208 protein-coding genes, 1 tRNA gene, 1 other RNA gene, 3 pseudogenes and 1 riboswitch (2 of these 214 cut by a window edge) are annotated in these 224,373 nt (G+C 67.8%); of the genes and pseudogenes, 102 read left to right on the top strand and 111 right to left on the bottom strand.

The annotated features are described in order from the left end of the window. Positions 1-582: the final stretch of an MFS transporter gene (locus CFB89_RS03680; protein WP_089466778.1), read on the top strand. Its footprint begins 633 nt before the window's first position; 582 of the gene's 1,215 nt are visible here — the last part of the coding sequence; its start codon lies off the left edge, out of view; its stop codon occupies positions 580-582. Between the two features lie 42 nt (positions 583-624). Here CFB89_RS03680 and CFB89_RS03675 read toward each other — a convergent pair whose 3' ends face one another. The 3 genes from CFB89_RS03675 to CFB89_RS03665 all read right to left on the bottom strand — a co-directional run bounded on the left by CFB89_RS03675 (position 625) and on the right by CFB89_RS03665 (position 2,891). Then, a complete protein-coding gene (locus CFB89_RS03675; RefSeq protein WP_256979657.1) occupies positions 625-1,146 on the bottom strand; it encodes an RES family NAD+ phosphorylase in 522 nt (173 codons plus the stop codon). 81 nt (positions 1,147-1,227) lie between these two features. Next, entirely contained in the window at positions 1,228-1,878 is a 651-nt protein-coding gene (locus tag CFB89_RS03670) for a hypothetical protein (protein WP_256979656.1), read from the bottom strand. A 122-nt stretch (positions 1,879-2,000) separates the two neighbouring features. Then, positions 2,001-2,891, bottom strand: a complete 891-nt coding sequence (locus tag CFB89_RS03665; RefSeq protein ID WP_089466776.1) for a DMT family transporter — start codon at positions 2,889-2,891, stop codon at positions 2,001-2,003. Between the two features lie 134 nt (positions 2,892-3,025). Between CFB89_RS03665 and CFB89_RS03660 the strand changes: the two genes are divergently transcribed. Next, positions 3,026-3,961: a helix-turn-helix domain-containing protein gene (locus CFB89_RS03660; RefSeq protein ID WP_089466775.1), complete on the top strand. Its 936-nt coding sequence runs from the start codon at positions 3,026-3,028 to the stop codon at positions 3,959-3,961. Between the two features lie 37 nt (positions 3,962-3,998). Here CFB89_RS03660 and CFB89_RS03655 read toward each other — a convergent pair whose 3' ends face one another. Then, the gene (locus tag CFB89_RS03655) at positions 3,999-5,210 is read right to left on the bottom strand and encodes an alanine--glyoxylate aminotransferase family protein (protein WP_089466774.1); all 1,212 of its coding nucleotides are present in this window, start codon (positions 5,208-5,210) and stop codon (positions 3,999-4,001) included. Positions 5,211-5,674: 464 nt separating this feature from the next. Further along, positions 5,675-5,848, bottom strand: coding sequence for a hypothetical protein (locus CFB89_RS34750; protein ID WP_179233372.1), 174 nt, complete (start codon positions 5,846-5,848; stop codon positions 5,675-5,677). Between the two features lie 122 nt (positions 5,849-5,970). Between CFB89_RS34750 and CFB89_RS03645 the strand changes: the two genes are divergently transcribed. The 5 genes from CFB89_RS03645 to CFB89_RS03625 all read left to right on the top strand — a co-directional run bounded on the left by CFB89_RS03645 (position 5,971) and on the right by CFB89_RS03625 (position 11,527). Next, a complete protein-coding gene (locus CFB89_RS03645; RefSeq protein ID WP_089466772.1) occupies positions 5,971-6,954 on the top strand; it encodes a LysR family transcriptional regulator in 984 nt (327 codons plus the stop codon). A gap of 30 nt (positions 6,955-6,984) precedes the next feature. Then, positions 6,985-7,983 carry a 2-hydroxyacid dehydrogenase gene (locus CFB89_RS03640; RefSeq protein WP_089466771.1) on the top strand — a complete coding sequence of 333 codons (999 nt, stop codon included), beginning with the start codon at positions 6,985-6,987 and terminating at the stop codon, positions 7,981-7,983. A 172-nt stretch (positions 7,984-8,155) separates the two neighbouring features. After that, positions 8,156-8,884 (top strand): 5,6-dimethylbenzimidazole synthase, encoded by a 729-nt coding sequence (gene bluB, locus CFB89_RS03635; protein WP_089466770.1) that lies wholly within the window; start codon positions 8,156-8,158, stop codon positions 8,882-8,884. A 219-nt stretch (positions 8,885-9,103) separates the two neighbouring features. Further along, positions 9,104-10,273, top strand: coding sequence for an MFS transporter (locus tag CFB89_RS03630; protein WP_089466769.1), 1,170 nt, complete (start codon positions 9,104-9,106; stop codon positions 10,271-10,273). A gap of 93 nt (positions 10,274-10,366) precedes the next feature. After that, positions 10,367-11,527: an MFS transporter gene (locus tag CFB89_RS03625; RefSeq protein WP_089466768.1), complete on the top strand. Its 1,161-nt coding sequence runs from the start codon at positions 10,367-10,369 to the stop codon at positions 11,525-11,527. 236 nt (positions 11,528-11,763) lie between these two features. Here the strand turns inward: CFB89_RS03625 and fahA are convergent, their stop codons facing one another. Genes fahA through CFB89_RS03595 form a run of 5 tightly spaced genes read right to left on the bottom strand, consistent with a single transcriptional unit; the run spans position 11,764 to position 17,682 of the window. Then, complete coding sequence (gene fahA, locus CFB89_RS03615; RefSeq protein ID WP_179233371.1) at positions 11,764-13,068, bottom strand: fumarylacetoacetase; 1,305 nt, start codon at positions 13,066-13,068, stop codon at positions 11,764-11,766. Beyond that, positions 13,065-14,399: a homogentisate 1,2-dioxygenase gene (gene hmgA, locus CFB89_RS03610; RefSeq protein ID WP_089466765.1), complete on the bottom strand. Its 1,335-nt coding sequence runs from the start codon at positions 14,397-14,399 to the stop codon at positions 13,065-13,067. The genes fahA and hmgA overlap by 4 nt, the downstream gene beginning before the upstream one ends. 16 nt (positions 14,400-14,415) lie before the next feature. Next, positions 14,416-15,774, bottom strand: coding sequence for an aromatic acid/H+ symport family MFS transporter (locus tag CFB89_RS03605; protein ID WP_089466764.1), 1,359 nt, complete (start codon positions 15,772-15,774; stop codon positions 14,416-14,418). Continuing rightward, positions 15,771-16,001, bottom strand: coding sequence for a DUF2783 domain-containing protein (locus CFB89_RS03600; protein WP_089466763.1), 231 nt, complete (start codon positions 15,999-16,001; stop codon positions 15,771-15,773). The genes CFB89_RS03605 and CFB89_RS03600 overlap by 4 nt, the downstream gene beginning before the upstream one ends. A 28-nt stretch (positions 16,002-16,029) precedes the next feature. After that, positions 16,030-17,682 carry an FAD-dependent oxidoreductase gene (locus tag CFB89_RS03595; protein WP_089467895.1) on the bottom strand — a complete coding sequence of 551 codons (1,653 nt, stop codon included), beginning with the start codon at positions 17,680-17,682 and terminating at the stop codon, positions 16,030-16,032. A gap of 361 nt (positions 17,683-18,043) precedes the next feature. Between CFB89_RS03595 and CFB89_RS03590 the strand changes: the two genes are divergently transcribed. Continuing rightward, positions 18,044-18,847: an EAL domain-containing protein gene (locus tag CFB89_RS03590; RefSeq protein WP_069616654.1), complete on the top strand. Its 804-nt coding sequence runs from the start codon at positions 18,044-18,046 to the stop codon at positions 18,845-18,847. A gap of 161 nt (positions 18,848-19,008) precedes the next feature. On the opposite strand, the gene CFB89_RS03585 is transcribed toward CFB89_RS03590, so the two are convergent. Both CFB89_RS03585 and CFB89_RS03580 read right to left on the bottom strand, forming a co-directional pair. Next, the gene (locus CFB89_RS03585; protein ID WP_089466762.1) at positions 19,009-19,419 is read right to left on the bottom strand and encodes a GFA family protein; all 411 of its coding nucleotides are present in this window, start codon (positions 19,417-19,419) and stop codon (positions 19,009-19,011) included. Between the two features lie 145 nt (positions 19,420-19,564). Then, positions 19,565-20,356: an IclR family transcriptional regulator gene (locus CFB89_RS03580; RefSeq protein ID WP_089466761.1), complete on the bottom strand. Its 792-nt coding sequence runs from the start codon at positions 20,354-20,356 to the stop codon at positions 19,565-19,567. A 312-nt stretch (positions 20,357-20,668) separates the two neighbouring features. Between CFB89_RS03580 and CFB89_RS03575 the strand changes: the two genes are divergently transcribed. Next, positions 20,669-21,856, top strand: a complete 1,188-nt coding sequence (locus CFB89_RS03575; protein ID WP_089466760.1) for an acyl-CoA dehydrogenase — start codon at positions 20,669-20,671, stop codon at positions 21,854-21,856. 125 nt (positions 21,857-21,981) lie between these two features. Here the strand turns inward: CFB89_RS03575 and CFB89_RS03570 are convergent, their stop codons facing one another. Beyond that, the gene (locus CFB89_RS03570) at positions 21,982-22,620 is read right to left on the bottom strand and encodes a peroxiredoxin (protein ID WP_006476788.1); all 639 of its coding nucleotides are present in this window, start codon (positions 22,618-22,620) and stop codon (positions 21,982-21,984) included. 316 nt (positions 22,621-22,936) lie between these two features. On the opposite strand from CFB89_RS03570, the gene CFB89_RS03565 reads away from it, so the two are divergent. The 3 genes from CFB89_RS03565 (at position 22,937) to CFB89_RS03555 (ending at position 24,242) form a co-directional block, all read left to right on the top strand. Continuing rightward, complete coding sequence (locus tag CFB89_RS03565) at positions 22,937-23,239, top strand: YqjD family protein (protein WP_006494044.1); 303 nt, start codon at positions 22,937-22,939, stop codon at positions 23,237-23,239. A gap of 126 nt (positions 23,240-23,365) precedes the next feature. Next, positions 23,366-23,755, top strand: coding sequence for a phage holin family protein (locus CFB89_RS03560; RefSeq protein ID WP_089466759.1), 390 nt, complete (start codon positions 23,366-23,368; stop codon positions 23,753-23,755). A gap of 43 nt (positions 23,756-23,798) precedes the next feature. Continuing rightward, positions 23,799-24,242, top strand: a complete 444-nt coding sequence (locus CFB89_RS03555; RefSeq protein ID WP_089466758.1) for a DUF3318 domain-containing protein — start codon at positions 23,799-23,801, stop codon at positions 24,240-24,242. Positions 24,243-24,294: 52 nt separating this feature from the next. On the opposite strand, the gene CFB89_RS03550 is transcribed toward CFB89_RS03555, so the two are convergent. The 7 genes from CFB89_RS03550 to glyA all read right to left on the bottom strand — a co-directional run bounded on the left by CFB89_RS03550 (position 24,295) and on the right by glyA (position 29,089). Next, the gene (locus tag CFB89_RS03550; RefSeq protein ID WP_089466757.1) at positions 24,295-24,741 is read right to left on the bottom strand and encodes a type IV pilin protein; all 447 of its coding nucleotides are present in this window, start codon (positions 24,739-24,741) and stop codon (positions 24,295-24,297) included. Beyond that, positions 24,738-25,265 (bottom strand): pilus assembly protein, encoded by a 528-nt coding sequence (locus CFB89_RS03545; RefSeq protein ID WP_256979564.1) that lies wholly within the window; start codon positions 25,263-25,265, stop codon positions 24,738-24,740. The genes CFB89_RS03550 and CFB89_RS03545 overlap by 4 nt, the downstream gene beginning before the upstream one ends. A 143-nt stretch (positions 25,266-25,408) precedes the next feature. Next, the gene (locus tag CFB89_RS03540; protein WP_089466756.1) at positions 25,409-26,242 is read right to left on the bottom strand and encodes a PilW family protein; all 834 of its coding nucleotides are present in this window, start codon (positions 26,240-26,242) and stop codon (positions 25,409-25,411) included. Then, the gene (locus tag CFB89_RS03535) at positions 26,232-26,621 is read right to left on the bottom strand and encodes a hypothetical protein (protein ID WP_256979563.1); all 390 of its coding nucleotides are present in this window, start codon (positions 26,619-26,621) and stop codon (positions 26,232-26,234) included. Before CFB89_RS03535 ends, CFB89_RS03540 begins: the two co-directional genes overlap by 11 nt. Before the next feature lie 17 nt (positions 26,622-26,638). Continuing rightward, positions 26,639-27,202, bottom strand: coding sequence for a GspH/FimT family pseudopilin (locus CFB89_RS03530; RefSeq protein WP_089466755.1), 564 nt, complete (start codon positions 27,200-27,202; stop codon positions 26,639-26,641). Positions 27,203-27,355: 153 nt separating this feature from the next. Beyond that, complete coding sequence (gene nrdR / locus CFB89_RS03525; protein WP_050011738.1) at positions 27,356-27,835, bottom strand: transcriptional regulator NrdR; 480 nt, start codon at positions 27,833-27,835, stop codon at positions 27,356-27,358. A gap of 6 nt (positions 27,836-27,841) precedes the next feature. Further along, on the bottom strand, positions 27,842-29,089 hold the full coding sequence (glyA, locus tag CFB89_RS03520; protein ID WP_089466754.1) for a serine hydroxymethyltransferase: 1,248 nt from the start codon (positions 29,087-29,089) through the stop codon (positions 27,842-27,844). A 137-nt stretch (positions 29,090-29,226) separates the two neighbouring features. Beyond that, positions 29,227-29,327: riboswitch (ZMP/ZTP riboswitch) on the bottom strand. Between the two features lie 180 nt (positions 29,328-29,507). Here glyA and CFB89_RS03510 point away from each other — a divergent pair. The 9 genes from CFB89_RS03510 to CFB89_RS03470 all read left to right on the top strand — a co-directional run bounded on the left by CFB89_RS03510 (position 29,508) and on the right by CFB89_RS03470 (position 36,068). Next, entirely contained in the window at positions 29,508-30,254 is a 747-nt protein-coding gene (locus tag CFB89_RS03510) for an SDR family NAD(P)-dependent oxidoreductase (protein ID WP_089466753.1), read from the top strand. 108 nt (positions 30,255-30,362) lie between these two features. Then, positions 30,363-30,848 carry a tol-pal system-associated acyl-CoA thioesterase gene (gene ybgC / locus CFB89_RS03505; RefSeq protein WP_089466752.1) on the top strand — a complete coding sequence of 162 codons (486 nt, stop codon included), beginning with the start codon at positions 30,363-30,365 and terminating at the stop codon, positions 30,846-30,848. Positions 30,849-30,992: 144 nt separating this feature from the next. Continuing rightward, positions 30,993-31,670: a protein TolQ gene (gene tolQ / locus CFB89_RS03500; protein ID WP_006476795.1), complete on the top strand. Its 678-nt coding sequence runs from the start codon at positions 30,993-30,995 to the stop codon at positions 31,668-31,670. 10 nt (positions 31,671-31,680) lie between these two features. After that, entirely contained in the window at positions 31,681-32,130 is a 450-nt protein-coding gene (gene tolR, locus CFB89_RS03495; RefSeq protein ID WP_006484943.1) for a protein TolR, read from the top strand. Continuing rightward, positions 32,127-33,182, top strand: coding sequence for a cell envelope integrity protein TolA (gene tolA / locus CFB89_RS03490; protein ID WP_089466751.1), 1,056 nt, complete (start codon positions 32,127-32,129; stop codon positions 33,180-33,182). The genes tolR and tolA overlap by 4 nt, the downstream gene beginning before the upstream one ends. Positions 33,183-33,291: 109 nt before the next feature. Continuing rightward, positions 33,292-34,587, top strand: a complete 1,296-nt coding sequence (tolB, locus tag CFB89_RS03485; RefSeq protein WP_089466750.1) for a Tol-Pal system beta propeller repeat protein TolB — start codon at positions 33,292-33,294, stop codon at positions 34,585-34,587. A gap of 17 nt (positions 34,588-34,604) precedes the next feature. Next, positions 34,605-35,114 carry a peptidoglycan-associated lipoprotein Pal gene (gene pal, locus CFB89_RS03480; protein ID WP_089466749.1) on the top strand — a complete coding sequence of 170 codons (510 nt, stop codon included), beginning with the start codon at positions 34,605-34,607 and terminating at the stop codon, positions 35,112-35,114. 19 nt (positions 35,115-35,133) lie between these two features. Continuing rightward, the gene (gene ybgF / locus CFB89_RS03475; protein ID WP_089466748.1) at positions 35,134-35,883 is read left to right on the top strand and encodes a tol-pal system protein YbgF; all 750 of its coding nucleotides are present in this window, start codon (positions 35,134-35,136) and stop codon (positions 35,881-35,883) included. Positions 35,884-35,991: 108 nt separating this feature from the next. Continuing rightward, positions 35,992-36,068, top strand: a tRNA-Lys gene (locus tag CFB89_RS03470). Here the strand turns inward: CFB89_RS03470 and CFB89_RS03465 are convergent. Together CFB89_RS03465 and yiaA are read right to left on the bottom strand one after the other, a co-directional pair. Further along, complete coding sequence (locus CFB89_RS03465; RefSeq protein WP_256979560.1) at positions 36,063-36,773, bottom strand: glycosyltransferase family 2 protein; 711 nt, start codon at positions 36,771-36,773, stop codon at positions 36,063-36,065. The genes CFB89_RS03470 and CFB89_RS03465 overlap by 6 nt on opposite strands. A 6-nt stretch (positions 36,774-36,779) precedes the next feature. After that, positions 36,780-37,223 carry an inner membrane protein YiaA gene (gene yiaA / locus CFB89_RS03460; RefSeq protein ID WP_050011812.1) on the bottom strand — a complete coding sequence of 148 codons (444 nt, stop codon included), beginning with the start codon at positions 37,221-37,223 and terminating at the stop codon, positions 36,780-36,782. A 270-nt stretch (positions 37,224-37,493) separates the two neighbouring features. Here yiaA and CFB89_RS03455 point away from each other — a divergent pair, with 270 nt between their 5' ends. The 4 genes from CFB89_RS03455 to CFB89_RS03440 all read left to right on the top strand — a co-directional run bounded on the left by CFB89_RS03455 (position 37,494) and on the right by CFB89_RS03440 (position 41,025). After that, positions 37,494-37,823, top strand: a complete 330-nt coding sequence (locus CFB89_RS03455; protein WP_006484989.1) for a carboxymuconolactone decarboxylase family protein — start codon at positions 37,494-37,496, stop codon at positions 37,821-37,823. 194 nt (positions 37,824-38,017) lie between these two features. After that, positions 38,018-38,851, top strand: a complete 834-nt coding sequence (locus tag CFB89_RS03450; protein WP_059824618.1) for a class II glutamine amidotransferase — start codon at positions 38,018-38,020, stop codon at positions 38,849-38,851. A 549-nt stretch (positions 38,852-39,400) separates the two neighbouring features. Continuing rightward, a complete protein-coding gene (cysC, locus tag CFB89_RS03445) occupies positions 39,401-39,964 on the top strand; it encodes an adenylyl-sulfate kinase (protein ID WP_089466747.1) in 564 nt (187 codons plus the stop codon). 248 nt (positions 39,965-40,212) lie between these two features. Continuing rightward, a complete protein-coding gene (locus CFB89_RS03440) occupies positions 40,213-41,025 on the top strand; it encodes a mechanosensitive ion channel family protein (protein ID WP_089466746.1) in 813 nt (270 codons plus the stop codon). An 85-nt stretch (positions 41,026-41,110) separates the two neighbouring features. On the opposite strand, the gene CFB89_RS03435 is transcribed toward CFB89_RS03440, so the two are convergent. Further along, positions 41,111-41,794, bottom strand: coding sequence for a DedA family protein (locus CFB89_RS03435; RefSeq protein WP_089466745.1), 684 nt, complete (start codon positions 41,792-41,794; stop codon positions 41,111-41,113). Positions 41,795-41,978: 184 nt separating this feature from the next. On the opposite strand from CFB89_RS03435, the gene mutL reads away from it, so the two are divergent. Both mutL and miaA read left to right on the top strand, forming a co-directional pair. Next, positions 41,979-44,006, top strand: coding sequence for a DNA mismatch repair endonuclease MutL (mutL, locus tag CFB89_RS03430; protein ID WP_089466744.1), 2,028 nt, complete (start codon positions 41,979-41,981; stop codon positions 44,004-44,006). Then, on the top strand, positions 44,003-44,977 hold the full coding sequence (miaA, locus tag CFB89_RS03425; protein WP_089466743.1) for a tRNA (adenosine(37)-N6)-dimethylallyltransferase MiaA: 975 nt from the start codon (positions 44,003-44,005) through the stop codon (positions 44,975-44,977). The genes mutL and miaA overlap by 4 nt, the downstream gene beginning before the upstream one ends. Here miaA and CFB89_RS34745 read toward each other — a convergent pair whose 3' ends face one another. Both CFB89_RS34745 and purM read right to left on the bottom strand, forming a co-directional pair. Then, positions 44,978-45,124, bottom strand: a complete 147-nt coding sequence (locus CFB89_RS34745; RefSeq protein WP_179233370.1) for a hypothetical protein — start codon at positions 45,122-45,124, stop codon at positions 44,978-44,980. A 14-nt stretch (positions 45,125-45,138) separates the two neighbouring features. Then, positions 45,139-46,194, bottom strand: coding sequence for a phosphoribosylformylglycinamidine cyclo-ligase (gene purM, locus CFB89_RS03420; protein ID WP_089466742.1), 1,056 nt, complete (start codon positions 46,192-46,194; stop codon positions 45,139-45,141). 253 nt (positions 46,195-46,447) lie between these two features. Between purM and hda the strand changes: the two genes are divergently transcribed. The 6 genes from hda to panB are packed head-to-tail and all read left to right on the top strand — an operon-like array spanning position 46,448 to position 51,554. Beyond that, on the top strand, positions 46,448-47,182 hold the full coding sequence (gene hda, locus CFB89_RS03415; RefSeq protein WP_012327945.1) for a DnaA regulatory inactivator Hda: 735 nt from the start codon (positions 46,448-46,450) through the stop codon (positions 47,180-47,182). Positions 47,183-47,193: 11 nt separating this feature from the next. After that, the gene (locus CFB89_RS03410) at positions 47,194-47,871 is read left to right on the top strand and encodes an HAD family phosphatase (protein WP_089466741.1); all 678 of its coding nucleotides are present in this window, start codon (positions 47,194-47,196) and stop codon (positions 47,869-47,871) included. 5 nt (positions 47,872-47,876) lie between these two features. Beyond that, positions 47,877-49,433 carry a polynucleotide adenylyltransferase PcnB gene (gene pcnB, locus CFB89_RS03405; RefSeq protein ID WP_089466740.1) on the top strand — a complete coding sequence of 519 codons (1,557 nt, stop codon included), beginning with the start codon at positions 47,877-47,879 and terminating at the stop codon, positions 49,431-49,433. A 35-nt stretch (positions 49,434-49,468) separates the two neighbouring features. Beyond that, positions 49,469-50,011 (top strand): 2-amino-4-hydroxy-6-hydroxymethyldihydropteridine diphosphokinase, encoded by a 543-nt coding sequence (folK, locus tag CFB89_RS03400; RefSeq protein ID WP_034187173.1) that lies wholly within the window; start codon positions 49,469-49,471, stop codon positions 50,009-50,011. Continuing rightward, on the top strand, positions 50,008-50,694 hold the full coding sequence (locus CFB89_RS03395; RefSeq protein WP_089466739.1) for a deoxynucleoside kinase: 687 nt from the start codon (positions 50,008-50,010) through the stop codon (positions 50,692-50,694). The genes folK and CFB89_RS03395 overlap by 4 nt, the downstream gene beginning before the upstream one ends. Positions 50,695-50,738: 44 nt before the next feature. Next, entirely contained in the window at positions 50,739-51,554 is an 816-nt protein-coding gene (gene panB / locus CFB89_RS03390) for a 3-methyl-2-oxobutanoate hydroxymethyltransferase (RefSeq protein WP_089466738.1), read from the top strand. A 128-nt stretch (positions 51,555-51,682) separates the two neighbouring features. On the opposite strand, the gene CFB89_RS03385 is transcribed toward panB, so the two are convergent. The 5 genes from CFB89_RS03385 to grpE form a co-directional block, all read right to left on the bottom strand. Continuing rightward, positions 51,683-53,590: a chorismate-binding protein gene (locus CFB89_RS03385; RefSeq protein ID WP_089466737.1), complete on the bottom strand. Its 1,908-nt coding sequence runs from the start codon at positions 53,588-53,590 to the stop codon at positions 51,683-51,685. Between the two features lie 4 nt (positions 53,591-53,594). Beyond that, positions 53,595-54,731 (bottom strand): molecular chaperone DnaJ, encoded by a 1,137-nt coding sequence (gene dnaJ / locus CFB89_RS03380; RefSeq protein ID WP_089466736.1) that lies wholly within the window; start codon positions 54,729-54,731, stop codon positions 53,595-53,597. A 265-nt stretch (positions 54,732-54,996) separates the two neighbouring features. Further along, positions 54,997-56,949: a molecular chaperone DnaK gene (gene dnaK, locus CFB89_RS03375; protein WP_089466735.1), complete on the bottom strand. Its 1,953-nt coding sequence runs from the start codon at positions 56,947-56,949 to the stop codon at positions 54,997-54,999. A 162-nt stretch (positions 56,950-57,111) separates the two neighbouring features. After that, positions 57,112-57,534 carry a thioredoxin family protein gene (locus CFB89_RS03370; protein WP_089466734.1) on the bottom strand — a complete coding sequence of 141 codons (423 nt, stop codon included), beginning with the start codon at positions 57,532-57,534 and terminating at the stop codon, positions 57,112-57,114. A gap of 10 nt (positions 57,535-57,544) precedes the next feature. Next, the gene (grpE, locus tag CFB89_RS03365; protein ID WP_089466733.1) at positions 57,545-58,090 is read right to left on the bottom strand and encodes a nucleotide exchange factor GrpE; all 546 of its coding nucleotides are present in this window, start codon (positions 58,088-58,090) and stop codon (positions 57,545-57,547) included. A gap of 352 nt (positions 58,091-58,442) precedes the next feature. Here grpE and CFB89_RS34740 point away from each other — a divergent pair, with 352 nt between their 5' ends. After that, positions 58,443-58,604: a hypothetical protein gene (locus tag CFB89_RS34740; RefSeq protein ID WP_179233369.1), complete on the top strand. Its 162-nt coding sequence runs from the start codon at positions 58,443-58,445 to the stop codon at positions 58,602-58,604. On the opposite strand, the gene CFB89_RS03355 is transcribed toward CFB89_RS34740, so the two are convergent. The 3 genes from CFB89_RS03355 to hrcA form a co-directional block, all read right to left on the bottom strand. Continuing rightward, complete coding sequence (locus CFB89_RS03355) at positions 58,576-58,983, bottom strand: RNA-binding S4 domain-containing protein (RefSeq protein ID WP_043189537.1); 408 nt, start codon at positions 58,981-58,983, stop codon at positions 58,576-58,578. The two genes, CFB89_RS34740 and CFB89_RS03355, sit on opposite strands and share 29 nt — an antisense overlap. A gap of 156 nt (positions 58,984-59,139) precedes the next feature. After that, complete coding sequence (gene hemH, locus CFB89_RS03350) at positions 59,140-60,204, bottom strand: ferrochelatase (RefSeq protein WP_089466731.1); 1,065 nt, start codon at positions 60,202-60,204, stop codon at positions 59,140-59,142. 141 nt (positions 60,205-60,345) lie between these two features. Further along, positions 60,346-61,368: a heat-inducible transcriptional repressor HrcA gene (gene hrcA / locus CFB89_RS03345; RefSeq protein WP_011544637.1), complete on the bottom strand. Its 1,023-nt coding sequence runs from the start codon at positions 61,366-61,368 to the stop codon at positions 60,346-60,348. Positions 61,369-61,499: 131 nt separating this feature from the next. Between hrcA and CFB89_RS03340 the strand changes: the two genes are divergently transcribed. Together CFB89_RS03340 and recN are read left to right on the top strand one after the other, a co-directional pair. Beyond that, a complete protein-coding gene (locus CFB89_RS03340; protein WP_089466730.1) occupies positions 61,500-62,402 on the top strand; it encodes an NAD kinase in 903 nt (300 codons plus the stop codon). Positions 62,403-62,421: 19 nt separating this feature from the next. Then, positions 62,422-64,071, top strand: coding sequence for a DNA repair protein RecN (recN, locus tag CFB89_RS03335; RefSeq protein WP_089466729.1), 1,650 nt, complete (start codon positions 62,422-62,424; stop codon positions 64,069-64,071). A gap of 124 nt (positions 64,072-64,195) precedes the next feature. On the opposite strand, the gene glnE is transcribed toward recN, so the two are convergent. Then, the gene (gene glnE, locus CFB89_RS03330) at positions 64,196-67,000 is read right to left on the bottom strand and encodes a bifunctional [glutamate--ammonia ligase]-adenylyl-L-tyrosine phosphorylase/[glutamate--ammonia-ligase] adenylyltransferase (RefSeq protein ID WP_089466728.1); all 2,805 of its coding nucleotides are present in this window, start codon (positions 66,998-67,000) and stop codon (positions 64,196-64,198) included. 230 nt (positions 67,001-67,230) lie between these two features. Here glnE and CFB89_RS03325 point away from each other — a divergent pair, with 230 nt between their 5' ends. The 6 genes and pseudogenes from CFB89_RS03325 to CFB89_RS03295 all read left to right on the top strand — a co-directional run bounded on the left by CFB89_RS03325 (position 67,231) and on the right by CFB89_RS03295 (position 76,117). Continuing rightward, positions 67,231-71,430 (top strand): YhdP family protein, encoded by a 4,200-nt coding sequence (locus CFB89_RS03325; RefSeq protein ID WP_089466727.1) that lies wholly within the window; start codon positions 67,231-67,233, stop codon positions 71,428-71,430. Positions 71,431-71,490: 60 nt separating this feature from the next. Further along, positions 71,491-72,318 (top strand): carbon-nitrogen hydrolase family protein, encoded by an 828-nt coding sequence (locus CFB89_RS03320; protein ID WP_089466726.1) that lies wholly within the window; start codon positions 71,491-71,493, stop codon positions 72,316-72,318. 84 nt (positions 72,319-72,402) lie between these two features. Continuing rightward, complete coding sequence (tldD, locus tag CFB89_RS03315) at positions 72,403-73,869, top strand: metalloprotease TldD (protein ID WP_089466725.1); 1,467 nt, start codon at positions 72,403-72,405, stop codon at positions 73,867-73,869. Between the two features lie 399 nt (positions 73,870-74,268). Further along, positions 74,269-75,342: a 3-deoxy-7-phosphoheptulonate synthase AroG gene (aroG, locus tag CFB89_RS03305; RefSeq protein ID WP_006476851.1), complete on the top strand. Its 1,074-nt coding sequence runs from the start codon at positions 74,269-74,271 to the stop codon at positions 75,340-75,342. 122 nt (positions 75,343-75,464) lie between these two features. Then, positions 75,465-75,725: pseudogene (locus tag CFB89_RS03300) on the top strand (type II toxin-antitoxin system Phd/YefM family antitoxin); the annotation flags it as partial. A gap of 4 nt (positions 75,726-75,729) precedes the next feature. Then, positions 75,730-76,117: pseudogene (locus tag CFB89_RS03295) on the top strand (type II toxin-antitoxin system VapC family toxin). A gap of 95 nt (positions 76,118-76,212) precedes the next feature. Here the strand turns inward: CFB89_RS03295 and hmpA are convergent. Both hmpA and CFB89_RS03285 read right to left on the bottom strand, forming a co-directional pair. After that, positions 76,213-77,421, bottom strand: a complete 1,209-nt coding sequence (hmpA, locus tag CFB89_RS03290) for an NO-inducible flavohemoprotein (protein ID WP_089466724.1) — start codon at positions 77,419-77,421, stop codon at positions 76,213-76,215. Positions 77,422-77,515: 94 nt separating this feature from the next. Continuing rightward, positions 77,516-78,067 (bottom strand): cob(I)yrinic acid a,c-diamide adenosyltransferase, encoded by a 552-nt coding sequence (locus CFB89_RS03285; protein ID WP_089466723.1) that lies wholly within the window; start codon positions 78,065-78,067, stop codon positions 77,516-77,518. Positions 78,068-78,203: 136 nt separating this feature from the next. Between CFB89_RS03285 and CFB89_RS03280 the strand changes: the two genes are divergently transcribed. From CFB89_RS03280 to proC, 6 genes are all read left to right on the top strand, one after another. Continuing rightward, entirely contained in the window at positions 78,204-79,613 is a 1,410-nt protein-coding gene (locus CFB89_RS03280; protein ID WP_089466722.1) for an FAD-binding oxidoreductase, read from the top strand. Between the two features lie 37 nt (positions 79,614-79,650). After that, the gene (locus CFB89_RS03275) at positions 79,651-81,144 is read left to right on the top strand and encodes an FAD-linked oxidase C-terminal domain-containing protein (RefSeq protein ID WP_059236029.1); all 1,494 of its coding nucleotides are present in this window, start codon (positions 79,651-79,653) and stop codon (positions 81,142-81,144) included. A gap of 183 nt (positions 81,145-81,327) precedes the next feature. Further along, positions 81,328-82,416, top strand: a complete 1,089-nt coding sequence (glcE, locus tag CFB89_RS03270) for a glycolate oxidase subunit GlcE (RefSeq protein ID WP_089466721.1) — start codon at positions 81,328-81,330, stop codon at positions 82,414-82,416. 7 nt (positions 82,417-82,423) lie between these two features. After that, positions 82,424-83,650: a glycolate oxidase subunit GlcF gene (glcF, locus tag CFB89_RS03265; RefSeq protein WP_089466720.1), complete on the top strand. Its 1,227-nt coding sequence runs from the start codon at positions 82,424-82,426 to the stop codon at positions 83,648-83,650. Between the two features lie 130 nt (positions 83,651-83,780). Next, on the top strand, positions 83,781-84,479 hold the full coding sequence (locus CFB89_RS03260) for a YggS family pyridoxal phosphate-dependent enzyme (protein WP_089467892.1): 699 nt from the start codon (positions 83,781-83,783) through the stop codon (positions 84,477-84,479). A 53-nt stretch (positions 84,480-84,532) separates the two neighbouring features. Beyond that, a complete protein-coding gene (gene proC / locus CFB89_RS03255; protein WP_089466719.1) occupies positions 84,533-85,345 on the top strand; it encodes a pyrroline-5-carboxylate reductase in 813 nt (270 codons plus the stop codon). Between the two features lie 66 nt (positions 85,346-85,411). Here the strand turns inward: proC and CFB89_RS03250 are convergent, their stop codons facing one another. The 7 genes from CFB89_RS03250 to recG form a co-directional block, all read right to left on the bottom strand. Next, on the bottom strand, positions 85,412-86,740 hold the full coding sequence (locus tag CFB89_RS03250; RefSeq protein WP_089466718.1) for an IS4 family transposase: 1,329 nt from the start codon (positions 86,738-86,740) through the stop codon (positions 85,412-85,414). Between the two features lie 136 nt (positions 86,741-86,876). Further along, entirely contained in the window at positions 86,877-87,740 is an 864-nt protein-coding gene (gene ubiA, locus CFB89_RS03245; protein ID WP_089466717.1) for a 4-hydroxybenzoate octaprenyltransferase, read from the bottom strand. Between the two features lie 208 nt (positions 87,741-87,948). Next, on the bottom strand, positions 87,949-88,437 hold the full coding sequence (gene dpsA / locus CFB89_RS03240; protein WP_089466716.1) for a non-specific DNA-binding protein DpsA: 489 nt from the start codon (positions 88,435-88,437) through the stop codon (positions 87,949-87,951). A 123-nt stretch (positions 88,438-88,560) separates the two neighbouring features. After that, entirely contained in the window at positions 88,561-88,809 is a 249-nt protein-coding gene (locus CFB89_RS33950) for a hypothetical protein (RefSeq protein ID WP_144030054.1), read from the bottom strand. Between the two features lie 41 nt (positions 88,810-88,850). Beyond that, positions 88,851-91,037, bottom strand: coding sequence for a catalase/peroxidase HPI (katG, locus tag CFB89_RS03235; protein ID WP_089466715.1), 2,187 nt, complete (start codon positions 91,035-91,037; stop codon positions 88,851-88,853). Between the two features lie 594 nt (positions 91,038-91,631). Further along, on the bottom strand, positions 91,632-92,591 hold the full coding sequence (locus CFB89_RS03230; RefSeq protein ID WP_089466714.1) for a LysR substrate-binding domain-containing protein: 960 nt from the start codon (positions 92,589-92,591) through the stop codon (positions 91,632-91,634). 127 nt (positions 92,592-92,718) lie between these two features. Next, positions 92,719-95,040, bottom strand: a complete 2,322-nt coding sequence (recG, locus tag CFB89_RS03225; protein ID WP_089466713.1) for an ATP-dependent DNA helicase RecG — start codon at positions 95,038-95,040, stop codon at positions 92,719-92,721. A 167-nt stretch (positions 95,041-95,207) separates the two neighbouring features. Between recG and queA the strand changes: the two genes are divergently transcribed. From queA to secF, 5 genes are all read left to right on the top strand, one after another. Beyond that, a complete protein-coding gene (queA, locus tag CFB89_RS03220; RefSeq protein WP_089466712.1) occupies positions 95,208-96,275 on the top strand; it encodes a tRNA preQ1(34) S-adenosylmethionine ribosyltransferase-isomerase QueA in 1,068 nt (355 codons plus the stop codon). 197 nt (positions 96,276-96,472) lie between these two features. Then, positions 96,473-97,672, top strand: coding sequence for a tRNA guanosine(34) transglycosylase Tgt (gene tgt, locus CFB89_RS03215; RefSeq protein WP_089467891.1), 1,200 nt, complete (start codon positions 96,473-96,475; stop codon positions 97,670-97,672). Positions 97,673-97,905: 233 nt separating this feature from the next. Next, complete coding sequence (gene yajC, locus CFB89_RS03210) at positions 97,906-98,229, top strand: preprotein translocase subunit YajC (protein ID WP_006476868.1); 324 nt, start codon at positions 97,906-97,908, stop codon at positions 98,227-98,229. Positions 98,230-98,335: 106 nt separating this feature from the next. Continuing rightward, positions 98,336-100,354 (top strand): protein translocase subunit SecD, encoded by a 2,019-nt coding sequence (gene secD / locus CFB89_RS03205; protein WP_089466711.1) that lies wholly within the window; start codon positions 98,336-98,338, stop codon positions 100,352-100,354. Between the two features lie 18 nt (positions 100,355-100,372). Beyond that, on the top strand, positions 100,373-101,323 hold the full coding sequence (secF, locus tag CFB89_RS03200; protein WP_006482457.1) for a protein translocase subunit SecF: 951 nt from the start codon (positions 100,373-100,375) through the stop codon (positions 101,321-101,323). A gap of 151 nt (positions 101,324-101,474) precedes the next feature. Here secF and CFB89_RS03195 read toward each other — a convergent pair whose 3' ends face one another. From CFB89_RS03195 to CFB89_RS03180, 4 genes are all read right to left on the bottom strand, one after another. Then, the gene (locus CFB89_RS03195; protein ID WP_089466710.1) at positions 101,475-102,752 is read right to left on the bottom strand and encodes an MFS transporter; all 1,278 of its coding nucleotides are present in this window, start codon (positions 102,750-102,752) and stop codon (positions 101,475-101,477) included. A 194-nt stretch (positions 102,753-102,946) separates the two neighbouring features. Continuing rightward, positions 102,947-103,528: a YceI family protein gene (locus tag CFB89_RS03190; protein ID WP_089466709.1), complete on the bottom strand. Its 582-nt coding sequence runs from the start codon at positions 103,526-103,528 to the stop codon at positions 102,947-102,949. A 65-nt stretch (positions 103,529-103,593) separates the two neighbouring features. Beyond that, positions 103,594-104,154, bottom strand: coding sequence for a YceI family protein (locus CFB89_RS03185; protein ID WP_089467890.1), 561 nt, complete (start codon positions 104,152-104,154; stop codon positions 103,594-103,596). Positions 104,155-104,162: 8 nt separating this feature from the next. Then, positions 104,163-104,723 (bottom strand): cytochrome b, encoded by a 561-nt coding sequence (locus CFB89_RS03180; protein ID WP_089466708.1) that lies wholly within the window; start codon positions 104,721-104,723, stop codon positions 104,163-104,165. A 259-nt stretch (positions 104,724-104,982) separates the two neighbouring features. On the opposite strand from CFB89_RS03180, the gene CFB89_RS03175 reads away from it, so the two are divergent. The 8 genes from CFB89_RS03175 (at position 104,983) to CFB89_RS03135 (ending at position 114,263) form a co-directional block, all read left to right on the top strand. Then, positions 104,983-105,648 carry a paraquat-inducible protein A gene (locus CFB89_RS03175; RefSeq protein ID WP_089466707.1) on the top strand — a complete coding sequence of 222 codons (666 nt, stop codon included), beginning with the start codon at positions 104,983-104,985 and terminating at the stop codon, positions 105,646-105,648. After that, the gene (locus tag CFB89_RS03170; protein WP_089466706.1) at positions 105,645-106,280 is read left to right on the top strand and encodes a paraquat-inducible protein A; all 636 of its coding nucleotides are present in this window, start codon (positions 105,645-105,647) and stop codon (positions 106,278-106,280) included. The genes CFB89_RS03175 and CFB89_RS03170 overlap by 4 nt, the downstream gene beginning before the upstream one ends. Then, a complete protein-coding gene (locus tag CFB89_RS03165) occupies positions 106,273-107,892 on the top strand; it encodes an intermembrane transport protein PqiB (RefSeq protein ID WP_089466705.1) in 1,620 nt (539 codons plus the stop codon). Before CFB89_RS03170 ends, CFB89_RS03165 begins: the two co-directional genes overlap by 8 nt. Beyond that, a complete protein-coding gene (locus CFB89_RS03160) occupies positions 107,889-108,608 on the top strand; it encodes a membrane integrity-associated transporter subunit PqiC (protein ID WP_089466704.1) in 720 nt (239 codons plus the stop codon). The genes CFB89_RS03165 and CFB89_RS03160 overlap by 4 nt, the downstream gene beginning before the upstream one ends. 483 nt (positions 108,609-109,091) lie before the next feature. Beyond that, positions 109,092-111,221, top strand: coding sequence for a site-specific recombinase (locus tag CFB89_RS03155; protein ID WP_089466703.1), 2,130 nt, complete (start codon positions 109,092-109,094; stop codon positions 111,219-111,221). A 185-nt stretch (positions 111,222-111,406) separates the two neighbouring features. Continuing rightward, entirely contained in the window at positions 111,407-112,711 is a 1,305-nt protein-coding gene (locus CFB89_RS03150; protein ID WP_089466702.1) for a class I SAM-dependent RNA methyltransferase, read from the top strand. 387 nt (positions 112,712-113,098) lie between these two features. Continuing rightward, positions 113,099-113,503 carry a VOC family protein gene (locus CFB89_RS03140; RefSeq protein WP_089466700.1) on the top strand — a complete coding sequence of 135 codons (405 nt, stop codon included), beginning with the start codon at positions 113,099-113,101 and terminating at the stop codon, positions 113,501-113,503. Between the two features lie 73 nt (positions 113,504-113,576). Further along, a complete protein-coding gene (locus tag CFB89_RS03135) occupies positions 113,577-114,263 on the top strand; it encodes a YafY family protein (protein WP_011544611.1) in 687 nt (228 codons plus the stop codon). A gap of 88 nt (positions 114,264-114,351) precedes the next feature. Here CFB89_RS03135 and CFB89_RS03130 read toward each other — a convergent pair whose 3' ends face one another. Further along, positions 114,352-115,275 carry a carbon-nitrogen hydrolase family protein gene (locus tag CFB89_RS03130; protein WP_089466699.1) on the bottom strand — a complete coding sequence of 308 codons (924 nt, stop codon included), beginning with the start codon at positions 115,273-115,275 and terminating at the stop codon, positions 114,352-114,354. An 86-nt stretch (positions 115,276-115,361) separates the two neighbouring features. Between CFB89_RS03130 and CFB89_RS03125 the strand changes: the two genes are divergently transcribed. Continuing rightward, positions 115,362-116,282: a LysR family transcriptional regulator gene (locus CFB89_RS03125; protein ID WP_089466698.1), complete on the top strand. Its 921-nt coding sequence runs from the start codon at positions 115,362-115,364 to the stop codon at positions 116,280-116,282. 88 nt (positions 116,283-116,370) lie between these two features. On the opposite strand, the gene CFB89_RS03120 is transcribed toward CFB89_RS03125, so the two are convergent. From CFB89_RS03120 to CFB89_RS03110, 3 genes are read right to left on the bottom strand one after another with little or no spacing between them, the layout of a single operon-like run. Next, positions 116,371-117,825 carry an NAD(P)(+) transhydrogenase (Re/Si-specific) subunit beta gene (locus tag CFB89_RS03120; protein WP_006483443.1) on the bottom strand — a complete coding sequence of 485 codons (1,455 nt, stop codon included), beginning with the start codon at positions 117,823-117,825 and terminating at the stop codon, positions 116,371-116,373. Continuing rightward, positions 117,822-118,148 (bottom strand): NAD(P) transhydrogenase subunit alpha, encoded by a 327-nt coding sequence (locus CFB89_RS03115; protein WP_069616734.1) that lies wholly within the window; start codon positions 118,146-118,148, stop codon positions 117,822-117,824. Before CFB89_RS03115 ends, CFB89_RS03120 begins: the two co-directional genes overlap by 4 nt. A gap of 11 nt (positions 118,149-118,159) precedes the next feature. Further along, complete coding sequence (locus CFB89_RS03110; RefSeq protein ID WP_089466697.1) at positions 118,160-119,299, bottom strand: Re/Si-specific NAD(P)(+) transhydrogenase subunit alpha; 1,140 nt, start codon at positions 119,297-119,299, stop codon at positions 118,160-118,162. A gap of 276 nt (positions 119,300-119,575) precedes the next feature. Between CFB89_RS03110 and CFB89_RS03105 the strand changes: the two genes are divergently transcribed. The 3 genes from CFB89_RS03105 to CFB89_RS03095 all read left to right on the top strand — a co-directional run bounded on the left by CFB89_RS03105 (position 119,576) and on the right by CFB89_RS03095 (position 122,994). Next, positions 119,576-120,085, top strand: coding sequence for an NUDIX hydrolase (locus tag CFB89_RS03105; RefSeq protein WP_089466696.1), 510 nt, complete (start codon positions 119,576-119,578; stop codon positions 120,083-120,085). Next, the gene (mnmA, locus tag CFB89_RS03100) at positions 120,082-121,254 is read left to right on the top strand and encodes a tRNA 2-thiouridine(34) synthase MnmA (RefSeq protein ID WP_089466695.1); all 1,173 of its coding nucleotides are present in this window, start codon (positions 120,082-120,084) and stop codon (positions 121,252-121,254) included. Before CFB89_RS03105 ends, mnmA begins: the two co-directional genes overlap by 4 nt. Before the next feature lie 120 nt (positions 121,255-121,374). Continuing rightward, positions 121,375-122,994 (top strand): FMN-binding glutamate synthase family protein, encoded by a 1,620-nt coding sequence (locus tag CFB89_RS03095; RefSeq protein WP_089466694.1) that lies wholly within the window; start codon positions 121,375-121,377, stop codon positions 122,992-122,994. A gap of 110 nt (positions 122,995-123,104) precedes the next feature. Here the strand turns inward: CFB89_RS03095 and CFB89_RS03090 are convergent, their stop codons facing one another. Then, a complete protein-coding gene (locus CFB89_RS03090) occupies positions 123,105-123,716 on the bottom strand; it encodes a glutathione S-transferase family protein (RefSeq protein ID WP_089467889.1) in 612 nt (203 codons plus the stop codon). Positions 123,717-123,903: 187 nt separating this feature from the next. Here CFB89_RS03090 and CFB89_RS03085 point away from each other — a divergent pair, with 187 nt between their 5' ends. The 10 genes from CFB89_RS03085 to CFB89_RS03040 all read left to right on the top strand — a co-directional run bounded on the left by CFB89_RS03085 (position 123,904) and on the right by CFB89_RS03040 (position 134,446). After that, complete coding sequence (locus CFB89_RS03085; protein WP_089466693.1) at positions 123,904-125,289, top strand: aminopeptidase P N-terminal domain-containing protein; 1,386 nt, start codon at positions 123,904-123,906, stop codon at positions 125,287-125,289. A gap of 37 nt (positions 125,290-125,326) precedes the next feature. Then, positions 125,327-126,514 carry a UbiH/UbiF/VisC/COQ6 family ubiquinone biosynthesis hydroxylase gene (locus CFB89_RS03080; RefSeq protein ID WP_089466692.1) on the top strand — a complete coding sequence of 396 codons (1,188 nt, stop codon included), beginning with the start codon at positions 125,327-125,329 and terminating at the stop codon, positions 126,512-126,514. 144 nt (positions 126,515-126,658) lie between these two features. Further along, positions 126,659-127,726, top strand: coding sequence for a tRNA dihydrouridine synthase DusB (gene dusB, locus CFB89_RS03075; RefSeq protein ID WP_069616741.1), 1,068 nt, complete (start codon positions 126,659-126,661; stop codon positions 127,724-127,726). Next, positions 127,723-127,956 (top strand): Fis family transcriptional regulator, encoded by a 234-nt coding sequence (locus CFB89_RS03070; RefSeq protein ID WP_006476892.1) that lies wholly within the window; start codon positions 127,723-127,725, stop codon positions 127,954-127,956. The genes dusB and CFB89_RS03070 overlap by 4 nt, the downstream gene beginning before the upstream one ends. Before the next feature lie 44 nt (positions 127,957-128,000). Then, on the top strand, positions 128,001-129,566 hold the full coding sequence (gene purH / locus CFB89_RS03065) for a bifunctional phosphoribosylaminoimidazolecarboxamide formyltransferase/IMP cyclohydrolase (protein ID WP_089466691.1): 1,566 nt from the start codon (positions 128,001-128,003) through the stop codon (positions 129,564-129,566). Positions 129,567-129,720: 154 nt separating this feature from the next. Then, on the top strand, positions 129,721-130,263 hold the full coding sequence (gene ruvC, locus CFB89_RS03060; RefSeq protein WP_006476894.1) for a crossover junction endodeoxyribonuclease RuvC: 543 nt from the start codon (positions 129,721-129,723) through the stop codon (positions 130,261-130,263). A 192-nt stretch (positions 130,264-130,455) separates the two neighbouring features. Next, a complete protein-coding gene (ruvA, locus tag CFB89_RS03055; protein ID WP_021162490.1) occupies positions 130,456-131,037 on the top strand; it encodes a Holliday junction branch migration protein RuvA in 582 nt (193 codons plus the stop codon). 108 nt (positions 131,038-131,145) lie between these two features. After that, positions 131,146-132,216 (top strand): Holliday junction branch migration DNA helicase RuvB, encoded by a 1,071-nt coding sequence (gene ruvB, locus CFB89_RS03050; RefSeq protein WP_089466690.1) that lies wholly within the window; start codon positions 131,146-131,148, stop codon positions 132,214-132,216. 24 nt (positions 132,217-132,240) lie between these two features. Next, the gene (locus tag CFB89_RS03045; protein WP_089466689.1) at positions 132,241-133,191 is read left to right on the top strand and encodes an oxygenase MpaB family protein; all 951 of its coding nucleotides are present in this window, start codon (positions 132,241-132,243) and stop codon (positions 133,189-133,191) included. Between the two features lie 151 nt (positions 133,192-133,342). Next, positions 133,343-134,446: a ParB/Srx family N-terminal domain-containing protein gene (locus tag CFB89_RS03040; RefSeq protein ID WP_373559852.1), complete on the top strand. Its 1,104-nt coding sequence runs from the start codon at positions 133,343-133,345 to the stop codon at positions 134,444-134,446. A gap of 59 nt (positions 134,447-134,505) precedes the next feature. On the opposite strand, the gene CFB89_RS03035 is transcribed toward CFB89_RS03040, so the two are convergent. Genes CFB89_RS03035 through tyrS form a run of 3 tightly spaced genes read right to left on the bottom strand, consistent with a single transcriptional unit; the run spans position 134,506 to position 136,891 of the window. Further along, positions 134,506-135,171 (bottom strand): histidine phosphatase family protein, encoded by a 666-nt coding sequence (locus CFB89_RS03035; RefSeq protein ID WP_089466687.1) that lies wholly within the window; start codon positions 135,169-135,171, stop codon positions 134,506-134,508. 23 nt (positions 135,172-135,194) lie between these two features. Further along, entirely contained in the window at positions 135,195-135,653 is a 459-nt protein-coding gene (dtd, locus tag CFB89_RS03030; protein WP_006483442.1) for a D-aminoacyl-tRNA deacylase, read from the bottom strand. Next, a complete protein-coding gene (tyrS, locus tag CFB89_RS03025) occupies positions 135,650-136,891 on the bottom strand; it encodes a tyrosine--tRNA ligase (RefSeq protein ID WP_089466686.1) in 1,242 nt (413 codons plus the stop codon). Before tyrS ends, dtd begins: the two co-directional genes overlap by 4 nt. 142 nt (positions 136,892-137,033) lie before the next feature. On the opposite strand from tyrS, the gene CFB89_RS03020 reads away from it, so the two are divergent. Then, positions 137,034-138,182, top strand: coding sequence for an anhydro-N-acetylmuramic acid kinase (locus CFB89_RS03020; RefSeq protein ID WP_089466685.1), 1,149 nt, complete (start codon positions 137,034-137,036; stop codon positions 138,180-138,182). Between the two features lie 108 nt (positions 138,183-138,290). Here the strand turns inward: CFB89_RS03020 and erpA are convergent, their stop codons facing one another. The 3 genes from erpA to rplM form a co-directional block, all read right to left on the bottom strand. Then, complete coding sequence (gene erpA / locus CFB89_RS03015; protein WP_006759918.1) at positions 138,291-138,662, bottom strand: iron-sulfur cluster insertion protein ErpA; 372 nt, start codon at positions 138,660-138,662, stop codon at positions 138,291-138,293. A 216-nt stretch (positions 138,663-138,878) separates the two neighbouring features. After that, on the bottom strand, positions 138,879-139,271 hold the full coding sequence (gene rpsI / locus CFB89_RS03010) for a 30S ribosomal protein S9 (RefSeq protein WP_006476904.1): 393 nt from the start codon (positions 139,269-139,271) through the stop codon (positions 138,879-138,881). Positions 139,272-139,281: 10 nt separating this feature from the next. After that, positions 139,282-139,710 carry a 50S ribosomal protein L13 gene (gene rplM, locus CFB89_RS03005; protein WP_009687896.1) on the bottom strand — a complete coding sequence of 143 codons (429 nt, stop codon included), beginning with the start codon at positions 139,708-139,710 and terminating at the stop codon, positions 139,282-139,284. A 311-nt stretch (positions 139,711-140,021) separates the two neighbouring features. Here rplM and CFB89_RS03000 point away from each other — a divergent pair, with 311 nt between their 5' ends. Together CFB89_RS03000 and CFB89_RS02995 are read left to right on the top strand one after the other, a co-directional pair. Then, positions 140,022-140,318 (top strand): DUF1090 family protein, encoded by a 297-nt coding sequence (locus CFB89_RS03000; protein WP_089466684.1) that lies wholly within the window; start codon positions 140,022-140,024, stop codon positions 140,316-140,318. Between the two features lie 410 nt (positions 140,319-140,728). Beyond that, positions 140,729-141,193, top strand: a complete 465-nt coding sequence (locus tag CFB89_RS02995; RefSeq protein ID WP_074801272.1) for an OsmC family protein — start codon at positions 140,729-140,731, stop codon at positions 141,191-141,193. A gap of 67 nt (positions 141,194-141,260) precedes the next feature. On the opposite strand, the gene rnpB is transcribed toward CFB89_RS02995, so the two are convergent. Continuing rightward, positions 141,261-141,672: RNase P RNA component class A (gene rnpB / locus CFB89_RS02990), an RNA gene on the bottom strand. Positions 141,673-141,779: 107 nt separating this feature from the next. Then, positions 141,780-142,844, bottom strand: coding sequence for a dihydroorotase (gene pyrC / locus CFB89_RS02985; RefSeq protein ID WP_089466683.1), 1,065 nt, complete (start codon positions 142,842-142,844; stop codon positions 141,780-141,782). Between the two features lie 203 nt (positions 142,845-143,047). Between pyrC and CFB89_RS02980 the strand changes: the two genes are divergently transcribed. Further along, positions 143,048-143,962: a class II glutamine amidotransferase gene (locus tag CFB89_RS02980; protein WP_089466682.1), complete on the top strand. Its 915-nt coding sequence runs from the start codon at positions 143,048-143,050 to the stop codon at positions 143,960-143,962. 606 nt (positions 143,963-144,568) lie between these two features. After that, positions 144,569-149,845, top strand: a complete 5,277-nt coding sequence (locus CFB89_RS02975) for an autotransporter outer membrane beta-barrel domain-containing protein (protein ID WP_089467888.1) — start codon at positions 144,569-144,571, stop codon at positions 149,843-149,845. 85 nt (positions 149,846-149,930) lie between these two features. Here CFB89_RS02975 and CFB89_RS02970 read toward each other — a convergent pair. From CFB89_RS02970 to CFB89_RS02945, 6 genes and pseudogenes are all read right to left on the bottom strand, one after another. Then, positions 149,931-150,654: pseudogene (locus CFB89_RS02970) on the bottom strand (amino acid ABC transporter ATP-binding protein). Then, positions 150,651-151,328, bottom strand: a complete 678-nt coding sequence (gene gltK / locus CFB89_RS02965) for a glutamate/aspartate ABC transporter permease GltK (RefSeq protein WP_089466681.1) — start codon at positions 151,326-151,328, stop codon at positions 150,651-150,653. The pseudogene CFB89_RS02970 and the gene gltK overlap by 4 nt, the downstream one beginning before the upstream one ends. Next, on the bottom strand, positions 151,328-152,068 hold the full coding sequence (locus tag CFB89_RS02960; RefSeq protein ID WP_077179112.1) for an amino acid ABC transporter permease: 741 nt from the start codon (positions 152,066-152,068) through the stop codon (positions 151,328-151,330). Before CFB89_RS02960 ends, gltK begins: the two co-directional genes overlap by 1 nt. A gap of 84 nt (positions 152,069-152,152) precedes the next feature. Then, complete coding sequence (locus CFB89_RS02955; RefSeq protein WP_179233368.1) at positions 152,153-153,046, bottom strand: glutamate/aspartate ABC transporter substrate-binding protein; 894 nt, start codon at positions 153,044-153,046, stop codon at positions 152,153-152,155. Between the two features lie 261 nt (positions 153,047-153,307). Continuing rightward, positions 153,308-154,594 (bottom strand): Glu/Leu/Phe/Val dehydrogenase, encoded by a 1,287-nt coding sequence (locus tag CFB89_RS02950; RefSeq protein WP_011544584.1) that lies wholly within the window; start codon positions 154,592-154,594, stop codon positions 153,308-153,310. 276 nt (positions 154,595-154,870) lie between these two features. Next, on the bottom strand, positions 154,871-155,836 hold the full coding sequence (locus tag CFB89_RS02945) for a LysR substrate-binding domain-containing protein (protein ID WP_089466679.1): 966 nt from the start codon (positions 155,834-155,836) through the stop codon (positions 154,871-154,873). Between the two features lie 267 nt (positions 155,837-156,103). On the opposite strand from CFB89_RS02945, the gene purB reads away from it, so the two are divergent. After that, positions 156,104-157,492 (top strand): adenylosuccinate lyase, encoded by a 1,389-nt coding sequence (purB, locus tag CFB89_RS02940; RefSeq protein ID WP_089466678.1) that lies wholly within the window; start codon positions 156,104-156,106, stop codon positions 157,490-157,492. A 77-nt stretch (positions 157,493-157,569) separates the two neighbouring features. Here purB and CFB89_RS02935 read toward each other — a convergent pair whose 3' ends face one another. Continuing rightward, positions 157,570-158,991, bottom strand: coding sequence for an FAD-binding oxidoreductase (locus CFB89_RS02935; RefSeq protein WP_089466677.1), 1,422 nt, complete (start codon positions 158,989-158,991; stop codon positions 157,570-157,572). Between the two features lie 276 nt (positions 158,992-159,267). Here CFB89_RS02935 and CFB89_RS02930 point away from each other — a divergent pair, with 276 nt between their 5' ends. Further along, the gene (locus CFB89_RS02930; RefSeq protein WP_089466676.1) at positions 159,268-159,915 is read left to right on the top strand and encodes a TetR/AcrR family transcriptional regulator; all 648 of its coding nucleotides are present in this window, start codon (positions 159,268-159,270) and stop codon (positions 159,913-159,915) included. 71 nt (positions 159,916-159,986) lie between these two features. Here the strand turns inward: CFB89_RS02930 and CFB89_RS02925 are convergent, their stop codons facing one another. The 4 genes from CFB89_RS02925 to edd form a co-directional block, all read right to left on the bottom strand. Then, complete coding sequence (locus CFB89_RS02925) at positions 159,987-160,490, bottom strand: gluconokinase (protein WP_089466675.1); 504 nt, start codon at positions 160,488-160,490, stop codon at positions 159,987-159,989. 13 nt (positions 160,491-160,503) lie between these two features. Next, on the bottom strand, positions 160,504-161,865 hold the full coding sequence (locus tag CFB89_RS02920; protein ID WP_089466674.1) for a GntP family permease: 1,362 nt from the start codon (positions 161,863-161,865) through the stop codon (positions 160,504-160,506). A gap of 216 nt (positions 161,866-162,081) precedes the next feature. Continuing rightward, the gene (gene eda / locus CFB89_RS02910; protein ID WP_089466673.1) at positions 162,082-162,708 is read right to left on the bottom strand and encodes a bifunctional 4-hydroxy-2-oxoglutarate aldolase/2-dehydro-3-deoxy-phosphogluconate aldolase; all 627 of its coding nucleotides are present in this window, start codon (positions 162,706-162,708) and stop codon (positions 162,082-162,084) included. 19 nt (positions 162,709-162,727) lie between these two features. Continuing rightward, on the bottom strand, positions 162,728-164,584 hold the full coding sequence (edd, locus tag CFB89_RS02905; protein WP_089466672.1) for a phosphogluconate dehydratase: 1,857 nt from the start codon (positions 164,582-164,584) through the stop codon (positions 162,728-162,730). Between the two features lie 294 nt (positions 164,585-164,878). On the opposite strand from edd, the gene CFB89_RS02900 reads away from it, so the two are divergent. Further along, a complete protein-coding gene (locus CFB89_RS02900; protein WP_006753811.1) occupies positions 164,879-165,727 on the top strand; it encodes a MurR/RpiR family transcriptional regulator in 849 nt (282 codons plus the stop codon). Between the two features lie 93 nt (positions 165,728-165,820). Here the strand turns inward: CFB89_RS02900 and CFB89_RS02895 are convergent, their stop codons facing one another. The 9 genes from CFB89_RS02895 to CFB89_RS02855 all read right to left on the bottom strand — a co-directional run bounded on the left by CFB89_RS02895 (position 165,821) and on the right by CFB89_RS02855 (position 175,154). Further along, on the bottom strand, positions 165,821-166,243 hold the full coding sequence (locus CFB89_RS02895; RefSeq protein ID WP_089466671.1) for a CopD family protein: 423 nt from the start codon (positions 166,241-166,243) through the stop codon (positions 165,821-165,823). Positions 166,244-166,266: 23 nt separating this feature from the next. Further along, on the bottom strand, positions 166,267-167,538 hold the full coding sequence (locus CFB89_RS02890) for a glutamate-5-semialdehyde dehydrogenase (RefSeq protein WP_089466670.1): 1,272 nt from the start codon (positions 167,536-167,538) through the stop codon (positions 166,267-166,269). A gap of 191 nt (positions 167,539-167,729) precedes the next feature. Continuing rightward, positions 167,730-168,824: a DNA polymerase III subunit delta gene (gene holA / locus CFB89_RS02885; RefSeq protein ID WP_089466669.1), complete on the bottom strand. Its 1,095-nt coding sequence runs from the start codon at positions 168,822-168,824 to the stop codon at positions 167,730-167,732. Positions 168,825-168,842: 18 nt separating this feature from the next. Continuing rightward, positions 168,843-169,394, bottom strand: a complete 552-nt coding sequence (gene lptE / locus CFB89_RS02880) for an LPS assembly lipoprotein LptE (protein ID WP_089466668.1) — start codon at positions 169,392-169,394, stop codon at positions 168,843-168,845. Between the two features lie 38 nt (positions 169,395-169,432). Continuing rightward, entirely contained in the window at positions 169,433-172,027 is a 2,595-nt protein-coding gene (leuS, locus tag CFB89_RS02875; protein ID WP_089466667.1) for a leucine--tRNA ligase, read from the bottom strand. Between the two features lie 295 nt (positions 172,028-172,322). After that, positions 172,323-172,781, bottom strand: coding sequence for a biopolymer transporter ExbD (locus tag CFB89_RS02870; protein ID WP_089466666.1), 459 nt, complete (start codon positions 172,779-172,781; stop codon positions 172,323-172,325). A gap of 24 nt (positions 172,782-172,805) precedes the next feature. Further along, positions 172,806-173,474 carry a MotA/TolQ/ExbB proton channel family protein gene (locus CFB89_RS02865; protein WP_089466665.1) on the bottom strand — a complete coding sequence of 223 codons (669 nt, stop codon included), beginning with the start codon at positions 173,472-173,474 and terminating at the stop codon, positions 172,806-172,808. Between the two features lie 19 nt (positions 173,475-173,493). Continuing rightward, positions 173,494-174,291: a 4-hydroxy-tetrahydrodipicolinate reductase gene (dapB, locus tag CFB89_RS02860; protein ID WP_089466664.1), complete on the bottom strand. Its 798-nt coding sequence runs from the start codon at positions 174,289-174,291 to the stop codon at positions 173,494-173,496. A 65-nt stretch (positions 174,292-174,356) separates the two neighbouring features. Beyond that, positions 174,357-175,154 (bottom strand): outer membrane protein assembly factor BamE, encoded by a 798-nt coding sequence (locus CFB89_RS02855; RefSeq protein WP_089466663.1) that lies wholly within the window; start codon positions 175,152-175,154, stop codon positions 174,357-174,359. Between the two features lie 141 nt (positions 175,155-175,295). Here CFB89_RS02855 and fur point away from each other — a divergent pair, with 141 nt between their 5' ends. Next, entirely contained in the window at positions 175,296-175,724 is a 429-nt protein-coding gene (gene fur, locus CFB89_RS02850) for a ferric iron uptake transcriptional regulator (RefSeq protein ID WP_006400349.1), read from the top strand. Positions 175,725-175,817: 93 nt separating this feature from the next. Here fur and CFB89_RS02845 read toward each other — a convergent pair whose 3' ends face one another. The 3 genes from CFB89_RS02845 to CFB89_RS02835 all read right to left on the bottom strand — a co-directional run bounded on the left by CFB89_RS02845 (position 175,818) and on the right by CFB89_RS02835 (position 178,798). Next, entirely contained in the window at positions 175,818-176,351 is a 534-nt protein-coding gene (locus CFB89_RS02845) for an ureidoglycolate lyase (RefSeq protein WP_089467887.1), read from the bottom strand. A gap of 14 nt (positions 176,352-176,365) precedes the next feature. Further along, on the bottom strand, positions 176,366-177,373 hold the full coding sequence (gene alc / locus CFB89_RS02840) for an allantoicase (protein ID WP_089466662.1): 1,008 nt from the start codon (positions 177,371-177,373) through the stop codon (positions 176,366-176,368). Between the two features lie 105 nt (positions 177,374-177,478). Next, positions 177,479-178,798: a C4-dicarboxylate transporter DctA gene (locus CFB89_RS02835; protein ID WP_089466661.1), complete on the bottom strand. Its 1,320-nt coding sequence runs from the start codon at positions 178,796-178,798 to the stop codon at positions 177,479-177,481. A gap of 212 nt (positions 178,799-179,010) precedes the next feature. On the opposite strand from CFB89_RS02835, the gene CFB89_RS02830 reads away from it, so the two are divergent. After that, a complete protein-coding gene (locus CFB89_RS02830; protein WP_179233367.1) occupies positions 179,011-179,733 on the top strand; it encodes a FadR/GntR family transcriptional regulator in 723 nt (240 codons plus the stop codon). A 103-nt stretch (positions 179,734-179,836) separates the two neighbouring features. Here CFB89_RS02830 and CFB89_RS02825 read toward each other — a convergent pair whose 3' ends face one another. Together CFB89_RS02825 and CFB89_RS02820 are read right to left on the bottom strand one after the other, a co-directional pair. Beyond that, the gene (locus CFB89_RS02825) at positions 179,837-180,895 is read right to left on the bottom strand and encodes an L-idonate 5-dehydrogenase (protein WP_089467886.1); all 1,059 of its coding nucleotides are present in this window, start codon (positions 180,893-180,895) and stop codon (positions 179,837-179,839) included. A gap of 13 nt (positions 180,896-180,908) precedes the next feature. After that, on the bottom strand, positions 180,909-181,682 hold the full coding sequence (locus tag CFB89_RS02820) for an SDR family NAD(P)-dependent oxidoreductase (protein ID WP_089467885.1): 774 nt from the start codon (positions 181,680-181,682) through the stop codon (positions 180,909-180,911). Positions 181,683-181,833: 151 nt separating this feature from the next. On the opposite strand from CFB89_RS02820, the gene CFB89_RS02815 reads away from it, so the two are divergent. Continuing rightward, positions 181,834-182,724: a LysR family transcriptional regulator gene (locus tag CFB89_RS02815; RefSeq protein ID WP_089466659.1), complete on the top strand. Its 891-nt coding sequence runs from the start codon at positions 181,834-181,836 to the stop codon at positions 182,722-182,724. Between the two features lie 77 nt (positions 182,725-182,801). Here CFB89_RS02815 and gap read toward each other — a convergent pair whose 3' ends face one another. Then, on the bottom strand, positions 182,802-183,812 hold the full coding sequence (gene gap / locus CFB89_RS02810) for a type I glyceraldehyde-3-phosphate dehydrogenase (protein WP_089466658.1): 1,011 nt from the start codon (positions 183,810-183,812) through the stop codon (positions 182,802-182,804). A gap of 88 nt (positions 183,813-183,900) precedes the next feature. Next, on the bottom strand, positions 183,901-185,973 hold the full coding sequence (gene tkt / locus CFB89_RS02805) for a transketolase (RefSeq protein WP_089466657.1): 2,073 nt from the start codon (positions 185,971-185,973) through the stop codon (positions 183,901-183,903). A gap of 215 nt (positions 185,974-186,188) precedes the next feature. On the opposite strand from tkt, the gene speE reads away from it, so the two are divergent. The 3 genes from speE (at position 186,189) to CFB89_RS02790 (ending at position 188,336) form a co-directional block, all read left to right on the top strand. Then, a complete protein-coding gene (gene speE, locus CFB89_RS02800) occupies positions 186,189-187,046 on the top strand; it encodes a polyamine aminopropyltransferase (protein ID WP_089466656.1) in 858 nt (285 codons plus the stop codon). Between the two features lie 88 nt (positions 187,047-187,134). Then, positions 187,135-187,551 (top strand): glyoxalase/bleomycin resistance/extradiol dioxygenase family protein, encoded by a 417-nt coding sequence (locus tag CFB89_RS02795; protein ID WP_069616776.1) that lies wholly within the window; start codon positions 187,135-187,137, stop codon positions 187,549-187,551. Between the two features lie 17 nt (positions 187,552-187,568). Next, the gene (locus CFB89_RS02790) at positions 187,569-188,336 is read left to right on the top strand and encodes a 16S rRNA (uracil(1498)-N(3))-methyltransferase (protein WP_089467884.1); all 768 of its coding nucleotides are present in this window, start codon (positions 187,569-187,571) and stop codon (positions 188,334-188,336) included. 154 nt (positions 188,337-188,490) lie between these two features. Here CFB89_RS02790 and CFB89_RS02785 read toward each other — a convergent pair whose 3' ends face one another. The 3 genes from CFB89_RS02785 to CFB89_RS02775 form a co-directional block, all read right to left on the bottom strand. Beyond that, complete coding sequence (locus tag CFB89_RS02785) at positions 188,491-189,054, bottom strand: barstar family protein (RefSeq protein WP_089466655.1); 564 nt, start codon at positions 189,052-189,054, stop codon at positions 188,491-188,493. Between the two features lie 16 nt (positions 189,055-189,070). Beyond that, positions 189,071-189,502, bottom strand: coding sequence for a ribonuclease domain-containing protein (locus tag CFB89_RS02780; RefSeq protein WP_089466654.1), 432 nt, complete (start codon positions 189,500-189,502; stop codon positions 189,071-189,073). Between the two features lie 376 nt (positions 189,503-189,878). Beyond that, entirely contained in the window at positions 189,879-192,221 is a 2,343-nt protein-coding gene (locus CFB89_RS02775) for an NADP-dependent malic enzyme (RefSeq protein ID WP_373559851.1), read from the bottom strand. Positions 192,222-192,355: 134 nt separating this feature from the next. On the opposite strand from CFB89_RS02775, the gene thiL reads away from it, so the two are divergent. The 3 genes from thiL to CFB89_RS02755 are packed head-to-tail and all read left to right on the top strand — an operon-like array spanning position 192,356 to position 194,421. After that, positions 192,356-193,354, top strand: a complete 999-nt coding sequence (thiL, locus tag CFB89_RS02765; protein ID WP_089466651.1) for a thiamine-phosphate kinase — start codon at positions 192,356-192,358, stop codon at positions 193,352-193,354. After that, positions 193,344-193,889, top strand: coding sequence for a phosphatidylglycerophosphatase A (locus tag CFB89_RS02760; protein ID WP_089466650.1), 546 nt, complete (start codon positions 193,344-193,346; stop codon positions 193,887-193,889). The genes thiL and CFB89_RS02760 overlap by 11 nt, the downstream gene beginning before the upstream one ends. Before the next feature lie 31 nt (positions 193,890-193,920). Next, positions 193,921-194,421, top strand: coding sequence for a CinA family protein (locus tag CFB89_RS02755; RefSeq protein ID WP_089466649.1), 501 nt, complete (start codon positions 193,921-193,923; stop codon positions 194,419-194,421). Positions 194,422-194,454: 33 nt separating this feature from the next. Here the strand turns inward: CFB89_RS02755 and CFB89_RS02750 are convergent, their stop codons facing one another. The 18 genes from CFB89_RS02750 to mpl all read right to left on the bottom strand — a co-directional run bounded on the left by CFB89_RS02750 (position 194,455) and on the right by mpl (position 214,318). Further along, entirely contained in the window at positions 194,455-195,513 is a 1,059-nt protein-coding gene (locus tag CFB89_RS02750) for a phosphorylcholine phosphatase (RefSeq protein ID WP_089466648.1), read from the bottom strand. Positions 195,514-195,711: 198 nt separating this feature from the next. After that, positions 195,712-196,539 carry an orotidine-5'-phosphate decarboxylase gene (pyrF, locus tag CFB89_RS02745; protein WP_089466647.1) on the bottom strand — a complete coding sequence of 276 codons (828 nt, stop codon included), beginning with the start codon at positions 196,537-196,539 and terminating at the stop codon, positions 195,712-195,714. 39 nt (positions 196,540-196,578) lie between these two features. Continuing rightward, positions 196,579-197,640: an aldose 1-epimerase gene (locus CFB89_RS02740; protein ID WP_089466646.1), complete on the bottom strand. Its 1,062-nt coding sequence runs from the start codon at positions 197,638-197,640 to the stop codon at positions 196,579-196,581. A gap of 49 nt (positions 197,641-197,689) precedes the next feature. Continuing rightward, positions 197,690-198,499, bottom strand: coding sequence for an SDR family NAD(P)-dependent oxidoreductase (locus tag CFB89_RS02735; RefSeq protein ID WP_089466645.1), 810 nt, complete (start codon positions 198,497-198,499; stop codon positions 197,690-197,692). A gap of 29 nt (positions 198,500-198,528) precedes the next feature. Beyond that, on the bottom strand, positions 198,529-199,545 hold the full coding sequence (araH, locus tag CFB89_RS02730; protein ID WP_089434525.1) for an L-arabinose ABC transporter permease AraH: 1,017 nt from the start codon (positions 199,543-199,545) through the stop codon (positions 198,529-198,531). 88 nt (positions 199,546-199,633) lie between these two features. Continuing rightward, positions 199,634-201,145: an L-arabinose ABC transporter ATP-binding protein AraG gene (gene araG, locus CFB89_RS02725; RefSeq protein ID WP_089466644.1), complete on the bottom strand. Its 1,512-nt coding sequence runs from the start codon at positions 201,143-201,145 to the stop codon at positions 199,634-199,636. 67 nt (positions 201,146-201,212) lie between these two features. Next, positions 201,213-202,208 (bottom strand): arabinose ABC transporter substrate-binding protein, encoded by a 996-nt coding sequence (locus tag CFB89_RS02720; protein ID WP_089466643.1) that lies wholly within the window; start codon positions 202,206-202,208, stop codon positions 201,213-201,215. A gap of 111 nt (positions 202,209-202,319) precedes the next feature. Next, the gene (locus CFB89_RS02715) at positions 202,320-203,099 is read right to left on the bottom strand and encodes an SDR family oxidoreductase (protein ID WP_089467883.1); all 780 of its coding nucleotides are present in this window, start codon (positions 203,097-203,099) and stop codon (positions 202,320-202,322) included. After that, on the bottom strand, positions 203,099-203,776 hold the full coding sequence (locus tag CFB89_RS02710) for a 2-dehydro-3-deoxy-6-phosphogalactonate aldolase (protein WP_089466642.1): 678 nt from the start codon (positions 203,774-203,776) through the stop codon (positions 203,099-203,101). The genes CFB89_RS02715 and CFB89_RS02710 overlap by 1 nt, the downstream gene beginning before the upstream one ends. A 22-nt stretch (positions 203,777-203,798) precedes the next feature. Continuing rightward, entirely contained in the window at positions 203,799-204,824 is a 1,026-nt protein-coding gene (locus CFB89_RS02705; RefSeq protein ID WP_089466641.1) for a 2-dehydro-3-deoxygalactonokinase, read from the bottom strand. Then, positions 204,821-205,720: an IclR family transcriptional regulator gene (locus tag CFB89_RS02700; protein ID WP_011694140.1), complete on the bottom strand. Its 900-nt coding sequence runs from the start codon at positions 205,718-205,720 to the stop codon at positions 204,821-204,823. Before CFB89_RS02700 ends, CFB89_RS02705 begins: the two co-directional genes overlap by 4 nt. A gap of 350 nt (positions 205,721-206,070) precedes the next feature. Then, entirely contained in the window at positions 206,071-206,469 is a 399-nt protein-coding gene (locus CFB89_RS02690; RefSeq protein WP_089466640.1) for an EF-hand domain-containing protein, read from the bottom strand. Between the two features lie 79 nt (positions 206,470-206,548). Continuing rightward, on the bottom strand, positions 206,549-208,159 hold the full coding sequence (locus tag CFB89_RS02685) for a S10 family peptidase (protein ID WP_179233366.1): 1,611 nt from the start codon (positions 208,157-208,159) through the stop codon (positions 206,549-206,551). A 427-nt stretch (positions 208,160-208,586) separates the two neighbouring features. Then, the gene (gene mtgA, locus CFB89_RS02680) at positions 208,587-209,324 is read right to left on the bottom strand and encodes a monofunctional biosynthetic peptidoglycan transglycosylase (RefSeq protein ID WP_089466639.1); all 738 of its coding nucleotides are present in this window, start codon (positions 209,322-209,324) and stop codon (positions 208,587-208,589) included. Between the two features lie 14 nt (positions 209,325-209,338). Beyond that, on the bottom strand, positions 209,339-210,205 hold the full coding sequence (gene aroE, locus CFB89_RS02675) for a shikimate dehydrogenase (protein WP_089466638.1): 867 nt from the start codon (positions 210,203-210,205) through the stop codon (positions 209,339-209,341). Further along, positions 210,202-212,286, bottom strand: a complete 2,085-nt coding sequence (locus tag CFB89_RS02670; protein ID WP_089466637.1) for an RNB domain-containing ribonuclease — start codon at positions 212,284-212,286, stop codon at positions 210,202-210,204. Before CFB89_RS02670 ends, aroE begins: the two co-directional genes overlap by 4 nt. 80 nt (positions 212,287-212,366) lie before the next feature. Continuing rightward, a complete protein-coding gene (locus CFB89_RS02665) occupies positions 212,367-212,936 on the bottom strand; it encodes a YqiA/YcfP family alpha/beta fold hydrolase (protein ID WP_006489407.1) in 570 nt (189 codons plus the stop codon). Continuing rightward, positions 212,933-214,318, bottom strand: a complete 1,386-nt coding sequence (mpl, locus tag CFB89_RS02660; protein ID WP_089466636.1) for a UDP-N-acetylmuramate:L-alanyl-gamma-D-glutamyl-meso-diaminopimelate ligase — start codon at positions 214,316-214,318, stop codon at positions 212,933-212,935. The genes CFB89_RS02665 and mpl overlap by 4 nt, the downstream gene beginning before the upstream one ends. 245 nt (positions 214,319-214,563) lie before the next feature. Here mpl and CFB89_RS02655 point away from each other — a divergent pair, with 245 nt between their 5' ends. The 10 genes from CFB89_RS02655 (at position 214,564) to CFB89_RS02610 (ending at position 222,855) form a co-directional block, all read left to right on the top strand. After that, complete coding sequence (locus CFB89_RS02655; RefSeq protein ID WP_089466635.1) at positions 214,564-215,208, top strand: UDP-N-acetylmuramate--alanine ligase; 645 nt, start codon at positions 214,564-214,566, stop codon at positions 215,206-215,208. Between the two features lie 7 nt (positions 215,209-215,215). Further along, positions 215,216-215,767, top strand: coding sequence for a TlpA disulfide reductase family protein (locus tag CFB89_RS02650; RefSeq protein WP_089467881.1), 552 nt, complete (start codon positions 215,216-215,218; stop codon positions 215,765-215,767). Positions 215,768-215,961: 194 nt separating this feature from the next. Continuing rightward, on the top strand, positions 215,962-216,414 hold the full coding sequence (gene aroQ, locus CFB89_RS02645) for a type II 3-dehydroquinate dehydratase (protein WP_089466634.1): 453 nt from the start codon (positions 215,962-215,964) through the stop codon (positions 216,412-216,414). 66 nt (positions 216,415-216,480) lie between these two features. After that, entirely contained in the window at positions 216,481-216,945 is a 465-nt protein-coding gene (accB, locus tag CFB89_RS02640; protein ID WP_089466633.1) for an acetyl-CoA carboxylase biotin carboxyl carrier protein, read from the top strand. A gap of 87 nt (positions 216,946-217,032) precedes the next feature. Further along, entirely contained in the window at positions 217,033-218,400 is a 1,368-nt protein-coding gene (gene accC, locus CFB89_RS02635; protein ID WP_050013869.1) for an acetyl-CoA carboxylase biotin carboxylase subunit, read from the top strand. A gap of 2 nt (positions 218,401-218,402) precedes the next feature. Then, the gene (prmA, locus tag CFB89_RS02630; RefSeq protein WP_089466632.1) at positions 218,403-219,305 is read left to right on the top strand and encodes a 50S ribosomal protein L11 methyltransferase; all 903 of its coding nucleotides are present in this window, start codon (positions 218,403-218,405) and stop codon (positions 219,303-219,305) included. Positions 219,306-219,350: 45 nt separating this feature from the next. Next, positions 219,351-220,763 (top strand): zinc-ribbon and DUF3426 domain-containing protein, encoded by a 1,413-nt coding sequence (locus CFB89_RS02625; RefSeq protein ID WP_089466631.1) that lies wholly within the window; start codon positions 219,351-219,353, stop codon positions 220,761-220,763. A 71-nt stretch (positions 220,764-220,834) separates the two neighbouring features. Next, positions 220,835-221,338, top strand: a complete 504-nt coding sequence (gene tpx, locus CFB89_RS02620) for a thiol peroxidase (protein WP_006476975.1) — start codon at positions 220,835-220,837, stop codon at positions 221,336-221,338. Between the two features lie 85 nt (positions 221,339-221,423). After that, positions 221,424-222,362 (top strand): carbohydrate kinase family protein, encoded by a 939-nt coding sequence (locus CFB89_RS02615; protein ID WP_089466630.1) that lies wholly within the window; start codon positions 221,424-221,426, stop codon positions 222,360-222,362. 19 nt (positions 222,363-222,381) lie between these two features. Further along, on the top strand, positions 222,382-222,855 hold the full coding sequence (locus CFB89_RS02610; RefSeq protein ID WP_089466629.1) for a glycine zipper 2TM domain-containing protein: 474 nt from the start codon (positions 222,382-222,384) through the stop codon (positions 222,853-222,855). A gap of 252 nt (positions 222,856-223,107) precedes the next feature. Here CFB89_RS02610 and CFB89_RS02605 read toward each other — a convergent pair whose 3' ends face one another. The 3 genes from CFB89_RS02605 to CFB89_RS02595 all read right to left on the bottom strand — a co-directional run. Then, positions 223,108-223,755 carry a histone H1-like DNA-binding protein gene (locus CFB89_RS02605; RefSeq protein WP_081059044.1) on the bottom strand — a complete coding sequence of 216 codons (648 nt, stop codon included), beginning with the start codon at positions 223,753-223,755 and terminating at the stop codon, positions 223,108-223,110. A gap of 28 nt (positions 223,756-223,783) precedes the next feature. Further along, positions 223,784-224,110 carry a hypothetical protein gene (locus CFB89_RS02600; RefSeq protein ID WP_084044093.1) on the bottom strand — a complete coding sequence of 109 codons (327 nt, stop codon included), beginning with the start codon at positions 224,108-224,110 and terminating at the stop codon, positions 223,784-223,786. A gap of 82 nt (positions 224,111-224,192) precedes the next feature. Then, a protein-coding gene (locus CFB89_RS02595; protein ID WP_089466628.1) for a ribonucleotide-diphosphate reductase subunit beta crosses the window boundary here: on the bottom strand, positions 224,193-224,373 show its 3' portion. The gene runs 1,031 nt beyond the window's last position; only the last 181 of its 1,212 coding nucleotides appear in the window; its start codon lies beyond the right edge, outside the window — the gene reads right to left on this strand; its stop codon occupies positions 224,193-224,195.

The raw sequence follows: 224,373 nt of genomic DNA, 5'->3' as shown, positions 1-224,373 counted from the left end.
TCGTATGCGAGCGTGTTCACGCGCGTGCTGCCGCACGGCCTCGGCCTCGCGCTCGGTTCGGCCGGCTTCGGCTCGATCGCCACGTTCGTCACGCTGTACTACGCGGCGCGCCACTGGCCGAACGCCGCGCTGTCGCTGACCGTGTTCGGCACGCTGTTCATCGGCGCGCGCCTGCTGTTCGCGAACACGATCAAGACCTACGGCGGCTTCCGCGTCGCGATCGTGTCGTTCGCGTTCGAATCCGCGGGCCTTTTGCTGCTGTGGCTCGCGCCGGTGCCGCACGTCGCGCTCGTCGGCGCGGCGCTGACGGGCTTCGGTTTCGCACTGATTTTCCCGGCGCTCGGCGTCGAGGCCGTCGCGCTCGTGCCGCCGGCAAGCCGCGGCGCGGCGCTGTCCGCGTATTCGGTGTTCCTCGACCTGTCGCTCGGCATCACGGGGCCGCTCGCCGGCTATGTCGCGGGCGCGTTCGGCTATCCGCAGGTGTTCCTGTTCGCGGCGGTGGCCGCCGCCGCGGGCGTCGCGCTGTCGATGGTGCTGTACCAGCGGCAGGCGCGCGTGGCGGGGAGCGGCGCGGCAGCGTGAGGGATGATGCGCTGATGCGCGTCGGCGCCCCCGCCACGCGCGTCAACGCCGCAGTACGTTGAAGTTCCGCAATACGCGGGCCGCATCGGGATGACGCCTGAACGGAACGGCGCGCCCGAGCGAGAGCTTCGGTTCGGCACGATCGAACAGCACGAGCGCTTCCGACGTGTTGAGATGGCGCGACATGTACAAGAACCCGTCGACGCGACGGGGATGCCGGTGGACGGCAAGCGACCACCGTTGCGCAACGTCGTATGGTGCGGTGGTCGACAACGCACCGTCGCCACCGAGATTTTTCAGCGGCAAGCCGTGCAGGACAGCGACGGTCAATGGCGCGCCGTCAAATGAAAGGACGTAGCGATCGAGTTCGGTGGTCACGAGCGGAAAACCGCCCAGCGCCAGATCGGCGACTTCGTCGTGCAGCACCGTCTCGGCGAATGCGCAATGCAGATTGAAGCCGAAATAGCTCGTGCCGTACCGCCGCCGCTTGCGCGAATCGTCGAAGCGATTGCCGCCCGATTTCCCGAAGTAAGGCTCGCCGGTTGCATATCGCGAGATACGCACCAGCGCCGTCGGCGCGATCTCGCGCGTCACGAGTGTCGCGCTCGCGAAATGCTCCCCCGGCGCCGTCAGCAAACGGGCCGCCTAGCGCTCGGCGAACGCCGTGGCAGCGCGCTCGACTTCATCCACCTTCCCGCGCGACAGCGCGACGAGCGGCGTGACGTTGCCGAGGGATGCCTTCGGCGTCGTGAAGAACTGCCATTTGCTCCATCCCGGCAAATCGCCCAGACATTGGGTCACCCTGCCCAAGGTCTTGCGATCGATATCCCCCGCCAGGTAGAAGGCCGGATAGTACTGTGCGGCGCCGACATCGACCGTGAAGATCCGGCCGGACGCCACGGCCTTGCTGAGCGCCTGCCGCGTCATGCCGAGGCCGGCCCATGTCCGCCCGGCGGGCAGCAGCTTGCCGTCGGCGACCAGCATGCGCCGTTCCGCCTGCACCTGCCGCTCCGGATCGGCAGTGGCGCTCGCCGCCCGCCTCTTCCCGCCGGCCGGTTTCCTGTCGCGCGTCGCCGCAGCGGTGATACCGAACGTGATCGTGCCGGCCAGATCGATGACCTGCGCGATGCCGACCTTGAACAGGTGCCCCAATTGCGCGTCGGACAGGCTGAGCAGCGCCCGCGCGCGATCGGGGCCGAGCATGGTCGCCGCACCGACAGCGCTGCGCAGCGCTTCCTCCGTCTCGACATCGAGAACGACGGCCCCTTCCAGCGTATGAGCTCGCGCAATCATCATCACCTCCCGTCACGACCGGAATGATCGAGCGTAGCGTCGAATCGAAACCAAGTCAACCGTGTCAACCAAATTGGCCGTTCGCCGGTTTCCTCGATCGCGGGTTCGCGCAACCGTGAACGTCGTCAGGCCGTCCGCAGAAACAACCTTCGCGTGAAATCGAACGCAACGAGATTGCCGGCCACCACGAGCAGCAGCCCGATCACCGCGAGCGGCGACCATTGGTAACCCTCGAACACCGTCGACACGGCCAGCGCGACGATCGGGAACAGCACCGTGCAGTACGCGGCGCGCTCCGGCCCGATCCGGCCGACGAGCGTCAGGTACGCGGTGAAGCCGATCACCGAGCCCGGCACGGCGAGATAGACGAGCGCGCCGAGATAGCGCGGGCTCGTGTCGAGCGTGAACGGCATCCCGGCCACCGCGGCGCCGACGGTCAGGATCGCCGCGCCGATCAGCATCGCCCAGCCGTTGGTCGCGAGCGGGTGCAGCCCCATCGACTGCATCCGGCTCGACAGCAGGTTGCCCGCCGAGAAGCACATCGTGCCGGCCAACGCGATCGCGAGCCCCGTCCACGTCGCGTGGTCGTCGAGATGGCCGGCCATCTGCTGCCAGAACAGGCATGCGATGCCGGTCAGGCCGAGCAGCGCGCCGGCGATCGCCGACGGCCGCAGCGGGCGGCCCATGAACAGCCGGCCGTTGATCGAGTTCAGCAACGGCGCGGTCGAGAAGATCACCGCGACGAGCCCGCTCGGCACGACCTGCTCCGCATAGTAAAAACACAGGAAATTCAGGCAAAACAGCGCGAAGCCCTGCGCGACGAGAAAGCGCCACGCTTCGCGCGGCGGACGCACCGGGCGACGCATCACGCGCAGCAGCGCGAACAGCACGGCGGCCGCGAGCCAGAAGCGCCATGCGATCGACACGGGCGGCGGCACCGAGCCGAGCTGCCACTTGATCGCGATCCAGGTGGTGCCCCAGATCAGCACGGTGACGAAATAAAGCGACAGGTTCATGGCGGCATTCCGGACAATCGAGTGAATCGGGATCCCGACTATGCCGTCGCCCCGCGCGTGCCGATTGTCCGGAATTGCGGTCTTTTTCGGGACGCCGCACGCGGCGCCGCGCGCCCGCTTATACTCGGCGCATCATGAGTCTCTCCCTCTGCGCCCCGCCCGTCGACCGCGCCGCCGCCCTGGCCGGCGGCGATCTGCCGTTCGGCCTGCAGTCGGTCTGCCGCACGCTCGCCGACGCGAACGCGACGCTCGAGCGCTTCGCGTGGCTCGGCGACCACCTCGCGATCGCCGAGTGGACGCGGATCACCGACGAAAGCGAGACGGTCTACGAGCAGCCCGGCCACCACACGCTGTCGTGCTACCTCGACGGCGGCTACCGGACCGAGCGCCAGCGCGTGCCCCGCTACGGCGCGCCGAGCCTGCTGTGCGCATTGCCGGGCGACCACGAATCGCGCTGGTGGGTGCGCGGCGAAATGCACTTCGTCCACCTGTATTTCCTGCCCGAGCACTTCACGCAGCGCGCGATCCGCGAGCTCGACCGCGAGCCGCGCGAGCTGAAGCTCGCCGATCGCACCTATTTCGAGGATGCGCGCGTCGCCGCGCTGCTGCGCTCGCTCGCGCTCGACGGCTGGGAAGATGCCGACGAGCGGCTGCGCGTGAACGAGACCGCGCACGACGTGCTGAGCCTGCTGCTGCGCGGGCAGAGCACGACGCGCACCGACACGTCGTTCCGCGGCGGCCTCGCGCCGGCCGTGCGCCGCCGCGTGCGCGACTACATCGACACGTATCTCACGCAGCCGCTGACGCTCGGCGAACTCGCCGAGGTTGCCGCGCTGTCCGAATACCATTTCTCGCGGATGTTCCGGCTGTCGTTCGGCCGCGCGCCGCACGCGTGGGTGGCCGAGCAACGGCTCGCCCGCGCCCGCGAGCTGCTGCGCACGACGATGCTGCCGCTCGCGCAGATCGCGGCCGACTGCGGCTACGCGAACGCCGGCCACTTCAGCCATCGCTTTCGCGACGCGCACGGCACGACGCCGAATACGTACCGGCGCGCGATGCAGGGCCGCTGAGCACGGCCCGTTTCCTCGTCTCCTCGCTTCTTCCCGCTTACGCCCCGCGCCGCGACAGCTCCTGTTCGAGCGCCGCGACGCCGGCCGGCAGGTCGACCGGCACCTTCAGGTCGACCATCGTGCGGCCGAACGCATGCAGCGTGCGGAACAGATTGTGTTCACGGCACTGCTCGCCCATCTGCCCGATCCGCACGATCGGCAAGCCGAACGAGCCCGAGATCTCGACCTGGTACTGCTTCGAGATATGGCCGCAGACCATCCCGGGCGTGAGCCCCTCCGGCGTCTCGATCCCGACCACCGAATTAAGCCGGCAGTCCTTCGGCGCATAGAGCTTGAGCCCCATCGATTCGACGCCCGCCTGCAGCGCCAGCGAGCAGCGCAGGTGGCGCGCGAAGCGGCTTTCGAGCGTCTCCGCGCAAACGAGCCGCAGCGCCTCGTGCAGCGCGAGCACGCCCGACACGGGCGCCGTGTAGTGATAGCCGGCGTTGTGCCAGAAGTTCTCCGCGAGCGCCATGTCGAGGCACCAGTGCGCATTCGGCTCGGGGCGATGCTTCATGCGGTCCCACGCGGCATCGGAGAACGCGATCAGCGACACGCCCGGGATCGACGACAGCCCCTTCTGGCCGCCGGTGATCACCGCGTCGATGCCCCACGCATCCATCTCGAGCGGCATCGTCGACAGCGTGCACACCGCGTCGACGACCACCAGCGCGCCGGCCGCCTTCGCCAGCGCGGCGATGTCGCGCAGGTCGCGGTTCCACACGGTGTTGGACGTCTCGCCCTGCACGATCGTGACGATCTCGGGCCGCTCGCGCGCGATCGCGTCGGCGATCTCGTCGAGGCTCGCGACCGCGCGGTCGGCCACTTCGAGCGTCGCGACGTCGGCGCCGACGCGCGTGGCCATCTCGGCCATCCGCGCGCTGAAGAAGCCGTTGCGGATCGACAGCACGCGCGTGCCGCGCCAGGCGAGGTTCGAGATCGCCATTTCCATCGCGGCCGAGCCGGGGCCCGCGACGCCGAGCACCCACTTCGTGCGGGTCTGGAACACGTAGCGCGCCATCTCCTTCACCTGCTCGATGATCTTCGCCATCGTCGCGCCGAGGTGGTTGACCACGACCGTGTTCGCCTTGGCCACCGCGGCCGGGATCGGCACCGGGCCGGCCCCCATCATCAGCAGCGGTTCTTCGGGCAGGATCGCGTCGAGCGGCACGACGACGGGACAAGGAATCGGCGAATAATCGATGGACATGGCTGGAAAAGGATGAGGAAAGGAAGTGCCCGAACGCCCGCGGCACGGGGCTCACGGCACGGCGCGACCAACTGATCGATCATTCCGTGTTCGGCCGCCTCGCGCAAGAGGCACGCACGTCCGGACAGCGCGACGGTGGCCCGGTCGCCGGACCGGGCCAGCCGGCCGCACGCCGCGCCCCCGATGCCCGGCCGGATTGAAAAGGGATTGCCCGCGGGCCGCGAAACGGTTCCACTCAGGGTTCCGAACGCGCGATTTTCTCCCCCAATATCGAGATGATTCGTCGGAAACGGCGGTTCAACCTCATTCGCCGGCCGAACGGAATGAACCGGCCACCTGATACAAATCGCGGAACGAATGCGATACACAAAATCCGAACGTGGAAAAAACATCCATTATTGCAGCATGTATTGGGGAGCGACGCCGAAACCGATGCGTCCCGGCTTGCTCATATTTCACGCAAACTACTGATTAAAAAGCGAATTTTTCAATTCGCCGCGCATACCACAATACTCCACCGGTTTTGCCGGGCCGCCCTTGCTGCATTGCAGCGTTAAACGGGTACTCGCGATTTCGATTTTACGCAAGCCGCCCGTTTTCTCAGGTTGACGGATATCCGCTCTGTATTGAACAATCATCTGCGGAATCGAAAATTCTATTTTCGAGACGAGGGAGAGCTAGGGCCGCGCAATGCGCTTCGACGTTGCGCGGCGATTAACCACAACCAAAATCAATCAACCGGGCCAGAAATACGCAAGCCATGAACCAGATTCAGACCATGCGTGTATTCGTCTGCGTCGCCGAGCAGCAAAGCTTCCGGCGCGCGGCGCACCATCTCGGCGTGTCCAATGCGCTCGTCACGCGTTCGATCGCGATGCTCGAGGGCCACCTGAACACACGGCTGATCCATCGCACCACGCGCAACCTGTCGCTTACCGAGGCCGGCGTGCGCTACCTCGACGGTTGCCGTGCGCTGCTCGAGGAATTCGACCACCTCGAATCGTCCGTCGCGCATGCCGTGCGCGAACCGGCCGGCACGCTGCGCGTCGTCGCGTCGGGGCTGCTGTCGCCGCTCGCGCTGACGCCGCTCGTCAGCAGCTTCCGGCACCGCTACCCGGAGCTGCGCGTGCAGCTGACCGTCGCCGAAGGGCCGCTCGACGTGCTCGATTCGGGCTACGACGTCGGCATCGTCACGGGCACCCGGCTCGACGGCAACCCGTCGCTGATCGGTCATGCGCTCGCGCCGAACCCGTTCGTCGCGTGCGCGGCGCCGGCCTATCTCGACCGCCGCGGCGAGCCGCGCGTGCCCGACGATCTGCCGGGCCACGACTGGGTCACGCTCGCGGCGCATCAGCACGCGCCGACGTGGCAACTGGTCGGTCACGACGGCGTCGCCCATTCGGTCACGGTGCGCCCGGCCTGCACGGTCAATCAGCTCGCGCTCGTGCAGGCGGCGGCCGTGGCCGGCGCCGGCATCGCGGTGCTGCCCGCGCCGTGCGTGGCCGACGCGCTCAACCACGGCACGCTCGTGCGGCTGATGGCCGGCTACCGGATCGACGATCCCGACGCGCAGTTGTCGCTCGTCTATCCGAACCGCCAGTACGTGCCGGCCCGTACACGCAGCTTCGTCGAGCACGCGCTCGAGCACTTCGGCGCGCCGGCCGCCCGCGGGCAGACGGACTACGACTTCCTGCGGCCGGTGCGCGGCCCCGAACGCTCCGACATCGTCACGGGCCTGCAGTAAACTGCGCGCGTCAGCCCTCGGAGGTGCAGCGTGCGCGTGATCCTGTTCAGCAGCCGGCAGTACGACGACGATTCGTTCACCGCCGCCAACCGGCAGTTCGGCTATCGGCTGCACTTCCAGCCGTCGCACCTCGACGCGGAAACGGCGATCCTCGCGCACGGCTATGACGTCGTCTGCCCGTTCGTCAACGACACCGTCGACGCGGCCGTGCTCGAACGGCTCGCCGACGGCGGCACGCGGCTGATCGCGCTGCGCTCGGCGGGCTTCAACCATGTCGACCTCGCCGCCGCCGAACGGCTCGGCATCACGGTCGTGCGCGTGCCCGCGTATTCGCCGCATGCGGTGGCCGAGCACGCGGTCGCGCTGATCCTCGCGCTCAACCGCCGCCTGCCGCGCGCGGTCGCCCGCACCCGCGAAGGCGATTTCTCGCTGAACGGCCTGCTCGGCTTCGACCTGCACGGCAAGACCGTCGGCGTGATCGGCACCGGCCTCATCGGCAGCGTGTTCGCGAAGATCATGATGGGCTTCGGGATGCACGTGCTCGCGCACTCGGTGCCGCCGTACGACGACGAGCTGATCGCGTTCGGCGCGCGCTACGTCGAACTCGACGAGCTGCTGCATCACGCCGACATCGTGAGCCTGCATTGCCCGCTGCTGCCGTCGACGCACCACCTGATCAACGAACGCACGCTCGCGCGGATGAAGCACGGCGCGATGCTGATCAACACGGGGCGCGGCGGCCTCGTCGATGCGCAGGCGCTGGTCGACGCGCTCAAGAGCGGCCGGCTCGGCCATCTCGGGCTGGACGTATACGAGGAAGAAAGCGGGCTGTTCTTCGAGGATCACTCCGACCTGCCGCTGCAGGACGACGTGCTCGCGCGCTTGCTGACGTTCCCGAACGTGATCGTCACGTCGCACCAGGCGTTCTTCACGCGCGAGGCGCTGGCCGAGATCGCGCACACCACCCTGCTGAACATCGAGGCGTGGCATGCACGGACGCCGCGGAACGTCGTAATGGCAAATCGCTGAAAAACCGCCCATTCAGGGGCCTGTCGCGCATCCGCAATCGTTTGCTCCTGCCTCCCGCCGCGAACCGCAGTCACCCTCGTCAACAATTCAACGCATTGTTTCGTTTGAAGTAACGTTTCGAGCGCGCCGTCTGCTATCGTTGCGCCGACGTCCTTCCCTGCCTTTGCCGCTCATGCGTTTCGACGATTCCGACATCGCCGCTGTCTACCGCGCCATCTTCGAACGGCGCGACATGCGCCACTTCACGCCGGCGCCCGTCGATCCGGCCGTGCTCGCGCGCCTGCTGCGTGCAGCGCATCACGCACCGAGCGTGGGCTTCATGCAGCCGTGGCGCTTCATCCGTATTACCGATTCCGCATTGCGCACCGCCATTCACGCGCTGGTCGAGGCCGAGCGCCGCGCGACCGCCGACGCGCTCGGCGAGCGCCAGGACGAATTCATGCGGCTGAAGGTCGAAGGCGTGCGCGAATGCGGCGAGTTGCTGGTCGTCGCGCTCGCCGATGGCCGCGAACGCCATGTGTTCGGCCGCCGCACGCTCCCGGAAATGGATCTGGCATCCGCCGCGTGCGCGATCCAGAACATGTGGCTCGCGGCGCGCGCGGAAGGGCTCGGGATGGGCTGGGTGTCGCTGTTCGACGTCGATGCGCTGCGCACGCTGCTGCGGATGCCCGACGGCGCGAAGCCGATCGCCGTGCTGTGCGTCGGGCACGTCGATGCGTTCTATGCGAAGCCGATGCTGGAAGAAGAACGCTGGGCCGCGCGGATGCCGATCGAAGCGTGCCTGTTCGAGAACGGCTGGGACGAGCCGGCGGCAATCGATGGGGCCGGATCGGCGGCGTCGCCAGCAGAGACCGAAACGTCGGGCGCGCTGCTCGGCGGGGCCACGGAACCCGCTGCCTGACCTGGTTCGGCAGCCGCCTCACCCGCCGCCGAACCGCCGTAAATCCCACAGTCTGAGCACCCGGCTCGCCGCCCCGTCGCACGGCGGCAACACCCATTTTGGCGGCAAGCATCAGGGTTTTCACTGAAGTAGAATCGCGGCTGACTCTCGCCTCACCGACCGCCCGCCCCGCGCATCCTGCGCCCGGCTCGAGCGGCCTCCTTTCCCGAGCCTACCGCGATGCCCCTGCCTCTTTTCGCCCTTGCCGTCGCCGCATTTGGAATCGGTACCACCGAATTCGTGATCATGGGGCTGCTGCCCAACGTCGCGCGCGACCTCGGCGTGTCGATCCCGGCCGCCGGGATGCTGGTGTCGGGCTACGCGCTCGGCGTGACGATCGGCGCGCCGATCCTCGCGATCGTCACCGCGAAGATGCCGCGCAAGCGTGCGCTGATGGGCCTGATCGGGCTGTTCATCGCCGGCAACCTGTTCTGCGCGATCGCGCCCGGCTACGCGGTGCTGATGGCCGCGCGCGTCGTCACCGCGTTCTGCCACGGGGCGTTCTTCGGCATCGGTTCGGTGGTCGCGAGCAACCTCGTCGCGCCGAACCGCCGCGCGCAGGCGATCGCGCTGATGTTCACCGGCCTCACGCTCGCGAACGTGCTCGGCGTGCCGCTCGGCACCGCGCTCGGCCAGGCGTTCGGCTGGCGCGCGACGTTCTGGGCCGTCACCGGCATCGGCATCGCCGCGGCCGCCGCGCTCGCGGTGTGCCTGCCGAAGAACCTCGCGATGCCCGACACCAGCATCACGCGCGAATTCAGCGTGCTGAAGCACCCGCAGGTGCTGATGGTGCTCGGCATCAGCGTGCTCGCGTCCGCGAGCCTGTTCAGCGTGTTCACGTACATCACGCCGATCCTCGAGGACGTGACGGGCTTCTCGCCGCATCAGGTCACCTACGTGCTGCTGCTGTTCGGCCTCGGCCTGACGGTCGGCGGCACGCTCGGCGGCAGGCTCGCCGACTGGCGCCGGATGCCGTCGCTGATCGCGACGCTCGCGCTGATCGGCATCGTGCTCGCGCTGTTCGCCGGCACGATGCATCTGCCGTTCGCCGCGCTCGCGACGGTTTTCGTGTGGGGCATCCTCGCGTTCGCGATCGTGCCGCCGCTGCAGATCATGATCGTCGATCGCGCGAGCGACGCGCCGAACCTCGCGTCGACGCTGAACCAGGGCGCGTTCAACCTCGGCAACGCGACCGGCGCATGGCTCGGCGGGATGGCGATCGGCTCGGGCGTGTCGCTCGTGAGCCTGCCGTGGGTCGGCGTCGCGATGGCCGTCGCGGCGCTTGCACTCACGCTGTGGTCGGCGTCGCTCGAACGCCGGCCGGTGGCCGTGCCGACCGAGTACGTGTGACGAGAACCTGCTGCGTTCGTTGCGTACGCAACTCCATTCAAACGTGACGGCCTTCATGGACCTTTCACCGGTCGCGGTGTAGCATCGCGGCCGATGAAAGCCATTCTCAATCGCGATTTCCTCGCGCTGATCCTGAGCGTCGCGGTCGTCGGCCTCGGCACCGGCGCCACACTGCCGCTCACCGCACTTGCACTGACCGAAGCCGGGCACGGCACCAACGTCGTCGGCATGCTCACCGCCGCGCAGGCCCTCGGCAGCCTCGCGATCGTCCCGTTCGTCACCGCGCTCGCACGGCATATCGGTGCGCGCCGCGCGATTGTCGTGTCGGTCGTGCTGCTCGCGGCCGCCACCGCGCTGATGCAGTTCACGTCGAGCTTGTTCCTGTGGGGCGTGCTGCGCGTGCTGTGCGGCGCCGCGCTGATGCTGCTGTTCACGATCGGCGAGGCGTGGGTCAACCAGTTCGCCGACGATTCGACGCGCGGCCGCGTGGTCGCGATCTACGCGACCAATTTCACGCTGTTCCAGATGGCCGGCCCCGTGCTCGTCAGCCAGATCGCCGGCGCGACGAGCATCCGCTTCGCGCTGTGCGGCGCGCTGTTCCTGCTCGCGTTGCCGACGCTCGCGACGATCCGCCGTGCGCCGCTCGCCGGCGACGACGCGCATCACGAAGCGCATGGCCGCTGGCTCGACGTGCTGCCGCGCATGCCCGCGCTGATCATCGGCACCGGCTTCTTCGCGCTGTTCGACACGCTCGCGCTGTCGCTGCTGCCGCTCTATGCGATGGATCACGGCGTCGCCAGCGCGACCGCCGTGCTGCTCGCGTCGATCATGCTGTTCGGCGATACCGCGATGCAGTTCCCGATCGGCTGGCTCGCGGACAAGCTCGGCCGCGAACGCGTGCACCTCGGCGCGGGCTGGATCGTGCTGGCCGGGCTGCCGCTGCTGCCGTTCGTGATCGCGAATCCGTGGCTGTGCTGGCCGCTGCTGTTCGTGCTCGGCGCGGCGGCCGGCAGCATCTACACGCTGTCGCTCGTCGCGTGCGGCGAGCGTTTCCGCGGCGCGGCGCTCGTCACCGCGAGCTCGCTCGTGTCGGCGTCGTGGAGCGCCGCGAGCTTCGGCGGCCCGCTCGTGGCTGGTGCGTTGATGGAGCAACTGGGCAGCAACGCGCTGGTCGGCGTGCTGATCACCTGCGTCGCCTCGTTCGTCGCAGCCGCGTCGTGGGAACGACGCTCGGCGGTGCAGCGCGCGGTCTGATGCAGATGGGCGTTGGCGTTGGCGTTGGCGTTGGCGTCGGCGTCGGCGTCGGCGTCGGCGTCGGCGTCGGCGTCGGCGTCGGCGTCGGCGCGCGGCATCATGCACCGATACGCATCGGCCCGCTCGCGTCCCTCCCGCGGTAAACGAAAACGGCCCGCGCGATGCGGGCCGCCCTGTCCTTCCGGACGACGCGTGGCTACACGCAACCTACACGCAACGCCCGGCGTCGCGATCCGTCATGCGCCGCGCGCCGGCAAAATCTTGCCCGCACACGTGCCGAAGCCGACGCGATAGCCGTCGCCCTGGCACCAACCGGCGAGCGTGAGCTCGTCGCCGTCCTCGATGAACGTCCTGGCGCCGCCGCCATCCAGCGCGACCGGCTCCTTGCCGTTCCCCGTCAGTTCGAGCAGGCTGCCGAACGAATCCTTGGTCGGCCCGCTGATCGTGCCCGAACCCATCAGGTCGCCCACGCGGGTGTTGCAGCCCGCCACCGTGTGATGCGCGAGCTGCTGCGCCATCGTCCAGTACATGTACTTGAAGTTGGTGCGGCAGATCGACGTCGCTTCGGCCGCGCCCTCCGCCCGCAGCGTCACTTCCAGCGCGATGTCGAACGCATGCTTGCCCGCATGCCGCAGATACGCGAGCGGCTGCGGCGACTGCTCCGGCTGCGCGACGCGGAACGGTTCGAGCGCGTCGAGCGTGACGATCCACGGCGAGATCGTCGTCGCGAACCCCTTCGAGTTGAACGGGCCGAGCGGCACGTATTCCCACTGCTGGATGTCGCGCGCGCTCCAGTCGTTCAGCAGCACCATCCCGAAGATATGCGCTTCCGCGTCCTCGCACGCGATCGGCTCGCCGAGCGCGTTGCCCTTGCCGACGATGAAGCCCGTTTCCAGTTCGATGTCGAGCTTGCGGCACGCGCCGAACACCGGACGCTCCTGGTCGGGCAGCTTCAGTTGCCCGTTCGGGCGCCGCACCGGCGTGCCGCTCACGACCACCGACGACGCGCGGCCGTTGTAGCCGATCGGCATCTCGGACCAGTTCGGCAGCAGCGCGTTCTTCGGATCGCGGAACATCGAGCCGACGTTGGTCGCATGCTCCTTCGACGAATAGAAATCGGTGTAGCCGGGGATGTCGAGCGGCAGATGCAGCGTCGCGTCGCGCTGCGCGACGAGCACCTGTGCGCGCAGTGCCGCGTCGTCGCGCAGCGTCGCGTTGTCGCGCGAGAACAGTGCCGACAGTTGCACACGCACGCTGCGCCACGCGTCGCGGCCGAGCGCGATGAACGCGTTGAGCGTCGGCGCGGCGAACACATCGGCGCCGGCCGGCAGCGTCACCAGGCCCGCGCGCGCGAGCGCCGCGAGATCGACGATCTGGTCGCCGAGCGCGACGCCCGCACGGCGCGCGCCCTGCTTCGCATCGCTGAAGATCCCGAACGGCAGGTTCTGGATCGGGAAATCGCAGGCGGGATCGTTCGCCGTGTCGACCCAGCTCTTGCGAGCCGGGTCGAGCGTCGCGCGCCAGTCTTGGATATCGCTCACTTTTGCTCCGGATTGAAGTGTTTCCTGATGCCTTGCCAGCATTCGAAGTAATCGGCCTGCAACTGCGCGGTGTCGAGCGCATAGCGCGTCGGCCGGATCAGCGTGCGGGTTTCGAACATGAACGCCATCGTCGCGTCGACCTTGTGCGGCTTCGTCGTGTCGCTCGCCGACGCCTTCTCGAACGTGTCCGCGTCGGGCCCGTGGCCCGACATGCAGTTGTGCAGGCTCGCGCCGCCCGGCACGAAGCCTTCGGCCTTCGCGTCGTACGCGCCGTGCACGAGCCCCATGAACTCGCTCGCGACGTTGCGGTGGAACCAGGGCGGGCGGAACGTATCCTCGGCCGCGAGCCAGCGCGGCGGGAAGATCACGAAGTCGATCGTGTCGACGCCCGGCGTATCGCTCTGCGCCTGCAGCACGAGGAAGATCGACGGATCGGGATGGTCGAAGCTGATCGAGCCGATCGTGTTGAACAGGCGCAGGTCGTATTTATACGGTGCGTAGTTGCCGTGCCACGCGACGACGTCGAGCGGCGAATGGCCGATGTCCGCGCGCCAGAGGCGCCCGTTCAGCTTCGCGATCAGTTCGAACGCGCCTTCGCGATCCTCGTACGCGGCCTGCGGCGTCAGGAAGTCGCGCGGGTTCGCGAGCCCGTTCGAGCCGATCGGGCCGAGATCCGGCAGGCGCAGCAGCGCGCCGAAGTTCTCGCAGATATAGCCGCGCGCGTCGCCGTCCGGCAGCGCGACGGTAAAACGCACGCCGCGCGGAATCACCGCGATCTCGAACGGCTCGACGTCGAGCCGGCCGAATTCCGTCGCGATGAACAGCCGCCCCTGCTGCGGCACGATCAGCAGCTCGCCGTCCGCGCTGTAGAAGAAGCGGTCCTGCATCGAGCGGTTCGCCGCGTACAGGTGGATCGCGCAGCCGTTCATCGCCGCGGCCGACCCGTTGCCGGCCATCGTCACGAGGCCGTCGACGAAATCGGTCGGCTCGACCGGCATCGGCAGCGGATCCCAGCGCAACTGGTTCGGCGGCGTCGGCGGCACGTCGGCCGAATCGCCGAACTCCGACACGAGCCGCGGCGCTCCCGCGTACGGCTCGAACGGCCGGTGCACGGCGGCCGGGCGAATCCGGTACAGCCACGCGCGGCGGTTGTGGCCGCGCGGCGCGGTGAACGCGGTGCCCGACAGCTGCTCCGCGTACAGCCCGTACGGCGCGCGCTGCGGCGAATTGCGGCCGTGCGGCAGCGCGCCGGGCAGCGCCTCGGTCGCGAATTCGTTCGCGAAACCGCTCAGGTAGCCGGCGGTCGCCGGTTTCGACAGGTCAAGCGTCATCGTTTTCCTTTCTCCATCAATTCAGGGCGGCGTTCGGCGCCTGCGCGCCGCTGCGCCGCGTGACACCGGCCAGGCCCAGCACGAACAGCGCCGAGCACAGCACGGGCACGGCGGCCGCGTGGAACAGCGCGCCGTTGCTCCAGTTGAGCGCAATCAGTTGCCCGCCGACGAGCGGCCCGAGCACCGAGCCGATCCGGCCGATGCCGAGGCTCCAGCCGATGCCCGTCGAGCGCAGCGACGTCGGGTAATACTGGCCCGCGAGCGCGTTCACGGCCGGCTGTCCGCCGACCACGCAGAACCCGCCCGCGAACACGACCACCAGCAGCCACGGCAGCGCATGCGCGACCGAGCCGATCAGCCCCACCGACACGGCCGCGCACGCGAAGCACGCGAACAGCACGCGCACGAAGCCGTAACGTTCGATGAACCAGCCGAGCGACAGCGTGCCGATCACGCCGCCCGTCTGCAGCACCGTGCCGACGATCACCGCCGTGCCCGGCGAATAGCCGGCCTCACGCATCACGGTCGGCAGCCAGTTCGACAGGAAGTACAGATCGATCAGGTTCATGAAGCTGATCGCCCACAGCAGCAGCGTGACCGGCAGGCGGCCATGGCTGAACAGCTCGGCGACCGGCGCGCCGCTCGCCGCGCGCTCGCGCACGACGAGCCGCGTATTCGCATCGATGCCGGCTTGCGGCGCGAACCGCGCGAGCCAGTCGCGCGCCTGCGCGACGCGCCCTTTCAGCACCAGGAACTGCAGCGACTCCGGCAGCCGCGCGACCATCGCGATCGTCAGCACGAGCGGCACCGCGCCGCCGACGAAGAACACCGCGCGCCAGCCGAGCGCCGGAATCAGCGCGGCGCTGATGAAGCCGCCGATCGCCGCGCCGAGCGTGAAGCCGCACGACACGATCATCATCCGCTTCACGCGATGCGCGGCCGGGCTGAACTCGCCGACCAGCGCCATCGCGTTCGGCATGATGCAGCCGAGGCCGAGGCCCGTGACGAAGCGCAGCGCCATCAGCATGGGGATCGAGTTCGCGAACGGCGTCGCGAGCATCGTCACCGCGAAGAACAGCGTCGAGCCGATCAACACCGGGCGCCGCCCGATCCGGTCGGCCAGCACCGACAGCCCGAGCGCGCCGAGCAGCATCCCGAACAGGCTCGCGCTGAATACGGGCCCCAGCGCCTGCTTCGGCACGCCCCATTCCGCGATCACGCTCGGCGCGACGTAGCCCATTGCCTGCGCATCGAAACCGTCGATCACGAGGCACAGCCCGCATAGCGCGAGCAGCATCGCGTGAAAACCCGGGCGATGGGTCTCGTCGATCACGCGCTCGACTTCGAGCACGCGCGCATCGGCCGCCGCGCTCATTGCGCGACCTCGGCGGCCGGATGCACGGGCGACGTCACGCCCTGGCGCGCGAGCGCCATCGCTTCGCGCAGCACGTCGGCGTCGCCGACCTGGTTCGCGAGCAACAGGATCAGCTTCGCGTTCACGAGCTGGCTGTCCGCGTCCGACAGATCGCGATGCATGTCGATCAGCGCTTCGTAGAACGCGTCGGGGTCGGCCAGGCGCGGGCGGGTATCGAGTGGGGGCATGACGGTGTCTCCGGTGTCTTTATCGTATTCAGCGTGCGCAGCTCGCGCGCGCCAGTGCGTCGGCGATCGCCTGACGGTCGAGCGTGCGCGTGCGGGCGCACACGTGCTGGTCGGGACGCAGCAGGTAGAACGTGCCGGGCTGCGCGTCGTAACGCCGCGCGGCGAGCCCGTCGACGTCCTCCACGACGTCGACGCCGGCCACTGGCTGCGCGTGCCCGGCCGGCACGACGAGCACCGGCCGCACCGGCAGCGCGAGGCCGTCGACGGCCTGCGCGAGCGCGGCCGCATCGCCCGGCAAGCCGAACAGCACGCCGCTGAAGCCGCCGCGCAGATGCTGCAGCAGCCAGCCCGGCGCACCCTGCACGCGCACCGGCGCATCGGCCGCCACCGTGCCCGGCCGCATCGCGCATGCAAATGTGTCGCCGCCGCGGTCCGGCGTGTTGAGCGGCGAATCCACCAGCACGGCCGGCACCGACAGGCGCCCGCTGTTCACCAGCTTGCGCGCGAACTCGCAGTCGCGCGCAAGCTTCAGCGTCGCATCGCGGAACACGCGCGACACCGCGCTCTTGGGCGTGATGAAGTCGGTCGAGCGCGTCGAGTTGCGGATGTTCTCGTCGGCCGCGAACTCGCGCTCGCTCGCATACGTGTCGAGCAGGCGGTCGTGCGCGCGGCCGTCGAGCACCAGCTTCAGCTTCCACGCGAGGTTGTCCGCATCCTGCACGCCGCTGTTCGCGCCGCGCGCGCCGAACGGCGACACGCCGTGCGCGGAATCGCCCGCGAACAGCACGCGGCCGTGGCGGAACGTATCCATCCGCTGGCAGCGGAACGTGTAGACGCTCACCCACTCGAGCTCGAACTCGACGTCCGGCCCGAGCAGCGCACGCACGCGCGGGATCACGCGGTCCGGTTGCTTCTCCGCGACCGGATCGGCATCCCAGCCGAGCTGGAAGTCGATGCGCCACACGTTGTCCGGCTGGCGATGCAGCAGCACCGACTGGTTGCGGTGAAACGGCGGATCGAACCAGAACCAGCGCTCGGTCGGAAACTCCGCCTTCATCTTCACGTCGGCGATCAGGAAGCGGTCCTTGAACGTGCGGCCGCGGCTTTCGAGGCCCATCATCGTGCGCATCGGGCTGCGCGAGCCGTCGGCCGCGATCACGTATTGCGCGCGCAGCGTCGCGATGCCGTCCGGCGTCTCGATCGTCAGCACCGCGTGTTCGGCCGACTGGTCGACGCCCGTCACCTTGTGCTTCCAGCGGATGTCGATGTTCGGCAGCTCGAACGCGCGATCGGCCAGATAGCCTTCGACGTAGTACTGCTGCAGGTTGACGAACGCCGGGCGCGCATGCCCTTCCTCGGGCAGCAGGTCGAACGCGTAAAGCTGCTCGTCCTGCAGGAACACCTTGCCGACGTGCCAGCTCACGCCCTTGTCGACGAAGCGCTCGCCGCAGCCGAGCCGGTCGAAGATCTCGAGCGTGCGCTTCGCGAAGCAGATCGCGCGCGAGCCGGTCGACAGCGTGTCGTCGTCGTCGAGCAGCACGACCGGCACGCCTTGCTGGGCGAGATCGATCGCGGCCGCGAGGCCCACCGGGCCCGCGCCGACGACGATCACCGGGTGAACGGCCGCGTCGTGCGCGCGGGCGCGGTACTCGAACTTCAGCGTCTGGTAATCGATGCTCATGGTCGCCATCCGCGCCTCAACGCCGCCGTGCGCGCACCACCGCGCCCGTCGTCCCGTTCGTCTCCTGCCGGCGCGCGTGCCCGCCTGTCCTGTCAACCGCCACGTCTCGCTCCTTGCTCCTGTTGATTCTTGAATGGCGCCGTTTCGCGGCGCCTGCCTGCCGCATTTCTTGATCGACGACACATCCCTGGATTTACGAATAGTAAAACCAATTACGTATAGTGAAATCAACGTAAACCCTAGTCGTTCGCTCGGGAACGGGATAACCATATGAGTGAAACGCCAAGCCGAGCGCGGCGCGCGCTGCTAATATCAAGTCACGAGGCGGCCCTTTCGGCCGCCATTTTTCCTTCTCACGCCGATGATTCCGCCTACCATCCCCGAGCTGGTGACCCGTGCCGGGCAACTCCCGTATCTGCGGGAGCACCTCGCGCTTGCCGAAGGCGGCACCGCGTGCGCGAATCTGCCCGAGCGCACGCTCGCCAGTGCGTACGAGCCGATCTACGACGTGACGATGCCCGGCTCGCCGCAATCGACGTCGTTCGCTGACGCGATCGAGCGCTACGGCGACGAACTCGGCTTCCAGGCCGTCACGCTGGTCACGGGTGCGCAGCACGATCCGGTCGATGCCGCCGTCGACGACCAGACGCTGGTCGCGATCGACCGCCTGTCGCGCGCGCTGCACGCAATCAATTTCTTCGGCGCGCAGCGCCACGGGCTGTTGTTCCTGCGCGTGCACGAGCGGCTGCTCAAGAGCGTGAAGTACGACCACGGCAAGCATTTCTCGTCGGTGCTGCAGCGCTTCGGGCTACCGACCGAGCGGATCGTGATCGAGCTGCCGGCGGTCGCGGTCGCCCACAAGACGTTCCTCGGCTACCTGACGCGCAGTTACCAGCATCATGGCTTCAAGGTCGCGGACAAGCTGCCCGACCCCGGCCGCATCCTCGCGGTCGAATCGGACATGGCACGCCCCGACTACATCAAGATGGATGCCGGCATCGCGTTGCGCGACGGGATGGTGAAGGCGCTCGTCGCCTATGCGCAGCGCGTGCGGATCCCGCTGATCTTCGACGGCGTCGTGGACGAGACGCAGTGCGAGCTGCTGCGCCAGCACGACGTACGGTTCATGCAGGGGCCGGTGTTCGCGAAGGTCGTGACGGTCTGAGCGATCGGCGGAGAAGGCGCGCCGGAGGGCGGACTCCGGTGTTGTGTCGCTGCAAGGATCGGGGTTCAGCACGCAGCGTCGCTCGGCGCCGGTCGGTTCCCGGTTCGTTCACGCAGAAAGGTCGAACGTGCTTGTGCGCGCGTTCGACGCCAATGTGCGGCCTATTCTCGTCCGCCGTCGTCGTACTTCGGTAGATCGTCGTCGATCTCGATGCCCGGGAAACGATCCCCGTACCAGACGTGCCACGCCGGACGCAGCCTCGACGGTTCGTCGAGCGTCGCGTAATTGATCTCGACCGCCCGCGGCGCGTCGGCGCGCCGGTATTCGAGCTGCGCGCCGCAACGGCCGCAGAAGCGCCGCTCGCCCCACGCGCTCGACGCGTAGACGGTCGGTTCGCCCTGCAAATATTCGAATGCGTCGATCGGCACCGAGGCCGATGCGACGACCGCCGCGCCGGTCGTGCGCTGGCAAAGCCGACAGTGGCAGAAGCCGGCATCGGTCGGAACGTCGGCGATGCGGTAGCGGATCGCGCCGCACGCGCATCCGCCTTCCATCGGTTCGGGGTACGCCATGGCAAGCCTCGTCGTCGGGAAACAGGCAAACGATGATGAGCGCGGTTCGCCCGTCGCGCAATACGCGACGGCGACGCCTCCGCTCCCCGTATCCGCCGCGAACGAACCGGTTGGCACGCGACGGCACCCTCCGCGCGCGCGTTGCTCAAACGGTCTGCCCGAGCCGCTGCGCGAGTGCCTTCAGCCGCGGCCCGACTTGCGTGCGAAACACGTCCTCGTCCATCGACGATGCGGGGCCGCTGCAGCTCAGGATCAGCCAGCGCCCCTCGCGCGGCTCGCGAAACGGCACGGCCGCCGCGTTCACGTCCGTATGCCACGCGCGAAACGAATAGCAGCATCCGCCTTCGGAGAACTCGGCCACCGCCTGCTGCGCGGCCGCGACGAGCGCATCGGCGTCGGCCGCGCCGCCGGCCGCGCGGTGCAGTTCGGCATAGAGCGCGCGGCGCACGTCCTCCGGCTGCACGGCCAGGTACGCGCGCCCCATCGAGCTCGTCAGCATCGACAGCCGCGAGCCGGGCGCGAGCCCGAGCGTCAGCGCGGTCTCGCTGCGGATCGTCTCCAGATAGATCATGTCGAGCCCGTCGCGGCAGCCGAGCGACACGGCCGCGCCGATCTCCCGCGCGAGCGCCTGCATGTGCGGCCGCGCGAGATCGATCGTCCCCGAGCCCGACAGCAGCGCATAGCCGAGCGACAGCACGCCGGCGTCCAGCGCATACTTTCCGAGCGTCTCGTCGTAGCGCAGATAGCCGAGCACGGTCAGCGTATAGGCGAGCCGGTTCACCGTCGCCTTCGGCAGGCCCGTGCGTTCCGCGAAGTCGCGGTTGCCCAGCATCGTCTCGCCGGGCCGGAAGGCGCGCAGCAGGTCGAGGCCGCGCGCCAGCGCGACGACGAACTTGCGCTCGTCGATGGGGGTGTCGTCGATGGTTGAAAGTGTCATCCAGTGCTACACTGAGGTCGATTTGCAAAACATTGTTCCGCACAGCGGAACGCAAGTCAAGCGAACTTCAGGTATCCGCCCGGAGCAAGCGCCGAAGCCCGACCACTGCCGACCGACGCGCACGGCGGGAGTCGGCGTCGAGGCGCCCGCCCCGATCGACCGCAAAGCATGGAGCCGAGTGAGCGTTGGCTCGGGCCGACCACGAAGCAGGGGGCCCGAGTAAGCGCTAAAGCGCTAACTCGACGCCGACCGCGAAGCATGGGGCCCGAGTAAGCGCTAAAGCGCTAACTCGGGCCGACAGGAGATGAGACGATGAGTGCTGCAACTTTTCATTGGGACGATCCGCTGCTGCTCGATCAGCAACTGACCGAAGAAGAGCGGATGGTCCGCGATGCCGCGCAGGCGTACGCACAGGACAAGCTCGCGCCGCGCGTCACCGAAGCGTTCCGCCACGAACGCACCGACGCGGCCATCTTTCGCGAGATGGGCGAGGTCGGCCTGCTCGGCCCGACGATTCCCGAGGCATACGGCGGCCCCGGCCTCAACTACGTGAGCTACGGGCTGATCGCACGCGAGGTCGAGCGCGTCGATTCGGGCTACCGGTCGATGATGTCCGTGCAGTCGTCGCTCGTGATGGTGCCGATCTTCGAATTCGGCTCCGACGCGCAGAAGCAGAAATACCTGCCGAAGCTCGCGACCGGCGAATGGATCGGCTGCTTCGGCCTGACCGAGCCGAATCACGGCTCCGATCCCGGCAGCATGGTCACGCGCGCGAAGAAGGTGCCGGGCGGCTACGCGCTGTCCGGCGCGAAGATGTGGATCACCAACTCGCCGATCGCCGACGTGTTCGTCGTGTGGGCGAAGCTGGAGGAGAACGGCAAGGACGCGATCCGCGGCTTCATCCTGGAGAAGGGCTGGAAGGGCCTGTCGGCGCCGGCGATCCACGGCAAGGTCGGGCTGCGCGCGTCGATCACCGGCGAGATCGTCCTCGACGAGGTGTTCGTGCCCGAAGAGAACCTGATGCCGAACGTGAGCGGCCTGCGCGGCCCGTTCACCTGCCTGAACTCGGCGCGCTACGGGATCGCGTGGGGTGCGCTCGGCGCGGCCGAGTCCTGCTGGCACACCGCGCGCCAGTACGTGCTCGACCGCCAGCAGTTCGGCCGGCCGCTCGCCGCGAACCAGTTGATCCAGAAGAAGCTCGCCGACATGCAGACCGAAATCACGCTCGGCCTGCAAGGCGTGCTGCGCCTCGGCCGGATGAAGGATGAAGGCACGGCCGCCGTCGAGATCACGTCGATCATGAAGCGCAATTCATGCGGCAAGGCGCTCGACATCGCGCGGCTCGCCCGCGACATGCTCGGCGGCAACGGCATCTCCGACGAATTCGGCGTCGCACGTCACCTCGTGAACCTCGAAGTGGTCAACACGTACGAAGGCACGCACGACATCCACGCGCTGATCCTCGGCCGCGCGCAGACGGGCATCCAGGCATTCTTCTGACGATGCGGCCATGACACGCGCGGCGGCGATGCCGCGCACGCGCATGCCGCCACGCAAAAGCCCGCCCGGCATCGCTGCCGGGCGGGCTTGTTTTCATCGGAGCCGCGGCTCCGGGCCGCCGATGCTTACTTGTTCGGCTGCGGCGTCAGGCGCAGATACGGACGCACCGCGTTGAAGCCCTTCGGGAAGCGCTTCTTCAGCTCTTCCGGATCCTGCAGCGACGGCACGATCACGACGTCGTCGCCGTCCTTCCAGTTGCCGGGCGTCGCGACCTTGTAATTGTCGGTCAGTTGCAGCGAGTCGATCACGCGCAGCACTTCGTCGAAGTTGCGCCCCGTGCTGGCCGGATAGGTGATCGTGAGCCGCACCTTCTTGTTCGGGTCGATCACGAACAGCGAACGCACCGTCAGCGTTTCGTTCGCGTTCGGGTGAATCATGTCGTACAGCTGCGACACCTTGCGATCGGCGTCGGCGATGATCGGGAAGCCCACGACCGTCGACTGCGTTTCGTTGATGTCGTTGATCCAGCCCTTGTGCGATTCGACGCCGTCGACCGACAGCGCGATCACCTTCACGTTGCGTTTCTCGAATTCGCCCTTCAGCTTCGAGGTCAACCCGAGTTCGGTCGTGCACACCGGCGTGTAGTCGGCCGGATGGGAGAACAGGACACCCCAGCTGTTGCCGAGCCACTCGTGAAACTTGATCGTGCCCAGGCTCGATTCCTGCTCGAAATCCGGTGCGATGTCGCCAAGACGCAGACTCATGATGTTCCCTCCTCGAACGATACTGGTTGAAACCGCGCGCCGGAAAGCGCGGGCAGTCCATCAGCTTACGGGAAGCCATGGGCCGTGCGAACGAATATTCCGTTTGATATTCATGCTTTTTTGTCATTTTTACCCGACGTCGTGGCAGGACGGTGGGCGGCGAGGGAAACTTTTCAATCCTTTGTCGCTCTGTTCATGATTACAAGTCGTTTACCATGCAGTCTTGCGCTGCCGCCGTGTGTCTTCCCGGCTCGCCAGCAGGCAGGGGTTTCGCTACGATGTGAACCTGCAGCATGACAGCACGAAGGGAGTTGCAATGTCGGAAATCAACAAGGAGAAACTGATGTCGGATATCAAAACCGTTCTCTCGGACGCCGAAGACCTGCTCAAGCAAGCGGCGAGCAGCACGGGCGACCGTGCGGCCGAGCTGCGCGAGAAGGCCATGTCTCGCCTGAAGCAGGCCAAGGAAAAGGCTGCCGACGTCCAGGTCGTGGTGGTCGAGAAAGGCAAGAAGGCCGCGCGCGCGACCGACGACTACGTGCATGAGCACCCGTGGACGTCGATCGGCGTGGCTGCCGGCGTCGGCGTGCTGATCGGCCTGCTGATCAACCGCAAGTAACGCGCTCTGCGCCGTTTCGTCCCGCAGGCAGCGTCGCGCGGCCGGCGGGCGTCGAACGTCGAAGCCCGCCGGCTTGCGCCGGCGGCTTTGTCCTAGCTGCTTACTGCACGCGCAAGCCTCTTATCCATGACGACAGACACCCCTTCGCAGCCGTCCGGTCAAGGACCGCTGCGCCGCCTCGTCGGCTCCGCGATCGGCCTTCTGCAGACGCGCCTCGAACTGGTGGGCATCGAGCTTGCCGAGGAGAAGGAGCGCCTGATGGGCGTGCTGTTCCTCGGACTCGCCGCGATGATGCTCGCGACGATGGCGCTCATCAGCCTCACCGTGCTGATCGCGATCGCGTTCTGGGATACCTACCGCTGGCAGGCGCTCGCCGCGATCACCGCGCTGTATGCCATTGGCGGCATCACGTGCGCGCTGAAAGCGCGCTCGGGCCTGCGCGACGCGCCCACAGTGTTCGAGGCCACGCTCGCCGAACTCGAGAAAGACCGCGACCTGTTCCGCGGCAAGCCGTGAGCGCGCTCGCGCTCGCCCCTCCCACCTACTTCGCCGACGCGCCATGAGCCAGAACATCACGGGCAATCCCTCCCGCTCCCATTCGTCGCGATCGAACTGGAGCGCGTCGCAGCACCGCGCGCTCCGCAAGGAATTGCTGATCCTGCGATCCGAAGTCGAGCGGCTCGAACTTGCCGAGGCCGCCGCCGAAATGCGCCAGGCCGTCACGCGCTTCAGCTGGCTCAAGGTGTTCATCCCCGGGCTGTCGACTAGCAGGTTCGGCCAGTCGGCCAAGAACCTGAACGCAAGCCTCGGCCAGCTCGTCAACCAGTATCCGATGCTGAGCTCGCTCGCGTCGCTCGTGCTGGCGAAACCCGTTCGCTCGCTGCTGCGTGCGAGCACGGGCCCCGCGTTGAAGTGGGGCACGCTCGGCTTCGCCGCATGGGAGGTCTACCGGATCTGGAAGCAGTCCCGCGAGGAGCGCGGGCTCGACCCACGCGACGACTGACCGTTAGCATCCCGCGCACGGCCATACGCCGCTGCGCGCCCGCCTGGCGAACTCAGCGCACGCCCCAGCAGACAGCGCCCGACTCGTCGACACCCTCGCCTCCCGCATTGCCCTTCGTGCCGTCCGAGCGCAGCGTGAACGTGCCGCAGGCATCGTCGCGCATCGGCCCGGTGTCGAGCGGCGTCGCTGCCAATTCGTAGCCCACCGGCGAATCGTCGCCATCCGGCCGCCCGAGCGTCAATCGATACACGGCATGCCCGTCCGGCGGCGCCTGCGCGAGTGCGTCAGGCAACGCCGCAGGCGGCGCATCGTCCAGTGTTTCAAGATATTGGGCCGCACGGTACAGCGCGGACACCGCCGACGCACGGTGAACCCGCACGACATGCCCGCGATACGACGGGATACCCCACGCGGCCAGCACCGCGACGATCGCGAGCACGATCATCAGCTCGATCAGCGTCAATCCGGCCGCTCGGCACCGGGGCAAACGGCCGTTCATCGAAGCACCGCCGCGACACGACGCCAGCGCAACACGACGATGCGGCCGGCGCGTATCGCGACCTGGTGTTGCAGCCACACGGCGCTCGATGCGTGCGCGCCGACGCCACGCGCGGTGACAAGGTAAGCGCGGTCGCCGGCCTGCGCCGACGGAAGCCGCCATGCCTCGATCAGGCACCGCGGCGGTTGCGCGGCCATCGGCCAATCGGCGAAAGGCGCGAACGCTTCGGCAGCCGCCAGCGGCGGCATGCGCCGCCAGGTGTCCGGCTCCGCGCGCGAGTCGCTTTCGCTCACGTACGGTGCCGAGCCGTGCAGCAATCGCGCGGTGCACGCGGCCAGCGCGGCATCGGCCGCGTGAAATGCGATCAACCGATCCGACAACGCGCGGGTGCGGCGCGACTCCGTCAATGCGGCGTCGAACCACGTGCCGGTCAGTGCCGCGACTGCTGCGCCGACCGCGATCACCGCTGGCAACGCAAGGCCTGCCTCGCGACGCCACGCGCGGCGGACGAGCCGGCAGCGCATGTGCGGCTCGCGCGGGCTCGCAGGCGGAGCGCCGGCACATGCGGTTGGCTGCGGGTTGTCATCATGTGCGACGGCGTGCGCTTGGACGTGGGCTGTCTTCACGCGTCGCGAGATATCGTCCCGCGCGCACCGCGCTGCGCCGCTCATCGCGCCACCTCGCTTGCGCGAGTTGCGTCATGTAAAGCAGCGTCGGATGCGGGCGCGACGTTTCGCAACGCGACGATGCGTTCGAGCGTCAAACGTGCGCGGCCGTCCGGTGCAACGGCGGCGCGGCCGTCGCAGTCGACATGCTGCGTCGGTTCGCGCGTCGGCTCGCCGCGCGCCCGCACGCAGACATGCACGGCCACGACCTCGCGCCAGTCGTCGGCACGCATCGCATCGGCGTCGACGAACTGCGTGGCCCCTCGACGCAAATAGCGCATACGCAACTGATCGATTCCCGCCGCGACAGGTTGCGGCGTGCCTGGACGGCCGCTTCCTTCACAATACAGTTCGGGCTCGCCCGTCGATGGGCTGACATGCGCATCGAAACGATTCTCCACCGCCGCAGCTTCGCCCAGCTCGCCGACACCCTGCCCGAGGCAATCCGATGCGTGGCCGCTCACCGTCGGCCACGTCGACACGGCATCGTCGACATACCGGACCAGCACCGCGTCCGACGACAGGCGCGCGGGCTCGCAGCGCACCTGTGCGCCGCTACCCCGCACGCGCGCCGCCGAACATCCGAACACCGGCGGCAACGACGATCCCGCGTCGGCATCGAGCGGCCGGAATCCCGCCATCTGGATCTGCTGACCGATCAGCATCAGCGCGGTCGACGCCGCGTCGCGCATCCTGAACCCGTCTTCCGCGCGACGCTGCGCAATGCGCTGCGCGTGGTACAGCGCACCGGCCGCCGCGAGCACGAGGAGCCCGACGGTCATCGCGATCAGCACTTCGAGCAGCGTATGGCCGCGCGTACGGCGATCAGCGTGCATCGCGCGCCCTCTCCCGAAATGGAATGCGGACACACGACGGCGGCTGCGTCGACATTGCCGCGGCATCGCAACGCACCGACGCGAGTCCATCGCCGCCACGCCAGCGGACGACCGCGTAGCGGACGCCTGCCGGGCCGCCATCGAGCGTCATCGCGCCACCCGGCAACGATGCGGCCGCCAGCGCCTCGAGTCCATCGCCGGCCGCCGCGGCAGCATGCAGACGTTCGATACGCGCATCGGCCAGCCACAGCGCGCGTTCGCGCCAGATCGTCGCGCGCTGCGCACGCGCCATCGCGAGCTGGCTGCCGGCCACTGCCAGCATTACGGTGGCGAGCAGCGCGATGGCCAGCGTCGCCTCGATCAACGACGTCCCTCGCATGGCATTGCGCATCGCGATCACGCCGCGTCGCAGCGCCCGGCGACCAGCCGCGCGCGACCGCCTGCCGCAATCCGCACGCAACGCGATACGCGCGCGTCGTCGGCGCCGGACACGCTGCGCCGCGGACGCACCTCGAAACGCCGGATGCCGCCGATCGACTGACCGACCGGCGGTGCAAACGCGAGCTCATGCGCGGCGCCCGCGACGGCCACTTCGGCATCGCGCGGGTAGCGTCGCAGCACACGCGACTGCCCGTCGAGTTGCCCGCTGACGATCCAGTCGCATGACCATTCGGCCGGATCGCATCGCTCGCCGGCACGCAAACAGGCGCCGTCGCGCCCGGCGCGGCACAGCGTGACGCGCGCGCCGAGACGCGTTGCCTCGGCACGCGCAAACGACAGCGCACCGAGCAGCGCGCGCGAGCGGGCATCCACGCGTTCGCGCATGCGCCACTGGTCGAACGTGGGCACCGCATAGAGCGCGAGCCCCGCCGCCAGCGACATGGCGACCATCAGCTCGACCAGCGTAAATCCGCCCGGCCGTCGCACCACATTCTTCAAGGGTTGAGCGCCCCGTTCCATCGCAATCGTCCTCCGCCACGGTGATGCGACGACTGTAGCGGCGCGTGCGGATGCGCGCCATTGGCCGAACGGCCGACTGGCGACATGCGATCGCAACCGACACAATCGGCGCGAATCGAACCAATGGAGCAGACGATGAACGGACGCAGCGCGTCAGCGCTTACGTGGGGTCTTGGCGGGAGAGGCGCGACGGAACTCTTCGATCACGTCGGCAAATTCGGAAACGTCCTCGAACTGGCGATACACCGAGGCGAAGCGCACATAGGCGATCGTATCGAGGCCGCGCAACTCGTTCATCACGAGTTCGCCCAGCTTCTCGCTACGCACTTCGCGCTCGCCAGTCGCGAGCAGTTGATACTCGATGCGGGCGACCGCCGCGTCGATCGCGTCGGCGGCAACCGGCCGCTTGCGCAGCGCGAGTTGCATGCTGGCGACGATCTTGCGACGGTCGAATTCCGTGCGGCTGCCGTCCTTCTTCACGACGAACGGCAGGGACAACTCGACCCGCTCGTACGTCGTGAAACGCTTGTCGCAAGCCGAGCAGCGACGGCGCCGCCGAATCGCGGCGCCATCTTCGGACACGCGCGAGTCCACGACCTGCGTATCGTCATGCCGGCAGAACGGGCAACGCATCGGCGATCAGCGATAGACCGGGAAACGCTTGGTCAGCTCGGCGACCTGCGCGCGCACGCGTTCGATCGTCGCTGCGTCTTCCGGATTCTCGAGCACGTCGGCGATCAGGTTGCCCACCTGCTCGGCTTCCGCCGGCCCGAAACCGCGCGTCGTCATCGCGGGCGAGCCCAGGCGCACGCCGCTCGTCACGAACGGCTTTTCCGGGTCGTTCGGGATCGCGTTCTTGTTCACCGTGATGTGCGCCGCGCCGAGCGCCGCTTCCGCTGCCTTGCCCGTGATGTTCTTCGCGCGCAGGTCGACCAGCATCACGTGGCTTTCCGTGCGGCCCGACACGATCCGCAGCCCGCGCTTCACCAGCGTTTCGGCCAGCACGCGCGCATTCTCGACGACCTTCTGCTGATATTCCTTGAACTCCGGCGACAGCGCTTCCTTGAACGCCACGGCCTTCGCCGCGATCACGTGCATCAGCGGGCCGCCCTGGATCCCCGGGAAGATCGCCGAGTTGATCGGCTTCTCGTATTCGGCCTTCATCAGGATCACGCCGCCACGCGGGCCGCGCAGGCTCTTGTGCGTCGTCGTCGTCACGAAGTCCGCGTGCGGCACCGGGTTCGGATACACGCCCGCCGCGATCAGACCGGCGTAGTGCGCCATGTCGACCATCAGGTACGCGCCCACCGACTTCGCGATCTTCGCCAGACGCTCGAAGTCGATCTTCAGCGCAAACGCCGACGCGCCCGCGACGATCAGCTTCGGCTTGTGTTCCTGCGCCAGCTTCTCGGCTGCGTCGTAGTCGATGTCTTCGTTTTCGTTCAGGCCGTAGCTCACCACGTTGAACCACTTGCCCGACATGTTCACCGGCGAGCCGTGCGTCAGGTGGCCGCCATGCGCGAGGCTCATGCCCATGATCGTGTCGCCCGGCTTGAGCATCGCGAAGAACACGCCCTGGTTCGCCTGCGAACCCGAGTTCGGCTGCACGTTCGCGGCTTCCGCGCCGAACAGTTGCTTCACACGGTCGATCGCCAGCTGCTCGACCACGTCGACGTACTCGCAGCCGCCGTAGTAGCGCTTGCCCGGATACCCTTCCGCGTACTTGTTCGTGAGCTGCGAGCCTTGGGCGGCCATCACGGCCGGGCTCGTGTAGTTTTCCGACGCGATCAGCTCGATGTGATCTTCCTGGCGGCGGTTTTCCTGCTCGATCGCTGCAAAGATTTCGGGATCGACGTTCGCAATGGTGCTTTGGGCTCTGTCAAACATACGGGTTCCGTTAAGTGTGTACAGGTTGACCGGAGCGGCCGAGTACGGTGCGCTGCTGGCGAGACCAGCTCGACGTGGCGGAAGAATCCGTATGACGCGAGGCAGGACAGCCACCGGCGATGCACGCGACGGCGCACAACGGCTGCCCAGGCGAACGGCAAAAACGGCGCCCCGCGCTTCACGGTGGGATGCTCCACCTTGAACCCGAAGGGTTCTATCGCCAGTCACGCAGGGGTGATGAGCGCATTAGTGTATTGGATGCGTCATGAATAGGCAACCGCACGGCAGTGGCCTCCAAACAATAAGGGCCGGACTCTACGCGCCCGTGCCGAAACACTTCGCCGTCTTGCCGCGGTGCGGCATTCTCAGTAGGCTTGCGGGATTCCACCCGCTATTCCGTTACCGACCAGGAGCAGCAATGATCGTGTTCGTCACAGGTGCGTCCGCCGGCTTCGGCGCCGCCATCTCCCGCGCCTTCGTCAAGGGCGGCCATCGTGTCGTCGCCACCGCGCGCCGCAAGGATCGCCTCGACGCGCTCGCGGCCGAACTCGGCGACGCACTGCTGCCGTTCGAGCTCGACGTGCGCGACCGCGCGGCCGTCGAAGCCGTGCCGGCCTCCCTTCCCGCCGAATTCGCCGCGCTCGACGTGCTCGTCAACAACGCCGGCCTCGCGCTCGGCGTCGAGCCTGCCCAGAAGGCGAGCCTCGACGAATGGCAGACCATGATCGACACGAACTGCTCGGGCCTCGTGACCGTCACGCACGCGTTGCTCCCCGGCATGATCGCGCGTGGTCGCGGCCATATCTTCAATCTGGGCTCGGTGGCCGGCACCTATCCGTATCCAGGCGGGAACGTATACGGCGCGACCAAGGCTTTCGTCAGACAATTCAGCCTGAACCTGCGTACCGACCTGATCGGCACGCCGTTGCGCGTCACCGACATCGAGCCGGGCCTGTGCGGCGGCACGGAATTCTCGAACGTCCGCTTCCGCGGCGACGATGCAAAGGCGGCGAACGTCTACGAGAATGTCCAGCCGCTCACGGCCGAGGACATCGCCGACACGATCTACTGGATCGCCACGCGTCCCGCGCACGTCAACATCAATACGATCGAAATGATGCCGGTCGCGCAAGCGCCGGCCGGCCTCACGATCCATCGCGGCTGACGCGTCGCCCGCCGCCGCAGGGCCGCCTGCGGCCGGCCCGCGGTGTGCTACGACGCACTACATTCCGTTACGAATCGGTTACGAATCCCGTCTTTGCCTTCCGGTAGAATGCGCGCCATGACTCAGCCTACCCGCTCCCCGGAAGCGCCGTCCGGCTTTACCTGGCCGGTGCGCGTGTACTACGAGGATACCGATGCAGGCGGCATCGTCTTCTATGCCAACTACCTGAAGTTCTTCGAGCGCGCCCGCACCGAGTGGCTTCGCGCGTGCGGCGTCGACCAGCGTCGGCTCGCCGACGATACCGATGCGATCTTCATCGTGCGCAGCACGTCGCTCGACTACCGCGCGCCGGCGCGACTCGACGACACGCTGACGATCACGAGCCGGCCCGGACGCATCGGCCGCGCATCGGTGGAATTCACGCAGGAAGCCTGGTGTGGCGACACGCTGCTCGTGGCCGGGCAGATCCGCCTCGGCTGCGTCGACCGTCACGGCATCCGGCCCGCGGCCATCCCGCCGGCCGTGCTCGACGCGCTGCAACGCGGGCCCGTCATCGACACCGGGCAGACTGGTCTGTCAACGAAGCTCGCATGAGCGCCGTTTAGATACAGCCTATGAACTTGCCGTTCTGATTCGATACTAAGCAAGGTTCGGCGTCAGGCATCGCCGGCGCGCCGCGCCGCACGCACACCGGACGCCCTTGCCGGGCATTCCCGAAGGGACGTTACTCAAACCTCTATGAATACTGTTCAAGACCTGTCGATCATTTCCCTCGTCCTCAACGCGAGCGTGCTGGCCCAGGCCGTGATGGGGCTGCTGCTGCTGCTGTCGCTGATGTCGTGGACCTTCATCTTCCGCAAGTGGTTCGCGATCCGCCGCGCACGCGCGCAGACCGAACGCTTCGAGAAGGATTTCTGGTCGGGCGGAGACCTGCAGGCGCTGTATCAAAGCGCGGCCAACAACCGTCACACGATCGGTGCGCTCGAGCGGATTTTCGAATCCGGGATGCGCGAATTCCTGAAGGCGAAGGAAAAGCGCCTCAGCGATCCGGGCCTCGTGCTCGACGGTGCGCGCCGCGCGATGCGCGCGTCGTTCCAGCGTGAAATGGACGTGCTCGAAGCCAATCTCGCATTCCTCGCGTCGGTCGGCTCGGTCAGCCCGTACATCGGTCTGTTCGGCACGGTCTGGGGGATCATGAACTCCTTCCGCGGCCTCGCGAACGTGCAGCAGGCCACGCTCGCGAACGTCGCGCCGGGCATCGCCGAGGCGCTCGTCGCCACCGCGATCGGCCTGTTCGCCGCGATTCCGGCGGTGGTCGCGTACAACCGCTACGCGCACGACATCGACCGCCTCGCGATCCGCTTCGAGACCTTCATCGAAGAGTTCTCGAACATCCTGCAGCGTCAGGCCCAGTAAGGAGCGCGCCATGGCAGGAAGCCCCATCCGATCCAGCATGCGCGGCGGCCGCTCGCGCCGCGCGATGGCCGACATCAACGTCGTGCCGTACATCGACGTGATGCTGGTGCTGCTCGTGATCTTCATGGTCACCGCACCGCTCGTCGCGCCGTCGATCATCAACCTGCCGACCGTCGGCAATGCCGCGCCGCAGGAGCAGACGCCGCCCGTCGTCGTCAACATCAAGGCCGACCGCACGATGAGCGTCAAGTACAAGGGCGACTCGGGCGCGACCCAGGAAGACACGATGACGAAGGCCGAACTCGACAGCTTCATCTCGGCCCGTCAGGCCGATCATCCTGACCAGCCGGTCGTGATCGCAGCCGACAAGACCGTGCAGTACGATGCCGTCATGACCGTGATGTCCGATCTGAAGGCGCGCGGCGTCAAGCGCGTCGGCCTCCTCGTCAAATCGCAATGAACCGGCAGCAATCCACGCGCAGGTCCGCCTACCCGCTCCAGCCTCCTCGCGAGCGCGGGACGTGGCGCGCGTTCGCGCTCGCCGCGCTGATGCACGTGCTGCTCGCACTGTTCCTCTATCACGGCGTGCAGTGGCAGAACAGCACGCCGGCCGGCGCCGAGGCCGAGCTGTGGACCGAAGTGCCCGACGTCCCCGCGCCGCGGCCCGTCGTCACGCCCACACCGCCCGTGAAAGTCGCGCCGCCCCCTCCGCCGGTGCGCGACGAGCAGGCCGACATCGCGCTGCAGCAGAAGAAGCGTCAGCAGGAAGCGGCCGCGCGCGAAGCGCAGCTCGAGCAGCAGCGCCGTGCGCAGCAACTGAAGGCCCAGCAGGAAGAGGAAGCCCGGCGCGCGCAGCTTGCCGCGCAGCAGGCCGCCGCGCTCGCCGCCCAGAAGGCCACGGAACGCGAAAAACAGAAACAGGCCGAGAAGCTCAAGCAACAGCAGCTCGCCGAGCAGCAGAAGCTCGAACAGCAGAAACTCCAGCAGCAAAAGCAGGCGCAGCTCGAAGCGCAGCAGGCGGCGAAGGCGAAGGCCGAAGCAGCCGCGAAGGCAAAGGCGGAAGCCCAGGCCAAGGCGAAGGCCGAAGCCGCGGCGCACGCGAAGGCCACTGCGGCGGCGAACGCGAAGCTCGACCGCGAGCGCAACGCGCGCCTCGCGCAAATGCAGGGGCTGTCCGGCGCCGGCGAAGGCGGCGGCGACGGCCTCGCGAAAAGCGGCACAGGCACGGGCTCCGGCGGCAATGCCGCGACGCCCGGCTATGCCGACAAGGTGCGCCGCCGCGTCAAGCCGAACATCGTTTGGGGCGGCGAGCGGGCAGGCCTGACCACCGTCGTCAAGATTCGGTGCACGCCGTCCGGTGACGTATTGAGCGCATCGGTCTCCCGCTCGAGCGGGAATTCGGGGTGGGATCAAGCCGTGGTCAATGCGATCCACGCATCGGTCCCGTTGCCGCCCGATTCTAACGGTCGTACCCCGTCCGACATTACGATTACCTTCAAGGCGGCGGAGTGAAACGAAATGCGCTTACACTCCGGGCGTCGCTGTCGGACGGGAACGAATCGGGTATTTTTACTGTCTCTGCGGTTGCGCAGCGATCCAAGCCATACGGGAAGCAAGAAGCATGAGTTTGATGACAAAGCTAGGTTTCAGGGCACTCGTGGCCTCGTGTCTGATTACGGCGGGCAGCGCCGCTAACGCCCAGGTCAACGTGCTGATCACCGGTGTCGGGTCGACCCAGTTCCCCATTGCCACCGCGAATTTCACGAACGAGGCGAGCCTGCCGCAGCAGGTTACGTCGATCGTGCGCGCCGACCTCGCCCGCAGCGGCAAATTCACCAACATCGACGCGGGCAGCACGCCCGTGCCCGAGACCGCATCGGTCGATCTCGGCGCGTGGAAGGCCAAGGGCGCGAATGCGTTCGTCGCCGGCAGCGTGAACCGCGAGGCGAACGGCCAGTACAAGGTCAACTTCATCCTGTACGACACCGTGAAGCAGCAAAGCCTCGGCGGCCTGTCGCTGACGGCCACCGACACCACGCTGCGCACGGCCGGCCACAAGATCGCCGACTACATCTACCAGAAGCTGCTCGGCGTGCGCGGGGTGTTCGCCACGCGCCTGTCGTACGTGATCAAGACCGGCAACCGCTACCAGCTGCAGATTTCGGATTCGGACGGCCAGAACGCGCGCATCGCGCTGTCGAGCACCGAACCGATCATTTCGCCGGCCTGGTCGCCGAGCGGCACGAAGGTCGCGTACGTGTCGTTCGAGCGCAAGAAACCGATCGTCTACATCCATGACCTGCCGACCGGCCGCCGCTACATGGTCTCCGACCAGAAGGGCAACAACAGCGCACCGGCGTGGTCGCCGGACGGCAACACGCTGGCCGTCGCGCTGTCGCTGACGGGCAATACGCAAATCTATACGGTCAACGCGAACGGCGGCGGCCTGCGCCGTCTCACGCAGAGCAGCTCGATCGACACCGAACCGTTCTACTCGCCGGACGGCCGCTGGATCTACTTCACGAGCGATCGCGGCGGCGCGCCGCAAATCTACCGGATGCCCGCACAGGGCGAGAGCGCCGGCGCCGCGCAGCGCGTGACCTTCACCGGCAGCTACAACACGAGCCCGCGCGTGAGCCCGGACGGCAAGCTGCTCGCTTACATCTCCCGCACGGGCGGGGGCTTCAAGCTGTACGTTCAGGATCTGCAGACTGGCGCGGCGAACGCCATCACGAATACCAATCGCGACGAATCGCCGAGCTTCGCGGCAAACGGCCAGTACATTCTGTACGCTACCCAGTCGGGTGGCCGCAATGTGCTGGCTGCAGTGCCTTCCGACGGCAGCGCGCCGCCGCAGATCCTGTCCGTCCAGGGCGGCTCCGTTCGCGAGCCGTCGTGGGGGCCCTTCATGCAATGACCACAAGGAGAGTAACCATGATGTCGAATAAAGCTCGTCTGGCCCTGGCCGTGATGATGATCAGCGCGCTCGCAGCGTGCAAGTCGGGCGTGAAGCTCGACGACAAGGCGAACGCCGGCGCAATCGGCACGCAGCCGAACGCCGACAACGTCGCGCAAGTGAACGTCGATCCGCTGAACGACCCGAACAGCCCGCTCGCGAAGCGCAGCATCTACTTCGACTTCGACAGCTATTCGGTGAAGGACGAGTACCAGCCGCTGATGCAGCAGCACGCGCAGTACCTGAAGAGCCACCCGCAGCGCCACGTGCTGATCCAGGGCAACACCGACGAACGCGGCACGAGCGAGTACAACCTCGCGCTCGGCCAGAAGCGTGCGGAAGCCGTCCGCCGCGCGATGGCCCTGCTTGGCGTGAACGACTCGCAAATGGAAGCCGTGAGCCTCGGCAAGGAAAAGCCGCAGGCAACGGGTCACGACGAAGCATCGTGGGCGCAGAACCGTCGCGCCGACCTCGTCTACCAACAGTAAGTAACGGAAGAATCGCCGTATGACGCACCGTTCAACCTGGCTGCGCGTTGCCGCAGCATTCTGCGTCGCGGGCGCGGCGTGGTCGGCCGCGCCGGCGCACGCCGGCATGTTCGACGACAACGAAGCGCGCCGTGCCGTACTCGATCTGCGCAGCAAGAGCGACAACCTGTCGAGCCAGTTGTCGGCCGCCCAGCGTACGATCCTCGATCAATCCGGCCGTCTCGACCAGCTGAGCCAGCAGGTCGCGACGCTGCGCGGCGAGAACGAGGATCTGACGAACCGGCTGACGACGCTCGAGCGGCAGCAGAAGGAGTACTACCAGGATCTCGACACGCGGCTCAAGAAGTTCGAGCCGCAGCAGGCGACGATCGATGGTGTCGAAGGCACCGTGCAGCCGGGTGAAACGGATGCGCTCAGCGCGGCGCAGCAGCAGTTCCGCAACGGCAACTTCAAGGCGGCCGCGGCTTCGTTCCGCGCGTTCATCGCGAAGTATCCGCAAAGTCCCTATCAGCCGACCGCGCAGTACTGGTACGGCAACGCGCAATACGCGCTGCGCGACTACCGCGGTTCGACCGCGACGTGGCAAGGGATCGTCAGCAAGTTCCCGCAACACCCGCGCGCGGCCGACGCCCTCGTGGCGATCGGTACGAACCAGCTCGAACAAGGCCAGAAGGCGGCCGCGAAGAAGACGTTCGAGCAGGTCGTGTCGCAGTACGCCGGGTCGAACGCGGCGCAGACGGCGCAGGGCAAGCTCGAAACCATCAAATAATTATCGTGACGGGTTGTTGACAGCCTTGTAACCCGCCGCTATAATTTTTTGCTCTTTAGGTCGTTGCCCAGTTTATTGAAGCAACGAACCGACAGGTTTCAAGAATGTGGGGTGGTAACTCAGTTGGTTAGAGTATCTGACTTTTAATCAGAGAGTCGAGGGTTCGAGTCCCTCCCACCCTACCAACTATCTTCGATAGTGTAAAAAAGCCTCCCTCGCGGAGGCTTTTTTGCGTCTGTCGCCGCGCCGTTGGAGCAGGATTCTCGACGATGCTCGCCACGCTCAGGTCGCGAGCGACCTGATCCAGCCTCCGGCCGATTCACCGCACACTCACGTCCCGCAGTACCGCACCATATAGGTGCTTGAGCCCAGTCGTCGGCCGGCTGGCAATCGGCATCGCCGAATACGACGATGTCGCAGCGATCGGCATCGACGCGATCGAAGCCGTCGTTCTTCGCGTCGTAGTAGCCGGTGCTCGCGCCGATCTCGACGAAGTCGATCGGGCGGCCGGCCAGCGCGGCGATGTCCGCGCACGCGTCGGCGGGCAGGCCGTCGTGCGTGATGATCCATTGCGCAAATTCCGCCGGCGTCACGGTCTGTTTCGCCAGCGCCGCCACGACGCGCTTCAGGCTGTCGACGGCCTGTGCGAGGCCCGCGCCGCCGCGCAGGTTATTGGTCTCCAGCACAAACGCAGCCCGCGTGGCCACGGAACGGGCGGCCGTGCGCGTCCGCGCTGCGGTGTCGGTGAAGTTCGGCATCCGGAATATCTCCATCGTCGTGCGCGACGGCATGGACAAAACGAAAGGACGTCGGGCCCGCGGCACGCCGGCGAATGCGGGTGCCACGAACGGCGTCGCGCAGCCGGCGGCCTCGGCGGGCGCCCGCTGCACGTGCGGTCACTCCTGGATCGACGGCGCGGAATCGGCGTCGGTATAGCGCGGCTTCGCGTTCTGCAAGTCGCGCGTGTTCTTCTGCACGGCCACCGAGCCGAACAGCGCGAGCACGAACGACATCGCGTAAAAGCCCTTCTCGCTCAATTGCAGCGTCGCGTTGAAGAGGCCGACGATCAGCAGCGCGATCGACAGCAGCAGCGCGATCCAGCTGAGGCCGTAGTAGATGCCGGTGACGGGGATGCCTTCCGCGCGGTCGCGCACGCTCTTCTGCAGCGAAATCGCCGCATAGAGGCCGAACACCAGCACGGTGAAGTAATAACCCTTCTCGTTGAGCTGCATGCCGGCGTTCCAGAGCCCGATCAGGAAGGCCGCGAAACCGGCGATCAGTGCGGCCCACGACGCGGCCACGAACGCGAACGACGGTTGCTGGATGGTGGTCTGGTTCATTGCTTTGCCCTCTCTTTCTTGTTGTTCGAAATCGTTGTCATCGAACTGCGTTTTGCGCATGGTAGCAGCTTTGGCGCGCGTCACGACGGCCCGTCGCGCATCCGCCGCGAGCGTGAGCCACGGTTGACGCAATGCATCCACGAGACGATTGCGCTGAAAATCGACGCCTCAACGTATCCAAACCCTCATCGATAGCGATCAGAATAGCCTTGCATCGCCGGAGTTCGCGGCACCCGCCGCCCTCCTCACTCTTTTCGACAAGGACGCATCATGCTGAACTGGAACGAATACCGGAAGGAACTCTCGACGCGTATCGGCGACATCGCCAAGCTGTCGCCCGATACGCTGGCCGGCTACAAGGCGCTGTCCGGCGCGGGCGCCAAAACCGGCCATCTCGACGCGAAAACGCGCGAGCTGATCGCGCTCGCGGTGGCCGTCACGACGCGCTGCGACGGCTGTATCGCCGTGCATACGGCCGAAGCGGCCAAGCATGGCGCGACCAAGGAGGAAGTGGCGGAAGCGCTCGGCGTCGCGATCGCGTTGAATGCCGGTGCGGCGCTCGTCTATTCGGCGCGCGTGATGGACGCGCTCGGCGACTGAGCCCGCGCGGTGCGGCACGCTCGTCGTGCCGCACCGCGTCGTTGCGTGGCGTGGCGCGCGACCGCATGGCCGGGCGGTTGCGCATCGCGCGGACGAGCCTGCCGTGCGTGACGAATATGGGCGACTCGCTTCGACGCGTAAGCGTCGTGGAGTCGGCTACCATGCGCGAACGATACATCGTGAAGGAGCGCTCCATGTGCCGTTGGCTCGCCTATACGGGCAATCCGATTCATCTGGAAACCGTGCTGTTCCGCGCGAAGCATTCGCTGATCGACCAGAGCCTGCATTCGGAGCTGGGCGCGACGACCACCAACGGCGACGGCTTCGGCATCGGCTGGTACGGGCACCCCGACGAACTCCCGTTCCGCTATCGCTCCGTGCATCCCGCATGGAACGACCGCAACCTGCGCGAAGCCGCGCGTGCGATCCGCTCGCGGATGTTCGTCGCGCACATTCGCGCGGCGACCGACACGCCCGTGCAGGAAACCAACTGCCATCCGTTCCGCCACGGCCGCTGGCTGTTCGCGCACAACGGGCTGATCCGCGATTTCCACAAGCTGCGCCGCGACCTGACGATGAAGGTCGATCCCGCGCTGTTCCCCACGCTCGAAGGCTCGACCGACTCCGAACTGATGTTCCGCCTCGCGCTGACGTACGGTCTCGAGCAGGCGCCGCTGCCGGCGCTCGAACGCATGGTCGGCGTGGTGGAGGAAACCGCCGCGCGGCATCGCGTCGCCGATCCGCTCAACATGACGATCTGCGCGACGGACGGCGAACGGATCGTCGCGGTGCGCTATTCGAGCGAACGGCAATCGCGCTCGCTGTTCCATAGCACGTCGTTCAAGCACCTGCACGAGCTGTATCCGCATAACCCGCGCATCGCCGAAGCCGGCGACGATGCGTTCATGGTCGTGTCGGAGCCGCTCGTCGACCTGCGCGGCGCGTGGGAGGAAGTGCCGGAGGGCATGGCGATCGTCGCGCACGGCGCCGATGTGCAGCAGCGGCCGTTCGGGCCGCGGCACAAGTGACGTGCCGCGGTCCTGACGAAATCGGGCGAATTCGGGTAGCGACGACCTCAGCGTGACGGGGCAATCGCGGCGATCCGGCTTTTAAGGGGGCCGACGCTCGGTCATGCCGACCCAATCGGAAGGGATGCCAATCGTCGCCGGGCAAAAATACGTCGAGGCAACAGGCGTCGGATAATTCCCCATTCGATAATAAGTGACGGAATCGCATCACAAAAGCAGCCCCGTGCGGACTGTTGTGGTTTTCGTCGAATAAAAATTAATTCAGTTGGGATTTCAATAATAGATCCACGATCGAAAATCCTGTCGACGACGCCTACTTATTTCGAATTATTACGACCAACCGGCAATCATTACCGGGCAGATGCGGTTCGCACACCGTCTCGCCGCCTGAAGGCGAAAGCTTATTCCCGAGCAAAATATTCAACTTACAAATTTTAAAAAGCACCGTTACAATTCGACGACGACTGAATTCGCATCAATAAAGTACGACGCAGTTACCGGCACATCGAATCCGAGATGACTCAAGATCTCCCTCATTCCCGCCCTGTCATGCTCACGGGCAATCAATCCGTGCTTTCCAGCATGAAGCAAGACCATGCTTTCGTGGTATGGCTCACCGGCGTGTCCGGTGCCGGTAAATCGACGCTCTCGAATCTTCTCAAGGAACACCTCGATGCGCGCGGCCTTCGGACTTTTCTGCTGGATGGCGACCAGCTTCGCGAAGGATTGAATCAGGACCTGGGATTCAGCGACGCAGACCGCCACGAGAACATTCGTCGGACGGCCGAGGTCGCACGCCTGATGGTGGATGCCGGGCTCGTCGTCATCGTCGCGCTGATCTCGCCTTTTCAGGAGGCCCGCGCCAAAGCGCGCGCACGTTTTCCGCAGGGCATGTTTTTCGAAGTCTTCGTCGACGCTGCGCTGGACGTGGCGGAAGCGCGCGACCCCAAAGGGCTCTACGCGCGGGCAAGGCAAGGGACCCTTCGGCAGTTCACCGGCATCGAATCGACCTATGAAAAACCGGTATCGCCCGACGTGCACGTGCGCACGGGCGAAGCAGGTCCGCTGGAATGCGTGCACGCGATCATGCAGAAATTGCCGTTGAACGGTTGACGCACGTCGCCGTCCGTCGTGAACCTCCGTCACCGCGCGAACCAGGCCATCGTCGGCCACCGCAACGCGATCTGACCGAAAACCGGTCGACCTCCCATTCCGCCCGGCGCGGCGCACCCACGTCCTGCCCGCTTTTCATTACGTCAACCAATGTCAGCCCGGTTGCCCGGCGCTCAAAGGTCAGGTTATAAAAGCGCCTCCCATCCCGGTGCATGCGCCGCCCTTTTACCCTCGACTTCGGAGAACGCATGATCGATCTCGCCACCGCCCAGCAATTCCTGATGACTCGCGGCCTCGACTTCGGCCTCAACCTCCTCGCCGCGATCGTGTTGTGGTTCGTCGGCCGCTGGGCGATCCGCATCGGTACGCGCCTGCTCGGCAAGGTCGTTCGCCGCAGCGGCAAGGTCGACCCGACGCTCACCGACTACCTGACCTCCGTCGTCGGCGTGCTGCTCACGATCCTGCTGATCCTCGCGATCCTGCAGATCTTCGGCGTACAGACGACCTCGTTCGCCGCACTGCTCGCCGGCCTCGGCCTCGCGATCGGCACCGCCTGGGGCGGCCTGCTCGCGCATTTCGCCGCCGGCGTGTTCATGCAGGTGCTGCGCCCGTTCAAGATCGGCGACGTGATCAGCGCGGGCGGCGTCACGGGCACCGTGAAGGAGCTCGGCCTGTTCGGCACGACGATCGTCACCGCCGACAACATCGTGACGATCGTCGGCAACAACAAGATCTTCTCGGACAACATCGCGAACTACAGCGCGACGCCGCACCGCCGCGTCGACCTCACCGCGAAGATCGCGAACAGCGTCGACGCCGCCGATGCGATCAACCGCCTGAAAACGCAGATCCAGCTGGTGCCGAACGTGCTGAAAGTGCCGGCGCCGGACGTCGGCGTGCTGCAGTTCACGCCGGAAGGCCCGCTGCTGTTCGTGCGCCCGTCGACCCAACCGGAGAACTACTGGCAGGTGTATTGCGACACCAACCGCGTGATTCTCGATACGTTCCGCGAAGCCGGCTATCCGACGCCCGAAACGCCGGTCTCGCATCGCAACGCGTGACGAAAGCCGCGGCCGAACCGCACGGACGAAAAAAAGCGTGGCACTCGCCACGCTTTTCTATTGCGTCGAAACCCGTCGCATCGCGTCAGCGCCCGCCCGCCTTCGGCGCCTCGTCCGAGCGCCGCCCGCGCACGAGCTTCCACACCGCGCCGAGCGCGACCGGCACGATCGCCGCGCCGATCCCGACCAGCACGATCACGTTCAGGTACTGGCGGATGAACGGGATGTTGCCGAAGAAATAGCCGAGCAGCACGAGCAGCAGCACCCACACCAGCGCGCCGATCACGTTGAACAACTGGAAGCGCGCGACGCTCATCGACGACGCCCCCGCGACGAACGGCGCGAACGTGCGCACGACCGGAATGAAGCGCGCGAGCACGATCGTCTTGCCGCCGTGCTTGTCGTAGAACGAGTGGGTCTTCTGCAGCGCGGCGCGATCGAGGAACCGCTCGAGCACCGGGATATGCGTATTGAACACCTTCGGGCCGACCCAGCGGCCGATCAGGTAGTTCACGGTGTTGCCGGAAATCGCCGCGACGAGCAGCAGCACGATCAGCAGGCCGACGTTCATTTCGCCCGTCGCCGCGAACGCGCCGCCGATGAACAGCAGCGAATCGCCGGGCAGGAACGGGAACACGACGAGGCCCGTCTCGCAGAACACGATCAGGAACAGCACGAGATAGACCCACGCACCGTACTGCCGGATGAAATCGCCGAGGAAAGCGTCGATATGCAGGACAAGGTTGACGAAATGCAGCAGCGTATCCAAATGCGATTCCTCGAAGGCGATGGGGCCGGAACGGCCGGAACAGGCCAGACATGGCCGAGGCGGCCGCCAGCCAAGGCTGGCGCGCGCAACGCAGTGATGATACCGAAACTACCTTAAGGCGCCGTGAAAAAACGTAACCGCCGGCCGCCCCGGCACGCGTTCGCGGCCTCGCTATAATTCGGCCATGTCCGATATCACCGAAACGGCCGCGGGCGCCGCGCCCGCCCCCGCCGCGCGCCCCCTGCGCGCGATCCAGCCCCTGCCCGACCAGCTGATCAGCCAGATCGCCGCCGGCGAGGTCGTCGAACGCCCGGCGTCGGTCGTCAAGGAGTTGCTCGAGAACGCGATGGACGCCGGCGCGACGACGCTGCGCATCGTGCTGGAAGAAGGCGGCGTCAAGCGCATCTCGATCACCGACGACGGCTGCGGGATTCCGCCGGACGAACTGGCGCTCGCGCTGATGCGCCACGCGACCAGCAAGATCCGCTCGCTCGAGGAGCTCGAGGCGGTCGCGACGCTGGGTTTTCGCGGCGAAGCGCTCGCGTCGATCGCATCGGTCGCCGAGATGTCGATCACGAGCCGGACGGCCGATGCCGCGCATGCGATGAAGATCGATGCGCAGACGGGCGTGCTGTCGCCCGCCGCCGGCTCGATCGGCACGACGATCGAGGTGCGCGAGCTGTACTTCAACACGCCCGCGCGACGCAAGTTCCTGAAGAGCGAGCAGACCGAATTCGGCCACTGCCTCGAAATGATCCGCCGCGCCGCGCTCGCGCGGCCGGACGTCGCGATCTCGGTGCTGCACAACGGCAAGGCCGTCGAGCACTGGAACGCGACCGAGCCCGCGCAGCGCGTCGCGAAGATCCTCGGCGACGGCTTCGCGACCGCGCACCTGCCGCTCGACGAGCAGGCCGGCCCGCTCGCCGTGTACGGCTGCGCCGGCCTGCCGACCGCGAGCCGCGGGCGCGCCGACCAGCAGTATTTCTTCGTGAACGGCCGTTTCGTGCGCGACAAGCTGCTGACGCACGCGGTGCGCGCGGCGTACGAGGATGTGCTGCACGGCGACCGCTACCCGTCGTACGTGCTGTTCCTCGACCTGCCGCCCGAAGCCGTCGACGTGAACGTGCATCCGTCGAAGATCGAAGTGCGGTTCCGCGATTCGCGCTCGATCCACCAGTACGTGTTCCACGCGGTCCAGCGGGCGCTCGCGCGCCATGCGGGCGCATCGCCGGAAACCACGGCGGGGGGCCATGCCGCGCATATCGAGCCCGCGCCGCGCGGGCCGGCATCGTTCCTCGATACGCCGCTCGGCCAAAGCCAGGGCCATGCGACAGGCGGCGGCGGTGGAATCGGCGGCGGTGGAATCGGCGGCAGCGGCTTCTCGTCGCCGTCGTCGTCTTCGTCGTCCGGCAACACCTGGATGCGTCAGGCGCGAATGACGCAAGGCACGCTGCCCGTCGCGCAGCCGCTCGCGCTCTACGACGCGCTGTTCGGCCGCAAGGACAGCGGCGCGGGCACGCCGGACGGCACGACACTCATCGCCCGCGATGCGGCCGATTCGACCGACGCACCGGCCGCGCCGCTGCCGGGCTTCGCTGCGTCGCCGCTCGCCGCCGGCACGCACGACGAGCAGCCGCTCGGCTTCGCGCTCGGCCAGATCCACGGGATCTACGTGCTGGCACAGAACGCGTACGGCCTCGTGATCGTCGACATGCACGCGGCGCACGAGCGGATCCTGTACGAGCAGTTCAAGAACGCGCTCGCCGACCGTACGGTCGCCGTGCAGTCGCTGCTGCTGCCGATCTCGATGACGGCCACGCCGGTCGAGATCGGCACGGTCGAGGAAGAGCGCGACACGCTCGAATCGCTCGGCTTCGACCTCGCGGTGCTGTCGCCGACCACGCTCGCGATCCGCGCGGTGCCGGCGCTGCTGAAGGACGCCGACCTGCAGTCGCTCGCGCGCGCGGTGCTCGCCGACCTGCACGCGTTCGGCGGCTCGCGCGTGCTCACCGAGCGCCAGCACGAACTGCTCGGCACGCTCGCGTGCCATCACGCGGTGCGTGCGAACCGGCGCCTGACGCTCGACGAGATGAACGCGCTGCTGCGCCAGATGGAGGCGACCGAGCGCGCGGACCAGTGCAATCACGGCCGGCCGACCTGGTATCAGCTCACGCTGAACGATCTCGACCGTCTCTTCATGCGCGGCCAATGAGCGCTGCTTCGCCGTCCCGCCCGATGACGATCGCCTGCCTGCTCGGCCCCACCGCTTCGGGGAAGACCGCCGCGGCGCTGGCGCTCGCCGCGCGCCGCCCGATCGAGATCGTCAGCGTCGATTCGGCGCTCGTCTACCGCGACATGGATATCGGCACCGCGAAACCGTCGCGCGACGAGCGCGCGAGCGTGCCGCATCACCTGATCGACATCATCGACCCGGCCGACGCGTATTCGGCCGCGGAATTCCGCGCGGACACGCTGCGGCTGATCGGCGAGATCGTCGCGCGCGGCCGCACGCCGCTGCTCGCGGGCGGCACGATGCTGTACTACAAGGCGCTGACGCAAGGGCTCAACGACCTGCCGGGCGCCGATCCGGAGATCCGCGCGGCACTCGACGCCGACGCCGCGCGCGACGGCTGGCCGGCGCTGCACGCGCGGCTCGCGCAGGTCGATCCCGACACGGCCGCGCGGCTCGCGCCGAACGATTCTCAGCGGATTCAGCGGGCGCTCGAAGTCTTCATGCTGAGCGGGCAGCCGATGTCGGCGCTGCTCGCCGCGCCGCGCCGCACGGACGATGCCGCCGCCGCGTACCGCTTCGTGCCGGTCGCGCTCGAGCCGTCGGACCGCGCGGTGCTGCACGCACGGATCGCGCGGCGCTTCGACGCGATGCTCGACGCAGGCTTCATCGACGAAGTCGAACGGCTGCGGCGCCGCGACGATCTCCATCCCGACCTGCCGTCGATGCGTTGCGTCGGCTACCGGCAGGCATGGGAATTCCTCGACGGCGACACCGACTACCGGACGATGCGCGACAAGGGCATTTTCGCGACACGCCAGCTCTGCAAGCGCCAGATCACGTGGCTGCGCGCGATGCCGGAGCGGATCGTCGTCGATTGCATCGCGCCGGATTCGACGGCCCGCGCCCTTGACGCGCTCGAACGGGTGCTCGACGGGCGCACGCCGGACTGATTACCGGCGGATCTCCAGCGTCGGCGGCAGGCTGGCGGAAGCGTCGCCGACGAACGCGTCCTGCCCGTCGCCCACTTGCCGGACCGCAGCGCACCGCCCGAAAAAAAAGCCGCCCGGATCGACTCCGGGCGGCTTTTCCTGCTGCATCTGCTTGCGACGCGTCAGACCACGACCGTCTGCGCCTCGCCTTCGCGGGTCGCACGCACGGTACCGATCTTCCACACCTGTTCGCCGGCGGCGGTCAAGTCGGCGATCGCTGCGTCGGCATCGGCCGCCGAGACGATCACGGCCATCCCGATCCCGCAGTTGAACACGCGGTGCATTTCCGCATCGGCGACGCCGCCGTGCTCCTGCAGCCACTTGAACAGCGGCGGCAGCGGCCATGCGTGCTGGTCGAGCTCGGCGGTGAGGCCTTCGCGCAGCACGCGCGGGATGTTCTCGACGAGGCCGCCACCGGTGATGTGCGCCATGCCCTTCACCGACAGCTTCTGCATCAGCGCGAGCAGCGGCTTCACGTAGATGCGCGTGGGCGCCATCAGCGCGTCGGCCAGCGAGCGGCCGTGGAAATCGGCCGACAGATCGGGATTCGCGCGCTCGATGATCTTGCGCACGAGCGAGAAGCCGTTCGAGTGGATGCCGCTCGATGCGAGGCCCAGCACGACGTCGCCTTCGGCGATCGTGCCGCCGTCGATGATCTTGCTCTTTTCGACCGCGCCGACCGCGAAGCCGGCCAGGTCGTATTCGCCGTCCGGGTACATGCCCGGCATTTCGGCCGTTTCGCCGCCGATCAGCGCGCAGCCCGACAGTTCGCAGCCCTGCGCGATGCCCTTGACGACGGTTGCAGCCGTGTCGACGTCGAGCTTGCCGCAGGCGAAATAGTCGAGGAAGAACAGCGGCTCGGCACCCTGCACGAGGATGTCGTTCACGCTCATCGCGACGAGATCCTGGCCGACGGTGTCGTGTTTGTTCAGATGAAAGGCCAGCTTGAGCTTGGTGCCCACGCCGTCGGTGCCGGACACGAGCACGGGCTCCTTGTACTTCTTCGGCACTTCGAACAGCGCGCCGAACCCGCCGATGCCGCCGAGCACGCCGTCGCGCAGGGTTTTCTTCGCAAAAGGCTTGATCTTGTCGATGAGCGCGTCGCCTGCGTCGATGTCGACACCTGCGTCGCGATAGGACAGACCCTGAGCGTCGGGAGCGGATTTCGGAGGATTCATGGGGGAATGCGAGAAGGTCGGTAAAATGCGATTTTACCCGAAGCCGGCCCGTTGGCCGGAATTCCCAGCACCGAATCGTCAGGGATTGCATCTTGGTCAACACGTCCCCGTTTTCATCGCCGGGCGAGGCGCGCCGAAACCCGCGCCGCGCCGCCGTGCGTACGGTCGCGCGTGAAGCCAGCCGAGGCGCCTTCCCTCACGCGTGCCCGGCGTACGGCACGCGTTTTTTCAACCGATCCGCATTGTGACTGCTGTGTCCCGTCAACTGACGCTCGATCTCGGCACGCCGCCGCCCGCCACGTTCGACAACTTCATCATGAGCGACGAGAACGACGAGCTCGTCACGCGCCTGCAGAAGCTCGATCTCGCACTCGCGGCCGGCCCCGTGCCGGACCGGTCGTTCTACATCTGGGGCGAGCCGGGCAGCGGCCGCACCCACCTGCTGCAGGCGCTCGTGAGCGACGCGTCGTACGGCTATGCGCGCTACTTGACGCCGCAAAGCCCGCTCGGCGCGTTCACGTTCGACCCGCGCATCGGCATCTACGCGATCGACGACTGCGACCGGATGAGCGACACGCAGCAGGTCGCGCTGTTCAACCTGTTCAACGAAGTGCGCGCGCACCCGTCGAGCGCGTTCGTCGCGGCGGGCCCGGCGGCGCCGCTCGCGCTCGACGTGCGCGAGGATCTGCGCACGCGCCTCGGCTGGGGGCTCGTGTTCCACCTGTCGCCGCCGTCCGACGCCGGCAAGATCGCGGTGCTCAAGCTCGCGGCGAAGGAGCGCGGCATCGCGCTCACCGACGACATCGCCGCGTACCTGCTGACCCATTTCCGCCGCGACATGCCGAGCCTGATGGCGTTGCTCGACGCGCTCGACCGCTTCTCGCTCGAGCAGAAACGCGCGGTCACGCTGCCGCTGCTGCGCCGGATGCTCGCGCGCCCCGGCGACGACATCACACCACCGGGCACGGGCCCGAACCGCTTCGAGTAAAATGCGCTTCCATGACTAATCTGGCACTCTTTGACCTCGATCACACGCTGATCCCGACCGATAGCGACCACGAATGGGGTCGCTTCATGGTGAAGCTCGGCATCGTCGACGCGGAAAGCTTTTCGCGTCAGAACGACCAGTTCTTCGCCGACTACAAGGCCGGCCGGCTCGACATCCACGCGTACCTCACGGCGATGCTCACGCCGCTCGCGAAGTATTCGCGCGCGCAGCTCGCCGAGTGGCACGAGCAGTACATGCACGAGGTGATCCGCCCCGCGATGACGCCCGCCGCGCTCGAACTCGTGCGCCAGCACCTCGATGCCGGCGACCTGTGCTGCGTCGTGACGGCGACCAACGAATTCATCACGCGCCCGATCGCGACCGCGTTCGGCGTCGACACGCTGATCGCGTGCGAGGTCGAAACGACCGACGGGCATCCCGATTCGCCGTACACGGGCCGGCCGACCGGCACGCCGAGCTATCGCGAAGGCAAGATCGTGCGCACCGAAGCGTGGCTCGCATCGCTCGGCAAGCACTGGGACGACTTCGCGCACAGCTACTTCTACAGCGACTCGCACAACGACATCCCGCTGCTCGAGAAAGTCACCGACCCGATCGCGACCAACCCTGACGACACACTGCGTGCGCATGCAAGCACCCGCGGCTGGCGTATCCTCGATCTCTTCTGAACGTCGTGATCAAAAAATTCATTCGAAAGCTGCTCGGCCAGGACGAAACCGAGCAAACGCCTTCCGCAGCGGCCCCGGCCGACGAAGCGGCCCCTGCTGCCCCGCGTGCCCCGAAGGGCGCCCGAGGCGGCGGCGCGAAAAAACCGCGCAGCAACCATGAGCCGACCGTCGTGCCGGCCAGCGTGCACGGCATCAACCCGGCGCTGATCTCGAAGAACGCGGTGCGCGTGACCGACACGCTGCAGCAGGCGGGTTTTCGTGCATTCATCGTCGGCGGCGCGGTGCGCGACCTGCTGCTCGGCATCGCGCCGAAGGACTTCGACGTCGCGACCGACGCGACGCCGACCGAGGTGCAGCGCCTGTTCCGCCGCGCGCGCCTGATCGGCCGCCGCTTCCAGATCGTCCACGTGCAGTTCGGCCAGGAACTGATCGAGGTATCGACGTTCCGCGCGCTGGTCGACGCGCCGCCCGAAGCCGCCGCGGCCACGGCCGAGCCGCCGCGGCGCCTGAAGCGCGACGAACTCGATCGCCGCACGCACGCGGTCGACGCGAGCGGCCGCGTGCTGCGCGACAACGTGTGGGGCGAGCAGCACGAGGACGCCGCGCGCCGCGACTTCACGATCAATGCGATGTACTACGACCCGTCGACGCAGACGGTGCTCGACTATCACGACGGGATGGCCGACGTACGCGCCCGCCTGTTGCGGATGATCGGCGATCCGGCCACCCGCTTCCGCGAGGATCCGGTGCGGATGCTGCGCGTCGTGCGTTTCGCGGCGAAGCTCGGCTTCGAGATCGAGCCGCATACGCGCGAGCCGATCCACGCGCTCGCCGACCTGATCAACAACGTGCCGGCCGCGCGCCTGTTCGACGAAATGCTGAAACTGCTGCTGTCGGGGCACGCGCTCGCATGCCTGCAGCGGCTGCGCAGGGAAGGGCTGCACCACGGGCTGCTGCCGCTGCTCGACGTCGTGCTCGAACAGCCGCAGGGCGAGAAGTTCATCACGCTCGCGCTGAACAACACCGACGCGCGCGTGCGTGCCGGCAAGCCGGTGTCGCCGGGCTTCCTGTTCGCGACGCTGCTGTGGCACGACATGCGCCAGCGCTTCGAGCAATACACGGCCGCGGGCGAAATCCCGGTGCCGGCGCTCCATCGCGCGATGGACGACGTGCTCGACATGCAAACCGAGAAACTCGCGATCCACAAGCGCTACTCGGCCGACATGCGCGAGATCTGGGGCCTGCAGCTGCGCCTGGAGAAACGCTCGGGCCGCAGCGCGATGCGGCTGCTGGAACACCAAAGGTTTAGAGCGGGGTATGATTTCCTCCTGTTACGCTGCGAATCCGGCGAGCTCGATACGGAAGTCGGACAGTGGTGGACGGATTTCATCGAAGGCGACGCGGCCGCTCGCGAGGCCTTGCTGACGCAGGGCGGCTCGAAGGAAAAATCGCCCCGCAAGCGGCGCCGCCGCGGCGGGGCGCGAAACCGCCAGCAGGGCGAAGGCGCCGCCGAGCAGGCGCCGGATACCGCGAGCGATACCGCGAGCGGTTCCGACGACTGACGCGTGCGCCGGCGAACGACGTAGGAAGTGATGCCATGACGGTTGCATATATCGGACTGGGGGCGAATCTCGGCGATGCGCGCCAGACCCTGAAGGACGCGGTGGTGTGCCTCGCGCAGCAGCGCACCATCTCGATCCTCGGCAAATCGAGCCTGTATCGCACGGCGCCGTTCGAAGCGGGCGGCGACGACTACTACAACTGCGTCGTCAAGCTCGACACGACGCTGTCGGCCCGCGAGCTGCTCGCGCTCTGCCAGAAGATCGAACATCACTTCGGCCGCGAGCGCCCGTATCGCAATGCGCCGCGCACGCTCGACCTCGACATCCTGCTGTTCGGCGCCGATTCGATCGACGAACCCGACCTGATCGTCCCGCACCCGCGCCTCACCGACCGCGCCTTCGCGCTCGTGCCGCTCGTCGAGATCGAGCCGGCGCTCGACATCCCCGCGCGCGGCCGAGCCGACGCCTTTCTCGCCGCCGTCGCGGATCAGCGCGTCGAAAAGGTGCAAACCTGCCAGTGCCCGATGCAAAAGGCGCTCGCTGCCGGCGAAGACGCCGACAAGACCCGCTGCCGATGAACTCGACTCCGCTGACCGTCACCGCGCCCGACCTGCGCGCCCCGCACCGCTATCTCGTGATCGAAGGCCCCATCGGCGTCGGCAAGACGACGCTCGCGCGCCTGCTCGGCGAGCGCTGGTCGATGCAGACGCTGCTCGAGCGCCCGCAGGACAACCCGTTCCTCGAACGTTTCTATCGCGACACCGCGCGCTACGCGCTGCCCGTGCAGCTGTCGTTCGCGCTGCAGCGCGCGCAGCAGGCGCGGGAGCTGATCGGCGCGCTCGACACGGGCCGCCCCGTCATCGCCGATTTCATGCCGCAGAAGAACGACATCTTCGCGCGGCTGAACCTGCCGGAAGACGAGTGGCAGCTGTACCGCTCGGTCGCCACGCACGTCGACGTGCCGCAGGCGCCGTCGCCCGATCTCGTCGTGTACCTGCAGGCCAGCCCCGAAGTGCTGTTCTCGCGCATCCAGAAGCGCGGGACGCCGATGGAGCTGCAGATCAGCGATGCGTACCTGCGCTCGCTCGTCGACGCGTACAACGAATTCTTCTACCACTACGACCGCACGCCGGTCCTGACGGTCGCGGCCGAACACCTGAACCCGCTGGATTCCCCCGACGATCTCGCCCTGCTGGTCGAGCGCATCGAGACGATGCGCGGCCGCAAGGAATTCTTCGTGAAGGGCGAGACGACGCGCTGACGCGTCCTCGCCTGTCGTTCCTCACCCATCGACCCGGATTTCCCATGACCTATCTCCAGGAATCGAGCCGGCCTGCCGTGACGGTACCCAAGCTGCAGGCAATGCGCGACGCCGGCGAGAAGATCGCGATGCTCACGTGCTACGACGCGAGCTTTTCCGCGCTGCTCGATCGCGCGGGCACCGACGTGCTGCTGATCGGCGATTCGCTTGGCAACGTGCTGCAGGGCCACGCGACCACGCTGCCCGTGTCGATCGACGACATCGCGTACCACACCGCGTGTGTCGCCCGGGCGCAGCCGCGCGCGCTCGTCGTCGCCGATCTGCCGTTCGGCACGTACGGCACGCCGGTCGACGCATTCGCGAACGCGGTCAAGCTGATGCGCGCGGGCGCGCAGATGGTCAAGCTCGAAGGCGGCGAATGGCTCGCCGATACGATCCGCTTCCTCGTCGAACGCTCGGTGCCCGTGTGCGCGCACCTCGGCCTCACGCCGCAGTCGGTGCATGCGTTCGGCGGCTTCAAGGTGCAGGGCAAGACCGAGGCCGGCGCCGCGCAACTGCTGCGCGACGCGCGCGCGATCGAGGACGCCGGTGCGCAGCTCGTCGTGCTCGAAGCGGTGCCGACGCTCGTCGCGGCCGAAGTCACGCACATGCTGAAGATTCCGACGATCGGCATCGGCGCCGGCGTCGACTGCTCGGGGCAGGTGCTCGTGCTGCACGACATGCTCGGCGTTTTTCCCGGCAAGCGGCCGCGCTTCGTGAAGGATTTCATGCACGGACAGCCGACTATTCAGGCGGCCGTCGAAGCGTATGTGAGCGCGGTGAAGAATCGGTCGTTTCCAGGCCCGGAACACTCGTTCTGACGTCGCCGGCTGGATGTAAAAAAGCGCGACGCCCTTTACAGGGCGCCGCGCTTTTTCGTTTGTGCGCTGCTTGGATCACCGAGTTCGTGACACTGGAGCAAGCATACGGCGCCCGCTCCATCACATCGTCACTTCAGCAGCGCATCGAGCGCCCCACGTAATGCATTGGTCAGCAACAGCGCTTGCGCGCGTGCCAGATCGCCAAGCGTGACGACGCGCTCCACTGCCCCGAATGCCGGATCGTCGAGCAGCACGCCGCGCATCACGCCCGGCAGCACGCCGCACGCCAGCGGTGGCGTCACCCACTGGCCGTCGAGCTTCACGAACAGGTTCGAGCGCCCGCCTTCCGTCACCTCGCCGCGCTCGTTGACGAACAGCATGTCGAACCCGCCGAGCGCCTCCGCCGCCTGCCACGCGCGGTCGTATTCGGCGCGGCGCGTGGTCTTGTGCAGCAGCAGTGCATCGTCGGCTCGAGTCGGCGCGAAGCCGTGCGCGGAAGCCAGCAGCACACCGACCGGCCCCGCCGGCAGCGGCTTGAGCGGCGCCGCGACGATCTCGATCGTACCGTCCTTCGCGAGCGCAAGCTTCATCCGGTACGCGCCGTCGCCGTCGAGCGCCGCGCAGCGGGCGTGGATCTCGCGGCGTAGCGCGTCAGCGTCGAAACGGAAGCCGAACGCGTCCGCGCTGCGTTGCAGCCGCGCGAGATGGCGTTCGAGATGGCGGATGCCGTCCGCCCGCGTGGCGGCCGTCGTTTCGAACAACTGGAAGCCGGGATCGGCGTCCGTCAGGAATCGCGCTTTCAATTCGCACTCCGCATATTCGTCGGCCGCGACGCTGTCGAGCACGATGCCCGCGCCGACGCCCATCGTGCCGCGTCGCCGGCTGGCTGCCGTGGTGGCGGTGCCCGGACTGTCCGTGTCGTTGCCGATGCCGTCCGCATCGAGCGTCAGCGTCCGGATCGCCACCGACAGGCAGAAATCGCCGCAACCGGCCGCCGCGCCGTGCAGCGCATCGTCCGCGCCCTTCGTCGGCGCGTCGAGCCAGCCGATCGCCCCCGTATAGAGCCCGCGCGGTGTCGACTCGATCGTGTCGATCAACTGCATCGTCTTGTACTTCGGCGCGCCCGTGATCGACCCGCAAGGGAACAGCGCGCGCAGCATCTGCGCGAACGTGGTGCCGTCGCGCCAGCCGGCCTCGATAGTCGACGTCATCTGCCACACAGATGCATACGGCTCGACCGAGAACAGCGCCGGCACCTCGACGGTGCCCGTGCGCGCGATCCGCGACACGTCGTTGCGCAGCAAGTCGACGATCATCACGTTTTCCGCGCGATTCTTCGGATCACTCGCGAGGAATGCGGCGGCCGCCGCGTCTTCACGTGGATCGGCCGAACGCGGCGCCGTACCCTTCATCGGCCGCGCGCGCAGCACGTCGCCGTGCTTCTCGACGAACAGCTCGGGCGAGCACGATACGACCCATGCGCCGTCGGGCAGCGCGATCAGCGCGCCGTACCGCACCGGCTGGCGCGCGCGCAGCCGCCGGTACAGCGCGAGCGGCGTGCCGAACACGTCGAAATTCAGCCGGTACGTGTAATTGACCTGATACGAATCGCCCACGCGCAACGCGTCGTGCACCGCGGCGATCGCCGCGTCGAACGCATCGCGCGACACGCTCTTCGAGACATGTGCGACACCCGCGATCGACGGCGTGCCGCCGCCGTCCTGCCGCGCGAGCCACGCGTCGACTTCGTCGCGCGACAGCCGCTCGCAGCGCGCGAACAGCAAAAAGCGCAGCGGGGCATGGCCCGGCTGCGCTTTTTGCAGGTTGCGTCCGAATTCGTAATCGCCGACGACGACCGCATGCAGCCCGTCGCGCAGATCCTGCGCCACCGCCGCATCGATGGCGTCGAGCTGCGCCGGGTCCGTGCACACGCGTTCGCGCACGAAGCCCGAATACAAACGACTCGACCGCGCGGACGCGGTCGAGTCGCAATCGTCCAAGAGCGCGAACGACGCGCTCTCGTTGCCTTCAGTCATGCCGTTACTCGAAGAAGCTCTTCACACGGTCGAACCAGCTCTTGCTCTGCGGGCTGTGACGCGCGCCGCCCTCGGCCAGCGACTTCTCGAACTGCTTGAGCAGGTCGCGCTGGGTGTCGGTCAGCTTCACGGGCGTCTCGACCTGCACGTGCACGTACAGATCGCCCGCGATGCTCGAACGCAGCCCCTTGATGCCCTTGCCGCGCAAGCGGAACGTCTTGCCCGACTGCGTGCCTTCCGGCACCGGGAACGACGCGCGGCCCGCCAGCGTCGGCACCTCGATCTCGCCGCCGAGTGCGGCGGTCGTGAACGGAATCGGCATCTGGCAGTGGAGATCGTCGCCGTCGCGCTCGAACACCGCGTGCGGCTTGATGTGGATCTCGACGTACAGGTCGCCCGGCGGCCCGCCGTTGATGCCCGGCTCGCCGTTGCCGGCCGAGCGGATCCGCATCCCGTCGTCGATCCCGGCCGGGATCTTCACTTCGAGCGTCTTGGTTTCCTTCACCTTGCCCGACCCGTGGCAATGCGCGCACGGCTCGGGGATGTAGGTGCCCGTGCCATGGCACTTCGGGCAGGTCTGCTGGATGCTGAAGAAGCCTTGCGACATCCGCACCGTGCCCTGGCCGTGACAGGTCGGGCAGGTTTCCGGCTTCGTGCCGGGCTTCGCGCCCGACCCGTGGCAGACGTCGCACGACACCCAGCTCGGCACGCGGATCTGCGTGTCGTAACCGTGCGCGGCCTGCTCGAGCGTGATTTCCATGCTGTAGCGCAGGTCGGCGCCGCGGTACACCTGCGGGCCGCCGCGGCCGCCGCGCGCGGCGCCGCCCGCGGCCTGACCGAAGATGTCGCCGAAGATGTCGCCGAACGCATCCGCGAAGCCGCCGAAGCCTTGTGCACCCGCACCGCCCATGTTCGGATCGACGCCCGCGTGCCCGTACTGGTCGTACGCGGCCCGCTTCTGACCATCCGACAGCATTTCATAGGCTTCCTTCACCTCCTTGAAATGCTCTTCCGCATCCTTGCTGTCCGGATTGCGGTCAGGGTGATACTTCATCGCAAGCTTGCGATATGCCTTCTTGATTTCGTCGTCGCTCGCATTCTTCGCGACGCCCAGAACCTCGTAGTAATCCCGTTTCGCCATATCGATTCACTGTGCCGCCACGCATCGCGCACGCGGCGGCTCCTTTCGCCCGCAGTAAAGTCTCTCGACTCGTCTGGCGCTGCACCGTCCGCGGACGGCTCGCGCAGCACCCGCCAAAAAACAAATGTGCCCGGAGGGCCGCAAGGCCCGCCAGGCGTGGAGTCGATCCGGCCATCCGGAAGGAAAGACAGACCGCTTTTCAGCCGCTGGTCGGTCGCGCCGCGCGCGTTTTTGCGCGCGGCGTACGGTGCCATTGCTACCCGGCTTAGTCCTTCTTCACTTCCTTGAACTCGGCGTCGACGACGTCGTCGGCAGCCTGTTGCGCACCACCTGCATGGGCCGCGCCTTCCGTCGCACCGGCTGCGCCTGCCGCACCCGCTTGCTGGGCCTGCATGTCGGCGTACATCTTCTCGCCGAGCTTCTGCGAGACCTTGCCGAGCTCCTCGACCTTCGCGTCGATCGCCGCCTTGTCGGCCGACGTGTCCTTCAGCGCGTCCTCGAGCGACTTCAGCGCCGCTTCGATCGCTTCCTTCTCGCCCGCGTCCAGCTTGTCGCCGTACTCGGTCAGCGCCTTCTTCGTGCTGTGGACCAGCGCGTCGCCCTGGTTGCGCGAATCGGCCAGCTCGCGCAGCTTGTGGTCTTCCGCTGCGTTCGCTTCCGCGTCCTTGATCATCTGGTCGATTTCAGCCTCGGACAGGCCCGAGTTCGCCTTGATCGTGATCTTGTTTTCCTTGCCGGTCGCCTTGTCCTTCGCGCCGACGTGCAGGATGCCGTTCGCGTCGATGTCGAAGGTCACTTCGATCTGCGGCACGCCGCGCGGTGCCGGCGGGATGCCTTCGAGGTTGAACTCGCCGAGCAGCTTGTTGCCCGCCGCCATTTCGCGTTCGCCCTGGAACACCTTGATCGTCACGGCGCCCTGGTTGTCGTCGGCCGTCGAGTACACCTGAGCGTGCTTCGTCGGGATCGTCGTGTTCTTGTTGATCATCTTCGTCATCACGCCGCCGAGCGTCTCGATACCGAGCGACAGCGGGGTCACGTCGAGCAGCAGCACGTCCTTGCGGTCGCCCGACAGCACCTGGCCCTGGATCGCCGCGCCGACCGCGACGGCTTCGTCCGGGTTCACGTCACGGCGCGGATCCTTGCCGAAGAACTCCTTCACCTTCTCCATGACCTTCGGCATGCGCGTCTGGCCGCCGACCAGGATCACGTCGTCGATGTCCGACACCTTGACGCCTGCGTCCTTGATCGCGATGCGGCACGGTTCGATCGTGCGCTCGACGAGGTCTTCCACCAGCGCTTCCAGCTTCGCGCGGGTGATCTTCAGGTTCAAGTGCTTCGGGCCCGATGCGTCCGCCGTGATGTACGGCAGGTTGATTTCGGTCTGCTGGCCCGACGACAGCTCGATCTTCGCCTTTTCGGCGGCTTCCTTCAGGCGCTGCAGCGCGAGCACGTCCTTCGACAGGTCGACGCCCTGCTCCTTCTTGAACTCGCCGATGATGTAATCGATGATGCGCTGGTCGAAGTCTTCGCCGCCGAGGAACGTGTCGCCGTTGGTCGACAGCACTTCGAACTGCATTTCGCCGTCGACGTCCGCGATCTCGATGATCGACACGTCGAACGTGCCGCCGCCGAGGTCGTACACGGCGATCTTGCGGTCGCCCTTCTCGACCTTGTCGAGACCGAACGCGAGCGCGGCCGCCGTCGGCTCGTTGATGATCCGCTTGACTTCGAGGCCCGCGATGCGGCCGGCGTCCTTGGTCGCCTGGCGCTGGCTGTCGTTGAAGTACGCCGGCACCGTGATCACGGCTTCCGTGACCGGCTCGCCGAGGTAGTCTTCGGCCGTCTTCTTCATCTTGCGCAGCACTTCGGCCGACACTTGCGGCGGCGCGAGCTTTTCGCCGTGCGCCTCGACCCATGCATCGCCGTTGTCGGCCTTGATGATCGAGTACGGCATCAGGCCGATGTCCTTCTGGACTTCCTTCTCTTCGAAGCGGCGGCCGATCAGGCGCTTCACCGCGAACAGCGTGTTCTTCGGGTTGGTCACCGACTGGCGCTTGGCCGGCGCGCCGACGAGCACTTCGTTGTCGTCCATGTACGCGATGATCGACGGCGTGGTGCGCGTGCCTTCCGAGTTCTCGATGACCTTGACCTGGTTGCCTTCCATGATGGCGACGCACGAGTTCGTGGTGCCAAGGTCAATACCGATGATCTTTCCCATTTTTTCCTAATCTCCAGAAATGCTTGTTTGCTGCACGAAACCCCGCGTTTTTGGGCGGTTTCGCACGCCAGAATTCAACTCTGTTCCCGAAATGCGTCCGTCCGATCCGTTTTCAAGACCCGACGAGCGATGCGGATATTAAATTTTTTCAATCGCCGCCGGCTAGCGGATCGCACCCGACGGATCGCCGCCCGACGGATCGCCGCCCGATACGATCTTCGCGCGTGCCGCCGCGACGGCGGCCTGGAACTGCGCGAGGCCATGCCAGCCGGTCGCGCGGCCCAGCCGCTTGCCGCGGTGGAAGAAGAACCACGTCGGCACGCCGTGCAGCCCGAAGCGGCGCCCCAGTTGAGGGTGTTCGTACACGTTGCAATGGAACCACTTCAAATCCAGCGCGCGGATCGGGGCCGGCTGGGCAAGCATCGCCTTCTTCGCGATCTCGCAGTTGAAGCAGTCGACGCCCCAGAAGAACACCACCGCCAGCGCATCGCCCGCGCCGTCGATGGCCGCGTCGAACGTGCCGGCGTCGAGCGCCTGCATGTCGAACGCGTCGAACGCGGCCGGATCGACGCCGGCGGGCACCATCTCCGCTGCCTTACTTCGACTGCGCGACGGTGACGAGCGCGGGGCGCAGCACGCGGTCGGCGATCATGTAGCCCTTTTGCAGCACCGTGACGACGGTGTTCGGCTCCTGCTCGGCCGGCACCATCGAAATGGCCTGGTGCTGATGCGGATCGAACTTCTCGCCAACCGGGTTGATCGCGACGACGCGGCCCTTCTCGAGCGCGCTCGTCAGTTGGCGCAGCGTCAGCTCGACGCCTTCGCGCACCTTCGCGATGTCGCCGGAGGTATCGCCGACGGCCGCTTCCAGGCTGTCCAGCACCGGCAGCAGGTGTTCCGCGAAGCTCTCGATCGCGAACTTGTGTGCCTTCGACACGTCGTCCTGCGCGCGGCGGCGCACGTTCTCGGTTTCGGCCTTCGCCCGCAGGAAGCTTTCCTGGAGCTCGGCGACCTTGGCTTGAGCCTCCGCGAGCGCCGCGTCGGCAGCTTCGGCGGCGGGTGCGGCGCCTTGCGCCGCCTGCTTCTCGCTGCCGATGTCTTCGCCCGATTGGGTAGCCGGATTCTCTTGCGTGTTTTCCATGTCGCTGAAAGTCGATTAGAGGTTGAAGCCAAATCGGCGACCGCCGGACGTATACTCGGCGGCACCGCACATTACTGGTGCAAATAAGGGCGAAAACTGCGATTTCAAGAGGGTCTTTCGCCGGCATTCGCCAATGCCGCGAAACAACCGAGCGTTTTCGGGTGCAGGCGTCGGATAGTCCGCCCGATCGGGCGAAACGGCCTGTAACAACGCTTACCCGCCCAGTACTAGCTCCGCACAGGCCGGCTGCACTACACTCCATTCAGGCGTCGTAAAGCGTGTTTACCCTTAGCCGACCGTCGCCCGACATCCACCTGCCGCCGTTTTCACCCTTGTTCTCGAGGGGAGTACCGTGAAACTGACCTTTGCGATATCGGTGGTCGCGCTGGTACTCATTGCCGGCACCACCACCATCTGCCTGTCGGGAGCCGTCACCGATCGCACGACCGAATACGGAAGCGTGCGGGCGACGTTCGACCAGATGTTCAGCTCCCACCAGAAAATCTGTCGATGATGCGCCGGTCGCGTTTCGTCGGCCGGCCGTGCAACTCGGCCGCCGGCTCGCGATACGTGCGGCGCCGCTCCAGTTCGGCGAGCCGCGCGGCCCGCCCTGCTTCCGTTTCCGCATAGAGCGTCTGCGCGACGCTCGCGGGCCCGCGCACGTCGCACACGCCCAGCACGGCAATGTGCCAGACGATGCCGTCGATCGCAATCTCGACCTCGTCGCCCACCCGCACGTCCTTCGCCGGCTTGACCGCCGCGCCGCCGATCTTCACGTGCCCCTTGTCGACCGCATCGGTCGCGAGCGAGCGTGTCTTGAAGAACCGGGCCGCCCACAGCCATTTGTCGATGCGCAGCTTCGCACCTGGCTCCGTCGAAATCTTGTAGTTCATGTCGGCCTCCGCCGGGCCGCCCCAAGGGCGTAGCAGGGAATTCGCAGCGCATCGCTCCGCGCCTGCGTAGCCGGCCGGCTTTGCAAAGCCGGCCGTGGGCGGCGCACCGCTCTCTTGGGGAACAGCGGACGTAGCGAGCGTGGGAATCGTTTCATCTCAGCTTACCGTTTCAGCCTGCGCGGCCTTGACCGGCCAGCCCTGCAGGTTCTCCGCGACGATCTCGCCGAGCGCGCCGATCCACGCGGACGCGCCGTTCAGGCACGGAATCCGGTGGAAGGTCTTGCCGCCGCCGGCGAGGAATTCATCGCGCACTTCCATGCCGATTTCCTCGATCGTCTCCAGGCAGTCGGCCGTGAAGCCGGGACAGAACACGTCGGCCCGCCGCACGCCGGCCTCGCCGAATTCGCGCAGCGTCGGCGCGGTGTACGGCTGCAGCCATTCGGCCTTGCCGAAGCGCGACTGGAACGTGACGCGGCATTCGGTGCCCGACAGCCCGAGCGCGGCCGTCAGCAACGCGCCCGTCTGCTGGCACTGGTCGTGATACGGGTCGCCGAGATCGAGCGTGCGCTTCGGCACGCCGTGGAAACTCAGCACGAGTTTGTCGCCGGCCGCGAAATCGGGCCGGCCGTGCTGCGCCCAGTACTGGCGCACCTGCTCGGCCAGCGCGTGGATATAGGCCGGATGGTCGGCGTAGTGCCGCACCGTGCGCACTTCCGGCTGATTGCGCATGCGCGCGAGCGCGGCGAATGCGGCATCGAACGCGGTGGCCGTGGTCGACGCCGAGTATTGCGGATACATCGGCATCAGCAGCACGCGCTCGACGCCCGCGCGCTTGAACTGCGCGAGCGCGTGCGCAATGTTCGGGCTGCCGTAGCGCATCGCGTAATCGACCATCACGTGATAGCCGTTCGACACGAGCAGATGCCGCACGCTGTCGGTCTGGCGCTCGGTGTACACGCGCAGCGGCGAACCCTCGGGCATCCAGACGGCCGCGTATTTCTTCGCGGACGCACGGCCGCGCAGCGGCAGGATCAGCGTGCGCAGCAGCACCTGCCAGACGGCCTGCGGGATTTCGACGACCCGCGGATCCGACAGGAATTCGGCCAGGTAGCGCCGCACCGCGCGCGGCGTGGGCGCGTCGGGCGTGCCGAGATTGATCAGCAGCACACCGACGCGATGGGCGGCCGCGACGCTCGAAGGCGGCTCAAGATCGAAACGCATGGGCAAGAACGTGCTCGGGGCACGGGACCGGACGGCCCTCAATTATAGCGGGCCGTCTCGATCGGGTCGGCTGGCCGATCGGCCGACTGGCGGCGCGCACGACGCCGCGGCACGATGGCGGAACGGCGTCGGCTGCCGCGGTTACTGCTGGCTCAGCGTGAGCGACAGCAGCCGCGCGGTGATGTCGACGATCGGTATCACGCGGTTGTACGCCATCCGGGTCGGGCCGATCACGCCGAGCGTGCCGACGATCTGCCCGTTCACCTCGTACGGCGCGGTGACGACGCTCATTTCCTCGATCGGCACGAGCGTCGATTCGCCGCCGATGAAGATCTGCACGCCCTGGGCGTGGCTCGACACGTCGAGCAACTGCAGGAGGCCCGTCTTTTGGTCGAATACGTCGAACAGCTTGCGCAGCCGCGCCATGTCGGACGAAAGATCCGCCACTTCGAGCAGGTTGCGCTCGCCGGAAATCAGCACGGTGTCCTCCGTGTCGGGCACCTCGGTGCTGGCCGTCACGGCCGCGTGCATCAGCGTGGTCATGTCGCCGCGCAACTGGTCGATTTCGTCGCGCAGGCGGCGGCGCACCTCGTCGAACGACAGCCCGGCGAAATGCGCATTGATGTAGTTGGACGCCTCGGTCAGCTGCGACGGCGAATAGTCGCGCGGCGTCGCGAGCATGCGGTTCTGCACGTCGCCCTCGGGCGTGACGATGATCAGCAGGATGCGCTTGTCGGACAGGCGCATGAACTCGATCTGCTTGAACACGTGGCTGCGGCGCGGCGTCAGCACGACGCCCGCGAATTGCGACAGGTTCGACAGCACGCTCGCGGCGGCGGCGACCACCCGCTGCTGCGGCTCGCCGGCCTGCAGCGTGTTCTGCACCTGGCGGGCGACGGCCTCGGCGTCGATCGGCGCCTCGACCGTCAGCATCGTATCGACGAACAGCCGGTAGCCGCGCGGCGTCGGCACGCGGCCGGCCGACGTGTGCGGGCTCGACACGAGGCCGAGCTCCTCCAGGTCGGACATCACGTTGCGGATCGTCGCCGGGCTCAGCTCGAGCCCGGAGTAACGGGACAACGTGCGCGATCCGACCGGCTGACCGTCGGCGATATACCGTTCGATCAGGGTTTTCAGGAGGGTTCGTGCGCGAGGATCTAGCATGGTGGAAAATTTTAGCGCAACGGCGCGAGCGCGGCGAGTGGCGTCAACCACCGTTGCGCGGGCCGGCCCGATCCGGCCCCGCCGGCGCACTGCCGGTTCTTTTCGTCAACGAGCTATGGTGTAATGCCGGCATGAAAACCGGTAATCAGTTCAGTACTGTCGCGCTCGTCGGCCGGAGCAACACGCCCGGCATCGCCGAACCGCTCGCCACGCTGGCGGACAGCATCGCCAAGCTTGGCTTCGAAGTGGTCTTCGAAGGCGACACCGCTCGCGAAATCGGCATCGCCGGCTACCCGGCGCTCACCCCGGCCGAAATTGGGGCGCGAGCGGACGTGGCGATCGTGCTCGGCGGCGACGGCACGATGCTCGGCATCGGCCGCCAGCTTGCGCCATACCGGACACCGCTGATCGGGATCAACCACGGTCGGCTCGGCTTCATCACCGACATCGCGGCATCCGACATGCACGCGCTCGTTCCCGTGCTGCTGGCCGGCAAGTTCGAGCGCGAGGAGCGCTCGCTGCTCGAGGCGCGGATCATGCGCGACGGCGAACCGATCTACCACGCGCTCGCGTTCAACGACGTCGTCGTGAACCGCAGCGGCTTCTCAGGGATGGTCGAGTTGCGCGCGTCGGTCGACGGCCGCTACATGTACAACCAGCGTTCGGACGGCCTGATCGTCGCGACGCCCACCGGCTCGACCGCCTATGCGCTGTCGTCGGCCGGCCCGATCCTCCATCCGCAGTTAGCCGGCATCGTGCTCGTGCCGATCGCGCCGCACGCGCTGTCGAACCGGCCGATCGTGCTGCCCGACGATTCGAAGATCGCGATCCAGATCGTCGGCGGCCGCGACGTCAACGTGAACTTCGACATGCAGTCGTTCACGTCGCTCGAGCTGAACGACACGATCGAGGTGCGCCGCTCGAAACACACGGTGCCGTTCCTGCACCCGATCGGCTACAGTTACTTCACGACGCTGCGCAAGAAGCTGCACTGGAACGAACACGCATCGAACGAAGACGACAAGGCGTCCTGACGCCGCTCCGCCCGACACCATGCTCCGCCACCTCTCGATCCGCGACTTCGTCATCGTCGCCGCGCTCGATCTCGAATTCGACAGCGGCTTTTCCGTCTTTTCCGGCGAAACCGGCGCCGGCAAATCGATCCTGATCGACGCGCTCGCCCTCGCGCTCGGCGAACGCGCCGACGCGAGCGTCGTGCGCACCGGCTGCGGCCGCGCCGACATCACGGCCGAATTCACGCCGCACGACCGCGTCGCGCGCTGGCTCGACGAACACGCGTTCGACGCCGAGGACACCGTGATGCTGCGCCGCGTGATCGACGCGAACGGCCGGTCGCGGGCCTTCATCAACGGCACCAGCGCGACGCTCGCGCAACTGCGCGAACTCGGCGAGATGCTCGTCGACATCCATGGCCAGCACGCGCACCAGTTGCTGATGCGGCCCGACGCGCAGCGCGAGCTGTTCGACACGCACGCGGGGCTCGTCGCCGATGCCGCGAACGTCGCGCGCGCGTGGCGCGTGTGGCGCGACGCGACGCAGGCGATCGATGCGGCGAAGGCGCACGAGCGCGAATTGCAGCTCGAACGAGAAAAGCTCGCGTGGCAGCTCGCCGAACTCGACAAGCTCGCGCCGCAAGCCGGCGAATGGGACGAAGTCAGTAACGAACACAAGCGCCTGTCGCATTCGGCGAACCTGATCGAAGGCGTGCGCGGCGCGCTCAACGCGCTGTCCGAGTCCGACGACGCGATGCTCGCGCAGCTCGGCGCGATCGTGTCGAAGCTGCGCGGCCTGGCCGACTACGACACCGCGCTCGGCGATGCGCTCGCGTCGCTGGAGCCGGCCGAGATCCAGTTGCAGGAAGCCGTCTATTCGCTGTCGCACTATGCGCAGCGCGTCGATCTCGACCCGGAGCGGCTCGCGCAGGTCGAAACGCGGCTCGACGCGCTGCACTCGACCGCCCGCAAGTTCCGGCTGCCGCCCGACACGCTGCACGAAGAGCATGCGGCGCGCCGCGCCCAGCTCGCCGCGCTCGACGCGGCCGCCGATCTCGGCGCGCTCGAAGCCGCGCAGGCAAAGGCGCGGGAAGCCTATCTCGCCGACGCCAGGCGCCTGTCGAAGGCGCGCGCGCAGGCCGCGAAGGCGCTCGGCACGGCCGTCACGGCCGGCATGCAGGAGCTGTCGATGGCGGGCGGCAGCTTCGAAGTCGCGCTCGTGCCGCTCGCCGACGGCGGCCCGCACGGGCTCGAGCAGGTCGAATTCCGCGTGGCCGGGCACCCGGGCGTGCCGCTGCGACCGCTCGCGAAAGTCGCATCCGGCGGCGAACTCGCACGGATCAGCCTCGCGCTCGCGGTGATCGCCAGCGCGGCGAGCCCGACGCCGACCCTGATCTTCGACGAAGTCGACACGGGGATCGGCGGCGGCGTCGCCGAAGTGGTCGGCCGCCTGCTGCACCAGCTCGGGCGCGAGCGCCAGGTGTTGTGCGTGACGCACCTGCCGCAGGTCGCCGCGCGCGGCGACCATCATTTCCAGGTGGCGAAGGGCGCCGACGAACGCGGCGGCACCGTGTCGTCTGTCATCCCGCTCGACAAGGCGAGCCGCGTCGAGGAAGTCGCGCGGATGCTCGGCGGGCTCGAAATCACGGCCACCACGCGCAAGCACGCGAAGGAAATGCTGGCGGCCTGACCTCGACACCCCACGGCTGAATACAAAGAGACCGGCGCACGCACCGGTCTTTTTTTGCGAGAAGCGGCCTCCCGATCGCGCCCGCACTGCCCGTCGATTCGCACACCCGCCTCAAACACTCAACTCAAACGCCCGTTTCAACCGCCCCGAACACCCGCGCCCACAGCGCCGTCACGGCCGCGCGCTCTTCGGCCACCACCGCCGGATCGACGCGCGCCTTCTCCATCCCGTCGAGCCGCAGCTTGTGCTGCAGCTTCCGGTACGTGCGATACGCGGCGCCGACGCGCTCGGCCTCGTCCTCGCCCATCAGCCCGAAACGCGCGACCTCGCGCAGCAGCGCGATATTGCCGGTATTGCGGATCAGCTCGGCGTCGCTCGACGCATGCAGCAGCACCCAGTACTGGACGATGAACTCGATGTCGACCATTCCGCCGCGATCGTGCTTCAGGTCGAACAGTTCGGTGTGGTTCGGATGGCCGGCGAACACCTTGCCGCGCATGTCGACGATCTCCTTCGCGAGTACCGCCCCGTCGCGCGGCGTCGTCAGCACCTGCTGGCGGATCGCCTCGAAATCCGCGCCGATCTGCGCGTCGCCCGCGCTGTAGCGCGCGCGCGTCAGCGCCTGGTGCTCCCACACCCACGCGGTGTTCGCCGCATCGCCCTCGCGCAGTTGATAGCGGCGGAACGCGTCGAGATCGGTGACGAGCAGCCCGGCCTCGCCGTTCGGCCGCAGACGCAGGTCGATGTCGAACAGCGCGCCCGCGCCGGTCGCGGTCGTGAGCCAGGTGATCAGGCGCCGCGTGAAGGTCGTGTAGACGTCCGCCGCGCGCTCGTCCGGGTCGTCGTACAGGAAGATCAGGTCGAGATCCGACGCATAGCCGAGCTCCTTGCCGCCCAGCTTGCCGTACGCGATCACCGCGAACTTCGGCACGTCGCGATGGCGCTTCGCGAGCTGCGACCACACGACTTCGATCGTCACGTCGAGCACCGCGTCGGCCAGCTCGGACAGCCGGTCGCTCACGTGCTCGACCGACAGTTGCCCGGCCAGGTCGATCAGCAGGATCCGGAACACCTCCGCGTGCTGCGCGTGGCGCAGCAGGTCCATCTGCTGCTCGGGGCCGTCGGCTGCCGCGAGCCGCGCGCGCAGCGCATCCTTGAACGCGGGCCAGTCGAACGGGCTCGCGATCGCCTCGTCGTCGAGCAGCTCGTCGAGCAGTTGCGGGTGGCGGATCAGGTAGCCGCCGCCCCAGCGCGTCGCGCCGAGCACCGACAGCACGCGGTCGAGCGCGGCCGGATATTCGGTCAGCAGCGCCAGATAGACGCCGCGCCGGCTGACCGTCTCCAGCAGGTCGAACAGGCGCACGATCGTGTCGTCGCGGCGCGCGGCGTCGATCTTCGGCGCGGCATCGAGCGCCCGCTGCGCGACGCTGTCGAAGCGCTGCCGGCTCTTTTCCGGCAGCCCGGTATAACGCGACGATTGCCAGACCGCGCGCAGCCGCGCGAGCACGGCGGCCGGATCGGCGAAGCCCAGGCCGTCGAGGCGCGCGACCAGCGCGTCGTCCTCGCCGTCGTCGGCCAGCGCGCCGCTCCAGATCCACGCGGCCGCCGTGTCGTCACCCGCCGTGCAAGGGCCGCCGCCCTTCACCTTGTCCGCGAAGATCTGGTCGAACTGCGCCTCGACGAAGTTCCGGTGTTCGTCCAGCACCGTCATCAGCGCCGCATAGTCGGCAAAACCGAGCGACGCGGCCAGCGCCGCGCGCTCGTCGGGCTCGACCGGCATCGCGTGCGTCTGCGCGTCGTTGCGGTACTGCAGCCGGTGCTCGAGCGTGCGCAGGAAATTGTAGGCGTCGGCGAGGCGCGCGCGCACGTCGTCGCCGATCAGCCCGCGGGCCTGCGCATGCCGCAGCACCGCGAGCGTCGGCCGCACGCGGAATCCCGCATCCTGGCCGCCGCGGATCAGCTGGAACACCTGCGCGCTGAACTCGATCTCGCGGATCCCGCCGCGCCCGAGCTTGATGTCGTCGGCCTTGTCCGGGCGCATCGACGCGCGCCGCGCGGCTTCGTGCCGGATCTGCTGATGCAGCGAACGGATCGCGCCGATCACGCCGAAATCGAGATAGCGCCGGTAGACGAACGGCTTGACGATCGATTCGAGCTGCGCCGCGAGCCGCTGCGCGGCGTCGCTGTCGCCTTCCGACACGAGCCGCCCCTTGATCCACGCATAGCGCTCCCACTCGCGCCCCTGCACGTAGAAATATTCCTCGAGCATGCCGATGCTGCAGACGAGCGGCCCCGAATCGCCGTTCGGGCGCAACCGCATGTCGACGCGAAACACGTAGCCGTCGGCCGTGACCTCGGACAGCACGCCGATCAGGCGCCGGCCGAGCCGCGTGAAGTATTCCTGCGTGGACAGCGGCGAACGCGCGCCGCCGGTGGTCTCGCCGTCGTCCTCGTACACGAAGATCAGGTCGATGTCCGACGACACGTTCAGCTCGCGGCCGCCGAGCTTGCCCATCCCGACCACGCCGAGCACGACGCGCTGACCGTCGGCGCCGCGCGGCTCGCCGTACTGCGCCTCGAGTTCGGCCGACAGCAGCGCGAGCGAGCGCTGCACGGCCACTTCGGCGAGATCGGTCATCGCGCCCGTGACCTCGGCGACGTCCGCGAGCCCGCGCAGGTCGCGCTCGGCGACCGCGCCGAACGCCTCGGCGCGCAACTGCCGCAACGCGCGCTTCAGTTGCTCGTCGCCCGGCGCGGCGGCGCCGGCCGGCGTCGCGAGCAGCGCGGTGAGACGCGCGTCGAGCTGCGCGCGGCCGAGCGGCGCGGCCGCCCACGCGGCGATCTGCTCGGCCAGCGCGGGCCGGGCGGCCGCCGCGCGGGCAAGGTAGCGGGAATAGGACGTGCTGATCAGGGCGGAAGCGTCGGTCATCGAGAAACGGGCCTGGCGAAAAGGCCGGCGGCGGCGGGCCGGCGCGTACGCGCCCCGCTGCCGCCGGCCCCATGGACTCGGCGCGGCCTCGCCGGACGCGCATGCGCCCGTCGCGACACCGCGCGCCGGAAAGCCCGTGCCGCGCTGCCCCCAACGGCCGCCGGCACGAACCCCTGTGATACATTTCAACGTCAATCTGCAAAACTACCATATCGCCGCCCGTCCGCCGCATGTCCGACCGTCAGGAATCCGCCGTAGCTGCGCCCGAAGCGGGACCTCCGAAGCACGATCATCCGGTCCTGCGTCGCGTGTTCAAGGTGACGCTGGCAGCCGGGATCGGCACCTACTTCGTCGCGGCCGGCGCCTTCCTCGGGCTGCGCTACGTGCTGCTGCCCCGCATCGACGAATTCCGCCCGCGCATCGAGCGCGCCGTGTCCGACAAGCTCCATGCGCAGCTTTCGATCGGCAAGCTTTCCCCGAACTGGTCCGGCATGCAGCCGGGCGTCGAACTCACGAACCTGACGATCCGCGGCCGTGACGGCAAGGTCGCGCTGTCGGTGCCGCACGCGACGGCCGCGCTGTCGTGGATGTCGCTGCTGCGGCTGTCGCCCGCGCTGTCGAGCCTGATCGTCGACCAGCCCGACCTCGTCGTCGCGCGGGCGGCCGACGGCTCGCTGAGCGTCGCGGGCGTCGGCGTCGCGACCACCCACGGCGGCAACGACACGTTCGGCACCTGGCTGCTCAAGCAGGAGGCGATCGTGCTGCGCGGCGGCACGCTGCGCTGGCGCGACGCGCAGCACGACGCACCGGAGCTCGTGCTGTCGGGCATCCGGCTCGCGGTGCTCAACGACGGCCGCGTGCACAAGGCCGCGCTGCAGGCGCCCGCGAACGGCACGCTGCTGCTCGGTCCGCTCGATTTCCGCGCGCGCTTCAAGCACAAGCCGCTCGCGCCGATCGGCAAGCCGGCGAACTGGACCGGCGACGCGTACCTGTCGACCGGCCCCGTCGACCTGCAGACGCTCACGCGCTATCTCGACGTGCCGCTCACGATCCACGCGGGCCGGATCGACAACGCGATCTGGGCGACCTTCGGCGACGGCCACCTGCGTTCGGCGGGCGGCGACCTGCAAGGCGCCGACGTCGTGCTGCGCGTGCGCCCGACCCAGCCGCGGCTCGACGTGCCGACCGTCGGCTTCGGCTGGGACATGGTGCTCGATGCGGGCCACGACTACACGCTGCACCTGACGCGCTTCAATGCGGAGCTCGGCCAGCCGCCGCTGCCGGACGGCACGCCGCTCGCCCGCTCGCTCGCGCTGTCGACGCTGACGGCGCGCTACCGCGTGCCGACCGCGAACCAGGGGCAATTGCTCAGCGTGGTCGGCGACCGCGTCGATCTCGGCATCCTCAGCGAATTCATCCGCGGGTTGCCGCTGCCGGCACGCCTGCGCAACGAGCTGATCAAGATCGACCCGCGCGGGATGGTGTCGAACTATCACATCGAGGTCGAGCGCGCGAAACCCGCGCGCGCCGATCTCGCCGACGAGGAGCGGCGCATGGGCGCCGCGCCGATCGTCCGCTACCGCTTCCTCGGCGATCTGCAAGGCATCAGCTTCGCCGCGCAGGAGCCGCCGCCCGGGCTCTCGCCGCGCGGCCACCCGCGCGCCGGCTGGCCGGGCGTCGAGAACCTGTGGGGCCGCGTCGATGCGAACGAGACCGGCGGCGCCGCGCATATCGACACGGTCCACGCAGCCGTCACCGTGCCCGGCGAATTCGACGAGCCGCGCCTGACGTTCGACCGGCTGCGCGGCAACGCCAAATGGACGATCACGCCCGCGCCCGGCGACAAGCACGCGCGCGTCGACGTGTCGCTGCCCGACCTGTTCGTGTCGAACCCCGATGCCGAAATCGCGGTGTCGGGCTCGTACACGAACCCCGGCCACGGCCGCGGCTCGCTCGACCTGCGCGCCGATTTCGCGCGCGCGTCGGTCGCGCGCATTCCGCGCTACCTGCCGACCGGGATGTCCGAGCACCTGCGCGACTATCTCGGCCATGCACTGCAGGACGGCAACGTGACCAAGGGCGCGTCGATCGTCGCGCGCGGCCCGCTCGAGAAATTCCCGTTCGAACACGAGCCGGACGCCGGCGTGTTCCACATCGTCGCGCCGTTCACCGGCGGCCGCTTCGAGCCGACGCCGTACCCGCCGCGCAAGCTCGCGAACGGCACGCCGAGCGTCTGGCCGGCGCTCGACGGAATCGACGGCGTGTTCGAGCTCGCGCAGAACAAGCTGCGTTTCGACATCCGGCGCGCGCACTACAAGCGCGTCGCGCTGACGAAGGTCGCGGGCCGCATCGACGATCTCGGCAATCCGTCGCACTCGCCGCTGATCATCGACGGCCATGCGCGGGGCCCGCTCGCCGACCTGATCGACTATGCGGACCACAGCTCGCTCGGCACGATGAGCCACCACGTCGGCCAGCGGATCGACGCGCAGGGCACCGCGTCGCTCGCGCTCAAGATCACGATTCCGCAACACGTCCCCCATCCGCACACGCACGTCGAAGGCGCGCTCGCGTTCGGCGGCAACACGCTGTCGACCCGCGGCGTGCCGCCGCTGTCGGCCCTGCGCGGCAGCGTCCGCTTCACCGAGGCCGGTGCATCGCTGCACGACCTGTCGGGGCGCTTCCTCGGCGGCCCGGTGCGCGCGAACGGCACCTTCCGGTCGCACGGCCCGTACGCGGTGGACGTCGACGGTCGGCTCGCGCTCGACGCCGCGCGCGGCCTGAACCTGCACGGCGCGGCCGCCGCGCTGCTCGAACACGTGGTCGGCGACGCGCCGTACAAAGTCGCGGTGCGCGGCGCGCCGGGCCGGCTGCCCGACGTCAGCGCGCAATCCGACCTGACGGGCGTGGCGCTGAACTTCCCGGCGCCGTTCGCGAAACCGGCCGGCACGCCGATGCCGTTCCGCTTCACGCTGCAGCCGGCGCCGCAGGCGGACGGCAAACGTCTCGAACACGCCGACCTGACGCTCGGCCCGGTGACCGCGACCTACCTGCTCGACGCGACGCGCGGCCAGCCGCTGCGCGCGGTACGCGGCGCGATGGGCATTCACCGGATGCCCGACATGCCGCAGGAGGGTGTGAGCGCGGCCGTCGACGTCGCCGAGCTGGACGCCGACGCGTGGCTCGCCCTCGCCCACACGCTGAAGCCCGCCACGCCGCGCGCGCCGGAACCGCAGGCCGCGCCGCGCGTCGATTTCGCGAGCTTCGCGCCGAAGCGCTTCGCGTTCCATTTCGACACGCTGAAGCTGCTCAAGCGCAACTGGGAAAACGCGATCGTCGGCGCGTCGCACGTCGACGACCTCTGGCAGGCGAACATCGCGTCGAACCAGGTGTCGGGCTACCTGTCGTGGGCGCCGGGCGGCGGCCACAACGGCGCGGGCGTGCTCAACGCGCGGCTCGCGAAGCTCGTGATTCCGGATAGCGCGCAGCACGATCTCGTCGGCCGCGCGATGAACCTGCCGACGCCGACCGACCGCCCGATGCCGTCGATCGACCTGATCGTCGACCAGGTCGTCGCGCGCAATCACGACATCGGCCGGCTCGTCGTCAACGCGCGCAACATCGACGAAGACGGCACGCCCGTGTGGCAGCTCGACAAGCTGGAACTGTCGAACCCGGCCGCGACGCTCACGGCCACCGGCAACTGGCGCACGTCGCGCCGCGCGCTTGCCCGCGGTGCCGACGAAACCGATGCGCCGCGCCGCACCGTGTTCGACTTCAAGCTCGACATCGACAACGCGGGCGCGCTGCTCGACCGCGTCGGCCTGCCGCGCACGCTCGCGGACGGTCACGGCTCGGTCACGGGCAAGGTCGGCTGGCGCGGCGGCCCGACCGCGCTCGACTTTCCGTCGCTCGGCGGCCAGGTCGCGGTGGACCTCGAGCACGGGAAGATCCTGAAGGTCGATCCGGGCGCGGCCAAGCTGCTTGGCGTGCTGAGCCTACAGAGCCTCGCGCGCTTCCTGACGCTGAACTTCCGCGACGTGGTCGGCAAGGGGCTGCCGTTCGACAAGATCACCGGTACCGGCCGGATTTCGAACGGCATCGCGCGCACCGACGACTTCTCGATGATGACGGGCCCCGCGAACGTCACCGTGCGCGGCGCGGTCGATCTCGGCACCGAGACGCAGGACCTGCATGCCCACGTCGCGCCGAAGATCAGCGCGGGCGCGGCCGCGATCGGGGCCGCCGTCGTCAATCCGCTGCTCGGCATCGGCGTGCTGGCCGCGAACTACGCGCTGTCCGAGACGCTGTCGCACGCATTCGCGCTCGACTACGCGATCACCGGCTCGTGGGCGCACCCGCACATCGAGCGGGTGCGGAGCGATCAGGGTAAGATGAATCACGGTCCGGCCGATGCATCGAGCCATTGAGCGCGCATCGAGCCGCCAGGCGCCGGGCCGCACCCCATTTATGACGCAAGCGATTCCGCGATGACCGATCACGCCCGTTCCGCCACGCCCTTCCAGGTCGCCGCGCTGCAGATGGTGAGCGCGCCGGACGTCACCCGCAATCTCGCCGAAGCACGCCGCCTGATCGCGGAAGCCGCCGGCGAAGGTGCGCAGCTCGTGCTGCTGCCAGAATATTTCTGCTTCATGGGCCACCGCGACACCGACAAGCTCGCGCTCGCCGAACCGTACCGGGACGGCCCGATCCAGCAATTCCTCGCCGACGCCGCGCGCCGCCACGGCATCTGGGTGATCGGCGGCACGCTGCCGCTGAAGGCGCCGGAACCCGACCGCGTGCTGAACACGACGCTCGCGTTCGATCCGTCCGGCAACGAGGCCGCGCGCTACGACAAGATCCACCTGTTCAACTTCGAGAAAGGCGACGAATCGTTCGACGAGGCGCGCACGATCCGCGCGGGCGACACGGTCGTCGCGTTCGACGCCCCGTTCGGGCGGGTCGGCCTGTCGGTCTGTTACGATCTCCGCTTTCCGGAGCTGTATCGCCGCATGGGCGACTGCGCGCTGATGGTCGTGCCGTCGGCGTTTACGTATACGACGGGCCGCGCGCACTGGGAAACGCTGCTGCGCGCGCGGGCCGTCGAGAACCAGTGCTACGTGCTCGCGGCCGCGCAGGGCGGCAAGCACGAGAACGGCCGGCGCACGTGGGGCCACAGCATGCTGATCGACCCGTGGGGCGAGATCGTCGCGGTGCGCGACGAGGGCGCGAGCGTCGTGCTCGGCACGCTCGATCCGCAACGCATCGCCGACGTACGCCAGAGCCTGCCCGCGTGGCGGCACCGCGTGCTGAGCTGAATCCGCCGCACCGCTTGAAACGCCGCGCGGCCCACCCATCTGCCCGGCAGCACCCGACAACTTTTTGAGAATCCCGATATCCGCATGAACATCATCGAACCCGGCATCCGCAACCTCGCGCTGGCGAAGGACATCCTGCTCACGCCGTACGGCCTCGACGAAAGCCTGCTCACGCGCACGATCGCCGACATCTTTACGCATCGCGTCGACTACGCGGACCTGTACTTCCAGGCGACCCGCAGTGAAGCGTGGAGCCTCGAGGAAGGCATCGTCAAATCGGGCAGCTTCAGCATCGACCAGGGCGTCGGCGTGCGCGCGATCGCGGGCGACCGCACTGCGTTCGCGTACTCGGACGACCTGTCGCCGGAAGCGATCGCACAGGCCGCTGCCGCCACCAAGGCGATCGCGGCGGCCGGCGGCGGCCGCCAGAAGATCAAGGCCGCCTCGTCGCTGACGGGCATCTCGGGGCGCGACCTGTACCTGCCGTCCGACCCGCTCGCGTCGCTCGACGCGACGGCCAAGGTCAAGCTGCTCGAGCGCATCGAGCAGATGGCGCGCGGCCGCGACCCGCGCGTCACGCAGGTGATGGCGGGCCTCGCCGGCGAATACGACGTCGTGCTCGTCGCGCGCAGCGACGGCGCGCTCGCCGCCGACATCCGCCCGCTCGTGCGCGTGTCGGTCACGGTGATCGCCGAACAGAACGGCCGCCGCGAGATCGGCTCCGGCGGCGGCGGCGGCCGCTTCGACTACGGCTACTTCACCGACGAAGTGCTGTCGCGCTACGTCGACGACGCCGTGCATGCGGCGCTCGTGAACCTCGACGCGCGGCCGGCGCCGGCCGGCGCGATGACGGTCGTGCTCGGGCCGGGCTGGCCGGGCGTGCTGCTGCACGAGGCGATCGGCCACGGGCTCGAGGGCGACTTCAACCGCAAGGGCTCGTCCGCGTTCGCGGGCCGGATCGGCGAGCAGGTCGCCGCGAAGGGCGTGACGGTGGTCGACGACGGCACGCTGCCGAACCGCCGCGGCTCGCTGAACATCGACGACGAAGGCAATCCGACGCAGTGCACGACGCTGATCGAGGACGGCATCCTGAAGGGCTACATCCAGGACACGCTGAACGCGCGCCTGATGAAGATGCCGGTCACCGGCAACGCGCGGCGCGAGTCGTATGCGGCGCTGCCGATGCCGCGCATGACGAACACGTACATGCTGAACGGCGACAAGGATCCGCAGGAAATCATCGCGTCGGTGAAGAACGGCCTGTACGCGGTGAACTTCGGCGGCGGCCAGGTCGACATCACGAACGGCAAGTTCGTGTTCTCGGCGTCCGAGGCGTACATGATCGAGAACGGCAAGGTCACCTACCCGGTGAAGGGCGCGACGCTGATCGGCAGCGGCCCGGAATCGCTGAAATACGTGAGCATGATCGGCAACGACATGTCGCTCGACACGGGCGTCGGCGTATGCGGCAAGGAAGGCCAGAGCGTGCCGGTCGGCGTCGGCCAGCCGACCCTGCGAATCGACAAGATGACGGTCGGCGGTACGGCATAACCGCATCACGACGCAGACAATCCGCGCATTTTGAATAAAACGCGCGGATTATCCGCATTTTCGAGCCCCCCCGGTTGCCAGCCGCGCGGGGACCGGGTATAAATTCCGAATCAACTTTTTTGACGAGCCGAATTTCCGTCATGTCCGCCAAGTTTTACTTTTACTTTTTTTGGTATCTCAGACCGCTGGCGGATCGAGAGGGTTGATGGCGCGTAAAGCGCAACCGAAATTCCCGAAAAAACCGCCGGCGAACCCGGCGGTTTTTTTTCGCCCTTCGCCAGCCGGTCGCCGCCGCAGTGGGTCCCGCGGCCCCGACCGGAACCACTGAATTGCCCGAATTGATGAATCTGCCGCACGCGCATTGACCGAACGGCGCCCCGAAAAATTAGGAGAAACAGCATGCCCCCGCACAACACCGACGACGTCCGCATTCGCGAACTCAAGGAACTGACGCCGCCCGCCCACCTGATCCGCGAATTCGCGTGCTCCGAAGCCGCGTCCGAGCTGATCTATCACTCGCGCCAGTCGATGCATCGCATCCTGCACGGGATGGACGATCGGCTGATCGTCGTGATCGGGCCGTGTTCGATCCACGATACGAAGGCGGCGATCGAATACGCGGGCCGGCTCGTGAAGGAACGCGAGCGCTTCAAGGGCGAGCTGGAAATCGTGATGCGCGTGTACTTCGAGAAGCCGCGCACGACGGTCGGCTGGAAGGGGCTCATCAACGATCCGCACCTCGACAACAGCTTCAAGATCAACGAAGGGCTGCGCACCGCGCGCGAGCTGCTGCTGCAGATCAACGAAATGGGGCTGCCGGCCGCGACCGAATACCTCGACATGATCAGCCCGCAGTACATCGCCGACCTGATCTCGTGGGGCGCGATCGGCGCGCGCACGACCGAGTCGCAGGTGCACCGCGAGCTCGCGTCGGGGCTGTCGTGCCCGGTCGGCTTCAAGAACGGCACCGACGGCAACGTGAAGATCGCGGTCGACGCGATCAAGGCCGCGTCGCAGCCGCACCATTTCCTGTCGGTGACGAAGGGCGGCCATTCGGCGATCGTGTCGACGGCCGGCAACGAGGACTGCCACGTGATCCTGCGCGGCGGCAAGGCGCCGAACTACGACGCGGACAGCGTGAACGCCGCGTGCGCGGACATCGGCAAGGCCGGCCTCGCCGCGCGCCTGATGATCGACGCGAGCCACGCGAACAGCTCGAAGAAGCACGAGAATCAAATTCCCGTGTGCGCGGACATCGGCCGCCAGATCGCGGCCGGCGACGAGCGCATCGTCGGCGTGATGATCGAGTCGCACCTCGTCGAGGGCCGCCAGGACCTGAAGGAAGGCTGCGCGCTGACCTACGGCCAGAGCATCACCGATGCGTGCATCGCGTGGGACGATAGCGTGAAGGTACTCGAAGGGCTCGCGGAATCGGTGAAGGCGCGACGCGTCGCGCGCGGCAGCGGGAACTGAAGGACGTTACTGGCTGACCGTATGGCCCCGCCTGCCGGCGAATTGGCCATGCGGCCAGCCTGCGGTCGGCGTGTCGCTCCGCTAGACCAGCTAACATCAGCTGGCTAACCAGAGGATCGGCCATGTCGACCGTCAACATGCACGATGCCAAGTCGCGGCTTTCCAGCCTCGTGGAAGCGCTTGAATCGGGGCGCGAGGCCGAAGTCGTGATCGCCCGCAATGGTCATCCGGTGGCCCGGATCGCTCCTTACGTCGCGCCGAAGCGGATCGGCGCAGCCCGTCAGTTGCTTGCCGGATTGAACATTCCAGCAAGCGTCGAGGCATTCAATGCCGGCGATGAATCGATCGCCGCCGACTTCGATGCCAGCTCGGACCAGGGCTTGCACCGTGAAGCTGCTGCTCGATACGCACATCGCGCTGTGGGTGGGCTGAAGGCGCGCCGCAGCTTTCGGCAACCGCGACCGCATTGATCGAACATCCCCAAAACACGCCGTACGTCAGCGCCGCGTCGATTTGGGAAATCGAGATCAAATACCGCCAAGGTATCTGCCCGTCCATCCGAGAGATGCGCGTCCGGCATTCGGCTTGCAGGTTTTGCGGAGTTGCCGATCAGCAGCGATCACGCAGAGGCAGTCGCCGCGTTGCCGGATTCCCGGACCACGCCGATCCGTTCGACCGCATGACGGTCGCGCAGGCACTCCATGAAGGGATGCCGCTCGTCAGTGCCGAGCCGAAGGTGTGGCGCTACCACGCAACGCTGATGTTGCGCGCCTGAAGTCGCCCCCCACGGCGCCGCAACGACAAAGCCCGGCTCGCGCCGGGCTTTGTCGTTGCGTCATTGCATTGACCGAAATCGGCCGTCCTCCGTCCTCACTCGAGCGCACCCGACCCGAAGATCTCCGTGTTCACCCGTTCCGGCGCGACGCCGAGCGCGACGAGCGCGTCGCACTGCGCCTTCATGAACGCGATCGGCCCACAGATGTAGTAATCGGCGTCCGGCACCAGCGCGTACTGCTGCACACGCTCCGGCGTGAGACGCCCTTCGAGATCGTGGTCGATGCCGGCCCGATCGTTCGGGCCGACCACTTCGTACAGCACCGTGCGCTTCACGTTCGCGTGCTCGCGCGCCGTGTCGTTCAGCCAGTCGCGGAACGCGTGCACCGCACCGGAACGGCATGCATGGATGAACCGCACGTCGCGCTGGCTGCCAGCGGCGATCAGCGTCGACGCCATCGACATCATCGGCGTGATGCCGACCCCGCCCGAAATCAGCACGACCGGCGTATCCACGTCGCGCTTCAGCGAGAAGTCGCCCATCGGCGCGGTCACCTCGACGATCGCGCCCGCTTCGACGCCATCGTGCAGCAGCGTCGACACCTTGCCGGCCGGGATCGCTTCCGGCTTGCCGGCCTCGCGCTTCACCGAGATGCGCAGCCATTTGCCGTGCGGCGCGTCGGACAGGCTGTACTGGCGCGGCTGGTCGACGCCGAGATCGCCGACGAAGCGCTTCACCGTGACGTACTGGCCCGGCTCGAACGTCGGCGCGTCGCCGCCGTCGGCCGGCGTCAGGTAGAACGACGTGATCTCGTCGCTTTCACGCACCTTGCGCGCAACCTTGAACGGGCGGAAGCCGCTCCATGCGGCGTTCGCGTACAGGTCGGCCTCCGCGCCGATCAGGATCCGCGCGAGCTGGCCGTAGGCCACGCGCCACGCTTCCAGCGTGTCGGCATCGACCGCGTCGCCGAGCACCTCGACGATCGACGCGAGCAGGTTCTCGCCGACGATCGGGTAATGCTCGGGACGGATGTTCAGGCTCGCGTGCTTGTGCGAGATGCGCGACACCGCGCCGCCCAGCACGCCGAGGTTGTCGATGTTGGCCGCATACGCATAGACGGCTTTCGCGAGCGTCTCGGGCTGGCTGCCGGTCTTCTGGTGCGTCTGGTTGAACAGGTTCTTCAGTTCCGGATGACGCGCGAACATGCGCTGATAGAAATGCTTCGTGATCGTCGCGCCGTGCTCGGCAAGGACGGGGGCGGTGGCCTTCACACGGGCCATCTGGTCAGCGGTGAGGTGGGTCATGTTCGTTCTCCGTTAAACATGCACGTACGATACATGTTTAACGGAGAACGCTCCCTGGGCAAATTGTCGCAGTGCGCAAAACCGCGACGGCGCGCTAGCGGACGCGCCCGCGCTCCCACAGCACGTCGGCGCCGCCGCCGGCTCGGTTCAGCACGCGCGCCAGCACGAACAGCAGGTCGGACAGCCGGTTCACGTACCGCCGCGGCGCATCGTTGAGCGCGTCGTCGCGCCCGAGCGCGACGATCGAGCGCTCCGCGCGGCGGCACACGGTTCGGCAGACGTGCGCGAGCGACGCCGCGCGCGAGCCGGCCGGCAGGATGAATTCCTTCAGCGGCGGCAGCGTCGCGTTGTAGTGGGCGAGCCACTGGTCGACGCGCGCGAGGTGCGTGTCGTCGATCACCGTATGGCCAGGAATGCACAGCTCGCCGCCGAGATCGAACAGGTCGTGCTGGATCGTGACGAGCGCGGTGCGCACGTCGTCGGGCAACGGCTCGGCCAGCAGCACGCCGAGATTCGAGTTCAGTTCGTCGACATCGCCGATCGCGGCGATCCGCGCGTCGTCCTTGCCGATGCGCCGTCCGTCGCCGAGCCCGGTGGTGCCGTCGTCGCCCGTGCGCGTCGCGATCTTGCTCAAGCGGTTGCCCATGCGAATGTCCTCTCGTGCGCGGCCGCGACGCGGCCCGGTTGGCTGGAACGCGATTATCGCAGCCCGCGGCGGGAGGCGCAGCAGGCGTTACAGCGTAGAATGGGCCGACAGTACGACAAGCAGTCAGGAGACATTCGTGAACCACCCCGCCCCGCCGGCCGCCACGCGCCGCCCGCTGCCCCCCGCCATGCTCGATGCGCTGCGCGCCGCTTTCGGCGAGCGCGTGTCGACCGCCGACGCGGTTCGCGCCCATCACGGCCGCGACGAATCCCCGTTCGACCCGCAACTGCCCGACGCCGTCGTCTTCGCGCACAGCACCGACGACGTGCGCGAAGTCGTGTCGCTGTGCTCGCTCTACAGCGTGCCGCTGATCCCGTACGGCGCCGGTTCGTCGCTCGAAGGCCACCTGCTCGCGGTGCGCGGCGGCGTGTCGCTCGACCTGTCTGAAATGAACCGCGTGCTGTCGATCAACGCCGAAGACCTGACCGTGACGGTCGAGCCGGGCATCACGCGCAAGGCGCTCAACGAAGCGCTGCGCGACACCGGCCTGTTCTTCCCGATCGATCCGGGCGCCGACGCCAGCATCGGCGGGATGACCGCGACGCGCGCATCCGGCACCAACGCGGTGCGCTACGGCACGATGCGCGAGAACGTGCTCGGCCTGACCGCGGTGCTCGCCGACGGCCGCGTGGTGAAAACCGGTTCGCGCGCGCGCAAGTCGTCGGCCGGCTACGATCTCACGCGGCTGTTCGTCGGCTCCGAAGGCACGCTCGGCGTGATCACCGAGATCACGCTGCGCCTGCACCCGCTGCCGGAAGCCGTGTCGGCCGCGATCTGCACGTTCCCGACGATGGCCGACGCGGTCCGTACCGTGATCGAGACGATTCAGATCGGCGTGCCGATCGCGCGCGTCGAGTTCGTCGACGCGCTCGCGGTGCGCTCGATCAACCGTCACTCGAACCTGACGCTGGCGGAAGCGCCGACGCTGTTCTTCGAATTCCACGGCACCGACGCCGGCGTGAAGGAACAGGCCGAACTCGTGCAGGCGCTCGCCGGCCAGAACGCCGGCCAGGGCTTCGAATGGGCGACGCGCCCCGAGGATCGCACGCGGCTCTGGTCCGCGCGCCACAACGCGTACTTCGCGATGCTGCAGTTGAAGCCCGGCTGCCGCGCGGTGACGACCGACGTGTGCGTGCCGATCTCGCAGCTCGCCGCATGCGTCGAGGAAACCGAGGTCGACCTGCGCGCGTCGTCGCTGCCCTGCCCGATCGTCGGCCACGTCGGCGACGGCAATTTCCACGTCGCGATCCTGATCGATCCCGACAAGCCCGAGGAGCTCGCCGAAGCCGAACGCATCAACGACCGGATCGTCGAGCGCGCGCTGCGCCTGGGCGGCACCTGCACGGGCGAGCACGGCGTCGGGCTGCACAAGATGCGCTTCCTGCCGAAGGAGCACGGCGACAACGCGATCGACACGATGCGCGCGATCAAGCTCGCGCTCGATCCGCGCAACCTGATGAATCCGGGCAAGATTTTCACGTGCTGACCCGGCGGCGCGAGCTCGCGCCCCCGTTGGAGACCTCATGAACGCTCCCGTCGAACTGTCGAGCGCCGCCCGCGCGCAGCGCCAGCGCGAAGTCGTGCAGGCGCTGATGGCCGTGCTGCCGACGCACTGCCTGCTGTACCGCGACGAGGACACGGCGCCGTACGAATGCGACGGCCTGTCCGCCTACCGGCGGCTGCCGCTCGCGGTCGCGTTGCCCGAGACGGAGTCGCAGGTGCAGCGGATCGTGCAGATCTGCCGCCGCATGGAAGTGCCGATCGTGCCGCGCGGCGCCGGCACGAGCCTGTCCGGCGGCGCGCTGCCGATCGCGCTCGGCGTCGTGCTGTCGCTCGCGCGCTTCACGCGCATCGTCGAAGTCGACCCGTACGCGCGCACCGCGACCGTGCAGCCCGGCGTGCGTAACCTCGCGATCTCGGAGGCGGCCGCGCCGTACGGCCTGTATTACGCACCCGATCCGTCGTCGCAGATCGCATGCACGATCGGCGGCAACGTCGCGGAAAATTCCGGCGGCGTCCACTGCCTGAAATACGGGCTGACCGTGCACAACGTGATGCGCGTGCGCGCGGTGACGATCGACGGCGAGGTCGTCGAATTCGGCTCGCTCGCGCTCGACATGCCGGGCCTCGACCTGCTCGCGGTGATGATCGGCAGCGAAGGGATGTTCGCGATCGTCACCGAGGTCACGGTGCGGCTGATCCCGAAGCCGCAGACCGCGCAGCTCGTGATGGCGAGCTTCGACGACGTCGTCAAGGGCGGCGAGGCGGTGGCGGCGATCATCGCGTCGGGCATCATCCCGGCCGGGCTCGAGATGATGGACAAGCCGGCCACGCAAGCCGTCGAGGCGTTCACGCACGCGGGCTACGACCTCGACGCGAAGGCGATCCTGCTGTGCGAATCGGACGGCACGCCGGAAGAGGTCGCCGAGGAAATCGTGCGGATGACGGCCGTGCTGCGCGAACACGGCGCGACGCGCATCCAGGTGTCGCGCAACGAACAGGAGCGGCTGCGCTACTGGTCGGGCCGCAAGAACGCGTTCCCGGCCGCCGGCCGCATTTCCGCCGACTATTACTGCATGGACGGCACCGTGCCGCGCCGCGCGATCGGCCCGCTGCTCGCGCGCATCGAGCAGCTCGAAACGCGCTACGGGCTGCGCTGCATCAACGTGTTCCATGCGGGCGACGGCAACATGCATCCGCTGATCCTGTACAACGCGAACGATCCGGACGAGCTGCACCGCGCCGAGCAGTTCGGCGCGGAAATCCTCGAATGCTGCGTGGAATTCGGCGGCAGCGTGACGGGCGAGCACGGTGTCGGCATCGAAAAACTCAATTCGATGTGCGTGCAGTTCTCGCCGCAGGAGCGCGATGCGTTCTTCGCGGTCAAGCGCGCATTCGATCCGGCCGGGCTGCTAAACCCGGACAAGGGCATCCCGACCCGCGCGCGCTGCGCCGAATACGGTCGCCAGCACGTGCGCGGCGGGCTGCTGCCGCACCCCGACCTGCCGCGTTTCTGAGCGGCGCGCGGGTCGCGGCCCGCCACCGGCGGCCGCGGCGCGGGGCTCTGCCGGGCCGCACGGCGCGGCCCCGCACCGGCGCCGGCATGCCGCACGCGAGACGGGGCTTAGGGATAGTCGCGATGTGGAATCGCGCCACCCCGGTACAATCGACCGAACAACAAGTCGAGGCAGCAACGGAACATGGAAGAGGACGACATCGTCGCCGGATGGGCCGAGCGCGTGCGCGCGGCCAGTGCCGACGGCCGGCCGCTGCGGATTCGCGGCGGCGGCACCAAGGACTGGTACGGCCAGGCGCTCGAGGGCGAAATACTCGACACGCGCGCGTTTCAGGGCATCGTGTCGTACGACCCGGCCGAACTCGTCGTCACGGTCCGCGCGGGCACGCCGCTCGCGCAGCTTGAAACCGTCCTCGCCGAGTGCGGCCAGATGCTGCCGTTCGAGCCGCCGCATTTCGGCCGCGCGGCCACCGTCGGCGGCTGCGTCGCGGCCGGCCTCGCGGGCCCGCGCCGCGCCACCTGCGGCGCACCGCGCGATTTCGTGCTCGGCGTCACGCTGATGAACGGCCGCGGCGAAATGCTGCGCTTCGGCGGGCAGGTCGTGAAGAACGTCGCCGGCTACGACGTGTCGCGGCTGATGGCCGGCGCGCTCGGCACGCTCGGGCTGATGCTCGACCTGTCGATCAAGGTGCTGCCGATGCCCGTCGCCGAGGTCACGCTGAAGTTCGAGATGACCGCGACCGACGCGGTGCGCAAGCTCAACGAATGGGGCGGCCATCCGCTGCCGGTCAGCGCGAGCGCGTGGCGCAACGGCACGCTGGTGCTGCGCCTGTCGGGCGCGGAAGCCGCCGTGAAATCCGCGAAAACGCTGCTCGGCGGCGAAGTCGTCGACGCGGTCGAGGCCGAGCGCTTCTGGGCCGGCCTGCGCGAGCACACCGACCCGTTCTTCAACGGCATCCCGCCCGGCTACGCGCTGTGGCGCCTGTCGCTGCCGTCGATCACCGAACCGATGCACCTGCCCGGCACCCAGTTGATGGAATGGGGCGGCGCGCAGCGCTGGTGGATCACCGACGCCGACGCGCAAACCGTGCGCATGAGCGCGAAGCAGGCCGGCGGCCATGCGACGCTGTTCCGCGCGGGCGACACCTACGACCGCAGCGCGGGCGTGTTCACGCCGCTGCCCGCGCCGATGATGAAGATCCACCGCGGGCTGAAAAGCGCGTTCGATCCCGCGCGCATCTTCAATCGCGGCCGGCTTTACCCTGATCTCTGAGGGCTGGATGCAAACGAATCTCGCCGATTTCATCCGCAACACGCCCGACGGCGACGAGGCCGACGCGATCCTGCGCAAGTGCGTGCACTGCGGGTTCTGCACCGCGACCTGCCCGACCTATCAACTGCTCGGCGACGAACTCGACGGCCCGCGCGGCCGCATCTACCTGATCAAGCAGATGGTCGAAGGCGCGACCGTCACGCGCAGCACGCAACAGCACCTCGACCGCTGCCTCACGTGCCGCAGCTGCGAGACCACCTGCCCGTCCGGCGTCCAGTACGGCCGGCTCGTCGAGATCGGCCGCAAGCACGTCGAGGCGCGGGTGGAGCGCCCCGCGCAGCAGCGGCTGATGCGCCGCGTGCTCGCGAGCGTCGTGCCGAACGCCGCGCTGTTCTCGCCGGTGATGCGCCTCGGCCAGCACGTGCGGCCGCTGCTGCCGAAGCGGCTGCGCGACAAGGTGCCGCCGCGCACGCGGCTGCTCGAATGGCCGCACCGCACGCATACGCGCAAGATGCTGATGCTCGGCGGCTGCGTGCAGCCGTCGATGCTGCCGAACATCAACATCGCGACCGCGCGCGTGCTCGACGCGCTCGGCATCGAGACGGTCGTCGCGCCCGACGCGGGCTGCTGCGGCGCGATCCGCCTGCACCTGAACTATCACGACGAAGCGCTCGACGACGCGCGCCGCAACATCGACGCGTGGTGGCCCCACGTCGAACAGGGCGCCGAGGCGATCGTGATGAACGCGTCGGGCTGCGGCGCGACGGTGCTCGAATACGCGCACCTGCTGCGCGACGATCCGGCCTACGCGGAGAAGGCGCAGCGCATCGTGTCGCTGACGCGCGACGTCTCCGACGTGCTGCTCGCGTTCGAGGCCGAACTCGCGACGATCGCGCGGCGCCGCGCGATCCATACGGTCGCGTACCACCCGCCGTGCACGCTGCAGCACGGCCAGCAGTCGCGCGGCAAGGTCGAGCGCCTGCTGGAGACGCTCGGCATCGACGTGCGGCTGCCGGCCGACAGCCACCTGTGCTGCGGCTCGGCCGGCACCTACTCGCTGACGCAGCCGTCGCTGTCGTACCGGTTGCGCAAGCAGAAGCTGCTGAAGCTGCAGGCGCTCGAACCGCAGATGATCGTGTCCGGCAACATCGGCTGCATCGCGCACCTGCAAAGCGGCACGCAGGTGCCGGTCGCCCACTGGATTCAGCTCGTCGAGCATTTGCTGTACGGCTAGACCCCGCCGTCCCTGCGCGCAACGGGCGGACGGGCGCACGCACGGCGTCCGTATAATGAGCGGACCGATGCGCGGCGTGTCGCGGCGCATCGGCTTCATGTCCGCTTCCGTGCCTGCTTTCGTGCCCGTCATGTCCGATCTCGCCGCCCGCCTCGACTCCGTTCACCGCCGCATCGCCGACGCCGCCCGCGCGGCCGGCCGCGATCCCGCCACCGTCTCGCTGCTCGCCGTGTCGAAGACGTTCCCGGCCGACGACGTGCGCGCCGCGCATGCGGCCGGGCAACGCGCGTTCGGCGAAAACTACGTGCAGGAATCGATCGACAAGATCGACGCGCTCGCCGATCTGCGCGCGAGCCTCGAATGGCATTTCATCGGGCCGCTGCAATCGAACAAGACGCGCGCCGCCGCCGAGCGCTTCGACTGGGTCCATTCGGTCGACCGGCTGAAGATCGCGCAGCGCCTGTCGGAACAGCGCCCCGCGCACCTGCCGCCGCTCAACGTGTGCGTGCAGGTGAACATCAGCGGCGAGGCGTCGAAGAGCGGCGTCGCGCCGGCCGACGTGGCGGAAGTCGCGCGTGCGGTCGCCGCGCTGCCGTCGCTGCGGCTGCGCGGCCTGATGGCGATTCCCGAACCGGCCGGCGACACCGACGCGCAACGCGCGCCGCATCGCGCGCTGCGCGCGTTGTTCGACACGTTGCGCGCCGAGGGCCTGCCGCTCGACACGCTGTCGATGGGCATGTCCGCCGATCTCGAAGCCGCGGTGCTCGAAGGCGCGACGATCGTGCGCGTCGGCACCGCGATCTTCGGCGCACGCGATTACGCGCACTGAACGCCGCGCCCTTTTCCGCCTTTTCGTTCACTCACTCGCTCATTCCCGACATCATGAAAATCGCATTCATCGGCGGCGGCAACATGGCCGCGGCCCTGATCGGCGGCCTGATCAAGCGCGGCGTCGCCGCGGACGGCCTGTACGCCATCGACGTCAACGAAGACGTCCGCGCGCGCGCCGCGCAGCAGTTCGGCATCCGTACCGGCGCGGCCATCGACGCGACGCTCGCCGACTACGACGCGATCGTGCTCGCGGTGAAGCCGCAGGTGCTGCACGACGTCGCGCAGGCGCTCGCGCCGCACCTGAAGTCGCAGCTCGTGATCAGCATCGCGGCCGGCATCCGCGGCACGGATCTCGCCCGCTGGCTCGGCGGCTACGCGCGCGTCGTGCGCACGATGCCGAACACGCCCGCGCTGGTCGGCATGGGCGTGACGGGCCTGGCCGCGCTGCCGGGCGTCGACGCGGCCGGCCGCGAACTCGCGTCGAACGTGCTCGGCGCGGTCGGCGAGATCGTGTGGTTCGACGACGAATCGCAGCTCGACGCGGTCACCGCGATTTCGGGCAGCGGCCCCGCGTACGTGTTCTATTTCATCGAGGCGCTGCAGGAAGCCGCGCGCCGTCTCGGCATGAACGACGAGCAGGGCCGCGCGCTCGCGGTCGCGACGTTCACGGGCGCCGCGCAACTCGCCGCGCAATCGGGCGAACCGGCGAGCGTGCTGCGCGAACGCGTGACGTCGAAGGGCGGCACGACGGCCGCCGCGCTTGCGGCGTTCGACGCGCAGGGCGTGAAGGAAGCGATCGTGCGCGGCGCGCTCGCGGCCGAAGCGCGGGCGAAGGAAATGGGCGACGAGCTCGGCCGCGCGTAAGCGCGACAGCGACGCCGGTTTGTCCGGCGCCGGGCGCAAAAAAGCGACCCTCGGGTCTAATGCCGTTCAGTTAAGGTTCTTTTTAAGGACGCGGACGGCATAGCGTTTTGGCACGGCCTTCACGGCCCGCTCGAATTTTCGAGCGGGCCGTTCTTCTTTGAGTAGCGCGACCAGACGTAGTCGCAGTCGTTGCAGCAGGGCTGGGAGTTTGCCCTGCGCACGGGTAACCGCGGCCCAGTGCAATTCGTACTGGATGACGTGGAAGGCGCGCACGAAGCTAATCTCGGTCGGCTCGCACTTCACCGCAAGCGCGGCCTTGGCAATCTCCAATCGCACGAGGTTGTAGGCAATCAGCGCGCCCCAGATTTCCTGATACACCCCCTCAACGCTGCGGCTGCGCAGGATCGGCGCCATGCCCATCATCGTCTGCTTGAGTTCTCGATAGCTGGTTTCAATTTGCCAGCGGCGCGCATAGCAGGCCACGATATCGGCGCTCGTGTAGCGTTTTCGGTCGAACAGTGACGTCAGCAGTACGCGCTTGCGGGCACTTGAGTCGACCAGGGTGACGGCTCGCGCCTGCCACACCTCTGGCAGGTCCGGGCATTTCTTGCGTGCCTGGGGCGACACGCGCATGCTTACCACCGCATCATCAGGCGTTCCCTCGATGACTTCCCATTTGGTGTTGGCCTTGGCCGGGATGAGGAAGTGACGGTTCGAACCCGCGCGGCTCAAGCCACACAGGATTTCTGCAGATAGAAACCCCTTGTCGAATACCGTCAGCGAATCATCGGGGATGGCGTCGAGCAGATCCTTGGCATATAGCATCTCGTTCGTGCCATACGGACCGAACGCCGCGCTGCGGATCAGGTGCGTGGGCACGGCAGTCAGCGTCACGCCACGGACCTGCGGATAACTGGCGATGGTGTTGCCGGCATAAACCTGGGCGCCGAAATGAGCCCGATGTTCGGGGGTGTCCGCCGTCCTGAGCGTCGTGCCATCCATCGCAAACAGGCTCAACCCCTTGAACAGGTATTGTTTGCGGTCCTGCTCGGCCCACGCCTTGGCCGACAATTCGAACAGCGCCTTCAGTGGTTGCGCGCCCAGGCGCTGCCGGGCCTGAGCGACAGCGCTCTTGCTGACGAACGGCGCCTGCATATCCGGTAGCGCAAGATCGAGATCGTCGACAACCTCGCTGATCGATTGATGCCGATACAATGCCAGCGCAATAACCAGCCAAACAACCTGTTCAGCGGGCAAGCGGCGTTGCCGGATGCTCGCCCGTCCCGTGTAAGCCACCACCTGCTCAATCCACTCGTAGGGCAAGTGCTCACCCAGACGAGCCCAGTCGGGCGTCTCCTGTTCTTCAGCGAGAAAATTCAGGGTGTCATCAAGCATGGCGACGCAGGTTAACAGCCTCCATCACCGTTTACAACACCCAAAACAAAAATGCCGTTCAGTTCTTAACTGAACGGCATTAGCCCTCGGGTCGCTTTTTCGTGGGCGCCGCGCGAAAAGACGCGCGCAGCGTCGTTCAGTTGCCAGCCAGCAGGTAATGCGCGGCAATCCCCGCGAACAGCGCGCCGCCGAGCCAGTTGTTGTGGCGGAACGCCGCGAAGCACGGCATCCGTTCGCGATCCTTGATCAGCGTGTAGTGATACAGCGCGCAACCGGCCGCCGCCGCCCAGCCCACCCAGTACGCGAGGCCGAAGCCGAGCGTCACGCCGATCCACACGTAGATGCCGAGCGTCGCCGCGTAGCACGCCATCACGGCCGCGACGTCGAAACGGCCGAACGTCAGCGCGGACGTGCGGATGCCGATCTTGATGTCGTCGTCGCGATCGACCATCGCATATTCGGTGTCGTACGCGACCGACCAGAAGATGTTCGCGACCAGCATCACCCACGCCAGCGCCGGCACCGTGTCCTGCACGGCCGCGAACGCCATCGGGATGCCGAAGCCGAACGCGATGCCGAGATACGCCTGCGGAATCGCGAAGAAGCGCTTCATGAACGGATAGGAGCCGGCGACGAACAGCGCGACGACCGACAATTCCTTCGTCAGCGTATTGAGCGGCAGGATCAGCAGGAACGCGATGAACGACAGCCCGACCGCGATCGCGACGGCTTCCCATGCGCGGATCTTGCCCGACGTCAGCGGCCGGTCGGCCGTGCGCTTCACGTGGCGGTCGAAATCGCGGTCGGCGTAATCGTTCATCGCGCAGCCGGCCGAGCGCATCAGCAGCGTGCCGAGCGTGAAGATCGCGAGCAGCGGCCAGCGCGGGTGGCCGTCCGACGCGATCCACAACGCGTTGAGCGTCGGCCACAGCAGCAGCAGGCTGCCGATCGGCTTGTCCATCCGGACGAGCCGCAGATACAGGGGAAAGCGGGCAAGCATGGCGAAGCACCGGGAAGAGAATCCCGGCATTTTAGAGCCGACCGGTGTTCCGCGTCATGTCGGCGCGACCCGCGGCCGGCGTCCGCAACGAGCGGGCGGGCCGCAGCGGCACGCCGCGCGCGGCCGCGCCCCAACGCACGTCAATCCGGGGCCAGAGTCGGCCCCGCCCCGGAGCGGGCCAGCCTGCCGTCCCCGGCCGCGGCCGGGCTTACGCGAGCAGCGACCGCAGCATCCATGCGGTCTTTTCATGCGTCTGCAGGCGCTGCGTGAGCAGGTCGGCGGTCGGCTCGTCGCTCGCCGCGTCGGCGATCGGGAAGATTTCGCGCGCGGTGCGCACGACCGTCTCGTGCCCTTCGACGAGCTGGCGAATCATGTCCTCGGCGGCCGGCACGCCCTTCGCTTCCGGCACCGACGACAGTTTCGCGAATTCGGCGAACGTGCCGGGCGCGACGACGCCCAGCGTCCGAATGCGCTCGGCGATGGAATCGACCGCGAGCCACAGTTCGTTGTACTGCTCCTCGAACATCAGGTGCAGCGTGTTGAACATCGGCCCGGTCACGTTCCAGTGGAAATTGTGGGTCTTCAGGTACAGCGAAAACGTATCGGCAAGCAGGCGCGACAGGCCATCCGCGATGTTCTTGCGGTCCTTGTCGCTGATACCGATGTTGATCTGCGTGGCGTTGCCTTTCTTGGCCATCTTCGGGACTCCTCATTCGACATGTTGAACCGGCGAAAATGCGTCGAGCAATCCGCATGCCGTGTCGTGCGGCACGCGTTCGCGACTCGCCATTCTAGCGTCGCGAAGCGATCGTCGCAGCGTTCAGCCGCCGGCGGCCGACACGATCGGCGCCAGCGCGTGCAGCGCTTGCGAGACCAGCTCCGCCGCCCCGCCGACGACGATCGCGAAGCCGACGACGTAGCGCGCCAGCTCCGCCGGCGAGCGCAGAATGGGCGACGCAGCCGCGCGCATGTTGAGCATCATTTGCGTCATGGTCGTCACTCCTTTGACAAGACATCGTTCAGAGAAGAAACGGCCGGTCGCCGGACCGGCCGTTTCACGTTGCTGCATTTACTGCGTTACCGCGTTACTGCATCGGCACGCGGCCGGGTTCATGCGAGGTCGAAGCGGTCGAGGTTCATCACCTTGTTCCAGGCCGCCACGAAATCGCGCGCGAACTTCTCCTTCGCATCCGCGCTGCCGTACACCTCGGCCAGCGCACGCAATTGCGAGTGCGAACCGAAGATCAGGTCGACGCGCGTGCCCGTCCACTTGACGGCGCCCGTCGCGCGGTCGCGCCCTTCGAACACGTCGTTCGCGGCCGACACGGGCTTCCATTCGGTGCCCATGTCGAGCAGGTTCACGAAGAAGTCGTTCGTCAGCGTTTCCGGACGATCGGTGAACACACCATGCTTCGCATCGCCGACATTCGCACCGAGCACGCGCAGGCCGCCGACGAGCACCGTCATCTCCGGCGCGCTCAGCGTCAGCAGCTGCGCCTTGTCGACCAGCAGCGCCTCGGCCGGCGTCGTGTACGCGTGCTTCAGGTAGTTGCGGAACCCGTCCGCCACCGGCTCGAGCACGGCCATCGCGTCGACGTCGGTTTCTTCCTGCGACGCATCCGTGCGGCCCGGTGCGAACGGCACCGTGATCGCGATACCCGCGTGCTTCGCCGCCTGCTCGACGCCGGCCGCACCGGCCAGCACGATCAGGTCGGCCAGCGACACCTTCTTGCCGCCCGTCTGCGCATCGTTGAACGCCTTCCGCACGCCTTCGAGCGTTTCGAGCACCGCCGCGAGCGCCGCCGGCTGGTTCACTTCCCAGTCCTTCTGCGGCGCGAGGCGGATGCGCGCACCGTTCGCGCCGCCGCGCTTGTCCGAGCCGCGGAACGTCGCCGCCGACGCCCATGCGGTCGACACGAGCTGCGACACCGACAGGCCCGTGGCCAGCACCTTCGCCTTCAGCGCGGCAATGTCGGCGGCGTCGATCAGCGGGTGATCGACGGCCGGGACCGGGTCCTGCCACAGCAGGTGTTCCGCCGGCACTTCCGGGCCGAGATAGCGGGAACGCGGGCCCATGTCGCGGTGCGTGAGCTTGAACCACGCGCGAGCGAACGCGTCGGCGAATTCGGCCGGGTTCTCGTAGAAGCGGCGCGAGATCTTTTCGTAGGCCGGGTCGAAACGCAGCGACAGGTCGGTCGTCAGCATCGTCGGACGGTGCTTCTTCGACGCGTCGTACGCATCGGGAATCACTTCGCCGGCATCCTTCGCCACCCACTGGTGCGCGCCGGCCGGGCTCTTCGTGAGCTCCCACTCGTAGCTGAACAGGTGCTTGAAGAAGTCGTTGCTCCACTGCGTCGGCGTCGACGTCCACGTGACTTCGAGGCCGCTCGTGATCGTGTCCTTGCCCTTGCCCGTGCCGAACGTGCTCTTCCAGCCAAGGCCCTGCTGCTCGATGCCCGCGGCTTCCGGCTCGGGGCCGACGTTCGACGCCGGGCCGGCGCCGTGCGTCTTGCCGAACGTGTGGCCGCCCGCGATCAGCGCGACCGTTTCCTCGTCGTTCATCGCCATCCGCGCGAACGTCTCGCGGATGTCGTGCGCGGCGGCGACCGGGTCGGGATTGCCGTCCGGGCCTTCCGGGTTCACGTAGATCAGGCCCATCTGCACCGCGGCGAGCGGGTTTTCGAGCTCGCGCTTGCCCGTGTAGCGGCTGTTCGGGCCGCCGCTCAGTTCCAGCCAGATCTTTTCCGAGCCCCAGTAGACGTCGTCCGGTTCCCACGTGTCGGCGCGGCCGCCCGCATAGCCGAACGTCTTGAAGCCCATCGATTCGAGCGCGACGTTGCCGGTCAGGATCAGCAGGTCGGCCCACGAGATGTTGCGGCCGTACTTCTGCTTGATCGGCCACAGCAGGCGGCGCGCCTTGTCGAGGCTCACGTTGTCCGGCCAGCTGTTGAGCGGCGCGAAGCGCTGCTGCCCGCCGCCCGCGCCGCCGCGGCCGTCGGCCGTGCGGTACGTGCCGGCGCTATGCCATGCCATGCGCACGAACAGGCCGCCGTAGTGGCCGAAGTCGGCCGGCCACCAGTCCTGCGACGTCGTCATCAGCGCGTGCAGGTCCTGCTTCACCGCGGCGAGATCGAGCTTCTTGAATGCTTCCGCGTAGTCGAAATCCGGGTCCATCGGATCGGACAGCGCCGAATGCCGATGCAGGACGTTGAGGTTCAGCTGATTCGGCCACCAGTCCTTGTTCGTCGTGCCGCTGCCTGCGGTGTGGTTGAACGGGCACTTCGTTTCGTTCGACATGCTTTTTTCTCCTTGTCTTGCTCGTAGGCCCCCACGTGCCGGGCGCGGTTCGTGGAGCATTGCGGGGGATGAAACGGAACAGGCGGTTCCTCCTGTCGTACTACGGAATGTCGTGCGCGGCCTTCGGCACGCGCTTCCGTTGCCACGCGCCGCAGGCGAGGCGCTCAAGGACGCGGCCGGCTTGTCGGGTATCGGACATGCAATGGGCCCTCATCGCTCGACGGCGGGTGAATCGGGGGAACACAGGACCGGCGTGCGGCGACACTCATCCGCCATACACACGATCCGCCAGGTATGCGAACGCAATCGGACGCAGGCTACGAACCGCCGCCTTGGCGCGATGTACGACCGTGTCGCGCGACGGGGTGTTCCGCTGCGCGCGCTGCAATACCGACCGCATCATGACATCCTCCTTTGACGCCTGCATTCAACCTGCATCCCGCACCTCGGCATGCGACGCCGATCCATGTAGAGGATTCTATCTACCCCTATCGATTATTTGAATTTAATAAATTTCATCTATTCGATAGGGAAAAATAAACGGGGTCGTACGACCCCGTTCATCACGCTGCCACACACGCATGCGCGCCTGCGTCAGTTCATGGTCGCCGGCATGTCGAGCTTCGCGACACCCGGCAGCTGGCACGCGGCAATCGCGTCGCTGATCGCGTCGATCGCGGGCATCCGCGTGAAACTCTTGCGCCACACGAGCACCACGCGGCGGTCGGGCACCGGTTCGTGGAACGGCACGTACGACAAAAGCTCGGCATCGGGGCCGTTCGCGCGCGGGCCGATCTCGGCGACCGACATCCGCGGCAGCACGGTGATGCCGACGCCGCTCGCGACCATGTGGCGAATGGTTTCGAGCGACGAGCCCTCGAAGGTCTTCTGGATGCCGTCGGCCGTCTGCGAGAAGCGCATCAGTTCCGGACACACGCCGAGCACGTGATCGCGAAAGCAGTGGCCGTTGCCGAGCAGCAGCATGGTTTCCTGCTTCAGGTCCTCGGCGTCGATTTCGTCGCGCTTCTCCCACGGATGGCCGGCCGGCAGCGCGACGACGAACGGCTCGTCGTACAGCGGCCGCACCATCAGGCCGGTCTCGGGGAACGGCAGCGCCATGATCGCGGCGTCGATCTCGCCCTGCTTCAGCAGTTCGAGCAGCTTCAGCGTGTAGTTCTCCTGCAGCATCAGCGGCATCTGCGGGACACGCTGGATCATCTGCTTGACGAGGGTCGGCAGCAGGTACGGCCCGATCGTGTAGATCACGCCGAGGCGGAACGGGCCGACGAGCGGGTCCTTGCCCTGCTTCGCGATCTCCTTGATCGCGAAGGTCTGCTCCAGCACGCGCTGCGCCTGGGTGACGATCTGGTCGCCGATCGGCGTCACGCTCACTTCGCTCGCGCCGCGCTCGAAAATCTGCACGTTGAGCTCGTCTTCGAGCTTCTTGATCGCCACCGACAGCGTCGGCTGGCTCACGAAGCACGCTTCGGCCGCGCGGCCGAAATGCCGCTCGCGCGCGACCGCGACGATGTACTTCAATTCAGTCAGGGTCATTGTGGGTCAATCAGAGATATACAGGCGATAGGTTTAATTTATACACCTGTTGGCACCGGTTCGCCAAGTTTCTCTGCATCGCGATGCGTCGAGTGGCGGCTTTCGATCCGGCCCCAAGGCCGGTCGATCAGGCTTTCAGGTACTGCTCGCGCGCACCGAGCCAGCGCGCGAGATGCTGGGTGACGACCTCCGGATACGCGGCAATCAACCGCGCCGCCGCCTCGCGGGCCGGATCGATCAGCCAGCCGTCGGTCTCGAGGTTTGCGAAGCGCAGCATCGCCGCGCCCGACTGGCGCGCGCCGAGGAATTCGCCGGGGCCGCGGATTTCGAGGTCGCGCCGTGCGATCTCGAAGCCGTCGGTCGTCTCGCGCATCGTCTTCAGCCGCTCGCGGCCCGCGATCGACAGCGGCCCGGTGTACAGCAGCACGCACACCGACGCCGCGGTGCCGCGCCCGACGCGGCCGCGCAACTGGTGCAGCTGCGCCAGGCCGAAACGCTCCGCGTGCTCGATCACCATCAGCGATGCGTTCGGCACGTCGACGCCGACCTCGATCACGGTCGTCGCGACCAGCAGTTGCACGTCGTTGCGCGTGAACGCGTCCATCACGGCCGCCTTGTCGGCCGGCGACAGCCGGCCGTGCACGAGGCCGACCTTCAACTCGGGGAGCGCCGCGGCCAGCGTCTCGTAGGTTTCGACGGCCGTCTGCAGTTGCAGCGTCTCGCTTTCCTCGATCAGCGGGCACACCCAGTACACCTGCCGCCCGGTCAGCGCGGCCTCGCGCACACGGGCGATCACTTCTTCGCGCCGCGCGTCGCCCACCAGCCGCGTCAGCACCGGCGTGCGGCCGGGCGGCAGCTCGTCGATCGTCGACACCTCGAGGTCCGCGTAGTACGTCATCGCGAGCGTGCGCGGAATCGGCGTGGCCGACATCATCAGCTGGTGCGGCTGGAAGTCGCGTGCGCCGTTGGCCGCATTCGCGGCCTTCGCGCGCAGCGCGAGACGCTGCTCGACGCCGAAGCGGTGCTGCTCGTCGACGATCACGAGGCCGAGCCGCGCGAATTCGACCGTGTCCTGGATGATCGCGTGCGTGCCGATCACGAGTTGCGCGGTGCCGAGCGCGGCCGCCTCGATCGCCGCGCGCTTCTCCTTCGCCTTCAGGCTGCCCGCGAGCCACGCGACCGTGACGCCGAGCGGCTCGAGCCATGCGCGCAGCTTGCGCGCGTGCTGTTCGGCGAGGATTTCGGTCGGCGCCATCAGCGCGGCCTGGTAGCCGGCGTCGATCGCCTGCGTGGCGGCCAGCGCCGCGACGACCGTCTTGCCGCTGCCGACGTCGCCCTGCAGCAGCCGCTGCATCGGGTGCGCGAGCGTGAGGTCGTGCGCGATCTCGTCGACGACGCGCGCCTGCGCGCCCGTCAGCGTGAACGGCAGCGCCGCGTAAAAGCGCGTGGTCAGCGCGTCGGTATCGGTCGCGGTGCGGCGCGGCATCGCGGGCGCCGCGCGCGTGCGGCGCTCCTCGTGCGCACGCTTGAGCGACAGCTGCTGCGCGAGCAGCTCCTCGAACTTGATGCGCGTCCACGCCGGATGCGAGCCGTCCATCAGCGCGGCTTCGTCGGAATCGACGCGCGGATGGTGCAGGATGCGCACCGCCTGCTCGAGCGACGGCACGTCGAGCGGCTTCAGGTAATCGCGCTGAATCTCGGGCGGCAGCAGTTCGGGCAGCGGCGTGCGCTCGACCGCGTTCTCGATCGCCTTGCGCAGATACGCCTGCGACACGCCGGCCGTGCTCGGATAGACGGGCGTCAGCACCTGCGGCAGCGGCGCGTCGGCTTCGACGACACGCACGGCCGGATGCACCATCTCCATCCCGAAGAAGCCGCCGCGCACGTCGCCGCGCACGCGCAGCCGCTGGCCGACGGCCATCTGCTTGACCTGCGACCCGTAGAAATTCAGGAAGCGCAGCACGAGCTGCTCGCCGTCGTCGTCCTGGATCTTCACGACGAGCTGGCGACGTGGACGGAATGTGACCTCGTTGTCGAACACGACGCCTTCGGCCTGCGCGATGCCGCCCGGTAGCAACTCGCCGATCGGCGTCAGCGTGGTTTCGTCCTCGTAGCGCATCGGCAGATGCAGCACGAGATCGATCGAGCGCGTGAGGCCGAGTTTCGCGAGCTTGTCGGCGGTTTTCACCGGCTTGTCGGCCGCCGGCTTCTTCTTGCGCTTCGTGCCGGATGCGCCGGATGCGCCGGCTTCGTCGCCGCCCGCGCCCGGTTCGACGTCGGGCGCGGCGGCCGCGGGTTGCGCGAGCCGGCCGTCGGCGCCGCGCTTCGGGCCGGCGCGGCGGGCGCCAGCGGCCGACGCGGGCGGCGCGGGCGTGGCGGCATCGTCCGCGTCGAACGGATCGGCGGAATCGGCGACGGCAGCGGGGGAACGGCGTGGTGACACAGGCATCGGATCGTCTGGGTGCTTCGCAAGGCAAGTACAATAGCGGCTTTCACGTCGTCCGAACCAACGACGCCGGCCAGGCCGCGCATCCCGCCATCATAGCGGCTCGCGCGCCCCATTTACGCGTTTCCGCCCTGCCGGCGACGCCCGCCGGCCGCTTCGAACCAGCCCGCATGTTCACGCTTTCCGATTTCGATTTCAATCTGCCGCCCGAGCTGATTGCACAAACCGCGCTGCCCGATCGCACCGCGAGCCGCCTGCTCGAGGTGGATCGCAGCGTCGAGCCCGCACGCCTCGTCGACCGCCGTTTCGCCGAGCTGCCGTCGTGCATCGCGCCCGGCGACCTGCTCGTGTTCAACGATACCAAGGTGCTGAAGGCGCGTTTCTTCGGCCAGAAGGCCAGCGGCGGCAAGATCGAGGTGCTGATCGAGCGCGTGACCGGCACGCACACGGCGCTCGCGCAGATCCGCGCGAGCAAGTCTCCGGGCGCCGGCACGACGCTGCGTCTGGCCGACGCGTTCGACGTGACGGTCGGCGAGCGCGTCGAGCCGTTCTTCACGCTGCATTTCCCCGCGCCATGCCTGGACCTGATCGAGCAGTACGGCCGGCTGCCGCTGCCGCCGTATATCGAGCACGACGCCGACGCGACCGACGAAACGCGCTACCAGACCGTCTACGCGAGCAACCCGGGCGCGGTCGCCGCGCCGACGGCCGGCCTCCACTTCGACCAGCCGCTGCTGGAGAAGCTCGACGCGATGGGCGTCGAGCGCGCGACGCTCACGCTGCACGTCGGCGCCGGCACGTTCCAGCCGGTGCGCGTCGAGAACATCGCCGAGCACAAGATGCACAGCGAGTGGTACGACCTGCCGCAGTCGCTCGTCGACAGGATTGCCGCGACCCGCGCGCGAGGCGGCAACGTGATCGCGGTCGGCACGACGTCGATGCGCGCGCTCGAAGCCGCGGCGCGCGCGGCCGACGAAGCGGGCCGCCCGCTCGCGGCCACGCAGGCGGAAACCGACATCTTCATCACGCCCGGCTACCGTTTCCGCGTGGTCGACCGGCTCGTCACGAATTTCCACCTGCCGAAGTCGACGCTGCTGATGCTGGTGTCCGCGTTCGCGGGCGTCGAGACGATCCGCGCCGCATACCGGCACGCGATCGAAGAACGCTACCGGTTCTTCAGCTACGGCGACGCGATGCTGCTCACGCGGCGCGACACGCCGGAGGCGCCGGGCGCTTAAGCGCGGCGGGCGCGAACACGCACCGGCCTGCGATTGCCAGCAGCCGTTGCGCGCCGCGCGGTCGCGTCCAGCGCTGTTGCCCCCGTTTTCCCGCCGTACGCGCTACGATGCGCGCACCCGCTTTTCCCGCCGCCGGTTGCCCGGCGGCGTTTCCAACATGCGCCGAACTGTTCTTCGGTGGCAAGGAGAATGACGCGATGACCGAAGGTTCATCCCACGATACGCACGCTGATCCGAGCGCCCCCGTGCAGGACCGCCCCGCCAACGGGCTCGAATTCGAACTACTGACGACCGACGGCCACGCGCGCCGCGGCCGCGTGAAGCTCAATCACGGCACGGTCGAAACGCCGATCTTCATGCCGGTCGGCACGTACGGCACCGTGAAGGCGATCCAGCCGCGCGAGCTGCACGAGATCAAGGCCCAGATCATCCTCGGCAACACGTTCCACCTGTGGCTGCGCCCGGGCCTCGACACGATCGACGCGCACGGCGGCCTGCACGGCTTCATGGGCTGGAACAAGCCGATCCTGACCGATTCGGGCGGCTTCCAGGTGTTCTCGCTCGGCGATCTGCGCAAGATCACCGAGGACGGCGTCACGTTCGCGTCGCCGATCAACGGCGACAAGCTGTTCCTGTCGCCGGAAGTGTCGATGCAGATCCAGAAGGTGCTGAACTCGGACATCGTGATGCAGTTCGACGAGTGCACGCCGTATGCGACCAATGGCGTGCCGACCACGCACAAGGAAGCGGCCGACTCGATGCGCATGTCGCTGCGCTGGGCGAAGCGCTCGCTCGACGAGTTCGACCGGCTCGGCAACCCGAACGCGTTGTTCGGGATCGTCCAGGGCGGGATGTTCGAGGACCTGCGCGACGAATCGCTCGCGGGCCTCGCCGAACTCGGTTTCCACGGCCTCGCGATCGGCGGGCTGTCGGTCGGCGAGCCGAAGGAAGACATGATGCGCGTGCTGCGCCACGTCGGCCCGAAGCTGCCGGCCAACAAGCCGCACTACCTGATGGGCGTCGGCACGCCGGAGGATCTGGTCGAGGGCGTCGCGAACGGCATCGACATGTTCGACTGCGTGATGCCGACCCGCAACGCGCGCAACGGCTGGCTGTTCACGCGCTTCGGCGACGTGAAGATCCGCAACGCGACGCACAAGAACTCGCTGAAGCCGCTCGACGCGACCTGCTCGTGCTACACGTGCCAAAACTTCTCGCGCGGCTACCTGCATCACCTGCACCGGGTCGGCGAGATCCTCGGCGCGCAGCTGAACACGATCCACAACCTGCACTACTACCTGCAGCTGATGAACGAGATCCGCGACGCGATCGAAACGCATACGTTCGACGCGTTCCGGCAGCGCTTCGCGGAGGATCGGGCCAGAGGGGTCGACTGACGGGCCGGCGGCCCGCGCCGCGGCCCGCCGCATTGGACGAGTACTAAATTGAGCCGTCCCGATGCCGGTCGCGACCGCGAAACATTACAATTGCCTTTCCAAACAAGCCGCAACGGTATCGGTTCGTGCGTTAACAGCTTGATCCGAAAGCGCATTTGCCACGCCGTTTGCGCATGGGGCCGGTGGTAGAATAACCGGCTTATTTTTCGATCTTCCCCTACGGAGAGACCAACGTGCCGTTCATTTCCAATGCCTTCGCGCAAGGTGCCGGTGGCGCCGAATCGAGCCTGATGAGCTTCCTGCCGCTCATCCTGATGTTCGCGGTGCTGTACTTCATCATGATCCGTCCGCAGATGAAGCGCCAGAAGGAACACCGCAACATGCTCGCGGCCATGGCGAAGGGCGACGAAGTCGTCACGAGCGGCGGCCTCGTCGGCAAGGTGACGAAGGTCACCGAAGGCTACATCGGCGTCGAAATCGCCGAAGGCACCGAAATCACCGTGCAGAAGGCTGCCGTCACGACCATTCTGCCGAAGGGCACGATCAAGTCGCTGTAAGGCTTACACCGAGCGTCCGGCTCCCCGCGCCGTGCCCGCCTGAGAGAGCGGGACGCCGCGGCGCCGGACGCGACGCTTTCACGCCAACCACCCGTTCGGCCCCCTCATGAATCGTTACCCACTCTGGAAATATGTCGTGATGGTCGTGGCGCTCGCCATCGGCCTTCTGTACACATTGCCCAACTTCTTCGGCGAAGCGCCGGCGGTGCAGGTGTCGAGCGGCAAGGCCACGGTCAAGCTCGACTCGACCACGCTGACCCAGGTCGAATCGGCGCTCGCATCCGCGCAGATCAAGCCGGACGACATCACCTTCGAGAACACGGCGACCAACGCGAACATCCGCGTGCGCCTGAAGGACACCGATACGCAGCTGCGCGTCAAGGACCTGCTGCAGAAATCGCTGAACACCGATCCGAACGATCCGCAGTACGTCGTCGCACTGAACCTGCAGAGCGCGTCGCCGCGCTGGCTGACCGCGCTGCACGCGCTGCCGATGTATCTCGGCCTCGACCTGCGCGGCGGTGTGCACTTCCTGCTCCAGGTCGACATGACGGGCGCGCTCACGAAGAAGCTCGACTCGGACGCGTCCGACGCGCGCTCGCTGCTGCGCGACAAGAACATCCGCGACGGCGGCGTGAGCCGCGTCGATCAGTCCGTGGTCGTCAACTTCAGCGACGCGCAAACCGCCGAAGACGCCCGCAAGGTGCTCGCCGCGTCGATCACCGAGCTGCAATGGGCGACCCAGCCCGGCGGCGGCGGCACGCAGGTGGTCGGCACCTTCACGCCGGCCGTGCAGAAGTCGGTCGAGGACGCCGCGCTCAAGCAGAACCTGACGACGCTCCACAACCGCGTGAACGAGCTCGGCGTGTCCGAGCCGATCCTCCAGCAGCAAGGCAGCGACCGCATCGTCGTCGAACTGCCGGGCGTGCAGGACACCGCGAAGGCGAAGGACATCATCGGCCGCACCGCGACGCTCGAGGCGCGCCTCGCCGATCCGATCAACACGCACCCGAACCCGAACGACCCCGTGCCGCCGGGCGAGGAGCTGTTCACGCAGGGCAACCAGGTGCCCGTGCTGCTGAAGAAGGACGTGATCTTCACCGGCGACCGCATCATCGATGCGTCGGCCGGTTTCGACGAACATCAGCGTCCGTCGGTCAACATCCGCCTCGATTCGGCGGGCGGCCGCGCGGTGCGCACGGTGTCGCGCGACAACATCGGCAAGCCGATGGCGATGGTGCTGTTCGAGAAGGGCAAGGGCGAAGTGCTGACGGTCGCGACGATCCAGTCCGAACTCGGCGACCGCTTCCAGATCACGGGCCAGCCGACGCCGCAGGCGGCGGCCGACCTCGCGCTGCTGCTGCGCGCCGGTTCGCTCGCGGCGCCGATGGAGATCATCGAGGAACGCACGATCGGCCCGAGCCTCGGCGCCGACAACATCAGGATGGGCGTGCACTCGGTGATCTGGGGCTTCTGCGCGATCGCCGTGTTCATGATCGCGTACTACATGCTGTTCGGCGTGGTGTCGGTGATCGGCCTGTCGGTGAACCTGCTGCTGCTCGTCGCGGTGCTGTCGCTGATGCAGGCGACGCTGACGCTGCCCGGTATCGCGGCCATCGCGCTCGCGCTCGGTATGGCGATCGACTCGAACGTGCTGATCAACGAGCGCGTGCGTGAAGAACTGCGCGCCGGCCAGCCGCCGCAGCTCGCGATCCAGTCCGGCTACGCGCATGCGTGGGCGACGATTCTCGACTCGAACGTCACGACGCTGATCGCCGGCCTCGCGCTGCTCGCGTTCGGCTCGGGCCCGGTTCGCGCGTTCGCGATCGTGCACTGTCTCGGCATCCTGACGTCGATGTTCTCCGCGGTGTTCTTCTCGCGCGGGATCGTCAACCTCTGGTACGGCGGCCGCAAGAAGCTGAAGTCGCTCGCGATCGGCCAAGTGTGGAAGCCGGAAGGCGCCGCCGCCGCGTCGTTCACCGACGCGGACGAATCGACCGACACCGCGCGCGCCGCGAAGCTCGCTGCCCCGGCGAAGGGCAACGCGCCGCGCGCCGGCAAGCCGCAGCTGCGCAACCGCGCGCAGCAAGGCGTGTCGCCGAAGAAACCGGGCTCGACCCAATAAGGCCCCGGAGACGAAGCCATGGAATTTTTCCGCATCCGTAAAGACATTCCGTTCATGCGGCACGCGCTGGTGTTCAACGTGATCTCGCTGGTCACGTTCCTCGCCGCCGTGTTCTTCCTGTTCCACCGCGGGCTGCACCTGTCGGTCGAATTCACCGGCGGGACGGTGATCGAGGTGCAGTATCAGCAGGCCGCGGAGCTCGAACCCGTGCGCGCGACGCTCGGCAAGCTCGGCTATGCCGACGCGCAAGTGCAGAACTTCGGCACGTCGCGCAACGTGCTGATCCGCTTGCAACTGAAGGAAGGCCTCACGTCCGCGCAGCAGAGCGACCAGGTGATGGGCGCGCTGAAGGCGCAGAGCCCGGACGTCACGCTGCAGCGCGTCGAGTTCGTCGGCCCGCAGGTCGGCCGCGAGCTCGCGACCGACGGGCTGCTCGCACTCGCGTGCGTCGTGATCGGCATCGTGATCTACCTGTCGTTCCGCTTCGAATGGAAGTACGCGGTGGCAGGCATCATCGCCAACCTGCACGACGTCGTGATCATTCTCGGCTTCTTCGCGTTCTTCCAGTGGGAGTTCTCGCTGGCGGTGCTCGCGGCGATCCTCGCGGTGCTCGGCTACTCGGTCAACGAGTCGGTCGTCATCTTCGACCGGATCCGCGAGACGTTCCGCCGCGAACGCAAGATGAGCGTGCAGGAAGTGATCAACCACGCGATCACGACCACGATGTCGCGCACGATCATCACGCACACGTCGACGGAAATGATGGTGCTGTCGATGTTCTTCTTCGGCGGCCCGACGCTGCACTACTTCGCGCTCGCGCTGACGGTCGGCATCATGTTCGGCATCTACTCGTCGGTGTTCGTCGCGGGCTCGCTCGCGATGTGGCTCGGCATCAAGCGCGAAGACCTGATCAAGGAAAAGAAGACCGCGCACGATCCGGACGATCCGAACGCGGGCGCGCAGGTTTAAGCGCCACGCCGTTTCGGCATCGAAGCAAGGCCGGCCCGTTTGGGCCGGTTTTTTTATGGGCGGACCGGCTGGCGCCCGACCCGTTCGCGCAACCGATGCCGGCGCAGCCGGCGTGCGAGCGCGTCGACGACTGACGCGCCGCCCGCCCGTTTCAGCGAAACCCGAACCGCCGCCGCAGCACGACCAGCGCCGCGAGGCTCAGCACGGCCGCGAACATCAGGTAGAAACTCGGCGCCGTCTTCATCCCCGTCTCGCGGATCAGCCACGCGATGATGAACGGCCCGAAGCCGCCGAAGATCGTCACCGCGACGTTATACGCGAGCGACATCCCGGTCGTGCGCGTCTGCACCGGGAACACCTCCGACAACAGCCCCGGCAGGGCCGCGAAGTAGCCGGTCATCAGGAACGCGAGCAGCACCTGCAGCGCGATCAGCGTGCCGAAGCCCGGATGCGCGACGAGATACGCGAACGCCGGATAGATCAGCACGAGGATGCCGACGGCCGGCGCGATCATCACGCGCACGCGGCCGTAACGATCCGACCAGTGGCCGACCAGCGGCGCGAACGCCATCTGGATCACGCCGACGACGAGAATCGCGGCAAACGCGGCCGACGGCGCGAGGCCGAGCTGCTTCACGCCGTAGGTCGGCATGAACAGCACGAGATAGGTCGCGACGGTGCCGAGCACGACCACGCCCATCGCGGCCACGAGACGCGCCTTGTGCGACGCGAACGTATCGCGCAGCGGGTTCGCGGTGCCTTCGGCCGCGAGGAATTCCGGCGTCTCGTCGACCTTGGCGCGGATGTAGTACGCGACGGGCCCGAGCAGCAACCCGAAGAAGAACGGCACGCGCCAGCCCCACGACGCCATCTGCGCGGCCGTGAGCTGCGCGTTCAGCACGGTGCCGAAGCCCGCGGCGAGCAGCGTCGTGAGCCCTTGGCTCGCGACCTGCCAGCTCGCGAAGAAGCCGCGCCGGCCCGGCACGTGCTCGGCGAGGAACGCGGTCGCGCTGCCGAATTCGCCGCCGGCCGAGAAGCCCTGCATCAGCCGCGCGGCGACGAGGATCACCGGCGCGGCGACGCCGATCGTCCCGTAGGTCGGCAGCACCGCGATGATCAGCGTGCCGGCCATCATCAGCAGGATCGACAGCGTGAGCGCGGCCTTGCGGCCCGCGCGGTCGGCATACGCGCCGAGCACGATCGCGCCGAGCGGGCGCATGAAGAACGACACGCCGAACGTGCCGAGCGTGAGCAGCAGCGACACGGTGTCGTTGCCGACCGGGAAAAACAGCTTGGCGATCGTCACCGCGAAAAAGCCGTAGACGACGAGATCGAACCACTCGAGCGCGTTGCCGATCGACGCGGCGACCACCGCGCGCCACACGCGCGGCGACGAGGCAATGGAGCTGGACTGCGTGACGGCATGCATCGGCGATCTCCTTGTCGTTGTACGTTCTGTTCGGGACGGCCGCCGTCGCGCCGTCGGCCTGCCCGGCGCCGCACGGTCGCATACGGCGCTCGGGCAATTATAGGCGCGCAAAAAAAACCGCCGCGCCCCCGGTCATGGGAGCGCGGCGGTTTGCCCGCGGCGGCCGGCGCGACGCGCCGGCCTCGCTGGGAGCCTTACTGCTGCTTGACCGCTTCGGCCGTGATCAGCAGCTTCGTCTTCATCTTGAAGCCGTACTGCTTGCCGTAGTCGAGGCCGAAATCGTCGCGGCTGAATTCGCCGATCGCGTCGACGCCGCACACTTCACGCTTGAGCATCGGGTGCGGCATGCACTTGAACGAATCGATCTTCAGCGTCAGCGGCTTCGTGACGCCATGCAGCGTCAGGTTGCCGACCACCGACACCGGCTTGTCGCCGTCGAACTTGATCGTGCCCTTGTAGTTCGCCTGCGGGAACTTCGCTACATCGAAGAAGTCGGCCGTCTGCAGGTGCTCGTCGAGCTTCGCGCTGCCCGTGTGGATCGACGCGATGTCGGTCGTCACGTCGACCGTGCCGGTCTTCGCCGCGCGATCGAGCGTCACGGTGCCGCTCGACTTGTCGAACTTGCCGCGCCAGACCGACAGGCCGCCGAAGTGGTCGGCTTCGAAGCTCGGGTACGTGTGGCTCGGGTCGAACTGGTAGGTCGCGCTTTCGGCGAAGGCCGAGAACGACAGCGAAGCGGCCAGCGCGCCTGCGGCGATGATCAGATGCTTTTTCAAATTTTTTCTCCTGGAAACGTCGCCGCGCCCTCGCGCGGCATTCAGTTGACGCGGCAACCCGCCGCTTACTTCGTGGTGACGAGATGGAACTTGATCTGCACTTCGTCCGCGACGACCGACGTGTCCTTCCATTCGCCGGTGCCGACGTTGAAGGTCGAACGCTTGATCGGCAGCACGCCGTCGAACGTTTGCGTCGCGCCGTTCTGCGCGACCGTGACGGGCACCGTGACGGTCTCGGCCTTGCCCTTGATCGTCAGCTTGCCGGTCACGTTGTACTTGTTGCCGCCGGCCGGCGCGATCGCCGACGACACGAAGGTCGCCTGCGGATAGGTCTTCGCGTCGAACCAGTCCTTGCCGGCGACCTGGTCGTTGTACATCTTGTCGCCGAGGTCGAAGCTCGCGACGTCGATCGTCATCTGCGCGCTGCCCTGCGCGGCTTTCGCCGGGTCGAACTTCACCTGCGCGGAAAACTTCTTGAACGCGCCTTCGGTCGGCACGTTCATCTGCTTCGACACGGCGGACACCTTGCTCTTCGCGAGATCGACGTCGGCATGCGCCGCGCCCGACGCGACAAGCGCCGCCGCGGCGAACGCGGTCAGCATGGAGCGGGAGAAAGACACTTTCATGGGATCCTTCATTTGGCAAAGGGAAGCATGCGCGACAACAGGCCGTCGCGGTCCAACAACTGGTGCTTGAGCGCCGCGAGCACGTGCATCGCGACGAGCGCAAGCAGAATGTAATTCAAGGAGACGTGCAGCGTCTTGAAGGTTTCCTTCAGCACCGGATCGGGGTCGATCAGGCGCGGCAGCGGCACGATGCCGAGATAGACGACCGGGATGTTCGACGCCGAGCTGTACAGGTAGCCCGTGACCGGGATCACGATCATCAGCACGTACAGCAGCATGTGCACGCCGTGCGACGCCGCGCGCTGCCACGCCGGCGTATCGCCCGGCAGCGGCGGCGGCACGTGGGTCGCACGCCACAGCACGCGCACGACGGCCAGCGCGAACACCGTCACGCCGATCCACTTGTGCCACGAGAAGTACTTCAGCTTGGTCGGCGTGAAGCCGGGGATGTCCGTCATCACCCAGCCGAGCGCGAAGCCGCAGACGATCAGCAGCGCGATCAGCCAGTGCAGTGCGATCGCGGTATGCGCGTAGCGTGCCGGCACGGCCGGCGGCGGGTTCGATGCCATCTTCGGTTCCTCAGTTCAGCGAACGGCTACGCCGGTAAATTCGTCCGACGCACGTCAAGGGCGCCATGCTACCGCAACCTTTTGACGCGCGCGGACTCTGAGGACAGGCACGCCAGCCGGCTGACGGCTTCCTGTCATGTTACCGATCGGTCACGCGGCGCACGATCCTTGACGCACCGAAAAAGCCCTTTTGGTAAGATTGGCGCGGGTTCCGGCCCCGTCGACGCGTTTCCCCAGCCGTCGCGACACCGCCTTTTCCATGCAACGATACGACCTGATTGCCTGCCACGAATGCGACGCACTGTTGCATAAACCGCGCCTCGCCGGCCGCGAGATCGCGCGGTGCCCGCGCTGCGACGCGCTGCTCTATCGCAACAGCACCACGCAGATCGAGCGCATCACCGCGCTCGCGGTCGCGGCGCTCGTCACGTTCATCATCGCGCAGACGTTCCCGATCCTCGAGATGGACCTGAACGGCACGCGCGTGCAGACGACGCTGATCGGCGCGATCGACGCGCTGTGGCATCAGGACATGGCGATCGTCGGCGTGATGGTGTTCTGCTCGACCGTGCTGTTCCCGCTCGTCGAGATGGCCGCGCTGCTTTACGTCCTGCTGCCGATCCGCCGCGGCGTCGTGCCGCCCGGCCTCAACTTCGTGCTGCGCACGATCCAGCTCGTGCGGCCGTGGGGGATGATCGAGGTGTTCATGCTCGGCATCGTGGTCACGATCGTGAAAATGGTGAGCCTCGCGCGCGTCGTGCCCGACGCGGCGCTGTTCGCGTTCGGCGCGCTCACGCTGATGACCGCCGTCGTGCTGATGTTCGACCCGCGCACGGTGTGGGACATCGCCGACGACCTGCGCGCCGGCCGCTCGCCCGCGCGGCCCGACCCCGCCGCGCCGCTGCCGGACGCGCCCCGCCGATGACGAACCCCACGCCGACCGCCGCCCGCGAGGGCTACGCCAGTTGCCACGCGTGCGGGCTCGTGCAGACGATCGACCGGCCGCACGCGCATTGCGCGCGCTGCGGCAGCGCGCTGCACGTGCGCACGCCGAACAGCATCATGCGCACGTGGGCGCTGCTGCTCGCGGCCGCGATCCTCTACATTCCGGCGAACCTGCTGCCGATCATGCGCACGTCGTCGATCGTCGGGTCGCAGCAGGACACGATCATGAGCGGCGTCATCTATTTCTGGACGTCCGGCGACTGGCCGCTCGCCGTCGTCGTGTTCGTCGCCAGCATCCTCGTGCCGATGCTCAAGCTCGGCGTGCTGACGCTCCTCGTCACCAGCGCGCAGCGCCGCGCCGCGTGGCGGCCGCTGCAGCGCACGCGCCTCTACCGGATCGTCGAGCGCATCGGCCGCTGGTCGATGCTCGACATCTTCGTCGTGACGCTGACCGTCGCGCTCGTCCATTTCCGTTCGCTCGCCGTCATCACGGCCGGCCCCGGCGCACTCGCGTTCGGCTCGGTCGTGATCCTGACGATGCTCGCGTCGATGCAGTTCGATCCCCGCCTGATCTGGGATCCAGTCGAAACCTCAGGGAATCACCATGAATAGTCCACAAGGCCCGCAGCACGACGCGCCCCGGCCGCCCGATCCGACGATCTCGACGAAAAGCGGCTGGCTGCCGTCGCTCGTCTGGCTCGTGCCGCTGATCGCCGCGCTGATCGGCATCGGCCTCGTGATCAAGTCCGTGCGCGAGCGCGGCCCGGAAATCACGATCAGTTTCCATAGCGCCGAAGGGCTCGAGCCGGGCAAGACCCAGGTCAAGTACAAGGACGTCGAGATCGGCACGGTCAAGACGATCAAGCTGTCGAAAGACCTGACGCGCGTGCTCGTCCAGGTGCAGCTCAAGAAGGAGGCCGAGGATTTCGCGGTCAAGGGCTCGCGCTTCTGGATCGTGCGGCCGCGCGTCGGCGCGACCGGCGTGTCGGGGCTCGGCACGCTGCTGTCCGGCGCGTACATCGGCGTCGACGCCGGCCACGGCCAGGACACGCTGACCGACTTCACCGGCCTCGAGACGCCGCCAGCCGTCACGGGCGACCAGAAAGGCACGCAGTACGTGCTGCGCGGCGACTCGCTCGGCTCGGTCGACATCGGCTCGCCGGTCTACTACCGCCGCGTGCAGGTCGGCCAGGTGGTCGGCTTCTCGCTCGACAAGGACGGCACGGGCGTGACGTTCAACGTGTTCGTCAATGCGCCGTACGACCAGTACGTCGGGATGAACACGCGCTGGTGGCAGGCGAGCGGCGTCGATCTGCGGCTCGATTCGAGCGGCCTGAAGCTGAACACGCAGTCGCTCGCGACCGTGATCCTCGGCGGCATCGCGTTCCAGACGCCGCCGAACCAGGGCACCGGCGCGACCGCGCCGAACAACACGACGTTCCGCCTCGGCTCCGACGAGGGCGACGCGATGCGCGACCCGGACGGCCAGCCGCTGCAGGTCGTGATGAACTTCAACCAGTCGCTGCGCGGGCTCGCCGTCGGCGCGCCGGTCGACTTCCGCGGCATCGTGCTCGGCGAAGTGACGAACATCGGCATCGACTTCGATCCGAAGACGAAGAACTTCCTGATGCCGGTGACGATGAACGTCTATCCGGAGCGCCTCGGCCGCCGCTTCCGCGAGACGATCGAGAGCAAGGGCGAACCGGCGCGGCGCGAGATCGTCGAGCGGCTCGTCCAGCACGGGCTGCGCGGCCAGTTGCGCACCGGCAACCTGCTGACGAGCCAGCTGTACGTCGCGCTGGACTTCTTCCCGAAGGCGCCGGCCGCGAAGATCGACACGGCCCGCCAGCCGCTCGAGCTGCCGACCGTGCCGAACACGCTCGACGAGTTGCAGCTGCAGGTCGCCGACATCGCGAAGAAGCTCGACAAGGTGCCGTTCGACCAGATCGGCGCGAACCTGAACAGCGCGCTGTCGAACGCCGACAAGCTGTTCAAGCAGCTCGACACGCAGGTCGCGCCGGAAGCGCGCGACACGCTGTCGGCCGCGAAGCAGACCTTCTCGACCGCCGAAGCGACGCTGCAGCAGGATTCGCCGCTGCAGTCCGACGTGCGCGGCGCGCTGAAGGAGCTCACGCGCACGCTGCAATCGCTGAACGCGCTCGCCGACTATCTGGAGCGCCACCCCGAATCGCTGCTCAAGGGCAAGCCAGGAGATAAACAATGACGACACGCGTGAACGGTTTCGCGAGCGGCGCGGCGGCGGCGCTCGCCGCACTGGCGCTCGCCGCGTGCAGCTCGCCGCCCGCGCGGTTCTACACGCTCAGCCCGGCCGACGCCGCGGCGCCGCTGCACACCGCGCCGGCCAACCCGGCGTTCCTGATCGAGGTGCCGTCGGTCGGCGTGCCCGAGCAGGTCGCGAAGAACCAGTTGGTCGTGCAGAAGAACGCCGCGCAGGTCGACGTGCTCGAGCAGGAACGCTGGGCGGCGCCGCCCGCCGACGAAATCCGCCGCGCGCTGTCGGACGATCTCGCCGCGCAGCTCGGCACGATCGACGTCGCGAATTCCGCGTATCCGGCCGGCGTGCCCGTATACCGCATCAGCGTGAACGTGCAGCGCTTCGAGTCGTGGCCGGGCAAGCGCGCGGCGATCGACGCCGTCTGGAGCGTGCGCTCGCTCGCCACGCAGGCCGTCATGACTTGCCGCACGAGCGTCGCGGAACCGGTCGCCGACGGCTATGACGCGCTCGTCGCCGGCCACCGCCGTGCGCTCGACGTGATTGCCACGCAGGCCGCGGCCGGCGTGCGCGCGATGGCTGCCCGCCGCGGTGCGGCGGCCGCGTCCGCGGGCGGCGGCAAGACGGCCGTCGCGCCGGCCGTGCCGTGCCCGGCCAACCCGACGGCAGGCGGCGACACCGGCGCGACGGGCAAGTCCGGCGCATAAGCGAACGCGGCGACGCGCGGGCGAACGGTCGACACGGCGTTCGCCCGTGCGGTGTCGAACGGCTCGGTGGGTCCGTCGCACTCGCCGAACGCCGGACGCCGGCCGCATGCCGTCGCAACCGGCGCCATGCGGCCTACTCATCGGCCGGACGGCCACTTTGCACTCTTTGTCAAAGCCGCCGGAACCCGCGCCACCTCACGCGGTCGGCTTGCGTTTTCCGGCCCGATTGACGATCCTACGCACTTTCCGGCTCGCGCCGTTCGTCGTGCGCATCAGCCAGCGGCGCCGGGCCGCGTTCGGCCCGACCGCCGTGCCGCCCGGCGCCCGCACGCGAACCGCGTGCACCGCGGCGGGGCAGCCGCATCGCGGGTAGCCGCGCATCGTCCGGCCACCGGCCCCGTCTCACCCGTTCTCACCGGCGCCGCGCCGCTTCCCCGGCCGGCATCCCGAACCCGCCCGTCCCGGGCTTTCGCTATTCCGTTTATGTTTCGTTCCCTGACGACCCTGATCAAGAAGTGGCGCGCGTCGCGCAATGCCGGTCACCAGCTCGATGCGCTGCTCGCCAACGCCGACGCCGACGCGTCGTACGCCGAGCGCAGCGAATGGCTGATCGAGCTCGCGCACTGGCTGCGCCGCACCGGCACCGTGCAGGACGCGCCGGCCGGGCGTGACGCCGACACGCGCGCGTATCCGGCCCATGCACGGCTGCGCTACCTGTTCCACGTGCTCGATCGCAACCCCGCGTGGAAAGCACACGCCGCGCGCATCCTGCGCGGCATCCTGCGCGAGTGCGACGGCATCTCGCTGCTGTGCGACGCCGGCATGCCCGTGCATTCGGGCTTCTTCGGCGCGCTGTTCGAGCGGATCGACTCGTCGCTGATCCCGCCCGCGCCGAACCGCCGCGAGCTGTCGGCGCTGTTCACGCTGATGTTCCCGACGCCCGAGGACGCGAAATGGATCGACGCGCTGCCCGACGACCTGCTCGCGCGCGTCGCCGAGCTGATCTCGTTCGACGTCTCCGACGAAGAGCGCCACGAGCCCGGCTCGTTCTCGCGCGACCTGCTGGCCGCGCTGCACAACCTGACCTGCCAGATCAGCTCGACCGGCCTGTCGCAGACGGTGCGCAGCCGGCTGTCCGACGACGACGCGCGCAAGCCGCTGGAACGCCAGCCGCTCGAATCGCAGCCGTTCTACCGCCTCACGCGCGCGATGCTCGCGGTCGAGACCGCGCATGCGGCCGTCGAGGACGGCGGCGACCCGAGCAAGCTGCTGCACGAGGTGAACTACCTGCGCGTGCTGCTCGACGAATGCCGGATCGCCGTCGACGACGTGTTCGCGCACCTGTACCGCAACGGCGTGTCGGTGGACATCGTGTTCCAGGTCGAGCGGATGCGCATGCGCATCCTGCGCGCGGAAATGCTGCTCAACGCGTGGATGGCGCGCGACGACCTGCGCGGCATGGCGCACCTGACCGCCGAACTCGTCGACGCGAACCAGAGCAGCCAGAGCGTCGCGCACCTGGTGCGCAGCAACTTCTCGCTGTTCGCGCGCAAGCTCGTCGAGACCAACGCGGACACCGGCGAGCACTACATCTCGCGCGGCCGCGCCGAGTACCTGAAGATGCTGCGGATGGCCGCCGGCGGCGGCCTCGTCACCGTCGTGACCGTGTGCGTGAAGTTCGCGATCACGGGTGCGCACCTGCAGTCGATGCTCGAAGGGCTGCTCGCGGGCGTCAACTACGCGGCCAGCTTCATGCTGATGCACTTCCTGCACTTCACGCTCGCGACCAAGCAGCCCGCGATGACCGCGCCGACGCTCGCGCGCGAACTCGACGACACCGGCCACGACGAAGGCGTGAAGGCGTTCGTCGGATCGGTGATCGCGCTGATCCGCACGCAGGCGGCCGCGATTTCCGGCAACGTGCTCGTCGTGCTGCCGGTGTGCCTGCTCGTGCAGCTGTTCGCGAGCAACGTGCTGCATGCGAACCTGATCTCGCCGGAGAAGGCTCATGCGACGCTGCACTCGTTCTCGCTGCTGGGCCCGACGCCGTTCTATGCGGCGCTCACCGGCGTGCTGCTGTGGGCGTCGAGCCTGCTCGCGGGCTGGGCCGACAACTGGTTCGTGCTGCACCGGGTCGGCGACGCGCTCACCTACAACCGGCGGTTGCGCCTGACGCTCGGCGCGGCCGGCGCCGCGAAGCTCGCGCACTTCTGCCGGTCGAACGTCGCGGGCGTGGTCGCGAACGTCGGCCTCGGCCTGATGCTCGGCCTCGTCCCGGCGATCGTCACCGTGTTCATGTTCCCGTTCGAGGTGCGGCACGTGACGCTGTCGGCCGGCTCGATCGGGGTCGCGCTCGGCGTGCTGGGCAAGGGTGCGCTCGGCACGCCCGAGCTGTGGTGGGCCGGCGCGGGCGTCCTCAGCATGGCGATCCTCAACGTGCTCGTGAGCTTCGCGCTTGCGTTCACGATGGCCGTGCGCTCGCGCAGCCTGCGCCCGACCAAGGTGCGCGCGCTCGTCGCCGCGATCGTCCGCACGGTGCTGTCGAATCCGCTCGCGCTGTTCTGGCCGGCGGCCAACCCCGCCGCGCGCGCCGGCCAGCCGGGCACGCACTGACCGGCGGCGCGGCGGCGCCTGCCCGGCCGCCCGGCCCCGCCCTCCCCGTCCTCCCGCCCTCCCGTCCTCCCGGCACGCCCCGCACGCGCGAGCGGCGGCCGCGCCGGGGCCGCCGCGCCGAAACGCCGGCCCCGGTCGCCCGCGCCGCGTACAATAGTGGACTTTTGCACGTCCTCACCCGCCTTATGTCCTCGCCCACCCTGTTCGAATTCTTCGCTCCCTGCCCGCGCGGCCTCGAAGCGGCGCTTGCCGCCGAGCTGGCCGAAATCGCCGGCCGCCACCTGAACGGCGCGCCGTTCACCGCGGGCGCGCAGGTGCCGGGCGGCGTCCATTTCAGCGGCGGCTGGGCCGCCGGCATGGCCGCGAACCTCCATTCGCGGATCGCGAGCCGGATCCTGCTGAAGATCGCGCACGGCCCGTACCGCAACGAACAGGACGTCTACGCGCTCGCGCTCGAGCAGCCGTGGGAGCGCTGGTTCGCGTCGACGCAGACGCTGCGCATCGACATCACCGCGATCAAGTCGCCGCTGAAAAGCCTCGAATTCACGACGCTGCGCGTGAAGGATGCGATCTGCGACCGGATGCGCGAAAAAACCGGCTCGCGCCCGAGCATCGACACCGGTGCGCCGGACGTGCGCGTGTTCGCGTTCCTGACCGTCAACGAGTGCACGCTGTACCTCGACACGTCGGGCGAGCCGCTGTTCAAGCGCGGCTGGCGTCTCGACAAGGGCGCGGCGCCGCTGCGCGAGAATCTCGCGGCCGGCATCCTGCGCCTGACGGGCTGGACGCCCGGCACCGCGCTGTACGACCCGATGTGCGGCAGCGGCACGTTCCTCGCGGAAGCCGCGCAAATCGCGCTCGGCGTGGCGCCCGGCGTCGAACGCCGGTTCGGCTTCGAAAAGCTCAAGCAGTACGACATCACCGCGTGGCAGGGGCTGAAGGTGCCGGCGCTCGACGCGAAGCGCGCGGCGCGCGCCAAGCGCGGCGACGCGCTCGGCGTGTACGGCAGCGACATTTCCGGCGACATGCTCGAGAAGGCGCGCGCGAACCTCGAGCGCGCGGGCGTGCCGTCGGTGTGGCTCAAGCAGGTCGACGCACGCGGGATGACGCCGCCGTGCGACGGGCCGGGCATCCTCCTCGCGAACCCGCCGTACGGCGAGCGGATCGAAGTGCGCGGGCGCAGCGCGCGCGGCGAGGTGCGCGAAACCGGCCGCAACCGCGGCAACGACGACGCATTCCGCCGCACGCACACCGACGCGCCGGACAGCGAGTTCTTCAACGCGCTCGGCGATGCGCTGAAGCAGCGCTTCACCGGCTGGCAGGCGTTCCTGCTGACGTCCGACCGTTCGCTGCCCGGCCAGTTGCGCCTGCGCGAATCGGCCAAGACGCCGCTGTTCAACGGCGCGCTCGAATGCCGGCTGTTCCGCTTCGACCTGATCGCCGGCAGCGTGAAGGCACGCCCGGCGGCAGCGGAAGGCGACGACGCGTAAGCCGGCCGTTCGCTTCCACGAGCAACGACTTCCAGGGGCCGCCATCGCGGCCCCTGTGCTTTTCCGCGGCCGGTCGTTGCTTCGACTGCGACCCGCGCGCCATCGTGAATGGCAGCGCATGCCGCGTCTCGATCCGCGTCTTCAGGCTCGACAGCACGGCCGGCCAGCCGCCGCGCCTCCCGCGCTCCCTCTCCGAACCGGGCACGAGCCCCTCCTGCGTGACGGTCAGCTCCCCGACGCCGGCCTGCGGCTCGATCCGATAGATGACAACTCTACTGACAATACGGTGTCAGCAGCCCGCGCTCACACTGCAATCCCGGCGCAATGCAGGCTGGTTTCCGCACCGAATCCGAATAACAACGCAAACAACGTAACAAGGAGCTCGTCATGACGTCAGCAACCGCCACTGCCACCCCGGACCGCGCGATCGCGTGGTTCGACATTCCGTCCCTCGATTTCGACCGCGCGATCCGCTTCTACGAAACCGTGCTGCAAACCACGTTGCAGCGCGCGGTCATCGGCGGCGTGCCGATGGCGACGTTCGATCGCGACGCGTCGAGCACGGGCGGCAGCATCGTGTTCGATCCGCAGCAGATCAAGCCGAGCGCGAACGGCGTGCTCGTCTACCTGAACGCCGGCGAATCGGTCGTCGCGGCGCTCGAACGCGCGAAGCGCGCGGGTGGCGTCGTGCAGGGCGCCGTCGTCGAGCTGCCGAACAACTACGGCTACGTCGGCTACCTGATCGACACGGAAGGCAACCGCGTCGGCCTGCACGCGCCGAAATGCCACTGAGCGCGGCGACCGGCGGGCCGGCGCGGCGCTATCATCGCGAAGTCCCCGTCGCCAGAGGAATCGAGGTGCCGTCATGACCCGCCGTGCCGACCGCCTGTTCCAGATCGCCGAGCTGTTGCGCGGGCGGCGTCTCACGACCGCGCAGCAACTGGCCGACTGGCTGTCGGTGTCGCCGCGCACGGTCTATCGCGACGTGCGCGACCTGCAACTGTCAGGGGTGCCGATTGAAGGCGAAGCCGGGATCGGCTACCGGCTGAACCGCAACGCGAGCCTGCCGCCGCTCACGTTCACGGCCGAGGAACTGGCGGCGCTCGCCACCGGCGCGCGCATGCTCGAGACCTGGGGCGGTGCGCGCTTCGCGAGCGGCGCGCGCTCGGCGCTCGCGAAGATCGCGTCGGCGATGCCGGCCGACAAGCGCACGGCGCTCGACCGGCTGCCCGTGTTCGCGCCGTCGTTCCACATCGACGAGACGTTTTGCGCGAAGGTCGACGCGATCCACCAGGCGATCGACACGCGCCACATCGTCAGCTTCGACTATCGCGACCGGCTCGGCGCGCATTCGCAGCGCCGCGTGTGGCCGCTCGGGCTCGTCTACTGGGGCGGGCGCTGGACGATCGGCGCGTGGTGCGAACTGCGCGGCGATTTCCGCACCTTCGACATCGCCCGGATGGGCGACATCACCGTGCACGAGCAGTTTCCGGACATGGAAGGCCGGCGGATCGCCGACTACATGCGGATCGCGGAAGCGCCGATGCGCTGATGCGGCGCAGCGCAGCGCAGCGCAGCGGCAAGCGTACGCCGCCGCCCTTCATGTCGCGGGCGCCATGGCGCGCGCCGCCCTGCTTGCGTTACCCGCCGAACACCACCGGCCGCTTCGGCCGCTCGTCGACGTGCAGCGAAAACACGTCCGCACGCGCGTAGTGGCCGACGACGTCGAAATCGTAGCGCGCCTTCACGAGCGCGTCGGTGTCGATCCGCGCGGTCACAAGCCCCGCCTCGCCGATCAGCGGCTCCGTCAGCAGGTCGCCGAGCGGCCCGACGATCACGCTGCCGCCGCGGATCAGCGGCCGCTCGGGGTCCCAGCCCGGCACGTCGATGCCGAGCGCGCGCGGCGACGGCTGCACCTGGCACGCGCTCACGACGAAGCAGCGCCCCTCGTGCGCGATGTGCCGCATCGAGCTCTGCCATACGTCACGCTCGTCGACCGTCGGCGCACACCAGATCTGCACGCCTTTCGCGTACATCGCGCAGCGCAGCAGCGGCATGTGGTTCTCCCAGCAGATCGCGGCGCCCGTGCGGCCGGCGGCCGTGTCGACCACCGGCAGCGTCGAGCCGTCGCCCTGCCCCCAGATCAGCCGCTCGGTGCCGGTCGGCATCAGCTTGCGGTGCTTCGCGACGAGCCCGTCGCGCGGATCGAAGAACAGCGCGGTGCAGTACAGCGTGCTGCCGCCGCGCTCGATCACGCCGACCACGAGGCTCGCGCCCGTGCGCTGCGACAGCGCGGCCAGCTCGTCGGTTTCCGGCCCCGGCACGTCGATCGCCTGCGCGGCGTAGCGCGCATACGCGTCGCGGCCTTCGGGCAGCCGGTAGCCGAGCCGCGTGCCGAAGATCTCGCCTTTCGGATAGCCGCCGAGCACGGCCTCGGGCAGCACGACCAGCGACGCGCCGCTGTCGCGGATCGCGGTTTCGTAGCCGAGGATCGTGTCGAGCGTGGCGCGCGTGCCGGCGGGCGATGCGCCGATCTGCAGCGCGGCGATGACTGAAGTGGACATGAAGGCGTCTCCGGTGAATGCGGTGAATGGGACGTCATCTTTGTCGATATCATTTCATCGATCAAATCGATACAACGATAACTGACATGAATGTGGATGATATTGCCGCGCTCGACCTGAACCTGCTGAAGGTGTTCGAGGCGCTGTACGAGGAAGGCGGCGCGAGCCGCGCGGCGCTGCGGCTCGATCTCACGCAGTCGGCGGTCAGCGCGGCGCTTGGCCGGCTGCGCGTGATCTATGCCGATCCGCTGTTCGTGCGCACCGGCCGCGGGCTCGCGCCGACGCCGCGCGCGGACGAACTGAAGCCGATCCTGTCCGACGCGCTCGACCGCTGCCGCGAAAGCCTCGCGATCGCGGCCGACGGCGGCGACCGCGTCGGCCGCACGATCTCGATCGGGCTGTCCGACGATTTCGAGATCGCGCTCGGCCGTGCGCTGATCGAGGCGGTCGCGCGCGAAGCGGCCGGGATCCGGCTGATCTTCCGGCAAACGCACAGCGGCATCGCCGGGGACGCGCTGCTGCGGCACGGCGTCGACGTCGCGATCGCGTCGGGCGGGTTCTCGGCGAACGGGCTCAGCCGGCGCGCGGTCGCCACCGGCGGCTACGCGTGCCTGATCGACCCGGCCGGCCGCGCGCGGACGCCGCGCACGCTGACGCTCGCCGAATTCCTGCGGCGCGACCACCTGCTCGTGTCGTCGGGCGGCGTGATCGGGATCGTCGACGAAGCGCTGGCCGCGCTGGGCCACAAGCGGCGCGTCGCGGCGTCGACCACGCATTTCGCCGCGCTGCCGTACCTGCTCGCCGGCTCCGACGCGATCGCGACGATCCCCGCGCATGCGGCGCATGCGATCGCGCAAGCGACGTCGCTGCGCGCGCTCGCGTGCCCGGTCGACCTGCCCCGCTATCCGGTCGAAATCGGCTGGCGCACGAGCACGCAGCGCGACCCGGCGATCGTACGCGTGCGCGACACGATCGCCGCCTGCGTCGCACGCCTCGTCACACCATGAAAAAAGCCCGGCCGGCTTGCGCCGGTCGGGCCTGTCCGGCGCGCGGCGCCCGCGCATCGCAGCGGGCACCGCGTAGCCAGAGCGTGCGTTACTCGACGGCCTTCACCATGTCCTCGATCACCTTCTTCGCATCGCCGAACACCATCATCGTCTTGTCCATGTAGAACAGGTCGTTGTCGAGGCCCGCGTAGCCGGCCGCCATCGAGCGCTTGTTGACGATCACCGTGCGCGCCTTGTACGCCTCGATGATCGGCATCCCCGCGATCGGCGATTTCGGATCGTTCTTCGCGGCCGGGTTCACGACGTCGTTCGCGCCGAGCACGAGCACCACGTCCACCTGGCCGAATTCGCCGTTGATGTCCTCCATCTCGTGCACGATCTCGTACGGCACCTCCGCTTCCGCGAGCAGCACGTTCATGTGCCCCGGCATCCGCCCGGCGACCGGGTGGATCGCGTACTTCACGTCGATGCCCTTCTCGACCAGCTTGTCGGTCAGTTCCTTCAGCGCGTGCTGCGCGCGGGCGACGGCGAGCCCGTAACCCGGCACGATCACGACCGATTCCGCGTTGCCGAGCATGAACGCCGCGTCGTCGGCCGAACCCGACTTCACCGGCCGCTGCTCCTGCGCGCCCGCCGCGCCGCCGGCCGCCGCTTCCCCGCCGAAGCCGCCGAGGATCACGTTGAAGAACGAGCGGTTCATCGCGTGGCACATGATGTACGACAGGATCGCGCCCGACGAGCCGACCAGCGAACCGGCGATGATCAGCATCGCGTTGTTCAGCGAGAAGCCGATGCCGGCCGCGGCCCAGCCCGAGTACGAGTTCAGCATCGACACGACCACCGGCATGTCCGCGCCGCCGATCGGGATGATGATCAGCACGCCGAGCACGAACGCGATCGCCGTCATGATGATGAACGGCAGCCACGCCTGCGTGATGAAGAACAGGATGCCGAAGCCGAGCATCGCGATCGCGAGCATCAGGTTGATCAGGTGCTGGCCCGCGTACACGACCGGCGCGCCCTGGAACAGCCGGAACTTGTACTTGCCCGACAGCTTGCCGAACGCGATCACCGAACCGGAGAACGTGATCGCGCCGACGAACGTGCCGATGAACAGCTCGACGCGGTTGCCGTACGGGATGAAGCTCGACGACACCGCATCCTGCGGCACGAGGCCGAACGCTTCCGGCTCCGACACGACCGCATACGCGATGCACACGGCCGCGAGACCGATCAGCGAGTGCATCGCCGCGACGAGTTCCGGCATCTTCGTCATCTCGACGCGCGCGGCGACGAATGCCCCGACGCCCCCGCCGACGATCAGCGCGCCGAGCACGAGCGCGAGGCCGAGCGGCAGGTTCGCGCCGAGCCACGCGGCCTGCTTGACGATCAGCGCGATCGTCGTGAGGATCGCGATGGCCATCCCGACCATCCCGAACAGGTTGCCGCGCCGCGCGCTCTTCGGGTTCGACAGCCCCTTCAGCGCCTGGATGAAGCACACCGACGCGACGAGGTACAACAGCGTGACGACGTTCATGCTCATCGCGCGCCCTCCTTGCCGCCCTCGATACGCTTGGGCTCCTTCTTGCGGAACATTTCGAGCATTCGCCTCGTCACGAGAAAGCCGCCGAACACGTTGACGGCCGCGAGCGCGACCGCGAGCGTGCCGAACAACTTGCCGGTCGCGCCGACGGTCAGCGCCGCCGCGAGCATCGCGCCGACGATCACGATCGCCGAGATCGCGTTGGTCACGGCCATCAGCGGCGTATGCAGCGCCGGCGTGACGTTCCAGACGACGTGGTAGCCGACGTACACCGCCAGCACGAAGATGATCACGTTGATCACCGTGTGATTGATGACTTCCATGGTCTCCTCCGTTATTTGCGCGTCACTTCGCCGTCGCGGCACAGCAGCGTCGCGGCGACGATGTCGTCGGTCAGGTCGATGTTCAGCGTGCCTTCCTTCGTGACGATCAGCTTCAGGAAGTCGAGCAGGTTGCGCGCATACAGCGCCGACGCGTCCGACGCGACCATCGACGCCAGGTTCGTGTAGCCGGCGATCGTCACGCCGTTGTGCACGATCACCTGGTCGGCGACGGTCAGCGGGCAGTTGCCGCCCTTGCGGCCGTCGATTTCCGGGCCGCGGCCGGCCGCGAGATCGACGAGCACCGAGCCGGGCTTCATCGATTGCGCCGTTTCGACCGAGATCAGCGTCGGCGCCGGACGGCCGGGAATCAGCGCGGTCGTGATCACGATGTCGGCCTGCTTCGCGCGTTCGTGCACGAGCGCGGCCTGGCGGCCCAGCCACGACGGCGGCATCGGGCGCGCATAGCCGCCGACACCCTGCGCGGCTTCGCGCTCTTCGTCGGTTTCGAACGGGACGTCGAGGAATTTCGCGCCGAGCGACTCGATCTGCTCCTTCACGGCCGGCCGCACGTCGGACGCCTCGATCACCGCGCCGAGGCGCTTCGCGGTCGCGATCGCCTGCAGGCCCGCGACGCCCGCGCCGAGAATCAGCACGCGCGCCGCCTTCACGGTGCCCGCGGCCGTCATCAGCATCGGCATGAAGCGCGGATACAGCGACGCGGCCACCAGCACGGCCTTGTAGCCGGCGATGTTCGCCTGCGACGACAGCACGTCGAGACTCTGCGCGCGCGTGGTGCGCGGCGCGGCCTCGAGCGCGAAACCGGTGACGCCGGCCGCGGCGAGTTTCGCCGCCTGCTCGCCGTTGAACGGCTCGAGCATGCCGACCAGCACGGCGCCGCGCTTGAGCAACGGCAGTTCGGCGTCGGTGGGCGCCTGGACCTTCAGCACGAGGTCGGCGCCAAAAGCGGCCGACTGGTCGGTCAATTCGGCGCCGGCGGCCACATAGGCTTCGTCGGGATAGCTGGCGGCGCTGCCGGCCCCTTTCGCGATACTGACCCGATGGCCGGCCGCCGCGTACTTCTTCACGGTTTCCGGCGTCGCGGCCACGCGCGCCTCGTTGGCCCGCGTTTCAGCAGGCACTCCAATATGCATCGTCGGTTCCTCCAGTCATTGTCAGTATTTCTTTTCTTGCGATCTTTACTGCACAACGCGCCGGACAGGCTGACTTACCGGCTCACGAGCAACGGCTTTCACGCACTTTAACCGAAAGCGATGGCCCCGCCAGCACTTTGCGCACGACCGTGCTCGAATGCGACATGCGCTTGACCCGTCCCGTCACGCCCTGCGGGGACGGCCGCCTTGCAAGGGTCGGATTCGTCTAGCGGAACGGCCGGCAGCGTTCGGGCGCAACCGGTAAAATGCCGAACCATGAAACCCGAAATCTGGACCCCGCATGTGACGGTCGCCGCGCTCGTCGAGCGCGCCGGCCGCTTTCTCGTGATCGAGGAAGAAACCTCGACGGGCCTGCGCATCAACCAGCCGGCCGGTCATCTCGAAGCCGGCGAGACGCTCGCCGACGCCGTGATCCGCGAAACGCTCGAGGAAACCGCGCACCCGTTCACGCCCGACGCGCTCGTCGGCGTCTATCTCGCGCACTACGACCGCCCCGGCAACGCCGGCGCGACCTACCTGCGCTTCACGTTCTGCGGCACGGCCGGCGAACCGGTCGCGGGCCACGTGCTCGACGACGGCATCGTCCGGACGCTGTGGATGACGGCCGACGAACTGCGCGCATGCAGCGAACGCCATCGTTCGCCCGCGGTGATGCGCTGCGTCGACGATTACCTCGCCGGGCGGCGCGTGCCGCTCGATTTCGTGCACACGCATTCGGTCGCTCCGCGCCCCGAGGCATTCGAACGTCAGGCGGTCGGCAAATGAGCAAGCGTCGTGTCGTGGTGGGCATGTCGGGCGGCGTCGATTCGTCGGTGACCGCTTGGCTGCTGAAGGAACAGGGCTACGACGTGGTCGGCCTGTTCATGAAGAACTGGGAAGACGACGACGACGGCGAGTACTGCTCGACGCGCCAGGACTGGATCGACGTCGTGTCGGTGGCCGATCTGATCGGCATCGACGTCGAAGCCGTCAACTTCGCGGCGGAATACAAGGACCGCGTGTTCGCCGAGTTCCTGCGCGAATACTCGGCCGGCCGCACGCCGAACCCCGACGTGCTGTGCAACGCCGAGATCAAATTCAAGGCGTTCCTCGACCACGCGATGTCGCTCGACGCGGAAATGATCGCGACCGGCCACTATGCGCGCGTGCGCGAGCGCGACGGGCGTTTCGAACTGCTGAAGGCGTTCGATCATACGAAAGACCAGTCGTACTTCCTGCACCGGCTGAACCAGGCGCAACTGTCGAAGACGATGTTCCCGCTCGGCGAGATCCCGAAGACGAAGGTGCGCGAGATCGCCGCGCAGATCGGGCTGCCGAACGCGAAGAAGAAGGATTCGACCGGCATCTGCTTCATCGGCGAACGGCCGTTCCGCGATTTCCTGAACCGCTATCTCCCGACCAAACCCGGCCCGATGAAGACGCCCGACGGCAAGGTGGTCGGCGAGCACATCGGCCTCGCGTTCTACACGTTCGGCCAGCGCAAGGGCATCGGCCTCGGCGGCAGCAAGAGCGGCAACGGTGATCCGTGGTTCGTCGCCGCGAAGGACATCGCGTCGAACACGCTGTACGTCGTGCAGGGCCACGACCATCCGTGGCTGCTGTCGCGCGAGCTCGTCGCCGGCAACGTGAGCTGGGTCGCGGGCGAGCCGCCGGCGGACGGCTTCGCGTGCGGCGCGAAGACGCGCTACCGGCAGGCCGATGCGGCGTGCGTGTTCGGTCGGGCCGCGACAGGCGCCGCGGCCGCCGGCCCGGCAGGCGAAGCGCGCTTCTCGCTCGCGTTCGACGACGCGCAGTGGGCGGTCACGCCCGGCCAATCGGCCGTGCTGTACGACGGCGAAATCTGCCTCGGCGGCGGCATCATCGAATCCGCGGCCACCGGCCAGCCCGGGGCTGCAACGGCGGGCCACGCGCCGGCGTTCGCCGAAGCACGCTGACATCCATTCGGTTTAGACTTGCGGCACGCCGCGCCCGGCGGAACACGATTCCGTCGCGGCCGGCGCGCCGCCTTCGCAGCGTACGCATGGCGGCACCTCAGAATGCTTACGGAGTTCCCCATGCTTTCAAGACGCTACCTCGCGATGTGGTGCGCCGTGCTGCTGCTCGTCGCGGCGGCCGCGCTCGCGTCGGTCCACCTCCTCTCCTGGCTGTGGATCGCCATCCCCATCGCCCTCGTCGCGCTCGGCCTGTACGACCTGAACCAGGACCGCCACGCGATCCTGCGGAACTACCCGCTCTGGGGCCACTTCCGCTTCCTGTTCGAATTCATCCGACCTGAAATCCGCCAGTACTTCGTCGAGGACGACACCGACGAAAAGCCGTTCTCGCGCGCGCAGCGCAGCCTCGTCTACCAGCGCGCGAAGAACGTCGCCGACAATCGTCCGTACGGCACCGAGCTGAACGTGAAGGCCGTCGCGCACGAATGGATCAGCCACTCGCTCGCGCCGACGAAGCTGCCGAACCACGATTTCCGCATCCGCGTCGGCGCGAATCGCGCGCAACCATACGACATTTCGATCTTCAACATCTCGGCGATGAGCTTCGGCTCGCTATCCGCGAACGCGATCCGCTCGCTGAACCTCGGCGCGAAGAAAGGCGGCTTCGCGCACGATACCGGCGAAGGCTCGCTGTCGAAGTACCACCGCGAGAACGGCGGCGACATCATCTGGGAAATCGCGTCCGGCTACTTCGGCTGCCGCAACGACGATGGCACGTTCAACCCCGACAAGTTCGCGAAGCAGGCCGCCGATCCGCAGGTCAAGATGATCGAGGTGAAGCTGTCGCAGGGCGCGAAGCCGGGCCACGGCGGCGTGCTGCCGGCCGCGAAGATCACGCCTGAAATCGCCGAGACGCGCGGCGTGCCGATGGGCAAGGATTGCATCTCGCCCGCGACGCACTCGGAATTCTCGACGCCGCGCGGCTTGCTCGAATTCGTCGAGCGGCTGCGCACGCTGTCCGGCGGCAAGCCGACCGGCTTCAAGCTGTGCATCGGCCATCCGTGGGAATTCTTCGGGATCGCGAAAGCGATGCTCGAGACGGGCATCGTGCCCGACTTCATCGTCGTCGACGGCGCGGAAGGCGGCACGGGCGCGGCGCCGCTCGAATTCACCGACCACGTCGGCGTGCCGCTGCAGGAAGGGCTGCTGCTCGTGCACAACACGCTCGTCGGGATCGGCGTGCGCGACCGCGTGAAGCTCGGCGCGAGCGGCAAGATCATCACCGCGTTCGACATCGCGCGCACGCTCGCGATCGGCGCCGACTGGGTGAACTCCGCGCGCGGCTTCATGTTCGCGGTCGGCTGCATCCAGGCGCAGCACTGCCACACCGACCGCTGCCCGACCGGCGTCGCGACGCAGGACCCGGTGCGCCAGCGCGCGCTCGTCGTACCCGACAAGGCCGAGCGCGTGTACAACTTCCACCGCAATACGCTGCATGCGCTGCAGGAACTCGTGCAGGCGGCCGGCCTCGCGCATCCGTCCGAGCTGCGCGCGCATCACATCGTGCAGCGCGTGGCACCGCACGAGGTGCGGCTGATGTCGCAGTTGCTGAAGTACCTGAAACCCGGCGCGCTGCTCGAAGGCCAGACCTGCGGTTTCTCGCTGTACGACAAGTGGTGGCCGATCGCGCGCAGCGATTCGTTCACGCTCGGCGAAGCGGTGTACGCATCGATCGAGTGACGCGCGCGGCCGCGCCGCTCGCTGCTGCGGCGGGCCCGTGCGGCCAAAAGAAAAGCGCCCCGCGGGCGCTTTTCTTTCGTCTGCCGAATGCGTGAAGGCCGGACCGCGGCTCAGCCCTGCGGCAGCGTATCGGCGAACGATTGTCGCTGCTGCAGCTTCACGAAGTGCTTGTCGAGGTTCGGGTGGCGATCGCGCCAGTTGAGCTCGGGCACCCGGAAGTCGAGATAGCCGAGCGCGCAGCCGAGTGCGATGTCGGCGAGCGTGTAATGATTGCCGACGCACCACGTCTTGCCGCCGAGGCCCTGCGACATCGCGACGAGCGCGTCGTCGATCTTGCGTTGCTGGCGCGCGATCCAGCTCGCGCTGCGCTGCGCTTCGTCGCGCATCGTGTGTTCGAGACGAATCGCGACGGCTGCGTCGAGCACGCCGTCGCCCAGTGCCTCCCAGCAGCGCACTTCGACGCGCTCGCGGCCCGACGGCGGAATCAGCTTGCCGACCGGCGACAGCGTGTCGACGTATTCGCAGATCACGCGGGAATCGAACACCGCGGCACCATCCTCCATCACGAGGCAGGGGACCTTGCCGAGCGGGTTCGATGCATGGATGTTCGTGTCCGACGCCCACACGTTCTCGAGCTCCAGCTTGTAGTCGATCTTCTTTTCAGCAAGCACGATCCGCGCCTTTCGGACGTACGGGCTACTGAGCGAACCGATTAATTTCATCATCTGCCTTTTTAAGGGAACTGCCGAGAGTATACGTTGTCGTCGATCATAACCGGCCCGCGCGGCCGGGCAGAAAATCGCCGGTCCGGCCTGTGGAAGGTTTGCAACAGCCGCCGCCGAGCCCCGCCGGGCGTGCCTTGCAGCCGCCGCCCTGACGCGCCGCGTCCGGCGGCGCTACAATCGCACGATGAATGCGCCCCTCGATACCGCCATCGCCGTCGACGTCTACCGCCAGCGCCGTGAACGCGTGCTTGCCGCACTGCGTGCCGCGGGCGGCGGCGTCGCCATCGTCCCCACCGCGCCGGAAATGCTGCGCAACCGCGATACGGCCTACCCGTACCGGTTCGACAGCTACTTCCATTACCTGACGGGCTTCGCCGAGCCGGATGCCGTGCTCGTGCTGAACGCGGCCGCGCCGCACGGCGCGCCGGAATCGATCCTGTTCTGCCGCGCCAAGAACGTCGACCGCGAGATCTGGGAAGGCTTTCACTACGGCCCCGACGCCGCGCGCGACGCATTCGGCTTCGATGCGACGTTCGCGACCGACGTGATCGACACCGAAATGCCGCGCCTGCTCGCCGATGCGGGCACCGTGCACTACCGGTTCGGCGCATCGACCGAGTTCGAGCGCCAGCTCGCCGGATGGATCGACGCGGTGCGCGCGCAGGCACGCACGGGCGTCGCCGCGCCGGACGCGCTGCTCGACCTCACGCCGCTGCTCGACGACATGCGGCTCGTGAAGGACGAACACGAACTCGCGATCATGACGCGCGCCGCGCACATCTCGGCGCTCGCGCACCGTCGCGCGATGCAGGTGTGCCGCCCCGGCATCCGCGAATACGAGCTCGAGGCCGAGCTGCTGTACCTGTTCCGCAAGCACGGCGCGCAGGCGCCCGCGTACGGGTCGATCGTCGCGGCCGGCGCGAACGCGTGCGTGCTGCACTACCCGGCCGGCAACGCGGCCGCGCGGAACGGCGACCTGATCCTGATCGACGCCGCGTGCGAACTCGACGGCTATGCATCGGACATCACCCGCACGTTCCCGGCCAACGGCCGCTTCTCGCCCGCGCAGCGCACGCTGTACGACATCGTGCTCGCCGCGCAGCAGGCCGCGATCGACGCGACGCGCGCGGGCGTGCCGTTCGAGGCGCCGCACGATGCGGCGGTGCGCGTGCTCGCGCAAGGGCTGCTCGACACCGGCATCCTCCCCAAAACACGCTTCTCGAACGTCGACGACGTGATCGCCGAGCGCGCGTACACGCGCTTCTACATGCACCGCACCGGCCACTGGCTCGGGATGGACGTGCACGACTGCGGCGACTACCGCGAGCGGCTCGCCGCGCGCGACGCGAACGGCGCGCTGCCGTGGCGCACGCTGAAGCCCGGCATGACGCTGACCGTCGAGCCCGGCCTGTACGTGCGCGCGGCCGACGACGTGCCGCCCGAGTACTGGAACATCGGCATCCGCATCGAGGACGACGCGATCGTGCGCGAGCACGGCTGCGAACTGATCACGCGCGGCGTGCCGGTCGCGGCCGACGAGATCGAGGCGCTGATGCGCGCGGGCGCATGACCGGCCGCCGACCGTTCCCTCCGTTTCACGAATCAAGATGACGACCGCTTCCTCGCCGGCCACGCCGGATTACGACCTCGCCATCGTCGGCGCGGGCCCCGTCGGGCTCGCGCTCGCCGGCTGGCTCGCGCGCCGCAGCGCGACGCAACATGCATCGATCGCGCTGATCGATGCGCGCGAACCGGCCGCGAGCGCGAACGACCCGCGCGCGATCGCCGTGTCGCACGGCAGCCGCGTGCTGCTCGACACGCTCGCGTGGCCCGCCGACGCCACGCCGATCGAACATATCCACGTATCGCAGCGCGGCCATTTCGGCCGCACGCTGATCGACCGCGACGAACACGCGCTCGCCGCGCTCGGCTACGTGGTGCGCTACGGCTCGATCGTGCAGGCGCTCGCGGGCGCCGTGCGCGGCATGCGCGTCGACTGGCTCACGTCGACCACCGCACGCGCGCCGCAGCAGGACGCCGACGGCGTCACGCTGACGCTCGACGGCCCGCAAGGCGAGCGCACGCTGCGCGCGCGCATCGTCATCAATGCCGAAGGCGGGCTGTTCCACGAACAGCAGGCCGACGCCGGCAAGCATCGCCGCGACTACGGGCAGACCGCGCTCGTCGGCACGGTCACGGTCTCGGCGCCGCGCCCGAACGTCGCGTGGGAACGCTTCACGCACGAAGGCCCGCTCGCGCTGCTGCCGCTCGGCGGGCCGCGTCAGGCCGAGTATTCGCTCGTGTGGTGCTGCGCGCCCGACGAAGCCGCGCGACGTGCCGCGCTGCCGGACGACGCGTTCCTGCGCGAGCTCGGCGGCGTGTTCGGCGAACGCATGGGCGCGTTCGTCGCGATCGCCGGGCGCGCGTCGTTCCCGCTCGGCCTGAACGCCGCGCAGACGCTCGTCAGCGGCCGCGTCGCGGTCGTCGGCAATGCCGCGCAGACGCTGCACCCGGTGGCGGGCCAGGGGCTCAACCTCGGGCTGCGCGATGCGCACACGCTCGTCGACGCGCTGTCCGCGCAAGGCTTCGAGGCGACCGCGCTCGCCACCTTCAACGCGCGCCGCGCGCTCGACCGGCGCTTCACGATCGGCGCGACCGACACGCTGGCGCGGCTGTTTACGATCGACTCGGGCCCGCTTCCGCTGCTGCGCGGCGCCGCGCTTACCGCGCTCGAATTCGTGCCGCCGCTCAAGAAGGCGATCGCGCGCCAGATGATGTTCGGCCAGCGCAACTGACGCGCGTCGCACCGCGACAGCCTCTTCGGGCCATCCAGGCAAACCGGGTCAAATCGGCGGGGCATGGGAATACGGTAAAATGCGCGTTTTCCCTCCGCCCTTTTCGGCCCGCGACGCCCGGCGCTCGCGGGCGGCGCCATTGCGATGCCCGTTATCGGCCCTCACGTATTGCGTAACAACCTGTTCGTCGCCCCGATGGCCGGGGTGACGGATCGTCCGTTCCGCCAGCTGTGCAAACGGCTGGGGGCCGGCTACGCCGTGTCCGAGATGGTCGCGTCCAACGCGCAGCTGTGGAAAAGCGCGAAGACGATGCGGCGCGCGAACCACGAAGGCGAAGTCGAGCCGATCGCGGTGCAGATCGCCGGCGCCGATCCGGCGATGATGGCCGAAGCGGCCCGCTACAACGTCGACAACGGCGCGCAGATCATCGACATCAACATGGGCTGCCCCGCGAAGAAGGTCTGCAACGTCGCGGCCGGCTCCGCGCTGCTGCAGAACGAGCCGCTCGTGCAGCGGATCGTCGAGGCCGTCGTCGCGGCGGTCGGCACCGGGCCCGATGCGGTGCCCGTCACGCTGAAGATCCGCACCGGCTGGGATCGCGAGCACAAGAACGCGATCACGGTCGCGCGCCTGGCCGAAGCAGCCGGCATCTCGATGCTCACCGTGCACGGCCGCACGCGCGCCGACCTGTACCGCGGCGACGCCGAATACGACACCATCGCGGCCGTGAAGGCGGCCGTGCGCATTCCGGTCGTCGCGAACGGCGACATCACGTCGCCCGCCAAGGCAAAGGCCGTGCTCGATGCAACCGGCGCCGACGCGCTGATGATCGGTCGTGCCGCGCAAGGCCGGCCGTGGCTGTTCCGCGAAATCGATCATTTCCTGCAAACCGGCGAGCTGCTGCCCCCGCCGCGGATCGACGAGATCCAGCACGTGATGAACGAACACCTGGAAGACCACTACGCGTTCTACGGTGAATTCACGGGGGTCCGTACTGCGCGCAAGCACATCGGCTGGTACACTCGCGGCCTTTCCGGTGCCAACGGGTTCCGGCACCGAATGAACACGCTCGATTCCACCCGCGAGCAGCTCGCCGCCGTCAATGCATTCTTCGAGGCGCAAAAGGCGCTGTCGGACCACCTCGTCTACGTCGATGACGATGCGGAAAACAGCCAGGGCGAGTCGGACGACCATAACCAGTTAGCAGCATGAGCAAGCACAACATCGAACAATGTGTCCGCGAGAGCCTGGACGTGTATTTCCGGGATCTAGACGGCTCCAATCCGCACGACGTCTATGAAATGGTGATGTCCTGCGTCGAAAAGCCGATGCTCGAGGTCGTGCTCGTACAGGCCGGCGGCAACCAGTCGCTCGCCGCCGAGTACCTCGGCATCAATCGCAATACGCTGCGCAAGAAGCTGCAGCAGCACGGCCTGCTGTAGGCGGCCGTCCCGTCCCCGTTTCCCTGGCTATTGGTGGTTCCATCATGATCAAGCAAGCGCTCATTTCCGTTTCCGACAAGACCGGCATCGTCGACTTCGCGAAGTCGCTGTCCGACCTCGGCGTCAAGCTGCTGTCGACGGGCGGCACCGCGAAACTCCTCGCCGACGCCGGCCTGCCCGTGACCGAAGTGGCCGATTACACCGGCTTCCCGGAAATGCTCGATGGGCGCGTGAAGACGCTGCACCCGAAGGTGCACGGCGGCATCCTCGCCCGCCGCGACCTGCCCGAGCACATGCAGGCGCTTGAACAGCACGGCATCCCGACGATCGACCTGCTGGTCGTGAACCTGTACCCGTTCGTCGCGACGATCGCGAAGGACGACTGCACGCTCGCCGACGCGATCGAGAACATCGACATCGGCGGCCCGACGATGCTGCGCTCGGCCGCGAAGAACCACCGCGACGTGACGGTCGTGGTCGACCCGGCCGACTATGCGGTCGTGCTCGACGAAATGAAGGCGAACGGCAACGCGATCGGCTACCCGACCAACTTCCGCCTCGCGACGAAGGTGTTCGCGCACACCGCGCAATACGACGGCGCGATCACGAACTACCTGACGAGCCTGACCGACGAGCTGCAGCACGCATCGCGCAGCGCATACCCGGCCACGCTCAACATGGCGTTCGACAAGGTGCAGGACCTGCGCTACGGCGAGAACCCGCACCAGAGCGCGGCGTTCTACCGCGACCTCGCGACGCCGGCCGGCGCGCTGGCGAACTATCGCCAGCTGCAGGGCAAGGAACTGTCGTACAACAACATCGCGGATTCGGACGCCGCGTGGGAATGCGTGAAGACGTTCGACGCGCCGGCCTGCGTGATCATCAAGCATGCGAACCCGTGCGGCGTCGCGGTCGGCAACGACTCGGCCGACGCGTATGCGAAGGCGTTCCAGACCGACCCGACCTCCGCGTTCGGCGGCATCATCGCGTTCAACCGCGAAGTCGACGAAGCGGCCGCTCAAGCGGTGGCGAAGCAGTTCGTCGAAGTGCTGATCGCACCGTCGTTCACGGACGCCGCGAAGCAGGTGTTCGCCGCGAAGCAGAACGTGCGCCTGCTGGAGATCGCACTCGGCGACGGCCACAACGCATTCGACCTGAAGCGCGTCGGCGGCGGCCTGCTCGTGCAATCGCTCGATTCGAAGAACGTGCAGCCGAGCGAGCTGCGCGTCGTCACGAAGCGCCAGCCGACCGCGAAGGAAATGGACGACCTGCTGTTCGCATGGCGCGTCGCGAAATACGTGAAGTCGAACGCGATCGTGTTCTGCGGCAACGGCATGACGCTCGGCGTCGGCGCCGGCCAGATGAGCCGCGTCGATTCCGCGCGCATCGCGAGCATCAAGGCGCAGAACGCGGGCCTCACGCTCGCCGGTTCGGCTGTCGCGTCGGATGCGTTTTTCCCGTTCCGCGATGGCCTCGACGTCGTCGTGGCGGCCGGCGCGACCTGCGTGATCCAGCCGGGCGGCTCGATGCGCGACGACGAAGTGATCGCGGCGGCCGACGAGCACGGCATCGCGATGATCCTGACGGGCGTACGCCACTTCCGTCACTGATCGCGGCATGCGGCCCGCGCGGCCGCAGCACGAGAACCCGGCGGCATCACCTCCGCCGGGTTTTTTATTGCGCGGCGCCTTCGCGCACGACCGCGCGACCGGCTTGCCGCACCATTCGTTGTAGTATCGCTGCATCACGCCATCCTCCTCACTCATGCGAATTCTCGGCATCGACCCCGGCCTGCGCGTCACCGGCTTCGGCGTCATCGACGTCAGCGGCCACCGGCTCGCCTATGTCACGAGCGGCGTGATCCGCACGCCGACGGCCGACCTCGCCACCCGGCTCGGCACGATCTTCCAGGGCGTCTCGACGATCGTGCGCGAACACGCACCCGACCAGGCCGCGATCGAAAAGGTGTTCGTCAACGTGAACCCGCAGTCGACGCTGCTGCTCGGCCAGGCGCGCGGCGCCGCGATCTGCGGGCTCGTCGCGGGCGGGCTGCCGGTCGCCGAATACACGGCGCTGCAGCTCAAGCAGGCCGTGGTCGGCTACGGCCGCGCGACCAAGACGCAGATGCAGGAAATGGTCACGCGTCTACTCAACCTGTCCGGCCAGCCGGGCTCGGACGCCGCCGACGCGCTCGGCATGGCGATCTGCCATGCGCACGGCGGCAACACGCTCAGCACGCTCGGCGGCCTCGCGCCGGCGCTCGCGCAGAAAGGGCTGCGCGTGCGGCGCGGCCGGCTGGTCGGCTGACGCCGGCGCGCATCGCGGCCCGGTAAGTCGGCTCGACTGGGTTGGCCGTCTTGGCCGCGTGGGCCGCCTTGACCGCTTTACCCGCGCCCGACACGGCCGCGACACGCGCCGCTTCGGCCTGACGGCCGCGCCCATCGGCATTGCGCCGCGCGTGCGCTACACTCGCGCTTTCTTCCTCGCATCCCGTCCTCCATGATCGGTCGCATCGCCGGCATCCTGCTCGAAAAGAACCCGCCTCATCTGCTCGTCGACTGCAACGGCGTCGGCTACGAAATCGACGTGCCGATGAGCACCTTCTACAACCTGCCCCAAACGGGCGAACGCGTCGTGCTGCTCACGCAGCAGATCGTCCGCGAGGACGCGCATCTGCTGTACGGCTTCCTGACGCCGCAGGAGCGCACGACCTTCCGCGAGCTGCTGAAGATCACCGGCATCGGCGCGCGCATGGCGCTCGCCGTGCTGTCCGGCATGAGCGTGCAGGAGCTCGCGCAGGCCGTGACGATGCAGGACGCCGCCCGCCTCACGCGCCTGCCCGGCATCGGCAAGAAGACGGCCGAGCGCCTGCTGCTCGAGCTGAAGGGCAAGCTCGGCGCCGACCTCGGCGCGCTCGCCGGCGCCGCGTCGCCGTCCGACCACGCGACCGACATCCTCAACGCGCTGCTGGCGCTCGGCTACTCCGAGAAGGAAGGCCTGGCCGCGATCAAGAACGTGCCGGCCGGCACCGGCGTGTCCGAAGGCATCAAGCTCGCGCTGAAGGCGCTGTCGAAGGCGTAACGCGCGGTCGATCCGACCGTCGAAGCCAGTGTCGCGCCGCCGCGCGGCACGCGCCAGTCAGCCGTTCGGCCAGGTGGTCCGGGTGCCGTCGCGCGGTACAATGACCGCATGATTGAAACCGACAAACTCGCCACCGAGCAGCGGATCATCGCCGCCACGCCCGCCTCGTCGCACGAGGAGGTGTTCGAACGTGCGTTGCGGCCGCGCCAGCTCGACGACTACGTCGGCCAGGAAAAGGTGCGCGGCCAGCTCGAGATCTTCATCGAAGCCGCGAAGCGCCGCGCCGAGCCGCTCGATCACGTGCTGCTGTTCGGGCCGCCGGGTCTCGGCAAGACGACGCTCGCACACATCATCGCGCGCGAGATGGGCGTGAATCTGCGTCAGACGTCGGGCCCCGTGCTCGAGCGCGCGGGCGATCTCGCCGCGCTGCTAACGAACCTCGAAGCGAACGACGTGCTGTTCATCGACGAGATCCACCGGCTGTCGCCGGTCGTCGAGGAAATCCTGTATCCGGCGCTCGAGGATTACCAGATCGACATCATGATCGGCGAAGGCCCGGCCGCGCGCAGCGTGAAGCTCGACCTGCAGCCGTTCACGCTGGTCGGCGCGACCACCCGCGCCGGGATGCTGACCAACCCGCTGCGCGATCGGTTCGGGATCGTCGCGCGCCTCGAGTTCTACGACGCCGAACAACTGTCGCGCATCGTGCGGCGCTCGGCGTCGCTGCTGAACGCGCAGATCGATCCGAACGGCGCGCTGGAAATCGCGAAGCGCGCGCGCGGCACGCCACGGATCGCGAACCGGCTGCTGCGCCGCGTGCGCGACTTCGCGGAAGTGAAGGCCGACGGCCAGATCACCGCGGCCGTTGCCGATGCCGCGCTCGCGATGCTCGACGTCGATCCGGTCGGCTTCGACCTGATGGACCGCAAGCTGCTCGAAGCGATCCTGTACAAGTTCGACGGCGGCCCGGTCGGCATCGACAACCTCGCGGCGGCGATCGGCGAGGAGCGCGACACGATCGAGGACGTGCTCGAACCGTACCTGATCCAGCAGGGCTTCCTGCAGCGCACGCCACGCGGTCGCGTCGCGACGCTGCTCACGTATCGCCACTTCGGGCTGTCGGTGCCCGATGCCCGCCGCACCGAACGCGACGAGTGGGATACCCCGGACGGGAAGTAATCCGTCGCCCGAGCCGCACCCGCCATGACGACGCCGCCCAGCCGCCACCCCACCACCGTGCCGGGCCCGCGCTGGGCGGAGCCGATCCGCAAGCGGCTCGTGGCGGGCATCACGCACCTGACGGCCGACGGCGGCGGCCCGTCGATCGATCTCTCGTCACCGCCTGGCGACCCGGGGCTGTTCGGTCCCGACGCCGTGTGCTGGCGCGTGCATGCCGATTTCACGTCGATGATGACGGGCGGCATCGCCGCGCTGCTGCTGCAGGCGCTCCACCCGCTCGCGCTCGCGGGCGTCTGGGATCATTCGTCGTTCCGCACCGACATCTTCGGCCGCTTGCGGCGCACCGCCACGTTCATCACGGGGACGACGTTCGGCAGCCGCGCGGACGCACTCGCGCTGATCGAGCGCGTGAAAGCGATCCATGCGCACATCTCGGGCAGCGCGCCGGACGGCCGGCCGTACCGCGCCGACGATCCGGCCTTGCTGACCTGGGTGCATGTCGCCGAAGTATCGAGTTTCCTCGGCGCGCATCTGCGTTACGTGAATCCGGCGCTGTCAGGCGAACTGCAGGACCGCTATTACGCGGAGACGGCGCTGGTCGCCGAGCTGCTCGGCGCCCGCGGAGTACCGCGTTCGCGCGCCGAGGTGGCTGCCTATCTCGCGCGCATGCGGCCCGAACTCGAAGCCGGGCCGCGTACGTTCGACGTGATGTCCATCCTGCTGAATGTGCCGGTCGCGAAGCCGGCGCTGCGCCCTGCCGCGTCGCTGGTGATGCATGCCGGGATCGACCTGCTGCCGCCGTGGGCGCAGCGCATGCTCCGTGTGTCGACGTTCGCGCCGTTGCGGCGCGCGGTGGTCCGGCCCGGCATACGCGCGATCGCGCCCGTGTTGCGCTGGGCGCTCGTGAACGGCGCGTCGAAGCGTGCGCGCCGCCGCGCGATGGCCGCCCCATCCGACGGCGCCCCGCCTGCCTGACGACCGTTCCCTCGCATCATTTCAATTTGCTGTCAAATACCTGTGACAAGCTGAAAAGCTTGCCCCCGCGCGTTCGCACGTCCTGCTCGTCCAGCACGCCCGTGACCCGCGCGGCGCCCTTCCCACCCGACCCGACGCCCCGATGCCCGCGATGCCACGCCTGCCGATCCGTTTCGCCCTTGCCGTCAGCCTGTTCACCGTCCTCGCCGCGTGCGGAGGCGACGAGGTCGCCGCCGTCGCGCGCATGGACGCGCAATCGCCGTCCGGCGGCACGTCGACGACGCCGGCTCCCACGCCGCAACCGGGCAAGTGGAAAGCCGCCCGCGCCGGCGACCTGATCGACGTGACGCTCGGCGATCTCCATCCGACGCAGGGTGCGATCGGCTACGACCAGATCTACTACAAGCTCGACCGCTACGAACGGCAGCCCGACAAGAAGTTCGACGACTTCTGCGCGGACGAAGGCCTCGGCGGCGTCGCATCGAGCGGCTACACGGCCCGATCGTCGCTGCGCGAACCGGCCAGCTACACGTGCGCGACGACCGCCCCGAACGCCCGCGACCGTTCGGTGCTGAAACCCGTCGTGATTGGCCCGAACGGCGGTGCGCTATATCTGACCGACGGCCACCACGGCCTGTCGACCTATTACGAGACGCCCGACGGCGGCCCGGCGCTGCACGTGCACGTCGTCGTCAAGGACAACCTCAGCGACTACTCGGGCGACGCGTTCTGGCAGCAGATGCAAAGCCGCGGCTATCTGCGCCTGAAGAACGGCGAAGGCAAGCCGATCACGACCGCGCAACTGCCGACCGGCCTCGGCCTGACACTCGGGATGACGAACGACCGCTATCGGTCGCTCATCTATTTCACGCGCGACATCGGCTACGGCAAGCCCGCGCAAGCGACCGACTACCTCGAGTTCTACTGGGCCGACTGGCTGCGCGCGCAGCCGGGCACGTTCGCGCTGGCCGGCTACGATCTGACGCGGCCCGGCGCGACCGATCCCGATCCGGCGAAGGCCGACACGGGCTACCTGAATGCAGTCTGGAATGCGTCGACGCGGATGGTCGCGGCCACGGACCCGGTGATCGACGGCAAGACGGGCGCCGACCTCGGGCGCGCCGATGCGATCAACGGCGGGAAGAAATACAGCAAGGGAGAATTCGACAAGCTGCGCCAGCCGATCACGGCCGACAAGCCCGGCAAGATCGCGTACGCGCTCGACTACAAGGCGCGTCACGGGCTGCCGCGGTAAGCGTCACGCCGGAAGAAAGCGCCCTCCCGGGCGAGCCATGCCGGGCGGGGTTGGCATGCTCAGAGCACCTTGCGGTACCCGTCGTCATCGGCGCTCGCGGCTTCGAGATGCGACACGTCGGCCCATCGCACGACCTGCGCGCGGCCATCCACGTAATCGACGACGTTGATGCTGGTGTTGAGCAGCTGATAGTTGCGCGGCGCCGACAGCTCGATCCCGTTCGCGAAGCGATACACGCAATCGAGCACGCCGCCGTGCGCGACGCATGCGATCCGGCCGCCCGGATGCGCGGCGACGATCGGTTCGAGCGCATGCAGCACGCGGTGATAGAACGCACGCTGCGACTCGCCGCCCTCCGGCGCGAAGCCCGGATCGCGCGTCTGCCACGCCGCATATGCGTCCGGAAACAGCGCCTCGATCTCGGTGCTGTCGTGCCCCTGGAATGCGCCGTACGAGCGTTCGCGCAGCCCTTCTCGCAGCAGCAACGGCAACCCGAGCACATCGGCAAACGGTTGGGCGGTCTGTTGCGCGCGCATCAGGTCGCTCGAATACACCGCGTCGATCCGCGCGCCGTCGCGCGCCTCGCGCCCGAGCCGCGCCGCGAGCCGCTGCGCCTGCGCGAGCCCCGTGTCGGCCAGCGGGATGTCGATATGCCCCTGGATACGCTTGATGCGATTCCAGGCCGTCTCGCCATGGCGGATGAAAAGAATCTGCGTGGTGGCCATCGCGGCGCGTCTCCGGGAAAGAATCAGGGCCGCACTTGCAGCCAGAACGTCACGGGGCCGTCGTTGACGAGCGACACCTGCATGTCGGCGCCGAACTCGCCCGTCTCGACGACGGGATGGCGCGCCCGCGCGGCCGCGACGAAATAGTCGAACAGCCGCGCGCCTTCGTCGGGCGGCGCGGCCGGCGTGAAGCTCGGACGCAGCCCGCTGTTGGTATCGGCCGCGAGCGTGAACTGCGACACGAGCAGCAGGCCGCCGGCACGGCCTTCACCGTCGATGTTCGATACCGGCAGGTTCATCTTGCCGGCTGCGTCGCTGAACACGCGGTAGCCGAGCAGCTTCGCGAGGAGCTTGTCGGCCGCGGCCTCGGTATCGCCGCGCTCCGCGCAGACCAGCGCGAGCAGGCCCGCGCCGATCTCGCCCGTCGTCCGGCCGCCGACGCGTACGTCGGCGCGCGTCACGCGCTGGATCAGCGCGATCATGCGGTCAGCGTGACGCGCGCGAAGCGGCGCTTGCCGACCTGCACGACGAACTCGCCGGCCTCGACCTTCAGGCCCTTGTCGGACACGATCGCGCCGTCGATCTTCACGCCGCCCTGCTCGATGTTGCGCAGCGCTTCGCTCGTCGACGGCACGAGACCGGCCTGCTTCAGCAACTGACCGATCGCCAGCGGCGCGCCGGCCAGCGTGACCGACGGAATGTCGTCCGGCACGCCGCCCTTCGCGCGGTGGTTGAAGTCGTCGAGCGCGCGCTCGGCGTCGGCCTGCGAGTGAAAGCGCGCGACGATTTCCTGCGCGAGCAGCACCTTGAAGTCGCGCGGATTGCGGCCGCCCTCGGCCTCGCGCTTGAAGCCGGCGATTTCATCGAGGCTGCGGAACGACAGCAACTCGAAGTAACGCCACATCAGCGTGTCCGAGATGCTCATCAGCTTGCCGAACATGTCGGTCGGCTTCTCGCTGATGCCGACGTAGTTGCCCTTCGACTTCGACATCTTCTCGACGCCGTCGAGGCCTTCGAGCAGTGGCATCGTCAGGATGCACTGCTGTTCCTGGCCGTACTGCTTCTGCAGTTCGCGGCCGACCAGCAGGTTGAACTTCTGGTCGGTGCCGCCGAGTTCGAGATCGGCGTTCAGCGCGACCGAATCGTAGCCCTGCATCAGCGGGTACAGGAATTCGTGGATCGAGATCGGCACGCCGCCCTGGAAGCGCTTCGTGAAATCCTCGCGCTCGAGGATCCGCGCGACCGTGTAGCGCGACGCGAGCTTGATCATTCCGTCCGCGCCGAGCGGCATCGACCATTCGCTGTTGTAGCGGATCTCGGTCTTGTCGCGGTCGAGCACGAGCGCGGCCTGCTCGAAGTAGGTCTTCGCGTTCGATTCGATCTGCTCGCGCGTGAGCGGCGGACGCGTCGCGTTGCGGCCCGACGGATCGCCGATCAGCGACGTGAAATCGCCGATCAGGAAGATCACCGTATGGCCGAGGTCCTGCAGCTGGCGCATCTTGTTCAGCACGACCGTATGGCCGATGTGGATGTCCGGCGCGGTCGGATCGAGGCCGAGCTTGATGCGAAGCGGCTTGCCGGTGGCTGCGCTGCGCGCGAGCTTCTGCGCGAACTCTTCCTCGATCAGCAGCTCGTCGACGCCGCGCTTCGTGACGGCGAGCGCATGCCGGACTTCATCGGTGATCGGGAAAACGGGCTTGGAACTGGGTTCGGTGCTCATCGGGGCCAGGAAGAATGTCGCAAAAACAGGGATTTTCCCATAACTTGCGCGCGCATCGCTTAACGACGCGTCACGTTGCGCGGATAATCGGGCGCAAGGCGCGCGGCACCGGCCCGCGCCGCACGATCCAGGAGAACCCAACGTGCCGCAACGACCGCCGCAGAATGCCCATCCGGCAGACGGCATCTACTTCGGGCTGATGTCGGGAACCAGCATGGACGGCGTCGACGGCGTCGCCGTGCGTTTCGAGGCCGGCCGCGCGCCGGTCGTGCTCGCGGAAGCGTTCGTCGGCTTCGCGCAATCGCTGCGCGACGCGCTGTTCGCGCTGCAGCAGCCCGGCGACGACGAGATCGACCGCGAATCGCTCGCGGCGAATGCGCTCGTCACGCGCTATGCGGTGTGCTGCCATGAACTGCAGCGCACGGCCGGGCTGTCGCGCGACGAGATCCGCGCGATCGGCGTGCACGGCCAGACGGTGCGCCATCGCCCCGAGCGCGGCTATACGCGCCAGCTCAACAATCCGGCGCTGCTCGCCGAGCTGACCCAGATCGACGTGATCGCCGATTTCCGCAGCCGCGACGTCGCCGCCGGCGGCCACGGCGCGCCGCTCGCGCCGGCCTTCCACGCGACGGTGTTCGGCGCGCCGGGCGAAACGCGGGTCGTCTGCAATCTCGGCGGGATCAGCAACATCACGATCCTGCCCGGCGGGGACGGCGACGTGCGCGGCTTCGACTGCGGCCCCGCGAATGCGCTGATCGACGCATGGGCCACCCGCCATCTGGGCAAGCCGTACGACGACGGCGGCAAGTTCGCCGCACGCGGCACCGTCCACGCGCCGCTGCTCGACGCGCTGCTCGACGAACCGTATTTCACCGCGCCGCCGCCGAAAAGCACCGGACGCGACCTGTTCAATCCCGCGTGGCTCGATGCAAAGCTCGCCGCGTTCCCGCAGGTTGCGCCGGAGGATGTGCAAGCGACGCTCACCGCGCTGACCGCCGTGTCGGTCGCACGCGAAATCGCGCAGCACGCGCCAGGCTGCAAGGCCGTGTTCGTATGCGGCGGCGGCGCACGCAATCCTGTGCTGCTCGATGCGCTCCGGCACGCACTGCGCGAGGCCGGCGTGCCGGCCACCGTCGACACGACGGCCGCGCTCGGCGTGCCGCCGCAGCAGGTCGAAGCGCTCGCGTTCGCGTGGCTCGCGTACCGCTTCACCGCGCGCCAGCCCGGCAATCTCGCGACGGTCACCGGCGCAGCCGGCAACCGCGTGCTCGGCGCGCTCTATCCGCGCTGATGCGATACGCGCCGCGCGACGGGCGCCGTCGCGCGAGCGCGCATAAAAAAAACGGGGCATGAAGCCCCGTTTTTCATGCCGGCGAACCGGCGCGGATCTGCCGTGCGCTCAGACCGAGAACGACGAGCCGCACCCGCAGGTGGTGGTCGCGTTCGGGTTCTTGATCACGAACTGGGCGCCGTTGAGGTCGTCCTTGTAGTCGATCTCGGCGCCGACCAGGTACTGGTAGCTCATCGAGTCGATCAGGAGCTGGACGCCGTTCTTGTTCATCACGGTGTCGTCCTCGTTGACTTCCTCGTCGAACGTGAAGCCATACTGGAAGCCGGAGCAGCCGCCACCCTGCACGAACACGCGCAGCTTGAGGTCGGGATTGCCCTCTTCGTCGATCAGTTGCTTGACCTTGTCGGCCGCGGCGTCGGTGAAGACGAACGGCAGCGGCATATCGGTCGTCGTTGCTGCGGATTCGGTAACAGCGTTCATTCGAACTCTCCAAAAAGCTTTAGCCGCTATTGTAGGGCCGATCAGAAGATCGTGCTGAAGTCCATGAAATCAATAGGTTCTTGTCGATTTCATCAAACGCGCCCGCGCCGGGGCCGCTGCGGCGGCCCGGAAGCGGGCATAAAAAAACCGCCAGCGTGAAAGCTGGCGGTTTTTCCGGCGGACGCCGCCCGGAAGCGGCGAGGCCATGAAGCGGAATTAACGCTTCGAGAACTGCTTTGCGCGGCGTGCCTTGCGCAGACCGACTTTCTTACGCTCGACTTCACGCGCATCGCGCGTGACGAAGCCTGCGCTCGACAGCGACGGCTTCAGCGTCGCATCGTAGTCGATCAGTGCACGGGTGATGCCGTGGCGCACTGCGCCTGCCTGACCCGTTTCGCCGCCGCCGTTGACGTTCACCTTGATGTCGAACGTCTGGCCGTGGTTCGTGAGTTCCAGCGGTTGACGCACGATCATCAGCGACGTTTCGCGCGAGAAGTAGTCAGCGATGGGCTTGCCGTTGACGATGATGTCGCCCTTGCCAGCCTTGATGAAGACACGTGCGACTGCGCTCTTGCGGCGGCCCGTACCGTAGTTCCAGTTACCGATCATGTGGGTCCCCTTAGATCTCGAGCGCCTTCGGCTGTTGAGCCGAGTGCGGATGCGTCGCTTCTGCGTAGACCTTCAGCTTCTTGATCATCGCGTAACCGAGCGGGCCCTTCGGCAGCATGCCCTTGACCGCCTTCTCGAGCGCGCGGCCCGGGAAGCGTTCCTGCATCTTGCCGAACGTCGTTTCATAGATACCGCCCGGGTAGCCCGAGTGACGGTAGTACTTCTTGTCCAGCGTCTTGTTGCCCGTGACCTTCAACTTGCTCGCGTTGATGATGATGATGAAATCACCAGTGTCGACGTGCGGGGTGAACTCAGGCTTGTGCTTGCCGCGCAGACGGCGTGCCACTTCGCTGGCAACACGGCCGAGAACCTTATCCGTCGCGTCAATCACGTACCATTCGCGCGTCACCTCATGGGCTTTTGCGGAAAACGTCTTCATGATCGATCCAAAAAAAATGCTTTGCCCGATGTGTTCTTCCTGCTTGTCTGTGTGCGCTTCGAGGCGCGGTGCAGGCTCTCCCTGTTCTTTTTCCGTGGGCATGAATGCGGAAAAGCCCTGAATTATAAAGGAAATACGGCTGCGTGGTCAAAGAGAATCCACGCCCCGTGTTCGCGGCGGCCGAAATGGGCCAAAATCCGGTCGTGCTCCGACAAACCAGGCGAACCGAGCGCCTGAGGCGGCACCCCTCGACGCGCGGCACATGACCTTGCCGCGCCAGACCGGCCGAACCCGAAAAACAACAAACCAGCATGATGAAACAACGACTTACGCCCTTCCTCGCGGCCGCCCTGCTGGCCGCCGCGGCGCCCGCCGTCGCCGCCTCCGGCTGCGAAGCCAAGCTCGACGCGCTCGATGCACGCATCGCCGAAGCCCGAACCGCCCATGCCGAAGACCGTATCGTGCGCCTGCGCGCGGTGCGCGAACGCGTCCGCCACTTCTGCGCACGCGGCCACGCGCCGGCCGCCCAGGCACCGGCTGCGGAGGCCGACTCGCGCGGCACGCCGCCGGACGCGAGCTCTCAGCCGGCCGCGCGACAGCCCGCGTGACGGTGCCGGCGCGCGCAAGCCGCGCGCCGATGCTTGCATGGGACGAAAAAAAGCCCGAACGGCTGGTTCGGGCTTAATCCACCTTAGGAGGAGGGTGGAGGAGACATTCGGAGGTTGCCGCAGCGCGACAACCAATGAGGCTCATTATACGAATGCCCGACCGACTCCACAAGAAAATTTGCATTGCGAAATCATATCCCACGATACGGGATCTCCGCGAGCGAGCTTACAGGATTGAATTTCTATTTAAAATCAATTACATAAGCAAGCCTCACACGACCTGGAATCTCCCACACCTAGAGCAAAACCCCTAAATTCAACAAGGAAATCGCCGCTCGCCGCCCCGCTCGCGCGGCGCCGGCATTGCACGTCGTGCAGCGCATCAGCCGACCGTTGCGCCGCGGGCTACAATGCCGGATCGAATCCGAATCAGGCAACGCTGGAGTGCAAGCATGGAATGCAAAGTAAGCTGGATGGGCCAGGACGGCATGGCGTTTTCCGCCGAGACCGGCAGCGGGCATCTCGTCACGATGGACGGCGCGCCCGAAGGCGGCGGCCACAACCTCGCGCCGCGTCCGATGGAGATGGTGCTGCTCGGCACCGGCGGCTGCACGGCTTATGACGTCGTGCTGATCCTGAAGAAGAGCCGCCAGGAAGTGAGCGGCTGCTCGGTCACGCTGAAGGCCGAGCGCGCGAGCGAAGATCCGAAGGTGTTCACGAAGGTGCACTTCCACTTCACGGTCACCGGCCGCAATCTGAACCCGGCCACGGTCGAGCGCGCGATCAACCTGTCGCACGACAAGTATTGCTCCGCGTCGATCATGATCGCGAAGACGGCCGAACTCACGCATTCGTTCGACATCGTCGCCGCCTGACCGCACGGCGCGCGCATTGAAAAAGGGCCGGCGCTCCGCAGGGAGCGCCGGCCCTTTCGCATTCGAACGGCAAAGCAGGCCGATAAGCCGGATTCTGTGCACGCCGCGCGCCGAAGCGCGCAACGCGTGGCAGTCATTCCTCTAGGCGCGCCATTGCTGACGCGCTCAAGCTTCCTACCCGCAGACGAGACGGGGGCCCCGTCCTGCATCCGAAAATGCGCGCCTGCCTACTTGGAATTGCTCCGGGTGGAGGTTACCGTGCCGGCGAACGTCGCCGTCGCCGCGGTGCGCTCTTACCGCACCGTTTCACCCTTACCTGATCCCGGCTTGCGCCGGGCCATCGGCGGTTTGCTTTCTGTTGCCCTGTTCCGCGTGTCGCCACGGATGGCCGTTAGCCATCACCCTGCCCTGTGGAGTCCGGACTTTCCTCGCCCCCGCGCGCCCGAAGGCGGCGAAGCCGCGACTGCCTAGCCTGCTTTGCGACGCGCATTCTAGCACCGCGCGCCGCGGTCGGCAGCGCGCGAGCCGCCGCCACGGCGAAACACGGCCGGATCGACGCGACCGGGTTCGCGCGGCGGCGCGCCGCTCACGCGAGTTTCCAGCCGATCGTCTCGCCGCCGCGCAGCGGCACGACCGGCGTATCGCCCGCGAAGATCTCGCGCGGCAGTTCCCACGCCTCGCGGCGCAGCGTGACCGTCTCGGCGCTGCGCGGCAGCCCGTAGAAATCGGCGCCGAAGAAGCTCGCGAACCCTTCCAGCTTGTCGAGCGCGCCGGCGGTGTCGAATGCTTCCGCGTACAGTTCGAGCGCGTGCAGCGCCGTGTAGCAGCCCGCGCAGCCGCACGCGGTTTCCTTCGCGCCGCGCGCATGCGGCGCGCTGTCGGTGCCGAGGAAGAAGCGCGGGTTGCCCGACGTCGCGGCCTCGACCAGCGCCACGCGATGCGTCTCGCGCTTGAGCACCGGCAGGCAGTAGTAATGCGGGCGAATCCCGCCGACGAACAGCGCATTGCGGTTGTACAGCAGGTGATGCGCGGTGATCGTCGCGCCGAGCAGGCCGGGCGCCGCGTCGGCATCGCGCACGTAGTCGGCCGCGTCCTTCGTCGTGATGTGTTCGAACACGACCTTCAGGCCGGGGAAGTCGCGGCGCAGCGGCGTCATCACGCGGTCGATGAACACCTTTTCGCGGTCGAACAGGTCGATCGACGCATCGGTCACCTCGCCGTGCACGAGCAGCGGCATGCCGGTTTCCTGCATCGCCTCGAGCGTCTTCGCGCATTTCGCGAGATCGGTGACGCCGTGGTCGGAATTCGTCGTAGCGCCTGCCGGGTACAGCTTCACGCCGTGCACGAAGCCGCTTTCGCGAGCGCGGCGGATTTCGTCGGGCGGCGTGTTGTCGGTCAGGTACAGCGTCATCAGCGGTTCGAACGTCATCCCGGCCGGCAACGCGGCGAGGATGCGCTCGCGATAGGCCTGCGCCTGCGCGGTGGTCGTGACCGGCGGCTTCAGGTTCGGCATGACGATGGCGCGGCCGAACTGGCGGGCCGTGTGCGGCAGCACGGCAGCGAGCATGTCGCCGTCGCGCAGGTGCAGGTGCCAGTCGTCGGGACGGGCGAGCGAAAGCGTCGCCGGGGAAGAAGCGTTCGAGGCAGTCATAGGAGGCGTCGTGAGGAACGGGCTTGCGAACGGCGGGGCCGGAACGCGCGTGCGCGGGCCGATTGACGGCAAACCGCAACACGGGGCCTTTGGCCAGCGGAATCCGCTTTTTACCGCTCTGGGCTCGGTGATATGCTAGAAGCCGCATTGTACCGGGGTTCGCCCGGTTCGTTACCCTGCTTCAGCCTGCCGCCCCACGTAAAATGTGCCAACTCCTTGGAATGAACTGCGCCGCGCCGACGGACGTCACATTCTCCTTCACAGGTTTCGCGGCCCGGGGCGGGCTCACCGATCACCATGCCGACGGCTGGGGCATCGCGTTCTTCGAGGACAAGGCCTGTCGCCTCTTCGTCGATCACCAGGCATCGGCCACGTCGCCGCTCGCCGAAATGGTGAAGCGCTACCCCATCAAGTCCAAGAACACGATCGCGCACATCCGCAAGGCGACGCAAGGGCACATCCTCCTCGAGAACAGCCATCCGTTCATGCGCGAGCTGTGGGGACGGCACTGGATCTTCGCGCATAACGGCGACCTGCAGGACTACGCGCCGGACATGGACGGCAGCGTCTACCATCCGGTCGGCACGACCGACAGCGAACAGGCGTTCTGCGTGCTGATGCAGGGGCTGCGTCAAGCCTTTCCGGGTGCGCAGCCGCCGCTGCCCGAACTGTTCGAGCGGGTCGGCGAACTGACGCGCGGCATCACCGATCACGGCGTGTTCAATTTCCTGATGTCGAACGGCCAGGCGCTCTTCGCGCACTGCTCGACGCGGCTGCACTATCTCGTGCGGCGCTGGCCGTTCTCGACCGCGCATCTCGTCGACGAAGACCTGTCGATCGACTTCGCGAAATACACGACGCCCGAGGATCGCGTCGCGGTGATCGCGACGCAGCCGCTCACCGACAACGAAGTCTGGACCGCATTCGAGCCGGGCGAGCTGATCATGTTCCAGTGCGGCGACGTCGCCGCGCGGATGCGGATTCCGGTGCCCGAACGCGTGCTCGAGAAGCTGCGCAACCCGTCGCTCGACGCGTCGGCGTCCGCGCCGCGCACGGCGGTGCGCGAAGCGCTCGCCACCGCGGCCGACGTCGATTCCGACGACGCGATCGATTTCTGACGCGCGGCATCGGCCGCGTCCGCTTCCTGCTTGCTTTCTGCTTGCCGCGCGCGTCGCACGATGCGACGACGAGGCCCATCATCAACGCAAATCGCCTCGCGCCGGCCAATACGGTTTCATTTCGCCCACCGCCCGGCGCAACGAATCGACGCCACGCAACATTCGCTTGATTTTATTAATTTACAAGTGAAAATAAGTAAAAGGCGAAGCGAACAAAATAACCGTCAATTAAAACGAAAATCCCGGGCCCGCATTTTATCGCGCCTCACCCGCCGGAACCGTGCGCTATCCCACCGATTCCAGCAGTTCTGCCGGCTTTGAACGAAAGCCCCTCAAGCCCGCCACCACCAAGGCTTTCGGTTCGATCAACCACACAAATCAAAAATACCACGCATTACGGTTCGCATCATTACAGTTTCCCGCTTCTCGATAATCGACGGCCGCTCGAATCAGTAGACTCGCCCCATCCTCGGTGTAACGAAACACGATTGGCGCGACACGCAGCCATAGCCGCCGCACGCCCCTTCGGATCATTTCCCCACCGCGGAATGCGAATTCGCCGAATCGCGGCGAATGCCACGTCAAAAGAAGAAAGAGGGGTATGTCGTGAATCACTCATTTCGATCGATATGGAGCGACGCCGCCGGCTGCTGGGTCGCGGTGGCGGAAACGGCTCGGGCGCGCGGCAAGCGCTCGGGCAGCGAATCGGGCTCGAGTCGCACCGCGCGCAAGGGGGCGCACCACGCGGCACGCCGCTCGCCGCTGCGCGTCGCGGCGCTCGGGGCCGCGCTGGCCGCGCTGTCGACCGGCGTGGCGCACGCGTCCACGTGCGGCGACGGCGCGACCGTCGCGAGTGGCGGTACCTGCGCACTCGGCAGTTTCAGCCCGACCGTCAACGACAACCTGGCCGGCGCCACGACCGTGTCGGGCGGCGAAACGGTCGGCGTGGCAGGCGCATGGACGGGCGTCCCCGGCGACCCGGGCTATACGCTGACGCCGCTCGGCAGCGCGACCATCGTGTCGGGCGACCCGAACCAGCCGCTGGTCTCGCTCGGCGGCAAGACGCAAAGCGTCAGCACGCCCGACTCGATCACGGCCGCCCACACGTCGGTCGCCACCTACAACTCCGCCGAATTCACCGCATCGACGGCCGGCTCGACCACCGTGCCCGTTTACCACGACGTGAACGGCGGCCAGTACGTGAATACGCGAATCGGCACCGTCGACAGCACCGGCGGCACGCTGAACGTGCCGATCGGCAATGCCGCGAATGCGCCCGACGCGACCGGCAACGCGATCTCGATCGCACCGAAGCAGACCGACCTGACCTTCGCGGACGGCACCGGTGCGGCAAAAAGCGTCGTCAACTGGAATTCCCGCAACCGGATCTGGCTCGGCACCGGCGACTATCTCGCCAGCGGCGGCCCGGTCGGCCAGCTCCAGCTCGACGTGCCGGCCTACGCAGGCACCTTCACCGCGTTCGACGGCAGTCGCTGGACCGTCACCGACGCCGCATCGCTCGCCGCCTACAACGACTTTCTCGTGCGCTCGGTCCAGAGCGGCGCGCTCGGCTCGCAGGCCGCCTACGACACCGCGTTCGGCCAGGCCGTCACGTTCTCGCAGCAAACCTTCCAGTACGCGAACAACGTATCCGCCGGCGACAAGAACACGCTGCCGATCGATCACCTGTCGGTGATGCACGGCACGGGCGCGAACGCGACGCTGCACATCGGCAAGGACGGCCAGATCGACTTCCGCGGCACCAACACGATCGACTCGAGCTCGGCCGTGCTCGCGGAAAACGGCGCGCACTTCGTCAACGACGGCCGTTTGTCGGGCGACTTCACGCTGGTACGCCTTCTGAGCGGCGCGAGCGGCGTCAACAACGGCGTGATTTCGTCCGGCTACGCGTCCGGCGACAACGTCGACACGAGCGGCAGCACGCCACCCGACAATTTCGGCTTCCACGCGTACACCGAGGGCAACGGCGTGTATGCGGGCGGCGCGGGCACCACGTTCGTGAACCACGGCGTGATGAACGTCGGCGCATGGACGCTCGACGGCAACCGCCCCGACCTGCAGAACTACGCGGTGGCCGCGACGGACGGCGCGCGCGCGTCGAACGCCGGCACGATCAACGTCGGCGTCAACGCGACGACGCTCGACAGCCAGGTGATCGGCGGCCTCGCGGCCGGCGGCAGCTTCACGAACGAAGCCGGCGGCACGATCTATCTCGGCCGCGCCGCGCAGTACGACCCCACCTCCCCCGAAGCCGCGAACGACGTCGCGCTGTCCGCGCACGCGTACGGCATCTTGCTCGGCGCGTCGGGCACCGCGAGCAACCTGGGCACGATCGTGATCGGCTCGCAGACGCAGAACGGCGCCGCGCTGGCGAGCATCGGCTCGAGCGCCGGCACGCTGACCAACGCGGGCGCGATCGTCGTCAACGGCGCCGCGCCCGGCACGCCGCTCGCCAACGTCGGCATGCTCGCGGCCGACACCGCCGCGACCGTGACCAACACGGGCACGATCACGCTGAATGGCGTGAACGGCATCGGCATCATGGTCGTCGGCACCGGCGCGAACGCGACGGCCGCGACGTCGACCGGCACGATCGACGTGGCCGGCGGCCTCGACCCCGCGTCGGACACGCGCAACTACGGCGTCTGGGCCGAAGGGCCGCTCGCGAAGGCCACGCTCGACGGCGCGCTGAACCTGACCGGCACCGGCGCGATCGGCGTGCACGCACGCTCGGGCGCGACCATCGACGTCGGCGCGAACGCGGTGCCGGCCTTCATGTCCGGCACGAACCAGATCGGCTTCTATGCATACGGCGCGGGCTCGAAAATCAACGTCGCCGCGCAGCACCTGAGCGTCGACACCGACGAATCGACGCTGTTCCGCGTCGCGGGCGGCGCGACCTACACGGGCGCGTCGGCGGCCGGCACGCTGACGACCGACGTCAACGGCCAGCGCTCGCGCGGCGTACTCGCGACCGACGCCGGCACCACGTTGTCGACCGGCAACGCAATCTACAACGTCAATGGCGCGAATGGCATCGCGATCGCCGTGGAAGGCGGCGCGACGGGCACGATCGACGCGGGCGCGACGATCAACCTGAACGCGGCCGGCGCGACCGCGGGCGTGGTGGACGGCCAGGCGCACGACCTCGCCGGTGCGAACGCCGGCGCGCCGGTCGCGACGACGCTGACCAACGATGCCGCCGTCACGTCGTCGACCGCCGGCGTGACCGGTTTCGTCGCGCAGAACCTCGGCACGCTCGAGAACCGCAGCACGGTGCTGCTGACCGGCGCGGGCTCGACCGGCGTCGTGGCCGGCACGCTCGGCACGGTGAACAACGCGTCGACGATCCGCGTCGCCAACGGCACGGGAGCGCTCGTGCAGGGCGCGTCGGCCACGCTCGCCAATGCGGGCTCCATCGAAGCCGACGACGGCCTCGCGGGCGTACGCCTGACGGGCGCCGGCGCATCGGTCGCGCTGTCGGGCGCCGGCACCGTCATCGCGAACGGCAGCGCCGACGGCGTGCTGATCGACTCGACGGTCGCCGGCGGCGGCATCGCGGCAGGCGCGACGTCGATCGCGGTCGGCGGCTCGGGCAGCGGGATCCACAACCTCGGTGCGAATGCAACGATCGCGCTGTCCGGCACGCAGATCGGCACGACCGGCAACGGCGCCGCCGGCGTCACGTCGACCGGCGCGGGCGCGCGCATCGCGGCCGATGCGGCCACGGTCGTCCGCACCAGCGGCGCCGACGCACGCGGCCTGTTCGTGTCGGGGGCCGATTCCACGCTCGCGGCCAACGGAACGACCGTCGCGACGACCGGCACGAACGCCCCTGCAATCGTCATGGACGGCGGCGCGACGGCGCTGCTGGCGGGCGCGAAGATTTCCGCATCGGGCGCCGCGGCCGACGGCGTCGTCGCGCAAAACGGCGGCCGCATCGCCGATACGGGTTCGTCGCTCGCCAGCGCGGCCGGCAACGGCGCCACCGCCAACAGCGGCGGCGTGCTCGCCTTGACCGGCACGACGCTCGCGGGCGCGACGGCCGGCGTGCTGACGTCCGATACGCTCGCGAACGGCGCGACCAGTTCGGTGCTCGTCGACGGCGGCAGCGTGACGTCCGCGACCGGGCCGGCCTTTGCCGCGCGCGGCGGCACGGCCGACATCGCGGTGCGCAACGGCACGGTCGTGACGGCCGGCAACGGCACGCTGCTGGACCTCGCCAACGGCAGCAACGTGACGTTCGACGCATCGGCGGTGAACCTCGCGGGCGACATCGTTTCCGACGCATCGAGCACCGGCAACGTGTTCCTCGCGAACGGCACGACGCTGACCGGCAAGATCGACCCGGTCGCGCTGAGCGTCGACGGCACGAGCACGTGGCGCATGACGGGCAGCTCGGTGCTGAGCAGCCTGAACAACGCGGGCCTCGTCGCATTCGCCGCGCCGACCGGCTCGCCGACGCTGACCGGCAGCTACAAGACGCTGACGACGGGCGGCTACGTCGGCAACGGCGGCACGATCGCGCTGAACACGTATCTCGGCGCCGACGCGTCGCCGACCGACCGGCTGATCGTGAACGGCGGCACGGCAAGCGGCACGACCGGCCTGAAGATCGCCAACACGGCCGGCACCGGCGCGCAGACGACCGGCGACGGGATTCCGGTGGTCGTCACGGCCAACGGCGGCACGACCGCCGCGTCGGCGTTCCATCTCGCGGGCCCGGTGCAAGCCGGCGCGTACGAGTACCGCCTCTATCGCGGCGGGCAAGGCGATGCGAACGGCTGGTACCTGCGTTCGCAGCTCGACCAGACCGACCCCGGCGACCCGATCCACCCGTCCGGCGGCGGCGACGGCGGCACCAACGGGAATGGCAACGGCGGCACGCTCGCGTATCGTCCGGGTGTTTCCGGCTATGCGATGACACCGCTGCTGAACGCCGACTACGGCTTCTCGACGCTCGGCAAGCTGCACGAGCGCGTCGGCGACATCTACAACGTCGAGAAGCAGCAGCCCGGCAATCGCGACGGCGTGTGGGGGCGCATCGGCGGCCAGAGCCTCGATGCGAACGCAGGCCGCTTCTCGGCCGACGAACGCACGTTCTTCGCGCAGTTCGGCAAGGACTGGACCCTCGACCAGGCGCCGAACGGCGCCGGCAGCACGCACGCGGGCGTGACGGCCAGCATCGGCGTGTCTAATGCGAGCTTCAACGACATGGCGCGCGCGGGCTCGCCCGACCTGTCGACGTCGACCGGCTCGGTCGAGATGCACGCGCAGAGCGTGGGCGGCTACTGGACCCGCTACCTGTCCGACGGCACCTACTTCGACAGCGTCGGGCAGGTCACGCACTACGGCAACCGCTATCGCGACAGCTACGGCAACGAGGCATCGCAGAACGGCTTCGGCGTCGCGCTGTCGCAGGAAGTCGGCAAGCCGTTCGCGATCGGCACGTTGCCGGTCGCGGTCGAGCCGCAGGCGCAACTGATGTATCAGTACCTGAAGCTGAACGGGTTCAACGACAACGTGTCGGCCGTATCGGGCACGACGACCAATGCGCTGCGCGGCCGCGTCGGCGTGCGCATCTTCCGGCCGAACCTCCAGGCGAGCGCGGGCGGCAGTGCCGCGACGCCGTACTTCACGGCCGACGTGCTGCACGACTTCCTGTCGCCGGGGCAGACCGTCGTCGGCGGCACGCCGTTCGCGACGCATCTCGGGCGCACCTGGTACGAGCTCGGCGTCGGCGTGACCGCCGGCTTCGGCAAGTCGGGCGAGCTGTACGCGAATGCGAAGATCGCGCGCAACATCGGCGGCGACTACCGGCGCGGGATCGTCGGTCAGGTCGGCTACCGGTACAGCTGGTAGCGCCCGGCGGCGGACGAAAAAAAACCGCCCGGCGGCATGCCGGGCGGTTTTCGCATGGCCGCGCGAAAAAACGCGCGAACGCGCGTCAGTGCAGGATTTTCGCGAGGAAGTCCTTCGCGCGCTCCGACTTCGGATTCGAGAAGAAATCGTCCTTGCGGTCGTCCTCGACGATCGCGCCCTTGTCCATGAAGATCACGCGATGCGCGACCTTCTTCGCGAAGCCCATCTCGTGCGTGACGACCATCATCGTCATCCCTTCCTGCGCGAGTTCGACCATCACGTCGAGCACTTCGTTGATCATCTCGGGATCGAGCGCGGACGTCGGCTCGTCGAACAGCATCGCGATCGGGTCCATCGACAGCGCGCGCGATCGCGACACGCTGCTGCTGGCCGCCCGACAACTGGCCCGGATACTTGTGCGCATGCGCCTTCAGGCCGACGCGATCGAGCAGCTTCATGCCCTTCTCGTTCGCTTCGTCCTTGCCGCGGCCGAGCACCTTGATCTGCGCGAGCGTCAGGTTCTCGGTGATCGACAGGTGCGGGAACAGCTCGAAATGCTGGAACACCATCCCGACCTTCGAGCGCAGCTTCGACAGGTTCGTCTTCTTGTCGCCGACCGACTGCCCGTTCACGAGGATCTCGCCCTGCTGGAACGGCTCCAGGCCGTTCACGGTCTTGATCAGCGTCGACTTGCCCGAGCCCGACGGGCCGCACACGACGACCACTTCGCCTTTCTTCACCTCGGTCGTGCATTCGGTGAGGACCTGAAACTGGCCGTACCACTTCGAAACGTTCTTGATGGAAATCATCTTGTGACCTTTTTCTGGAGACCCTTGACGAGAGCAGACGCCAACGAGCAAATCACGAAATAGCATGCGCCGGCGAACAGGACCATCTCGACGGTCGTGCCGTCGCGATCGCCGACGTTGGCGGCCGTGCGGAAGAAGTCCGCGAGACTGATCACGTACACGAGCGACGTATCCTGGAACAGGACGATCGCCTGCGTGAGCAGCAGCGGAACCATCGCGCGGAACGCCTGCGGCAGGATCACGAGGCGCATCGCCTGCGCGTAGTTCATACCGAGCGCGAACGCGGCATTCACCTGCCCGCGCGGCACCGCCTGGATGCCGGCGCGGATGATCTCGGAATAATACGCGGCCTCGAACAACGAGAACGCGACCATCGCCGAGGCGAGGCGGATGTCGATCGTCGGCGACAGCCCGAGCACGCCCTGCAGCAATTGCGGCACGATCAGGAAGAACCACAGCAGCACCATCACGAGCGGGATCGAGCGGAACACCGTCACGTACGCTTTCGCGAACCACGCGAGCGGCTTCACGCCGGACAGCCGCAGCAGCGCCAGCAGCGTGCCCCAGACGATGCCGATCACGATCGCGATCAGCGTGATCTTGAACGTGACGATCGCACCCGACCACAGCGTCGGCAGCGCGCCGGGAATACTACTCCAGTCGAACTGATGCATCACTTGCCTCCGATGTAGCCGGGCAGCCGCGTACGGCCTTCGATCCAGCGCATGAACGCCATCACGACGAGGTTGATCAGCACGTACGCGAGCGTCACGGCGATGAACGACTCGTAGGTCTGCGCGGTGTAGTCGACGAGCTGGCGCGCCTGCGCGGACAGGTCGAGCAGGCCGATCGTCGACGCGACGGCGGAGTTCTTGAAGATGTTCAGGAATTCCGACGTGAGCGGCGGCACGATGATCCGGTACGCGACGGGCAGCAGCACGTAGCGATACGTCTGCCATTGCGTGAAGCCCATCGCGAGGCCGGCCGCGCGCTGGCCCTTCGGCAGCGCGTTGATGCCCGAGCGCACCTGTTCGCACACGCGCGCGCCGGTGAACAGGCCGAGACAGATGATCGACGCGGTAAAGAACTGCGTGCCGGGCGGCAACTGCTTGATCCAGGTGCCGATCGACGCGGGCAGCAACTCGGGTATCACGAGATACCAGACGAAGAACTGCACGATCAGCGGGATGTTCCGGAAGATCGACACGTACACGGTGCCGATCGCGGCGAGCCACTTGTTCGGCACGGTGCGCAGCACGCCGAACAGCGACCCGACGATCAGCGCGATGACCCAGGCGACGAGCGACACTTCGATCGTCACCCAGAAGCCGGACATCAGCCATCCGAAATAAGTCGTCGGCTCGCCGGTCGACACGGGGCTCAGAAAGATGCCCCAGTTCCAGTGGTAAGACATGGGCAAGACTCCAGCAAAAAGAAACGGAAGAAGCGTGGCCTCTTCCGTTTCATGAGCGTCATTTCTGCATCAACGGCCGTGCGGTCAGTCGAGCGCCTTGTCGTTCGGGTTCGCGTACAGCTTCTTCATCGACTCGGACAGCGGGAAGTTCAGGTTCAGCCCCTTCGGCGGGATCGGGTTCTCGAACCACTTCGCGTAAATCTTCGCGGCTTCGCCCGACTTCTCGACTTGCGAGATCGCGTCGTCGACGACCTTCTTGAAGTCGGTGTCGCCCTTGCGCATCATGCAGCCGTAAGCCTCTTCCGATTGCGGCGTGCCGACGATCACCCATTCGCCCGGCTGCTTCGCCTTCGCGCGCTCGCCCGCGAGCAGCGCGTCATCCATCATGAACGCGACCGCGCGGCCCGATTCCAGCGTGTTGAACGAATCGCCGTGATCCTTCGCGCTGATGATGTTCATGCCGAGCTGCTTGTCGTTGTTCATCTTGCGCAGCAGGCGCTCCGACGTCGTGCCGGCCGTCGTCACGACCGTCTTGCCCTTCAGGTCGGCGAAATCCTTGACGCCCGAATCCTTCTTCGTCATCAGGCGCGTGCCGATCACGAAGATCGTGTCGGAGAACGCGGCTTGCTGCTGACGCTCGAGGTTGTTGGTCGTCGAGCCGCACTCGATGTCGACCGTGCCGTTCTGCACGAGCGGGATGCGGTTCTGCGACGTGACGGGGATGTTCTTCACCTGCAGGTTCGGCAGGTTCAGCTTCTTCTTCACCGCGTCCACGATCTTCATCTGGAAGTCGCGCGAATAGCCGACCACCTGCTGGTTCTGGTCGTAGTAGGAGAACGGAATCGACGATTCGCGGTGGCCCAGCGCGATCACGCCCGTATCCTTGATCTTCTTCAGCGTGCCAGTCTCCTGAGCATGCGCGCCGCTTGCGAACGCGCAAAGCGCCGCGGCCATCAGGACTGCCTTGTGGTATTTCATTTTGGTCATCTCCTTGGCTAAAACCCGCGCCAGTGTATCAAAGTAATATTTTTGAAAGTACTGGTTGTTTACCGCACTACGAATCGCCCTGTGCGAAGCCGTCCTCCCGGCTCCGGGCGCTCCAAATGCACGCGCGGGCGGTGCCGGATTCGGCACCGCCCGCGAGGGTTCACATCCGCAATCGGGTGGATTGCGTCATGAATCTTTCATGATCGATGATCTGGGACGCCCGGTCAGGGGCGCCCGGCCAGGGACGTCCGATCAGGGGTAGAGGCCGCGCATTTCGCGCGCCATCAGGATGCGCTTGCACGCGACGATGAACGCCGCCGTGCGCACCGTCACCTTGTGCTCTTCCGCGACCGCCCACACGCCGGCGAACGCTTCGCGCATCACGCGCTCGAGACGATGGTTGATCTCGTCTTCCGTCCAGAAGAAGCTCGAGAAATCCTGCACCCACTCGAAGTACGACACGGTCACGCCGCCCGCATTCGCGATCACGTCGGGGATCACGAGCACGCCGTTCGCGCTCAGGATGTCGTCCGCCGCCGTCGTCGTCGGGCCGTTCGCGCCTTCGACGACGATCTTCGTGCGGATCTTCGCCGCGTTCTTCTCGGTGATCTGGTTTTCCAGCGCCGCCGGGATCAGGATGTCGGTCTCGACCGTCCAGAACTCGTCGTTCGGCATCGGTTCCGCGCCTTCGAAGCCCGCGACGCCGCCCGTGCGTGCGACGTGGTCGAGCAGCTTGTTCGAATCGAGGCCGGCCGGCTGGTAGATCGTGCCCGTGTGATCCTGCACCGCGATCACCTTCGCGCCCGCTTCCTGGAACAGCTTCGCCGCGATGCCGCCGACGTTGCCGAAGCCCTGCACCGCGATGCGCGCGCCTTCGATTTCCAGGCCCTTCTTCTTCGCCGCTTCGGAGCCGACGACGAACACGCCGCGGCCCGTCGCTTCCTTGCGGCCGAGCGAACCGCCGAGCGCGATCGGCTTGCCGGTCACGACGCCGGTCGACGTCTGGCCCTGGTTCATCGAGTACGTGTCCATCATCCACGCCATCACCTGTTCGTTGGTGTTGACGTCCGGCGCCGGAATGTCGGTGTTCGGCCCGATGATGATGCCGATTTCGCTGGTGTAGCGGCGCGTCACGCGCTCGAGCTCGCCACGCGACAGCTTGCGCGGGTCGACGCGGATGCCGCCCTTCGCACCGCCATACGGCACGTTCACGGCCGCGTTCTTCACCGACATCCATGCCGACAGCGCCATCACTTCCGACAGCGTCACGTCCTGGTGGTAGCGCACGCCGCCCTTGCCCGGGCCGCGCGACACGTTGTGCTGCACGCGATAGCCCTCGAAGTGCGCGACGGTGCCGTTGTCGAGCTCGATCGGGCAGTCGACGATCAGGATGCGCTTCGGACGCTTCAGCGTTTCGAGCCAGCGCGACAGCGAACCGAGGTACGGCGCGACGCGATCGACCTGCTGAAGGTAGTTGCCCCACGGGCCGAGATCGTCGGCGTGCAGGTAGGACGGGATGGACTGCTGTTGCGAAGACATGGAAGCTCCAACGTTCAACGGATTGCGCACATTGTCGAAAAACCCGTTTTTTTTATCCAATGCCGTTTGTTTATTCGATTATGCGTTTCTTGCATGATCGCGATTTTTTGCAAATCGGCGGTCGATTTGCGCAAGAACGCCCGCGATCGGGCCCGCATCGCGTTCGTGAAAAATCCGATTGCGTGGATGCGGACCAGCCGCCGGACAGCCGTCCGACAGAAGTTGCAAGCTCGCCGTCAGTTGAGTGAGCCGATCGGCCGGATTAACCGCCGGCGGTTAACCGGCGGTGTCGCCGGCGGTCTCGCGCAGTTCGTCGCGCACGACGTCCCATAGCGCGCGCACGAGCTTCTGTCGCGGATCGTCGCCCTGCAGCGCGAGCTTGTCGCAGTACAGCCGGATCTCCATCGTCAGCGTGAACGGATGCGCGCCGCCGCGCGCCGACCGGTCGAGGCGGATCAGCCGGCCGCCCGCGACCGCATCGTCGACCGCGCTGTGCGGCAGGAACGCGACGCCGTGGCCCGCGAGCGCCATCGCCTTCAGCCCTTCGGCCATGTCGGTTTCGTACACGCGATCGAGGAACAGCCGCGTCGGCGCGTTCGCGATGATGACTTCGGTCATCCGGCCGAGATACGCGTTCGGCGTATACGACAGGTACGGCACGCGCGCGTCGGCCGCGCCCGGCAGCGTGTGGCGCGGCCGGCCCGCGCGGCCGGGCGCCGAGAACGGGCTAATCGGCTCGCTGCCGAGAACCAGCATGTCGTAGCGGGCCGGGTCGAGCGCGACCGGGTGGCTCGGGTGGTGATAGCCCATCACGAGATCGCAGCCGCCCTCGACGAGCGACAGCACCGCGTCGTGCACGTTCAGCGCACGCAGGCGCGTGTGGACCTGGCCCATCTTCGCCTCGATCCGCTCGAGCCAGCGCGGAAAATACGTGAGCGACAGCGTGTGCGGCACCGCGAATTCGATCGTCGGCACCGGCGCGCCGACGTGGCCGCGCAGCAGCGTGCGCGCCTCGTGCGCCTGCGACAGCATCGTCAGTGCCTGCTCGTAGAAGATCTGTCCGGCCTGCGTGAGCCGCGTCGGATACACCGAACGATCGATCAGCTCGGTCGCGAGCCACGCCTCGAGCGCCTGGATGCGCCGCGAAAACGCCGGCTGCGACACGTGCCGCAACTCGGCAGACCGGCTAAAGCTGCGCGTTTCCGCGAGCGAGACGAAGTCTTCGAGCCATTTCAGTTCCATGCAGGCGGGCGCGGCGGGCGGCGGTCGGGAAAGAAGCCAGCATTCTACCGGCGGGCGGGCCCGGCCGGCGGCTTGGCGCGCGGGCCGGAGCGCCTGTGTGGACGAGCGCCGGCACGCCGTTCGCGCGCCGCCCCGGCACCGCCCGGACGTCGTGTGCCCGCGGCAAGCGCGGCTGGACCGGTTCGGCCGGAACCGACGCGCGCCGATGGTAAAATGCCGGATTCTCCTCCCCTCGTTCGCCCCGGCCCCAAAAGGCCCTGCCCGATCATGTCCGACACTCGTCCCGATACGCTTTTCGCCCTCACCGCGCTCTCGCCCATCGACGGCCGCTACGCCAGCAAGACCGAAGCGCTGCGCGACTGGCTCTCCGAAGCCACCTTCATGCGCCACCGCGTCACCGTCGAGGTGCACTGGCTGATCGCGCTGTCGCGCGCCGGCTTCGCGGAAGTCCCGCGCTTCTCGGAAGCCTCCGAGCAATTCCTGCTGCAGCTCGCCGAACGCTTCACCGCGCACGACGCCGCGCGCATCAAGGAAATCGAGCGCGTGACGAACCACGACGTGAAGGCCGTCGAATACTGGCTGAAGGAATCGGTGAAGGGCCAGGCCGAACTCGAGAAGGCGAGCGAATTCATCCACTTCGCGTGCACGTCCGAGGACATCAACAACACGTCGCACGGGATGATGCTCGCCGGCGCGCGCGAACACGTGATCCTGCCGGCACTGCGCACGGTCTACCAGCGCCTCGTCGCGCTGTCGCACGCGCACGCCGACCAGCCGATGCTGTCGCGCACGCACGGCCAGCCGGCCAGCCCGACGACGCTCGGCAAGGAACTCGCGAACGTCGCCGCGCGCCTCGCCCGCGCGATCGCGCGCATCGAGAAGGTCGAGATCCTCGGCAAGATGAACGGCGCGGTCGGCAACTTCAACGCGCATCTGTCCGCGTATCCGGAATTCGACTGGGAAGCGTTCTCGCGCGACGTGATCGAGAACCGCCTGAAGCTCACGTTCAACCCGTACACGATCCAGATCGAGCCGCACGACTACATGGCCGAACTGTTCGACGCCGTGGCGCGCGCGAACACGATCCTGCTCGACCTCGACCGCGACGTGTGGGGCTACATCTCGGTCGGCTACTTCAAGCAGAAGACGAAGGCCGGCGAAATCGGCTCGTCGACGATGCCGCACAAGGTCAACCCGATCGACTTCGAGAACTCGGAAGGCAACCTCGGCCTCGCGAACGCTACGCTGCGCCACCTCGCCGACAAGCTGCCGGTGTCGCGCTGGCAGCGCGACCTGACCGACTCGACGGTGCTGCGCAACATGGGCGTCGCGCTCGGCTACTCGCTGCTCGCGTACGACTCGCTGATCCGCGGCCTCGACAAGCTCGAAGTAAACCCGCAGCGCCTGAACGAAGATCTCGACAACTGCTGGGAAGTGCTCGCGGAGCCGGTGCAGACGGTGATGCGCCGCTACGGCATCGAGAACCCGTACGAGCAGTTGAAGGAACTGACGCGCGGCAAGGGCATCACGCGCGAAGCGCTGCAGGAATTCGTCGGCACGCTCGCGATCCCGCAGGATGCGAAGGATCGCCTGCTCGCGATGACGCCGGCGTCGTACATCGGCAAGGCCGTCGAACTCGCGAAGCGGATCGCGTAAGCGCCGCCGTCGCCTGACGCAAAAAAGCCCGATGCGAAGCGATTCGCATCGGGCTTTTTGTTGCCTGACGCAGCCGGTCAGAACGAGATCATCCGCCCCGGGTTCAGTGCGCTCATCACGCTCATCGCGGCCTTCGCGGCGGGAATCGCGATCGGCGACAACTGCCGGCCGAGCGGAATCGCGCGATGGTCGATGCTCGTGAGCATCGAGAAATCGTCGTTGCGGCCGACGAAATCGTCGCAGATCGCCTTGCCGATCCGCACCGTCTGCGCGACGCCGTGCCCGCTCCAGCCCTGCACCATGTACATCGGCACGCGGCCGTCGGTCTTGCGGCTGTCGGTCGCGCCGTTCAGCGTGAAGTCGCTGACGCCGCTCCAGCAGTAGTCGAGCGCGAAGCGGCCGTCGTGCTGCGCAAACACCGTGTTCAGCCGCGTCAGCAGATACGCGTTGACGTCGGGCTGCGCCCAGCAGCTGCCGGTGCCCTGCCCGCCGAACAGCAGACGGTTGCCGCGCACCGGCCGGTAGTAGTCGATCTGGAACTGCGTGTCGTACACCGGCATGCCGGCCGGCATCAGCGTCGCGACGTCGACGTCGAGCGGCGCCGTCACGCTCACGTACGTGAAGAACGGCACCGTGGTCGCCGCGCCGTCGTCGAGCAGCCGGAACGTCGTGTTGTGCAGCGCGAGCACGACGCCGCGGCGCGCGGTGATCGTGCCGCCCGGCGTGGTCGCGACGACGCCCGCGGGCGTCTCGTCGAGTTCGAGCACCTCGGTGCCCTCGTACAATGCGCCGCCGTTCAAACGGAAGCCGTGCACGAGGCCGCGCACCAGCGCGAGCGGATGGATCTGCCCGCCGAGCGCGTCGATCGCCGCGCCGTGATACAGCCCCGAGCGCACGTATTCGTCGTGCAGCTGATGGCGGCCGACGAGCGTCACGCCGGCGTCGCCGAGATGACGGCGCGCATCCGCGCCGTCGAGCAGCGCGCTCATGTGGCCCGGGTGGACCGCCGCCGTGACGTGGCCGCGCTTGCGGTCGAGATCGAGCACGTAGCGCGCGCCGATCCCGTCGATCAGGTCCATCGACTCGGCCGACGCGAAGCGCCACAGCCGCTTCGCATCGTCGTGCGACAGGTTCTCGATCATGTCGGCGGCTTCCCAGCGCGCAAGGCCGGGCGTCAGTTGCCCGCCGTTGCGGCCCGACGCGGCCGAGCCGACGTGATGCTTGTCGACGAGGATCGTGTCGACGCCCGCTTCCGCGAGATGCAGCGCGGCCGATGCGCCGAGCAAGCCGGCGCCGATCACGAGCACGTCGCAGACGGCGTCGTGCGCGAGCGGCGCGCTGTTTTCATGGCGCGACAACGACGCCTCGTACCAGTTGGCCGGGCGCCCGCCTTCGTAGCGGGCCGGATCGCACCAGTTCCAGTTGTCTTTTTCGATGTTCAGTTGCGTTTGCTCGAAACGCGCTTCGCCCTGGATCAAGGGCTTGTTGTTGGACGTCATGATTGCACTTGCATGGTCTTGGGCCGCCTGTCGAAGAGCCTGCTGGCTTCGCGGGTGGGGGCAGCCGGTTCCACATGGGTGTCAACGAGAAAAGGGGCGCGACGGCCCGTGTTGACGGCGGCGCGCTCGTGCCGCCTGGATCCCGGACTGTGCGAAAGCACGTATTGAAAGGTGCCGGGACACCCAATTTCTACACCGCAGAAATAATTCTACAGTGTAGAATAAGCTTTCGTCAAGATTACAGTCGGCGCCGTGCCGGCATACCAGCCTGCCTCGATGAAAGACAAACCCGCCCAAGGGCCGCGCGGCCTCGACAAGGACGCACTCGTCGCGGCCGCGCTCGCGCTGCTCGAAGACGTAGGCGAAGCGGCGTTCAGCGTGCGCAAGCTCGCGCAATCGGTCGGCTGCGACCCGATGAGCGTGCTGTATCACTTCAAGTCGAAGGAGGGCCTGAGCCGCGCGATCGCGAATGCGCTGTCGCGCTCGCTCGTGCCGGTCGATCCGTCACTGCCGTGGCGCGAACGGCTGCGCGACCTCGCGCGCCAGTACCGTGCGCTCGCGCTGCGCTATCCGGCCGCGTTCGCGCTGCTGCAGCGGCACATGAGCACCGGCCCGGCCGATCTCGCGCACATCGAGGCCGTGCATCGCGCGCTGACCGACGCCGGCATCCCGCGCGCGGCGCTGCCGTCGGTATGCGTCGGCTGGTACGCGAGCGTGATCGGCCTCGCCGCCGCCGAGGCGGGCGGCCTCACCCGCCCCGCGAACGACGTCGAGCTCGCGGAAATGCACGCGCTGTCCGACGCCGCGCATCCGCTCGTCAAGTCGGCCGCCCCGCTGTACGCGCAGCTCGATCCGGCGGTCGTGCACGACACGATGCTCGACGTGCTGCTCGACGGCATCGCGCAACGCGCACGCACGGCCTGACCGGCGGCCGCGCCGCCCACGAAAAAGGCGCCCGAAGGCGCCTTGTCGATGACGACGACCGCGAACCGCGCTCAGTGCTGATGCGCGAGGCCGATCTTCAGCATGACCTGATCGACGATCTGCTCGGGCGTCAGTTCGATGCTGACCTCGATCGCCTCGTCCGGGCCCGGTTCCTCGAGCGTGTCGAGCTGGCTCGTCAGTAGCGACGGATCGAAGAAATGGCCGGTGCGGCTCTTCAGACGCTCCTGCAACACCTCGAACGAACCCTTCAGATACACGAACCGCACGTCGGTGTCGGTGCCGCGCAGCACGTCGCGGTAAGAGCGCTTCAGCGACGAGCACGTGAACACGGCCGTTTCGCCCGCGCGCTGCTTTTCCTCGATGGCCGCGCGGATCGTGCGCAGCCACGGCCAGCGGTCTTCATCGGTCAGCGGAATGCCGTGGTGCATCTTTTCCTTGTTCGCCGCGCTGTGAAACGCGTCGCCGTCGGTATAGCTGCACGACAGGCGTTCCGCCAGCATTTCGCCGATCAGCGACTTGCCCGCGCCCGACACGCCCATTGCGATCAGAATCATTGACTACCCCTTGTTACAGAACCATGCTCAGCAGCAGCGTAAAACTGAGACCGAGCACCGAGATGATGGTTTCAAGCAGCGACCAGGTCTTGAACGTCTGGCCGACCGTCATCCCGAAGTATTCCTTGATCAGCCAGAAGCCGCCGTCGTTCACGTGCGAGAAGATCAGCGAGCCCGAGCCCGTCGCGAGCACCAGCAGCTCCGGGCTGACCGTCGTGCCGGCCGCCGCCGCGATCGGCGCGACGATGCCGCAGGCCGTCGTCATCGCGACCGTCGCCGAACCCGTCGCGAGACGCATCAGCGCCGCGACGAACCAGCCGAGCAGCAGCGGCGACAGGTGCGCGTGCTTCGCGGTCTCGACGATCTGCTGCGAGATCCCGCTGTCGCGCAGGACGCCGCCGAAGCCGCCGCCCGCGCCGACGATCAGCGTGATGCCGGCGATCGGCGCGAGGCACTCGCCGCAGAACTTCTGGATCTGGTCGCGGTTGAAGCCCTGCTTCGCGCCGAAGGTCCAGAAGCTCACGAGCACGGCAATCAGCAGCGCGACGTCGGAATTGCCGGCAAAACGCAGCAGGTTGTTCGGCAGCGACTTCGGCGTGAACACCAGGTCGGCCCAGCTGCCGACGAGCATCAGCACGACGGGCAGCAGGATCGTGAACAGCGTGATGCCGAAGCTCGGCAGTTCGCGCTGGCGGCCCTCCGCGTTCGAATCGACGAATTGCGACGCGAGCGGGTTGTTTTCCGGCAGCTTCACGAACTTCGAGATCATCAGCGCGAACAGCGGGCCCGCGATGATCGCGGTCGGCACGCCGACGACGAGGCCGAACGCGATCGTCTTGCCGATATCGGCGCCATATTGCTGGACGGCCAGCAGCGCGGCCGGGTGCGGCGGGATCAGCCCGTGCACGACCGACAGGCCGGCCACCATCGGCAGGCCGACGACGAGCAGCGACTTGCCGGTGCGCTTCGCGACGTTGAACGCGATCGGGATCAGCAGCACGAAGCCGACTTCGAAGAACACCGGCAGGCCGACGATGATCGCGACGAACATCATCGCCCAGTGGATGTTCTTTTCACCGAACCAGTCGATCAGCGTGGTCGCGATCCGCTCGGCGCCGCCCGATTCGGCCATCATCTTGCCGAGCATCGTGCCGAGGCCGACGACGATCGCGATGTGGCCGAGCGTGCCGCCGGTGCCCGTTTCGAACGACTTGACGATCTTGTCCATCGGCATGCCGACGACGAGGCCAAGGCCGAGCGAAACGATGATCAGCACCAGGAACGGGTAGATCTTGTAGCGCGCGATCATCAGGATCAGCGCGGCAATCGCGATCAGCGTGAATACGAGCAGCATGCTGCCTTGGACGGCCCCCATGTGGCACTCCTCCTAGAATTGTTCGAACCGGGCGAGTCGTTGCGAGTATGCCCGGCTATGCGGGTCTCCGAAACACGGGGGTACCCCCCGTCAGGACGCTGAATTTTACTTATCTTTGCGGCCTGCGGATAGAACCGGTTCCATCAGCAAAAACCCTCGGTAAAACAAGCACTAACGCTTGCTTTCCGAGGGCGCGATCTTCATTTCATGCAAGGCTTAACGGGGCAGCTGACTCGCCGCTTGCGCGAGGCGCGTGACTTCGGCCCAGTCCTGCGCGGCGAGCGCGGCCTTCGGCGTGAGCCACGAGCCGCCGACGCACACGACGTTCGGCAGTTTCAGGAAGTTCGGCGCGGTGTCGACCGTGATGCCGCCCGTCGGGCAGAACTTCAGCGCCGGGAACGGGCCGTGGAACGCCTGCAGCATCGGCACGCCGCCCGCCTGCTGCGCGGGGAAGAATTTCACGATGTCGTAGCCGAATTCGAGCGCCTGGATGATGTCGCTCGGCGTCATCACGCCCGGCAGCAGCGGCAGGCCCGCGTCGAGCGACGCGAGGTGCAGTTCCTTCGTGAGGCCCGGCGACACGCCGAACTTGGCGCCCGCACGCTTCGCCTGCGCGCAGTGCTCAGGCTTCGTGATCGTGCCGACGCCGACGACGATGTCGTCCGCGAGCTGGCTCGCGCGCTGGATCGCCTCGATGCCGGCCGGCGTGCGCAGCGTGATCTCGAGCACCTTCACGCCGCCCGCGTGCAATGCACGCGACACGTTTTCGCCCTGCTCGACCGAGTCGAATGCGAGCACCGGAATGACCGGGCCCAGCTTCACGATTTCAGCAATCGTCTTCATTGAATTGGCTCCTTGAAATTCATGCGGCGACGCTGGCGGCCGTTTCGCCGACCAGCGCCCCGAAAACCGATGCGCCCTGCTCGGCCGGCGCGGCCGCCGCGCGGAACACGCCGAACAGTTCGCGCCCGAAACCGACTTCGTTCTCGGCCTGGTGCTGCGGCTGCGCGACCGGGCGCGCGCGCCACTCGGCGTCGTCGACCTCGAGGTCGAGCACGCCGGCATCCGCGTCGATCACGAGCACGTCGCCCGTCTGCACCTTGCCGATCGGGCCGGCCAGCAACGCTTCCGGCGACACGTGGATCACGGCCGGCACCTTGCCCGACGCGCCCGACATGCGGCCGTCGGTCACCAGCGCGACGTGGAAGCCCTGATCCTGCAGCACGCCGAGCAGCGGCGTCAAACGGTGCAGCTCGGGCATGCCGTTCGCGCGCGCGCCCTGAAAGCGCACCACCGCGACGAAATCGCGCTTCAGTTCGCCGCGATCGAACGCTGCCTGCACGGCTTCCTGCGAGTCGAACACGATCGCGGGCGCCTTCACCTTGCGGTGCTCGGGCGCGACCGCCGAGATCTTGATCACGCCGCGGCCGAGCCGGCCCTGCATCAGGCGCAGCCCGCCGTCCGGCTGGAACGGGTCGCGAATGCCGCGCAGCACCTTCGTGTCGTGGCTCTCGGCCGCGCCGTCGACCCACGCCAGCTTGCCGTCGATCAGCTTCGGCTCCTTCGTGTAGTGCGCGAGCCCCTTGCCGGCGACCGTCGTCACGTCCTCGTGCAGCAGCCCGCCTTCGAGCAGGTTGCGCACCAGGAACGCGACACCGCCCGCCGCGTGGAAATGGTTCACGTCGGCCTTGCCGTTCGGGTAGATCTTCGCGAGCAGCGGCACGACCGCCGACAGCTCGTCGAAGTCGTTCCAGTCGATCAGGATGCCGGCCGCGCGCGCGATCGCGACGAGGTGCAGCGTGTGGTTGGTCGAGCCGCCCGTCGCGAGCAGCGCGACGATCCCGTTGACGATCGCCTTTTCGTCGATCACATGGCCGATCGGCGTGTACTGGCCGCGCTCGACGGTCAGGTCGAGCACGCGGCGCGCGGCCTCGGCCGTCAGCGCGGTGCGCAACGGCGTGTGCGGATGAACGAATGCCGAGCCCGGCAGGTGCAGCCCCATCAGCTCCATCAGCATCTGGTTGCTGTTCGCGGTGCCGTAGAACGTACAGGTGCCGTGGCCGTGATACGCGGCCGATTCGGCTTCGAGCAGCGCGTCGCGGCCGACCTGGCCGGTCGCGAACTGCTGGCGGATCTTCGCCTTGTCGTCGTTCGACAGGCCGCTCGTCATCGGGCCGGCCGGCACGAAGATCGTCGGCAGGTGGCCGAACTGCAGCGCGCCGATCAGGAGGCCCGGCACGATCTTGTCGCAGATGCCGAGGCAGAGCGCCGCATCGAACATGTTGTGCGTGAGCGCGATCGCCGTGCCCATCGCGATCGCCTCGCGCGAGAACAGCGACAGCTCCATCCCCGGGTTGCCCTGCGTGACGCCGTCGCACATCGCCGGCACGCCGCCCGCGAATTGCGCGACGCCGCCGTTCTCGCGCGCGGCCGCCTTGATGATTTCGGGGAAATCCTTGTACGGCGCATGCGCGGACAGCATCTCGTTGTACGAGGACACGATGCCGATGTTCGGCTCGCGAATCGCCTTGATCGAGAACTTGTCGTTACCCTCGAGGCCCGCGAAGCCGTGCGCGAGGTTCGCGCACGACAGCGCGCCGCGTGCCGGGAACTTGCCTTGCGCGCCGTCGATGCGCTGCAGATAGGCGGAACGGGTCGATTGGCTGCGGGCGATCACGCGTTCGGTGACCTTCGCCAGAGTGGGGTGCAGCGACGTCATGCTGGGCGCTCCTGTATGCCGGCCGACACCGGCGGTTGGAATCGTGGGGACGGTCGAGCTTCGTCGATCGAACGCAGCCAGTCTAGTAGAAAAACTACAAGCATGCAATGCAGATCGATTCGTACGCAACCCTTATTCCCGCCACCAGCAAGGGTTTAATCAGTGAAAACCCTAATTCGCGTGGCTTACCTTGCGTCGAAACCGTTGCGATTGCGCTAGTATTTTCATGTAGATTTTCTACAATTCGATTGCGATACACTCGCTCATCCGAACCCGATTTCCACGTGCCGTCCCATGCTGCCTCGCATTGAAGCGATCCGCGCCGAGCTGCGCCCGTCCGAGCGCAAGCTCGCCGACTACATTCTCGCCGCGCCGCGCGAGGTGCTCGACCTCGCGATGACCGAGCTGTCGACCCGCGCGGGCGTCAGCCAGCCGACCATCGCGCGCTTCTGCCAGGCGCTCGGCTGCAGCGGCTTTCGCGAATTCAAGATCCGGCTCGCGCAGAGCGTCGCGCCGGGCGTGTCGTCGGTGTACCGCGACGTCGAGCCGAACGAACCGGCGCCCGGCATCATCGGCAAGGTGTTCGACCGCACGATCGGCGCGCTGATCGAGGTGCGCAACAGCCTGTCCGCCGGCAGCGTCGCCGACGCGATCGCGCTGCTGTCGAACGCGTCGAGGATCGAGTTCTACGGCGCCGGCGGCTCGGGCATCGCCGCGCAGGACATCCAGCACAAGTTCTTCCGGCTCGGCGTGCCGAGCGTCGCGTATTCGGATCCGCATACGTTCTCGATGTCGTCGGCGCTGCTCGGGCCGCACGACGTCGTCGTCGCGATCTCGAACACCGGCCGCACGCGCGACATCGTCGACGCCGCGCGCTCCGCGCTCGCGTGCGGCGCGAAAGTCGTCGCGATCACGCAGAGCCATTCGCCGCTCGCGAAGCTCGCGACGGTCAGCCTCGCGTCGAACGTCGCCGAGGAAACGGACGTGTTCTCGCCGATGACGTCGCGGATGTCCCATCTCGCGATCGGCGACATTCTCGCGGTCGGCGTCGCGCTGTCGCGCGGGCCCGCGCTGATGGAGCGCGTCGGCCGCGCGAAGGAAGCGATCACGCGGCGCCGCATCGACGACCCGACGAAGGACTAGCCGTCGCGGAACGCCGCGCGTAAACGAACGACGGCGCCCCAAGGGGCGCCGTTGCACATGATTCGATGGCGGCGTACTCGCCGGCCGCGCCGCTCAGAACGGCTTGATCACGACCAGCGCGACCGCCGCGAGCATGCCGAGCACCGGCAGCTCGTTGAACACGCGATACCACTTGTCGGAGCGGCGGTTCTCGCCGCGCTCGAACACCTTCAGCAGGTGCCCGCAATACGCGTGATAGACGATCAGCAGCAGCACGACCGTCACCTTCGCGTGAATCCAGCCCTGCCCCTGGCCGATGCCGATCACGAGCCACAGCCACAGCCCGCACGCGAGCGCGGGCACCGCGATCATCGTCATGAAGCGGAACAGCTTGCGCGCCATCAGCAGCAGGCGCCGCACCGCGGCCGGATCGGTCTCCATGGCCAGGTTCACGTAGATGCGCGGCAGGTAGAACAACCCTGCAAACCACGCGGCGATCAGAACGACATGGAACGTCTTGACCCAGAGCATTGCCATCGATTGTGCGCCTCGCGGTTGACTTACTGACGGCCTTCGCCGTGCCCGAGCACGACGTACTTCAGCGACGTCAGCCCTTCCAGGCCGACGGGGCCGCGTGCGTGCAGCTTGTCGTTCGAGATGCCGATTTCCGCGCCGAGGCCGAATTCGAAGCCATCCGCGAAGCGCGTCGACGCGTTGACCATCACGCTCGCCGAATCGACTTCGCGCAGGAACCGCATCGCGCGGTCGTGATCCTCGGTGACGATCGCATCCGTGTGATGCGAGCCGTAATGGTTGATGTGCTCGATCGCGGCGTCGAGGCCGTCGACGACCTTGATCGCGAGCACCGGCGCCAGATATTCGGTGTGCCAGTCTTCCTCGGTCGCGTCGACGAGCGGGCCGACGCCCGCATCGGCGAGCACCGCCCGCGCGGCCGCGTCGACGCGCAGTTCGACCTGCTTGTCGCGGTACAGCTTGCCGAGCGGCGGCAGCAGCTTCGCGGCGATGCCGCTCGCGACGAGCAGCGTCTCCATCGTGTTGCAGGTGCCGTAGCGGTGCGTCTTCGCGTTGTCGCAGACGGTCAGCGCCTTGTCGAGATCGGCGCGATCGTCGACGTACACGTGGCAGATGCCGTCGAGGTGCTTGATCATCGGCACGCGCGCCTCGTTGATCAGTCGCTCGATCAGGCTCTTGCCGCCGCGCGGCACGATCACGTCGACGTACTCGGTCATCGTGATCAGCTTGCCGACCGCCGCGCGATCGGCCGTCGCGACGACCTGCACCGCGTCGTGCGGAAGGCCTGCCGCCTCGAGCCCTTCGCCGATCAGCTTCGCGAGCGCCGCGTTCGACTCGAGCGCTTCGGAGCCGCCGCGCAGGATCGTCGCGTTGCCCGACTTCAGGCACAGCGCGGCCGCGTCGATCGTCACGTTCGGGCGCGACTCGTAGATGATGCCGATCACGCCGAGCGGCACGCGCATCTGGCCGACCTGGATCCCGCTCGGGCGGAACTTCAGGTTGCCGATCTCGCCGATCGGATCGGCCAGCGACGCAACCTGGCGCAGCCCCTCGACCATCGTGTTCAGCGCCTTGTCCGACAGCGTCAGGCGGTCGACGAACGCCGCATCGAGCCCTTTTTCGCGAGCGCGGGCGACATCGCGCGCATTCGCGTCCTTCAGCGCCTGCGCGTCGCGTTCGATCGCGCGGGCCACGGCGTCGAGCGCCGCGTTCTTCGCGGCCGTGCTGGCGCGCGCCATCGCGCGGGAAGCGTGCCGGGCGCGACGGCCCAGGTCGGTCATGTACTGATCGATATCCATCGTGTGACTCGAGAAGCGAGCCGCGCGAAGCGGCATGAATTCGTGGGGGAAGCGGGACGGCCATCCGGCTATCCGGGGATGACCACCCGAGCGGGGTAGCGGCCGCGAAACCGCGCCGCGCAGGGCGGCGCCCCGGTCATCGACGCATTGTAAGCGGGTTGCGCAGCGCGCGCTGAAGGCCCGAACGGGACTTAGCGTCGCACGCGACCCGCGGTCGGCGGTCGCTCGCCGCGGGCGCCCGCGACCGTCATCGCGAGCTGGAACAGCCCGTCCCACGGGTCGGGCGGCGGTTCGTCCTGCGTGCGGCGGCCCGGCGTGACGGCGGTGAGCCCCTTGACCTGCCGGTCGAGCTTCGCGGCGAACGCGAGCGCCTTTTCGAGCACCGCTTCCGACACGCGGTTCAGCGCGGGCGCGATCAGCCGCTCGCGCGGCCCCCATACGCGGTTCTCGCGCAGCAGCGTCGCGAGCGGCTTGCCGGCCGTCGTGCCGCGCTTGATCCGCAGCAGCGTGCGCAGTTCCTCGACGACGGCCCACATCACGAGCACGATCGCCTCGCCCTCGCCCTTCAGCCCGTCGATCATCCGCGCGAGCCGCGCGGCGTCGCCGGCGAGCATCGCTTCGTTCAGTTTGAACACGTCGTAGCGCGCGACGTTCAGCACCGCGTCGTGCACCTGCTCGAACGACAGCGCGCCCTGCGGATACAGCAGCCCGAGCTTCTGGATTTCCTGGTGCGCGGCGAGCAGATTGCCCTCGACGCGCTCCGCGATGAACTGCAGCGCACGGCGCCCGTCGTCGCCGGAAGCGACGCGCTGGCCCTGCATCGACAGGCGCTGGCCGATCCAGTTCGGCAGTTGCGCACGGTCGACCGGATCGATCTTCAGCGCGACGCCGCCGTTCTGCAACGCGGTAAACCATGCGGATTTCTGCGTGGCCGCGTCGAGGCGCGGCAACGTGACGAGCATCAGCGCGTCGGGATTGGGCGTGGCCGCGAGCGTCTTCAGCGCGTCGGCGCCTTCCTTGCCGGGCTTGCCCGACGGAATGCGCAGCTCGATCAGTTGGCGCTCGCCGAACAGCGACATCGCCTGGGTCGCGCCGAGCAGCACGCTCCAGTCGAAGCCGCGCTCGACCGTGTGCACCGAACGCTCGGTGAAGCCGGCCGCGCGCGCGGCCGCACGAATGCGGTCGCACGCTTCCTGCGCGAGCAGCGGCTCGTCGCCGTAGACGGTATAGAACCCGGCCAACCCCTTCGCGAGGTGCGGCTCCAGCGCATCAAGTCGCAATTGCATCGCTGCGTGCGCCCGCGATCAGAGCGGCGGCGGCGGCAGCGGCGCGCGCGGCGCCACGCCCGGCACCACGTCCTCCGGCGCCGGCGTCAGCGAGTGGACGATCGCGAGACGCCGCATCAGCTGGTCGACCGCGTCGTTCTGCATGTCGCCGTACAGGATGTCGGCTTCCTGCGCCTTCGCGTTCGTGTACTGGTCGCTGTACGTCATCGCGCGGTTCAGCGCGATCGCGCTCGGCGGGATCAGCACGGTGCCGTCCTTGCTCGTCAGCGTGTAGTTCAGCGTGTAGAACAGCGCGTATTCCTGCGCGGAGCCGTACTTGTTCAGCGTCAGCGTGTTCTGGCCACGCGACTCCCACATGCGCAGCACGGCGTCGGCGTCGTCCGGGGACTTGACGATCTTCGTGTCGCTGCCGGCCTCGACGAGGCGCGTGAGCCGCGCCCCGACGGACGCCGGCGCACCGGCCACGAACAGGTGCTTGAATGCGTAGTCCTGCTGGCCGCGCAGCTGGAAGCCGCATGCCGACAGCATGACCGCGCTGCCGGCGAGCATCAAAAACGATCTGCGGATCACCTTCGCTCCTTCTGGGTACGTCCGACGGCCGGCGGCCGTCAGACGACGATATTCACGAGGCGGCCCGGCACGACGACGATCTTCTTCGCCGGCTTGCCGTCGCTGAATTTCGCGAATGCCTCGTCGGCCACCGCCGCCGCTTCGATCGCGTCGCGGCTCGCGTCCTTCGCGACCTTCAGCGCGCCGCGCACCTTGCCGTTCACCTGCAGCACGAGTTCGATCTCGGCCTGCTCGAGCGCGGCCTCGTCGACCTTCGGCCACGGCGCATCGAGCAGCGGGCCGAATTCGTCCGCGTAGCCGAGCGCCTTCCACAGCTCGAACGTGACGTGCGGGACGACCGGATACAGCACGCGCAGCAGCACGCCGTACGTCTCGCGCAGCACGGCGGGCGTCGCGCCCTTCGCGCCGTCGATCGCGTTCAGCATCTTCATCGCGGCCGACACGACCGTGTTGTACTGCAGGCGCTGGTAGTCGAAATCGGCCTGCTTCAGCACGCTGTAGATTTCGCGGCGCAGCGCCTTGTCGGCGTCGCCGAGCGTCGCTGCGTCGAAACCGGCGCGCGCGGCAAGCGCTTCGCGGTTGCCGGCGCCGAAGCTCCACACGCGGCGCAGGAAGCGGCTCGCGCCCTCGACGCCCGCGCCCGACCATTCGAGCTGCTGCTCGGGCGGCGCCGCGAACATCGTGAACAGGCGCGCGGTATCGGCGCCGTACTGGTCGATCAGCAGTTGCGGATCGACGCCGTTGTTCTTCGACTTCGACATCTTCTCGATGCCGCCGAGCACGACCGGCTGACCGTCCGCATTCAGCGTCGCGCCGACCGGGCGACCCTTGTCGTCGTGCGTGACCGTCACGTCGAGCGGGTTGTACCAGGTCTTCTTGCCCGCCGCGTCCTCGCGGTAGTACGTCTCGTTCAGCACCATCCCCTGCGTGAGCAGGTTCTTCGCCGGCTCGCCGAACTTCACGAGGCCGAGGTCGCGCATCACCTTGGTCCAGAAGCGCGAATACAGCAGGTGCAGGATCGCGTGCTCGATGCCGCCGATGTATTGATCCATCGGCATCCAGTAATCGGTGCGCGCGTCGACCATCGTCTCCGCGTCCGGCGCCGTGTAGCGCGAGAAGTACCACGACGAATCGACGAAGGTGTCCATCGTGTCGGTTTCGCGCTTCGCGGCCGCGCCGCACGTCGGGCACGTGCAGTTCAGGAACGCTTCCGACTTCGCGAGGGGGTTGCCCGAGCCGTCCGGCACGAGGTCTTCCGGCAGCACGACGGGCAGATCCTGCTCCGGCACCGGCACGTCGCCGCACGACGGGCAGTGGATGATCGGGATCGGCGTGCCCCAGTAGCGCTGGCGCGACACGCCCCAATCGCGCAGACGCCACGTGACCTGCTTGTCGCCGAAGCCGCCGGCCTTCAGATCGGCCGCGACCGCGTCGACCGCTTCCGCGTAGCGCAGGCCGTCGTACTTGCCGCTGTTCACGCAGACCGCGGTTTCCTTGTCGCCGTACCACTCCTGCCATGCGTCGAGCGAGTACGTCTGCCCTTCGCTCGCGATCACCTGCCTGATCGGCAGATCGTATTTCTTCGCGAACGCGAAATCGCGCTCGTCGTGGCCCGGCACGCCCATCACCGCGCCTTCGCCATAGCTCATCAGCACGTAGTTGCCGATCCACACCTCGACCGGCTCGCCGGTCAGCGGGTGCTTGACCGAAAAGCCGGTCGCGACGCCCTTCTTCTCCATCGTCGCGACGTCGGCTTCGGCCACGCCGCCGCGCTTGCATTCCTCGATGAACGCGAGCAGTTCCGGCTTGTCCTGCGCAAGGCGCGTGGCGAGCGGGTGCTCGGCCGCGATCGCGCAGAACGTGACGCCCATGATCGTGTCGGCGCGCGTCGTGAACACGCGCAGCAGCTTCTGCTCGCCGTCGAGTTCGTACGGGAAGCCGAAGTTCACGCCGAAGCTCTTGCCGATCCAGTTCTGCTGCATGATCTTCACGCGCTCGGGCCAGCCGAGGCCGTCGAGATCGTTCAGCAGCTCGTCCGCGTACTGCGTGATGCGCAGGTAGTACATCGGGATCTCGCGCTTCTCGACGAGCGCGCCCGAGCGCCAGCCGCGGCCGTCGATCACCTGCTCGTTCGCGAGCACGGTCTGGTCGACCGGGTCCCAGTTCACGGTGCCCGTCTTCTTGTACGCGATGCCCTTCTCGAGCATCTTCAGGAACAGCCACTGGTTCCACTTGTAGTAGTCGGGTTTGCACGTCGCGATTTCGCGCGACCAGTCGATCGCGAGGCCCATCGACTGCATCTGGCCCTTCATGTAGTCGATGTTGTCGTAGGTCCACTTCGCGGGCGGCACGCCGTTCGCCATCGCGGCGTTCTCGGCCGGCATCCCGAACGCATCCCAGCCCATCGGCATCAGCGTGTTGTAGCCGTTCATCCGCAGATAGCGGTACATCACGTCGTTGATCGTGTAGTTGCGCACGTGACCCATGTGCAGCTTGCCGGACGGGTACGGCAGCATCGACACGCAGTAGAACTTCGGCTTCTGCGAATCTTCCTTCGTCTTGTAGGCATCGGCTGCGCGCCAGTCGCCCTGGGCGGCGGCTTCGACGTCGGCGGGTACGTATCTCTCGTGCATGGTGTGGTTCGGGCTAGGCTTTAAGCGGCGCGACGGCTCGCGCGCAGGATTGGATCGAAAATCGTGCATGCCCGGCGGCACTGCAGGTTCGCTGTTGCGGGGCCTGTTCGGGGTTTCGGATATTTTCCGGGTTGCCTGGAAAATGCCGGGTTACCTGGAAAAACCTGCCAGCCGGGAAAAACGATGATTATACCGTCAGCGCCGGCCCATCCGGCCGGTCTCGCGGCGCGCGGCCCGATCCCGCGACGGACGCGAACTTGCCTGATGATCCGCCGCGCAGCGGTTCGCCGGCGTATCAGGGTTTCGCGCCGGCGGCGGCCGGTGCGGCGGCGCTCCCGGCCGGCGGCACGTCGGTCACGAAGCCGATCCGCGTGAGGCCCGCGGCCTGCGCGGCGCCCATCACCTGCACGATCACGTCGTAGCGCGTCGCGCGCGACGCGCGCAGCCGCAACTCGGGCGGCGCGGCGCCCGCGGCGGCGGCCTTGAACCGCGCGGGCAGCGCGTCGAGCGCCACGGGCGCGTCGTCCCAGTACAGCTTGCCCGCGTCGTCGATCGACAGCGTGACGGATTGCGGCGTGTCGCGTGCGACGCTCGCCGCGACCTTCGGCAGGTCGAGCCGGATCGCGTGCGTCATCAGCGGCGCGGTGATGATGAAGATGACGAGCAATACGAGCATCACGTCGATCAGCGGCGTCATGTTGATCTCCGCCATCGGCGCGGACGTCTTGTGGTGCTCGAGCCCGCCGAATGCCATGGTCGTTCCTCCGGAGCCGGCGCGTCAGGCGCCCTGCGCGCACACGAAGACGTGCAGATCGCGCGCGAAGCCGTCGAGTTCCTCGGTGAGCTGCCGGACGAGCCGACCGAGGATGTTGTACGCGAGCACCGCGGGAATCGCGACGACCAGCCCGAACGCGGTCATGATCAGCGCCTCGCCGACCGGCCCCGCGACGTTCTCGATCTGCGCCTGCCCGCTCGCGGCGATGCTGCCGAGCGCGTGATAGATGCCCCACACGGTGCCGAGCAGCCCGACGAACGGCGCGGTGCTGCCGATCGACGCGAGCAGCACCTGACCGAATTCGAGGCGCCGCTGCGAGCGCAGCATCGCATGACGCAACGCGCGCAGCACGCGTTCGCCGCGCTCCACGCGCGCGGCCATGGCGGCGGGATCGTGCTCGTCGGCCGCGTCGCGCGCGGCTTCGGCGAGCGGCACGAACACGCGCTCGCGATCGGCGCCGGCCAGCGCCGCGATGCCGGCGTCGAGCGTCGGCGCGCGCCAGAACGCGGCGAGCGCGCGCGGCCCCTGCCGCTTCGCGCGAACCAGCAGCCAGGCTTTCATCAAGAGGAAGCACCAGCTGGCGACGGACATCGCCAGCAGCACATAGGAGACGGCGTGCGTGATCGCATCGCCGCTTTCGAGGTAGTGGACAACGCCGGTGGGAATCGCCATCGGAGTTTCCCCGTGAAGGTCAGCGCAGGCCGAGCACGTCCTGCATGTCGAACAGGCCGGCGCGACGCGCCGACAGGAAGCGGACCGCACGCAACGCGCCCTGCGCGTACGACACGCGGCTCGACGACTTGTGCGTGATCTCGATGCGCTCGCCGATCCCGGCGAACAGCACGGTGTGGTCGCCGACGATATCGCCGCCGCGCACCGCGGCAAAACCGATCGACGACGGATCGCGCTCGCCGGTCACGCCATGGCGGCCGTACACCGCGCAGTCGTCGAGCGAGCGGCCGAGCGCGCCGGCGACGGCCTCGCCCATCATCAGCGCGGTGCCCGACGGCGCGTCGACCTTGTGGCGGTGATGCGCCTCGATGATCTCGATGTCGTAGCCGTGCGAGAAATGCTGCGCCGCGAATTCGAGCAGCTTCAGCGTGACGTTCACGCCGACGCTCATGTTCGCCGCGAACACGATGCCGATCTTGCCGGCCGCGGCCTGCAATTCGGCCTTCTGCTCGGCACTGAAGCCGGTCGTGCCGATCACGAGCTTCACGTCGTGGCGCAGCGCGGCCTCGATGTGGGCCATCGTGCCTTCCGGACGCGTGAAATCGATCAGGTAGTCGGCCTGCGCGAACACGGCGTCGAGATCGTCGGTCAGCTTGACGCCGGTGTCCTTGCCGAGGAACGCACCGGCGTCCTGGCCGAGGAACGGCGAACCGGCGCGGTCGAGCGCGCCGACGAGCTGCGCGTCGGCATCGTTGAGAACGGCTTCGATCAGCATCCGGCCCATTCGGCCCGATGCGCCGGCAATCGCAATCTTCATGGCTTTCTACACGACAGGTCTAAAGGCGGGCGGCGCATGCCGCCCCGTTTCCGCACGCCGGCCGCTTACTGCGCCGGTGCGGTGAGCGGCTGGTTCTGCAGGTTGTCCGAGCCTTGCGGGCCGACCGGCGGCGACGCCTCGTTCGACACGTTCGGCTGCGGCGGACGATGGAACTGGAACTGCGGCTGGATCGCCGGCGCGGCGCCCGGCGGCTGGCCGCCCGGCACCGGCGCGCCGCCCGAGGCCTGCGCGGCCGGCGTGAACCGGCGCGAACCCGAACCCTGCCCCGACACCTGGTTGGTCGCGCGGTTCGCCGCGCGCGCCGCCTGGGCGTTCGCATCCTGGTCGACCACTGCGCCGGACGCCGGCTCGGCGGCCGGGCTCGCCGCAGCGGCAGCCTGCGCGGCGCTCGCGGCGGCAGCGGCTTCGGACGCCTTCTTCGCCGCGGCAGCGGCCTTCGCCTTCTTGCCGCCGCGGTCACCGTCGATGTCGGCGAGCAGGTCGAGTTCGGACGGCAGGTTGTCGGCGCCGGTCCAGCTCGCCAGGCGATCGCCCGAGAAGTTGACCACGAGGTCGCGCTGCTGGACGATCGACGTCGAGCCGCGCTTGAAGTAGAAGAGGTAATCCCAGCGATCCGCGTGGAACATGTCCGCGAGCAGCGGCGTGCCGAGCAGCGCGCGGACTTGCTCGCGCGTCATGCCGACCTGCAACTGTGCGGCTTTCTCCTGCGACACGAAGTTGCCCTGCACGACGGTGATCCGATACGGCGTGATGCTCTGCGCAATGCGCTGCGTCACGCTGTCGTACGACGAACAACCCGCCAGCGCGACAACGGCGGCGGCAGCGATGATGGCACTCCGCATGCGACTCCTCTGAAAGTGCGAAAGCGATTCTGGGATCATTTCCTTCACCGTGCTGGCCCGCGTGCAGGCCGCGCGTATATCTGGAACGGCGAAAAGCCGGTAACATTGAAGCCCTGCATTGTACTCTAGGGATGCCTAGCCATGACCAATCCGACGGATCTCAAGAATATCGGGCTAAAGGCCACCCTACCGCGCCTCAAGATTCTCGAAATCTTCCAGCAGAGCCCCGTGCGCCACCTGACGGCCGAAGACGTCTACCGCAACCTGCTCAACGAGCAGCTCGACATCGGGCTTGCCACCGTCTATCGCGTGCTCACGCAATTCGAGCAGGCCGGCCTGCTGTCGCGCAGCAACTTCGAATCCGGCAAGGCGGTGTTCGAGCTGAACGAAGGTTCGCACCACGACCACCTCGTGTGCCTCGATTGCGGCCGCGTCGAGGAATTCTTCGACGCCGAGATCGAGAGCCGCCAGCAGGCGATCGCGAAGGAGCGCGGCTTCCGGCTCCAGGAGCACTCGCTCGCGATGTACGGTTCGTGCACGACCGAGAACTGCCCGCACCGCAAGCACTGAAGCGCGCCCCACCCGCATACGACACGGCCCGGCCGGCATCTCGCCGCCCGGGCCGTGTGCTTTTCCGGCGCGCGTGCCGCGCGCCCGGCACGCTTACGAAAGCCCTTCGGCGCCCGCGCAGGCCGGCTCGAAATCGAGCGCCCACGCGCGTTCCAGCGGGATCTCGTCGCAGTTCGGCTGCGGCCCGCCGCGATCGACGATCACGAAATCGCTGACCGCATCGAGCGCGAGCAGCGGATGGTGCCAGACGCCCTTCGCATAATTGACGCCCTGCCAGCCCTCGGCCAGGAACGCGCGCATCGCATCGGGCCGGAATTCGCCGGCCGGCGCGACGACGATCGCGTAGCGCGACACCGCCGCGAGCGGGATGAACGCCTGGCTGCCGTGCGGATGACGCTCCATCAACGTGACCGCGACCGGCAGCGCGCGCGGCTGCGCGCGAAACACGCTGACGAGCGGCCGGCCGCCGTCCGCGCACACGTCGATCGTCGCGAGATCGTGAAAGCGCTCGGTCGTGCCGCCGTTGATCGGGAAATGCCGTGCGCCTTCGAGCGCGATCACGTCGCCGAACGGCGCGAACGCTTCGCGGGTCAGGCGCTCGACGCGCAGGATCGGGGTTACGCTCATGCCGCTGCCCTCCTTCAAGCCGGCTCGCCCCACAGACGCAGGCGCGACACGCCGCCGTCCGGGAAGATGTTGAAGCGCACGTGCGTGATGGGGCCGAGCGCCGCGAGCTGGTCGAACGTGTGCACGTGATCCATCTGCAGCTTCTGCTCGCCGAGCAGTTCGGCCCAGAACATCGCCTGCGTGACGAGCGAATCGTCGGTGCCGCCCGTCACGTGCGCGGCCTGCAGCGAGCAGCGGTCGGGGAAATTGCCCTTGAAGAACGCCGTATCGACCTCGACGCGCCGGATGATGCCCGGCCGCGCCAGCGCGACGATCGCCCAGTCGTTGCCGGGCTCGCGGCGCCGCCGCGTTTCCCAGCCGTCGCCCATGTTCGCGCCGCGCCCCGGCATCAGCATCTGCGACGCCGGGCCGAAGTGCTGGTTGTTCGCGGCCACGAGATAGCCGCCGTTCTCGATCGCCGCGAGATCGACGAGCTCGCCCGCCGGCACGCGGCGCCAGTCGCGCTGCGGCTGGCCGTACACGCGCAGCCGCGCGAGGCCGCCGTCCGGATACAGGTTCACGCGCAGATGCGTGACCGGCCGTGCATCGTCGACGCTCACGTAGTGATGCGAATTGCCCTGCAGCGTCGTCGCGGGGACGATCGTGCGCCATTCGGCGTCGTCCGGCGGCGTGTCGCCGTCCACCGCGCAGGCCTCGATCGACGCGGCCGGCGGAAAGTTGCCGGTGAAGTGGCTCGTATCGAGATCGACGCCGTGGATCACGCCCGGCCGCGCGAGCCGCACCACGCAGAAGTCGTGGCCGGTCGTGCGCTTGCGACGCGTTTCCCAGCCGTCCATCCACTTGCCGTGATCGTCGTACTTGCCGGGAATGAACACGGCCGGCTCTGGATCGAGCATGCGCTCCTTCGGCGCGAAGAATTCGTCGCTGGCGAAGAGCGCCTGCGCGCCCAGGCGCGGGTCGGCGAGGTTCATGTAGCGCCGCGTGAAAGCCGGCGCGTTCGGATCGAGGATGGGGGCTGCCATGTCGTCTCCATTATTTCGAGAAGCGCCGACGCGTCGGCGCGCCGGTCGCATGAAGTCCGGTTGCGCGGTGCGGCCAGGGGAAGCCGTGCCGCGCGGGAGTCGGGTTCAGAGCGCGTGGGCCTGGTCGCCTGCGACCGGTGCGGCGGCGCCCGGCACATCGGCCACGTAGCGCAGCTCGCGGTTCAGCACGCGCGTCGCGCGGGCACGGTCGATGTCGTTCTCCCACACCGCGACGACCACCGTCGCGACGCAGTTGCCGATCAGGTTGGTCAGCGCGCGGGCGATGCCGACGAACCAGTCGACCGGCAGGATCAGCACGAGGCCGAGCACCGGAATGGCGGGAATCGCCGACAGCGTCGCCGCGAGAATCACGATCGCCGAGCCGGGGATGCCGTGCGCGCCCTTCGACGTGACGAGCGACACGAGCAGCACGACGATCAGGTCGTGCGTGGACAGCGGCGTGTTGGTGGCCTGCGCGATGAACAGCACGGCGAGCGTCAGGTAGATCGAGAAGCCGTCGAGGTTGAACGAATAGCCGGTCGGAATCACGAGGCCGACCGTCGAATCCTTGATGCCCATGTATTCGAGCTTGCTCATCACCTGCGGCAGCACCGCGTCCGACGACGCCGTGCCGAGCACGATCGACAGTTCCTCGCGCAGGTAGCGGATCAGCTTGAACACCGAGAAGCCCGCGAGCCGCATCACCACGCCGAGCACGACGGTGACGAACACGAAGCAGCTCAGGTAGAACACCGCGACCAGGTAGCCGAGCTGCTTGAGCGACGCGACGCCGTACTTGCCGGTCGTGAACGCGATCGCGCCGAGCACGCCGAGCGGCGCGAGCTTGATGATGAAGCCGATGATCTTGAAGAACACGTGCGACAGCTCCTCGATCAGGCTGTTCACGCGCTGCGCCTTGTCGCCGAGCAGCGACAGCGCGGAGCCGAACAGCACCGCGAACACGAGGATCTGCAGGATGTCGCCCTTCGCGAACGCGTCGATCGCGGTGTCGGGGATGATCTTCATCAGGTAGCCGGCCGTGTCCTTCAGGCTTTCGGCGTTCTTCGCGTACGTCGACAGCGACGCCGCGTCGAGCGAGCGCAGGTCGATGTTCATCCCGACGCCCGGGCGCGTGAGCCACGCGAGCACGAGCCCGATGCCGAGCGCGAGCGTCGTCATCACCTCGAAGTAGACGACGGCCTTCAGGCCGACCCGGCCGACCTTCTTCAGGTCGCCCGCATTGGCCATCCCGCTGACCACGACGCAGAACACGATCGGGCCGATGACCATCTTGATGAGCTTCAGGAAGCCGTCGCCGAGCGGACGCAGCGACTCGGCGAAATGCGGGAAGAACGCGCCGAGCGCGACCCCGAGTATCAATGCGACGACTACCCGGCCAAACAGCGAATTAAGGAATTTCGACACGGCGCTCTCCCGATCCAACGGTTGCAGTTTCGTCTGTTCATACTGGTAAGACCAGTGATGTTATGGTGGATAGTAGGAAGCCGATATAGTGGCGTCAAGGACGGACAAAATAGGGATTTCCCGCCCCTGCGCACGCGCTTGCGGCGCGTCGGAAAGGGGGCGGATCGTGGCTTTCCCGTAGGCGGTCGTGCACCGCCTGCGTGCGGATTACAATGCCGGTCAGACCGGCCATCGTTCACACCATGAAAAATGTTCCGCATACCGTGACCGACACCGCCATCGCGACGATCCGCGACCGGATCGAGGCAGGCGTGTATCCGGTCGGCAGCCTGCTGCCGGCCCAGCGCCAGCTCTCCGAGGAGCTGGAGATCAGCCGCGCGTCGCTGCGCGAGGCGTTGTCGACGCTCGAGGCGCTCGGGATGCTGCGCATCCGCGCGGGCAAGGGCGTGTACGTCGAAAGCGCGCAGGCGTCGGCCGCGCATCCGTGGCGATTCGCCGAGCAGTCGTCGCCGCCCGATACGTACCAGATGCGCTATGCACTCGAAGGCTTCGCCGCGCGGATGGCCGCGCGCGTCGTCAGCGACGAAGACATCGCATGGTTCGAGGACAACCTCGCCGACCTGCACGTCGCGCTGACCGAAAGCGCGCTCGACGAGGCATCGCGGCTCGACTTCGACTTCCACATGCGGATCATCCATCTGGCCGGCAACGCGGCGATCGAGTCGATCCTGCGCAGCAGCGCGGACATCATGAAGGAAAGCCAGCGCATGCCGTTCTACCGGCGCGAGCTGCTGCTGTCGACGTGGCATGAGCACCGCGCAATCGTCGACGCGCTGATCGCGCGCGACGCGGCCGCCGCCGGCGCCGCGATCGAAACGCACATCGCGAACGCCGCGCAGCGCGCGGGCGTCTTCTTCCCGACGCCGGGCGCGTAATCCTTCGGCACGACACCCGACGAAAAAGGCACGCGCCGCGCATCGCGAGCGTGCCTTTTTGCCAAGCGCGCCGCTGCCGGCGCGACGCGCTAACGCCGCACCGTCACGCGGCCTCGTTCGCGAAATCGATCAGCACCTTCATCGCACGCTGGCGATCGCCGGCCAGTTCGAACGCGAGGTTCGCGTCGCGCATCGGGAACACGCGCGTGACGGCCGGCCGCAGGTCGACGCGCCCCGCGTTGATCAGCTGCACCGCGAGCGCGAATTCCGCGTGGAAGCGGAACGAGCCGCAGATCGACAGCTCCTTCGCGACCACGACGTTCTGCGGCAGGCTCACGTCGCCGCCGAGCCCGAGCTGCACGACGACGCCGCGCGGCCGCATCACGTCGAGCCCGTCGCGCAACGCGCGCGCATTGCCCGAACACTCGATCATCACGTCGAACGTGCCCTTGTCGGCGCCGTAGCGCTCGACCCAGCCGGCATCGGCCGCCGCATTGATCGTGCGGTCCGCGCCGAGCGCGCGCGCCACGTCCAGCGGCGCGTCGACGACATCGGTCGCGACGATCTCCGCCGCGCCGTGCACGCGCGCGGCCGCGACCGCCAGCACGCCGATCGGACCGCAACCCGACACGAGCACGCGCTTGCCGATCAGCGGGCCCGCGCGCGATACCGCATGCAGCCCGACCGCGAACGGCTCGGCCAGCGCCGCGAGCGACAGCGGCACGTGGTCCGCCACCTTCACGCATTGCACCGCGTCGCACACGAGCGCGTTGCGGAACGCGCCCTGCACGTGCGGCATCCGCATCGCGCTGCCGTAGAAGCGCATGTCGAGACACTGGTTCGGCAACCCTTCGAGACAGTAGCGGCACGCGCCGCACGGCCGGCTCGGATTGACCGCGACACGATCGCCGACCTGCACCGACGTCACGTCCGGCGCCACTTCCGCGACCGTGCCGGCGACCTCGTGGCCGAGCACCATCGGCTGCTGCAGCCGGATCGCGCCGAAGCCGCCATGCCGGAAATAATGCAGGTCGGAGCCGCAGATGCCGCCCATCGCGACGTCGACGCGCACCTGGCCCGGGCCGATCTCGCCCGCGTCCTGCTCCTCGACCCGCAGGTCGTTCGGCCCGTGGATCACCACACACATGCAACGCATACGCACGACATTCTCCTTGTCAGACGGCACTCGTCAGCCCGCCGTCGACGAACAGCGTCTGCCCGTTCACGAAATCGGATGCGGCCGATGCGAGGAAGATCGCCGCGCCGCACAGCTCGTCGACCTGCCCCCAGCGGCCGGCCGGCGTGCGCTTGCATAGCCAGTCCGAAAACGCCGCGTCGTCGACCAGCGCGCGATTCAGCTCGGTTTCGAAATAGCCGGGCGCGAGGCCGTTCGCCTGGATGCCGTGGCGCGCCCAGTCGGCGCACATCCCTTTGGTCAGCATCCGCACCGCGCCCTTGGTCGCCGCATACGGCGCGATCGTCGGCCGCGCGAGCTCGCTCTGCACCGAGCAGATGTTGATGATCTTGCCGCGGCCGCGCGCGATCATGTGTCGCGCAACGGCCTGCGCGACGTTGAACACGCCGTCGAGGTTCACGCGCATCAGCGCGTGCCAGTCGTCCGGTTCGAATGCGTCGAGCGGCGCGCGGCGCTGGATGCCCGCGTTGTTCACGAGAATGTCGATCGCGCCGACGCGCGCCTCGAAATCGTCGACCGCCGCACGCACCTGCGCATGCTCGGCCACGTCGAACACCGCATGGTCGGCCGCGAAGCCTTCGTCGCGGAACCGGCGCGCGAGCGTCGCGGCCTTCTCTTCATTGCGATCGTTGATGACGATCGCCGCGCCCGCTTCCGCGAGCCCGCGGGCGAGCGTCAGCCCGATCCCGCGGCCGGAACCGGTAATCAGCGCACGGCGGCCGTCGAGGCGGAACCGGTCAAGCGCGTGAGTCATGGATGTCTCCTCGTGCCAGTCGCGCCGGCCGCCCATCGCGGCCGGTCTCGCGTTGACGGTATCTTCGGCCGCCGGCCGGGTCCGTGCCAATGGTCTTTTTTGATTCCGTTATCATGAAAATTGATTACCGCCTCCCTGATGCCCGCCGCCCATGGAACTCAAGCAATTGCGCGCCTTCGTCACGCTCGCGGAAGAACTGCATTTCGGGCGCGCCGCGCAGCGCCTGTGTATCGTGCAGCCGGCGCTGAGCATGCAGATCAAGGCGCTCGAGGCCGAACTCGGCGCGCGCCTGTTCGAGCGCGACCGGCACAAGGTCGAGCTGAGCGACACGGGGCGCGTGTTCCTGCCCGAAGCGCGGGCGACGCTGCAGCAGGCCGCGCGCGCGGAACAGATGGCGCGGCTGTCGAGCCGCGGCGAAATCGGCACGCTACGCGTCGCGTTCGTGTCGTCGGTGTTGCCGGCGCTGTTACCGGCCGTGCTGCGCACGATGCGCGAGCGCTATCCGCTGATCGCGCTCGAACTGAAGGACATGCCGACGCCCGACCAGGTCGTCGCGCTGCGCGACCGGCGGATCGACTTCGGGATGATCCGGCTGCCGGCCGCGTATGCGGGCATCGACACGCGCGTGGTGCTCGAGGAAGGGTTCGTCGTCGCGCTGCCGCTCGGCCATCCGCTCGCCGCGCACGACGCGATCGCGCCGGCCGCGTTGCGCGGCCACCCCGCGTTCGTGCTCGCGCGCCGCTACGCGCCCGGCTTTCACGACGACATGCTGCTCGCGCTGAGCCGCGCGGGCACGACGCTCGAGATCGCGCAGGAGTTCGGCGAATTCACGACGATGCTCGCACTCGTCGCGGCGGGAATGGGGATCGGGCTGATCCCGGCGCAGGCCGCGAGCGCGCTGCCGCCGAACGTGCTCGCGCGGCCGCTCGACCTGGCCGGTCACCGCAGCGGTATCGGCCTCGCGTGGAGCGATCTCGAGAGCCCGCTCAAGCGCGCGTTCATCGAAGCGATCGAGCACGTGACGGCGAACGCCGGGCAATAAAAAACCCGGCCGGAACACTCCAGGCCGGGTTCGTTCGCCACGCGGGCCGCCTTACAACGGCCGCGCGACGTGCAGGATTACTTCGCGTTCGCGAATGCGATCGCCGTATCGAGCATGCGGTTCGAGAAACCCCACTCGTTGTCATACCAGCTCGACACCTTCACGAGACGGCCCGACACCTTGGTCAGCGTCGCGTCGAACGTCGACGAAGCCGGGTTGTGGTTGAAGTCGATCGACACCAGCGGTGCGTCGTTGTAGCCGAGGATGCCATTCAGCGCGCCTTCCGACGCTTCCTTCATGATCGCGTTGACTTCCTCGACCGTCGTGTCGCGCTTCGCGATGAACGACAGGTCGACGATCGACACGTTGATCGTCGGGACGCGGATCGCGTAGCCGTCGAGCTTGCCGTTCAGTTCCGGCAGCACGAGGCCGACGGCCGAAGCAGCGCCCGTCTTCGTCGGGATCTGGCTGTGCGTGGCCGAGCGCGCGCGGCGCAGGTCTTCGTGATAGACGTCCGTCAGCACCTGGTCGTTCGTGTACGCGTGGATCGTCGTCATCAGGCCGGTTTCGAGGCCGATCTTGTCGTTCAGCGGCTTGACGAGCGGCGCGAGGCAGTTCGTCGTGCACGATGCGTTCGAGATGACCGTGTGCTCGGCCTTCAGCACGTCGTGGTTCACGCCGTAGACGATCGTCGCGTCGACGTCCTTGCCGCCCGGCGCCGAGATGATCACCTTCTTCGCGCCGCCCTTCAGGTGCGCGCTCGCCTTTTCCTTCGTCGTGAAGAAGCCCGTGCATTCCATCACGACGTCGACGCCCAGCTCGCCCCACGGCAGTTCGGCCGGGTTGCGGTTCGCCAGCACGCGGATCTTGTCGCCGTTCACGACGAGGTAGTCGCCGTCGACCGACACTTCGCCCGGGAACTTGCCGTGCGCGGTGTCGTACTGGGTCAGGTGCGCGTTGGTCTTCGCATCGCCCAGGTCGTTGATCGCGACGATCTCGAGATCGTGCTTCTTGCCGTTTTCATAGAACGCGCGCAGCGTGTTGCGGCCGATACGGCCGTAGCCGTTGATTGCGACGCGAATCGTCATGGTTATCTCCTGATGGCTGAAAAAATTCGTTTCGTGCAGCTTCACGGTGCGACGCACGCAACGGGCGGCGCGCGTCGCACATATGCTTTTAGGCCAGCACGGCCTTGGCCGTCTCGACGACGTGCTCGACGGTGAGGCCGAAGTACTTGAACAGCACGCCGGCCGGCGCCGATTCGCCGAACGTGTCGATCCCGACGACGCCGCCCTCGAGGCCGACGTACTTGTGCCAGAAGCTCGTCACGCCCGCTTCGATCGCGACGCGGCGCACGCCGTGCGGCAGCACGCGTTCGCGGTATTCGGCGTCCTGGCGGTCGAACACGTTGGTCGACGGCATCGACACGACGCGCGCCGCGATGCCCTGCTGCGCGAGCGGCTCGACGGCCTTCATCGCGAGTTCGACTTCCGAGCCCGTCGCGATCAGGATGATCTTGCGCGCGACGATTTCCTCGTCCCAGTCCTTCAGCACGTAACCGCCCTTCGCGATGTTGGCGATCTGCGCGTCGGAACGCGGGTTGAACGCGAGGTTCTGGCGGCTGAAGATCAGGCTCGACGGGCGGTCGGCGGCGACCGCGTGGGTCCACGCGACGGCCGTCTCGACCGTGTCGGCCGGACGCCAGACGTCGTGGTTCGGGATCAGGCGCAGGCTCGACACGTGCTCGATCGACTGGTGCGTCGGGCCGTCTTCGCCGAGGCCGATCGAATCGTGCGTGAACACGAAGATCGACGGCACCTTCATCAGCGCGGCCACGCGCAGCGCGTTGCGGCTGTAGTCGGAGAACGTCAGGAACGTGCCGCCGAACGGCTTGTGGCCGCCGTGCAGCGCGAGGCCGTTGATCGCGGCGCTCATGCCGAATTCGCGCACGCCGTAGTTGATGTGGTTGCCGAGCAGCACGCCCGCGCCTTCCGGATTCGCGCGCACCGCCTTCGACGCCTTCCAGTTGGTCAGGTTCGAGCCGGTCAGGTCGGCCGAGCCGCCGAGCAGTTCGGGCAGCGCGGCGGCGAGGCCTTCGATCGCCTGCTGCGACGCCTTGCGGGTCGCGACCGTCTCGGCGCGCTCGTTCGCGCCGGCGATGATCGCGGCAGCCTTCTCGGCCCAGTCGGCCGGCAGCTTGTTCGCCATCCGGCGCTCGAATTCGGCGGCTTGCGCCGGGAACTTCGCGCGATAGGCCGCGAACGTCGCGTCCCATTCGGACTCGGCGCGCTTGCCGGCTTCCTTCGCATCCCAGGCCGCATAGACTTCCTGCGGAATCACGAACGGCTCCCAGGTCCAGCCGAGCGCTTCGCGCGTCTTCGCGATTTCTTCCGCGCCGAGCGCCGCGCCGTGCACGTCGTGGCCGCCAGCCTTCGTGGCCGCGCCCTTGCCGATCACCGTCTTGCAGCAGATCAGCGTCGGCTTGTCCGACAGCTTCGCCTTCGCGATGGCCGCGTCGACCGCGTCGACGTCGTGGCCGTTCACGTTCGGGATCACGTTCCAGCCGTATGCCTCGAAGCGCTTCGGCGTGTCGTCGTGGAACCAGTTCACGACGTCGCCGTCGATCGAGATGCCGTTGTCGTCGTACAGCGCGATCAGCTTGTTCAGCTTCAGCGTGCCCGCGAGCGAGCAGGCTTCGTGCGAGATGCCTTCCATCAGGCAGCCATCGCCGAGGAACACGTACGTGTGGTGATCGACGATCTTCGCGCCGTCACGGTTGAACTCGTCGGCCATCAGCGCTTCGCCGAGCGCCATGCCGACCGCGTTCGCGAGACCCTGGCCGAGCGGGCCGGTGGTCGTCTCGACGCCCGGCGTGATCCCGTATTCCGGATGGCCCGGCGTCTTCGAGTGCAGCTGGCGGAAGTTCTTCAGCTCCTCGATCGGCAGGTCGTAGCCGGTCAGGTGCAGCAGCGAGTACAGCAGCATCGAGCCATGGCCGTTCGACAGCACGAAGCGGTCGCGGTCGGCCCAGTGCGGGTTCGTCGGGTTGTGCTTCAGATGGCGCGACCACAGCGCGACGCCGATTTCGGCCATGCCCATCGGCATGCCCGGGTGGCCGGAGTTCGCTTGCTGGACGGCGTCCATCGCGAGCGCACGGATCGCGTTGGCCATCAGGGTGGTGGAGGCGGGAGACGAAGTCGTCATGTCGAGTCCGGAGAACGAGTCGAGGAAACGGGGGCACGGCGGCATCCGGAAGCTCGAGCGTCAATCGTTCCCGGCGCGCGGTGCGGCGCCTGACGGACGCGAAGCGGACGGAGCCAACGGACGGGGCTGCAAAGCTCGTCATTTTAACAGATGGGCCGACATTTCCCTTGTCGGCGCGTGGTGTTCCGGCACGGTTTTCCGCCAAGCCGCCCGCCTCCTATAATTCAGGCGTCGGAACTGCCTGCCCCAGCGGCCCGCCCGTGAGCACCACCCTTCTCTTTCACCCGACGCCCGACGCCACCTACGGCTTCCCGAACGCGCGGCGGCTCGCGCGCGTCGCGTCCCCGCACCAGCAGATCGAAGTCTGGGAAACGCCGCAGCTCGGCCGGCTGTTCACGCTGGACGGCCGGCCGATGACGTCGGTCGGCGACGAGTTCGTCTATCACGAGTGCATGACGCACCCGGCCGCGCTCGCGCATCCGTGCCCGAGGAAGGCGCTCGTGCTCGGCGGCGGCGACGGCGGCGCCGCGCGCCAGTTGCTCAAGCACGCGTGCATCGAGCGGATCGTCGTCGCCGAACTCGACGACGAGGTGGTCGGGATGGCCCGCCGCTATCTCGACGACGTGCACCAGGGCGCGCTCGACGACCCGCGCGTCGAGGTCGTGATCGGCGACGCCGCGCATTTCGTCGAGTCGACGGTCGAACATTTCGATCTCGTCGTGTTCGACCTCACGCCGCCCGATTCGCCGGCGGCCGGCCTCTATACGCGTGCGTTCTACGCACGGCTCAAGCGGATCCTCACGCGCTGCGGCGCGATCTCGATGCATCTCGGCTCGCCGGTGTTCCATGCCGCGCGCATCGCCGCGCTGCTCGACGACCTGCGCGCGAGCTTCGCGGTCGTCGATCCGCTGTCCGCGCACGTGCCGCTGTACGGCTCGCAGTGGCTGATGGCGATCGCGAGCGACACGCTCGATGCGGCCGCGCTGTTCGCGCACGACGTCGACGAACGGCTCGCGGCCCGCCGCGTCGGCGGCTTGCGCTATTACGATGCGCGGCTGCATGCGTCCCTCTTTACCCTGCCCCGCGCGCTGCGCGATACACTGGGCGTTCGCCGCTGAACATCCGGACGGCCGCACCGCTCCGCTGTTCCAGCATGAGACCGGCGCAGGCGCGAGACGCGCCGACACCGTGCAACAGGAGATTTTCATGACCGATCCACGTCCGGCCAACGTGCCTTGGTTGACGCCCTACCTGGCCGTACGCAACGCGCGCGCGGCCATCGAGTTCTTCAAGGCCGCATTCGGCTTCACGGTACGCGACGTGCATGACGAGGACGGCGCGATCATGCACGTCGAGATGGCCTATCGCGGCCAGCTGATCGTGATGTTCGCGCCCGAAGGCGCGTTCGGCTCGCCCGCGCTCACGCCGAAGCGCGCGAACGCCACCGCGCCGCAATCGTTCTATCTGTATGTCGACGACGTCGACGCCACCTGGCAGCGCGCGCTCGATGCGGGCGCGAAATCGCTGAGCGCGCCGCAGGACCAGTTCTGGGGCGACCGGTTCGCGCAGATCGAGGATCTCGACGGCTACCGCTGGGCGCTCGGGTGCCGTCTCGACGCATGACCGAAACCGCCACACGCATGAATGAAGCCACCACCACCGCGGCCGTGCCGCGCTTTTTCGTCGACGCCGCGCTGCGCGCCGACGCCACGCTCGCATTGCCGGCCGACGTCGCCCGCCACGTGCAGGTGCTGCGCCTGCAGCCGGGCGACGTGCTCGCATTGTTCGACGGCACGGGCGGCCAGTACCGCGCACGGCTCGTCGAGGTCGACAAGCGCAGCGCGCTCGCGCAGGTCGATACGTTCGAGCCCGTCGAGGCCGAGCCGCCCTATCGCGTGACGCTCGCGCAGGGGATCGCCGGCGGCGACAAGATGGACTGGGTGATCGAGAAGGCGGTCGAGCTCGGCGTCGCGGCGGTCGTGCCGCTGTCGACCGCGCGCGGCGTCGTGAAGCTGTCCGGCGAACGCGCGGACAAGCGCGTCGCGCACTGGCGCGGCGTCGTGCGGGCGTCATGCGAACAGTGCGGGCGCAACCGTGTACCCGACGTCGCGCCGGTCGCCGGCTTCCGCGCGTGGCTCGATGCGCTGCCGGCCGCGCCGGCCGACGGCGAGCTGCGGCTGCTGCTGTCGCCGCGCGCGAGCATCCCGTTCGCGGCGCTGCCCGACGCGCCGCCCGCGGCCACAGTCACGCTGCTGATCGGCCCCGAAGGCGGGCTGTCGCCCGACGAGGAAAATGCGGCCCGCGCTCGCGGGTTCACCGCGCTGTCGCTCGGGCCGCGCGTGCTGCGCACCGAGACGGCCGGCGCGGCCGTGCTCGCCGCGCTGGCGGCACGCTGGGGCGGGTGGTAAAGCGCGTCAGCGCGCCGCGTTCAGCGGCTCGACTCCGCGTCGTGCTTCGCGCGCCGCGCCAGGCAGCCGAGCGCGAATCGCACACGCAAAAAAGCCCGCTCGAAGCGGGCTTGTGACCGAATCACCGAATCGGCCGCGCGGGCCGACCGTGCGCTTACGCGAACGAGTAGAACACGCGGAACGCGACCTTGCGCTCGGCCCAGAATTCGGCCGCCTCGCGGAACACGTCGAGCAGCGTTTCGCGCCCTTCCTTGTCGAATTTCTGCGCGATCGGCAGCCCTTCGAGGACGATCACGAAACCGGGCTGCGCGCCTGCCTTCGCGACGAGGTCGGTGAGGCAGTCGTACAGCGCGTCGTAGTTCTTCCCGAAATGCTTCGGAAACAGGAACGAGGTCGCGATCGTTTCCATCACTTCCTGCTTCGACTGCGCGGCGCCGCAATACGCATACAGGAAATGCTGGCCGAGCCGACCGGCTTCGTCGGCAAGATCCTGCACGCGGAACGCGCGGATCGACTGCACGAGATTGGGTCGCACGGTCGTGAAAAGGCTCATAGGCTCCTCGTTCGATGAAAGCCCGGGCTCGGCTTCCTGTTGCTCCGGCGCGCCGCCGGCCTGCGCCGCCGCGTGCAGCTGAATCACACGCTGAAACAGATTGCCGTCGCCGGCCGCGAACAGTTCCGCCGCCGCCGTATCGTGCGCGTAGATGGAGTCGCTCATGCCATTCGTCCCGAAGTCATTCAACAATACGTTTAAAACTGTTGTAGTGGTCGCCCGTGTAATAACAGTTGTCGATCCGGCGCAACGGCCCGCCACAGACGATCCGGCGCGCGCCGCGATTGCGCGCACGCGGTGTCGGCACCGTGTACTCATGGTAGTAGCCGCGCTTCGCCTTCGGCAGGATTCGCTCGCGATTGCCGAACACGACGCCGTCTTTCTCGTACGGATAGGGACCGCCGGCGCCGATCAGGCCCAGCGTGGTCACGGCCTCGCGCGGAAGACGGGCGGTCGGGATCGTATCGAGCCGGCTCGCGGCCACGTCGGCCGGAACGGCCTCCCGTGCGTAAGCGGCGGAAACCAGACTGCCCGTCGGCGTGCCGACGATACCCATCGCGAACATCGCGAAGACGGACGCGAGCGCGCCGTTGCGGAGCCACTTGCGTGCCATGAACCAGGGTTCCCGCTGTTAAATCAAGTAGTTGACGACCAACAAAGGCGTTAGCGTAGCGTTATTGGCCGCGCGAATCAATGTCCGTTTGGGAATCGAAAGCCTCACGACACGCGAGATTCCGTATTTCTTACCGAAATTGCACTACATTTATCTTACATGAGATAAAATGCGGGCGGCATCTCTCGCATGGCAAGACCCTGCCTCCTTGCCGCGCTCATTACCCGGCGTGGAGAGATGCTGCTGTTGCTTATGGGAAGCGCGGTTGCGCCCTACCCGCGGCGTGCCCCTTGCGGGCACGCCTCTTTTTGCCTTTGTTTACAATTTCGCCCGACGCGCGGCGCCGCTTCGACCGGCGCCGCGTGCTCGTTCCGGCTCAGCGCGCGGCGTTGACGTCGGCGACCAGCAGCGCAGCCATGTTGACGATGCGACGAACGGTCGCCGATTCGGTCAGCACGTGCACCGGCTCCGCGGCGCCCAGCAGGATCGGCCCGATCGCGATATTGTTGCCCGCGGCCGTCTTCAGCAGGTTGTACGCGATGTTCGCCGCGTCGATGTTCGGCAGGATCAGCAGGTTCGCGTCGCCCTCCAGCGTCGATTCCGGCAGGATTTCCTTGCGCAGCGCGGCGTCGAGCGCGACGTCGCCGTGCATTTCGCCGTCCACCTTCAGATCCGGCGCGGTTTCCTGCAGGATCGCGAGCGTATCGCGCATCTTCTTCGCCGAAGGGGCATTGCTCGTGCCGAAATTCGAATGCGACAGCAACGCGACCTTCGGCTCGATGCCGAAGCGGCGCACTTCTTCCGCGGCCATGATCGTGATCTCGGCCAGCTCTTCCGGGGTCGGATCGACGTTCACGTGCGTATCCACGAGGAAAATCTGGCGGCCAGGCAGCACGAGGCCGTTCATCGCCGCGTACACGCTGCAGCCCGGACGCTTGCCGATCACCTGATCGATGAAGTGCAAGTGGCGGTGCGTGGTGCTGATCGTGCCGCAGATCATTCCGTCCGCTTCGCCTTTCTTCACCAGCATGGAGCCGATCAGCGTCGTGCGCCGGCGCATTTCGACGCGCGCGAGCTGTTCGCTGATGCCCTTGCGCGCCATCATCTTGTGGTACGTCTGCCAGAAGTCGCGGTAGCGCTCGTCGTGCTCGGTGTTGACGACCGTGAAATCGGTGCCGGGCGTGAGGCGCAGGCCGTAGCGCTGAATGCGATGCTCGATCACCGACGGGCGGCCGATCAGGATCGGCTTCGCGAGTTTTTCGTCGACGATGATCTGAACGGCGCGCAACACGCGCTCTTCCTCGCCTTCCGCGAACACGACGCGCTTCTTCTCTTCCGGCGCGGCGCGCGCGATCTGGAAGATCGGCTTCATCGTCGTGCCGCTGTGATACACGAACTGCTGCAGATGCTGCTTGTACGCGTCCATGTCCTCGATCGGGCGCGTCGCGACGCCGCCGTCCATCGCGGCCTGCGCGACGGCCGGCGCGATCTTCACGATCAGGCGCGGATCGAACGGCTTCGGAATCAGGTATTCGGGCCCGAACGACAGATCCTGGATGCCGTACGCGGTCGCGACGATGTCGCTCTGCTCATGCTGCGCGAGTTCGGCGATCGCATTGACGGCCGCGATCTCCATTTCACGCGTGATCGTCGTCGCGCCGACGTCGAGCGCGCCGCGGAAGATGAACGGGAAGCACAGGACGTTGTTGACCTGGTTCGGGTAGTCGGTGCGGCCGGTCGCGAGAATCGCGTCGGGGCGCACTTCGAGCGCCGCTTCCGGCAGGATTTCCGGCGTCGGGTTCGCGAGCGCGAGGATCAGCGGGCGCTCGGCCATGCCCTTCACCATCTCCTGCTTCAGCACGCCGGCGGCCGACAGGCCGAGGAAGATGTCCGCGCCGTCGATCACTTCGGCGAGCGTACGGGCGTCGGTTTCGCGCGCGAAACGCTCCTTGTCCGGGTCCATCAGATCGGTGCGGCCCTTGTAGACCACGCCGGCCAGGTCGGTCACCGTGATGTTCTCGAGCGGCAGGCCGATGTCGACCAGCAGGTCCAGACACGCGAGCGCGGCCGCGCCGGCGCCGGATGCGACCAGCTTGACCTTCTTGATGTCCTTGTTGACGACCTTCAGCCCGTTCGTGACGGCCGCGGCCACGACGATCGCGGTGCCGTGCTGGTCGTCGTGGAACACCGGGATCTTCATCCGCTTGCGCGCTTCGCGCTCGACGATGAAGCAGTCCGGCGCCTTGATGTCTTCGAGGTTGATGCCGCCGAAGGTCGGCTCCAGCGCGGCGATCACGTCGACGAGCTTGTGCGGGTCCGACTCGTTCAGCTCGATGTCGAACACGTCGATGCCCGCGAACTTCTTGAACAGCACGGCCTTGCCTTCCATCACCGGCTTCGACGCGAGCGGGCCGATGTTGCCGAGACCGAGCACCGCCGTGCCGTTCGTCACGACGCCGACCAGGTTGCTGCGCGCGGTGAAGCGCGCGGCGTTCAGCGGATTCTCGACGATCTCCTCGCACGCGAACGCCACGCCCGGCGAATACGCGAGCGCGAGGTCGCGCTGGTTGATCATCTGCTTGGTCGGGGCGATCGCGATTTTGCCGGGGGTCGGAAATTCGTGATAGTCGAGCGCGGCTTCGCGGAGCTTGGCTTTGGAGGAGGCTTGGGTAGACATGTGTCTCGTGACGGGCGGATTAGAATAACTGTTCGACGGCATTGTAGCGCCAATCATCGGCCGCCAGACCGGCGATTCGGGTGCGACAGCCGCGACAAAAATGAACTGGATGGTACAGGCGCGCCGCCGCCCGCCTCGTACAATGCCGCTCCTTCAACCGTTTCGGATCGCCCGCCGTGCCAGCCGCCCTCTCCGAGTTTTCGCTGATCGAACGCTTCTTCACGCGCCGCGCCGCGCAGGGCGCCCGCGCGTCGACGCTCGGCATCGGCGACGATTGCGCCCTGATCGCGCCCCGATCCGGGAAATTGCTGGCCATTTCGACGGACATGCTGGTGGAAGGCCGCCACTTCTTCGCCGACGTCGCGCCGGACGCGCTCGGCCACAAGACGCTCGCGGTCAATCTGTCGGACCTCGCGGCAATGGGCGCCGAGCCGCGCGCCTTCACGCTCGCCTGCGCGCTACCGCGCGCCGACGCGGCGTGGCTCGAGGCGTTCAGCGACGGCCTGTTCGCGCTGGCCGAGCGATACGGCTGCGAACTGATCGGCGGCGACACGACGAGCGGGCCGCTGAACCTGTGCGTGACCGTGTTCGGCGAAGTCGCGCCCGACGCGGCGCTGCGGCGCGATGCCGCGCGCGACGGCGACGACGTATGGGTGTCCGGCACGCTCGGCGATGCGCGCGCGGGGCTCGGCGTCGCCCGCGGCGAATGGACGGCCGGCGCGGATGAAGCCGCCGCATTCCGGCACGCGCTGGAGCGCCCCGAGCCGCGCGTCGCGCTCGGCCTGGCGCTCGCGGGCGTCGCGCACGCGGCGCTCGATCTCTCCGACGGCCTCGCCGGCGATCTCCAGCACATCCTGACGCGCTCGAACGTGCGCGCCGAGATCGACGCCGACGCGGTGCCGCGCTCGGCCGCGCTCGCGACGCTGCCGGCCGACGCGCAGCGCCGCTGCACGCTGGCCGGCGGCGACGACTACGAACTGTGCTTCACGGCGCCGCTCGCCGCCCGCGCGGCGGTCGAAGCGGCGGGCGCCGCGGCCGGCGTGCCGGTCACGCGAATCGGTACAATACGCGCGTTGTCCGCGCCGTCGGCGCAACCCGCCATCGCGTGGCGCGACGCCGCCGGCGCGCCCCTCGCTCTCACGTTGCACGGTTTCGACCACTTCCATGCAGACTGATCCGACGCCCGCGCACGCCGCGGCCGAGCCCGGCGCCGCGCCGCCCGCGCCGACCCGCACGACGGCCCGCTTCATGCTGTCGCACCCGGCGCACATCGTGTCGCTCGGCTTCGGCAGCGGGCTCGCGCCGATCATGCCCGGCACCTTCGGCTCGCTGTTCGGCTGGCTCACGTTCGTCGTGCTCAACCGCTACCTGACGGTGCCCGAGTGGTGGGCGCTGATCGCCGTCGGCTTCGTGGCGGGCGCCTGGGTCACCGGTTTCACCGCGAGGAAGGCCGGTGTGGCCGATCCGGGCGCCATCGTCTGGGACGAGATCGTCGCGATCTGGCTCGTGATGCTGTTCGTCACGCCCGCGACCTTCGTCGGCCAGCTGTGGGCGTTCGTCGCGTTCCGCTTCTTCGACATGCTCAAGCCGCCGCCGATCCGCTACTTCGACCGCCGCCTGAAAGGCGGGCTCGGCATCATGGTCGACAATCTCGTCGCCGCGTTCATGACGCTGCTCGTGATCGCCCTGTGGCGCTCCGTCGCCGGCTGACCGATTTCCCGACTTCCGTTTCCCGACGCGCATGCCAACCGATTCCGTCGTCCATCAGCTTGCGATCCGCGCAGGCAACAAGCTGCGTGACGAGCACCTGACGCTCGCCACCGCCGAATCCTGCACCGGCGGCCTGATCGCCGCGGCAATCACCGACATTTCCGGCAGCAGCCAGTGGTTCGAGCGCGGCTTCGTCACGTATTCGAACCAGGCCAAGATCGAGATGATCGGCGTGCCGTCCGACCTGATCGACAAGCACGGCGCCGTCAGCGAGCCCGTCGCGCGTGCGATGGCCGAAGGCGCGCTGCGCAACAGCCGCGCGCAGGTCGCGCTGTCCGTCACCGGCATCGCGGGCCCGGGCGGCGGCAGCGAGAAGAAGCCGGTCGGCACCGTATCGTTCGGCTGGAGCAACCGGCTGCATACCGACGTCGAAACGCTCGTGTTCAAGGGCGACCGCGAACAGATCCGCACGCAGGCGGCCGCGCATGCGCTGCGCGGGCTGCTCAAGCTGCTCGACGAACGCGAACGCTGATCGGGCGGGGCGCGCGTGACGCGCCCTGCTCGCTTACTGGATCGCGTCGGGTTTCACGACGATCCAGTTCTTGTCCGCCGTCACCGGCAGGCCGAGCGCCTTCTGCTTCGCGGCCGATTCGTCCGACCACGCGCGGATCTGCGCCATCTGCTTGTCCTTCTTGTTGACCCACACGCGCACGCCGCCGCGCGCGACGTCGGTCGCGTTCAGCAGCATGTAGCCGTCGGACGTCGGCGTGTCGCCCGCGACGAGCACCGGCTTCTTCCACTGGTCGATCCACCCGACGATCGAACCGAGCTTGCCTTCGTACCACGTCATCGGGTTCATCAGGAACGGCGTGATCACGAGATTGCGGTTCGCGGCCTCGTCGTACTTGCCGGCCTTGATCTGCAGCCGCGACGTCGTCAGCGCGCCCGTCGCGGGGTTGCGCAGCAGCGTCGTCACGCCGATCACGTTCTGCGGCTTCACGTTGTAGCCGTACTTCGGGTCCGACAGCACGAGCCGCGCGAGCTCCTCGTGGGCCGCCGTCATCACGTAGACGTCGATGCCGTTTTCGCGCAGCGCGTTGTACAGCTCCTGCATCCCGCGGAAGAAGCGCGGCGGATTCACCGTGCCGTCCACCACCTTGTCGCCCTGCCAGTAACGGATCGGGATCGGCTTGCCGTCGGCGAGCATCGCGTCGATATGGCGCTTCAGGTCGGCGAGCGACTGCCCGGCGAACGCCTGCGCGATCCACGGATAGCAGACCAGATCGTCGATCTCGCAGAGCCGGTAGTAGTAGCTCGTCAGCGATTCCTGGTAGTCGGCGGAATCCTTGAACGGGATCAGTTTCAGCGACGGGTCGAGCGAATCGCGCGTCAGCACGCCGCGGTTCTCGAGATACGGCAGCAGCGCTTCCTCGAGGTCGTAGCGGTAGGTCGTGTTGTCGGCATCGAACACCGCGTAGTCGCCGCGGTTCGCGTGCGCGGCGATCATCGCGTTCAGCGCCTTCGCGCTGTCGGCCGGCCAGTGCGACAGATCCGCCGCATGGGCGAACGTCATGCACAGCGACGCGGCGAACGCGCTCAGCAGACGGCGGGACAGCTTGGGCATGGCGTCGCTCCTTTTCTTGACATTTTTGTGACGGATCGGTGACAAGCAGCAGCATCGCGCGACTAAATTGCGCGCATGCCATACGGAAGCGACGGGAAGTTGTTCGCGTGCGCCAGAACGGCGATCACGCGATGAAAGCGCGCGGCCCGCGAACGCGGGGCCGGCGATGCGAGGCCGCCCGACCGGGCGGCCCGTATTTCAGCGATGCGCGTTGATCGTGTCGCGCGTCTTCTGCGCGGCGAGCGCGGCGGCTTCGGCGAAATCCTCGCCCTTGCTCGCGTACAGGATCGCCCGCGACGAGTTGATCATCATCCCGGTGCCGTCGGCCGTGCGGCCCGCGTTGACGGTCGCCTGCACGTCGCCGCCCTGCGCGCCGATGCCGGGGATCAGGAGCGGCATGTCGCCGACGATTCCGCGCACGACCTCGATTTCCTTCGGGAACGTCGCGCCGACCACGAGGCCGAGCTGGCCGTTCTTCGCGTTCCACTTGTTCGCCGCGAGATCGGCCACGACCTGATACAGCGGCCGCCCGTTCGTATCGAGGAACTGCAGGTCCGAGCCGCCCGGGTTCGACGTGCGGCACAGCACGATCACGCCCTTGCCTTCATGCTCGAAGTACGGCTCGACCGAGTCGTAGCCCATGTACGGGTTCACCGTGACGGCATCGGCGCGATAGCGCTCGAACGCTTCGCGCGCGTACTGCTCGGCCGTGCTGCCGATGTCGCCGCGCTTCGCGTCGAGGATCACGGGCAGGCCCGGATGCTGGAGATGGATATGCGCGATCAGCCGCTCGAGCTGGTCTTCGGCGCGATGCGCGGCGAAATACGCGATCTGCGGCTTGAACGCGCTCGCGTACTGCGCGGTCGCATCGACGATCTGCCGGCAGAATTCGAAGATCGCGTCGGGCTGGCCGTCGAACTGCACGGGAAAGCGCGACGGCTCGGGATCGAGGCCGACGCACAGCAGCGAATTCGTGCGCTGCCACGCGGCGCGCAGCGATTCAATGAAAGTAAGCGGGGAAGACATGGCGGATACTCGCGGCAGACCGTTGGTAGACCGCGTATTTTACCCGTGTCGCCGGCGTCCCTCGCGCGTCGCGGCATTGCTGCGCGCATCGGTGCGCCCGACGGTGAACGCGAAACGCCGCGTCAGCCGCTCGCCGGGCGCGAGCAGCGTCATCCCGTGCGCGGTCGCGCCGCCCGGCAGGTTCACCGCGTTGATCGGATGGTCGACCGGCTCGAAGCAGAAGAAATCCTCGCCGGGCGGCGTATAGAGCACGTACGCGTCGGCGTCGGCCGCGACGGTCAGCGACAGCCGGCGGCGCGGCCAGCTCACCGTCGCGTGGCCGCCCCAGCCGGTGAACGCGTGATTGACGAGCGCGGCCGGCAGCGGATACGCGACGCCGAACTGCCAGGCCGGCGGCACGCTGACGTGCCGCACCGGCAGGAAATCGGCGCCCGACAGCCACAGCCCGCCCGCCGCCGCGGCGAGTTCCGTCACCGCATCGCGCACGAGGAACGGATGCACGCCGAGCCCGAACGGCAGCCGCGTGCGCCCCGCGTTCTCGATCGTCAGCGCGATCGACAGCGTCGCATCGTCGAGTTCGAACGACTGGATCGCGCGGAACGCGTACGGCGCGCCGGCGGCATGGTCGAGCGACAGTTGCAGCGACGCGTCGGTCGCATCGTCCACCTGCCACGGCGCGAGCCAGCCGTCGCCGTGAATCGGCAGCGGCTCGTCGCGGCGGTTGCGCGGCACGGCGACCTTGCGCCCGTCGCATTCGAAGCGCCCGTCGCCGATCCGGTTCGAGTACGGCAGCAGCGGATAGCACGCGAGCTCGTTCGGGTCCGTCGCCGTCTCAGGGTGCTCGCACCGGCGGAACACCGGCATCAGCGCGCCGTTCTCGCCGCGCCAGTCGAAGCGCGCGATGCCGCCGCCGAGGTGCGGCAGCACGTCGAGCCGCAGCGACGCATTCGACAGCGTGACGACCGCCGCGGGCGCGGCGCCGACGCCCTGCGCGAACACGGCCGTCTGCGGGCCGGGGCTGACCGGCTGGGCGGCGGCGGCCAGGCGCGCGCGGCGCGACTGGCTGGTGGACGACGATGCGCGCGAGGACGTGGCGGTCATGGTGAGCTCCTTTCCTTCGTCGAAGAAACGATGCGGGTCGTGCGAGCGGTCAGGCCCAGCCGCCGTCGACGATCACGTCCTGCGCGGTGATCATCCGGCTGTCGTCGGCCGCGAGAAACAGCGCCATCCGGGCGAGGTCGTCCGGCAGCAATTCGGCGTCGATGCACTGGCCGGCCTTGATCGCCGCGCGGCCCGCGTCGTCGAGCCACAGCCGGCGCTGCTTGTCGGTCATCACCCAGCCGGGCACCAGCGAATTCACGCGGATGCCGAACGGGCCGAGATCGCGCGCGAGGCCGCGCGTCAGGCCCTGGACGGCCGCCTTCGCCATCACGTAGACGGGATAGCCGCCGTTCTTCAGCATCCAGCTGATCGAGCCGAGATTGACGATCGAGCCGCCGCCCTGCCGCTTCATGTCGTCGATCACCGCCTGCGCGGCGAAGAACTGGTGACGCAGGTTCACCGCGATGCCGGCATCGAACGACGCGGGCGTCACGTCGCCGATCGCATGGCGTGCGTCGTTCGCCGCGTTGTTCACGAGCACCGCGATCGCGCCGATGCGCGCGCGGATCGCGTCGATCGCGCGGCGCAGCGCGTCGACGTCGGTCAGGTCGCAGGACAGGAACAGCGGCGCGTGGCGCCCGTGCGCGAGGCGTTCGGCGAGCGCGGCGCCGGCCGCCGCGTCGAGGTCGACGAACGCGACGCGCGCGCCCTGTTCGGCGAAGTGCTCGACGAACGACGCGCCGATGCCGGTCGCGCCGCCCGTGATCAGCACCGCGCGATCCTCGAGGCTCGGGTAGCGCGCATAGCGCGCGTCGCTCGCCGCCGCGGGCGTGCCCTGCGCGGATGTGTCGATGGTCATGCGGATCGTCTCCGTGGAAGCAGGTCGGGTCAGTCGCGTACGCCGCGGTTCTTCAGCTGGTCGAGCAGCACGGCCGCGAGCAGGATCGCGCCGCGCACCAGGTACTGGTAAAACGCGTCGATGTTCAGCAGGTTCATCACGTTCTCGACGGTGCCCATGATCAGCACGCCGATCACGACGCCCGAGATCGTCGCGCGGCCGCCCATCAGCGACACGCCGCCGAGCACGCATGCGGAGATCACGTTCAGCTCGAAGCCCTGCGCGGCGTTCGGCTGGCCCGACGTGATGCGCGACGCGAGAATCACGCCCGCGAGCGCGGTCACCGCGCCCTGGATCAGGAAGATGTACACGCGCGTGCGTTCGACGTTGATCCCCGCGAGCCGCGACGCTTCCGGGTTGCCGCCGATCGCGAGCGTGTTGCGGCCATAGACGGTCTGGTTCAGCAGCACGCCGAACCCGATGAAGCACAGCAGCGTGACCCAGATCGGCAGCGACACGCCGAACATCGACAGCCCGCCGAGCGCGATGAACGTATCCGACGACACGCCGACCGCCTGCCCCTTCGACACGATGAAGCCGAGCCCGCGCACGATCTCCATCGTCGCGAGCGTCGTGATCAGCGCGTTGATGCGCAGGTACGCGATCACCGCGCCGTTCACGAAGCCGATCGCCGCGCCGGCCGCGACCGCCGCGACGATCGCGACGAACGTGTTGTCGGTCGCGTTCAGCACCATCGCGCACAGCACGCCCGAGAACGCGACGGTCGAGCCGATCGACAGGTCGAAGTCGCGCGACGCGAGACAGAACATCATCGTGCACGCGACCATGCCGATCTGCGAGATCGACAGCGCGAGGCCGAGCATGTTGTCGATCGAGAAGAAGTGATCGACGGTCAGCGACATCGTGATGAACATCACCGCGAAGATCGCGATCAGGCTGTATTCGGTCAGATGCTGCCACCACTTCTGGCGGTCGCTCTGCTGCGGCACCAGCGCATCGGCCGACGGCTTCACGGCGGCGCTGGCAAGGTTTTCGTTGGCTTGCATGGTGTGTCTCCTGCTCCTGCATCGCGCGGCCCGCGCCGCGCGTGTTCGATTCGAATGTCCCGGGCTTGTCCGGACGTAGCCGGCCGCGTCAGGCCGCCTCGGCCGCGCTCGTCTGCGGCAGCGCGAGGTTCAGCACCGCGTGCTCGTTCGCCTGTTCGCGCGGCAGCTCGCCGGCGATCCGGCCTTCGCGCATCACGACGATGCGGTCGGACACGCCGAGCACTTCCGGCAGTTCCGACGACACCATCACGATCGCGCAGCCGCGCTCCGCGAGCCGGTAGATCACGTCGTAGATCTCGTGCTTCGCGCCGACGTCGATCCCGCGGGTCGGCTCGTCGAGGATCACGACCTTCAGGTCGGGCTCCGCGAGCCAGCGCGACAGGATCGCCTTCTGCTGGTTGCCGCCCGACAGGAACCGGATCTTCTGCCGCCGGTTCGGCGTCTTGATCTTCAGCCGCTGGATGAAGCGGTCGGCCGTCGCGCTTTCGGCCTTGCCGTTGATGAAGAGGCCCGCGCGCAGCGAATGGCGGCGGCAGCTGATGTTGATGTTCTCCGCGACCGACGCGATCGCGATGATCCCTTCTTCCTTGCGGTCCTCGGGGCACAGCACGATGCCGTGGCGGATCGCGTCGCCGGTGCGCTTCACGTCGATGCGCTTGCCGTCGAGCGTCAGCACGCCCGCGCGCCGGCGGTCCGCGCCGTACACGAGCCGCATCAGCTCGCTGCGGCCCGCGCCGACGAGCCCGAAGAAGCCGACGATCTCGCCCGCGCGCACCGAGAAGCTCGCCGGTTCGCGCAGCGCCGGGCCGTCGATGCCTTCGGCGGAGAACCGCACGTCGCCGAGCGCGCGCGGCGCGTAATGGTAGATGTCCGCGATCTCGCGCCCGACCATCTCGGCGACGAGCCGCTCGCGCGGCACGTCGGCCAGCGCTTCGTGCGACGCGATCTTGCGCCCGTCGCGAAAGATCGTGCATGCATCGCACAGCCGATAGATCTCGTCCATCCGGTGCGAGATGTAGATCAGCGCACGGCCCTGCGCGCGCAGGTCGTCGACCAGCTTGAACAGCACTTCCGTCTCGCGATGCGACAGCGAGCTCGTCGGTTCGTCGAGCGCGATCACGCGCGCATTGCGCATCAGCGCCTTGCAGATCTCGACCATCTGCCGCTGCGCGATCGACAGCCGCCCGAGCCGCGCGTCGGGATCGAGATCGACACCCATCTCGGCGAGCCGCTCGCGCACGTAACGCTTCGCCTCGCGCTTCCTGACCCAGCCGAACGCGTTCGGCAGGCGGCCGAGCAGCAGGTTTTCCGCGACCGTCAGGTCGGGCACGTACTGCAACTCCTGGTGAATCACCGCGATGCCGGCCGCGATCGACGCGGCCGCATTCGCGAACTGCACGGGCTGGCCGTCGACCAGCACGCTGCCCGTATCGGGCTGGTATTCGCCGCCGAGAATCTTCAGCAGCGTCGACTTGCCCGCGCCGTTCTCGCCCATCAGGCCATGCACCTCGCCCGCATGCACGTCGAACGAAATGCCGTCGAGTGCGCGCACGCCGGGAAATACCTTGCCGATATTGTCAAAACGCAGTGCCGCTGACACGTCGTCTCCCCACTTCCGGATCCATCGACCGCCGGCCGCCGCGTCGCCGCGTCAGCCGGCGGGCCGCTTACTTCGATGCGAGCCCCATCTCCTCGCGCACCTTCGACACGTTCTCGCGCGTCGCGAGCATGCCCGTCGTCAGCGTCAACGGCGGCGGCGCCTTGCCTTGCGTGATCCACGTGTACATCAGGTCCGAGGTTTCCTCGCCGTGGCGCTTCGGGCTGATGATCACGGTGCCGTAGAAGCCCGTCGGCTGCGGCTTCTTGAACTCGTTCAACGCCGAATCGGAACCGCCGATGCCGATGCCGATCATGTTGTCGGCCTTGAAGCCGCGCCCTTCGGCCGCGCGCACCGCGCCGAGCACGGCCTCGTCGTTCAGGCCGTACGCGACCCAGTGCTTGAACTGCGGGTTCTTCGTGAGCGCGATGTTCGCCGCGTTGAACGCGTTCTCGGTGTCGGTCTTCGCCTGCGGCGCCGCGACCACGTTGGCCTTCGGGAAGCCCGCGGCCACCAGTGCGTCGGTCGCGCCGCTCGTGCGGTCGTGCGCGGTCGGCAGCTGCTCGTAGGTGATGTCGATCGCGCCGACGTCCTTCATGTCCCAGCCGCGCTTCTTGATCTCGGCCGCGATGCCGTCGCCGACCTGCTTGCCGATGTTGTAGGCCGAAATCCCCATGTGCGGCACCGACTCGATCGGCTTGCCCGCGCCGTCGACGAGGCGGTCGTCGACCGTCATCATCTTCAGGTTGTGCGACTTCGCCTTCGCGACGATGCCCGGCCCGAGCTTCACGTCGGGCGTGCAGATGATGAAGCCCTGCGCCTTCTGCGCGGACAGGTTGTCGATCGCGCTCATCACCTTCTCGCCGGACGGCGCGCCGATCTTCACGAGCGTGAAGCCCTTCTGCTTCGCGGCGATCTCGGCGAATTTCCATTCGTCCTGGAACCACGGCTCTTCCGGCTGCTTCACGAGGAAGCCGATCTTGACCGGGTCGGCCGCGTGCGCGACCGGGCTGCCCATCACCACTGCCGCCGCGGCGGCCAGCGTTACGAACGTTCTGCGTTTCATCTCCAGTGTCTCCTTGTTTTCATCGAACAGGATGCAGCCGCTTGTTGGTTTCGACGCAGCGTGCGCGCGGCTCTCGCACGTGCGGTCTTTCGAATCGTTACGTCAATCGCGTCAGTCGTGATACAGCGCCGCGCGCCCGCCGTCGACGGTGATGCACGCGGCATTGATGAACGGCGCCTCGTCGGACGCGAGGAACACGGCCGTCATCGCGACCTCCTCCGGTTTCCCGATGCGCTTCATCGGCTGCAGCGCGAGCGTCTCGGCGCGCGCGGCGGCCGGATCGGGCTGCGCGTCCCACCAGTCGCGCGTCAGTTGCGTCTCGATGTAACCCGGCGCGATCGCGTTTACGCGCACGTTGCGCGCCGCGTATTCGATGCCGAGCGCGCGCGTGAGGCCGAGCACGCCGTGCTTCGCGACCGGGTACGGAAAGCAGCCCGGGATGATCCTGAACGCATGCGTCGACGCGATGTTCACGATGCTGCCGCGTCCGCGCTCGACCATGCCCTCCAGCGCCGCGCGGCAGCCGTGCCATACGCCGTCGAGATCGACCGCGAAGCAGCGGCGCCAGTCGTCGTCGGTCATCGTCAGCGGATCGGCGAACACGTTGATGCCCGCGTTGTTCACGAGCACGTCGAGCGGGCCGAATGCCGCTTCCGCCTGCGCGAGCGCGTCGCGCACCGCCTGCTGCCGCGCGACGTCCGCGTGCAGCGGCAGCACGCGCGCGCCGTCGCATTCGTGTGCGATCGCGGCAGCCGTGTGCTGCGCCTGCGGGAAGTCGAGATCGACGAGCGCGACGGCCGCGCCTTCACGCACGAACGCACGCGCGATCGCGGCGCCGATGCCGCGGCCCGCGCCCGTCACCATCGCGACCTTGCCCGCGAGGCGGCCCATCATGCGGCTCCGCCGCGCGCCGCGCGCAAGCCGGCCTGGAACGCGCGCGCATTCGCCGCGGTCGTGTCGGCCGACTGGCCGGGCCGGTACAGCGCCGAGCCGAGCCCGAAGCCGTTCGCGCCGGCCGCGAGGAACGGCTGCATGTTGTCCGGCGAAATGCCGCCGACCGGAATCAGCGGCACCGCGCGATCGATCACCGCGCGCCACGCCTTCACGACCGTCACGCCGAGCTGCTCGGCCGGGAACATCTTCAGCACGTCGGCGCCGTTCGTCAGCGCCGCGAACGCTTCGGTCGGCGTCGCGACGCCCGGCGCGCTCGCCAGCCCGCGCTCGCGCGCCCGGCGGATCACCGCCGCGTCGCCGTGCGGCATCACGATCAGCGCGCCGCCCGCGTCCTGCACGCGATCCACGTACTCGGCGCGCAGCACGGTGCCCGCGCCAACGATCATGTCGTCGGGCAGCGCGCGGCGCAGCGCCGCGATGCTGTCGAACGGATCGGGCGAGTTGAGCGGCACCTCGACGATCCGGAAGCCGGCTTCGTACAGCGCCCGGCCATGGTCGGCCGCTTCGGCGGGCGTGATGCCGCGCATGATCGCGATCAGCGGACACGCATCGAACGCGCGCATCAACGCGGCGTGGGGCGTGTACGGTGCGGGCAAGGTCAGGTCGGACGGCATCGGCAATTCCTCTTCAAGCAGTTCACTGGTCGGCACAGACGGGTTCGCCGTCCGCGCGCACGAGCCCGGCGCGCGACGCGATCCGCCACAGGCCGCGCTCGGTCGCATGCGGGGCGACACGCGCATGCGCATGGCCGAATACCCGCAGCGCATCGACGTAGCGCGAACACAAACCGTCGTCGCCGATCAGCAGCAGCGGCTGGTCCGCGAGCGCGATGCCGCGCTCAGCGAGCATCGCGTCGAGCGCGTTGAGCTCATGGCCGATCAGCAGGCCGGACAGATAGTCGCCCTGCGCATCGGGCGCGAGCCGGTCGGTCAGCCCCAGCGTGCGCGTGCTGAAGATCGTCGCGAGCAGGCCCGTGCGCTGCGCGCCGCGTGCGACCGCCACGCCGCGCAAGAACGCCGCGCGATCGGGCGATTCGCCTGCGCGCATCGTGCGGCCGAGGATCGTGTGGTCGCGCAGCACCGCGAACAGCTCGCCGGTCATGAAGGTCTGGAAGCGTTCGATCAGCCCGTCCTTCACCCAGGCCCATTTCGCATGCGTGCCCGGCAGGCCGATCAGTACGCCTGAACGATCGGCGCCAAGCGAGGGATCGCTCGCGAGCGCGCCGACGATCTGCGTTTCTTCGCCGCGCATCACGTCGGGCAGTTCGCCCGTCGCGATCACGCCCGGCACGATCGAGACCGTCGCGCCGCGCGCCGTCGTCACCGTGATGAGGCCCGCGACGAGCGCGTCGGCGCCGGCCGGCACCGCGACGTACGGCGCTTCGCGCCAGCCCTGCGCGCTGCCGACCATCCCGGCGGCGAGCACCGGCAGGCCGGGCGTACGGTCGAGCCAGTCGCCGCACGCTTCCTCGAACACCGCGTCGAACGCCCGCGCGCCGCCGCCCGGCACGTGCATCACGCCGGCCGCCCGGCTGCGCGTGTCGATCGGCACGCCGTGCGCGTCGTACAGATACGCGCGCAGCGACGTGGTGCCCCAGTCGAGCGCGATCAGCGACGGGGAGGCGGAACTGGCATCCGGAACGGGCCGGGTCGAAGTCGTCATCGTTTGATCCTGCGGGTACCCTGCGGCGGGCTCCAGCCCAGTTCCGCGGAAATGGCTCGCGCTTCGCGCTGCACGAGCGGAATCAGTTCGTCCATGCGGTCGTGCGGCATGTACGGAATCGTGCTCGCGACCGACACCGCCGCGACGATCGCACCCGACGCATCGCGGATCGGCGCGGCCACGCAGCGGATCGACGCCTCGTTTTCCTCGAGATCGAACGTATAGCCGCCGGCCGCGTAATGGGCCATGCGCTGCAGGAACGCGCTCGTCTCGGGCCGGTTGTCGGGCTTGAAGTTGACGCCGGCCAGCGCGCGCCGCGCGGCCTCGAACAGCGAGCGCCACAGGTCCGGATCGAGGTCGAGCATCATCGCCTTGCCGATGCCGGTCGACGCGAGCGGCATCCGGTGGCCGACGCGCGAGCGCATCTCGAGGCCGCGCGTGCCGGGAATCTTGTCGATGTACAGCACGTCGTCGCCGTCGCGCACGCCGAGGTGGATCGTGTCGAGCGTCGCTTCCGCGAGCGCTTCCAGATGCGGACGCGCCACCGCGGTGAGCGGCATCTGCTCGAGCGCGATCGTGCCGAGCTCGATCAGCTTCGGGCCGAGCAGGTAGCCGCCCTGCACCTGGCGCAGATAGCGCGCCTGCACGAGGCTGCTGACGAGCCGGTGCGTCGTGCTGCGCGTCGTGCCGAGCGCGGCGCCGATCGCACGCATGTCACGCGCGCCGTTCGCGATCGCCTCGAGGATCGCGAGGCCGCGCAGCAGCGTCTGCGTGCCGGCCTGCTGCGCGGCGAGGTCGAGCGGCGTGCTGGTCGCGCCGATGCTGTCGGTCAGCGACGTATCGGCCGGCATCGCGCGCCGGGCGTCGAGGGCAAGGGAGTCTGGCATCTTGGTCATGGAACGGGGCGTCTTCAACGGAATCGGTGAAGCCGTTCGCGCGGCGCCGGAACTGCGTCCGGTGCGGCGGCGTGGCGGCGGTCGATGCACCGAGTAAGGCGCCCGGCGAACTTCATGGAAGGTGTCTCCGTGTGCGACGGGCGCCGCGCGATGCGTGGGTCCGAAGCTGTCGATGTGCTTCGGATTGTAGGAGCGCACGCACTCGTCTCCAATATTTGAATGCGTTGTCCAGATAATGAGAATCCAGGCGGAATCGGCGGCGGGCCCGCTGCGCCGGCCGCGCCATGCGCACGGGGGCGGGACCTGCCGTGTCGCAGGTTCCGCCCCCGTTTGTTCACGCCGCCCCGCGCTTACTGCTGGCTCGTGCTGCGCGCCTGCATGTAGCGCTGGACGTCGGCGAACGACACGCGGCCGCTGCCGCCCGCGTCGATCTGCCGGAAGTGGTTCGCGACATAGCCGAGGCCGGCCGCGCGCGCCTGCGACTCGGTGATCGAACCCGTGTTCTGCGTGTCGGCCGCACTGAACTGCCGCGCGAGCTTGCGCACCACCTGCGCATGCAGCGCGGCGCCGGTCGTCTGCGTGCCGGCGGTCGGGTGGCGCGCGGCCGGCGGCACGTACGGATCGCCGAGCTGCGCCTGGCGCGCACGCGCCGGCGCGACGGCGTCGCTCGCCTGCGCGAACGCGGAAAAGGATGCGGCAGTGCCGACGCATGCGAGTGCCGCGGCAACGACGATGAAACGATTCTTCATGTCAGGCTCCAGTCTGGAATGAGGTCGTCGACGGCCGGCGAGCGGCGCCGCCCCGGGCGCCCGTCGCCGGCGTAGCGCATCAGTGCGCGGCCGCGTTGTAGAAGGTCACGAGGTCGGCTTTCTCCTGCGGACGCGACGTATCGTCGAGATAGACCATGTGCCCGCCCTGATAGTCCTTGATCGTCAGGTTCGGCTGCGTGCCGAGCCGCGCGAGGTCGAGCTCGGTCTGGTAGAACGGCGTCGCGATGTCGTGATACCCGTTCAGCGACAGCACCTTCAGCGCCGGGTTCAGCGTCAGCGCCGCGGCCAGATCGGGGATCGTGTCGGGCATCGCGAGGCCGTCGTGCGTCCAGTCCCACGTGTTGATCGCATTGCTGCTCACCGAGTAGGCCGACTGCGCGGTGTACTTCAGCTCGTTCGGCAGGTAGCTGCCGATCGTGTCGGTGAACGGCTTCGTGATGAACGAGCTGGACGGATCGCCGTCGGCCGCGAGCGGGCTCGACACGGGCACGTTCACGCGCGCGTCGTAGCGGCCGATCAGCGTGCCCGGCAGCAGCGACAACTGGAAGCTGTTGTCGAAGAAGGTCGGCACGACGTTGAAGTCCGCATTCCACAACGCCTGCTTCACGCCGGTCGAATTCGCCATCGTCGTGACGAGATTCGGCGGCGGCGGCGTATGGCTCGCGAGGTATGCGTTCACGGCGGGCGCGTAGCTGCCGGCCGTCAGCAGGCGCATCTGGTCCGCATACTGCGGCAGGTTCGACGGGTTCGGGTTGTCGAGCTGGTAGTACGCGCCGACCGTGCCGTACGACGGCACGAAGCCCGCGCAGCTCACCGGGCTCGCGCCGTTGTTCGAGTTGCCGACATAGTCGCTCGCCATGTCGCAGTTCGTGTTGTAGTTCAGGATCGACGACTGCAGCACGATGCCGTCGAGCTTCACGCCGGCCGTCTCGAGCAGGTTCGCGAGCACGTCGGTGCGCGGCGTCCCGTACGATTCGCCGAACAGGTATTTCGGCGAATCGCTGCGCTGGTTCACGCTCAGGTAGCGCGTCACGAAATCGCGGAACGCGCCGGCGTCCTGGTCGACGCCCCAGAACGTCTGGTTCGTGTTCGGCGCGACCGCTTCCGAGAAGCCGGTGCCGATCGCATCGACGAACACGAGGTCGGTCGTGTCGAGCAGGGTTTCCTGGTTGTCGACGAACGGGAACGTCGACGTGTTCGCGTTCGGGTCGCCGGTCTGGATCCGGCGCGGGCCGAACGAGCCGAGGTGCAGCCACACCGACGCCGAGCCGGGGCCGCCGTTGTACAGGAACGTGACGGGCCGCTTCGCCGCGGGCTGGTTGTCGGCCGTGTACGCGACGTAGAAGAACGAGGCTTCGGGCGCGCCCGTCTGCGGATTGCGGGCGACGAGGTGGCCGGCCGTGGCCGTGTACCGGATCGTCTTGCCGTTCAGCGTGATCTGATGGTGCGTGACGGCGGCCTTCTCGACCGCGGCGGATGCATCGAGCGACGCGTTGGCGCTCGACGAATAACTGTTTGGATCGTTGTACGCGCGGTCGACCTGACCGGCGGAATCGGCTGAATTGGCGGCGCTCGCTGCGGACGACGACGTCACGTCGTCATTGCACGCCGTCAGAATCAGCGAAGAACACACCACTCCCAACAACAGCTTCGCTTTGCTCGCTGGCATCGTTGCGTTCCTTCTCGGATGTTTTTTATGTCGAGCAGCCGGATAAGCCGCCCCCCCCGCCTCGATTGCGGCCGATGAGCCGAGGCGCCGGCCAATATACGCGAGGCCGCCGGCTTTGAAAAATTTGGAAATATTCGGCACGCAACCGGTGCAGCGCACACCTTTCAGGAATGCTTCGATTCGCGAAACGTTGCATTTCACGTCGCTTTCATCGACTTTCGCGTTTACCCGCGATGCCTAAAAAAGCAGCGATTTCGTACGATGTCGATCAACAAAATCGCGCAGTCGCCAGGCATTGCTCAGTCAAGCGAAATAGACGAATTCGTCTAACGGATACGGCACGAAATGCGCGCGTCATGACTGCGCTGCAGCGCAGCAATCCTGCGCGAACGGCACAATGGACAATACAGCGGCGCCGGCGCGCCGCTTACTCGGATGGCGGCAGCTCGGCCGCACCCATCCGGCGTGCGATGATCGCGGCCCGCTGCGCCTGGTAGGCCGAGCCGCGATGCGCATCGAACCAGCGCGGCTTCGGCAGCATCACCGCGAGGCGCGCCGACTGCCACGCCCCGAGCCGGCTCGCGGGAATCTTGTAGTAATAGCGCGCGGCCGCTTCCGCGCCGTACACGCCGCGTCCCCATTCGACCGAATTCAGGTAGATCTCGAAGATGCGCTCCTTGTCGAGCACCGTTTCGAGCATCCACGTGATGATCAGCTCCTGCCCCTTGCGGATGTAGCTTTTCTCGCGCGACAGGAACAGGTTGCGTGCGAGCTGCTGCGTGATCGTCGAGCCGCCCGCGACGATCCTGCCGCGCGCCTTGTTCTTCTCCCACGCCTGCAGGATCGCGTCGACGTCATAGCCGTTGTTGGTCGCGAAGGTCGAATCCTCGGACGCGATCAGCGCGCGCTTCAGGTTGCGCGAGATCTGGTCGTACGGCACCCACTGGTGCCGGATCTGCGCGGGCGGCGTGTCGCGCGACAGCCACCACGCGTCGGTGCGCATGAACGCGGTCGAGCCCGGGTTCACGAACGACCATAGCGCGATCTGCGCGAGATAGAACAGCTGCGTCGCGAGCCACGCGAGCGCGAACACCGATCCCGCATAGACGATCCAGCGCGCGACGCTCACCGTCCGCGTGCGCTGCGTGCCGCTCACCGCCGCCACGTGCCGCGCTCCGTTCAGTTCGCCGCGAGCGCCTGGCGCAGCGCGGCCAGCACCGGCGCGCCGTCCGGCCGCACGCCGCGCCAGAGGAAGAACGATTCGGCCGCCTGCTCCACCAGCATCCCGAGCCCGTCGGACGTGCGCGCGCCGAGCGACGCCGCGTGCTGCATGAACACCGTCGGCTGCGCGCCGTACATCATGTCGTACGCGAGCGTGCCCGCGCCGAACGCGGCCGCGTCGCATTCCGGCAGCGCGGCATCGAGGCTGCCGGCCGTCGCATTGATCACCACGTCGTACGGCTCCGCTCGCACGACGCCGGGGCCGCCGCCCGCGAGCGTGCAGCCCGCATCGTGCGCGGCCTGCATGAACTGGCCGACGAGCGCTTCGGCCTTGCTCGCGGTGCGGTTCACGATCGTGAGCGACAGCGGCGCGCGGTCGAGCAGCGGCAGCACGACGCCGCGCGCGGCGCCGCCCGCGCCGAGCAGCAGGATGCGCGCACCCGCGAGCGACACGCCGAGATTCGCTTCGATGTCGCGCACGAGGCCGACGCCGTCGGTGTTGTCGCCGTGGAGGCGGCCGTCCGCGTCGATGCACAGCGTATTCACCGCGCCTGCCGCCGCCGCGCGCGGCGACAGCGTGTCGGCGAGCGCATGCGCGTCGAGCTTGAACGGCACCGTCACGTTCGCGCCGCGACCGCCTTCGGCGACGAACGCGCGCACGGCGGCCTCGAATCCGTCGACCGGCGCGAGCCGGTGCGTATACTCGATCGGCTCGCCGGTCTGCGCGGCGAACTGCGCGTGGATGAACGGCGACTTGCTGTGCGCCACCGGGTTGCCGAACACGACATAGCGATCCGTGCCGCGCGTCGACACAGCTGAGTTCATGATGCGCGCCCCTCTTCGCCGTCGTTGCCGCTCGCGGCTTCGCCGCCCTCTGCCGCCGCGTCGCCCGATTCGGCCAGCGCCTCGGCGTCGGTTTGCGCCGACGCGTCTTGCGCGTCGACCAGCGTGTCGTCGCCGCCTTCGGCGTCATCCTCTTCGTCGGCCGCGTCGCCGCTCGTCACGGTCGGCGCGTCGAGCACGTTCAGCAGGCGCACCGACGCCTCGATCGTCAGCTCGTCGAGCGACATCACGTCGAGCAGCACGCGCGTGCCGCGCGCATGCACGCCGAGCCCCGGCACGTGCAACAGCAGCGGGATGTCCTCGAGGCGCACGAGATCGCCCTTCACGACGCTCGCGACCACCTGCTTCTTCTGCTCCTGCGCGAGCCAGCGCAGGCACCAGAAGTACTCCATCCGGCGCTGGTAGTCGGCGTAGGCCGTGTACGTATCGTCGAAGCCCTGCACGACCGCGTAGAGATCGGCGTCCTTCGGCTTGAACGGCGCGGCGAGCTTCGCGGTCACGCCGTGCTGCACGCACGCGAGCAGTTGCCACTGGTTCACGAGGTCGACGTAGCGGCGCAGCGGCGACGTGCTCCACGCGTACTGCGCGACGCCGAGGCCTTCGTGCGGCGCGGCCGTCGTCTGCATCCGCGTGCGCTTCGGGCCCGGCGCGCCGAAACCGCGCTGCGACCGGTAGATGCCCGGCACCGTGTGGTCGTGCAGGAACGCGCCCCAGGTCGAGTTCGCGAGGATCGCGAGCTCCGACACGATCAGGTCGAGCGGCGAGCCGCGGCGGCGCGGCGTGATCGTCACGTGCTCGCCTTCGACGTAGAAGTTGTAGTCGGTGTTGCGCTGCACCTCGCGCTTCAGGCCGTAGCCCGCACGCGCGACCTGGCGCTTCTCGAACAGCGCCTGCGCGAGCGGCCACAGCACGGCGATGTCGTCCTTGTGCGGATAGTCGCCGGTGCCGGCCGCGAGCGTCTCTTCGTTCACGAGCTCGTCGAGCGTGTTGTGGCGCAGGTTGTTCTTCACGAACACGAGCTCGGCGCGCGTTTCGTTCGCGACGATGTCCTGCGTCTCGCGGTTGACGATGATGTACAGCGACAGCGCCGGCCGGTAATCGCCCTCTTTCAGCGTGAACACGTCGACGACGTCGTCCGGCAGCATCGTGATCTTGTCGCCCGGCATGTAGACGGTCGACAGGCGCGCGCGCGCGATCGCGTCGACCGGATCGCCGCGCACGATGCCGAGCGCCGGCGCCGCGATGTGCACGCCGATCCGCACCCGGCCGTCGGACAGGTGCTCGACCGAGAACGCGTCGTCGATTTCGGTCGTCGTGATGTCGTCGATCGAGAACGCCTCGACGTTCGCGCGCGGCAGGTCGTCCGGCAGCGGGCCGACCGTGACGGGTGGAAAGCCGGTGCCGTGCGGGAAGAATTCCGCGAGGAAACGGGCTTCGTGCAGCGCACGCGGCGACTCGATGCCGCCGCAGTCGAGCATCAGCCGCGCCGGCGACACGCCGCGCGCGCCGGCCGCCGCTTCCATCGCCTTGTATTCGATCGAATTCTTGTCCGGCCGCGTCAGCAGCCCGAGCACCTTGCCCGCGAACGCTTCCGGCAGCTTGCCGGCCTTCAGTTCCTCTTCATACTGCGCCTGCACGAGCGCCTGCTGGCGCTTGCGCTCGAGCGACGCGAGCGCCATCTTGAGCTGCTCTTCCGGCGCGCGCTGGTACTGGCCGCGCCCCTTGCGGCGGAAATAGACGGGCGAGCCGTGCAGCCGCAGCACCAGCGCCGCGCGCTCGACCGGGCCGTACGTCGCGCCGAAGTATTCGGCGGCGAGCGCCGTATACGCGAACTCGTCGGCCGGCGCGCATTCCCACAGGAAGTCCAGGTCGATCTGCTGCGCGGCCGTGTCGGCCTCCTGCATCAGTTCGCCCGCGGCCGGCTTGTCGAATTCGATCAGCACGTCTTTCGCGCGCACCTTTGCCCGCCGCCCGCCGGGCAACTCGACCTGAAACGCGTCGCCCTGGCGCGACAGCACGCTGCCCGCCTTGAAACTGCCCGATTCCTCGAAGAAAACGTTCACTCAGTACTCTCGTTCAGACTGCCGGGCGCCGCATCGGCGGCGCCGCATGATGATGGGAATTCGATCGGCACGTGGCCGGTTTATGACGTCTTTCCGTCGCAAAACGCGAGAACGTCGTCGACATAGTCGGCAAATTCGCTGATACCGTGATCGCTGCCGTCGATCACGCGGGTTTTCGCGCCCGGGTAATGGGCGAGCATCTCGCGGTAATCGAGCACTTCGTCGCCGGTCGCCGCGAACAGATAGTAGCGGTCGGCGCGCGTGATCGCCGGCACGCGCAGCGCGTCGAGTTCGTGCAGATGACGGCGCTCGACGACGATCGTGCCGCCGCCGTGCCACAGCGGCTGCTCGCCCAGATGCTGCTCGAGATCGCGCTGCGGCACGATCGCCGGATTCAGCAACACGGCTTTCCAGCCATGCTTTTCGGCGAGCCACGTCGCGTAATAGCCGCCGAGCGAGCTGCCGATCACGGTCACGTCGCGCGCGCCCGCGACCTCCGCTTCCGCCACCGCGATCGCCTCGAGCGGCGACACCGACAGCGACGGGCACCGCCACTCGCCGGTGCGGCCGAGTTCGGCCATGCGCGCGGCGAGCAGGCGCGACTTCTGCGATTCCGGCGACGACCGGAAGCCGTGCAGATACAAAATCACGGCCGGCTCCCGAGCGCGTCGAGCAGCTTCTGGTGCACGCCGCCGAAGCCGCCGTTGCTCATCACGAGCACGTGGTCGCCCGGACGCGCGGCCTCGACCACCGCCTTCACCAGCAGATGCAGATCGTCGAATGCGCGCGCGCGCTCGCCGAGTGGCGCGAGCGCTTCGGCGAGATTCCAGCCGAGCGCGTCGCGCCCGGTCGGCGCGCCGTAGCCGAATACGAGATCGGCATCGGCGAGGCTCGCTGGCAATTGCGACTTCATCACGCCGAGCTTCATCGTGTTCGAGCGCGGCTCGAGCACGGCGAGGATGCGGGCATTCTGGCGGCCGATACGCGCACGAAGGCCGGCGATCGTGGTGTCGATCGCGGTCGGATGGTGCGCGAAATCGTCATAGACGGTCACGCCGTCCACGCTGCCGCGCACTTCCATGCGGCGCTTCACGTTGCGGAACGACGCCAGCGAAACGGCAGCCTGCGCGGGCGGCACGCCGACATGCCGCGCGGCGGCGATCGCCGCGAGCGCATTCATCCGGTTGTGGTCGCCCTGCACCTGCCACGCGACTTCGCCGACGCGCTCCGCGTGCGAATACACCGCGAAGCGCTCGTCGACCGGCACGCCGTCCTCGGCCGGCAGCGCTTGCCAGCCGCCGTCGACGCCGAAACGCTCGACCTCGCTCCAGCAGCCGCGCGCCAGCACGCGCTCGAGCGCATCCGAGCGGCCGTTCGTGACGATCCGCCCGACGCCGGGCACGGTGCGCACCAGATGATGGAATTGCGTTTCGATCGCGGCGAGATCGGGGAAGATGTCGGCGTGATCGAATTCGAGGTTGTTCAGTACCGCGGTGCGCGGCCGGTAGTGCACGAACTTCGAGCGCTTGTCGAAGAATGCCGTGTCGTACTCGTCCGCTTCGATCACGAAGAAGCTCGAATCGGTGAGCCGCGCCGACACGCCGAAGTTCAGCGGCACGCCGCCGATCAGGAAGCCCGGGTTCAGCCCGACGTCTTCCAGCAGCCAGGCGAGCATCGACGACGTGGTCGTCTTGCCGTGCGTGCCCGCGACCGCGAGCACCCACTTGCCGGCGAGCACGTGCTCGCCGAGCCACTGCGGGCCCGACACGTAAGGCAGGCCGCGATCGAGGATCGCCTCCATCAGCGGATTGCCGCGCGTGACGACGTTGCCGATCACGAACAGGTCCGGTTTCAGGTCGATCTGCTCGGCGCCGTAGCCCTCGATCAGCGTGATGCCCTGCGCCTCGAGCTGCGTGCTCATCGGCGGATAGACGCCCGCGTCGCACCCCGTCACCGTGTGGCCCGCCTCGCGCGCGAGTACGGCGAGACCGCCCATGAAGGTGCCGCAGATGCCAAGAATGTGGATGTGCATAGATGAATGCTTTCGCGCGCCGGGCGCCGTCGATTCGGAAAGGATGCGTGTGCGGCGCGCCGGCGAGGCCGTGCGGCCGGCGCCCGGCAAACGACCTGGCCGCGACACAAAGAACACTATTGTAACTGACGGCCTGCGATGCCCGGCGGCCCGAACGATACGCGCGAACGGCGCCGGCGCCCTCGGAGGGCGAGCCTCGGCGCCCGTGCTCGGGCGGCGTGGCGATCGAGTATGATTGCCGGATCATGTCTCGCAAACCTCTTGTCGACCCGCGGCGCGTCCGCGAGGAAATCGCCCAGTCCGCCGCCCGCCTGATCGCGGAGGACGGCCAGGACTATGCCGGCGCGAAGCGCAAGGCCGCGCGCCAGTTACTGGGCGATGTGCGCGTTGCCGGCGAATGGCTGCCGGATAATGACCAGATCGAGGAAGAACTGCGCGAATACCTCGCGCTGTTCCAGAGCGACACGCAGCCGGACGAACTGCGCCGCCTGCGCGAGATCGCGCTCGACTGGATGCGCCGGCTCGCCGATTTCCATCCTTATGTGACGGGCGCCGTGCTGAACGGCACCGCGAACGCGCATTCGGATATCCATTTGCAGGCATTCACCGACAACCCGAAGGACGTCGCGATCTACCTGCTGAACCAGAACGTCCAGTACGACGTGTCCGAGACGCGGCATTTCGCGGGCCGCGGCGACGTCGAGACGCTCAGTTTCCTGTGGCGCCCGCGACGCGACGTGGATGCGATCGGCATCCATCTCGCGCTGTACGCGAGCGACGACCTGCGCGGCGCTGTGAAGGCCGATGCGCGCGGCCGCGTCGCCCGCGCGGACGCCGCGGCGCTGCGCGCGCTCGTCGAAGCAGGCCACGCTCCTTCCGAACCGGAATGATCCAACGATGATGATGAAACGCAAGTTGGCGCTCGCGGTGGTCGCGGCCGCCGCCGTTGCCGGCGGGATCGCCGCCGGCCACTGGTTCCGCAGCACGGCCGACGACGGCGTCGCGGTCGCGGCGCCGGCCGCCCACCTTAACCCGGTCGACCAGCTGTGGGCGTCGTCGCTCGCCGGCGTCGACGGCAAGCCGGCCACGCTGGCGGCCTTCAAGGGCCAGAAAGTCGTGGTCAATTTCTGGGCGTCGTGGTGCGGCCCGTGCGTCGAGGAGATGCCGGAGCTCGTCGCGCTGTCGCACCAGTACAAGCAGAAGGGCATCCGTTTCGTCGGAATCGGCGTCGATTCCGAACAGAACGTGAAGAACTTCCTGCAGAAGGTGAAGGTCGACTATCCGGTTTTCGTCAGCGGGTATGCGGGCGCCGATCTGGCCCGAAATTTCGGAAATACCGCCGGCGCGCTGCCGTTTACCGTCGTCATCGACGAAACCGGCAAGATCCGCGAGACAAAATTGGGACAAATCCAACCGGCCGAGCTGAAAAAGACGCTCGACGCGCTGTAATCTGCCCGAACGGCAGCCCGCGCGTTGGCGGCGATTTGCAGGTCGATCGCCGCAATTTCGCGTGAATTCGCCGACACTTTGCGCCCGCACCGGTAATTCTTGCGGGTTCGGCGCGCCTGGCCGTTCGGCAAAACTAGACAAATTTCTCTAAATAGCGCTAAAGTTCGCGCAATTCCGCAGAAATAGAAGCGACCATGACACGATTGCTGGTGCTGCACGGCCCCAACCTGAACCTTCTCGGCACCCGGGAACCGGAGGTGTACGGCCGCGTCACGCTCGCGCAGATCGATCAAGCGCTTGCCGCGCGCGCCCGGGAAGCCGGCGCCGAACTGTCGTCGTTCCAGAGCAACCATGAAGGCGCGCTGGTCGACCGCATCCAGGCCGCGCGGGAGGAACAGACCGATTTCATCCTGATCAATCCGGCCGCGTACACGCACACGAGCGTTGCGATCCGGGACGCGATCGCCGGCGTCGGCATCCCGTTCGTCGAGATTCACCTGTCGAACGTGCATCGCCGCGAAGCGTTCAGGCACCACTCCTACTTTTCCGACCAGGCCGAAGGCGTGATCTGCGGGCTCGGCTGGAAAGGTTATCTGTACGCGCTCGAGTACGCGCTGGACAAGCTGCAAGGCGCGTCGCGCGGCTGATTTCGCGATCTAGATTCAGCGCCGGCCCCTCACCGGCGCTTTCACGTATTGAAAGGGGAATTCCCGATGGATCTTCGTAAGCTGAAAACTCTGATCGACCTCGTTTCCGAATCCGGCATCTCCGAGCTGGAAGTGACGGAAGGCGAAGGCAAGGTGCGCATCGTCAAGAACGCGCCGCCGGTCTACGTGCAGCCGACGGCTGGGTATGCCCCGCAAGTCAGCGCGCCGGCTCCGTCGGCCGCGCCGCCGACCGACGGCGCTGCCGCGCCGGCAGCCGCCGCACCGGCCGTCCCGCAGGGCCACGTCGTGACGTCGCCGATGGTCGGCACGTTCTATCGCGCGCCGTCGCCAGGCGCCGACCCGTTCGTGCAGGCCGGCGACACGGTCAAGGAAGGCCAGACGATCTGCATCATCGAAGCGATGAAGCTGCTCAACGAGATCGAGTCGGACAAGGCCGGCGTGATCAAGGAAATCCTCGTCGAGAACGGCCAGGCCGTCGAATACGGCCAGCCGCTTTTCGTGATCGGCTAAGCCCGCCGCGCGGCCCTGCCGGCCGCGCGCCGCCGAGATGCTCGCCAGGCGCCGTTCGCGCGCCCCTCGAAGAGACGAATACTCGCTATGTTTGAAAAAATCCTCATTGCCAACCGCGGTGAAATCGCGCTGCGCATCCAGCGCGCGTGCCGCGAACTCGGCGTCAAGACGGTGGTCGTGTACTCGGAAGCCGACAAGGAAGCCAAGTACGTGCGCCTCGCGGACGAAGCCGTCTGTATCGGCCCGGCCCCGTCGAACCTGAGCTACCTGAACATGCCGGCGCTGATCAGCGCCGCGGAAGTCACCGACGCCGAGGCGATCCACCCCGGTTACGGCTTCCTGTCGGAGAACGCCGACTTCGCGGAGCGCGTCGAGCAGTCGGGCTTCACGTTCATCGGCCCGCGCCCGGAAACGATCCGCATGATGGGCGACAAAGTCACCGCGAAGCAGACGATGATCAAGACCGGCGTGCCGTGCGTGCCGGGCTCGGAAGGCGCGTTGCCGGACGATCCGAAGGAGATCGTCAAGATTGCGCGCGCGATCGGCTATCCGGTCATCATCAAGGCGGCGGGCGGCGGCGGCGGGCGCGGGATGCGCGTCGTGCACACCGAGGCCGCGCTCGTCAACGCGGTGAACATGACCCGCGAGGAAGCCGGCCGTGCGTTCGGCAACCCGCAGGTGTACATGGAGAAGTTCCTCGAGAACCCGCGCCACATCGAGATCCAGGTGCTGTCGGACGCGCACAAGAACGCGATCTGGCTCGGCGAGCGCGACTGCTCGATGCAGCGCCGCCACCAGAAGGTGATCGAGGAAGCGCCGGCGCCCGGCATTCCGCGCCGCCTGATCGACCGCATCGGCGACCGCTGCGCGGACGCATGCAAGAAGATGGGCTACCTCGGCGCGGGCACGTTCGAATTCCTGTACGAAAACGGCGAGTTCTACTTCATCGAGATGAACACGCGCGTGCAGGTCGAGCACCCGGTATCGGAACTGATCACCGGCGTCGACATCGTGCAGGAACAGATCCGCATCGCGGCCGGCGAGAAGCTCACGCTGCGCCAGCGCGACATCCAGTTCCGCGGACATGCGATCGAATGCCGGATCAACGCCGAAGATCCGTTCAAGTTCACGCCGTCGCCGGGCCGGATCACGTCGTGGCATACGCCGGGCGGCCCCGGCGTGCGCGTCGATTCGCACGCCTACAATGGCTATTTCGTGCCGCCGAACTATGATTCGATGATCGGCAAGCTGATCACCTACGGCGCGACGCGCGAGCAGGCGATCCGCCGGATGCGCATCGCGCTGTCGGAAATGGTCGTCGAAGGCATCCAGACCAACATCCCGCTGCACCGCGAGTTGATGATCGACGCGAAGTTCGTCGAAGGCGGCACCAGCATCCATTACCTCGAAAACCGGCTCGCGCAGAAGCAGCAGGTCGCACCGGAAGAAGCGTAAGCATGAGTTATCGCGAACTCGTCGTCGAACTGGCCCGCGAGCATGCGGAGGCCCTGTCCGACGCGCTGCTCGATCTCGGCGCGCTGTCGGTGTCCGTCGAGGACGCCGACGCCGACACGCCCGACGAACAGCCGCTCTTCGGCGAGCCGGGCCTCGTGCCCGATCGCACCGCGTGGCAGCACTCGCGCGTGGTCGCGCTGTTGTCCGCCGATCACGAGCCGGCCGTGCTGCTCGCGGCGGCCGCGAACGAGATCGGCCTCGCCGAAACGCCGAAGTTCGTCGTGCGCGAAGTCGAGGAGCAGGACTGGGTGCGGCTCACGCAGTCGCAGTTCGAGCCGATCCCGATCGGCGAGCGGATCTGGGTCGTGCCGTCGTGGCACGATGCGCCCGATCCCGATGCGCTCGTCCTCGAACTCGACCCCGGCCTCGCATTCGGCACCGGCAGCCATCCCACGACCCGTCTGTGCATGGAGTGGCTCGAGCAGTCGGTGGAGCCAGGCCAGTCGGTGCTCGACTACGGTTGCGGCTCGGGCATTCTCGCGATCCTCGCGAAGAAATGCGGGGCGAACCCCGTGATCGGCATCGACATCGACCCCCAAGCGGTCGAATCGGCGCGCCAGAACAGCGAGCGCAATCGGGCGGAAGTCACGTACGGGCTGCCCGATGCATGCCCGGACGGCGAATTCGACATCGTCGTCGCGAACATCCTGTCGAACCCGCTGAAGCTGATGGCATCGATGCTCGCATCGAAGGTCAAGCCAGGCGGGCGCATCGCGCTGTCGGGCGTGCTCGCGCGCCAGGCGGACGAAGTCGCGGCCGTTTATGCGCGCTACGTCGACATCTCGGTCTGGCGCGAACACGAAGGTTGGGTATGCCTTGCCGGAACCCGGCGCGAAAGCCATTAGAATAGCGCTGTCCTTCACTCTGGCCAGCAGGCCGCCCGGCTCGACATGCTTCTTGCGACGCGCTGCCCTCATTGCGAAACCGTCTTCCGGCTGCAGCAGGAACAGCTCTCGCTGCATCAGGGGCTCGTGCGCTGCGGCCATTGCCACGAAGTCTTCAACGCCGCCGAATCGCTCGTTCCCGAGTATGCGCCGCAGCCCGAGCCGGCATTGACGGAACCGGCCGCCGCGCCGCACGGCGGCAACGCACACCAGCAGGCCGCCCCGGCTCGGCTGTTCACCGCCGACGCGCCGCCCGAATTGCCGACCGGCGCCGATTACAAGCCGGAAGGCTGGGACATGTGGGCGCCGTGGCTCGACGCCGGCGTCGATCCGTCGCTGCAGCACAGCGTCGAAACCTTGCGCACCGAGCCGTTGATACCGCTCGCGCTTCCTTCCACGGAAGCCGGCGTCGTCCACCTGTCGGGTACGCCCGAGCCGTTCGCGTCGTCTCCGGCCGAACTCGATGCCTCGGCAGCCGTCGAGCAACCGGCCGAACCGCATTCGCCGCAAACGCAGCACGAACCGCACGACACCGAAGAAGCCGCGCCGTTGCCCGCGCCGGTCGAGCGCGACCCGCGCGAGCCCCGCTTCGTCGCTCACCTGCCGCCCGAAACGGAAACCGCCGCCGAACCGGACGAACCCGTCGTGCCCACGCACTTCGCGGCGCCGGACGACGAACGCGCGCCGCGCGAACCGCGTTTCGCGTTCACGCCCGCACCGGCCATCACCGAAGCCGAAGCCGAAACCGAGACCGCATCGGAACCCGACACCTTCTCCCGGCACGACAACGCCGCGACAGCAGCGGCAGCCGATGAACCAGTCGCCCGGACCGTCACCCCACCGGCCGCCCAACCCGCCGTCCCCTTCCCCGCCGCACTGACCGACGACGATCGCCCGCACTTCGCCGTCACGCGCGAGACGCGCGCGCCGCAGCGACGCGGGATGCTCGGCGGCTTTTTCGGCGGCCTCGTCGCAGCCGCGCTGGTCGGGCTGCTCGTCGCGCAACTGGCGTGGTGGCAACGCGAAACGCTGATGATCTACTGGCCTGTCACGCAGGGCTGGTTCCGGCAGGCGTGCGCGCCGCTCGGCTGCACGGTCACGCCGCCGCGCGCGATCGACGGGCTGCGGCTCGACGCGACCGACCTGCGCCAGCTCGACGGCCCGCGCGAGCTCGAACTGAAGGTGCCGCTGACGAACCGCTACCGCGTCGCACTCGCGTACCCGTCGCTCGAACTCACGCTGCTCGACGACACCAATCACGTCACCGTGCGCCGCGTGCTCGCGCCGCGCGACTACGTGCGCCCGGGCACGCCGATCGACGCCGGGCTGCCGCCCGGCACGACGCAGACGATGGTCGTCCGCATCGACACGAACGGCACGCCCGCCTCGAATTTCCGCGTCCAGATTTTCTATCCGTGACGCGCCGCGGCGCGCTTGCGCGCCCGTCTCAACCCGCGCGCCCGAGCGGCGCGCTATTTCGGAGCACGAACATGAGCAAAGTTACGCTGGGTGGCAACCCGATCGATCTCGCCGGCACGTTCCCGGCCGTCGGCGCGCAAGCCGCCGATTTCAAGCTGGTCGGCAAGGATCTCGCCGATCTGTCGCTCGCCAGCTTCGCCGGCAAGCGCAAGGTGCTGAACATCGTGCCGAGCCTCGACACGCCGACCTGCGCGACGTCGACCCGCAAGTTCAACGAAGCCGCGTCGTCGCTCGACAACACGGTCGTGATCGTCGTGTCCGCCGACCTGCCGTTCGCCGCCACGCGCTTCTGCACGACCGAAGGCCTCGCGAACGTCGTGACGGCATCGACGTTCCGCACCGGCCGCGCGTTCGCGAACGCATACGGCGTCGACGTGACGAGCGGCCCGCTGAACGGCCTGACCGCACGCGCGGTGGTCGTGCTCGACGCGCAGGACAAGGTGATCCACGCGGAACTCGTCGGCGAAATCAAGGACGAGCCGAACTACGATGCAGCGCTCGCCGCACTGAAGTAAGCTTTCTTCCGCTTTCCCCTGCCGCGCCGCGCCCTTCGCGCGGCGTTGTCGCGCAGGGCCCCTCATTTCTACAGGAACGCACACCTTGGCTACGCTGATTTGCGGCTCGATCGCCTACGACTCCATCATGACCTTCGAAGGGCGGTTCCGCGAGCACATCCTGCCCGACCAGGTGCACCTCATCAACCTGAGCTTCCTCGTGCCGACGATGCGCCGCGAATTCGGCGGCTGCGCGGGCAACATCGGGTATGCGCTGCACCTGCTCGGCGGCGATGCGCGGATCATGGGGACGATAGGCGCGCTGGATGCGCAGCCGTATCTCGACCGGCTCGACCAGCTCGGCCTGCGCCGCGACCACGTTCTCGTGCTGCCCGAAACGTACACCGCGCAGGCGATGATCACGACCGATCTCGACAACAACCAGATCGCGGCGTTCCACCCGGGCGCGATGATGCAATCGCACCTGAACCACGCGGGCGACGCGCCGGACATCAAGCTCGCGATCGTCGGCCCGGACGGCTTCGACGGGATGGTGCAGCACGTGGAAGAGCTCGCCGAGGCCGGTGTGCCGTTCGTGTTCGATCCGGGTCAGGGCCTGCCGCTGTTCGACGGTGCGACGCTGCGCCGCAGCATTGAACTTGCGACCTACGTAGCGGTCAACGACTACGAGGCCAAGCTGGTGAGCGACAAGACGGGATGGTCCGAAGATGAAATCGCCAGCCGGGTCGATGCGCTCGTCATCACGCGTGGCGAGCACGGCGCGACGATCCGCCACAAGCAGGGTGCGGAGCAGATTCCGGTCGTGCCGGCCGAGCGCATCGCCGATCCGACCGGCTGCGGCGACGCCTTCCGGGGCGGCCTGCTCTACGGCATCGAGCACGGCCTCGACTGGGCAACCACCGGCCGCCTCGCGAGCCTGATGGGCTCGCTGAAGATCGCCCATCAGGGGCCCCAAAGTTACGTACTGACGCGCGCCGAAATCGACGCGCGTTTCGAGACTGCATTCGGTTACAGTCTCAAATGAATATTGTGGGAGAGCAAAGATGTTGACGAAAAAAACCCTCACGCTCGCGGCCATGCTGACGGCCACGCTGTCCCTCGCCGGCTGCTTCACGGCACCCGGTTCGGCGGATGTCTATAGCGTCGGCCAGGCGCAGCGCGAACAGACGGTCCGCATGGGCACGGTCGAAAGCGTCCGTGCGGTGCGCATCCAGTCCGACGGCGGCGGCAGCGCGATCGGCACGCTCGGCGGCGGCGCACTCGGCGCGGTCGCGGGCAGCGCGATCGGCGGCGGCAAGGGCTCGATCCTGACGGCGATCGCCGGCGGCCTCGTCGGCGCGGTGGCGGGTAACGCGGTCGGCGAAAACCTCAGCACGGCGAACGGTGTGGAAATCACCGTGCGCCTCGACAACGGCGATCTGCGCTCGATCACGCAGGCGGCAAGCGGCGAAGCGTTCCGCGCCGGCGAGCGTGTCCGTCTGCTGTCGAGCGGCGGCGTCACGCGCGTCACGCACTAACCGGTATCCTCAGCACGCGGCGCAAGCCGCGGTCGAACGCATGTGCGAAGCCGCACATGCGTTTTTTTTCGTCCGCCCGTTTTCGTCGGCGCTCGCGTCGGCCAGCCGAGCGGCACCCTATCGGCGGCTCAGCGACGACTCATACGGACGAAAAAAATCCCGCCACCTGAACCAGATGGCGGGACTGATTGAGTAGCGCTACTCAACCCACGGACACCACGTGAGTGCCCGGGTGATGCTGCTCAGCCGCGATTACGGACGGCTGCCGGTCGGGAACGGCCATGCCGCTGCCGGGTTGAGCGCGGTCTTCACGCCCGATGCCGGCGCAACCGATGCGGTCGACGCGGTCGTTGCCGGTGCAGCCTTCTTCACGACGGCCTTCTTCGGGGCAGCAGCCTTCTTCGCCGGGGCGGCAGCCGTCTTCGCAGGGGCAGCCTTCTTGGCGGGCGCAGCCTTCTTCGCGGCAGCCTTCTTCGCAGGCGCGGCCTTCTTGGCAGCAGCCTTCTTCGCCGGCGCAGCCTTCTTCGCAGCAGCCTTCTTCGCCGGTGCGGCCTTCTTCGCAGCAACCTTCTTCACTGCGACTTTCTTGGCTGCAACCTTCTTCGCGGCGGCCTTCTTGGCCGGTGCCGCCTTCTTTGCAGCAACCTTCTTCACCGCGACTTTCTTCGCTGCGACCTTCTTGGCTGCAACCTTCTTCGTTGCGACCTTCTTGGCTGCGACCTTCTTTGCAGCGGCCTTCTTCGCCGGTGCTGCCTTCTTCGCGGCAACCTTCTTCACCGCGACCTTCTTCGCAGCAACCTTCTTCACCGCGGCCTTCTTCGCCGGAGCAGCAGCCTTCTTCGCAACGGTCTTCTTGGCAGCAACCTTCTTAGCAGCCGGTTTCTTCTTGGCAGTAGCCATGTTGTTCTCCTTCAGGTTCAGATGAGAGTCAGTTCAAACTACACCCTTCGTCAAAACCCGCTTCCCGCGGACGCTGTTCAGGACGTGCGCTTCGAAGCGGGCTATTCATCGGCGTACGCAGATACCGCGCGCTTACGCTAATGAATACGGTATGGCGCGCGTGACCGCCCGGCCTCGCGCGCCAAATCAAGTCGGTAGCCGGCGCACCTCGCGCCGCTACCCCTAATCGCTTGATCAAGCGGACCGCCACACGGCCGTCCGCTTTTTCCGGAGGGAAGTTTGCCCATCCCACTGAAGGGTTCGCAAAGTGCCTGTCGTATCGTTGGGCCGTTAAGGCACCGGGCATGCTTTGCATCAGGCGTTCTTGCTCCTAAACCTTGGGCCAGGGCCGAGAGGCCACCGGCTGCTCCATCATGTAACGGGTTCGCTGCCGCGGGTTATTCCCAGGACAGCGCGCCCCCCGTCTGATACTCGATCACACGCGTCTCGAAGAAGTTGCGCTCCTTCTTCAGGTCGATCATCTCGCTCATCCACGGGAACGGGTTTTCCTCGTTCGGGAACAGCGGGTCGAGGCCGATCTGCTGGCAACGGCGGTTGCTGATGAAGCGCAGATAGCTC

The organism is Burkholderia sp. AU16741 (genome assembly GCF_002223345.1).
GTDB lineage: Bacteria > Pseudomonadota > Gammaproteobacteria > Burkholderiales > Burkholderiaceae > Burkholderia > Burkholderia sola.
Note: the sequence above shows the minus strand (reverse complement) of the source record. Positions and strands in the feature narration are given on the sequence as shown.

What these genes read in the sequence shown, in the direction of transcription:
- CFB89_RS03670 (WP_256979656.1), bottom strand. Translation starts at nt 1,878, where the DNA reads ATGATGATTGCGCGAGCTCATACGCTGGAAGGGGCCGTCGTTCTCGAT.
- CFB89_RS03665 (WP_089466776.1), bottom strand. Translation starts at nt 2,891, where the DNA reads ATGAACCTGTCGCTTTATTTCGTCACCGTGCTGATCTGGGGCACCACC.
- CFB89_RS03660 (WP_089466775.1), top strand. Translation starts at nt 3,026, where the DNA reads ATGAGTCTCTCCCTCTGCGCCCCGCCCGTCGACCGCGCCGCCGCCCTG.
- CFB89_RS03655 (WP_089466774.1), bottom strand. Translation starts at nt 5,210, where the DNA reads ATGTCCATCGATTATTCGCCGATTCCTTGTCCCGTCGTCGTGCCGCTC.
- CFB89_RS34750 (WP_179233372.1), bottom strand. Translation starts at nt 5,848, where the DNA reads ATGATTGTTCAATACAGAGCGGATATCCGTCAACCTGAGAAAACGGGC.
- CFB89_RS03645 (WP_089466772.1), top strand. Translation starts at nt 5,971, where the DNA reads ATGAACCAGATTCAGACCATGCGTGTATTCGTCTGCGTCGCCGAGCAG.
- bluB (WP_089466770.1), top strand. Translation starts at nt 8,156, where the DNA reads ATGCGTTTCGACGATTCCGACATCGCCGCTGTCTACCGCGCCATCTTC.
- CFB89_RS03630 (WP_089466769.1), top strand. Translation starts at nt 9,104, where the DNA reads ATGCCCCTGCCTCTTTTCGCCCTTGCCGTCGCCGCATTTGGAATCGGT.
- CFB89_RS03625 (WP_089466768.1), top strand. Translation starts at nt 10,367, where the DNA reads ATGAAAGCCATTCTCAATCGCGATTTCCTCGCGCTGATCCTGAGCGTC.
- hmgA (WP_089466765.1), bottom strand. Translation starts at nt 14,399, where the DNA reads ATGACGCTTGACCTGTCGAAACCGGCGACCGCCGGCTACCTGAGCGGT.
- CFB89_RS03605 (WP_089466764.1), bottom strand. Translation starts at nt 15,774, where the DNA reads ATGAGCGCGGCGGCCGATGCGCGCGTGCTCGAAGTCGAGCGCGTGATC.
- CFB89_RS03600 (WP_089466763.1), bottom strand. Translation starts at nt 16,001, where the DNA reads ATGCCCCCACTCGATACCCGCCCGCGCCTGGCCGACCCCGACGCGTTC.
- CFB89_RS03595 (WP_089467895.1), bottom strand. Translation starts at nt 17,682, where the DNA reads ATGAGCATCGATTACCAGACGCTGAAGTTCGAGTACCGCGCCCGCGCG.
- CFB89_RS03590 (WP_069616654.1), top strand. Translation starts at nt 18,044, where the DNA reads ATGATTCCGCCTACCATCCCCGAGCTGGTGACCCGTGCCGGGCAACTC.
- CFB89_RS03585 (WP_089466762.1), bottom strand. Translation starts at nt 19,419, where the DNA reads ATGGCGTACCCCGAACCGATGGAAGGCGGATGCGCGTGCGGCGCGATC.
- CFB89_RS03580 (WP_089466761.1), bottom strand. Translation starts at nt 20,356, where the DNA reads ATGACACTTTCAACCATCGACGACACCCCCATCGACGAGCGCAAGTTC.
- CFB89_RS03575 (WP_089466760.1), top strand. Translation starts at nt 20,669, where the DNA reads ATGAGTGCTGCAACTTTTCATTGGGACGATCCGCTGCTGCTCGATCAG.
- CFB89_RS03570 (WP_006476788.1), bottom strand. Translation starts at nt 22,620, where the DNA reads ATGAGTCTGCGTCTTGGCGACATCGCACCGGATTTCGAGCAGGAATCG.
- CFB89_RS03565 (WP_006494044.1), top strand. Translation starts at nt 22,937, where the DNA reads ATGTCGGAAATCAACAAGGAGAAACTGATGTCGGATATCAAAACCGTT.
- CFB89_RS03560 (WP_089466759.1), top strand. Translation starts at nt 23,366, where the DNA reads ATGACGACAGACACCCCTTCGCAGCCGTCCGGTCAAGGACCGCTGCGC.
- CFB89_RS03555 (WP_089466758.1), top strand. Translation starts at nt 23,799, where the DNA reads ATGAGCCAGAACATCACGGGCAATCCCTCCCGCTCCCATTCGTCGCGA.
- CFB89_RS03550 (WP_089466757.1), bottom strand. Translation starts at nt 24,741, where the DNA reads ATGAACGGCCGTTTGCCCCGGTGCCGAGCGGCCGGATTGACGCTGATC.
- CFB89_RS03545 (WP_256979564.1), bottom strand. Translation starts at nt 25,265, where the DNA reads ATGCGCTGCCGGCTCGTCCGCCGCGCGTGGCGTCGCGAGGCAGGCCTT.
- CFB89_RS03540 (WP_089466756.1), bottom strand. Translation starts at nt 26,242, where the DNA reads ATGCACGCTGATCGCCGTACGCGCGGCCATACGCTGCTCGAAGTGCTG.
- CFB89_RS03535 (WP_256979563.1), bottom strand. Translation starts at nt 26,621, where the DNA reads ATGCGAGGGACGTCGTTGATCGAGGCGACGCTGGCCATCGCGCTGCTC.
- CFB89_RS03530 (WP_089466755.1), bottom strand. Translation starts at nt 27,202, where the DNA reads ATGGAACGGGGCGCTCAACCCTTGAAGAATGTGGTGCGACGGCCGGGC.
- nrdR (WP_050011738.1), bottom strand. Translation starts at nt 27,835, where the DNA reads ATGCGTTGCCCGTTCTGCCGGCATGACGATACGCAGGTCGTGGACTCG.
- glyA (WP_089466754.1), bottom strand. Translation starts at nt 29,089, where the DNA reads ATGTTTGACAGAGCCCAAAGCACCATTGCGAACGTCGATCCCGAAATC.
- CFB89_RS03510 (WP_089466753.1), top strand. Translation starts at nt 29,508, where the DNA reads ATGATCGTGTTCGTCACAGGTGCGTCCGCCGGCTTCGGCGCCGCCATC.
- ybgC (WP_089466752.1), top strand. Translation starts at nt 30,363, where the DNA reads ATGCGCGCCATGACTCAGCCTACCCGCTCCCCGGAAGCGCCGTCCGGC.
- tolQ (WP_006476795.1), top strand. Translation starts at nt 30,993, where the DNA reads ATGAATACTGTTCAAGACCTGTCGATCATTTCCCTCGTCCTCAACGCG.
- tolR (WP_006484943.1), top strand. Translation starts at nt 31,681, where the DNA reads ATGGCAGGAAGCCCCATCCGATCCAGCATGCGCGGCGGCCGCTCGCGC.
- tolA (WP_089466751.1), top strand. Translation starts at nt 32,127, where the DNA reads ATGAACCGGCAGCAATCCACGCGCAGGTCCGCCTACCCGCTCCAGCCT.
- tolB (WP_089466750.1), top strand. Translation starts at nt 33,292, where the DNA reads ATGAGTTTGATGACAAAGCTAGGTTTCAGGGCACTCGTGGCCTCGTGT.
- pal (WP_089466749.1), top strand. Translation starts at nt 34,605, where the DNA reads ATGATGTCGAATAAAGCTCGTCTGGCCCTGGCCGTGATGATGATCAGC.
- ybgF (WP_089466748.1), top strand. Translation starts at nt 35,134, where the DNA reads ATGACGCACCGTTCAACCTGGCTGCGCGTTGCCGCAGCATTCTGCGTC.
- yiaA (WP_050011812.1), bottom strand. Translation starts at nt 37,223, where the DNA reads ATGAACCAGACCACCATCCAGCAACCGTCGTTCGCGTTCGTGGCCGCG.
- CFB89_RS03455 (WP_006484989.1), top strand. Translation starts at nt 37,494, where the DNA reads ATGCTGAACTGGAACGAATACCGGAAGGAACTCTCGACGCGTATCGGC.
- CFB89_RS03450 (WP_059824618.1), top strand. Translation starts at nt 38,018, where the DNA reads ATGTGCCGTTGGCTCGCCTATACGGGCAATCCGATTCATCTGGAAACC.
- cysC (WP_089466747.1), top strand. Translation starts at nt 39,401, where the DNA reads ATGCTCACGGGCAATCAATCCGTGCTTTCCAGCATGAAGCAAGACCAT.
- CFB89_RS03440 (WP_089466746.1), top strand. Translation starts at nt 40,213, where the DNA reads ATGATCGATCTCGCCACCGCCCAGCAATTCCTGATGACTCGCGGCCTC.
- mutL (WP_089466744.1), top strand. Translation starts at nt 41,979, where the DNA reads ATGTCCGATATCACCGAAACGGCCGCGGGCGCCGCGCCCGCCCCCGCC.
- miaA (WP_089466743.1), top strand. Translation starts at nt 44,003, where the DNA reads ATGAGCGCTGCTTCGCCGTCCCGCCCGATGACGATCGCCTGCCTGCTC.
- CFB89_RS34745 (WP_179233370.1), bottom strand. Translation starts at nt 45,124, where the DNA reads ATGCAGCAGGAAAAGCCGCCCGGAGTCGATCCGGGCGGCTTTTTTTTC.
- purM (WP_089466742.1), bottom strand. Translation starts at nt 46,194, where the DNA reads ATGAATCCTCCGAAATCCGCTCCCGACGCTCAGGGTCTGTCCTATCGC.
- CFB89_RS03410 (WP_089466741.1), top strand. Translation starts at nt 47,194, where the DNA reads ATGACTAATCTGGCACTCTTTGACCTCGATCACACGCTGATCCCGACC.
- folK (WP_034187173.1), top strand. Translation starts at nt 49,469, where the DNA reads ATGACGGTTGCATATATCGGACTGGGGGCGAATCTCGGCGATGCGCGC.
- CFB89_RS03395 (WP_089466739.1), top strand. Translation starts at nt 50,008, where the DNA reads ATGAACTCGACTCCGCTGACCGTCACCGCGCCCGACCTGCGCGCCCCG.
- panB (WP_089466738.1), top strand. Translation starts at nt 50,739, where the DNA reads ATGACCTATCTCCAGGAATCGAGCCGGCCTGCCGTGACGGTACCCAAG.
- CFB89_RS03385 (WP_089466737.1), bottom strand. Translation starts at nt 53,590, where the DNA reads ATGACTGAAGGCAACGAGAGCGCGTCGTTCGCGCTCTTGGACGATTGC.
- dnaJ (WP_089466736.1), bottom strand. Translation starts at nt 54,731, where the DNA reads ATGGCGAAACGGGATTACTACGAGGTTCTGGGCGTCGCGAAGAATGCG.
- dnaK (WP_089466735.1), bottom strand. Translation starts at nt 56,949, where the DNA reads ATGGGAAAGATCATCGGTATTGACCTTGGCACCACGAACTCGTGCGTC.
- CFB89_RS03370 (WP_089466734.1), bottom strand. Translation starts at nt 57,534, where the DNA reads ATGGTGCCCGCCGGCGTCGATCCGGCCGCGTTCGACGCGTTCGACATG.
- grpE (WP_089466733.1), bottom strand. Translation starts at nt 58,090, where the DNA reads ATGGAAAACACGCAAGAGAATCCGGCTACCCAATCGGGCGAAGACATC.
- CFB89_RS03355 (WP_043189537.1), bottom strand. Translation starts at nt 58,983, where the DNA reads ATGAACTACAAGATTTCGACGGAGCCAGGTGCGAAGCTGCGCATCGAC.
- hemH (WP_089466731.1), bottom strand. Translation starts at nt 60,204, where the DNA reads ATGCGTTTCGATCTTGAGCCGCCTTCGAGCGTCGCGGCCGCCCATCGC.
- hrcA (WP_011544637.1), bottom strand. Translation starts at nt 61,368, where the DNA reads ATGCTAGATCCTCGCGCACGAACCCTCCTGAAAACCCTGATCGAACGG.
- CFB89_RS03340 (WP_089466730.1), top strand. Translation starts at nt 61,500, where the DNA reads ATGAAAACCGGTAATCAGTTCAGTACTGTCGCGCTCGTCGGCCGGAGC.
- recN (WP_089466729.1), top strand. Translation starts at nt 62,422, where the DNA reads ATGCTCCGCCACCTCTCGATCCGCGACTTCGTCATCGTCGCCGCGCTC.
- glnE (WP_089466728.1), bottom strand. Translation starts at nt 67,000, where the DNA reads ATGACCGACGCTTCCGCCCTGATCAGCACGTCCTATTCCCGCTACCTT.
- CFB89_RS03325 (WP_089466727.1), top strand. Translation starts at nt 67,231, where the DNA reads ATGTCCGACCGTCAGGAATCCGCCGTAGCTGCGCCCGAAGCGGGACCT.
- CFB89_RS03320 (WP_089466726.1), top strand. Translation starts at nt 71,491, where the DNA reads ATGACCGATCACGCCCGTTCCGCCACGCCCTTCCAGGTCGCCGCGCTG.
- tldD (WP_089466725.1), top strand. Translation starts at nt 72,403, where the DNA reads ATGAACATCATCGAACCCGGCATCCGCAACCTCGCGCTGGCGAAGGAC.
- aroG (WP_006476851.1), top strand. Translation starts at nt 74,269, where the DNA reads ATGCCCCCGCACAACACCGACGACGTCCGCATTCGCGAACTCAAGGAA.
- hmpA (WP_089466724.1), bottom strand. Translation starts at nt 77,421, where the DNA reads ATGACCCACCTCACCGCTGACCAGATGGCCCGTGTGAAGGCCACCGCC.
- CFB89_RS03285 (WP_089466723.1), bottom strand. Translation starts at nt 78,067, where the DNA reads ATGGGCAACCGCTTGAGCAAGATCGCGACGCGCACGGGCGACGACGGC.
- CFB89_RS03275 (WP_059236029.1), top strand. Translation starts at nt 79,651, where the DNA reads ATGAACGCTCCCGTCGAACTGTCGAGCGCCGCCCGCGCGCAGCGCCAG.
- glcE (WP_089466721.1), top strand. Translation starts at nt 81,328, where the DNA reads ATGGAAGAGGACGACATCGTCGCCGGATGGGCCGAGCGCGTGCGCGCG.
- glcF (WP_089466720.1), top strand. Translation starts at nt 82,424, where the DNA reads ATGCAAACGAATCTCGCCGATTTCATCCGCAACACGCCCGACGGCGAC.
- CFB89_RS03260 (WP_089467892.1), top strand. Translation starts at nt 83,781, where the DNA reads ATGTCCGATCTCGCCGCCCGCCTCGACTCCGTTCACCGCCGCATCGCC.
- proC (WP_089466719.1), top strand. Translation starts at nt 84,533, where the DNA reads ATGAAAATCGCATTCATCGGCGGCGGCAACATGGCCGCGGCCCTGATC.
- CFB89_RS03250 (WP_089466718.1), bottom strand. Translation starts at nt 86,740, where the DNA reads ATGCTTGATGACACCCTGAATTTTCTCGCTGAAGAACAGGAGACGCCC.
- ubiA (WP_089466717.1), bottom strand. Translation starts at nt 87,740, where the DNA reads ATGCTTGCCCGCTTTCCCCTGTATCTGCGGCTCGTCCGGATGGACAAG.
- dpsA (WP_089466716.1), bottom strand. Translation starts at nt 88,437, where the DNA reads ATGGCCAAGAAAGGCAACGCCACGCAGATCAACATCGGTATCAGCGAC.
- CFB89_RS33950 (WP_144030054.1), bottom strand. Translation starts at nt 88,809, where the DNA reads ATGCAGCAACGTGAAACGGCCGGTCCGGCGACCGGCCGTTTCTTCTCT.
- katG (WP_089466715.1), bottom strand. Translation starts at nt 91,037, where the DNA reads ATGTCGAACGAAACGAAGTGCCCGTTCAACCACACCGCAGGCAGCGGC.
- CFB89_RS03230 (WP_089466714.1), bottom strand. Translation starts at nt 92,591, where the DNA reads ATGACCCTGACTGAATTGAAGTACATCGTCGCGGTCGCGCGCGAGCGG.
- recG (WP_089466713.1), bottom strand. Translation starts at nt 95,040, where the DNA reads ATGCCTGTGTCACCACGCCGTTCCCCCGCTGCCGTCGCCGATTCCGCC.
- queA (WP_089466712.1), top strand. Translation starts at nt 95,208, where the DNA reads ATGTTCACGCTTTCCGATTTCGATTTCAATCTGCCGCCCGAGCTGATT.
- tgt (WP_089467891.1), top strand. Translation starts at nt 96,473, where the DNA reads ATGACCGAAGGTTCATCCCACGATACGCACGCTGATCCGAGCGCCCCC.
- secD (WP_089466711.1), top strand. Translation starts at nt 98,336, where the DNA reads ATGAATCGTTACCCACTCTGGAAATATGTCGTGATGGTCGTGGCGCTC.
- secF (WP_006482457.1), top strand. Translation starts at nt 100,373, where the DNA reads ATGGAATTTTTCCGCATCCGTAAAGACATTCCGTTCATGCGGCACGCG.
- CFB89_RS03195 (WP_089466710.1), bottom strand. Translation starts at nt 102,752, where the DNA reads ATGCATGCCGTCACGCAGTCCAGCTCCATTGCCTCGTCGCCGCGCGTG.
- CFB89_RS03185 (WP_089467890.1), bottom strand. Translation starts at nt 104,154, where the DNA reads ATGAAAGTGTCTTTCTCCCGCTCCATGCTGACCGCGTTCGCCGCGGCG.
- CFB89_RS03180 (WP_089466708.1), bottom strand. Translation starts at nt 104,723, where the DNA reads ATGGCATCGAACCCGCCGCCGGCCGTGCCGGCACGCTACGCGCATACC.
- CFB89_RS03175 (WP_089466707.1), top strand. Translation starts at nt 104,983, where the DNA reads ATGCAACGATACGACCTGATTGCCTGCCACGAATGCGACGCACTGTTG.
- CFB89_RS03170 (WP_089466706.1), top strand. Translation starts at nt 105,645, where the DNA reads ATGACGAACCCCACGCCGACCGCCGCCCGCGAGGGCTACGCCAGTTGC.
- CFB89_RS03165 (WP_089466705.1), top strand. Translation starts at nt 106,273, where the DNA reads ATGAATAGTCCACAAGGCCCGCAGCACGACGCGCCCCGGCCGCCCGAT.
- CFB89_RS03160 (WP_089466704.1), top strand. Translation starts at nt 107,889, where the DNA reads ATGACGACACGCGTGAACGGTTTCGCGAGCGGCGCGGCGGCGGCGCTC.
- CFB89_RS03155 (WP_089466703.1), top strand. Translation starts at nt 109,092, where the DNA reads ATGTTTCGTTCCCTGACGACCCTGATCAAGAAGTGGCGCGCGTCGCGC.
- CFB89_RS03150 (WP_089466702.1), top strand. Translation starts at nt 111,407, where the DNA reads ATGTCCTCGCCCACCCTGTTCGAATTCTTCGCTCCCTGCCCGCGCGGC.
- CFB89_RS03140 (WP_089466700.1), top strand. Translation starts at nt 113,099, where the DNA reads ATGACGTCAGCAACCGCCACTGCCACCCCGGACCGCGCGATCGCGTGG.
- CFB89_RS03135 (WP_011544611.1), top strand. Translation starts at nt 113,577, where the DNA reads ATGACCCGCCGTGCCGACCGCCTGTTCCAGATCGCCGAGCTGTTGCGC.
- CFB89_RS03130 (WP_089466699.1), bottom strand. Translation starts at nt 115,275, where the DNA reads ATGTCCACTTCAGTCATCGCCGCGCTGCAGATCGGCGCATCGCCCGCC.
- CFB89_RS03125 (WP_089466698.1), top strand. Translation starts at nt 115,362, where the DNA reads ATGAATGTGGATGATATTGCCGCGCTCGACCTGAACCTGCTGAAGGTG.
- CFB89_RS03120 (WP_006483443.1), bottom strand. Translation starts at nt 117,825, where the DNA reads ATGAGCATGAACGTCGTCACGCTGTTGTACCTCGTCGCGTCGGTGTGC.
- CFB89_RS03115 (WP_069616734.1), bottom strand. Translation starts at nt 118,148, where the DNA reads ATGGAAGTCATCAATCACACGGTGATCAACGTGATCATCTTCGTGCTG.
- CFB89_RS03110 (WP_089466697.1), bottom strand. Translation starts at nt 119,299, where the DNA reads ATGCATATTGGAGTGCCTGCTGAAACGCGGGCCAACGAGGCGCGCGTG.
- CFB89_RS03105 (WP_089466696.1), top strand. Translation starts at nt 119,576, where the DNA reads ATGAAACCCGAAATCTGGACCCCGCATGTGACGGTCGCCGCGCTCGTC.
- mnmA (WP_089466695.1), top strand. Translation starts at nt 120,082, where the DNA reads ATGAGCAAGCGTCGTGTCGTGGTGGGCATGTCGGGCGGCGTCGATTCG.
- CFB89_RS03095 (WP_089466694.1), top strand. Translation starts at nt 121,375, where the DNA reads ATGCTTTCAAGACGCTACCTCGCGATGTGGTGCGCCGTGCTGCTGCTC.
- CFB89_RS03090 (WP_089467889.1), bottom strand. Translation starts at nt 123,716, where the DNA reads ATGAAATTAATCGGTTCGCTCAGTAGCCCGTACGTCCGAAAGGCGCGG.
- CFB89_RS03085 (WP_089466693.1), top strand. Translation starts at nt 123,904, where the DNA reads ATGAATGCGCCCCTCGATACCGCCATCGCCGTCGACGTCTACCGCCAG.
- CFB89_RS03080 (WP_089466692.1), top strand. Translation starts at nt 125,327, where the DNA reads ATGACGACCGCTTCCTCGCCGGCCACGCCGGATTACGACCTCGCCATC.
- dusB (WP_069616741.1), top strand. Translation starts at nt 126,659, where the DNA reads ATGCCCGTTATCGGCCCTCACGTATTGCGTAACAACCTGTTCGTCGCC.
- CFB89_RS03070 (WP_006476892.1), top strand. Translation starts at nt 127,723, where the DNA reads ATGAGCAAGCACAACATCGAACAATGTGTCCGCGAGAGCCTGGACGTG.
- purH (WP_089466691.1), top strand. Translation starts at nt 128,001, where the DNA reads ATGATCAAGCAAGCGCTCATTTCCGTTTCCGACAAGACCGGCATCGTC.
- ruvC (WP_006476894.1), top strand. Translation starts at nt 129,721, where the DNA reads ATGCGAATTCTCGGCATCGACCCCGGCCTGCGCGTCACCGGCTTCGGC.
- ruvA (WP_021162490.1), top strand. Translation starts at nt 130,456, where the DNA reads ATGATCGGTCGCATCGCCGGCATCCTGCTCGAAAAGAACCCGCCTCAT.
- ruvB (WP_089466690.1), top strand. Translation starts at nt 131,146, where the DNA reads ATGATTGAAACCGACAAACTCGCCACCGAGCAGCGGATCATCGCCGCC.
- CFB89_RS03045 (WP_089466689.1), top strand. Translation starts at nt 132,241, where the DNA reads ATGACGACGCCGCCCAGCCGCCACCCCACCACCGTGCCGGGCCCGCGC.
- CFB89_RS03040 (WP_373559852.1), top strand. Translation starts at nt 133,343, where the DNA reads ATGCCACGCCTGCCGATCCGTTTCGCCCTTGCCGTCAGCCTGTTCACC.
- CFB89_RS03035 (WP_089466687.1), bottom strand. Translation starts at nt 135,171, where the DNA reads ATGGCCACCACGCAGATTCTTTTCATCCGCCATGGCGAGACGGCCTGG.
- dtd (WP_006483442.1), bottom strand. Translation starts at nt 135,653, where the DNA reads ATGATCGCGCTGATCCAGCGCGTGACGCGCGCCGACGTACGCGTCGGC.
- tyrS (WP_089466686.1), bottom strand. Translation starts at nt 136,891, where the DNA reads ATGAGCACCGAACCCAGTTCCAAGCCCGTTTTCCCGATCACCGATGAA.
- erpA (WP_006759918.1), bottom strand. Translation starts at nt 138,662, where the DNA reads ATGAACGCTGTTACCGAATCCGCAGCAACGACGACCGATATGCCGCTG.
- rpsI (WP_006476904.1), bottom strand. Translation starts at nt 139,271, where the DNA reads ATGATCGGTAACTGGAACTACGGTACGGGCCGCCGCAAGAGCGCAGTC.
- rplM (WP_009687896.1), bottom strand. Translation starts at nt 139,710, where the DNA reads ATGAAGACGTTTTCCGCAAAAGCCCATGAGGTGACGCGCGAATGGTAC.
- CFB89_RS03000 (WP_089466684.1), top strand. Translation starts at nt 140,022, where the DNA reads ATGATGAAACAACGACTTACGCCCTTCCTCGCGGCCGCCCTGCTGGCC.
- CFB89_RS02995 (WP_074801272.1), top strand. Translation starts at nt 140,729, where the DNA reads ATGCCGGATCGAATCCGAATCAGGCAACGCTGGAGTGCAAGCATGGAA.
- pyrC (WP_089466683.1), bottom strand. Translation starts at nt 142,844, where the DNA reads ATGACTGCCTCGAACGCTTCTTCCCCGGCGACGCTTTCGCTCGCCCGT.
- CFB89_RS02980 (WP_089466682.1), top strand. Translation starts at nt 143,048, where the DNA reads ATGTGCCAACTCCTTGGAATGAACTGCGCCGCGCCGACGGACGTCACA.
- gltK (WP_089466681.1), bottom strand. Translation starts at nt 151,328, where the DNA reads ATGCATCAGTTCGACTGGAGTAGTATTCCCGGCGCGCTGCCGACGCTG.
- CFB89_RS02960 (WP_077179112.1), bottom strand. Translation starts at nt 152,068, where the DNA reads ATGTCTTACCACTGGAACTGGGGCATCTTTCTGAGCCCCGTGTCGACC.
- CFB89_RS02955 (WP_179233368.1), bottom strand. Translation starts at nt 153,046, where the DNA reads ATGAAATACCACAAGGCAGTCCTGATGGCCGCGGCGCTTTGCGCGTTC.
- CFB89_RS02950 (WP_011544584.1), bottom strand. Translation starts at nt 154,594, where the DNA reads ATGTCTTCGCAACAGCAGTCCATCCCGTCCTACCTGCACGCCGACGAT.
- CFB89_RS02945 (WP_089466679.1), bottom strand. Translation starts at nt 155,836, where the DNA reads ATGGAACTGAAATGGCTCGAAGACTTCGTCTCGCTCGCGGAAACGCGC.
- purB (WP_089466678.1), top strand. Translation starts at nt 156,104, where the DNA reads ATGTCCGACACTCGTCCCGATACGCTTTTCGCCCTCACCGCGCTCTCG.
- CFB89_RS02935 (WP_089466677.1), bottom strand. Translation starts at nt 158,991, where the DNA reads ATGACGTCCAACAACAAGCCCTTGATCCAGGGCGAAGCGCGTTTCGAG.
- CFB89_RS02930 (WP_089466676.1), top strand. Translation starts at nt 159,268, where the DNA reads ATGAAAGACAAACCCGCCCAAGGGCCGCGCGGCCTCGACAAGGACGCA.
- CFB89_RS02925 (WP_089466675.1), bottom strand. Translation starts at nt 160,490, where the DNA reads ATGATTCTGATCGCAATGGGCGTGTCGGGCGCGGGCAAGTCGCTGATC.
- CFB89_RS02920 (WP_089466674.1), bottom strand. Translation starts at nt 161,865, where the DNA reads ATGGGGGCCGTCCAAGGCAGCATGCTGCTCGTATTCACGCTGATCGCG.
- eda (WP_089466673.1), bottom strand. Translation starts at nt 162,708, where the DNA reads ATGAAGACGATTGCTGAAATCGTGAAGCTGGGCCCGGTCATTCCGGTG.
- edd (WP_089466672.1), bottom strand. Translation starts at nt 164,584, where the DNA reads ATGACGTCGCTGCACCCCACTCTGGCGAAGGTCACCGAACGCGTGATC.
- CFB89_RS02900 (WP_006753811.1), top strand. Translation starts at nt 164,879, where the DNA reads ATGCTGCCTCGCATTGAAGCGATCCGCGCCGAGCTGCGCCCGTCCGAG.
- CFB89_RS02895 (WP_089466671.1), bottom strand. Translation starts at nt 166,243, where the DNA reads ATGGCAATGCTCTGGGTCAAGACGTTCCATGTCGTTCTGATCGCCGCG.
- CFB89_RS02890 (WP_089466670.1), bottom strand. Translation starts at nt 167,538, where the DNA reads ATGGATATCGATCAGTACATGACCGACCTGGGCCGTCGCGCCCGGCAC.
- holA (WP_089466669.1), bottom strand. Translation starts at nt 168,824, where the DNA reads ATGCAATTGCGACTTGATGCGCTGGAGCCGCACCTCGCGAAGGGGTTG.
- leuS (WP_089466667.1), bottom strand. Translation starts at nt 172,027, where the DNA reads ATGCACGAGAGATACGTACCCGCCGACGTCGAAGCCGCCGCCCAGGGC.
- CFB89_RS02870 (WP_089466666.1), bottom strand. Translation starts at nt 172,781, where the DNA reads ATGGCATTCGGCGGGCTCGAGCACCACAAGACGTCCGCGCCGATGGCG.
- CFB89_RS02865 (WP_089466665.1), bottom strand. Translation starts at nt 173,474, where the DNA reads ATGGCGATTCCCACCGGCGTTGTCCACTACCTCGAAAGCGGCGATGCG.
- dapB (WP_089466664.1), bottom strand. Translation starts at nt 174,291, where the DNA reads ATGAAGATTGCGATTGCCGGCGCATCGGGCCGAATGGGCCGGATGCTG.
- CFB89_RS02855 (WP_089466663.1), bottom strand. Translation starts at nt 175,154, where the DNA reads ATGCGGAGTGCCATCATCGCTGCCGCCGCCGTTGTCGCGCTGGCGGGT.
- fur (WP_006400349.1), top strand. Translation starts at nt 175,296, where the DNA reads ATGACCAATCCGACGGATCTCAAGAATATCGGGCTAAAGGCCACCCTA.
- CFB89_RS02845 (WP_089467887.1), bottom strand. Translation starts at nt 176,351, where the DNA reads ATGAGCGTAACCCCGATCCTGCGCGTCGAGCGCCTGACCCGCGAAGCG.
- alc (WP_089466662.1), bottom strand. Translation starts at nt 177,373, where the DNA reads ATGGCAGCCCCCATCCTCGATCCGAACGCGCCGGCTTTCACGCGGCGC.
- CFB89_RS02830 (WP_179233367.1), top strand. Translation starts at nt 179,011, where the DNA reads ATGCCGGTCAGACCGGCCATCGTTCACACCATGAAAAATGTTCCGCAT.
- CFB89_RS02820 (WP_089467885.1), bottom strand. Translation starts at nt 181,682, where the DNA reads ATGACTCACGCGCTTGACCGGTTCCGCCTCGACGGCCGCCGTGCGCTG.
- CFB89_RS02815 (WP_089466659.1), top strand. Translation starts at nt 181,834, where the DNA reads ATGGAACTCAAGCAATTGCGCGCCTTCGTCACGCTCGCGGAAGAACTG.
- gap (WP_089466658.1), bottom strand. Translation starts at nt 183,812, where the DNA reads ATGACGATTCGCGTCGCAATCAACGGCTACGGCCGTATCGGCCGCAAC.
- tkt (WP_089466657.1), bottom strand. Translation starts at nt 185,973, where the DNA reads ATGCCGCCGTGCCCCCGTTTCCTCGACTCGTTCTCCGGACTCGACATG.
- CFB89_RS02795 (WP_069616776.1), top strand. Translation starts at nt 187,135, where the DNA reads ATGACCGATCCACGTCCGGCCAACGTGCCTTGGTTGACGCCCTACCTG.
- CFB89_RS02790 (WP_089467884.1), top strand. Translation starts at nt 187,569, where the DNA reads ATGAATGAAGCCACCACCACCGCGGCCGTGCCGCGCTTTTTCGTCGAC.
- CFB89_RS02785 (WP_089466655.1), bottom strand. Translation starts at nt 189,054, where the DNA reads ATGAGCGACTCCATCTACGCGCACGATACGGCGGCGGCGGAACTGTTC.
- CFB89_RS02780 (WP_089466654.1), bottom strand. Translation starts at nt 189,502, where the DNA reads ATGGCACGCAAGTGGCTCCGCAACGGCGCGCTCGCGTCCGTCTTCGCG.
- CFB89_RS02775 (WP_373559851.1), bottom strand. Translation starts at nt 192,221, where the DNA reads ATGCCGTCGAACAGTTATTCTAATCCGCCCGTCACGAGACACATGTCT.
- CFB89_RS02760 (WP_089466650.1), top strand. Translation starts at nt 193,344, where the DNA reads ATGCAGACTGATCCGACGCCCGCGCACGCCGCGGCCGAGCCCGGCGCC.
- CFB89_RS02755 (WP_089466649.1), top strand. Translation starts at nt 193,921, where the DNA reads ATGCCAACCGATTCCGTCGTCCATCAGCTTGCGATCCGCGCAGGCAAC.
- CFB89_RS02750 (WP_089466648.1), bottom strand. Translation starts at nt 195,513, where the DNA reads ATGCCCAAGCTGTCCCGCCGTCTGCTGAGCGCGTTCGCCGCGTCGCTG.
- pyrF (WP_089466647.1), bottom strand. Translation starts at nt 196,539, where the DNA reads ATGTCTTCCCCGCTTACTTTCATTGAATCGCTGCGCGCCGCGTGGCAG.
- CFB89_RS02740 (WP_089466646.1), bottom strand. Translation starts at nt 197,640, where the DNA reads ATGACCGCCACGTCCTCGCGCGCATCGTCGTCCACCAGCCAGTCGCGC.
- CFB89_RS02735 (WP_089466645.1), bottom strand. Translation starts at nt 198,499, where the DNA reads ATGACCATCGACACATCCGCGCAGGGCACGCCCGCGGCGGCGAGCGAC.
- araH (WP_089434525.1), bottom strand. Translation starts at nt 199,545, where the DNA reads ATGCAAGCCAACGAAAACCTTGCCAGCGCCGCCGTGAAGCCGTCGGCC.
- CFB89_RS02720 (WP_089466643.1), bottom strand. Translation starts at nt 202,208, where the DNA reads ATGAAACGCAGAACGTTCGTAACGCTGGCCGCCGCGGCGGCAGTGGTG.
- CFB89_RS02715 (WP_089467883.1), bottom strand. Translation starts at nt 203,099, where the DNA reads ATGGGCCGCCTCGCGGGCAAGGTCGCGATGGTGACGGGCGCGGGCCGC.
- CFB89_RS02710 (WP_089466642.1), bottom strand. Translation starts at nt 203,776, where the DNA reads ATGCCGTCCGACCTGACCTTGCCCGCACCGTACACGCCCCACGCCGCG.
- CFB89_RS02705 (WP_089466641.1), bottom strand. Translation starts at nt 204,824, where the DNA reads ATGACGACTTCGACCCGGCCCGTTCCGGATGCCAGTTCCGCCTCCCCG.
- CFB89_RS02700 (WP_011694140.1), bottom strand. Translation starts at nt 205,720, where the DNA reads ATGACCAAGATGCCAGACTCCCTTGCCCTCGACGCCCGGCGCGCGATG.
- CFB89_RS02690 (WP_089466640.1), bottom strand. Translation starts at nt 206,469, where the DNA reads ATGAAGAATCGTTTCATCGTCGTTGCCGCGGCACTCGCATGCGTCGGC.
- CFB89_RS02685 (WP_179233366.1), bottom strand. Translation starts at nt 208,159, where the DNA reads ATGCCAGCGAGCAAAGCGAAGCTGTTGTTGGGAGTGGTGTGTTCTTCG.
- aroE (WP_089466638.1), bottom strand. Translation starts at nt 210,205, where the DNA reads ATGAACTCAGCTGTGTCGACGCGCGGCACGGATCGCTATGTCGTGTTC.
- mpl (WP_089466636.1), bottom strand. Translation starts at nt 214,318, where the DNA reads ATGCACATCCACATTCTTGGCATCTGCGGCACCTTCATGGGCGGTCTC.
- CFB89_RS02655 (WP_089466635.1), top strand. Translation starts at nt 214,564, where the DNA reads ATGTCTCGCAAACCTCTTGTCGACCCGCGGCGCGTCCGCGAGGAAATC.
- CFB89_RS02650 (WP_089467881.1), top strand. Translation starts at nt 215,216, where the DNA reads ATGATGATGAAACGCAAGTTGGCGCTCGCGGTGGTCGCGGCCGCCGCC.
- aroQ (WP_089466634.1), top strand. Translation starts at nt 215,962, where the DNA reads ATGACACGATTGCTGGTGCTGCACGGCCCCAACCTGAACCTTCTCGGC.
- accB (WP_089466633.1), top strand. Translation starts at nt 216,481, where the DNA reads ATGGATCTTCGTAAGCTGAAAACTCTGATCGACCTCGTTTCCGAATCC.
- accC (WP_050013869.1), top strand. Translation starts at nt 217,033, where the DNA reads ATGTTTGAAAAAATCCTCATTGCCAACCGCGGTGAAATCGCGCTGCGC.
- prmA (WP_089466632.1), top strand. Translation starts at nt 218,403, where the DNA reads ATGAGTTATCGCGAACTCGTCGTCGAACTGGCCCGCGAGCATGCGGAG.
- CFB89_RS02625 (WP_089466631.1), top strand. Translation starts at nt 219,351, where the DNA reads ATGCTTCTTGCGACGCGCTGCCCTCATTGCGAAACCGTCTTCCGGCTG.
- tpx (WP_006476975.1), top strand. Translation starts at nt 220,835, where the DNA reads ATGAGCAAAGTTACGCTGGGTGGCAACCCGATCGATCTCGCCGGCACG.
- CFB89_RS02610 (WP_089466629.1), top strand. Translation starts at nt 222,382, where the DNA reads ATGTTGACGAAAAAAACCCTCACGCTCGCGGCCATGCTGACGGCCACG.
- CFB89_RS02605 (WP_081059044.1), bottom strand. Translation starts at nt 223,755, where the DNA reads ATGGCTACTGCCAAGAAGAAACCGGCTGCTAAGAAGGTTGCTGCCAAG.
- CFB89_RS02600 (WP_084044093.1), bottom strand. Translation starts at nt 224,110, where the DNA reads ATGCAAAGCATGCCCGGTGCCTTAACGGCCCAACGATACGACAGGCAC.